Source organism: Arthrobacter sp. UYP6, assembly GCF_040547315.1.
Taxonomy (GTDB): Bacteria; Actinomycetota; Actinomycetes; order Actinomycetales; family Micrococcaceae; genus Arthrobacter_B.
The window spans coordinates 1-220,454 of the sequence record NZ_JBEPPM010000005.1; the positions used below are offsets into that span (position 1 = coordinate 1).

At 63.2% G+C, this 220,454-nt stretch carries 194 protein-coding genes, 9 tRNA genes, 1 rRNA gene, 1 other RNA gene and 7 pseudogenes; 75 read left to right on the plus strand and 137 right to left on the minus strand.

Going from position 1 to position 220,454, the window contains the following annotated elements; translation table 11 throughout:
- Positions 1–429: 429 nt before the first annotated feature.
- From ABIB35_RS05460 to nrdH, 11 genes and pseudogenes are all read right to left on the minus strand, one after another.
- A complete protein-coding gene (locus ABIB35_RS05460; RefSeq protein ID WP_354179578.1) occupies positions 430–3,846 on the minus strand; it encodes a DEAD/DEAH box helicase family protein in 3,417 nt (1,138 codons plus the stop codon).
- A gap of 127 nt (positions 3,847–3,973) precedes the next feature.
- Positions 3,974–4,909 (minus strand): annotated as a pseudogene (locus ABIB35_RS05465) (restriction endonuclease).
- Positions 4,906–6,117 (minus strand): restriction endonuclease subunit S, encoded by a 1,212-nt coding sequence (locus ABIB35_RS05470; protein ID WP_354179580.1) that lies wholly within the window; start codon positions 6,115–6,117, stop codon positions 4,906–4,908. The pseudogene ABIB35_RS05465 and the gene ABIB35_RS05470 overlap by 4 nt, the downstream one beginning before the upstream one ends.
- Entirely contained in the window at positions 6,110–7,609 is a 1,500-nt protein-coding gene (locus tag ABIB35_RS05475) for a type I restriction-modification system subunit M (RefSeq protein ID WP_354179581.1), read from the minus strand. Before ABIB35_RS05475 ends, ABIB35_RS05470 begins: the two co-directional genes overlap by 8 nt.
- A gap of 145 nt (positions 7,610–7,754) precedes the next feature.
- Positions 7,755–8,048 carry a DUF7701 domain-containing protein gene (locus tag ABIB35_RS05480; RefSeq protein ID WP_354179583.1) on the minus strand — a complete coding sequence of 98 codons (294 nt, stop codon included), beginning with the start codon at positions 8,046–8,048 and terminating at the stop codon, positions 7,755–7,757.
- Positions 8,045–8,503 carry a RipA family octameric membrane protein gene (locus ABIB35_RS05485; protein ID WP_354179584.1) on the minus strand — a complete coding sequence of 153 codons (459 nt, stop codon included), beginning with the start codon at positions 8,501–8,503 and terminating at the stop codon, positions 8,045–8,047. Before ABIB35_RS05485 ends, ABIB35_RS05480 begins: the two co-directional genes overlap by 4 nt.
- Positions 8,504–8,567: 64 nt before the next feature.
- Positions 8,568–8,981 (minus strand): TIR domain-containing protein, encoded by a 414-nt coding sequence (locus ABIB35_RS05490; RefSeq protein ID WP_354179586.1) that lies wholly within the window; start codon positions 8,979–8,981, stop codon positions 8,568–8,570.
- Between the two features lie 405 nt (positions 8,982–9,386).
- Positions 9,387–10,361: a class 1b ribonucleoside-diphosphate reductase subunit beta gene (gene nrdF / locus ABIB35_RS05495; protein ID WP_354179587.1), complete on the minus strand. Its 975-nt coding sequence runs from the start codon at positions 10,359–10,361 to the stop codon at positions 9,387–9,389.
- 64 nt (positions 10,362–10,425) lie between these two features.
- Positions 10,426–12,564, minus strand: a complete 2,139-nt coding sequence (gene nrdE, locus ABIB35_RS05500) for a class 1b ribonucleoside-diphosphate reductase subunit alpha (RefSeq protein WP_354179878.1) — start codon at positions 12,562–12,564, stop codon at positions 10,426–10,428.
- Entirely contained in the window at positions 12,561–13,070 is a 510-nt protein-coding gene (gene nrdI, locus ABIB35_RS05505) for a class Ib ribonucleoside-diphosphate reductase assembly flavoprotein NrdI (RefSeq protein WP_354179589.1), read from the minus strand. The genes nrdE and nrdI overlap by 4 nt, the downstream gene beginning before the upstream one ends.
- Positions 13,071–13,131: 61 nt before the next feature.
- Positions 13,132–13,377 (minus strand): glutaredoxin-like protein NrdH, encoded by a 246-nt coding sequence (nrdH, locus tag ABIB35_RS05510; protein WP_354179591.1) that lies wholly within the window; start codon positions 13,375–13,377, stop codon positions 13,132–13,134.
- 620 nt (positions 13,378–13,997) lie between these two features.
- On the opposite strand from nrdH, the gene ABIB35_RS05515 reads away from it, so the two are divergent.
- The gene (locus ABIB35_RS05515) at positions 13,998–14,930 is read left to right on the plus strand and encodes a LysR family transcriptional regulator (protein WP_354179593.1); all 933 of its coding nucleotides are present in this window, start codon (positions 13,998–14,000) and stop codon (positions 14,928–14,930) included.
- Between the two features lie 90 nt (positions 14,931–15,020).
- Complete coding sequence (locus ABIB35_RS05520) at positions 15,021–16,136, plus strand: FUSC family protein (RefSeq protein ID WP_354179595.1); 1,116 nt, start codon at positions 15,021–15,023, stop codon at positions 16,134–16,136.
- On the opposite strand, the gene ABIB35_RS05525 is transcribed toward ABIB35_RS05520, so the two are convergent.
- Positions 16,133–17,242 (minus strand): App1 family protein phosphatidate phosphatase, encoded by a 1,110-nt coding sequence (locus ABIB35_RS05525; protein ID WP_502915735.1) that lies wholly within the window; start codon positions 17,240–17,242, stop codon positions 16,133–16,135. The two genes, ABIB35_RS05520 and ABIB35_RS05525, sit on opposite strands and share 4 nt — an antisense overlap.
- A 104-nt stretch (positions 17,243–17,346) precedes the next feature.
- The gene (locus ABIB35_RS05530; protein WP_354179597.1) at positions 17,347–18,429 is read right to left on the minus strand and encodes a fatty acid desaturase family protein; all 1,083 of its coding nucleotides are present in this window, start codon (positions 18,427–18,429) and stop codon (positions 17,347–17,349) included.
- Between the two features lie 226 nt (positions 18,430–18,655).
- Between ABIB35_RS05530 and ABIB35_RS05535 the strand changes: the two genes are divergently transcribed.
- From ABIB35_RS05535 to ABIB35_RS05545, 3 genes are all read left to right on the plus strand, one after another.
- Positions 18,656–19,921, plus strand: a complete 1,266-nt coding sequence (locus tag ABIB35_RS05535) for an amino acid deaminase/aldolase (protein WP_354179599.1) — start codon at positions 18,656–18,658, stop codon at positions 19,919–19,921.
- The gene (locus ABIB35_RS05540; protein ID WP_354179601.1) at positions 19,918–21,225 is read left to right on the plus strand and encodes a D-arabinono-1,4-lactone oxidase; all 1,308 of its coding nucleotides are present in this window, start codon (positions 19,918–19,920) and stop codon (positions 21,223–21,225) included. The genes ABIB35_RS05535 and ABIB35_RS05540 overlap by 4 nt, the downstream gene beginning before the upstream one ends.
- An 87-nt stretch (positions 21,226–21,312) precedes the next feature.
- Complete coding sequence (locus ABIB35_RS05545; RefSeq protein ID WP_354179602.1) at positions 21,313–22,011, plus strand: lysoplasmalogenase; 699 nt, start codon at positions 21,313–21,315, stop codon at positions 22,009–22,011.
- On the opposite strand, the gene ABIB35_RS05550 is transcribed toward ABIB35_RS05545, so the two are convergent.
- The gene (locus ABIB35_RS05550; RefSeq protein ID WP_354179604.1) at positions 22,005–22,937 is read right to left on the minus strand and encodes an NUDIX domain-containing protein; all 933 of its coding nucleotides are present in this window, start codon (positions 22,935–22,937) and stop codon (positions 22,005–22,007) included. The genes ABIB35_RS05545 and ABIB35_RS05550 overlap by 7 nt on opposite strands.
- Positions 22,938–23,034: 97 nt before the next feature.
- Here ABIB35_RS05550 and ABIB35_RS05555 point away from each other — a divergent pair, with 97 nt between their 5' ends.
- Positions 23,035–23,640 carry a DUF1349 domain-containing protein gene (locus ABIB35_RS05555; RefSeq protein WP_354179606.1) on the plus strand — a complete coding sequence of 202 codons (606 nt, stop codon included), beginning with the start codon at positions 23,035–23,037 and terminating at the stop codon, positions 23,638–23,640.
- A 42-nt stretch (positions 23,641–23,682) separates the two neighbouring features.
- On the opposite strand, the gene nhaA is transcribed toward ABIB35_RS05555, so the two are convergent.
- The 14 genes from nhaA to ABIB35_RS05625 form a co-directional block, all read right to left on the minus strand.
- Complete coding sequence (nhaA, locus tag ABIB35_RS05560) at positions 23,683–25,449, minus strand: Na+/H+ antiporter NhaA (RefSeq protein ID WP_354179608.1); 1,767 nt, start codon at positions 25,447–25,449, stop codon at positions 23,683–23,685.
- Positions 25,450–25,594: 145 nt separating this feature from the next.
- Positions 25,595–25,670 (minus strand) — tRNA-Ala (locus ABIB35_RS05565).
- Between the two features lie 69 nt (positions 25,671–25,739).
- A tRNA-Ala gene (locus ABIB35_RS05570) sits at positions 25,740–25,815 on the minus strand.
- Positions 25,816–25,986: 171 nt separating this feature from the next.
- The gene (locus tag ABIB35_RS05575) at positions 25,987–26,670 is read right to left on the minus strand and encodes a histidine phosphatase family protein (protein ID WP_354179610.1); all 684 of its coding nucleotides are present in this window, start codon (positions 26,668–26,670) and stop codon (positions 25,987–25,989) included.
- Positions 26,671–26,682: 12 nt separating this feature from the next.
- Positions 26,683–27,090: a ribosome silencing factor gene (rsfS, locus tag ABIB35_RS05580; protein ID WP_354179612.1), complete on the minus strand. Its 408-nt coding sequence runs from the start codon at positions 27,088–27,090 to the stop codon at positions 26,683–26,685.
- A 19-nt stretch (positions 27,091–27,109) separates the two neighbouring features.
- Positions 27,110–28,444, minus strand: a complete 1,335-nt coding sequence (locus tag ABIB35_RS05585) for a hypothetical protein (protein WP_354179613.1) — start codon at positions 28,442–28,444, stop codon at positions 27,110–27,112.
- Positions 28,445–28,469: 25 nt separating this feature from the next.
- On the minus strand, positions 28,470–29,132 hold the full coding sequence (gene nadD / locus ABIB35_RS05590; RefSeq protein WP_502915738.1) for a nicotinate-nucleotide adenylyltransferase: 663 nt from the start codon (positions 29,130–29,132) through the stop codon (positions 28,470–28,472).
- Between the two features lie 28 nt (positions 29,133–29,160).
- Positions 29,161–29,400 carry a hypothetical protein gene (locus tag ABIB35_RS05595; protein WP_354179616.1) on the minus strand — a complete coding sequence of 80 codons (240 nt, stop codon included), beginning with the start codon at positions 29,398–29,400 and terminating at the stop codon, positions 29,161–29,163.
- 154 nt (positions 29,401–29,554) lie between these two features.
- Positions 29,555–30,961 carry a glutamate-5-semialdehyde dehydrogenase gene (locus ABIB35_RS05600; protein WP_354179618.1) on the minus strand — a complete coding sequence of 469 codons (1,407 nt, stop codon included), beginning with the start codon at positions 30,959–30,961 and terminating at the stop codon, positions 29,555–29,557.
- Complete coding sequence (gene proB, locus ABIB35_RS05605) at positions 30,958–32,229, minus strand: glutamate 5-kinase (protein ID WP_354179620.1); 1,272 nt, start codon at positions 32,227–32,229, stop codon at positions 30,958–30,960. The genes ABIB35_RS05600 and proB overlap by 4 nt, the downstream gene beginning before the upstream one ends.
- A 51-nt stretch (positions 32,230–32,280) precedes the next feature.
- Positions 32,281–33,855 carry a GTPase ObgE gene (gene obgE / locus ABIB35_RS05610; protein ID WP_354179622.1) on the minus strand — a complete coding sequence of 525 codons (1,575 nt, stop codon included), beginning with the start codon at positions 33,853–33,855 and terminating at the stop codon, positions 32,281–32,283.
- Positions 33,856–33,962: 107 nt separating this feature from the next.
- The gene (gene rpmA / locus ABIB35_RS05615) at positions 33,963–34,226 is read right to left on the minus strand and encodes a 50S ribosomal protein L27 (protein WP_104053918.1); all 264 of its coding nucleotides are present in this window, start codon (positions 34,224–34,226) and stop codon (positions 33,963–33,965) included.
- A gap of 90 nt (positions 34,227–34,316) precedes the next feature.
- A complete protein-coding gene (rplU, locus tag ABIB35_RS05620) occupies positions 34,317–34,628 on the minus strand; it encodes a 50S ribosomal protein L21 (protein ID WP_104053917.1) in 312 nt (103 codons plus the stop codon).
- Between the two features lie 332 nt (positions 34,629–34,960).
- Positions 34,961–38,569 carry an Rne/Rng family ribonuclease gene (locus tag ABIB35_RS05625; RefSeq protein WP_354179624.1) on the minus strand — a complete coding sequence of 1,203 codons (3,609 nt, stop codon included), beginning with the start codon at positions 38,567–38,569 and terminating at the stop codon, positions 34,961–34,963.
- Between the two features lie 419 nt (positions 38,570–38,988).
- Here ABIB35_RS05625 and ABIB35_RS05630 point away from each other — a divergent pair, with 419 nt between their 5' ends.
- Complete coding sequence (locus ABIB35_RS05630) at positions 38,989–39,618, plus strand: vitamin K epoxide reductase family protein (RefSeq protein WP_502915739.1); 630 nt, start codon at positions 38,989–38,991, stop codon at positions 39,616–39,618.
- A 159-nt stretch (positions 39,619–39,777) separates the two neighbouring features.
- On the opposite strand, the gene ABIB35_RS05635 is transcribed toward ABIB35_RS05630, so the two are convergent.
- Positions 39,778–40,413 carry a CG0192-related protein gene (locus ABIB35_RS05635; protein ID WP_354179626.1) on the minus strand — a complete coding sequence of 212 codons (636 nt, stop codon included), beginning with the start codon at positions 40,411–40,413 and terminating at the stop codon, positions 39,778–39,780.
- Between the two features lie 132 nt (positions 40,414–40,545).
- Between ABIB35_RS05635 and ABIB35_RS05640 the strand changes: the two genes are divergently transcribed.
- Positions 40,546–41,655, plus strand: coding sequence for an SDR family oxidoreductase (locus ABIB35_RS05640; RefSeq protein ID WP_354179628.1), 1,110 nt, complete (start codon positions 40,546–40,548; stop codon positions 41,653–41,655).
- Between the two features lie 371 nt (positions 41,656–42,026).
- Entirely contained in the window at positions 42,027–43,385 is a 1,359-nt protein-coding gene (gene mgtE / locus ABIB35_RS05645; RefSeq protein WP_354179629.1) for a magnesium transporter, read from the plus strand.
- A 70-nt stretch (positions 43,386–43,455) separates the two neighbouring features.
- Here the strand turns inward: mgtE and ndk are convergent, their stop codons facing one another.
- The 5 genes from ndk to ABIB35_RS05670 all read right to left on the minus strand — a co-directional run bounded on the left by ndk (position 43,456) and on the right by ABIB35_RS05670 (position 50,216).
- Entirely contained in the window at positions 43,456–43,875 is a 420-nt protein-coding gene (gene ndk / locus ABIB35_RS05650) for a nucleoside-diphosphate kinase (RefSeq protein WP_354179631.1), read from the minus strand.
- 40 nt (positions 43,876–43,915) lie between these two features.
- Positions 43,916–44,389, minus strand: coding sequence for a DUF4233 domain-containing protein (locus ABIB35_RS05655; protein WP_354179633.1), 474 nt, complete (start codon positions 44,387–44,389; stop codon positions 43,916–43,918).
- Positions 44,390–44,394: 5 nt separating this feature from the next.
- Positions 44,395–45,768: a bifunctional folylpolyglutamate synthase/dihydrofolate synthase gene (locus ABIB35_RS05660; protein ID WP_354179635.1), complete on the minus strand. Its 1,374-nt coding sequence runs from the start codon at positions 45,766–45,768 to the stop codon at positions 44,395–44,397.
- 5 nt (positions 45,769–45,773) lie between these two features.
- Positions 45,774–49,082, minus strand: coding sequence for an isoleucine--tRNA ligase (gene ileS, locus ABIB35_RS05665; RefSeq protein WP_354179637.1), 3,309 nt, complete (start codon positions 49,080–49,082; stop codon positions 45,774–45,776).
- Between the two features lie 372 nt (positions 49,083–49,454).
- On the minus strand, positions 49,455–50,216 hold the full coding sequence (locus tag ABIB35_RS05670) for an SDR family oxidoreductase (RefSeq protein ID WP_354179639.1): 762 nt from the start codon (positions 50,214–50,216) through the stop codon (positions 49,455–49,457).
- Between the two features lie 961 nt (positions 50,217–51,177).
- Between ABIB35_RS05670 and ABIB35_RS05675 the strand changes: the two genes are divergently transcribed.
- Complete coding sequence (locus ABIB35_RS05675) at positions 51,178–51,405, plus strand: endonuclease domain-containing protein (RefSeq protein ID WP_354179640.1); 228 nt, start codon at positions 51,178–51,180, stop codon at positions 51,403–51,405.
- A gap of 180 nt (positions 51,406–51,585) precedes the next feature.
- On the opposite strand, the gene ABIB35_RS05680 is transcribed toward ABIB35_RS05675, so the two are convergent.
- Positions 51,586–51,966, minus strand: coding sequence for a DUF488 domain-containing protein (locus tag ABIB35_RS05680; protein ID WP_354179642.1), 381 nt, complete (start codon positions 51,964–51,966; stop codon positions 51,586–51,588).
- A gap of 114 nt (positions 51,967–52,080) precedes the next feature.
- Here ABIB35_RS05680 and valS point away from each other — a divergent pair, with 114 nt between their 5' ends.
- Positions 52,081–54,708, plus strand: a complete 2,628-nt coding sequence (gene valS / locus ABIB35_RS05685) for a valine--tRNA ligase (RefSeq protein ID WP_354179644.1) — start codon at positions 52,081–52,083, stop codon at positions 54,706–54,708.
- Between the two features lie 92 nt (positions 54,709–54,800).
- On the opposite strand, the gene ABIB35_RS05690 is transcribed toward valS, so the two are convergent.
- The 6 genes from ABIB35_RS05690 to ABIB35_RS05715 all read right to left on the minus strand — a co-directional run bounded on the left by ABIB35_RS05690 (position 54,801) and on the right by ABIB35_RS05715 (position 60,097).
- Positions 54,801–55,418, minus strand: coding sequence for a mycothiol-dependent nitroreductase Rv2466c family protein (locus ABIB35_RS05690; protein WP_354179646.1), 618 nt, complete (start codon positions 55,416–55,418; stop codon positions 54,801–54,803).
- An 86-nt stretch (positions 55,419–55,504) separates the two neighbouring features.
- Entirely contained in the window at positions 55,505–56,797 is a 1,293-nt protein-coding gene (clpX, locus tag ABIB35_RS05695; protein ID WP_354179648.1) for an ATP-dependent Clp protease ATP-binding subunit ClpX, read from the minus strand.
- Positions 56,798–56,963: 166 nt separating this feature from the next.
- Positions 56,964–57,635 carry an ATP-dependent Clp protease proteolytic subunit gene (locus ABIB35_RS05700; RefSeq protein WP_354179650.1) on the minus strand — a complete coding sequence of 224 codons (672 nt, stop codon included), beginning with the start codon at positions 57,633–57,635 and terminating at the stop codon, positions 56,964–56,966.
- Positions 57,636–57,683: 48 nt separating this feature from the next.
- Positions 57,684–58,304, minus strand: a complete 621-nt coding sequence (locus tag ABIB35_RS05705; protein WP_104054784.1) for an ATP-dependent Clp protease proteolytic subunit — start codon at positions 58,302–58,304, stop codon at positions 57,684–57,686.
- 290 nt (positions 58,305–58,594) lie between these two features.
- Positions 58,595–59,968 carry a trigger factor gene (tig, locus tag ABIB35_RS05710; protein WP_354179651.1) on the minus strand — a complete coding sequence of 458 codons (1,374 nt, stop codon included), beginning with the start codon at positions 59,966–59,968 and terminating at the stop codon, positions 58,595–58,597.
- 55 nt (positions 59,969–60,023) lie between these two features.
- Positions 60,024–60,097: transfer RNA gene (locus tag ABIB35_RS05715), tRNA-Pro, on the minus strand.
- A 140-nt stretch (positions 60,098–60,237) separates the two neighbouring features.
- Between ABIB35_RS05715 and ABIB35_RS05720 the strand changes: the two genes are divergently transcribed.
- Positions 60,238–60,308: transfer RNA gene (locus tag ABIB35_RS05720), tRNA-Gly, on the plus strand.
- A 155-nt stretch (positions 60,309–60,463) separates the two neighbouring features.
- On the opposite strand, the gene ABIB35_RS05725 is transcribed toward ABIB35_RS05720, so the two are convergent.
- Together ABIB35_RS05725 and ABIB35_RS05730 are read right to left on the minus strand one after the other, a co-directional pair.
- On the minus strand, positions 60,464–61,357 hold the full coding sequence (locus ABIB35_RS05725; protein ID WP_354179654.1) for an Fpg/Nei family DNA glycosylase: 894 nt from the start codon (positions 61,355–61,357) through the stop codon (positions 60,464–60,466).
- Complete coding sequence (locus tag ABIB35_RS05730; RefSeq protein ID WP_354179656.1) at positions 61,357–61,833, minus strand: ribose-5-phosphate isomerase; 477 nt, start codon at positions 61,831–61,833, stop codon at positions 61,357–61,359. The genes ABIB35_RS05725 and ABIB35_RS05730 overlap by 1 nt, the downstream gene beginning before the upstream one ends.
- Positions 61,834–62,109: 276 nt before the next feature.
- On the opposite strand from ABIB35_RS05730, the gene pepN reads away from it, so the two are divergent.
- Together pepN and ABIB35_RS05740 are read left to right on the plus strand one after the other, a co-directional pair.
- On the plus strand, positions 62,110–64,662 hold the full coding sequence (gene pepN, locus ABIB35_RS05735) for an aminopeptidase N (protein WP_354179658.1): 2,553 nt from the start codon (positions 62,110–62,112) through the stop codon (positions 64,660–64,662).
- 100 nt (positions 64,663–64,762) lie between these two features.
- Positions 64,763–65,239, plus strand: a complete 477-nt coding sequence (locus tag ABIB35_RS05740) for an OsmC family protein (protein ID WP_354179660.1) — start codon at positions 64,763–64,765, stop codon at positions 65,237–65,239.
- 29 nt (positions 65,240–65,268) lie between these two features.
- On the opposite strand, the gene ABIB35_RS05745 is transcribed toward ABIB35_RS05740, so the two are convergent.
- Entirely contained in the window at positions 65,269–66,288 is a 1,020-nt protein-coding gene (locus tag ABIB35_RS05745) for an NAD-dependent epimerase/dehydratase family protein (protein WP_354179662.1), read from the minus strand.
- Positions 66,289–66,384: 96 nt separating this feature from the next.
- On the opposite strand from ABIB35_RS05745, the gene ABIB35_RS05750 reads away from it, so the two are divergent.
- Both ABIB35_RS05750 and ABIB35_RS05755 read left to right on the plus strand, forming a co-directional pair.
- Positions 66,385–67,056, plus strand: a complete 672-nt coding sequence (locus ABIB35_RS05750; RefSeq protein WP_354179664.1) for a mechanosensitive ion channel family protein — start codon at positions 66,385–66,387, stop codon at positions 67,054–67,056.
- Complete coding sequence (locus tag ABIB35_RS05755) at positions 67,053–67,496, plus strand: globin (RefSeq protein ID WP_354179666.1); 444 nt, start codon at positions 67,053–67,055, stop codon at positions 67,494–67,496. Before ABIB35_RS05750 ends, ABIB35_RS05755 begins: the two co-directional genes overlap by 4 nt.
- 56 nt (positions 67,497–67,552) lie before the next feature.
- Here the strand turns inward: ABIB35_RS05755 and ABIB35_RS05760 are convergent, their stop codons facing one another.
- Both ABIB35_RS05760 and ABIB35_RS05765 read right to left on the minus strand, forming a co-directional pair.
- Complete coding sequence (locus ABIB35_RS05760; protein ID WP_354179668.1) at positions 67,553–68,221, minus strand: DUF8185 domain-containing protein; 669 nt, start codon at positions 68,219–68,221, stop codon at positions 67,553–67,555.
- A complete protein-coding gene (locus ABIB35_RS05765; protein ID WP_354179670.1) occupies positions 68,218–68,736 on the minus strand; it encodes an acyl-CoA thioesterase in 519 nt (172 codons plus the stop codon). Before ABIB35_RS05765 ends, ABIB35_RS05760 begins: the two co-directional genes overlap by 4 nt.
- 143 nt (positions 68,737–68,879) lie before the next feature.
- Between ABIB35_RS05765 and ABIB35_RS05770 the strand changes: the two genes are divergently transcribed.
- Positions 68,880–69,764 (plus strand): acyl-CoA thioesterase, encoded by an 885-nt coding sequence (locus ABIB35_RS05770; protein ID WP_354179672.1) that lies wholly within the window; start codon positions 68,880–68,882, stop codon positions 69,762–69,764.
- A gap of 70 nt (positions 69,765–69,834) precedes the next feature.
- Here the strand turns inward: ABIB35_RS05770 and ettA are convergent, their stop codons facing one another.
- The 4 genes from ettA to ABIB35_RS05790 form a co-directional block, all read right to left on the minus strand.
- A complete protein-coding gene (ettA, locus tag ABIB35_RS05775) occupies positions 69,835–71,517 on the minus strand; it encodes an energy-dependent translational throttle protein EttA (RefSeq protein WP_354179674.1) in 1,683 nt (560 codons plus the stop codon).
- A 136-nt stretch (positions 71,518–71,653) separates the two neighbouring features.
- A complete protein-coding gene (locus ABIB35_RS05780; protein WP_354179675.1) occupies positions 71,654–72,133 on the minus strand; it encodes a DUF6993 domain-containing protein in 480 nt (159 codons plus the stop codon).
- The gene (locus tag ABIB35_RS05785) at positions 72,130–72,732 is read right to left on the minus strand and encodes a single-stranded DNA-binding protein (RefSeq protein WP_354179677.1); all 603 of its coding nucleotides are present in this window, start codon (positions 72,730–72,732) and stop codon (positions 72,130–72,132) included. Before ABIB35_RS05785 ends, ABIB35_RS05780 begins: the two co-directional genes overlap by 4 nt.
- 286 nt (positions 72,733–73,018) lie before the next feature.
- Positions 73,019–73,091 (minus strand) — tRNA-Arg (locus ABIB35_RS05790).
- 193 nt (positions 73,092–73,284) lie between these two features.
- Between ABIB35_RS05790 and ABIB35_RS05795 the strand changes: the two genes are divergently transcribed.
- The 5 genes from ABIB35_RS05795 (at position 73,285) to ABIB35_RS05815 (ending at position 77,130) form a co-directional block, all read left to right on the plus strand.
- Positions 73,285–74,103 (plus strand): DUF4397 domain-containing protein, encoded by an 819-nt coding sequence (locus ABIB35_RS05795; protein ID WP_354179679.1) that lies wholly within the window; start codon positions 73,285–73,287, stop codon positions 74,101–74,103.
- 137 nt (positions 74,104–74,240) lie between these two features.
- Positions 74,241–74,915 (plus strand): class F sortase, encoded by a 675-nt coding sequence (locus ABIB35_RS05800; RefSeq protein ID WP_354179680.1) that lies wholly within the window; start codon positions 74,241–74,243, stop codon positions 74,913–74,915.
- Between the two features lie 80 nt (positions 74,916–74,995).
- Complete coding sequence (locus ABIB35_RS05805) at positions 74,996–75,568, plus strand: RNA polymerase sigma factor (protein ID WP_354179682.1); 573 nt, start codon at positions 74,996–74,998, stop codon at positions 75,566–75,568.
- Complete coding sequence (locus tag ABIB35_RS05810; RefSeq protein ID WP_354179884.1) at positions 75,549–76,337, plus strand: anti-sigma factor; 789 nt, start codon at positions 75,549–75,551, stop codon at positions 76,335–76,337. The genes ABIB35_RS05805 and ABIB35_RS05810 overlap by 20 nt, the downstream gene beginning before the upstream one ends.
- Before the next feature lie 43 nt (positions 76,338–76,380).
- Positions 76,381–77,130 (plus strand): M50 family metallopeptidase, encoded by a 750-nt coding sequence (locus ABIB35_RS05815; protein ID WP_354179683.1) that lies wholly within the window; start codon positions 76,381–76,383, stop codon positions 77,128–77,130.
- Positions 77,131–77,171: 41 nt separating this feature from the next.
- Here ABIB35_RS05815 and ABIB35_RS05820 read toward each other — a convergent pair whose 3' ends face one another.
- Complete coding sequence (locus tag ABIB35_RS05820; protein ID WP_354179684.1) at positions 77,172–77,588, minus strand: DUF3224 domain-containing protein; 417 nt, start codon at positions 77,586–77,588, stop codon at positions 77,172–77,174.
- 153 nt (positions 77,589–77,741) lie between these two features.
- Between ABIB35_RS05820 and ABIB35_RS05825 the strand changes: the two genes are divergently transcribed.
- Positions 77,742–78,977: a glycosyltransferase 87 family protein gene (locus tag ABIB35_RS05825; protein ID WP_354179686.1), complete on the plus strand. Its 1,236-nt coding sequence runs from the start codon at positions 77,742–77,744 to the stop codon at positions 78,975–78,977.
- Here the strand turns inward: ABIB35_RS05825 and mptB are convergent.
- Positions 78,940–80,478: a polyprenol phosphomannose-dependent alpha 1,6 mannosyltransferase MptB gene (gene mptB / locus ABIB35_RS05830; protein WP_354179688.1), complete on the minus strand. Its 1,539-nt coding sequence runs from the start codon at positions 80,476–80,478 to the stop codon at positions 78,940–78,942. The genes ABIB35_RS05825 and mptB overlap by 38 nt on opposite strands.
- 323 nt (positions 80,479–80,801) lie before the next feature.
- Here mptB and ABIB35_RS05835 point away from each other — a divergent pair, with 323 nt between their 5' ends.
- From ABIB35_RS05835 to ABIB35_RS05855, 5 genes are all read left to right on the plus strand, one after another.
- Positions 80,802–81,971, plus strand: coding sequence for a hypothetical protein (locus ABIB35_RS05835; protein ID WP_354179690.1), 1,170 nt, complete (start codon positions 80,802–80,804; stop codon positions 81,969–81,971).
- Between the two features lie 109 nt (positions 81,972–82,080).
- The gene (orn, locus tag ABIB35_RS05840; protein WP_354179691.1) at positions 82,081–82,683 is read left to right on the plus strand and encodes an oligoribonuclease; all 603 of its coding nucleotides are present in this window, start codon (positions 82,081–82,083) and stop codon (positions 82,681–82,683) included.
- 142 nt (positions 82,684–82,825) lie between these two features.
- Positions 82,826–82,901, plus strand: a tRNA-His gene (locus ABIB35_RS05845).
- Between the two features lie 133 nt (positions 82,902–83,034).
- On the plus strand, positions 83,035–84,189 hold the full coding sequence (locus tag ABIB35_RS05850) for an acyl-CoA dehydrogenase family protein (RefSeq protein WP_354179692.1): 1,155 nt from the start codon (positions 83,035–83,037) through the stop codon (positions 84,187–84,189).
- Between the two features lie 66 nt (positions 84,190–84,255).
- Positions 84,256–84,828, plus strand: a complete 573-nt coding sequence (locus tag ABIB35_RS05855) for a peptide deformylase (protein ID WP_354179693.1) — start codon at positions 84,256–84,258, stop codon at positions 84,826–84,828.
- 92 nt (positions 84,829–84,920) lie between these two features.
- Here the strand turns inward: ABIB35_RS05855 and ABIB35_RS05860 are convergent, their stop codons facing one another.
- The 3 genes from ABIB35_RS05860 to rnpB all read right to left on the minus strand — a co-directional run bounded on the left by ABIB35_RS05860 (position 84,921) and on the right by rnpB (position 88,334).
- Positions 84,921–86,387, minus strand: coding sequence for a glyceraldehyde-3-phosphate dehydrogenase (locus ABIB35_RS05860; protein WP_354179694.1), 1,467 nt, complete (start codon positions 86,385–86,387; stop codon positions 84,921–84,923).
- Between the two features lie 120 nt (positions 86,388–86,507).
- On the minus strand, positions 86,508–87,791 hold the full coding sequence (locus ABIB35_RS05865) for an MFS transporter (RefSeq protein WP_354179695.1): 1,284 nt from the start codon (positions 87,789–87,791) through the stop codon (positions 86,508–86,510).
- A gap of 142 nt (positions 87,792–87,933) precedes the next feature.
- An RNA gene (gene rnpB / locus ABIB35_RS05870) (RNase P RNA component class A) lies at positions 87,934–88,334 on the minus strand.
- Positions 88,335–88,433: 99 nt separating this feature from the next.
- Here rnpB and ABIB35_RS05875 point away from each other — a divergent pair.
- Positions 88,434–89,198, plus strand: a complete 765-nt coding sequence (locus ABIB35_RS05875) for a YaaA family protein (RefSeq protein ID WP_354179696.1) — start codon at positions 88,434–88,436, stop codon at positions 89,196–89,198.
- 21 nt (positions 89,199–89,219) lie between these two features.
- Here the strand turns inward: ABIB35_RS05875 and ABIB35_RS05880 are convergent, their stop codons facing one another.
- The 3 genes from ABIB35_RS05880 to ABIB35_RS05890 all read right to left on the minus strand — a co-directional run bounded on the left by ABIB35_RS05880 (position 89,220) and on the right by ABIB35_RS05890 (position 91,926).
- Entirely contained in the window at positions 89,220–90,191 is a 972-nt protein-coding gene (locus ABIB35_RS05880) for a reverse transcriptase-like protein (protein ID WP_354179698.1), read from the minus strand.
- 3 nt (positions 90,192–90,194) lie between these two features.
- Entirely contained in the window at positions 90,195–90,935 is a 741-nt protein-coding gene (locus tag ABIB35_RS05885) for a zinc ribbon domain-containing protein (RefSeq protein ID WP_354179700.1), read from the minus strand.
- A gap of 70 nt (positions 90,936–91,005) precedes the next feature.
- Complete coding sequence (locus tag ABIB35_RS05890) at positions 91,006–91,926, minus strand: Nif3-like dinuclear metal center hexameric protein (RefSeq protein WP_354179701.1); 921 nt, start codon at positions 91,924–91,926, stop codon at positions 91,006–91,008.
- A 122-nt stretch (positions 91,927–92,048) separates the two neighbouring features.
- Here ABIB35_RS05890 and msrA point away from each other — a divergent pair, with 122 nt between their 5' ends.
- The 3 genes from msrA (at position 92,049) to epsC (ending at position 94,262) form a co-directional block, all read left to right on the plus strand.
- Positions 92,049–92,573 carry a peptide-methionine (S)-S-oxide reductase MsrA gene (msrA, locus tag ABIB35_RS05895; protein WP_354179703.1) on the plus strand — a complete coding sequence of 175 codons (525 nt, stop codon included), beginning with the start codon at positions 92,049–92,051 and terminating at the stop codon, positions 92,571–92,573.
- Positions 92,574–92,688: 115 nt separating this feature from the next.
- A complete protein-coding gene (gene cysK / locus ABIB35_RS05900; RefSeq protein ID WP_354179705.1) occupies positions 92,689–93,624 on the plus strand; it encodes a cysteine synthase A in 936 nt (311 codons plus the stop codon).
- A gap of 53 nt (positions 93,625–93,677) precedes the next feature.
- Positions 93,678–94,262 carry a serine O-acetyltransferase EpsC gene (gene epsC, locus ABIB35_RS05905; RefSeq protein ID WP_354179707.1) on the plus strand — a complete coding sequence of 195 codons (585 nt, stop codon included), beginning with the start codon at positions 93,678–93,680 and terminating at the stop codon, positions 94,260–94,262.
- 87 nt (positions 94,263–94,349) lie between these two features.
- Here epsC and gnd read toward each other — a convergent pair whose 3' ends face one another.
- Positions 94,350–95,786: an NADP-dependent phosphogluconate dehydrogenase gene (gnd, locus tag ABIB35_RS05910; RefSeq protein WP_354179709.1), complete on the minus strand. Its 1,437-nt coding sequence runs from the start codon at positions 95,784–95,786 to the stop codon at positions 94,350–94,352.
- A gap of 78 nt (positions 95,787–95,864) precedes the next feature.
- On the minus strand, positions 95,865–96,803 hold the full coding sequence (locus ABIB35_RS05915) for a serine hydrolase (RefSeq protein ID WP_354179710.1): 939 nt from the start codon (positions 96,801–96,803) through the stop codon (positions 95,865–95,867).
- Positions 96,804–97,383: 580 nt separating this feature from the next.
- On the opposite strand from ABIB35_RS05915, the gene ABIB35_RS05920 reads away from it, so the two are divergent.
- Positions 97,384–98,766 (plus strand): trimethylamine monooxygenase, encoded by a 1,383-nt coding sequence (locus tag ABIB35_RS05920; protein ID WP_354179711.1) that lies wholly within the window; start codon positions 97,384–97,386, stop codon positions 98,764–98,766.
- Positions 98,767–98,832: 66 nt separating this feature from the next.
- On the opposite strand, the gene ABIB35_RS05925 is transcribed toward ABIB35_RS05920, so the two are convergent.
- The 4 genes from ABIB35_RS05925 to ABIB35_RS05940 form a co-directional block, all read right to left on the minus strand.
- Positions 98,833–98,908: transfer RNA gene (locus ABIB35_RS05925), tRNA-Val, on the minus strand.
- 83 nt (positions 98,909–98,991) lie between these two features.
- Positions 98,992–99,981 (minus strand): NAD-dependent protein deacetylase, encoded by a 990-nt coding sequence (locus ABIB35_RS05930; RefSeq protein ID WP_354179712.1) that lies wholly within the window; start codon positions 99,979–99,981, stop codon positions 98,992–98,994.
- Entirely contained in the window at positions 99,978–100,460 is a 483-nt protein-coding gene (locus ABIB35_RS05935) for a peroxiredoxin (RefSeq protein WP_354179714.1), read from the minus strand. Before ABIB35_RS05935 ends, ABIB35_RS05930 begins: the two co-directional genes overlap by 4 nt.
- A 5-nt stretch (positions 100,461–100,465) precedes the next feature.
- On the minus strand, positions 100,466–100,885 hold the full coding sequence (locus ABIB35_RS05940; RefSeq protein ID WP_354179715.1) for a DUF3052 domain-containing protein: 420 nt from the start codon (positions 100,883–100,885) through the stop codon (positions 100,466–100,468).
- Positions 100,886–101,246: 361 nt separating this feature from the next.
- On the opposite strand from ABIB35_RS05940, the gene aceE reads away from it, so the two are divergent.
- The 3 genes and pseudogenes from aceE to ABIB35_RS05955 form a co-directional block, all read left to right on the plus strand.
- The gene (aceE, locus tag ABIB35_RS05945; protein WP_354179717.1) at positions 101,247–103,985 is read left to right on the plus strand and encodes a pyruvate dehydrogenase (acetyl-transferring), homodimeric type; all 2,739 of its coding nucleotides are present in this window, start codon (positions 101,247–101,249) and stop codon (positions 103,983–103,985) included.
- A gap of 199 nt (positions 103,986–104,184) precedes the next feature.
- Positions 104,185–104,475: a hypothetical protein gene (locus tag ABIB35_RS05950; protein ID WP_354179719.1), complete on the plus strand. Its 291-nt coding sequence runs from the start codon at positions 104,185–104,187 to the stop codon at positions 104,473–104,475.
- Between the two features lie 43 nt (positions 104,476–104,518).
- Positions 104,519–105,233, plus strand: a pseudogene (locus tag ABIB35_RS05955) (IS30 family transposase); the annotation flags it as partial.
- Positions 105,234–105,315: 82 nt separating this feature from the next.
- Here the strand turns inward: ABIB35_RS05955 and ABIB35_RS05960 are convergent.
- Positions 105,316–106,011 carry a FadR/GntR family transcriptional regulator gene (locus tag ABIB35_RS05960; RefSeq protein WP_354179721.1) on the minus strand — a complete coding sequence of 232 codons (696 nt, stop codon included), beginning with the start codon at positions 106,009–106,011 and terminating at the stop codon, positions 105,316–105,318.
- Between the two features lie 190 nt (positions 106,012–106,201).
- On the opposite strand from ABIB35_RS05960, the gene ABIB35_RS05965 reads away from it, so the two are divergent.
- The 8 genes from ABIB35_RS05965 to fabF all read left to right on the plus strand — a co-directional run bounded on the left by ABIB35_RS05965 (position 106,202) and on the right by fabF (position 115,459).
- Complete coding sequence (locus ABIB35_RS05965; RefSeq protein ID WP_354179722.1) at positions 106,202–107,563, plus strand: SLC13 family permease; 1,362 nt, start codon at positions 106,202–106,204, stop codon at positions 107,561–107,563.
- Positions 107,564–107,617: 54 nt separating this feature from the next.
- Positions 107,618–108,841, plus strand: a complete 1,224-nt coding sequence (locus tag ABIB35_RS05970; RefSeq protein WP_354179724.1) for a CaiB/BaiF CoA transferase family protein — start codon at positions 107,618–107,620, stop codon at positions 108,839–108,841.
- Positions 108,838–110,349, plus strand: coding sequence for a carboxyl transferase domain-containing protein (locus ABIB35_RS05975; protein ID WP_354179726.1), 1,512 nt, complete (start codon positions 108,838–108,840; stop codon positions 110,347–110,349). Before ABIB35_RS05970 ends, ABIB35_RS05975 begins: the two co-directional genes overlap by 4 nt.
- Positions 110,350–110,470: 121 nt before the next feature.
- On the plus strand, positions 110,471–111,664 hold the full coding sequence (locus ABIB35_RS05980) for a PucR family transcriptional regulator (protein ID WP_354179886.1): 1,194 nt from the start codon (positions 110,471–110,473) through the stop codon (positions 111,662–111,664).
- Between the two features lie 108 nt (positions 111,665–111,772).
- Positions 111,773–112,741 (plus strand): ACP S-malonyltransferase, encoded by a 969-nt coding sequence (locus tag ABIB35_RS05985; RefSeq protein ID WP_354179728.1) that lies wholly within the window; start codon positions 111,773–111,775, stop codon positions 112,739–112,741.
- Entirely contained in the window at positions 112,738–113,802 is a 1,065-nt protein-coding gene (locus ABIB35_RS05990; RefSeq protein ID WP_354179730.1) for a beta-ketoacyl-ACP synthase III, read from the plus strand. The genes ABIB35_RS05985 and ABIB35_RS05990 overlap by 4 nt, the downstream gene beginning before the upstream one ends.
- 85 nt (positions 113,803–113,887) lie before the next feature.
- Entirely contained in the window at positions 113,888–114,133 is a 246-nt protein-coding gene (locus ABIB35_RS05995; RefSeq protein WP_104053860.1) for an acyl carrier protein, read from the plus strand.
- Positions 114,134–114,223: 90 nt separating this feature from the next.
- Positions 114,224–115,459 (plus strand): beta-ketoacyl-ACP synthase II, encoded by a 1,236-nt coding sequence (gene fabF, locus ABIB35_RS06000; RefSeq protein ID WP_354179731.1) that lies wholly within the window; start codon positions 114,224–114,226, stop codon positions 115,457–115,459.
- A gap of 106 nt (positions 115,460–115,565) precedes the next feature.
- Here fabF and ABIB35_RS06005 read toward each other — a convergent pair whose 3' ends face one another.
- The 6 genes from ABIB35_RS06005 to ABIB35_RS06030 form a co-directional block, all read right to left on the minus strand.
- Positions 115,566–116,069, minus strand: coding sequence for a DUF3145 domain-containing protein (locus ABIB35_RS06005; protein WP_354179733.1), 504 nt, complete (start codon positions 116,067–116,069; stop codon positions 115,566–115,568).
- 229 nt (positions 116,070–116,298) lie between these two features.
- Entirely contained in the window at positions 116,299–117,246 is a 948-nt protein-coding gene (locus ABIB35_RS06010; RefSeq protein ID WP_354179887.1) for a tyrosine recombinase XerC, read from the minus strand.
- A 97-nt stretch (positions 117,247–117,343) separates the two neighbouring features.
- A complete protein-coding gene (locus tag ABIB35_RS06015) occupies positions 117,344–117,865 on the minus strand; it encodes a methylated-DNA--[protein]-cysteine S-methyltransferase (RefSeq protein ID WP_354179735.1) in 522 nt (173 codons plus the stop codon).
- A gap of 125 nt (positions 117,866–117,990) precedes the next feature.
- Positions 117,991–119,199, minus strand: a complete 1,209-nt coding sequence (gene dprA / locus ABIB35_RS06020) for a DNA-processing protein DprA (RefSeq protein ID WP_354179736.1) — start codon at positions 119,197–119,199, stop codon at positions 117,991–117,993.
- Complete coding sequence (locus tag ABIB35_RS06025; RefSeq protein WP_354179737.1) at positions 119,196–120,749, minus strand: YifB family Mg chelatase-like AAA ATPase; 1,554 nt, start codon at positions 120,747–120,749, stop codon at positions 119,196–119,198. Before ABIB35_RS06025 ends, dprA begins: the two co-directional genes overlap by 4 nt.
- The gene (locus tag ABIB35_RS06030) at positions 120,746–121,105 is read right to left on the minus strand and encodes a YraN family protein (RefSeq protein ID WP_354179739.1); all 360 of its coding nucleotides are present in this window, start codon (positions 121,103–121,105) and stop codon (positions 120,746–120,748) included. Before ABIB35_RS06030 ends, ABIB35_RS06025 begins: the two co-directional genes overlap by 4 nt.
- Before the next feature lie 671 nt (positions 121,106–121,776).
- Between ABIB35_RS06030 and ABIB35_RS06035 the strand changes: the two genes are divergently transcribed.
- A complete protein-coding gene (locus ABIB35_RS06035) occupies positions 121,777–122,076 on the plus strand; it encodes an LPXTG cell wall anchor domain-containing protein (protein ID WP_354179741.1) in 300 nt (99 codons plus the stop codon).
- A 116-nt stretch (positions 122,077–122,192) separates the two neighbouring features.
- Here the strand turns inward: ABIB35_RS06035 and ABIB35_RS06040 are convergent, their stop codons facing one another.
- Positions 122,193–122,879 (minus strand): 2'-5' RNA ligase family protein, encoded by a 687-nt coding sequence (locus tag ABIB35_RS06040; protein WP_354179743.1) that lies wholly within the window; start codon positions 122,877–122,879, stop codon positions 122,193–122,195.
- 56 nt (positions 122,880–122,935) lie between these two features.
- Here ABIB35_RS06040 and ABIB35_RS06045 point away from each other — a divergent pair, with 56 nt between their 5' ends.
- Positions 122,936–123,544, plus strand: coding sequence for a GNAT family N-acetyltransferase (locus tag ABIB35_RS06045; RefSeq protein ID WP_354179745.1), 609 nt, complete (start codon positions 122,936–122,938; stop codon positions 123,542–123,544).
- Between the two features lie 26 nt (positions 123,545–123,570).
- On the opposite strand, the gene ABIB35_RS06050 is transcribed toward ABIB35_RS06045, so the two are convergent.
- The 14 genes from ABIB35_RS06050 to ffh form a co-directional block, all read right to left on the minus strand.
- Positions 123,571–123,894 (minus strand): DUF2469 domain-containing protein, encoded by a 324-nt coding sequence (locus ABIB35_RS06050; RefSeq protein WP_354179747.1) that lies wholly within the window; start codon positions 123,892–123,894, stop codon positions 123,571–123,573.
- A gap of 7 nt (positions 123,895–123,901) precedes the next feature.
- Positions 123,902–124,660: a ribonuclease HII gene (gene rnhB / locus ABIB35_RS06055; protein WP_354179749.1), complete on the minus strand. Its 759-nt coding sequence runs from the start codon at positions 124,658–124,660 to the stop codon at positions 123,902–123,904.
- Positions 124,657–125,475 carry a signal peptidase I gene (gene lepB / locus ABIB35_RS06060; RefSeq protein WP_354179751.1) on the minus strand — a complete coding sequence of 273 codons (819 nt, stop codon included), beginning with the start codon at positions 125,473–125,475 and terminating at the stop codon, positions 124,657–124,659. The genes rnhB and lepB (ABIB35_RS06060) overlap by 4 nt, the downstream gene beginning before the upstream one ends.
- 11 nt (positions 125,476–125,486) lie before the next feature.
- Positions 125,487–126,155 (minus strand): signal peptidase I, encoded by a 669-nt coding sequence (gene lepB / locus ABIB35_RS06065; RefSeq protein WP_354179753.1) that lies wholly within the window; start codon positions 126,153–126,155, stop codon positions 125,487–125,489.
- Positions 126,156–126,214: 59 nt separating this feature from the next.
- Positions 126,215–126,574, minus strand: a complete 360-nt coding sequence (gene rplS, locus ABIB35_RS06070) for a 50S ribosomal protein L19 (RefSeq protein ID WP_104053845.1) — start codon at positions 126,572–126,574, stop codon at positions 126,215–126,217.
- A 219-nt stretch (positions 126,575–126,793) separates the two neighbouring features.
- The gene (trmD, locus tag ABIB35_RS06075; RefSeq protein ID WP_354179754.1) at positions 126,794–127,600 is read right to left on the minus strand and encodes a tRNA (guanosine(37)-N1)-methyltransferase TrmD; all 807 of its coding nucleotides are present in this window, start codon (positions 127,598–127,600) and stop codon (positions 126,794–126,796) included.
- The gene (gene rimM, locus ABIB35_RS06080; RefSeq protein ID WP_354179756.1) at positions 127,601–128,218 is read right to left on the minus strand and encodes a ribosome maturation factor RimM; all 618 of its coding nucleotides are present in this window, start codon (positions 128,216–128,218) and stop codon (positions 127,601–127,603) included.
- 189 nt (positions 128,219–128,407) lie between these two features.
- Entirely contained in the window at positions 128,408–128,650 is a 243-nt protein-coding gene (locus tag ABIB35_RS06085; protein WP_354179758.1) for an RNA-binding protein, read from the minus strand.
- A gap of 1 nt (position 128,651) precedes the next feature.
- Positions 128,652–129,059 carry a 30S ribosomal protein S16 gene (gene rpsP, locus ABIB35_RS06090; protein WP_152217816.1) on the minus strand — a complete coding sequence of 136 codons (408 nt, stop codon included), beginning with the start codon at positions 129,057–129,059 and terminating at the stop codon, positions 128,652–128,654.
- Between the two features lie 668 nt (positions 129,060–129,727).
- Positions 129,728–130,615, minus strand: a complete 888-nt coding sequence (locus tag ABIB35_RS06095) for a VOC family protein (RefSeq protein ID WP_354179760.1) — start codon at positions 130,613–130,615, stop codon at positions 129,728–129,730.
- Between the two features lie 89 nt (positions 130,616–130,704).
- Complete coding sequence (locus ABIB35_RS06100; protein ID WP_354179762.1) at positions 130,705–131,250, minus strand: GNAT family N-acetyltransferase; 546 nt, start codon at positions 131,248–131,250, stop codon at positions 130,705–130,707.
- The gene (locus tag ABIB35_RS06105) at positions 131,250–131,996 is read right to left on the minus strand and encodes an alpha/beta fold hydrolase (RefSeq protein WP_354179763.1); all 747 of its coding nucleotides are present in this window, start codon (positions 131,994–131,996) and stop codon (positions 131,250–131,252) included. Before ABIB35_RS06105 ends, ABIB35_RS06100 begins: the two co-directional genes overlap by 1 nt.
- On the minus strand, positions 131,986–132,570 hold the full coding sequence (locus ABIB35_RS06110) for an NUDIX domain-containing protein (RefSeq protein WP_354179765.1): 585 nt from the start codon (positions 132,568–132,570) through the stop codon (positions 131,986–131,988). The genes ABIB35_RS06105 and ABIB35_RS06110 overlap by 11 nt, the downstream gene beginning before the upstream one ends.
- Positions 132,571–132,719: 149 nt before the next feature.
- Positions 132,720–134,303 carry a signal recognition particle protein gene (gene ffh, locus ABIB35_RS06115; RefSeq protein ID WP_354179767.1) on the minus strand — a complete coding sequence of 528 codons (1,584 nt, stop codon included), beginning with the start codon at positions 134,301–134,303 and terminating at the stop codon, positions 132,720–132,722.
- A 129-nt stretch (positions 134,304–134,432) separates the two neighbouring features.
- Here ffh and ABIB35_RS06120 point away from each other — a divergent pair, with 129 nt between their 5' ends.
- From ABIB35_RS06120 to ABIB35_RS06130, 3 genes are all read left to right on the plus strand, one after another.
- The gene (locus ABIB35_RS06120; protein ID WP_354179769.1) at positions 134,433–135,842 is read left to right on the plus strand and encodes a glucose-6-phosphate dehydrogenase; all 1,410 of its coding nucleotides are present in this window, start codon (positions 134,433–134,435) and stop codon (positions 135,840–135,842) included.
- Positions 135,843–135,967: 125 nt separating this feature from the next.
- The gene (locus ABIB35_RS06125; protein WP_354179771.1) at positions 135,968–136,654 is read left to right on the plus strand and encodes a DUF6318 family protein; all 687 of its coding nucleotides are present in this window, start codon (positions 135,968–135,970) and stop codon (positions 136,652–136,654) included.
- A 13-nt stretch (positions 136,655–136,667) separates the two neighbouring features.
- Entirely contained in the window at positions 136,668–137,567 is a 900-nt protein-coding gene (locus tag ABIB35_RS06130; RefSeq protein ID WP_354179773.1) for a hypothetical protein, read from the plus strand.
- 112 nt (positions 137,568–137,679) lie between these two features.
- On the opposite strand, the gene ABIB35_RS06135 is transcribed toward ABIB35_RS06130, so the two are convergent.
- The 3 genes from ABIB35_RS06135 to ABIB35_RS06145 form a co-directional block, all read right to left on the minus strand.
- Positions 137,680–137,871 (minus strand): hypothetical protein, encoded by a 192-nt coding sequence (locus tag ABIB35_RS06135; protein ID WP_354179775.1) that lies wholly within the window; start codon positions 137,869–137,871, stop codon positions 137,680–137,682.
- 652 nt (positions 137,872–138,523) lie between these two features.
- A complete protein-coding gene (locus ABIB35_RS06140) occupies positions 138,524–138,862 on the minus strand; it encodes a P-II family nitrogen regulator (RefSeq protein WP_104053827.1) in 339 nt (112 codons plus the stop codon).
- On the minus strand, positions 138,859–140,154 hold the full coding sequence (locus ABIB35_RS06145) for an ammonium transporter (RefSeq protein WP_354179777.1): 1,296 nt from the start codon (positions 140,152–140,154) through the stop codon (positions 138,859–138,861). Before ABIB35_RS06145 ends, ABIB35_RS06140 begins: the two co-directional genes overlap by 4 nt.
- Positions 140,155–140,385: 231 nt before the next feature.
- Between ABIB35_RS06145 and ABIB35_RS06150 the strand changes: the two genes are divergently transcribed.
- Positions 140,386–142,089 carry a hypothetical protein gene (locus tag ABIB35_RS06150; protein WP_354179779.1) on the plus strand — a complete coding sequence of 568 codons (1,704 nt, stop codon included), beginning with the start codon at positions 140,386–140,388 and terminating at the stop codon, positions 142,087–142,089.
- A gap of 90 nt (positions 142,090–142,179) precedes the next feature.
- Here ABIB35_RS06150 and ftsY read toward each other — a convergent pair whose 3' ends face one another.
- Positions 142,180–143,376, minus strand: coding sequence for a signal recognition particle-docking protein FtsY (gene ftsY / locus ABIB35_RS06155; RefSeq protein WP_354179781.1), 1,197 nt, complete (start codon positions 143,374–143,376; stop codon positions 142,180–142,182).
- Positions 143,377–143,532: 156 nt separating this feature from the next.
- Between ftsY and ABIB35_RS06160 the strand changes: the two genes are divergently transcribed.
- The 3 genes from ABIB35_RS06160 (at position 143,533) to ABIB35_RS06170 (ending at position 145,965) form a co-directional block, all read left to right on the plus strand.
- A complete protein-coding gene (locus ABIB35_RS06160) occupies positions 143,533–144,834 on the plus strand; it encodes an MFS transporter (protein WP_354179783.1) in 1,302 nt (433 codons plus the stop codon).
- Positions 144,831–145,562 carry a glutamine amidotransferase gene (locus ABIB35_RS06165; RefSeq protein WP_354179785.1) on the plus strand — a complete coding sequence of 244 codons (732 nt, stop codon included), beginning with the start codon at positions 144,831–144,833 and terminating at the stop codon, positions 145,560–145,562. Before ABIB35_RS06160 ends, ABIB35_RS06165 begins: the two co-directional genes overlap by 4 nt.
- 187 nt (positions 145,563–145,749) lie before the next feature.
- Positions 145,750–145,965: a hypothetical protein gene (locus tag ABIB35_RS06170; RefSeq protein ID WP_354179786.1), complete on the plus strand. Its 216-nt coding sequence runs from the start codon at positions 145,750–145,752 to the stop codon at positions 145,963–145,965.
- Positions 145,966–146,283: 318 nt separating this feature from the next.
- Here ABIB35_RS06170 and ABIB35_RS06175 read toward each other — a convergent pair whose 3' ends face one another.
- Positions 146,284–149,997, minus strand: coding sequence for a chromosome segregation SMC family protein (locus ABIB35_RS06175; RefSeq protein ID WP_354179788.1), 3,714 nt, complete (start codon positions 149,995–149,997; stop codon positions 146,284–146,286).
- 215 nt (positions 149,998–150,212) lie between these two features.
- On the opposite strand from ABIB35_RS06175, the gene ABIB35_RS06180 reads away from it, so the two are divergent.
- From ABIB35_RS06180 to ABIB35_RS06195, 4 genes are read left to right on the plus strand one after another with little or no spacing between them, the layout of a single operon-like run.
- Positions 150,213–151,241: a 3-oxoacyl-ACP synthase III gene (locus ABIB35_RS06180; RefSeq protein ID WP_354179789.1), complete on the plus strand. Its 1,029-nt coding sequence runs from the start codon at positions 150,213–150,215 to the stop codon at positions 151,239–151,241.
- Positions 151,235–153,874, plus strand: coding sequence for an alpha/beta fold hydrolase (locus ABIB35_RS06185; RefSeq protein ID WP_354179790.1), 2,640 nt, complete (start codon positions 151,235–151,237; stop codon positions 153,872–153,874). Before ABIB35_RS06180 ends, ABIB35_RS06185 begins: the two co-directional genes overlap by 7 nt.
- The gene (locus tag ABIB35_RS06190) at positions 153,871–154,935 is read left to right on the plus strand and encodes an NAD-dependent epimerase/dehydratase family protein (protein WP_502915736.1); all 1,065 of its coding nucleotides are present in this window, start codon (positions 153,871–153,873) and stop codon (positions 154,933–154,935) included. The genes ABIB35_RS06185 and ABIB35_RS06190 overlap by 4 nt, the downstream gene beginning before the upstream one ends.
- A gap of 33 nt (positions 154,936–154,968) precedes the next feature.
- A complete protein-coding gene (locus tag ABIB35_RS06195) occupies positions 154,969–155,787 on the plus strand; it encodes a serine hydrolase domain-containing protein (RefSeq protein ID WP_354179792.1) in 819 nt (272 codons plus the stop codon).
- A 588-nt stretch (positions 155,788–156,375) separates the two neighbouring features.
- Here ABIB35_RS06195 and mutM read toward each other — a convergent pair.
- From mutM to ABIB35_RS06215, 4 genes are all read right to left on the minus strand, one after another.
- Positions 156,376–157,386 (minus strand): bifunctional DNA-formamidopyrimidine glycosylase/DNA-(apurinic or apyrimidinic site) lyase, encoded by a 1,011-nt coding sequence (gene mutM / locus ABIB35_RS06200; RefSeq protein ID WP_354179793.1) that lies wholly within the window; start codon positions 157,384–157,386, stop codon positions 156,376–156,378.
- Positions 157,387–157,390: 4 nt separating this feature from the next.
- Positions 157,391–158,092 (minus strand): ribonuclease III, encoded by a 702-nt coding sequence (gene rnc, locus ABIB35_RS06205; protein WP_354179795.1) that lies wholly within the window; start codon positions 158,090–158,092, stop codon positions 157,391–157,393.
- A gap of 72 nt (positions 158,093–158,164) precedes the next feature.
- Complete coding sequence (rpmF, locus tag ABIB35_RS06210) at positions 158,165–158,368, minus strand: 50S ribosomal protein L32 (protein ID WP_055240805.1); 204 nt, start codon at positions 158,366–158,368, stop codon at positions 158,165–158,167.
- A 2-nt stretch (positions 158,369–158,370) separates the two neighbouring features.
- A complete protein-coding gene (locus tag ABIB35_RS06215; protein ID WP_354179797.1) occupies positions 158,371–158,937 on the minus strand; it encodes a YceD family protein in 567 nt (188 codons plus the stop codon).
- Between the two features lie 213 nt (positions 158,938–159,150).
- Between ABIB35_RS06215 and ABIB35_RS06220 the strand changes: the two genes are divergently transcribed.
- On the plus strand, positions 159,151–159,852 hold the full coding sequence (locus ABIB35_RS06220) for a YdcF family protein (protein WP_354179798.1): 702 nt from the start codon (positions 159,151–159,153) through the stop codon (positions 159,850–159,852).
- A 54-nt stretch (positions 159,853–159,906) separates the two neighbouring features.
- Here ABIB35_RS06220 and coaD read toward each other — a convergent pair whose 3' ends face one another.
- Together coaD and ABIB35_RS06230 are read right to left on the minus strand one after the other, a co-directional pair.
- A complete protein-coding gene (coaD, locus tag ABIB35_RS06225; protein ID WP_354179800.1) occupies positions 159,907–160,386 on the minus strand; it encodes a pantetheine-phosphate adenylyltransferase in 480 nt (159 codons plus the stop codon).
- A 36-nt stretch (positions 160,387–160,422) separates the two neighbouring features.
- A complete protein-coding gene (locus ABIB35_RS06230; protein ID WP_354179802.1) occupies positions 160,423–161,871 on the minus strand; it encodes a polysaccharide pyruvyl transferase family protein in 1,449 nt (482 codons plus the stop codon).
- A gap of 304 nt (positions 161,872–162,175) precedes the next feature.
- Here ABIB35_RS06230 and ABIB35_RS06235 point away from each other — a divergent pair, with 304 nt between their 5' ends.
- On the plus strand, positions 162,176–163,420 hold the full coding sequence (locus ABIB35_RS06235; RefSeq protein ID WP_354179803.1) for an aminotransferase class I/II-fold pyridoxal phosphate-dependent enzyme: 1,245 nt from the start codon (positions 162,176–162,178) through the stop codon (positions 163,418–163,420).
- Positions 163,420–164,235 (plus strand): spermidine synthase, encoded by an 816-nt coding sequence (locus ABIB35_RS06240; RefSeq protein WP_354179804.1) that lies wholly within the window; start codon positions 163,420–163,422, stop codon positions 164,233–164,235. The genes ABIB35_RS06235 and ABIB35_RS06240 overlap by 1 nt, the downstream gene beginning before the upstream one ends.
- A 60-nt stretch (positions 164,236–164,295) precedes the next feature.
- On the opposite strand, the gene ABIB35_RS06245 is transcribed toward ABIB35_RS06240, so the two are convergent.
- From ABIB35_RS06245 to ABIB35_RS06260, 4 genes are all read right to left on the minus strand, one after another.
- On the minus strand, positions 164,296–165,171 hold the full coding sequence (locus tag ABIB35_RS06245) for a hypothetical protein (protein ID WP_354179805.1): 876 nt from the start codon (positions 165,169–165,171) through the stop codon (positions 164,296–164,298).
- 74 nt (positions 165,172–165,245) lie between these two features.
- The gene (rsmD, locus tag ABIB35_RS06250; RefSeq protein ID WP_354179806.1) at positions 165,246–165,839 is read right to left on the minus strand and encodes a 16S rRNA (guanine(966)-N(2))-methyltransferase RsmD; all 594 of its coding nucleotides are present in this window, start codon (positions 165,837–165,839) and stop codon (positions 165,246–165,248) included.
- 54 nt (positions 165,840–165,893) lie between these two features.
- The gene (locus ABIB35_RS06255; protein ID WP_354179807.1) at positions 165,894–168,113 is read right to left on the minus strand and encodes an ATP-dependent DNA helicase RecG; all 2,220 of its coding nucleotides are present in this window, start codon (positions 168,111–168,113) and stop codon (positions 165,894–165,896) included.
- Positions 168,103–169,080, minus strand: a complete 978-nt coding sequence (locus ABIB35_RS06260) for a DAK2 domain-containing protein (protein WP_354179891.1) — start codon at positions 169,078–169,080, stop codon at positions 168,103–168,105. The genes ABIB35_RS06255 and ABIB35_RS06260 overlap by 11 nt, the downstream gene beginning before the upstream one ends.
- A gap of 174 nt (positions 169,081–169,254) precedes the next feature.
- Between ABIB35_RS06260 and ABIB35_RS06265 the strand changes: the two genes are divergently transcribed.
- The 4 genes from ABIB35_RS06265 to ABIB35_RS06280 all read left to right on the plus strand — a co-directional run bounded on the left by ABIB35_RS06265 (position 169,255) and on the right by ABIB35_RS06280 (position 173,794).
- Positions 169,255–169,503 (plus strand): hypothetical protein, encoded by a 249-nt coding sequence (locus tag ABIB35_RS06265; protein ID WP_354179808.1) that lies wholly within the window; start codon positions 169,255–169,257, stop codon positions 169,501–169,503.
- A gap of 150 nt (positions 169,504–169,653) precedes the next feature.
- Positions 169,654–170,793, plus strand: a complete 1,140-nt coding sequence (gene wecB, locus ABIB35_RS06270; protein WP_354179809.1) for a non-hydrolyzing UDP-N-acetylglucosamine 2-epimerase — start codon at positions 169,654–169,656, stop codon at positions 170,791–170,793.
- Between the two features lie 74 nt (positions 170,794–170,867).
- A complete protein-coding gene (locus ABIB35_RS06275; RefSeq protein WP_354179810.1) occupies positions 170,868–172,829 on the plus strand; it encodes a heparinase II/III family protein in 1,962 nt (653 codons plus the stop codon).
- Positions 172,830–172,876: 47 nt separating this feature from the next.
- Positions 172,877–173,794, plus strand: a complete 918-nt coding sequence (locus tag ABIB35_RS06280) for a hypothetical protein (RefSeq protein ID WP_354179813.1) — start codon at positions 172,877–172,879, stop codon at positions 173,792–173,794.
- Between the two features lie 10 nt (positions 173,795–173,804).
- Here the strand turns inward: ABIB35_RS06280 and ABIB35_RS06285 are convergent, their stop codons facing one another.
- From ABIB35_RS06285 to ABIB35_RS06325, 9 genes are all read right to left on the minus strand, one after another.
- Positions 173,805–174,947 carry a glycosyltransferase family protein gene (locus ABIB35_RS06285; protein WP_354179814.1) on the minus strand — a complete coding sequence of 381 codons (1,143 nt, stop codon included), beginning with the start codon at positions 174,945–174,947 and terminating at the stop codon, positions 173,805–173,807.
- Positions 174,948–175,113: 166 nt separating this feature from the next.
- Positions 175,114–175,749 carry a hypothetical protein gene (locus ABIB35_RS06290; protein WP_354179815.1) on the minus strand — a complete coding sequence of 212 codons (636 nt, stop codon included), beginning with the start codon at positions 175,747–175,749 and terminating at the stop codon, positions 175,114–175,116.
- Positions 175,750–175,961: 212 nt separating this feature from the next.
- A complete protein-coding gene (locus ABIB35_RS06295; protein ID WP_354179816.1) occupies positions 175,962–180,482 on the minus strand; it encodes a glycosyltransferase in 4,521 nt (1,506 codons plus the stop codon).
- A gap of 37 nt (positions 180,483–180,519) precedes the next feature.
- On the minus strand, positions 180,520–181,767 hold the full coding sequence (gene wecC / locus ABIB35_RS06300) for a UDP-N-acetyl-D-mannosamine dehydrogenase (RefSeq protein ID WP_354179818.1): 1,248 nt from the start codon (positions 181,765–181,767) through the stop codon (positions 180,520–180,522).
- A gap of 10 nt (positions 181,768–181,777) precedes the next feature.
- A complete protein-coding gene (locus ABIB35_RS06305) occupies positions 181,778–183,496 on the minus strand; it encodes a glycosyltransferase family protein (protein WP_354179819.1) in 1,719 nt (572 codons plus the stop codon).
- Between the two features lie 173 nt (positions 183,497–183,669).
- Positions 183,670–184,563, minus strand: a complete 894-nt coding sequence (locus ABIB35_RS06310; RefSeq protein WP_354179821.1) for an ABC transporter ATP-binding protein — start codon at positions 184,561–184,563, stop codon at positions 183,670–183,672.
- Positions 184,556–185,446, minus strand: coding sequence for an ABC transporter permease (locus ABIB35_RS06315; protein WP_354179823.1), 891 nt, complete (start codon positions 185,444–185,446; stop codon positions 184,556–184,558). Before ABIB35_RS06315 ends, ABIB35_RS06310 begins: the two co-directional genes overlap by 8 nt.
- Positions 185,433–187,190, minus strand: a complete 1,758-nt coding sequence (locus ABIB35_RS06320; protein ID WP_354179825.1) for a glycosyltransferase family 4 protein — start codon at positions 187,188–187,190, stop codon at positions 185,433–185,435. Before ABIB35_RS06320 ends, ABIB35_RS06315 begins: the two co-directional genes overlap by 14 nt.
- A complete protein-coding gene (locus ABIB35_RS06325; RefSeq protein ID WP_354179827.1) occupies positions 187,190–188,389 on the minus strand; it encodes a glycosyltransferase family 4 protein in 1,200 nt (399 codons plus the stop codon). The genes ABIB35_RS06320 and ABIB35_RS06325 overlap by 1 nt, the downstream gene beginning before the upstream one ends.
- A gap of 138 nt (positions 188,390–188,527) precedes the next feature.
- On the opposite strand from ABIB35_RS06325, the gene ABIB35_RS06330 reads away from it, so the two are divergent.
- Positions 188,528–188,809, plus strand: coding sequence for a hypothetical protein (locus ABIB35_RS06330; protein ID WP_354179829.1), 282 nt, complete (start codon positions 188,528–188,530; stop codon positions 188,807–188,809).
- 396 nt (positions 188,810–189,205) lie between these two features.
- On the opposite strand, the gene ABIB35_RS06335 is transcribed toward ABIB35_RS06330, so the two are convergent.
- Positions 189,206–190,213: an LCP family protein gene (locus ABIB35_RS06335; protein WP_354179831.1), complete on the minus strand. Its 1,008-nt coding sequence runs from the start codon at positions 190,211–190,213 to the stop codon at positions 189,206–189,208.
- Positions 190,214–190,308: 95 nt separating this feature from the next.
- Between ABIB35_RS06335 and ABIB35_RS06340 the strand changes: the two genes are divergently transcribed.
- Positions 190,309–190,785, plus strand: coding sequence for a DUF3515 domain-containing protein (locus ABIB35_RS06340; RefSeq protein ID WP_354179832.1), 477 nt, complete (start codon positions 190,309–190,311; stop codon positions 190,783–190,785).
- A gap of 76 nt (positions 190,786–190,861) precedes the next feature.
- Here ABIB35_RS06340 and ABIB35_RS06345 read toward each other — a convergent pair whose 3' ends face one another.
- From ABIB35_RS06345 to leuC, 6 genes are all read right to left on the minus strand, one after another.
- Positions 190,862–192,016, minus strand: coding sequence for a D-alanine--D-alanine ligase family protein (locus ABIB35_RS06345; RefSeq protein WP_354179893.1), 1,155 nt, complete (start codon positions 192,014–192,016; stop codon positions 190,862–190,864).
- Positions 192,017–192,018: 2 nt separating this feature from the next.
- On the minus strand, positions 192,019–193,065 hold the full coding sequence (locus ABIB35_RS06350) for an NAD(P)H-dependent glycerol-3-phosphate dehydrogenase (protein ID WP_354179834.1): 1,047 nt from the start codon (positions 193,063–193,065) through the stop codon (positions 192,019–192,021).
- Positions 193,052–193,837, minus strand: a complete 786-nt coding sequence (locus tag ABIB35_RS06355; protein WP_354179836.1) for a lysophospholipid acyltransferase family protein — start codon at positions 193,835–193,837, stop codon at positions 193,052–193,054. Before ABIB35_RS06355 ends, ABIB35_RS06350 begins: the two co-directional genes overlap by 14 nt.
- A gap of 8 nt (positions 193,838–193,845) precedes the next feature.
- A complete protein-coding gene (murA, locus tag ABIB35_RS06360; RefSeq protein ID WP_354179838.1) occupies positions 193,846–195,183 on the minus strand; it encodes a UDP-N-acetylglucosamine 1-carboxyvinyltransferase in 1,338 nt (445 codons plus the stop codon).
- 246 nt (positions 195,184–195,429) lie between these two features.
- Positions 195,430–196,029, minus strand: coding sequence for a 3-isopropylmalate dehydratase small subunit (gene leuD, locus ABIB35_RS06365; RefSeq protein ID WP_354179840.1), 600 nt, complete (start codon positions 196,027–196,029; stop codon positions 195,430–195,432).
- 9 nt (positions 196,030–196,038) lie between these two features.
- The gene (leuC, locus tag ABIB35_RS06370; protein WP_354179841.1) at positions 196,039–197,511 is read right to left on the minus strand and encodes a 3-isopropylmalate dehydratase large subunit; all 1,473 of its coding nucleotides are present in this window, start codon (positions 197,509–197,511) and stop codon (positions 196,039–196,041) included.
- Positions 197,512–197,654: 143 nt separating this feature from the next.
- On the opposite strand from leuC, the gene ABIB35_RS06375 reads away from it, so the two are divergent.
- The gene (locus ABIB35_RS06375) at positions 197,655–198,386 is read left to right on the plus strand and encodes an IclR family transcriptional regulator (protein WP_354179842.1); all 732 of its coding nucleotides are present in this window, start codon (positions 197,655–197,657) and stop codon (positions 198,384–198,386) included.
- A 37-nt stretch (positions 198,387–198,423) separates the two neighbouring features.
- A complete protein-coding gene (locus ABIB35_RS06380; protein ID WP_354179844.1) occupies positions 198,424–198,852 on the plus strand; it encodes a potassium channel family protein in 429 nt (142 codons plus the stop codon).
- Positions 198,853–198,875: 23 nt separating this feature from the next.
- Here ABIB35_RS06380 and thiL read toward each other — a convergent pair whose 3' ends face one another.
- Positions 198,876–199,886, minus strand: a complete 1,011-nt coding sequence (gene thiL / locus ABIB35_RS06385; protein ID WP_502915737.1) for a thiamine-phosphate kinase — start codon at positions 199,884–199,886, stop codon at positions 198,876–198,878.
- A 156-nt stretch (positions 199,887–200,042) separates the two neighbouring features.
- Between thiL and ABIB35_RS06390 the strand changes: the two genes are divergently transcribed.
- The gene (locus ABIB35_RS06390) at positions 200,043–200,567 is read left to right on the plus strand and encodes a DUF1697 domain-containing protein (protein WP_354179848.1); all 525 of its coding nucleotides are present in this window, start codon (positions 200,043–200,045) and stop codon (positions 200,565–200,567) included.
- Between the two features lie 61 nt (positions 200,568–200,628).
- Here ABIB35_RS06390 and ABIB35_RS06395 read toward each other — a convergent pair.
- The 17 genes and pseudogenes from ABIB35_RS06395 to ABIB35_RS06480 form a co-directional block, all read right to left on the minus strand.
- A tRNA-Glu gene (locus tag ABIB35_RS06395) sits at positions 200,629–200,704 on the minus strand.
- 125 nt (positions 200,705–200,829) lie between these two features.
- Positions 200,830–200,901, minus strand: a tRNA-Gln gene (locus ABIB35_RS06400).
- 121 nt (positions 200,902–201,022) lie between these two features.
- Positions 201,023–201,757 carry an HAD family hydrolase gene (locus ABIB35_RS06405; protein WP_354179850.1) on the minus strand — a complete coding sequence of 245 codons (735 nt, stop codon included), beginning with the start codon at positions 201,755–201,757 and terminating at the stop codon, positions 201,023–201,025.
- A gap of 15 nt (positions 201,758–201,772) precedes the next feature.
- Complete coding sequence (gene gltX / locus ABIB35_RS06410) at positions 201,773–203,290, minus strand: glutamate--tRNA ligase (RefSeq protein WP_354179851.1); 1,518 nt, start codon at positions 203,288–203,290, stop codon at positions 201,773–201,775.
- Positions 203,291–203,331: 41 nt separating this feature from the next.
- Entirely contained in the window at positions 203,332–203,949 is a 618-nt protein-coding gene (locus ABIB35_RS06415; protein WP_354179853.1) for a hypothetical protein, read from the minus strand.
- A 2-nt stretch (positions 203,950–203,951) separates the two neighbouring features.
- On the minus strand, positions 203,952–204,725 hold the full coding sequence (locus ABIB35_RS06420; RefSeq protein WP_354179855.1) for a fumarylacetoacetate hydrolase family protein: 774 nt from the start codon (positions 204,723–204,725) through the stop codon (positions 203,952–203,954).
- Between the two features lie 109 nt (positions 204,726–204,834).
- Positions 204,835–205,812: a hypothetical protein gene (locus tag ABIB35_RS06425; RefSeq protein WP_354179856.1), complete on the minus strand. Its 978-nt coding sequence runs from the start codon at positions 205,810–205,812 to the stop codon at positions 204,835–204,837.
- Positions 205,813–205,818: 6 nt separating this feature from the next.
- The gene (locus tag ABIB35_RS06430) at positions 205,819–208,026 is read right to left on the minus strand and encodes a glycosyltransferase family protein (RefSeq protein ID WP_354179858.1); all 2,208 of its coding nucleotides are present in this window, start codon (positions 208,024–208,026) and stop codon (positions 205,819–205,821) included.
- Positions 208,023–208,598 carry a hypothetical protein gene (locus ABIB35_RS06435; RefSeq protein WP_354179859.1) on the minus strand — a complete coding sequence of 192 codons (576 nt, stop codon included), beginning with the start codon at positions 208,596–208,598 and terminating at the stop codon, positions 208,023–208,025. Before ABIB35_RS06435 ends, ABIB35_RS06430 begins: the two co-directional genes overlap by 4 nt.
- Positions 208,599–208,630: 32 nt before the next feature.
- Positions 208,631–209,890, minus strand: a complete 1,260-nt coding sequence (locus ABIB35_RS06440; RefSeq protein ID WP_354179860.1) for a nucleotide sugar dehydrogenase — start codon at positions 209,888–209,890, stop codon at positions 208,631–208,633.
- Positions 209,891–210,128: 238 nt separating this feature from the next.
- A complete protein-coding gene (locus tag ABIB35_RS06445) occupies positions 210,129–211,616 on the minus strand; it encodes a hypothetical protein (protein ID WP_354179862.1) in 1,488 nt (495 codons plus the stop codon).
- 197 nt (positions 211,617–211,813) lie between these two features.
- Positions 211,814–212,235 (minus strand): annotated as a pseudogene (locus tag ABIB35_RS06450) (DDE-type integrase/transposase/recombinase); the annotation flags it as partial.
- A 509-nt stretch (positions 212,236–212,744) separates the two neighbouring features.
- The gene (istB, locus tag ABIB35_RS06460; protein ID WP_354179863.1) at positions 212,745–213,503 is read right to left on the minus strand and encodes an IS21-like element helper ATPase IstB; all 759 of its coding nucleotides are present in this window, start codon (positions 213,501–213,503) and stop codon (positions 212,745–212,747) included.
- A complete protein-coding gene (locus tag ABIB35_RS06465; protein WP_354179865.1) occupies positions 213,500–214,273 on the minus strand; it encodes a Mu transposase domain-containing protein in 774 nt (257 codons plus the stop codon). Before ABIB35_RS06465 ends, istB begins: the two co-directional genes overlap by 4 nt.
- A gap of 19 nt (positions 214,274–214,292) precedes the next feature.
- Positions 214,293–214,541 (minus strand): hypothetical protein, encoded by a 249-nt coding sequence (locus tag ABIB35_RS06470; RefSeq protein WP_354179867.1) that lies wholly within the window; start codon positions 214,539–214,541, stop codon positions 214,293–214,295.
- 39 nt (positions 214,542–214,580) lie between these two features.
- Complete coding sequence (locus ABIB35_RS06475) at positions 214,581–214,742, minus strand: helix-turn-helix domain-containing protein (RefSeq protein ID WP_354179869.1); 162 nt, start codon at positions 214,740–214,742, stop codon at positions 214,581–214,583.
- Positions 214,743–214,944: 202 nt separating this feature from the next.
- Positions 214,945–215,115: pseudogene (locus tag ABIB35_RS06480) on the minus strand (integrase core domain-containing protein); the annotation flags it as partial.
- 52 nt (positions 215,116–215,167) lie between these two features.
- On the opposite strand from ABIB35_RS06480, the pseudogene ABIB35_RS06485 reads away from it, so the two are divergent.
- Positions 215,168–215,287 (plus strand): annotated as a pseudogene (locus ABIB35_RS06485) (IS30 family transposase); the annotation flags it as partial.
- Between the two features lie 3 nt (positions 215,288–215,290).
- Here the strand turns inward: ABIB35_RS06485 and ABIB35_RS06490 are convergent.
- Positions 215,291–216,520, minus strand: a pseudogene (locus ABIB35_RS06490) (helix-turn-helix domain-containing protein); the annotation flags it as partial.
- 63 nt (positions 216,521–216,583) lie between these two features.
- On the opposite strand from ABIB35_RS06490, the pseudogene ABIB35_RS06495 reads away from it, so the two are divergent.
- The 5 genes and pseudogenes from ABIB35_RS06495 to ABIB35_RS06515 all read left to right on the plus strand — a co-directional run.
- Positions 216,584–216,850: pseudogene (locus ABIB35_RS06495) on the plus strand (integrase core domain-containing protein); the annotation flags it as partial.
- A gap of 240 nt (positions 216,851–217,090) precedes the next feature.
- Positions 217,091–218,713, plus strand: coding sequence for a hypothetical protein (locus ABIB35_RS06500; protein WP_354179871.1), 1,623 nt, complete (start codon positions 217,091–217,093; stop codon positions 218,711–218,713).
- Between the two features lie 76 nt (positions 218,714–218,789).
- Positions 218,790–219,227: a hypothetical protein gene (locus ABIB35_RS06505; RefSeq protein ID WP_354179873.1), complete on the plus strand. Its 438-nt coding sequence runs from the start codon at positions 218,790–218,792 to the stop codon at positions 219,225–219,227.
- A gap of 53 nt (positions 219,228–219,280) precedes the next feature.
- A complete protein-coding gene (locus ABIB35_RS06510) occupies positions 219,281–219,487 on the plus strand; it encodes a hypothetical protein (protein WP_354179874.1) in 207 nt (68 codons plus the stop codon).
- A 33-nt stretch (positions 219,488–219,520) separates the two neighbouring features.
- Positions 219,521–219,787, plus strand: a complete 267-nt coding sequence (locus ABIB35_RS06515) for a transposase (protein ID WP_354179876.1) — start codon at positions 219,521–219,523, stop codon at positions 219,785–219,787.
- 183 nt (positions 219,788–219,970) lie between these two features.
- On the opposite strand, the gene rrf is transcribed toward ABIB35_RS06515, so the two are convergent.
- Positions 219,971–220,087: ribosomal RNA gene (gene rrf, locus ABIB35_RS06520) — 5S ribosomal RNA — on the minus strand.
- Positions 220,088–220,454 lie beyond the last annotated feature (367 nt).

Here is a 220,454-nt window from a genome sequence, read left to right on the forward strand (position 1 = left end):
GTGTCTGCGTGCCATGATTCGTGAATTTCCTCCTGTGTCCATTCTCGGACACAAAACTCACATAAACACCGGACTCCTACACGGGACCCCAACCAGGCGCGCCGCCGCGAGCGCGTCAGGACCGTAGACATGAGGATTCGCTGGAGTGCCAATTCCAGCCCCCCCCTGCCGTGCGCCGTGACAGACGTCCGAGAACCGGCAACAGCGAAACGCCTTCGATCCCGTCATCGTCGGTGCGACCGCTGTATATCCCAAGAAGCATTGCGGCTCCGGGCACGTAGGAAAGCCCGATCGGTCACCCAATGGCTGCAGCCTTCATCGAAGAAGCCCAGTTCGACCCAGTACCTCCAGCGCTCAGCGGAAGAAAGCACCCAGGGAACGGCAGCCCGAAGCAGTAAGGCTGCCTCCGACCTAGACAAACATCGGGAGCTACCCCACCATCGCGGAAAAGCGCACCCGCGCCAACGCCTCGGCCAGCAGATCCACATCCTTCTCCGGGAACAGGCTCTCGGGTCCCGCGGGTGCGGCATCGCTGTAGGGTGATTCATACAGCGCCCCGATTTCTACGACGCCGTTCTCCGTGAGCTGCTGGACGATCATGTCCACGAAATGCAATTGGTTGGCGTTCAGGGTCTTGTCTCCCACGAACTCGGACAGGGAATCCAGAGCTGCCTGGCGGTCCATTCCCACCAGGGACCTCACGAAGAGCCCGAGGCCCTCTGCCTGCTCGGTCGCCGCCGAAAGGTCCTCGGGCGAGCCTGCACCGCTCTCGACCAGCATGCGCTGCAATTCCTCCAGATCGGTCTCCGTCAGGGGCAGCCCGCGGCGGAGGCGGTGAATGGCCATGTGGTTCAGGAACCCCTGCAGATATACGCGGGCCTTCTCCCGGTAGCGGACCAAATCCACGGACCCGGTCTTGGTCGCTATCAGTTCGCCTTCCACGATCTCGCCGAGGGTGTCTTCAAAGTTCGAGTAGACCACCTTGCGGCGCTTCTTCTCGATTAGGTGCACCAGCCCCCGGAGACGAACCCGGATTAACTCAAGCCACTGCGGCGAGACCTGGCCCCATTCCCCTCCCTCCAGGATCGACTGGATCAGAAGCATCTGGGCAGCGATAGCGGGGATGTTCGGCTGGTCCTGGAGTGCGGACGCAATCTCGACAATCTTCTTGCGGTACGGCTCGACGGCGGCCGCTGAGGTCAGTGAAGCCAGCTGAGCCTGGTACATCAGCAGGTCGAAGCGTTTGGCTTCCTCCGTGTCGGCGGCGGAAGCCAGCGTCGCCAAGGGGGCCAGCTTCGTCTGCAGGTCTGTCAGATCCTGAGTGCCAAGGGTGCCCCACGAAGCGGGCTTCGAGAACTTCTCCACCCACTCCAGCTGCGGGCGTACCAGGAAGTTCTCCCGGGGCAGCCCTGCCACTTGCCCTACCAGTCCGGATTGAAGTGCCGGCACGAAGTCGCCGTCGAGCCCGGCAGTGCGGGCTTCGGCCAGCAACTGTGCCCGGACGGCGAAGCTGCGGTGCGCCAGGGACTGTCCCAGGGACCCTTCGGAACCGGGCAGCTCGGCGTTGAAGTATTCAATGTTCTGGCAGACGTCAAAGATGAAAAAGTCCTGTTTGTTTTCACCGGGTCCGTACAGGTCCGGCCGGAGCCGGGTACCCCGGCCGACCATCTGCCAGAACTTGGTCTTGGAGCGCACCACCTTGAAGAAGAGCAGGTTGACCACTTCGGGCACGTCAATCCCGGTGTCGAGCATGTCCACCGACACAGCAATGTGGGGGCTGTCATCGGTACGGGCGAAGGCGTCGATCAGGGTGGAGGCGTAGTTGACGCTGTGCGTGATGATCTTCGCGAAAGTGCCCCCGTACTGGGGGTAGTTGATGTTGAATCGTTCGGCGATGAATTCGGCATGCTTCTGGTTCTTGGCAAAGATGATCGTCTTTCCGAGCCGGTCTCCTCCGGCGACCTTATGCCCTCGGGTCATCAGCACCTCGAGTGCCTTGTCCAAGGTGTCGGCGTTAAACAACCAGGTGTTCAGGATAGCCGGATCCACGGCGTCGGGAATTTCCCCGTCCTCATCCCATTCGGCGGAGTCCCAGTCCTCCTTTTCCTCCTCCGAGAGTTCCTCGTAGCGGATTCCTTCGACCGGGAACTTCAGCGGAATGGACACGGTCCGGGGCGGTACCAGGTAACCGTCGGAGATGGCCTGCGTCAGCTCGTAGGCGAACGTGGGGACGTGGTCCTCGATGTCGAACAGCGAGTAAGTGTTGCGGTCCACCTCGGACTGCGGTGTAGCGGTCAAGCCCACCAGATACGCATCAAAGTAATCGAAGATGGCCCGGTACTTCTGGTACACGGAGCGGTGAGCCTCATCGATGATGATCAGGTCGTAGTGGCCAATTCCGAACCGCTGTTTCAGGACCGTGCCGTCGTCGGTCCGTTCGTTGATCAAGTTCATCATCGTTGGATAGGTCGCGATGTGGATGCGGCTGTCTGCCTCCACATCACGGCCGAGAATTACCGGGGATGACCCGGGGAGGCTCGTTTTGAAAGCGCGGGCTGCCTGGTCGACCAGGGCTATGCGGTCCGCAAGAAACAGGACACGTTTGGCCCAGTTCGCCTGCATCAGCAAATCAGACAGCGCGACGACGGTACGCGTCTTGCCGGAGCCGGTCGCCATGACCAGTAACGCCTTGCGTTCCTTATCTGTTTCCAGAGCGTCCGTGACGGCGCGAATGGCCGCCTGCTGATAGCTGCGTCCGGCGATCTCGGTATTGATGGGCGCCGCAGCCAGGGGTTTCCTAGTGGTGCGGCGGTCCACCATCAGCTGGAGCTGGTCCCGGGTGTGGAAGCCTTGCACCGGCCGGGGCGGGTAGCCGGAGGCGTCGTCCCAGATCCAGTGCTCGTAGCCGTTGCTGTAGTAAATGACCGGGCGCTGGCCGTTCTCCGCCTCCAACGCATCGGCGTAGAGCTTGGCCTGCTGCTGCCCCTCGTAGGGTGACTTGGATGAGCGTTTGGCTTCGACGACGGCGAGGGGCTTACCGTCGGATCCCCACAGCACATAGTCCACGAACCCGGTTCCGGTGGCGGGACCGGCATGGGTGGGCATGTGGTGGACTTCGAATTCGCGATCCTCGGCCTTGTCCAGTGACCACCCCGCTTCGCCCAGGTACAGGTCAATGTAGACCCGGGTTTCCACCTCGGAATAGTCGTGGCTGTCTGGGAGCTTCTTGTTGTCTTCCTTGGCCCGGGCGATCTCCGCACGCAGGGCTACAAGCTGGGCCTGCAGCTGCTCGTTGTCCTGCTTCTGCGCGGCCAGAGCCGCATCCTTGTTGGCAAGTTCTTCGGCGAGTTTGGCCGTCTGCTCCGCCGTGCGGGGCTTCCCGGCAGGGGCAGGAACGCCCGGCTTCGGCGTGGGGCTGAGGAACTGTCCGCTAAACGCGAGCGTGGAGGCCGGGCGGTGGGTGGGATCCCGGGTGTAGCGAAGTGCCAGCCAGATGCAGACATGGAAGAGTTCCCGAACGGTCTGCTCGGAGTGCTGGACGGTGATTGCGGCATTGGTGTGGATGGCGCTGTTCGCGACCTTACGGATCAGGTGGAACTTGCTCACCATCGTCTCACCCGCGAGCCGCTTGAACGTCGGTTCCGACATCAGCGCGTTGAGATCGCTCTTGTAAGGCAACGTCAGCGAGCCGTCTGCGTCGTACAGCCAGGCCAGCAGCGCTTCGACCGACCGCCGCGCATATAGCAGCGAAGACCGAGGATCCTTCCGCGCATACAGCTCCGCCAGCCGCGCTTCCTTCGCAATACCCGGCCACTCCGCCTGCAGTACGGCAAAGTTGCTGTTCACATCCCCCAATGCCACTCCTTTATTGTTCTTCTCTCAGGAGCCTAAACGGTGCTGCCCGGATTGCAGCCAGGCGACACCGCTTTCCACTCAAATCCGTGGCGATGCAAACCTGTTCCATGGACTGCAGCTACTCAAAATGATCCTCGTCGAGCTCGACAATGTCGTAACTCTGCTTCACCTGGACTCCCACCCGGTCCTTGATCATCAGCCCCACAAATCGGACACCGTCAATCAGAATGACCCGCGACGGAACCGCCTTCACGTACTCTCGGGCGCCGGCTGTGAAAGCGCTGGTGGTGATTAAGACGCCACGCGAGGCGCCGACGCCGTGCACCGCGCCGACGAACGCCTGAATAGCTTCACGGCCCTCAGTATTGCCATCGGCGTATCGCTGAGCCTACACATAGATACGGTCCAGACCCAGCGCGTCCTGGTCTATGACCCCGTCGACGCCGCCGTCATTGCTGCCACCGATGCGTTTTCCACGCTGTTCGGCTCCGCCGTAGCCCATCCTGAGCATTAGATCGACGACGGCTTGCTCAAAGAAGTCGGAGTGGCTCTCCCGAAGACGCTTCAGCAGCGCATCGCCGACGTCGGAGTGGATGCGGTTGATGCCGGATTCGATCTGCTCAATCGGGTCAATATCCTCCACGAGTGTCTCGTCGGCTGCGGAGAGGATTGGTTTCCGGCTTTCAGTTTGGGGCCAGAATGCCGCGAACAGCGTCCGTGCCGTGGCGAAGTCGCTGATCCCGTCCGGATGTTGGGCGAACCATTCCCGCCCGGCCGCGGTGATGCGGTAGTTTGCCCGTGCTGGCCGCTCGACCCATCCGGCTTTCAGGAGGTTGCTGATGGCCCACCCGAGCCGCTGCTCTGAGCGGAGTCCGCCGGTATTCAGCGTCTCCGCACGCGCGGCTTCAGAAAGCCCAGCAGAGTCAATGGCTCGGCCGACGATGTCCCAGCGATGCAGCGTTTCACCGGCGGAAAGTGCGCGAAGCACATGGGTCACAAAGAGCGGCCACGTCGGCACCTCCGACTCCGTGGTCGCCGATGTGGCCTCGCTCATGAGAGCTGTCCGCTGAAGGCTCGGTGCTGAAGAGTCGCGAACAGGCCATCGAGTTCGGCGAGTTGGGCTCCATGGTGAGCTTTGAGTCGTCCAACGGCCGCAACACGCTCAGCGAATTCGGTCTGGTCGGCCAAGCTCGGCACAAGAATCTGGATATTGGAAAGTGCTCTTGCATCCAGTTTCTTTGTCCCGTGTGCGGCAGTATCCACGAGCGACAGGACGCGGCCGGCTTGGACTCGCAGACACGTAGCCAAGAAATCCGGATCGATTGACTCCCTCGGTATTACAGCCTTCATATCCTGATTCACAGTCGATTCAACACGGATGACGGACACCGGGAACGTATGTGCCAAAATCATTCCTCGAACGACAAAGGCCACGGTGTCTTTGGGAAGTCGTTTCAATGACGATCTGACCGTTACGTCCTCGTCTATGTGATCGGCAGAATCAAACAGGTCATCTCGTTTCATGTCTTTGGGGCTGAACCAAGGCAGGCTCCCAATCCAGTTTCCAGGATGAGCTTTTGAAGGGGTGCCTCCGCTGTAAAGGTGGCCCACCTCAGTCAGAGGCTTGCATGGAAACCCGAGTGGATTGCTGATCGGATCGCCGAACATGTCGTGGAAGATAGCAGGTGCCAGGTCGTCCAGACGGGCCAGGGCTTGGCGGCGTTTGGTGCGGAGCTCGTCGGCCTTGTCCAGGATGGCCGCGATTCGCCGCTGCTCATCGAGGGGCGGGAGGGGAAACGTCAGGGATGCTGACCTCTTCAGATCCAGATTTGAGATGTTGGTCGTTTGATTCCCAAAACTACGGATTTTCCTTTGCACCCGGTCTGACGAGAACCAGTGAAACAAATAGCGAGAATCAACGGAGTCGTCTCGACGCCGGAGAACCGTGACGAAGCCACCAAAAGCCGTAGGACGTTCAAGCCGTGGAATCCAGCTGCATTTCCCTACGAGATTCCAGCTGTTGGCGTTTGAAATGAGTATGTCACCTTCGGTGACGTACTGGTTTGGTCGCTTTACGAACGATGGGTCGATTGCCCAGACGTCTCGGGTATCAAGGGAAGCCTGAACGTTCTTTGTGCGAAGGCAGTCGACGTTTGTATCTGTAGGACCGTGGGCGACATCGGTTGACTTGAACGTGATTCCACGGACGAACTCCGCAATATCTCCGAGGGCTACTAGGCGTGTTCTGACGAGCTCAACCACCGATAAGGCCCTTCAAGTCGGCCATTCCCCGAGTGATTTCCTGCTCCAGCTTCTCCAGGTCGGCAATGATGTCGGCCGGCTCCTTGTGATCGATCTCCTCGTGTTCAACTTCCTTGTACCTGTTCAGAGAGAGGTCGTAGCCGTTTCCGGCGATCTCGGCTTTGGGGACGAGGAAAGACTGATCGGTTCGCGCCCGGCCTTCTTCCGTCGTCGTCCGCTGCTGCCAGCGAACCAAGACGTCGTTGAGGTCGGAGGTTTCCAGCGGAGTGCGTTTGTCGTCGAGGCTGAAGCCGTCCGACGTCACGTCGTAGAACCAGACGTTGTCGGTGCCTCCGGAGTTGGTCTTGGTGAAGAACAGGATCGCCGTGGAGACTCCCGCATAGGGTTTGAAGACGCCAGAGGGGAGTTTGACCACGCCGTCGAGCTTGTGGTCCTCGACCAGCATCTTCCGCAGCGCCTTGTGCGCCGTGGACGAGCCGAACATCACGCCGTCTGGCACGATCACCGCAGCCCGACCGCCGGGCTTGAGCAGCCGCAGGAACAGCGCCAGGAAGAGCAGTTCCGTTTTTTTGGTCTTGACCACGGAGAGCAGGTCCTTGGCGACATTCTCGTAGTCCAGGCTGCCGGCGAAGGGCGGGTTCGCGAGGATGATGTCGTACTTTTCCTCCTCGGAGCCGTGCAGGTCCGCCAGGGAGTCCCGGTAGGTGATTTCCGGGTTTTCCACCCCGTGCAGGAGCATGTTCATGGACCCGATGCGCAGCATGGTGCTGTCAAAGTCGTAGCCGTGGAACTGGTCGTGATGGAAAAACCGGCTCTGCTCAGGATTGGTCAGCAGGGTCGGGTTCTGCTGCCGGAGGTACTCCCCCGCCTGGACCAGGAAACCGGCGGTGCCGGCGGCCGGGTCGCAGATCGCCTCCATTGGCTGGGGCGCCGTCATCTTTACCATCAGGTCAATGATGTGGCGGGGCGTGCGGAACTGGCCGTTCGTGCCGGCGGAAGCGATCTTGGAGAGCATGTATTCATAGAGGTCGCCTTTGGTATCGCGCTCATCCATGGGGATTTCATCGATGATGTCGACGACTTTTTCCAGCAGCCCGGCGTTGGGGATGGTGAAGCGGGCATCCTTCATGTGCTGGGCGTAGGAGGACTCCTCACCGTCGGCCAGTTGGACCAGCCCGGTGCGCAGGAACGGGAAGATGTGCTCGGCGAAGACGGTGTACATCTCGTCCCGGGAGAAGTTCTTGAACTTGCTCCAGCGGAAGTCCTGGTACGAGTGGCCCTTCTCGTCCAGACCGGACGGGAAGACCGGGTTTTCGACCGGATTGCCTGTCCGGTTGGACTTGTTCTCCGCTCGCGTCTGGTTCTCGTCGAGACGCTTCAGGAAGAGCAGATAGGTGATCTGTTCGATCACTTCCAAGGGATTGGAGATGCCGCCCGTCCAGAACGCGTTCCAGACCTTGTCTACCTGAGCTTTGATTTCGCCTGTTATCACTGTTCGAGTTTAGTGGGTCGAATCCATCAGTTCGAACGGCGCGTTCACCTGTGGTTCAAGCCACGATTGCCTCATGAACCAGCTATCAGTCATCCCCCACCGCTCTGGAAGGTAGCCATCCTCCCAACGCTGCTGACAGCCGACATTAAGACCTACTTGCGGCTGACGCGGCCCGACGTATCGCTTCGGCGTAGGGGCGGTCTTCTTCCCTCTTGGCAGTATCCAGCTCGTCGAACGGTATTAGGGCACGATGGGCTGGGTCGGTCTCTGACATCCAGACAGACCAGGCATCATGTACATCCCGAAGGGTGACATTCGGTCCTTTGATGAGCGCAAGAAGGGCGTAGAGCTTATAAAGCTCCGGCCCCCTTTCAGAGGGACGGGAAGCCTCGTCGAGTTCTGACTCAATCTTTTTGGCCAAGACTTCGATGTAGTTCATAACCAGACCATAACCGCCAGCACGGCGTTAAGCAGGAAAAAGAGGGCAGGGACGAATCGCTCCACCGCCCCCAACTCGGCATAGCGTTCCCGCCAGCTCTGCACTCTGTCACCCTTGAGGGAATCCCATTCGTGGGTGAACGGTTTGACACTAAGATGAACGGCTTCAATGTCGTTGATGACTTGAAATTTCGCCCGGTTAAGGTCCCTGTAACTCCGAAGTTGGAGCCACCATGTGATACTCACGATCCCTCCCACCACCGCCAAGAGGAAACTCCGGAGCGGATCGACCTCGCTGCCGTCCCCTACGCTTTCGAACAGCGCAGGCACGCCCAAAATTAGCGTCTGGAGCGTTAGGTAGAACTGATTGGCCTGACCACGCCTAGCGGACACCCGATCAGCCATCTCAACAGCGGTCTTGTACAACTCCCGAACTTCAACACCGGAATCTGACATCAGCTACGACCGCCAGAACTCGTACCATCGACTCGCCCTATCGACGCTGCCCTGGCCACGCAGATCACGCGTTTTTCCCTTCACCCATCATCTGCAGAACGGCAGCCGCGATGTTAGTCCACTTCCAACCGATCACTCGATTCCGAGCCAATCCGACTGGTAACGCCGTATTGGCGTCAGCCCCATCCACATACACGCCAAAGATGGGCACGTTATGCGCCTTGGCCATGGCGATCTCTTTCACCACGCCGGTGGCGGCAGAAGTAGTCTGTCCGACAAGGACTATACACATGTGCGTTGCATTGATCTTCTGTGCAATCAACCGCTCCCACTGCGCCTGAGGCAAAGGGGTCTTACTCGACCAATCTTCGACCGTGAACGGGGTAGGCGAATCGCTCCGGGCCTGCCCAGCGAACAAGGTTCGCTGAATCTGATTGTGGTCGAAATCGAAACTGACAAACGCGCGGGGTTCGGCCACGGCAAAAGCTCCTTGGTGGAAGAGGGAATGTTGCGGGAGTTAGACGAGCGGCAAGGGCATGACGTCGACTGCCAGGAGCTAGACACACTGGGTGCCGTCCAGCTCAAGTGCATCAGTCAGCACCCCTAAAGAAGGCTCACGGACGCCACAAGGAAAGCAACTAGCACAGGCCGACCTGGCCACCACACCAAAGCTGGCCGAGATGGTTGCCACGGCGCCATGCGGTCTGTCAATGCGTCAACTTAATCGTCAACTCAAACCAGGAGTCCGGTCATGCGACCAAGTTCGGACAACACTAGGACTGAGGAGTGAAACGCACCGTCTAGTTGGAAGACTTCCACCTAGACGGCCCGCTTCTCCAAATAGGGTGCGGTTCTTTCAACGAGGTCGATATCTCACACAGGACTAGAAGTCCCAGTCGTCATCTTCCGTGTTCACGGCCTTGCCGATCACGTAAGAGGAACCGGATCCCGAGAAGAAGTCGTGGTTCTCGTCCGCATTCGGAGAGAGCGCGGACAGGATGGCCGGGTTCACATCCGTCAGAGTGGACGGGAACATGGCTTCGTAGCCCAGGTTCATCAGCGCCTTGTTGGCGTTGTAGTGCAGGAACTTCTTGACGTCCTCGGCCAGGCCGACGCCGTCATAGAGGTCATGCGTGTACTGGACTTCGTTTTCGTACAGCTCAAAGAGCAGCTCAAACGTGTAGTCCTTGATCTCGGCCTTGCGCTCTTCCGAGGCGCCTTCCAGACCCTTCTGGAACTTGTAGCCGATGTAGTAGCCGTGCACGGCTTCATCACGGATGATCAGGCGGATCAGGTCAGCCGTGTTTGTCAGCTTGGCCCGCGAGGACCAGTACATCGGCAGGTAGAAACCGGAGTAGAAGAGGAAGGACTCCAGCAGGGTGGAGGCCACCTTGCGCTTCAGGGGATCGTCGCCGCGGTAGTAATCCGTGACGATGTGGGCTTTCTTCTGCAGGTTCTCGTTCTCGGTGGACCAGCGGAATGCCTCGTCGATCTCCTTGGTGGAGGCCAGCGTGGAGAAGATCGAGGAGTAGCTCTTGGCGTGGACCGATTCCATGAACGCAATGTTCGTGTAGACGGCTTCCTCATGCGGGGTGACCGCGTCGGGGATCAGCGAAACAGCACCGACGGTAGCCTGCACCGTGTCCAGCAGAGTCAGGCCGGTGAACACGCGCATGGTCAGCTGCTGCTCCTCCGGAGTGAGCGTGTTCCAGGACTGGACGTCGTTGGACAGCGGAATCTTCTCCGGCAGCCAAAAGTTATTGACCAGGCGGTTCCAGACTTCCACGTCTTTCTCGTCCTGGATCTTGTTCCAGTTGATCGCCTGGACGCTGTCGACCAGCTTCAGCTTCTCGGTCATGAGTAATTCCTTGTCTTCATAAGAGGGGTGCGAGTCAGTGCTGCATTCGGTGCATGGTGGAACGTCACAGCATGCAGGAAACGCAACCTTCGACCTCGGTCCCCTCCAGGGCGAGCTGGCGCAGGCGGATGTAGTAAATGGTCTTGATGCCCTTGCGCCAGGCGTAGATCTGCGCCCTGTTGATGTCACGGGTGGTGGCGGTGTCCTTGAAGAACAGCGTCAGGGACAGGCCCTGGTCCACGTGCTGCGTGGCAGCGGCGTAGGTGTCGATGATCTTCTCGTAGCCGATTTCGTACGCGTCCTGGTAGTACTCCAGGTTGTCGTTCGTCAGGTACGGAGCCGGGTAGTAAACGCGCCCGAGCTTGCCTTCCTTGCGGATTTCGATCTTCGCAGCCACCGGGTGGATCGAGGACGTGGAGTTGTTGATGTAAGAGATAGAGCCCGTGGGCGGCACAGCCTGCAGGTTCTGGTTGTAGATGCCGTGCTCCATGACCGAAGCCCGCAGCGCCGCCCAGTCCTCCTGGGTGGGGATGTGGATTCCTTCGAAGAGTTCGCGCACGCGCTCCGTCTTCGGAACCCATTCCTGGTTCACGTACTTGTCGAAGAACTCGCCGGACGCATACGTGGAGCGCTCGAAGCCGGCGAACTTGCGGCCGGTCTCGATCGAGAGCAGATTCGAGGCCCGCACCGCGTGGTAGACCACCGAGTAGAAGTAGATGTTCGTGAAGTCGATGCCTTCTTCGGAGCCGTAGTACACCCGCTCCCGCGCCAGGTAGCCGTGCAGGTTCATCTGGCCCAGGCCGATGGCGTGTGAGGCGTCGTTACCCTTGGCGATGGACGGAACGGAACCGATGTGGCTCATATCCGAGACAGCGGTCAGCGCACGGATGGACGTCTCGATGGTCTGACCGAAGTCCGGGGAATCCATCGTCTTGGCGATGTTCAGCGAACCCAGATTGCAGGAGATGTCCTTGCCGGTCTCGGCGTAGGAGAGGTCATCGTTGTACGTGGTGGGCTCGGAAACCTGGAGGATCTCGGAGCACAGGTTGGACATGATGATCTTGCCGTCGATCGGGTTTTCCCGGTTCACCGTGTCTTCGAACATGATGTACGGGTAACCGGACTCGAACTGGATCTCGGCCAGGGTCTGGAAGAACTCGCGGGCCTTGATCTTGGTCTTCTTGATCCGCGCGTCATCCACCATCTCGTAGTACTTCTCGGTGACCGAGATGTCCGAGAACGGCATGCCGTAGACCTTTTCGACGTCGTACGGGGAGAACAGGTACATGTCCTCATCGCGCTTGGCCAGTTCAAAGGTGATGTCGGGAACGACGACGCCGAGGGAGAGGGTCTTGATGCGGATCTTTTCGTCCGCGTTCTCGCGCTTGGTGTCCAGGAACCGGTTGATGTCCGGGTGGTGGGCGTGCAGGTACACGGCTCCGGCGCCCTGGCGGGCACCGAGCTGGTTAGCGTAGGAGAAGCTATCCTCGAGGAGCTTCATCACGGGGATGACGCCGGAGGACTGGTTCTCGATCTGCTTGATCGGCGCGCCGACCTCGCGGATGTTCGTCAGGGCAAAGGCCACGCCGCCGCCGCGCTTGGAGAGCTGCAGTGCGGAGTTGATGGACCGGCCGATCGACTCCATGTTGTCTTCGATGCGCAGCAGGAAACAGGAGACCAGCTCGCCGCGCTGGGCCTTGCCGGCGTTCAGGAACGTGGGGGTGGCCGGCTGGAAGCGGCCGCCGATGATCTCGTCCACCATCTGCATGGCCAGCTTCTCGTCGCCGCGGGCCAGGTGCAGGGCAACCATGCACACGCGGTCCTCATAGCGCTCCAGGTAACGCTTGCCGTCAAAGGTCTTCAGCGTGTACGAGGTGTAGAACTTGAAGGCGCCGAGGAAGGTCTCGAAGCGGAACTTCTTCTTGTAGGCGCGCTGGTACAGCTCGCGGATGAAGTTCATCGAGTACTGGTCGAGGGTTTCCTTCTCGTAGTACTCGTTCTTGACCAGGTATTCCAGCTTCTCTTCCAGGTCATGGAAGAACACGGTGTTGTTGTTCACGTGCTCAAGGAAGTACTGGCGCGCAGCAGCGCGGTCGGCGTCGAACTGGATCTCGCCGTTCTTGCCGTACAGGTTCAGCATGGCGTTGAGCTCGTGATAGCCGAGGTCCTTATAGGCCGCGGGGAGCTCCTTGGAGTCCGTCATGCCGGCTTCTGCGACTGATGCGTCCAAAACTCTTCCAATCCTTCGTTAACTTTGGCGACGTCGTCGGACGTGCCCATGAGTTCAAATCTGTAGAGAACGGGGACCCTGCACTTCGCGGAGACGATGTCCGCCGCAAGGCAATAGGATTCCCCGAAGTTTGTATTTCCGGCGCCGATCACTCCCCGGATCAGGGAGCGGTTGTGTTCTTTGTTCAGGAACTTAATGACCTGTTTGGGAACGGCGCCACGTGCTGCAGCCCCGGGCTGCGCCGCGGTGCCGCCGTAGGTGGGCAGCAGCAGGACATAGGGCCGCTGGGCCAGCAACGTGGGTTCGGAGGTGTGCAGCGGGATCTTTCCCGCCTGCGTGTCCAGTTTTTCAACAAAACGCCCGGTGTACCCTGACGCCGATGAAAAGAAAATCAGGGGTGCCTCGGTGGTCGGGTGCTCATCTGCTGCGGATCCCGCTTCCGGGCCAAGCCCGGTGCGGCCTGCTATCCCCAGTGACATGGTTCCTGCGCTCCTGACGGTGCGGTAAATCCGGTGTGGTGCTGGTGCTGCTGAAGCCCTTTTAGGCGACCGAAGAGGCCGATGCCTGAGCCAGCGCGTCGATCTTGTCCGGACGGAAACCGGACCAGGAATCCTGCTCGGTAACAACGACGGGGGCCTGCATATAGCCCAGCGCCCGGACCCGTTCCAGGGCCTCGGCATCCTGGGACATATCCACGATCTGGTACGTGATGCCCTTCTTGTCCAGCGCCCGGTAAGTAGCGTTGCACTGAACGCAGGAGGGTTTGGTGTAAACCGTAACGGTCATGGTTGGTCTCCCCTTGTGAAGCCTTGAAGTCTGTCCCTTGATCCTACATCCAGACACTACATCTAGTGCGCAGCCCCGGTGGGAACCCCAAGATGATGTACTACAAGTATGTCATTCCCCCGGGCCGTCGTCCACAGTTAATGCACAGGGTGGACAGGAAAATTCCGTGGATTCCCGCAGAACGGGCCGGAGTTCTCCACAGCCTGTGCAGAGTGAACGCACAGAGTCAGCGGCGTAGCGAAGGCCACAGTTTTATCGCAATTTCATCGCGTGTCGCGGAACCTCGGCGTGTCGTCGAGTTCCCGTCCCGGCGTAGGCCGCCGAGTGTCGGGAACGTGCCGCTTTCCGCCGTCGAGCGCTGGAGTAATGCCGCTTTGGAGGCGGCAGAGCCGCACGATTCCTACTCTCGGTGCTGGTAAGCGGCATGACCTCGACAATCGCTCCCGTGCAGCGGCAGCGGCTAAAAACGGCGTCGGCGCCCGGAGCCGCGTCAGCGGCAGCACCGGGATCCCGACGGGCTCAACAGCCGGAACCCTCCGAGGCCTAAACAACCGGATAAAGTGGTCGACGGCGGAGCAGCCGGCCCGGCAGCCGCACCCACGCCACGGAAGGCGGCACCAGTGGTAAACCCGATCCATCTCAAGACCCTCCTGGAAGTTATCCGGGTAGGTTCCTTTGCCGCCGCTGCCCTCCGGCTGGGCTACACCGCCTCAGCTGTCTCCCAGCAGATGTCAGCGCTGGAACGCGACACCGGAGCACACCTGTTTGAACGCTCCGCCCGCACAGCAGTTCCCACGGAGGCCGCCGTTGTCATGGCCCGCCACGCTGCGAAGGTCCTCACCGACATGGACGCTTTGCTGGCGGCCACTACACGGGTGGAGGCGGGCACCGCCCATGAGCTGCGTCTGGGGATCTTCCCCAGCCTGGCCACCTTTGCCCTTCCGCGTTTGGTGGGCTCACCCGGCTGGCAGGATCTGGGCATCAATCTGAAAATCCATGTGGCTGAGCCGGGCCAGACCATCCAGGGGCTGCGCACCGGCGGCGAGCTCGACGTCGCCCTCATCTACCAGGTGGGGCAGGGCGGGCTCGCCTGGCCCTCAACGATCAGCAGGCGATGGCTGGGTGACGACAATTTCCGTGTGGTCCTCCCCCGGTCCTGGGGCATCCGGGACGGATCTCAGGTCTCAGCCGAGCAGCTCTCGGACATGCCCTGGATCATGCACCACCCAGGGACCCCTGATGCACTGGTCATCGAGCGGCTCTTCGCCGGCTGTAATCTTCATCCCCGGGTGGCCGCATACTGCGATGATTTCAACGCCAGCCTGGAGATGACGGCGGCAGGCCTGGGTGCCGCACTGGTTCCCGAGCTGGCCATGCTCAACCCGCACGACGGCGTGGTGGTCCTGGACGTGCCCGAAATCCGCCTTGCCCGCAGCATCTTCGCACTGCTCATCAACGAACGCGAAAACCCCCGGGTCCGGCTCTTCCTTGACCAGCTCGCCGAAGTCCTACGGACCCAAAGCATCGCCCCCCGGGCCGCGGCCGGCATCTGAACGCACCGGGCACCTGAACACACCCGGCATCTTCTGTGACCGGAGCTACCCAAATCGGTTTCCCGGAGAGGCCCGGGTCATACTTATCTGATGCCCACTACCGAAAACCTCTTTCGCCGAACGGGCGCCAAGCTTCGCGGCATGTCCCTGTCAGCTGTCTCCAACCGCTTGACGGGCATGGTCCGCTACACCCGCATCCAGCTCTCCATTAAGGCGGCCGTGGCAGTGGGTATCGCCTGGACCATCGCACCGCTGGTGCCCGGCGTTGCCGCGCACTATCCCTATTACGCTCCGCTGGGCGCGCTGGTGAGCATGTACCCGACCGTCTCCGGCTCGGCGAAGGCCGGAGTTCAGACCCTGATTGGGCTGATCACCGGGATGGGGCTGGCTCTCATAGCCCTGCTGTTCGGCGGACCGTCCGTGTGGACGATTGCCCTGATTGTGGGTCTGGGTGTGCTTCTGGCCGGCATTCCCAGGCTCGGCGCAGGCAAGGACTATCTGCCTATGGCAGCCCTATTTGTCCTGGTGCTGGGAGGAGATGACCCGGACGGCTATTCGCTGGGTTATGCGGTGCAAATGCTGGTGGGTGTGGCCGTGGGACTGACCGTCAACGCCGTCGTCTTCCCTCCGCTGCATCTGAGCGGTGCGGTGGACGGCCTGGCCTCCCTGCGGTTGTCACTGGCCCGGCAGCTCAAGGAGATGGGCACCGCCATTTCGGAAACCTGGCCGCCCGAGCATGAGGACTGGTCCAAGCGGCGGACCGAGCTCGTATCCTTCAGCAGGGAAGTACGTGAATCGGTGCAGCTGGCGGACAGCAGCCGCTACGGCAACCTGCGAAGCCGCCGCCACCAGCGTGACCTCTCCGCGGATTACCGGGCGCTGCGGGCGATGGAACGGGTGACCCTGTATGTGGAGGACATGACCGAGGTCCTGGCAACGTCCATCTGGACCCACCCCAAGGACATGCCGGTTCCCTCCGGGCTTGCCGATCAGCTCTCCGCGGCCATGCTGGCCTGCGGCGAGGCCGTGGAGACCTGGGATGCCGACACCGAGGAATACACCGAGGCGCGCGACGCCGTCCACAAGCTCCAGATCGATATGAACACCGCAGCATCCCCGGACAGCCCGGTGGATGTTACGGCATCCCTGGCCATGAGCATGCGCCGGATCCTGCGCACCGTGGAAACCGAAGAAGACCAGCCCTAACCGGCGTCCGGCAGCAGTCCCAGCTCCGCCAGCTGCCGTGCCATACCGGCACCGTCCGGGGCGTAGATCCAGGGAATCGCCGACGGCCGCTCACCCGACCTCGACGGTGAGCGGCCGCCGGCAAGGACAGCCTCTCCGGCGGAGAGCTGCCGGATGGCGATCGCGCGAACATTCTCCGGATGCCGCTTGGCAAACTCGGCGTAGATCGCTTCGTCGTGCTGGCCGTTGTCGCCGATCAGCAGCCACTTGATCTGGGGGAACTCTTTGGCCAGCCGCTCCAGCTGCGTTTTCTTGTGCTCAGGTCCGCTGCGGAACCAGCGGTCCCGTGTGGGACCCCAATCCGTGAGCAGCAGAGGACCCGCCGGATACAGGTTGCGGGTGATGAAGCGGGTCAGGGTCGCAGCCACGTTCCACGCGCCGGTGGAGAGGTACAGGACGGGGCCGCCGGGGTTTTCCCTGGCCAGCCGGTCCATCATCACGGCCATGCCGGGAGTGGGTGTCCTTGCGTGCTCATCCAGCACAAACGTGTTCCACGCGGCAAGAAAAGGACGCGGCAGGGCGGTCACCATGACGGTGTCATCAATGTCGGAGACCACACCCACCCGGGCAGACGGGTCCACGATGTACACGGGAGCCACGGCGGCCTCGGAATCTTCCGAACGCAGCGTCACGGTAGTCCAGCCCGGTTCCAGCTGCACCGGGATAACGACGTCGATGACGCCGCCCCGGTCCGCGGAGACGGGATAACATTCTTCGCCGATTTCCACGGTGACGGCAGCCTTGTTGATGGGCGGACTCATGAAGTTGCGCCAGCCGCGAATGCCGTCGCGGATGGCCTGGGCCCCGGCCGAATTCTCCTCGGGTGAAACATATCCGGGCTTGGCGAGGATCACCCGGCCCAGGACGCGGACCCATTCGGTGGTGCCGTATCCCGTGAAGGGCAGTACGGTCTGGACTTCACCGCGTTTGCGGGCCCGTCCCTCACGGTAACTGTGCAGGGCATCTTCCAGGCGCATGCCGATGTGGCTGGCCTGTTCCTTGACTGTGGGGGCAGCACCGGTGGAAGCGGAGATGCCAGCGGGCTGGTCTGAAGGTGTCGGCGACATGACCCCAGTCTGTCAGACGCAGCCGCAAGGGCGCGCAAAAAAGCCGGCAGCACCGTCCGAAGACAATGCTGCCGGCTTCCTGAGCGCAGGATGAGGCTGGCGAATTACCGCCGGAACTGCGACGTCATGGGGCAGTCGAAGGGATCCCTTGCCGACAGGCCCACCTTGTTCAGGTAGCGGACAACAATGCCGTAGGACTGTGTCAGCGATGTTTCGGTGTACGGGATCTTGTTCTCCGCGCAGTAAGCCTTCACGATCTCCGATGCACGGGCCAGGTGCGGGCGGGGCATGTTCGGGAACAGGTGGTGCTCAATCTGGTAGTTGAGTCCGCCCATCATGGTGTTCATGCCGCGGCCCTTGATGTTCCGGGAGGTGAGGACCTGACGGGACAGGAAGTCCACCTTGGAGTCGTTCGGGAGGATCGGCATGCCCTTGTGGTTGGGGGCAAACGAGGCTCCCATGTACACGCCGAAGACAGCCAGCTGCACACCGAGGAAGGCAAATGCCATGCCCACCGGCAGGAAGAAGAACACCGCGCCGACATAGAGGCCCAAGCGCAGGAACACCATGGTCAATTCGGTGAAACGCCCCTTGATCTGCTTGTTGGCGAAAAGGTGCTTGATGGAGACGGCATGCAGGTTGATGCCCTCGAGCATCAGCAGCGGGAAGAAGAGCCAGCCCTGACGGCGGGCAAACCAGGCCATGAAGCCCTTCTGCCGTGCGGCCTGCTCCGGGAGGAAGGAGATGGTGTCCATCTCGATGTCCGGATCCTTGCCGATGGTGTTGGGGTTGGCGTGGTGCCGGCTGTGCTTGTTCATCCACCACTGGTAGCTGATGCCGACGACGGCGTTGGCAACAAAGCGACCGGCGCGGTCATTCGCGGGACCGGATTCAAACACCTGCTTATGGGCAGCTTCGTGGGCGATGAAGGCAAGCTGCGTCAGCAGCACACCCAGCGCAGCGGCGATCAGCAGCTGGAACCAGCTTTCACCGATCAGGAAAAACCCGGTACCCGCGGCCACGAGCCCGGCGCAGAGAAAAACAAACGTCGTGATGTAGAAGGAACGGCGGCGCTTCAGCAGCCCTTCTTCACGGACGGTCTTCAGCAGGCCTGAATAGCTGCTGACGACCGAGTTGGTGCGGGTTTTTGATCCGGCTGTTTTTGCTGGTTGTGCAGTTGTGCTCATGCGGCCCTCGAGGGTCTTCGGCTTCCCAGCCGGCGGTAAACGAGCAATGCTGCTCTGCAGATACCCCAGCGTAACCCGTATTTCAGGTAAAACCATGTGAGCGGCCCCACGGCTCCGTCTTTTATGTCCGCTGTGCAGTAATTCTCCCGCAGTTCTCCCCCGCCGCCAGCTAGGATCCGGTGGAAGCCCGTCTTCAGTGAACGGCGGCATCGGAAAGGACCCGGCGATGACGTTCCCGAACACCACACCCAGACACGGCACCCTGGACCTCAGCGGACCTGCCGGGCCGCAGACGTGGCAGGATCCGGCGGCCTACTGGCCTGCGCTCAGCCGGGCCGTTGCCCATCTGGGCGCACCCGTGGCCACACTGGACCTGCAGGGTCTCCGCTTCAACGCGCAGGACCTGCTGCGGCGCGCCGGCGGTACTCCCCTGCGTGTTGCCAGCAAATCCATCCGGGTCCGCGGTGTCATCGATGCCCTGCTGAAGTTGCCCGGATTCCGCGGCATTTTTGCCTTCACCCTCGCGGAGGCGCTGTGGCTCGCCGAAAGCTGTGACGACGTCGTCGTCGGCTATCCCAGCGCAGACCGCGCCGCGCTCTCCCGCCTCCTCGCCAGCGACCAGCTTGCCGCCAGGGTGACCCTCATGATCGACGACGAGTCCCAACTGGACCTGGTTGATTCGCTGGCGCCGGCAGGCAGCCGCCCGGCGGTGCGCGTGTGCCTCGATGCCGACGCGTCGTGGCGGTCACCGGTTCTGGGCTTCATTGGCACCCGCCGCTCTCCGGTGCACACCGCGGCCGACGCCGTGCGCCTCGCCCGCCGCATCGTCTCCCGCCCCGGGTTCACCCTGGTGGGACTGATGATGTACGAGGGCCAGGTGGCCGGGGTGGGCGACGCGGTTCCCGGCGCTGCCGTGATGAATACCCTGATGCGCTGGATCCAGCCGCGTTCCATGACGGAGCTCGGCGAGCGCCGCGGCGCCATTGCCCGGGGGCTGCGGGAGCTCGCGGACCTGGAGTTCGTCAACGGCGGCGGCACAGGATCAATCGAAGCGACCGCCGCTGATCCGTCGGTCACCGAGATTACCGCCGGCTCGGGAGTGTTCGCGGGACATCTGTTTGACTCTTACCGGGCATTCACCCCGGCACCGGCTGCCGCCGTCGCCTTCGAGGTGGTGCGCCGTCCCGCGCCGGACATCGCCACCGTCCTGGGCGGAGGATGGATTGCTTCGGGTCCGCCCGGCGCGTCCCGCGTCCCGCAGGTGGCCTGGCCGCCGGGACTTCGGCTGCTGCCGCGCGAAGGCGCCGGAGAAGTCCAGACCCCGCTGGCCGGCCGGGCGGCGTCGAACCTCACCCTGGGCGACCGGGTCTGGATGCGTCATGCCAAGAGCGGGGAACTCGCCGAGCGGGTCAACGAATATGCCGTGGTTGACGGCGGCAGCGTTGTCACAATACTTCCCACCTACCGCGGCGAAGGAAAGGCATTCCTGTGAGCGAAGCAAACCGCACCTGGCAGAACTGGGCCCGCTCCGTTGTGGTAACACCCCGGCGCGTTGAACGCCCCTCGTCCACTGAAGAGCTGCAGCAAGCCGTCAAACGGGCAGTCGCAGCGGGACAGCGGGTCAAGGCCGTTGGCGCCGGCCACAGCTTTACCGGGATTGCCGCCGCCCCTGATGTCCTGCTGGAACTGGAGAATCTGCAGGGAATTATCGACGTCGATGCCCAGCGTGGCCGGGTGAAGTTCCACGCCGGTACGCGCCTGCACCGGATACCGGTCCTGCTGGCCGGGCACCACCTGGCAATGCCGAATCTTGGCGATATTGACCGGCAGTCGCTGGCAGGGGCGATCTCCACGGGAACCCATGGGACCGGCGCCGGTTTCGGCGGCCTCGCCACCCAGGTGGTGGGGCTGACTCTGGTCCAGCCCGACGGCGGTCTGCTCACCATAGCCGACGACGATCCGCTGCTGCCTGCCGCGGCTCTGGGCCTGGGGGCCCTGGGTATCCTTGCCGATATCACGGTGCAGTGCGTACCGGGATTTGCCCTGCGGGCGGAGGAAAGCTCTGAGCTGCTGGCCGACACGCTGGACACCCTTGCCCTGCGGGTGGAGTCCGCTGACCATTTTGAGTTCTACTGGTTCCCCCATACGGACCGCGCGGCTACAAAGTCCAATACCCGCCTGCCCGGGACCGTTCCCCTTCAGCCGCGCTCACCGGTTCAGCGCTGGCTTGACGAGTCGCTGCTGTCCAACTCAGTGTTCCGGGCCACCTGTGCTGCCGGCACCGCCGTCCCGGCGCTCATTCCGACGGTGAACCGGACGGCCGCCCGGCTGCTGGGCGGGCGGCAGTACACGGAGGTCTCGCACCGGGTCTTCACCCAGCGGCGTACGGTCCGTTTTCGGGAGATGGAATATGGCCTTCCCGCCGGCCGGCTGGAGGCGGCATTCACGGCGTTGAGGCAGCTGGTCGAGGACCACGGGTGGCGGATTTCCTTTCCGGTGGAGGTCCGGTGGGCCGCAGCGGATAACCGCTGGCTATCGACGGCGCATGGCCGGGACAGCGCCTATATTGCCGTGCACCGCTATTACCGGGAGGAGTATCGCGAGTACTTTGACGCCGTCGAGGAAATCATGCTTGCCCACGGCGGGCGGCCGCACTGGGGCAAGCTGCATTCCCTGGATGCGGCAGCATTGGGCTCACGTTATCCGCACTTTGATGATTTCCTGGCAGTGCGGAACCGGCTGGACCCGGACCGGGTCTTCAGCAATGACTATCTGGACCGGGTGCTGGGGCCCTAAAGCCGCGCTGCTCCAGGTTCGGTGGGCCGCCGCGGGCGGGCGGCGGTTCCACCGTACGATGGGCTCCTGCCGATCCGAAGGAATCCCTTGACCACCGCACCCGCCCGAAACCAGACCAGCGCCCTGCCCCGTTCGTGGTGGTGGGGTTTCCTGCCCTTCGCCGCTGTTTCAGCGGTCCATGTGGGCGCCCGGTTTGCCAACGCCGCCGAGATCGCAGAACCGACCAAGCTTGCACTGATGCCGCTGCTCGCCGTCGCAGCTCTCTGGGGCGGGCGGCATTCCCGGCGAGGCCTGCCCACTGCGCTGCTGCTGATGGCTCTGCTCTTCTCCTGGCTCGGTGACGGTGCCGGCGCCTTCTTCCCGTTTGCACCGGAGCTGCCGGTGATGCTGGGCTCCTTTGGACTGGCCCATCTCTGTTACATCTGGCTGCTGGCCCGCTACGCCGCAGTTGGCCCCTTTCCCCGCTGGGCACTGGTGTTTCCGGTGTGGTGGCTGCTGATGCTGCTGGTATTGTGGCCCTCCCTTGGCGGTCTGGCCTTTGCCGTAGCAGCCTACGGTATTGTGCTTGCCGGAACTGCGGCGACGGCGGCACGCTGCCGCCCTATGGTTGCCGCCGGCGGGCTGCTGTTCCTGACATCCGACACGATCCTTGCCCTCCGCATCTTCGTCCCCGAGGCCATGCCCGGCTGGACCAGCGCCTTGGTGATGCTGACGTATTGCGCCGGGCAGGGCCTCATTGTTGCAGGCGTCCTGCGCGGGCCGGCACCGCGCACCCGCACTCAGTAGCCCAGCAGCTCCCGCAGCCGCCCGGAACTGACCACCGATGCTCCGGCCCGGCGGCTGCGGCCGGCGAGTCCGCGGTCACTGGTGGCCACAGTGACCTTTCGGCCGCCGGCCAGCAGCTGCTGCACTTCGGCCAGCACCGCGTCGTCGCCGGATCCCTGGGCCCGGACCAGCCTCACCGGCGGTTCGGGGCGGTCTGCTCCGTCCACGGCGCGTGCATGGCCCTCCACAACCACCGTGTACTCGGGAAACCACGTACCGTCAGGAAGCTCAAGGAAGCCGTCCCCAAGCCCCCGTGCGGCGAGGTCCGAAACCGCCTGGAGCAGTCGGGCAGCTGCTCCGGTGCGGTCCTGCCACCAACCGTCCGGAACTGACCCGATGACATTTGCGGCATCAACAACCACCACCGGACGAATCTCCAGCAGCGGCCGCAGCCACTGCCAGGACCGGGCAAAGGCGGGGTGCAGCGGAAGGTCCTCCACCTTGTCCGCAGGAACCCAGGCCAGCGCATGGCTCTCAGCGTCACTGATCACGGGCTCGAACGGCTCCGTCACATCACCCATGAGGGTCGCGTAGGTCCAGACGCCCACGTCGAGGACGCTCATCATGCGCGGCCTGATGGACGCAGCCGGCACACCGGCCTCTTCCGAGGCTTCCCGCAACGCCGCCGAGATCGCAGACTCGCCCTCATGCCGGGCGCCCCCGGGCAGGGCCCAGGTATCTCCGTGGTGGCTCCAGGAGGCACGGTGCTGAAGCAGGATTCCGCGCTCCGGATCCACCGCAAGCAGCCCGGCTGCACCGAACCGGCCCCAGTACCGCCGGCCGTCGGGCCCCACCACCCAAGCGTCACCGGGATTGCGCGGCCCGCTGGCAGGGCATGGTCCTACGGGGCGGCGCGGGTCATTGGCGGCAGACGGTTCGATGGTCATGGGACCACCCTATGGAATCATTGCCGAAATCAAGGCCGTACCAATCCCGCGTTCCGCTGTGACGATCCAACAACCAACCCCACCCGAAGGAGCACTAATGACACACCAGGACCAAATATCCCGGCGCGGCAGGCTCGCTTGGGCCGACGGATTGTGGACACATCCGCCGGCTCGGGCCGTCGAAGACGGCTCCGACCTGCTGGTTGAAGCCGCGGAGGGTTCCGATGCGTGGCGGCACACGGCCTACGGCTTTATCCATGACTCTGAGCATGCGCTCCTGGCCCCTTTTGCCGTCGGTTCCGCCATGGAGGTTACATTCACTGCGGACCTCGCCGAGCAGTTTGATCAGGCGGGCATCTTTATCCGGGTGGACAGTGAAACATGGATTAAGGCCGGGCTTGAACGCTCCGACGGCCTCCTGCAGTTGGGAGCCGTGGTGACCTTTGGCCGGTCGGACTGGTCGGTGGCTTCTGTGGATGGCTGGGACGGCCGCAAGGTGACCGTTCGCCTCAGCCGCACGGCGGACGCACTCATTGTGCGGGCCGGTCTTTCCGGAGCGCCGCAGCAGCTGGTGCGGGTGATCCCGTTCGACGGCGATCAGCAGGCCGGCGCCGGGCCGTTCACCTGTGCTCCCACCCGGGCAGGCCTGTTGGTCCGGTTCCACTCCTGGATCATCACCGACGCCGACGCTTCCCTCCACTGATTGACGGGCCCTTCCCGCCCCAGGGAACCACAGCCGCATCCACTACCGTTCCGAGGACATGTTCAATTCCCGGATGAGGGTAGCTGCGTCTATATGCCCGGTGTGCCGCACTGAGCCGATGAAGAAGGTGGGGGTGGAGGACAGGTCCATGAACTCCGCATCCAGTGCGTCATCCTCCACCCGGTTGGCCACTGCTGCGGACTGCAGGTCGTCGTGAAACTGCTCCATATCCAGCCCCAGGTCACCTGCGTAGCCGATCAGATCCTCGGACTCCAGATGGTCCTGGCGCCGGAACAGCAGCTGGGCGTACTCCCGGAACGCTCCCTGCCGGTCCGCGGCTTCGCTGGCACGGGCGGCTTCCACCGCATGCGGGTGGAACCTGGTCAGCGGCAAGTGCCGCCACACGTAGACCAGCCGCTGCCCGAAGTGCTCCCGGACCTCATCTATGGAGCCGGTGGCCCGTGAACAAAACGGACACTCAAAGTCACCGTACTCAACCAGCTGCAGGGGTGCCGCTGGATCCCCGCGGAAATGGTCGCGCTGCGGGTCAAAAGGGCGAACCAAAAAGCGTCCCGCTGACGACGGCGGCTGCACCCGGTCAAGGGCGCGGAACCAGCCCCAGCCCAGCACAAAGGCTATGCCGGACGCGGCCAGGATACCCACCCGCGCCTGTGCCTGCAGCGCCGGATCCTCCACGGCGAGTTCCACAATGAAGAGGGAGATGGTGAACCCGATTCCGCACAGCATGGCTCCCCCGCCCACCCGGGCCAGGGTCAGCCCTGGTGCCAGCTGGCCCATGCCGGTGACCCGCAGGAGGGCGGTGGCTCCGGTGATGCCTATCGTCTTGCCGATCACCAGCGCCGCGATAATGCCCCAGGTAAGGCTCGACGCGGCCGAAGCCGCCAGGGTTTCACCGTCCAGCCGAACACCGGCGTTGGCGAGGGCAAACAGCGGCAGGATCAGGAAGGACACGTACGGCCCGTAGGAGCGCTGCAGGCGTTCGTTGATGGAAATGGATTCCTTCAGGCTGCGCGCCGTGGCAGCCGCATACTCGGGGCTGGGCGACTGGCGAAAGGCCCGGGCCAGCTCCGCTGTCCGCTCGACCTGTCCGCGGCGCGGCGGAAACACCGGAATCAGCAGGGCAATGGCCACCCCTGCCAGGGTGGGGTGCACGCCGGAGGCATACAGTGTGGCCCACGTCGCCAGGCTCAGCACCGCGTACGCAGGGCCGCGGCCCACCGGCAGGAACCGGGTCAACCCCACCAACACCAACAAGGCGACGCAGGCCAGCAGCGGAACCAGGTCCAGGTCCGACGTATAAAACACGGCAATGGCAGCCAGTGCCCCGACGTCGTCCACCACCGCCAGCGTCAGGAGGAACACCCGCAGCCGGCCCGGGAACCTGGGACCTGCCACCGCCAGTGCCCCCACCAGGAAGGCCGTGTCGGTGGAGATGACGGCGCCCCACACTGCGGCGTTCTCGCCGGTGGGGTTCAGGAGCAAAAAGATGCCGGCCGGAACCAGCAGTCCCGCCAGGGCCGCCGCCACAGGGACCACCGCCCGGGCTGGTTCGGTGAGCTCGCCGATGGTGAACTCCCGCTTTACCTCCAGCCCCACGGTGAAAAAGAAAAAAGCCATCAGGCCGTCATTCACAATGTCGTGGAAGGTCATTTCCACGGCGGTGCCGCCAACTTGCAGGTCGACGGCAGTGCCCCAGAACTGCGCGTACGTCGCCCCGAACGGCAGGTTGGCCCAGAGCAGCGCCGCTGCGGTGAAGGCAAGGAGCAGCGCCGCAGAGATTCGTTCCATGGTCAGGGAGTTTCGGGACAGCGGTTGCGGAATCCGGGCAATACAGCCATCCCAGCATCCTGTCACGGCAGCCACCCGGTGGGACAGGCGGCCAAACAAAAAAGCCCCGCGGTTAGGCGGGACTTTTCTGATCTTCTATGAGTTTTGGTGGAGCTGAGGGGATTCGAACCCCTGACCCCCTGCATGCCATGCAGGTGCGCTACCAGCTGCGCCACAGCCCCAAAACAAGTGCTATCCGATGCTTCCGCAACCGGGTTTCCACCGCAAATCCTCCGGTTTCCCGAAATCTTTGGTGGAGCTGAGGGGATTCGAACCCCTGACCCCCTGCATGCCATGCAGGTGCGCTACCAGCTGCGCCACAGCCCCAAACAAACTATTTACACTATGCCCGAACCGTTGGATTTTGTATCCCCCGGGCCGAAGCAACTCCTCTACTTTAGTACAGAAATAACAGAGTGCAAAATCGAACTACACCGGTGAAATTCACGCCGCGCACGCCGCGTTTATGCCTGGCCTCGGGACTATTCCTCCGGCGGATTATCCCTCCAGCGGGCCGCTGGGGAGGGAGTCCAGTCCCACGTTGTGCTGTGCCAGGTTCCAGCGGACACCGCCGCCGGAGACATCCCGTTCCTCCAGCACTGACCAGTGGCAGTTCGATACCCCGCTGATAACCGTCCAGGAGTCGGTGGGTAACCCCAGCAGCGCACAGATCCCGGCACGGATGGCGCCGCCGTGGCTCACTGCCACGAGGGTTCCCCCGGGTGCCAGCGCATCGGCGGCTTCGGTGACTGCCTCGGCTACGCGCCGGCCAACATCCAGCCTGCTTTCGCCGCCGCCGGCGCGCACGTCGCCGCTGCCTGCCGCCCAGCCGGCCTGTTCGCGGGGGAACCGGGCGGAGATGTCGGCAAAGAGCATTCCCTCCCAGGCTCCTGCAAAGGTCTCCCTCAGCCGCGGATCCGTAGTGACCGGTTTCTCCGCGGCCTCCCCCAGAGCCTGGGCCGTGACCAGGGCGCGGCTCAGGTCCGAGGAAATGACAACGTCAGGATGCAGATGCCGCAGCACAGCAGCCGCCTGGACCGCCTGATGGGCACCGGCCGGATCCAGAGCAATATCCTGCTGGCCCTGGAACCGCCCGGCACGGTTCCACTCAGTGCGGCCGTGCCGCCAGAAAACGACACGTTTGCCGGTGCGGTCGGGGTCCCAGGCAGCGGAGGAAGTCATAGGAGGCAGGTGCTACTCGGCGTCCGGAGCTGCCGGGGCTGCCGGAGCTGCTGCCGCTGAATCCTCGATCTGCAGGTCAACGGCGGGGCAGTCCTTCCACAGGCGTTCCAGCGCATAGAAGACGCGGTCTTCCTCATGCTGGACGTGCACCACAACGTTGGCGTAGTCGAGCAGGACCCAGCGGCCCTCGCTGCGGCCTTCACGGCGGACCGGCTTTAGGTTCTTCTTGGCCAGCTCTTCTTCAATGCCGTCCACAATGGCATTAACCTGACGCTCGTTGGATGCTGAGGCGATCAGGAACACGTCCGTGATGGCAAGCCGATCGCTGACGTCAATGGCAACGATGTCGTTGGCCAGTTTCCCGGAGGCTGCCTGGGCGGCCACCCGTGCAATGTCAATGGATGATTCGGTGGCGCTCAAAGTGTCTCCTTGTTTAACATCAGCTGCCAAAGCCGCCGACGATCATTGCTACTGAGATGATCAGGGCCAGAAGGCCCAGACCACCAATGCCCAGCGATACAAAACGCAGTCGCCGGGTACGGCCGAGTCCGGCCGTCTTTACGTCCAACGGGTCGAGCCCGAAAGCGCTTCGTGCGCCGACGGGCTTGGCGCCCTCGGCTGGATCCAGGGGTGCATTGACCAGGGCGTCCGCCCGGGCCAGGATGCGGGAATGCCGCACGTCGGTGGAACCCGACGGACGGCGCACCTCAAAGCGCTTATCTCCGGCGCGGGGAGCTCCCTGCGGCGCTGCCGGGACCCCCTTGCCGGGCTGCTTCGGAGTGGTGGAGGTGACAACAGGCACATGCGAGGTGGGTGGCCGCCTCATGACCGGCCGGTCCATGCCGGGAACCCGCACAAACTCCAGCGGCGTCACCATGGCCAGGTTGTGGGCGGTGGTGGGGTCGCTGGCAGAGGGCTTGCGCTGCTCGTTTTCCTGCGACAGCCGCTGCATGTTCTGCGTGCGCTTGTTCAGGACCGCCGCCCGTTCCGCGAGGGCCTTCTGCTGGGCCAGTAGTTCCAGATCGACGGCGCTGGGATCCTTCTCCTGGATGGCCTCCATCGCTGCCACCTGGTTACGGGCCTGTGCCTGCAGCGCTTCTCGCGCCACCAGCGCCTGCTCCACGGTCATACCTGCAACATCGGCGTTGGGGTCCGGGGACTTTTCCCCGGCCTTCACCCCTGCGGCCTTGGGCGCCGTTGCCGGAACGCCCGCCGCCGGGGTGTCCTGCTCCGCACGACGACGGCGATCCCGGCGTCCGCCCTCACGAACCGGGTGCAGCACGGAGGGAGCCGCGTCCACGACCGGCACGGCCGCAGGCTTCCCGGCTTTGGAGCCGGGACTCTTAGGCGTGGTGGAGGATGGCTTCTTGGTCGCCGCCGCGGATGTGGAGGCGCCGGCCGGTTGTGTTGCTGCCGGGGGCTTCGCGGCTGCAGGATTCTGCGTCCCGGCGCCCTTGGGCGTCGCCAAAGGCTTCGCCGCGGCCGGTTTCCCTGCCGCCGGCTCTGCGGACTTCGCTTGGGTACCGGGAGCGCCTGCCCGCTGCTGCTGCAGTTGCTGTTGCTGCAGTCTCAGCTGGCGGCGGGTCGGCGGGTTCGCCGAGTTCTCCGCACGGACCTGCTTATCTGCGAGTGCCTTGGACGCACGCAGGGCCTCCCGATCCCTGGCCCGCTGCTGGGACTCCCTCTCGCGGGGCCCGGCAGGGGCGTCCACCGGCACGTCAGCCGCCCGGCGGCTGCGCCGCGGTGCGTCTGCGGACTCTGGACCGTTAGTCATTTCCTACCCATCCGGTTTCGTTTGATTAAGCTACTGGCTCTGAGGTGGCTGCGGAGTTCCCCACGTGCCGCGGTTCAGCTTCGTAGAGCCCGTGTTTGGCGATGTACTGCACCACGCCGTCGGGCACGAGATACCACACCGGATCTCCGTCCGCTACCCGTTCCCGGCAGTCCGTGGAGGAGATGGCCATGGCGGGCACTTCCAACAGGCTGACATCGTCCCGGCCCATGTTTTCCAGTACATGGCCCGGGCGGGTAACTCCTACAAAGTGGGCCAGCGACCACAGTTCCTGAATGTCTTTCCAAGACAGGATCTGGGCCATGGCATCCGCGCCGGTGATGAAGAACAATTCCGCGTCCGGACGGGATGCCCGCAGGTCCCGCAGCGTGTCAATGGTGTACGTCGGCCCGGGGCGGTCGATATCCACCCGACTGACGGTGAACCGCGGATTGGACGCCGTGGCAATCACCGTCATCAGGTACCGGTGCTCCGGCGGACTGACTTCACGTGCCGATTTGTGCCAGGGCTCCCCCGTTGGCACAAAGACCACTTCATCCAGATCAAAGACGGAAGCCACTTCACTGGCTGCCACCAGGTGGCCGTGGTGGATCGGATCGAAAGTGCCGCCCATCACGCCGAGCCTTACCCGCCGGTTTCCGCGATTCTGCTCCGGCTGTGCCGTCGCCAGAAAAGTTCCCACTGATTCCACTGAGGGATCAGCCCTCGATGCCCTGGCCATGGTCATGCTTGTTCGGGAACTGACGCTGGGGGTCAACGTGCTCAGGGGTTGCTTCGTGGCGCTTCCCCACGCTCTGGAAGGAGATAGTCGCGAACATCAGGACCAGCAGGGCGCCCATGATGATGACCCCGTACATGATCGGGTCCATCGGAATCGACACGTGGTGTTCGGCCGTCTCGCTGGCAGCAAGTACGGCGCCGGAAAGCTGGGTCAGCATGAATCTCCCCTAGAGAGCTAAAAGGTGTTGAGCCCGCCGGCCGCAGCTGACGGAGTATTGGTTTCCCCCAAGTCTACGCGTAAGCGCGAGTGACCCGCACCCGGCGGTGTTCGGGGCGCGCCCGAGCGTACCCCGGACGCACCGCGGACGCACCTCAGATGCGGATCTGTCCGTCGCCCTGGACAATCCATTTGGTGGTGGTCAGTTCTTTCAGCCCCATGGGGCCACGGGCGTGCATCTTCTGGGTGGAGATACCAACCTCGGCACCAAGGCCAAGCTCACCGCCGTCGGTAAACCGGGTTGAGGCGTTCACGATCACTGCTGCAGAGTCGATTTCCGCGATGAAACGATCGGCGTTGGCAAGATCATTGGTGATGATCGCCTCCGTGTGGCCGGTGGTCCAGCGGCGGATGTGGGCCAGTGCCTGGTCCAGGTCATCCACCATGGCCACGGCGAGGTCAAGGTCCATGTACTCCCGCCCCCAGTCCTCGTCGAGGGCCGGCTGCGCTTGAACGCCGGCCGGAAGGATGGCCCGCACCCTTTCATCGGCATGCAGCCGCACGCCGGCCGCGGCCAGTGCGGCCAGAACATCACCTGCGGCTGCTGCGTCGCGGTGGACCAGAAGGGTTTCCACTGTGTTGCAGACGCTGGGCCGCTGGGTCTTGGCGTTGAGCAGGATGTCCACCGCCATCTCCACCGGGGCGCTCTGGTCCAGGTAGATGTGAACGTTGCCCTCGCCGGTCTCGATCACCGGAACAGCGGCATTGGCAACCACGGTCTGGATCAGGTCCCGGCCGCCGCGCGGAATCAGGACATCGACCTTGCCGCGGGCCTTCATCAGGACATTGGCACCGGCACGGCCGTAGGCATCGACGCTCTGCACGGCGTCCGCCGGCAGGCCTACAGCGTCCAGCGAGTCGCGGATGATGTCTACGAGCACTGCGTTGGTGTTCTCGGCGGCGCTGCCGCCGCGGAGCAGGACGGCGTTGCCGCTCTTCAGCGCCAGGCCGGCAATATCCAGCGTTACGTTGGGGCGGGCTTCATAAATGGCTGCCACCACGCCCAGCGGAACATGCACCTGGCGCAGGCGCAGCCCGTTGGGCAGAGTCTGCCCGCGCGCCACCGAGCCTACCGGGTCCGGCAGACCGGCCAGCATCTCCAGGGCCGCGGCCAGGGCATCAATCCGTTCCGGCGTCAGGGTCAGCCGGTCCAGCATTGCCTCCGAGGTTCCCTTTTTCTTCCCGGCGGCCACGTCCTTTGCGTTGGCAGCCAGCACCAGGTCCCGCTTGGCAACCACGTTCCTGCTGATTTCCTGCAGACCCAGATCCTTCCAGGCACGGTTTGCCCGGGCCAGACGCCGGGCCGCGATGCGGGCCCGGTCTGCCGCTGCATGGACTCCGGTCTCTACCTCCTCCGCGGCCGTCAGGCCGGCAGGGTCAGCAGCCGCTGCTTCAGCAGGCTCGGTTTCGGTGAGCCCGGTTTCGGTGAGCCCGGTTTCGGTTGTTGCCTCTTCGGTCGGTTCCGGTGCGGCGGTCTCGGTGTGTGCATTCACGGCGCTCATCCTCCCAGTGTATTGGCGGTCTCAGTGCTGGCAACGGAGGATCCCTGCCGAGCGGATGCCCCGGACAACGAAGCTGCGGACTCCGATGCGCCGGACTTGTGGTCCTGCAGGATCACCAGGTCATTCACGTGCACCACGGCGCGTTCATAGCTGCGGCCCAGTTCCCTGGAGAGCTCCCGGGTGGACCGTCCGAGCATCTGCGGCAGTTCGTCGGACCCGTAGTTGGTCAGTCCATGCGCAATGACGTTTCCGGCCGGATCGGCAATGGCCACGGGGTCCCCCGGCTCAAAATGTCCCGCCACCGAGCTGATCCCGGCAGCCAGCAGCGACCGGCGGCGGTCCGCAACAGCCTTGGCGGCGCCGTCGTCCACCACCAGGGTGCCCTGGATGCGGGCCACGTGTGCCAGCCAGAGCAGGCGCACCGGCTGGCGGCGTCCCCGCCCGGTGAACCAGGTGCCCACATCCTCGCCGGCCAGTGCGGCGGCGGCGTTGGCGGTGGAGGTGACCAGGGCGGGAATACCGGACTGGGCGGCGATGGTGGCGGCTTCCACTTTGGTGGCCATGCCGCCGGTGCCCACGCCGGCTCCGCCGACCTTCCCGATCCGCACGTCTTCCAGGTCCTGCATGCCGGTGACCTGCGGAATGCGCACTGCACCTTCGGCGGGCGGGCCGTCATAGAGGGCATCGACGTCGGAGAGCAGGATCAAGGCGTCAGCCTTCACCAGATGCGCCACAAGGGCGGCTAGGCGGTCATTGTCGCCAAAGCGGATTTCGTGGCTGGCAACGGTGTCATTTTCATTCACGATGGGCACGACGCCGAAGTTCAGCAGCCGCTCCATGGCCCGGTTGGCGTTGGCGTGGGTGGTGCGGCGCATCAGGTCTTCGACGGTGAGCAGGACCTGGCTGACGGTGACGCCGTGGCGGCCGAAAGCTTCGGTGTAACGGGCCATCAGCAGGCCCTGTCCTACAGACGCGGCGGCCTGCTGGGAGGAAAGCTGGGTGGGGCGCTTGGTCAGCCCCAGTGGTGCCAGGCCGGCGGAAATGGCGCCGGAGGACACCAGAATGATCTCGGTGCCGGCGGCGCGGCGCACAGCCAGGACATCGGCCAGTCCGGTGAGGGCCTCATCCGAGATGCCGCCGGCAACAGAGGTCAGGGAGGACGAGCCCACCTTGACGACGATGCGCTGCGCCCGAGCGAGCCCGGAACGGGAGCGTAGCGCCCGTTTGGGCGCAGGAACTGTGGTGGGGGGTGCTGTGTGTTCAGTCATATCCCCACCACTTTATGCATATCCTGCGCCCGTCCGGGCTGTGTGAAGCCGCTATTCGCCGTCTTTGGGCGCTGCCGGCGGGTTGTGCTTATAGTTCACGGATTCGGTCCAGATTCCGGCCTTGCGCTCCGCTTCCAGTTCGGCGCGTGCTGCCGCCCGGGCATCGCGGCGAGCCTGATGGTCTTCGCGCTTTTCCTCACGGGTGGGCCGGGAGAACTCTTCGATGCGGATGTCCGAGCCGCGCGGCGAGGCTGCCAGCAGCTCGGCACCGCCAATCATGGTCGGCTCCCAGTCGAAGACAACGCCGTCGCCCTCACCGATCACCACGGCGTCGCCGGGCTTGGCGCCGGCCTTGAAGAGCTTGTCTTCCACACCGAGCTTGGCCAGGCGGTCGGCCAAGTAGCCCACAGCCTCGTCATTGGTGAAGTCGGTCTGGGCAACCCAGCGCACCGGCTTGTCGCCGAGGACGCGGAACAGCGGCTCAAGGTTGCGCTCTTCCTTACGGATGCTGAAGCCGCCCTTGGTGTCCGCGTTGCGCACACGCAGCGTGGGGGTCTTGACCCGCGGCGGGGCAGCCTTCACGGCAGTGCGGGCGTCACGGACGATTTCCGCCATGGCGTATCCGAGGGCCTTCAGGCCCTCATGGCTGGACGCGGATACTTCAAAGACACGGTAGCCGCGCTTCTCCAGTTCCGGGCGCACAAATTCGGCCATGTCACGGCCGTCGGGAACGTCCACCTTGTTCAGGGCCACCAGGCGCGGACGCTGATTCAGCGGGACAACGTCGCCGTCGGTGCCGGCGAAGCTCATGTCCACGGTGTACTTGTCGAGTTCCTTCTCGATGATGTCCAGATCGCCGAGCGGATCACGGTCCGTCTCAAGCGCGGCGCAGTCCAGCACATGCACCAGGGCGGCGCAGCGCTCAACGTGGCGCAGGAAGTTGTGGCCCAGGCCCTTACCCTCGGAGGCACCTTCGATGAGTCCGGGAACGTCTGCCACGGTGAAGCGGACGTCGCCGGCTTCCACCACGCCCAGGTTCGGGATCAGGGTGGTGAAGGGGTAGTCGGCAATCTTGGGCCGGGCTGCGGACATGGCAGCGATCAACGAGGACTTGCCGGCGGACGGGAAGCCCACCAGGGCAATGTCGGCAATGGACTTGAGCTCCAGGACAATGTCCCGCTCGTCGCCGGGAACGCCAAGCAGGGCGAAGCCCGGGGCCTTGCGCTTCTGCGAGGACAGCGAGGAGTTGCCAAGGCCGCCCTGGCCGCCGGCGGCCGCAATGTATTCAGTGCCTTCACCCACGAGGTCGGCCAGGACTTCGCCGTCCTTGTTCTTGACCACGGTGCCGTCCGGCACCGGCAGGATCAGCGTTTCGCCGGTCTTGCCGTTGCGCCAGTCGCCCATGCCGTTGCCGCCGTTGGTGGCGTGGCGGTGGGGAACATGGTGGTAGTCCAGCAGCGTGGTGGCACTGGAGTCAACGCGCAGGATGACGTCGCCGCCGTCGCCGCCGTTGCCGCCGTCGGGCCCGCCCAGCGGCTTGAACTTTTCACGCTTGACGGACACGCAACCATGGCCGCCTGTACCGCCCGAAACATGCAGTACTACACGGTCTACAAAGCTGGCCATGGTTCTCCTTCAAAGGAACTACTTGATCATGCCAATTCTACTTGGCTTAAAAGACGACGGGGCGGGCCATCAAGGCCCGCCCCGTCGGAAAAGCTAATTGCCGGTGATTACTCGGCAGCTGCAGCAGCCACGATGTTCACGACGCGGCGGCCACGACGGCTGCCGAATTCAACTGCGCCTGCTTCGAGGGCGAACAGAGTGTCGTCGCCTCCGCGGCCAACGCCCTCACCCGGGTGGAAGTGGGTGCCGCGCTGGCGAACGATGATTTCGCCTGCCTTGACAACCTGGCCGCCGAAACGCTTTACGCCGAGGTACTGGGCGTTGGAGTCGCGACCGTTGCGAGTGGAACTCGCACCTTTCTTATGTGCCATTTTCTACTGCCTGCCTTTGCTTTACTGATTATGAAACTCAGGGGCGGGATACTTCCCGCGTTCCGGCCCCTGGTGGAGCCGGCACGAGAATCAGGAGTTGATGGACGTAACCTTGACCTTGGTCAGCGAGGAGCGGTAGCCCTGACGCTTCTTGTAGCCGGTCTTGTTCTTGAATTTCTGGATGACAATCTTCGGACCCCGAAAATTCTCAACGATCTCTGCCGTCACGGTGACCTTGGCCAGGTCCTGTGCGGAAGAGGTGACCTGGTCGCCATCAACCAATAGCAGGGCGGGCAGCTCAAAAGTGCTGCCGGCTCCACCGGGGACGCGGTCCAGGGTTACGAGGTCTCCGACGGAAACCTTTTCTTGGCGGCCGCCAGCGCGGACAATCGCGTACACCACTTGGGAACTCACTTCTCTCGACGTTTAATACTTGGATGCGCATTTGGCTGGGCTGAAATATTCGCCTGCCTTGCGCCATGCAGTCACGCCCTGTACCGAAAACGGTCTTGAAGGCGTTCGCACCGAAGTTCAAGGTTACGCTACGCAACCGATAACCCGCAAATGCTGGGGGCTTCCGGGCGCACCGCCTCTTCGGACGTCACTGCTCTTGTTCTACTTTATAGCATTTCCGGGCGACCGGTGTCCTCCCGTGAGTTGAAGGAGGCGGCCACCCCCGTTTGGGGATGGCCGCCTCCTTTCCTTGGTACGGGTACGGGCGCTGCCGGAACCGGCTAGAGCTCCGAGGCCGGAACGCCGACGCCCAGGATCACCGGTGCGTTTCCGGTGGTCTCGCGGCGCTTCTCCTGCTTCTGAGCCGGTGCCGGTACAACCGCGCGGCGCACGGCTACGGGAGCCGGCGCGGGCTCGGCTCCGCCGGTCTGAATGGCGTCCGCTCCTGCCGCACCCTGGGGGCTTCCGGCAGCACGACGACGGCGGGGCGCCCGCGCCGGTGCGGCGGCGGGTGCAGCGGCGGGTGCAGCTGACCGTACCGGTGCAGCGGACTGTGTAGGAGCAGCCTCAGGGGCAGTTACAGGGGCAGTCCGGACGGCTGCAGGGGCTTCCCTGGTCACCGCCGGAGCTTCCTGGGGTGCAGGAGCCTGGACGTTCCGGGCCGCGGCACTGCTGCGGCGGGACCGCCGCGGTGCCCGCCCGGCAGGCTGACCGGCTCTGGCTCCCGTTGCTTCATCGGTGGTCTCCGCCGTCGTTGCTGCCGGCGGAGTGCTTTCCGGTGCCTGGTTCTGCTCCGGTGCCTGGTTCTGCTCCGGTGAGCCGGCGGCAGCCACGTCATCGAACGCCTCGGTGAGGCTCTGCAGCGTGAACCGGGATTCCTCCCGGACCGGCTGGCGGCGATCCCGGCGCGGAACCACTACGGTCTCGCCCTGGATCTTCAGCACGGCGCCTGCCTCGGAATCCGTTGCTTCAGCCGGGCGCTCAGCAGGCTCGTTTGCTGCCGCCTGCTCCGACTCCTTCAGGGCTGCAGCCTTCTCCCCCGCCTCAACGGTGTCGTGGGCGGCAGCCGTTGCAGCGGCAATGGTTGCCAGCGCCGCCCGTGCCGCCTCCGCCTTGGCCTGCCGCTCGGCGTCGTCCTGGCTCGGCTGCTCCGATTTGGCCGGCTCTTCGGCCGCCACGGCGGGATTGTGCTGCGGTGCACCCTGGCCGCGGCTGCGGCTGCGCTTACGGTCACCGCGGGACTGCTTTTCCTGCTTCAGGTGCTGCTGGTGGTTCTCTTCTGAGACAGCATGGGCCACCACGCTGTTCGCGGGGTTGCCGTTGTAGCTGGTGCTGCGGCGGTGTTCCACGGGAATGTCATGAGTAATGACGCCGCGGCCGGCGCATGCCTCGCACTCTTCGCCAAACACCTCCAACAGGCCGGTGCCCATGCGCTTACGCGTCATCTGGACCAGGCCCAGCGACGTCACCTCTGCCACCTGATGCTTGGTCCGGTCCCGGCCCAGGCACTCCACAAGACGGCGCAGCACCAGGTCGCGGTTGGCTTCGAGGACCATGTCGATGAAGTCAATGACAATGATGCCGCCAATGTCCCGCAGCCGCAGCTGCCGGACAACTTCCTCGGCCGCTTCCAGGTTGTTCTTGGTGACGGTTTCTTCGAGGTTGCCGCCGGTGCCGGTGAACTTGCCCGTATTGACGTCCACCACAGTCATGGCTTCAGTGCGGTCAATGACCAGCGAGCCGCCCGAGGGCAGGAATACCTTGCGGTCCAGCGCCTTGGCGATCTGCTCGTCGATGCGGTAAGCGCCGAAGATATCTTCGTCCTTGGTCCACTTTTCCAGCCGGTCCACCAGATCAGGCGCCACGTACGTGACGTAAGCCTCGATGGTGTCCCAGGCTTCATCGCCGGAAACGATCAGCTTGGAGAAGTCCTCGTTGAAGACGTCCCGGACCACCTTGATGGTCAGGTCCGGTTCCCCGTAGAGCAGTTCCGGAGCCAGGGTCTTGGTGGACTTGGCCTTGGCCTCAATGGTCTCCCACTGTGCCCGGAGCCGGTTGATGTCATTCATCAGCTCCTCTTCGGATGCACCCTCGGCGGCCGTGCGCACAATGACGCCGGCGTCCTGGGGCAGGTGGTCCTTGAGGATCTTCTTCAGCCGGTTCCGCTCAACATCGGGCAGCTTGCGGGAGATACCCGTCATGGAGCCGCCCGGCACGTACACCAGGTAACGCCCCGGCAGGGAGATCTGGCTGGTCAGGCGTGCACCCTTGTGGCCCACCGGGTCCTTGGTGACCTGGACCAGCACGGAGTCGCCGGACTTCAGCGCCAGTTCAATGCGGCGCGGCTGGCCATCCAGGCCTGCGGCGTCCCAGTTGACCTCGCCGGCATACAGTACGGCGTTGCGGCCGCGTCCAATGTCCACAAAGGCGGCTTCCATGCTGGGCAGCACGTTCTGGACCTTGCCGACGTAGACGTTGCCGATCAGCGAGTCCTGCTGGGTGTTGGAAACGAAGTGCTCCGCCAGCACGCCGTCCTCGAGGACACCGATCTGGATCCGCTCATCACGCTGGCGGACAATCATCTGCCGGTCAACGGATTCCCGGCGGGCCAGGAACTCGGCTTCGGTGATCACGTGGCGGCGGCGGCCCGACTCGCGAGATTCGCGGCGGCGCTGCTTCTTGGCCTCCAGACGCGTGGAGCCCTTAACACTGGTCACGCGGTCGGACACGGGCGCTTCGGCGTGGGCACGCGGTGCACGGACACGGGTTACCGTGTTGGGCGGATCATCATCGGCTCCGCCGGTCAGTTCCAGATCGGCATCTCCGCGGCGACGGCGACGACGACGGCGGGACGTAACGCCCTCAGCATTGTCCGGCCCCGCGGCGGCTTCCTCCGGGGAGGCCTCGGAACCGGAATCGGCCTCGGCTGCGGAGGCATGTGCTGACGGCTGGGATTCGCTGCGGGGACGGTTGCGGCCGCGCCGGCTGCGCCGCCGGCTCCGGTTCTCCTCTGAGTCCTCGTCATCTTCTGCACCCTCAGCGGCGTCCTGAGCGGGGACCGGGCGAACAACACTCAGATCCGGCGCGTGGAACAACGGCAGGGCGGGAACAGCAAACGGGTTCAGGCTGGAAGCGGCGTCAGAGTCTTCGGCTGCAGCTTTTTCCTGCTGCTGCGTTTCCTCCTGCTGCACTGGCTGCTGCACTGTGCCGGACGGGACGGCTTCGGCGGCAGGCACATCGGCTGCCGTGTTTGCAGAGTCAGCCTGGGCAGGAGCTTCGGGTGCCTGCTCGGCGGCCTTGGCCGGACGGCGCCGGGCACGGGTCTTGGGTGCAGCCTTGGCAACTGGAGCTGCCGCGGCATCCACCGGAGTTTCCGGGCTCTCGGCCGCAGCCTCGGTTTCCGGAACAGCAGGAGCTTCTGCTTCGGCCGCGGGTGCAGCTGCCGGCTTCTTGACAGGCGCACGACGACGACGGACCGCCTTCACCGGCGCCCCATCCTCGGGTGCGGCTTTGGCTGCAGCACCGGCAGTGGACGCTGTTGCCTCGGGTACAGCCGGCTCCGTGGTGCCTGCCATTTCGGCGGCGGGCTGAGCAGGTGCCTCCGCAGAGTCTGTTGCTTCGCCTGCGGGAACCGTCTTGCGACGGGAGGCGCGTACACGCTTGGGCTTCTCGGCAGGAGCTGCTTCCACCGAGGCTGGGTCGGCAGGAGCTGCTTCCACCGAAGGATCGGACGCTGGAGCTTCAGTCGCAGGTGCAGAAGCAGCCACCGACTTGCGGCGGCTGCGGGTGGCCTTTTTGGCTGGCTCCTTGGCCTGCGGTGCATCTTCCAAGGATGCAGCTTCGGCGTTTTTCTCGTTTGCTGCTAGGTCATTATTCAGTGCATCACTCATAAAAGGCTACGCTCCGGCCCCTGCGGCACTGGCCACATTCCAATGCCCAGCGGGCAATGTGTCGGCTGTACGGGGGCATCAGTTGCCTGCCGCCAGCCGGAAGTCGTCTGGATGTCATCCGAGGTCGCGCCATCTGTAGGGCGCGGTATCACTCGAAGACCAGCGGCGCTTTTCCTGCTACTCGCGGCACGTTCACGACGTTGCCGCTGCGGGTAGGTCTTATCGGCGGATTCCCTGGTTCCCATCCGGATTGATGGGCGAACTGACTGGGAAGCGTCACCGACAGAACCGGAAGCCTGTCGCTGGACCGGTGCCGGAATGTGGTTCCGCCATCAGCCACAGTCATTATCTCACATGCCCGTCTTTTTGGCCCGCAGCAGCGCATAGACTCGACACATATCGCCCACAGCCAAAAGGAGATCTCAGTGCCTTCCAGTGCAGCCAACCCACGGGCCACTCATCAGGCCCCCGAGCGGCAAGGCCCGGAACGCGGTTTCGCCTGGATCATGCTCATTACCGGCATTGTTGGCTGGCTGGCCTCCGGTGTTCTGGTCCTGGAACGGCTCCGCGTCTACGACGACGCCAATTACATCACCAGCTGCGACATCAGCCCCTGGGTTTCCTGCGGAACAGTGTTCAAGACGTGGCAGGCAGCGATCTTCGGTTTCCCCAACCCGCTGATCGGCATTGTGGCCTTTGCGGTTGTCATTACCACGGCCGTCGGGATGCTGGCCGGTGCACGGTATGCGCGCTGGTACTGGCTGGGCCTGCAGGCCGGCGTCACGCTGGGCATGGTGTTCGTGGTCTGGCTGTGGAGCCAGGCCCTGTTCGACATCTACGTACTGTGCATTTACTGCATCGTCGTCTGGACAGCCATGATTCCGCTCTTCGTCTTCACCACACTGCGCAACATGGCCCACGGCGTCCTGCCCGCTTCTCCCAGTGTGGTGAAGTTCTTCTCGGAATGGGCGTGGGTGATTGTTGCGCTGCTGTGGGTGGCCACCGCTGCGTCAATCTTCTTCCGGTTCATGAGTTCGTTTATTGGCTGATTTTCTTATCGACTGATCCTCACTATTGACTGATTCGCCCCGTCGAGTGTCGCAAAAATGCGGGAATAGCCGTCGCTTCAGACGCATCTGCCCGACACTCGACCGGGCAAGAAGGCATCAACGCGACGCTCGACCGGGAACTGGCTTTGTGGCGGCGGATCAGTCGGCCGGCAGCGCCCAGGCCAGGAGGACAGGAACGTCCTGTCCATTCCAGGTGGCGGTTACTGACGGATCAGCCACCGCCTCTCCCCCGAGCTCCAGCACCCGCACCACGGATAGTTCCCAGTCGCCGGTGCTGATGCGTGCCACGGGAAGATCCGCCGGCCCCGGCTGCGGGCCCTCCGCCAGTTCTTCGCCGTCCGGCAGGCCGCTGGCCACAACGTTGACGGACTCCGGAATGCCCTCCCGGACGCCGTCGTTCTCGAAGTACTGCGGCGCCTGACCCTGGCCGGAAAGGATCGAAGCCGCCAGCGCCTGAGCGTACGCCGGATCCCCGCAGGCGTCGTAGACCCAGCGCCGGCCCAGCACCGAATGCTCCATGGTGCTGATCAGGAACTCCTGCGCCCCCTCCAGCGGGGCGTCTCGATAGGTGAGCGGGACCTGAAGAACGTCAACCCCGACGGCAACGAGGTGGGTCTCGATGCCCACTTTCCCTTCCGGATCATCGAAACGGAAGGAACCAACACGTTCAAGTGGAAGCTGTCCGACGCCGGGAAACCATGCCGTTGTGGGCAGCCAGGAGGCGAGCAGTTCCATTTTGTCCGGGTGCAATTCTGCGTGATAGATGTGTGCCATCCGCCCAGCCTAGGGGCTTTGCGCCGGAACGTCAGGAATTTCCCCCGCCGCTGCCCGGTTGTCGCTTTCACGGGACACGGCAGTTATTCCCTGCCGTGCTCCGGACGCACGCCCCACCCGATCAGGAGAACCATGCTGAGAACTGCCCCCGCACACACTGCTTCAAGGGACTCTGCGCCCACTGCCCTGGTGGCCGGAGCGACCGGAATTGCCGGCGCTGCCCTCGTTGACCTGCTCGTAAAGGAGGGCTGGAGCGTCCTCGCACTCTCACGAAAGGGAGTCGCCCCGGAGGGGGCGCGCCCCGGCGTCGTGCCCGTTGCCGCTGATCTGACCAATCCCGAAAGCCTCGCCGCCGCGCTTGGCGACAAGCGTCCGACGCACGTGTACTTCACCTCCTGGTCGCGTCAGGAAACAGAAGTGGAGAACATTGCCGTCAACTCCGCCATGGTCCGTAATCTCCTGACGGCACTGGAGCATGCCCCGCTGGAACATGTGGCGCTGATGACCGGGCTGAAGCATTACATGGGCCCCTTCGAGGCCTACGGAGAGGGCCCCATGCCGGACACACCGTTCTCCGAGGACGAACCCCGGCTGCCGGTGGACAACTTCTACTACGCACAGGAAGACGAGCTGATGGCGGCCGCCGAGCGGCAGGGTTTTGCCTTCTCCGTTCACCGCGCGCACACGGTCATTGGCTTTGCCGTGGGCAATGCCATGAACATGGGGCAGACGCTGGCTGCGCAGGCAACACTGTGCCGGGAACTGGGCCTGCCGTTTGTTTTCCCCGGTTCGGAAACCCAGTGGAATTCGATCACGGATATGACCGATGCCGGGCTGCTCGCCGAGCACATGCTGTGGGCTGCCACCGCTGTGAACACCGCCAATGAGGCCTTCAACGTGGTCAACGGTGATGTTTTCCGCTGGCGTTCCCTCTGGCCGCGGCTGGCTGAGTATTTCGGGGTGGAGCCGGTGGGTTTCGACTCCACGCCACGGCCGCTCGAGGAGCAGATGGCGGACATGGGTGAAGCGTGGAAGAAGCTGGCTGCACGCCACGGCCTTGCAGAACCGAACCTTCAGAGGCTGGCATCGTGGTGGCATACCGATGCTGACCTGGGCCGCAACATCGAGGTGTTGACCGATATGAGCAAGAGCCGGCTGGCGGGCTTCACCGGATATCGCCGCACCGAGGATGCGTTCAAGGAGCTCTTCGCCAGGCTGCGGGCAGATCGGTTGATTCCTTAGGACCTCGCAGGATGATGCGGGGAAAGCTCAGGCATGATGTGTTCCCCCGCACCATCTGTGCAGGTCAATCCCCGATCTGGAGTAGGATCAAAGCACAACCCGGGTTTTGATGTGCTGCTTTGGCGCGCCCACCCGGCGATGCAACTTTAGAAGGTCAGGAGGTGAACCGCACGCATGGACGACGGACATAGTCGATCTACCGCCCCGCGTGAGCCTCGCCTTCCACTGAAGGTCCTCTAAATACTCCGGACCTTCCCCTTCAGGGCCTGAGCTTGTGCGGCAGCGGTATTTCGCATCCCCGCTCATTTTCCTGCACACGCCGCGGCACTGCCGCTGCCTCTAAGGTGTGCCCCACCGGAGGAACCCGGCTCATGATTAAGTCCCCCACCCTGACCTTCGATGCCCGCGCCGAACTGCTGGCCGATGCACTGGACAAAAACAGCATGCCCGATGTTGCCCGCGCCCTGGAGCGGTTGAACGTGGCAGAGACTATGGAACAGCTCGAACGCCTCACCACGATCGACCGGGCGCTGGCTTTCCGCACCCTGCCCAAGGGACGGGCACTGGAGGTCTTCGAGAGACTCGATGCCCTGCTCCAGGCTGACCTTGTGGCCGGTCTGCAGGACGCCCAGGTGGCCGAGGTCTTTGCCGGGCTAAGCCCCGATGACCGGGTGGCGCTGCTCGATGAGCTGCCCGCGTCAGTGGCCAAGCGCCTGCTCCTGGGACTGAGCGAGAAGGACCGCGCACTCACCAACACCGTGCTCGGTTACCCGCAGGGCGCCGTAGGCCGCTACATGAGCCCGCAGTTTGTCACGGCCCGCCCCTGGTTCACTGCCGCCCAGACAATGGCCCGCGTCCGTGCCCAGCTGGACGACGCCGAGAGCATCTACACGATTCCGGTTGTTGACGAGGGCCGGCGCCTGGTGGGCGTGGTCTCCCTGCGGGACGTGTTACGCGCCGCCGAATCAGACCCTGTGTCGGCTCTGATGAAGGACCCGCTCTCCGCCCCAGCCACACTGGATGCAGAGGAAGCGGCCCGGTACTGCGCTGATGCGAAGGTCCTGGTGCTGCCGATTGTCGACGCCGAGACCCGGCTGGTCGGAATCCTGACCGTGGACGATGCCCTGGGCATTCTGGAGGACGCCGAAAGTGAGGATGCGGCAAGGGCCGGCGGTGCAGAACCGCTGCGCCGGCCCTATCTGGCCACCCCGGTGCGCAGTATTGTGCGTGCCCGCGTGGTCTGGCTGCTGGTGCTGGCCGTGGGCGCAACGTTGACGGTCCAGGTCATGGGCGCCTTCGAAGCCACCCTGGCCGAGCAGGTGGTGCTCTCCCTGTTCATTCCCCTGCTGATCGGCACCGGCGGAAACACCGGCAACCAGGCAGCCACCACCATTACCCGCGCCCTGGCGCTGGGTGACGTACGGCCCGGGGACGTTTTCAAGGTCCTGGCCCGGGAGGTCCGGGTAGGCGCCTGGCTGGGCATCCTACTGGGCGGGCTGGGGTTCGTGGTTGCCTCCCTCCTGTTCACCGTGCCGCTGGGCCTGGTCATTGGCCTGACGCTGCTGGGGGTCTGCACCATGGCGGCCAGCGTTGGCGGGCTGATGCCGTTGCTGGGCAAAGCACTCAAGGTGGATCCGGCAGTGTTTTCCAACCCCTTTATTTCCACCTTTGTGGATGCAACGGGCCTGATCATCTACTTCCTGATCGCCTCAGCCGTACTGGGGCTCTAAAAAGCCGCGAGGGCCTGAGCACGGTTCAATCCCATGCTCAGGCCCTCGCGGTTTTACGCTTCTTGGGCGACTATTTGCCGAACCAGATGCCGATCTCCCGGGCAGCGGACTCGGGGGAATCCGAACCGTGGACCAGGTTCTGCTGAACTGCGGTGCCCCAGTCACGGCCAAAGTCTCCGCGGATGGTACCCGGAGCTGCAGTGGTGGGGTCGGTGGTGCCGGCCAGGGACCGGAAACCTTCGATGACGCGTTCACCTTCGAAGATGGCCGCAACAATCGGACCGCTGAGCATGAATTCAACCAGCGGTTCGTAGAACGGTTTGCCCTCGTGTTCTGCGTAGTGCTCTTCGAGCACCTCACGGGTGGCGTTCACCTTCTTCAGCTCCACCAGGGTGTAGCCCTTGGCTTCCACCCGTGCCAGGATTGCGCCGGAGAGCTTCCGCTCCACGCCGTCGGGCTTGATCAGTACAAGTGTGCGCTCGGTGCTCACGGTGTATCTCCTTGCGAAGTTGCGGTTTTCGAGTCTAAGCCTAGTCTGCGGCGGCTTCGCCGGCAGTTCCGGAAGCCGAGGAGTCCTCGGGATGGGCCTTTTCCCATTCCGCCTGCTCGCGGTCCCGGACCCGGTTCTCCCGGTCCAGGCGTATGCCCGTCTTCAGTCCGTACCACCAGGTGGCGGCGAAGACTGCACCGACCAGGAACATCTCCGGTACCAGGAAGCCGGTGGCAATGATGACCAGCTGCAGTATCCAGCCGATCACCGGACCTGCCGGCTTGGACAGGATCGCACAGGTCCCGATCAATGCCGCAAAGAGGACCAGCCCGCCGCTGAAGATGATCGCCGGGGACAGCTCGTCGCGCTGCAGGCCGAAGACGACAAGCGTCGCGAAGAGCACCAGGAATGCTTCCAGGACCAGAACGGTGGAAGCGAACATCATACGGATGGAACGCCGTTTTTTGGGCATTCCCGGGCGCCATTCGCGCTGCGCCTTGGTGAGTTTTGCCATGGTGCTTACTTTCCGAGAAGGGTGCGCGCTTCGGCCACCAGGGTAATGGAGCCAATGATGAGCACGCCGCCGGCGAGGTCATTGTTTTCCTCGGCCTTGGCCACCGCCCATTCAAGGGCGTTGTCCAGGCCGGGTTCCACCTGCAGGTCTTCGTCGGCAAAGCCTGCGTCGACGGCGTCCTGGACCAGGTCTTCGGCCGAGAGGGCGCGCGGTGAGCTGGACTGTGTGAGGCAGACTCCGGCGATCTGGTCGCCGAGCGTCTCCCGCAGTTCGGTGAGGATGCCCACCGAATCCTTTTCGGCCAGGATGCCGACCACGAGCACCAGCGAGGTGAAGCTGAACGCTTCCAGCACCGCTTCCGCCGCAGCCTTGGCACCGGCGGGGTTGTGCGCGGCATCCACCACGATGGTGGGCGCCGTGCGCACCACTTCCAGGCGGCCGGGCGAGGTCACGGTGGAGAACCCGGTGCGCAGCAGTTCCACGTCCAGTTCCTTGGTGCCTCCGCCAATGAAGGCCTCCAGTGCAGCCACGGCCAGGGCGGCGTTCTCCGCCTGGTGCTTGCCGTGCAGCGGCAGGAGCAGCTCCTCGTAGCGTCCGGCGAGTCCGGTAATGGTCAGCATCTGCCCGCCCACCGCCATGACACGGGACTCGACGCCGAATTCGACGCCCTCGAAGCGGTACGGGATGCCCACTTCGCGCGCCTTTTCCAGCAGCACCTGCGCGGCCTCCATGGGCTGGGCGGCGCTGATCAGGAAGCCGCCCTCCTTGATGATGCCGGCCTTTTCCATCGCAATGTCGGCCACGTCGTCGCCCAGCAGTTCCGTGTGGTCCAGGGAGATGGGCGTGACGACGGCGACGGAGCCGTCACCCACGTTGGTGGCGTCGGTAATGCCGCCCAGGCCCACCTCGATGACCGCAACGTCCACCGGCTCGTCGGCGAAAACCGCAAACGCGAGGATGGTGATGGCCTCGAAGTAGGTCAGGCGCGGCTCCCCAGCGGCCGTGAGTTCGCCGTCGACAATGTCCAGGTAGGGGTGGATCTCGTCCCAGATCCGCACAAAGGTTTCGTCGGAGACGGGTTCGCCGTCAATGCTGATCCGTTCGGTGACCTTGCTCAGGTGCGGGCTGGTGTACCGGCCGGTGCGCAGCCCGTAGGCCCGCAGCCCGGCCTCGATCATCCGTGCCGTGGAGGTCTTGCCGTTGGTTCCGGTGATGTGGATGATCGGAAACGCCTTGTTCGGCTCCCCCAGCACCTCCATCGCCCGGAACAGCGGCGCCATACGCGGCTCCATCTTGTTCTCGGGGGCGCGGCTCAGCAGCTCGGCGTAGACGCTCTCCACCGAGAAACCGTCGATTGCCCCGGAGGGTCCGTCAGACATGCTCATTAGATCTTCTCCACAGTGACGGTGAATTCTTCAGCGTCGTCGGCAAGCTCGACGGCGGTGACCACCAGTTGGTCGGTTAGGGTTTCGGACTTGATCAGCTCCGCATTAGCCTCAAGGGCCGCGGCGGAGGCTTCGGAAGTGATGACCTCGGTACGGATGTGGTCGCTGATGTGCAGGTCCGCGTCGCGGCGGGCCTGCTGGATGGCACGGATGCCGTCCCGGGCGGTGCCCTCGGCGGCCAGCTCGGGGGTGACCTCGGTGTTGAGCACCAGGAAGCCGCCGCCGGGCAGCACGGAGACAGCCTTGGCGGATTCGCCGTCGGCCGTTTCCACTACCGTTTCCAGCGTGTATTCCTGCGGCTGCAGTTCCAGGCCGCCGGCGGTGACCGTGCCGGCGTCGTCCACCGACCAGTTCCCGGACTTGGAGGCCTTGATGGCCGTCTGGACATTCTTGCCCAGGCGGGGACCGGCGGCGCGGGCGTTGACCACCAGCTTTTGCGTGATGCCGAACTCAGCCGGATCAGCGGCCGCAGCCTCCATCAGCCGGACGGACTTCAGGTTCAGCTCATCGGCGATGATCGCCGCGAACTGGCCCTGCAGCGCCCCGGCGTCGGGGGCCACAACGGTCATTTCGGACAGCGGCAGCCGCACCCGAAGGTTGGCGGCCTTGCGCAGGGAGGAACCCACGGAGGCGATGCGGCGGGTGCGGTCCATGCGGTCCACGAGGGCGGGGTCCTGCGGGAACGCTCCGGCGTCGGGCCAGTCGGTCAGGTGCACGGAGCGCCCGCCGGTGAGCCCGCGCCAGATTTCCTCGGAGACCAGCGGCAGCAGCGGGGCTGCCACCCGGCACACCGTTTCCAGGCAGGTGTAGAGCACATCGAACGCCTGAGTATCTTCGTCGAAGAAGCGGGTGCGGCTGCGGCGGATGTACCAGTTGGTCAGCGTGTCCATATACTGGCGCAGCGTTTCGCAGGCCTCGGACACGTCATAGCTGTCCAGCTGCTCCGTCATGGTCCGGACCAGGTCGCCGGTGGCTGCCAGCATGTAGTTGTCCAGCGGTTCGGTGGACTCGTAGCGCGCCTTGGCCTCGTAGCCGTTGCCGTTGTTCGCGGCGTTGGTGTAAAGGGTGAAGAAGTGCCACACGTTCCACAGCGGCAGGATGACCTGGCGGACGCCCTCGCGGATGCCCTGTTCGGTGACGATCAGGTTTCCGCCGCGCAGAATCGGAGAGGCCATGAGGAACCAGCGCATGGCGTCGGAGCCGTCGCGGTCCAGGACCTCGGAGACGTCCGGGTAATTGCGCAGGGACTTGGACATCTTCTGCCCGTCCGAGCCCAGCACAATGCCGTGGCTGATGACGTTGCGGAAGGCCGGGCGGTCAAAAAGCGCGGTGGCGAGGACGTGCAGCGTGTAGAACCAGCCGCGGGTCTGGCCGATGTACTCCACGATGAAGTCGCCCGGGTTGTGGTGCTCAAACCAGTCGGCGTTCTCATGCGGGTAGTGCACCTGGGCGTAGGGCATGGAGCCGGAGTCGAACCAGACGTCCAGGACGTCCTCGACCCGGCGCATGGTGGACTGGCCCTCTTCGGGGGTGCGCGGATCATCCGGGTTCGGGCGCGTCAGCTCGTCGATGAAGGGGCGGTGCAGGTCCGGCTCGCCGGCCTTGTTTACCGGCAGGCGGCCAAAGTCGGCCTTGATTTCTGCCAGCGAACCGTACACGTCGGTGCGCGGATAGTTGGGATCATCGGAGACCCAGACCGGGATGGGGCTGCCCCAGTAGCGGTTGCGGCTGATGGACCAGTCGCGGGCGTTTTCCAGCCATTTGCCGAACTGGCCGTCCTTGACGTTTTCCGGGATCCAGTTGATCTGCTGGTTCAGTTCCACCATGCGGTCCTTGACCTTGGTGACCTCCACGAACCAGGAGGAAACAGCCTTGTAGATCAGCGGGTTCCGGCAGCGCCAGCAGTGCGGGTAGCTGTGCTCGTAGCTGGCCTGGCGCAGCAGGCGGCCGTCGGCGCGCAGCACCTTGGTGATGGGTTTGTTGGCGTCGAAGACCTGCAGTCCGGCGATGTCCGAGAGCTCGCCCGCACCGAACATGGGCAGGAACTTGCCGCCCTCGTCCACGGACAGGATCACGGGGATGCCGTTGAGTTCGCAGATCTTCTGGTCGTCTTCACCGTAGGCCGGAGCCTGGTGGACAATGCCGGTACCGTCGGTGGTGGTGACGTAGTCGGCCGTGACGATCTGCCAGGCCTTGTCCGTGCCCCACTTCTCGGTGTCGGTGTAGTAGTTCCACAGCGGCTCGTAGCGCAGTCCGGCCAGCTCGCTGCCCAGGTGCACGGAGGTGACGGCCGCCCGGGCGGCCTCGGCGTCGTCGTACCCCAGGTCCTTGGCGTAGGCACCCACCAGGTCTTCGGCCAGCAGGTAGCGGGCCTCCGGTTTGTCCTGCGGCGTGCCGTTGGGGCCGGCGGGCACTACGGCGTAGCGGACCTTGGGGCCGACGGCGAGGGCCATGTTAGTGGGCAGGGTCCAGGGCGTGGTGGTCCAGGCGATGGCGAGGACGCCGTCGAGTTCCGCGGACAGCCCGTTCTCACCGGCGATGATCGGGAAGGTCACCGTGACGGTCTGGTCCTGGCGGTCCTTATAGACGTCGTCGTCCATGCGCAGCTCATGGTTGGAGAGTGGAGTCTCGTCCTTCCAGCAGTACGGGAGCACCCGGAAGCCGCTGTAGGTCAGGCCCTTCTCATGCAGGGTCTTGAAGGCCCAGATGACGGACTCCATGTAGTCCACGTTGAGGGTCTTGTAGTCGTTCTCGAAGTCCACCCAGCGGGCCTGGCGGGTGACGTAGTCCTTCCACTCGCCGGCGTATTCCATCACGGAGGCGCGGCAGGCGTCGTTGAACTTGTCGATGCCCATCTTTTCGATCTGGACCTTGTCGGACATGCCCAGCTGCTTCATCGCCTCGAGTTCGGCGGGCAGACCGTGCGTGTCCCAGCCGAAGCGTCGCTCCACGCGGCGGCCGCGCTGGGTCTGGTAGCGGGCCACCAGGTCCTTGACGTATCCGGTGAGCAGGTGGCCGTAATGCGGCAGGCCGTTGGCGAAGGGAGGGCCGTCGTAGAAGACAAACTCGTTGGAGCCGTCCTTGCCGGCGGGCCGGGCGTCAATGGAGGCCTGGAAGGTGCCGTCCTTCTCCCAGTACTTCAGAACCAGTTCTTCGAGTTCCGGAAACTTAGGGGAAGACGGGGCGGCGTTTTCTGCCGGAGCGGCGGCCGTAGTGGCCTTGGGATAAATAGAAGGCATATTCGTCATCCTGATAGCGGCAAGTAGTTCTGGTGAAATACAGGATGCGAGGGCGGAGTTATTACCGACTCAAAGCCGACTCAGAACCCGCGGTACCACCTCGCTTGCCGCCGTCGTCGTCGTGCGCCGTGCTGCACATCTGCAGTGCACTGCGCCGTCGAGTCGGGCTGCCGCTCGTTGACTGCTGTGACGGGCTTACCCGTCCGGTTCTACTGGGCGCGCGATCGTCCTTCTACATCCCAAAACATCTCAAAAAAGGGGTGCGGCGCCGTTCTTCCGGAAGCTCACCGGTGATGGCCGGGTCAAAGCTGCTTCCGTCAGTTTAGGCCACACCCCCGGGGTTGTCGAAGTTACCCCTGGTGGAAGTTCCCTCTGTCGAAGCTATCCCTGCGCCGGCTGGCGGCGGATGACCTTATGGTTGGCGGCCTGGGCCACGGGACGCAGCACTACCTTATCCAGGTTGATGTGATGCGGGAGGTTCAGGGAATAGGCCATGACGTCCGCAACGTCCTCCGCGGTGAGGGGCTTCTCCACTCCGGCGTAGACCTTTTCCGCGGCTTCCTTGTTGTTGCCCAGACGGTTCAGGGTGAACTCTTCAGTCTTGACCATGCCGGGCAGGATCTCGATGACGCGGACGTTGTTCTCCGCTTCCTCCAGGCGCAGGGTTTCTGCGAGCGCCTGCTCAGCGGACTTGGCGGCGCAGTATCCGGCGCCGCCTTCGTAGGAGGCGAGCGCGGCGGTGGAGGTCACCATCAGCACTGAGCCGTGTCCGGAGGCGCGCAGCGCGGGCAGGAAGGCCTGGGTGACGCGGAGCGCGCCGAGCACGTTCACGTTGTACATGGCTTCCCAGTCGCCGAGCTTGCCGGTCGCCACGGAGTCCACACCCCAGGCTCCGCCGGCATTGTTGATCACGGCGTCTACTCCCCCGGTTGCCAGCACCTCTCCGGCCATCCGGGCCACTGACTCGCTGTCGGTCACGTCTGCTGTGATGGCCCGCGCGCCGGTCTCCGCGGCGAGCGCCTGGAGTTTTTCCCCGCGGCGGGCCACGGCCACCACGTCCCAGCCTGAATTCCGCAGGGCCCGAACGGCCGCCGCTCCAATTCCTGAACTTGCTCCGGTCACTACTGCGCGTTTGGTGGTCATGGCACAACCCTAGCGACTTCCCCTGCCGGTTCAGCTTCTGTGTTGCGGTGTTGCGGTGTTGCAGTGTGGCGGGTCCCGGGTCCGGGTTGCGGCTCCTCCCGGGCTTGCCGCTCCTCCCGGGTTGCGGCTCCTCCCGGGCTTGCCGCGCACGCGTTCCCACCCTTCGTTATCTCCTGTTGCTGCTGGGACCTCAGCAATATCCATCTGTCACAGAGCGTGGGATCGCGTGCGCGGGGTCGGCGGATTGGCCTGATCAACGATCCTCCACCGGCGCTGAAAGGGGCGGGCCAATCAACAGAAGCCCTGTAGCCACTGCCGTGCTGGACAAAGCACTCTCAAGCTGGCGGACATGCAGAATATGGAAGTGTTCCTGCGGGTACACCACGGGGCAGCACGATACGGCACCCTAACGGCCAACGGCTTTCACCGAGCGGAGATCGAGCGGGCGGTAAAAGACAGGATCGTCGTTCAACCGGGACGGGGCACCTACGCCCTGCACGATGCACCTGCTGAAGTTGTCTTTGCAGCAGTCAACGGTGTGTCACTGACCTGCATCTCGGCGGCGAGGGTGCTGGGCTGGTGGACGCTGGCGGATGGACCTGGCTCCGGGCCGCATCAACCGGGCCCGTGCCGGGTTCACGTCGCTGCGGATCGGCAGAACCACCTCCCACTGGCCGTAGTCCACAGGGGTCCACGCACTGCGAAAAGGCTGATAGCGGCGCCGCGGCAGATCATCACAACGGCGTTCCGTTGCCTTCCCCCGTTGCAGGCCTTGCTGTTGGCCGAGTGTGCAGTCAGCCGGAACCACATCGGGCTTCGGGCCCTCGAGCAGTCTTTTACCGGCCCCAAGGACTGGCACATTCGGCAGCTCCTCCGCACCGTCAGTCCGCGGACCGCGTCACCGCTGGAAGTCTGCGCCCGTTTTCATCTCCACGCAGCTGGGTTAGGGATTGAGAGGGAAGTGCAGATCCCGGGAGTCGGCCGCGTTGACTTTCTGGTCCAGGGGCGCCTGATCCTGGAAATTGACGGCTACGAGTTCCACAGCAGCCGGGAACATTACCGCAGGGACCGGGCACGCTGGAATGAAGCCACGGTGGCGGGATGGCACACGTTGAGGGTCACTGCGGAGATGGTGCTGTACCACCCGGAGCAGTTCGTGGCACTTGTTCGCCGAGCCCTCAATCGCTAAGCCCAAAACAGCAGCTGCCGGGCCAGGCCGCGCACACGTTCCCACCCTTTGAGGCAGATGGGCACTCCTGATGTCCCACCAGCAACAGCAGGCAACAAAGGGTGGGAACCCGTGCCCAGTTGCCACCCGGTAAGTACCCCCGGCCGACGCACGCGCTCGCGCCCCGGCTCACGCACGGGCTCACGCACGGGCTCCGAGCAGGCCCAGCAGATACTCCCGCAGCACCACCGCTTCGTTTTCCGTCTCGGAACGTGCCCCGTAGAGCAGCACGGTGTCCGCCCGGGAGGCGCAGGCACGCGAGAAGGCCGGGACCTCCGGGTTGGCAGCAAGCTCCTCCCGATACCGTTCCTGGAATCCGGACCAACGGTCCTCCCGATGCCCGAACCATTTGCGCAGGTCAGTGCTCGGGGCCAGGTCCTTGCGCCATTCATCCAGTTGAGCCCGGGCCTTGGAAACCCCGCGCGGCCACAGCCGGTCCACCAGCACCCGGTAGCCGCCGTCGGGCGCTTCATAGATGCGGCGGATGCGGATCGAACCCGGGTTCTCCTGAAGCCTTGCCATACCCCGGATGCTACGGCGGGCGGCACGGACCGCACAGGGTCCGTACCCGGTGACCGCAGCCCGGCGGGCGCAACAGTTCCCCGCGCCGCACCTCCCGCATGGAAGAATGGCACCATGGCTGATAATTTTCCGGGCACAGACACGCCCGACAATGAACCCAAGACCGTATCCGTCCCCGACAAGCCCGCCCTTGAGGGGCTGGAAGCAACTCTGAGCCGCCGCTGGCGCGACGAGGGAACGTACGCGTTCAACGAAGACACGGTCCGCGAGGACGTCTATTCCATCGACACTCCCCCGCCCACGGCCTCCGGCTCGCTGCATGTGGGCCATATGTTCTCCTACACGCAGACCGATGTCATGGCGCGGTACCAGCGGATGACCGGCAAAAACGTGTTCTACCCGATGGGCTGGGACGACAACGGACTTCCCACCGAGCGCCGGGTGCAGAACTACTACGGTGTGCGCTGCGATCCGACAAAGCCGTACGATCCCGATTACCGGCCCCCGGCAACCGCACCCAAGAACCAGCGCGACTTCGACGTCATCTCCCGCCGGAACTTCATCGAGCTGTGCGAAGAGCTGGCGGTGGAGGACGAAAAGGTGTTCGAGGACCTCTTCTCCACCCTGGGCCTGTCCGTGGACTGGACCCGGACCTACCGCACCATCGATGACAACTCCCGCGCCGTCAGCCAGCGCGCCTTCCTGGAGAATCTCAAGGCCGGCGATGCCTACATGTCGGAGGCCCCCACGCTGTGGGACGTCACTTTCCGCACCGCCGTCGCCCAGGCCGAGGTGGAGGACCGGGAACAGACCGGCGCCTACCACCGCATCAGCTTCTCTGCGCCCGACGGCGAAAAGGTCTTCATCGAGACCACCCGCCCCGAGCTGCTGCCTGCCTGCGTGGCCCTGGTGGCACACCCCGACGACGAGCGCTACCAGCGCCTGTTCGGCACCACGGTGACCTCCCCGCTGTTCGACGTCGAGGTTCAGGTTCGCGCGCACCCGCTGGCTAAGCCGGACAAGGGTTCGGGCATCGCCATGATCTGTACCTTCGGCGATCAGACCGACGTCACCTGGTGGCGCGAACTGAACCTGCCCACCCGTGCCGTCGTCGGCCGTGACGGCCGCCTGCTGGCTGACACCCCGGAGTGGATCACCACGGAACAGGCGAAGGAAAACTACGCCGCCGTGGCTGCGAAGACCGTCTTCAGCGCCAAGGAAGCCGTCGTGGAGATGCTGCGCGAAAGCGGCGACCTCGAGGGCGAGCCGAAGAAGATTACCCACCCGGTCAACTTCTTCGAAAAGGGCGACAAGCCCCTCGAGGTGGTCACCAGCCGCCAGTGGTACATCCGCAACGGCGGCCGCGACGAGGACCGCCGCGCGGCCCTGATCGCCCGAGGCAAGGAAATCGACTTCCACCCCTCGTTCATGCGGTCCCGCTACGAAAACTGGATTGAAGGCCTGAACGGGGACTGGCTGGTCTCCCGCCAGCGTTTCTTCGGCGTTCCCGTGCCTGTCTGGTATCCGTTGGATGCCTCCGGAAACCCGGACTATGACCACCCTGTGCTGCCCGCCTCCGAGCAGCTCCCCGTAGATCCGGCGGCCGAACCGGCCCCGGGTTACGAGGAATCCCAGCGCAACGCGCCCGGCGGTTTTGTGGGCGACGCTGACGTCCTGGACACCTGGGCCACTTCTTCGCTGACCCCGCAGATTGTGGGCGGCTGGAGCCGCGACGAGGACCTCTTCGCCAAGGTGTTCCCGTTTGACCTGCGCCCGCAGGGCCACGACATCATCCGCACCTGGCTGTTCTCCTCCGTGGTGCGCGCCAATGCGCTGAACCATGCCGCACCGTGGAAGCACGCGGCCATCTCCGGCTGGATCCTGGATCCGGACCGCAAAAAGATGTCCAAGTCCAAGGGCAACGTGGTGGTTCCCACCGACGTGCTCGACGACTACGGTTCCGACGCCGTGCGCTACTGGGCGGCCTCCGCCAAGCTGGGTGCGGACACGGCCTACGAGATTGCGCAGATGAAGATCGGCCGCCGTCTGGCCATCAAGCTGCTCAACGCCTCCAAGTTTGTGCTGAACCTGGGCGCCACCGAGAAGAACGTGGTCACGGCCGACACTTCGGTAATCACCAATGCCCTGGACTCCGCACTGCTGAAGCAGCTGGCCGAAGTGGTCAACGCTTCCACCAAGGCGTTCGAGAAGTACGACTACGCCAAGGCGCTGCAGCTGACCGAGTCCTTCTTCTGGTCCTTCACCGATGACTATGTGGAACTGATCAAGGACCGCGCGTACGGAGCGTTCGGCGAGGAGGAGCAGGCTTCGGTCCTGGCCGCCCTGGCGACCACCCTGGATGCGTTGCTGCGCCTGTTCGCGCCGTTCCTGCCCTTCGCCACTGAAGAGGTGTGGGGCTGGTGGCGCCACGGTTCGGTGCACCGCGCCCCGTGGCCGAACGTTGACGCGCTGTCCTCCGCAGTGGCAACGGCCGACGCCGGCATCCTCGCCACTGTTGCCGCCGCTCTGGGCGGCATCCGCAAGGCCAAATCCGAGGCGAAGGTCAAGCAGCGCACAGAGGTCCTTAAAGCCACGGTGACGGCGTCCGAGGCGCAGGTGGCGCAGCTGCAGGCAGGGCTGGCTGATCTCAAGGCAGCCGGCAACGTCCGCGAGCTGTCCCTGGCCGCCGGTGACGGCGAACTGGCTGTCTCCGACGTTGAGCTGACACCCGCAGCTGAGTAGGTCCAACGCCTGAGCAAGACGAAAGCCCCGCCGGATCGAAAAATCCGGCGGGGCTTTCTGCGTCCTGGGCACCGGCTGAGCCGGGACATGTCCTAGTCGAACTGCGGGCTCTCGGTTCGGCTGCGCTTGATTTCAAAGAAAGCCGGATTTTCGGCGAGCATGAGGGCGCCGTCGAACATTTTGCCCGCTTCCTCGCCGCGCGGAATCCGCGTCAGCACCGGACCGAAGAAGGCGGTGCCGTTGAAGGCCACCACCGGGGTTCCGACGTCGTCGCCCACCTTGGAAATGCCCTCCTGGTGCGAGGCCCGCAGCTGAGTGTCGTATTCCCCGCTGTGCGCGTATCCGGCCAGCTCAGCCGGCAGCCCCACCTCGGCCAGGGATTCACGGATGACGGCGTCCAGGTCGGAGTTTCCACCGATATGGATCCGGGTCCCCATGGCGTCATAGAGCGGCTTGATGTACTCGTCGCCGTGGCGTTCGGAGGCTGCAATGATGACCCGGACCGGGCCGAACGCCGCCTTCATACGCTCCTGGTAGTCCTCGGGCAGGTCACGGCCCTCATTCAGGACGCCCAGGCTCATGACGTGCCAGGAGGTGCTGACCTCCCGGACCTTTTCCACCTCACCCATCCACCGTGAGGTGACCCAGGCAAACGGACAGATCGGATCAAACCAAAAATCAGCTGTGGCGGCAGAATCAGGTGAGCTCACGGAACACTCCTTCAGGATTAGCGGAAAACGCGGGCAGCCCTCTGGCCCCCGGGTGCAGGGTACTGCTGGTTGGGGGTAACCGCGGATCAGGCCGATTTGTTCCGGCGCTTGGCTGCCACGGCCTGCGAGATCAGGGTGGGCTCGGCCTTCTTCGTGACCACGTCTTCGGTGATGACCACCGTGGCGACGTCCTCGCGGCTGGGCAGGTCAAACATCACCGGCAGCAGCACTTCCTCGAGGATGGCCCGGAGGCCGCGGGCACCGGTGCCGCGGGACAGTGCGGCGTCTGCGACGGCGTCCAGGGCTGCGGGTTCGAAGGTGAGTTCAACGCCGTCGAGCTGGAACATCCGCTGGTACTGCTTGACGAGCGCGTTCTTGGGCTCGGTGAGGATCCGGATCAGCGCCTCCCGATCCAGGCTGGAGACCGTGGTGATCACGGGGAGCCGGCCGATGAACTCGGGGATCAAGCCAAACTTGAGCAGATCCTCGGGCATGACGTCCGCGTAGGAATCTGCTTCCTTGGCGCTCTCATTCAAAGGCGCACCGAAACCGATGCCCTTCCGTCCGGACCTGGAACCGATGATCTCTTCCAGCCCGGCGAAGGCACCGGCCACAATGAAGAGGACATTGGTGGTGTCGATCTGGATGAATTCCTGGTGCGGATGCTTGCGGCCGCCCTGCGGGGGAACCGAGGCAACTGTGCCTTCGAGGATTTTCAGCAGGGCCTGCTGCACGCCTTCGCCCGAGACATCACGGGTGATGGAGGGGTTTTCGCTTTTGCGCGAGATCTTGTCGATCTCGTCAATGTAAATGATGCCCTGCTCGGCCTTCTTGACGTCGTAATCAGCGGCCTGGATGAGCTTGAGCAGGATGTTCTCCACGTCCTCGCCCACATAACCGGCTTCAGTCAGTGCGGTGGCATCGGCGACGGCAAAGGGAACGTTCAGGCGCCGGGCCAGGGTTTGCGCCAGGTAGGTCTTGCCGCAGCCGGTGGGGCCGATCAGGAGGATGTTGGACTTGCCGATTTCCACGTCGTCCGAAATGACGGCGTCGGACAGGTTGCCGGTGTTGCGTGGAGCATGGCCGGCCTGGATGCGCTTGTAGTGGTTGTACACGGCGACCGCGAGGGAGCGCTTGGCCGGTTCCTGGCCAATGACGTACTCCTGGAGCGAGTCAAAGATCTCGCGCGGCTTGGGCAGCTCAAACGTGCCCAGGTCCGCTACTTCGGAGAGTTCCTCTTCGATGATCTCGTTGCAGAGGTCGATGCACTCGTCGCAAATGTAGACTCCGGGGCCGGCAATGAGCTTGCGGACCTGCTTCTGGCTCTTTCCGCAGAAAGAGCACTTGAGCAGATCCGTGCTCTCACCAATGCGAGCCATAGTTCAGTCCCCTTAGATGGTCCATCGTTTAAAACAGTGCCGGCATCCGTCCCGTGCAGGACAGCCGAAGGCCGAAGCCATGTTCCACTCTAGGACACTTGGAACAGTGATACAGCAACCGAAAGGCCCGCGGTGCGAAATTTCGCGCCGCGGGCCTCCCTGAGACTTACATTCGGTTGATGGCCGGAGTCTTGATCTTGCGGGAGTCCAGCACCTGGTCAATCAGTCCGTATTCGAGAGCGCTGGCGGCCGTGAGAATCTTGTCACGCTCGATGTCCCGGTTCACTTCTTCGGACGTGTGGTTGGAGTGCAGGGCCAGAGTGTCCTCCAGCCAGGTCCGCATGCGCATCACTTCAGCTGCCTGGATTTCCAGGTCCGAAGCCTGTCCACGCTCGCCGCCGCCGAGGGCGGGCTGGTGGATCAGCACGCGGGCGTTCGGCAGCGCCAGGCGCTTGCCCGGTGTGCCGGCAGCCAGCAGGACGGCAGCGGCGCTGGCCGCCTGGCCCAGGCAGACTGTCTGGATTTCCGGACGAATGTACTGCATGGTGTCGTAAATGGCCGTCATGGCCGTGAACGAACCGCCCGGGGAGTTGATGTACAGGGTGATGTCGCGGTCCGGGTCGTTGGACTCAAGGACCAGCAGCTGGGCCATGACGTCGTCGGCGGAGGCGTCGTCAACCTGGACACCCAGGAAGATGATGCGGTCCTCGAACAGCTTGGTGTACGGGTCCTGGCGCTTGAAGCCGTAAGGCGTGCGCTCTTCGAACTGCGGCAGTACGTAGCGGTTGGACGGCATCTGCGGCGCCGTTCCGCCTGCGGTTCCAAAATTCATGTTCATTGCTTTACTCCTGAAGTCTAAGAAAGGTGCGCGGGGAGGGAGGAAGGGTTAGTCCTCGGCCGGGGCCGCGCCCTTGTCCTGATCCGTTCCGCCGCCGCCGGTGACGCCGCCGGCGTGCGCGGAGATCTTGTCGAAGAATCCGTACTCCAGTGCTTCCTGGGCAGTGAACCACTTGTCGCGGTCATTGTCCTTCAGGATGGTCTCCACAGTCTGTCCGGTCTGCTCGGCGGTAAGTTCCGCCATGACCTGCTTCATGTGAAGGATCAGTTCCGCCTGAATCCGAATATCGGAGGCGGTGCCGCCGATACCGCCGGAGGGCTGGTGCATGAGGATGCGGGCATGGGGCGTGGCGTAGCGCTTGCCCTTGGTGCCCGAGGACAGCAGGAACTGGCCCATGGAGGCGGCCAGGCCCGTTGCCACGGTGACCACGTCGTTGGGGATGAACTGCATGGTGTCGTAAATGGCCATGCCGGCCGTCACCGATCCGCCGGGAGAGTTGATGTAGAGGAAGATGTCCTTTTCAGGGTCCTCGGCGGAGAGCAGCAGCAGCTGAGAGCAGATGGCGTTGGCGTTGTCATCGCGGACTTCCGAGCCCAACCAGATGATCCGCTCACGCAGCAGGCGATTGTAGATGTAGTCGTCGCGGCTGGCCGGGTCGACCGTTGCCATGGTGGGTGTGGTGGGTGCAATTGCCATTCTGAGTGACCTCTCGCTCTGGCGGGGTACAGAACCGCTAACCGCGTCAGCTGGTCCCGCCGTTTATCTCTCCTAGGACACTAACCTGTTACGCCTGTGATCTGCTCCCGTTTCGCGGACTGTTCGCTGACGGCGCACGATGCCCGTCACAGCTGTAGGCCGTGCCTGTCACACCCCCGGAGCTTAAGCAAAATGCGCCGCCGGCCCTTGCGGGCAGGCGGCGCATTTAGGTCCGACCAGGCGGTCAGTCTCCCAGCGGGAGACTACGCCTTGTCATCCTTCTTGGCTTCTTCGGCAACCTCGGCCTCGGGCGCTTCGGTTTCTTCAACCGGTGCTTCTTCGCCGGCGGGGCGGACGAATTCGCTCAGGTCGATTTCAACACCTGCGGTGTCGGTAACCTTGGCCTGCTCCAGGACCTTGGCAAGTGCCTTGCGGCGGCGGACTTCGCCAACCATCATGGGGACCTGGCCGCTCTGGTCAATCAGCTGGGCGAACTGGTTCGGATCCATGCCGTACTGGCCGGCTGCGGAGACGATGTAGTCGATGAGCTCGTTCTGGCTGACGCCGATCTCTTCCTTGTCAGCGACAGCGTCAAGGATGATCTCGTTCTTGAAGGCAGCGGCGGTGTTCTCGCGAACTTCTGCGCGGTGCTCTTCGGTGTCGTGATCCTTACCCTGGGACTGTGCGTTCTCAGAGTTGAAGTGCTGTTCCAGCTGCTCTTCGACGACGGACTCCGGAACCGGAACCTCGATCATTTCCAGCAGCTTCTCCAGGACCTTGTCGCGGGCCTCAACACCCTGCTCCATCAGCTTGGACTCAGCGGCACGCTTGGTCAGGTCTTCACGGAGTTCTTCGATGGTGTCGAATTCGCTCGCCAGCTGAGCGAAGTCGTCGTCGGCCTCAGGAAGCTCGCGCTCCTTGACAGCCTTGATGGTGACCGTGACGGTGGCGTCTTCGCCGGCGTGCTCGCCGCCGGCGAGCTTGGTCTCGAAGGTGGCGGACTCGTCAACGGACAGGCCGGTGACTGCTTCGTCCATGCCCTCAAGCATGGTGCCGGCGCCTACCTGGTAAGACAGGTCTGCAGCGGAATCGATCTCTTCGCCGTTGACCTTGGCCACGAGATCCATGGTGAGGAAGTCGCCTTCGGCAGCGGGACGGTCAACAGTCTTGAGGGTGCCAAAGCGGCCGCGGAGCTCGTCCAGGGCCTTGGCGACGTCGTCGTCGGAGGCTTCAGCCGGCTCAACGGTGACCTCAAGGCCGGCGTAATCCGGAAGCTCGATTTCGGGACGGATATCCAGCTCAACGTTGAAGACCAGCTGGCCCTCGTCGGTGGCCGGGTCCGGAACTTCGCTGATTTCCACCTCGGGGCGGCTCAGCGGACGGATGCCCGTTTCCTGCACAGCTTCCTGGTAGAAGCCGTTAAGGCCGTCGTTGATGGCTGTTTCCAGCACGTAGCCGCGGCCGACGCGCTGGTCGATGAGCCTGTTGGGGACCTTGCCCTTGCGGAAGCCAGGCACCTGGACCTGGGTGGCGACGGTCTTGTAGGCCTCGTCGATGCTCGGCTTCAGTTCCTCAAACGGAACTTCCACAACGAGCTTTACCCGCGTGGGTGTGAGGTTTTCTACAGCGCTCTTCACAGCGTAGTTCTCCTGAGGGTTCTGGGATTGGGTCTGCACCATGTGTACTACAGAGTCGGGGTGACAGGATTTGAACCTGCGACTTCCTGCTCCCAAAGCAGGCGCTCTTCCAAGCTGAGCTACACCCCGTCAGTGCACCTGACAGCCTACCGGCAGAAACCGCCCAGTGCACAATTCGATGTGGCCCGGCACTCCATGGAGGCCGATTCGGGACGGGATTACCGAACCGCTGATTTACCGTGCTAAGGTAAAACCTGCCTTAGGGCGCCGGGGATGTAGCTCAATGGTAGAGCCTCAGTTTTCCAAACTGATCACGCGGGTTCGATTCCCGTCATCCCCTCAGCAAAATATAACCGGCATTTGCCGGGTTCGAAAGGGTCTTCCGCTTATGTGGAAGACCCTTTTCTTTTGTCCCGCCGTCGAAGGCAGCCAACGCGCGAGGGCGCTAAACCCGCCGCGAGTCACCATGCAACGGTGCCCCGGCCGGCGCCGGGGTTACTTCTCCTGGCAGACGGGACACCAGTACAGCTTCCGGGCACCCATCTCAGTTCCGGCAATAGTCGTCCCGCACCGGCGGCAGGGCAGGCCTGTGCGTTGATAAACGTAGTGTGCTTCCTCCCGGGGCACGGGGGCCGCGTCATTGTCACGGTCTGCAGGCACGGTGGTAATAATTCGGCCCTGGGCAACGCCGTCAGCCATGACGGAGACGATGTCCGCCCAGAGCACTGCTGCCTCCTGTTCCCGCACCTCGCGGCCCAGCCGCCAGGGTGAGAGCCGCTGCCGGAAAAGGACTTCGGCACGGTAAACGTTGCCCACCCCGGCCAGGACCTCCTGGTTCATCAGCAGCAGGCCCACCGGCGATCCGCGCTTACGCAGCCGTGCTGCAAATTCCGCGCCGTCGGCGCCTGCTCCGTCCTGCAGCGGATCGGGGCCCAGGCGGGCGACCACGGCGGCACGCTCCGCGTCGGTCATCACTTCACAGGCCGTCGGTCCGCGGAGGTCCGCCCAGCCATGCTCCGACACCAGCCGCACGCGGACGGCCCCCCGGGGAGGGGGCGGACCAGCATAGGAGCCGCCGTCGTCGTCGGACGCTATCTCCCGCTCCCCCACCTTCCGCGGGGCCCCAATGCTGGAGGCACCCAGGAAACTGGAGTCGCCGCCAAAATCGAATGCTCCGTACAGGCCAAGGTGGATGCGCAGGAACAGATCATTGTCGAAGCCCAGGAAAAGCTGCTTGCCGTGCGCGGATGCACTGACCAGGACGTGCCCGTCCAGACGCGCGGCACCGCCGGAGAAGCGCCCCTGCGGGCTGGATACTTCCAGCCGGTGCCCGGCAAACACCGAAGTGAACTGCCGGGCAAGCCGGTGGATGGAATGCCCTTCAGGCATCAGGAACCCGAGATTGAACCGGTCGTTTCGTATTCGGCAATCTGCGCAATGCGGCGGTTGTGCCGCTCGGCGTTGCTGTACGGCTCGGTAAGGAACGCCTCGATGATTTCGGTTGCCTCTTCCACTGTGTGCTGACGGCCGCCCACGGCGATGACATTCGCATCATTGTGCTCACGGGCCAGTTTTGCGGTGGAGAGATTCCAGGCGAGCGCAGCGCGGACGCCGCGGACCTTGTTGGCGGCAATCTGTTCGCCGTTGCCGGAGCCGCCCAGGACAATACCCAGCGCGTCGACGCCGCTCTGGCGGTCAATCACCACGGCTTCAGCTGCTGCAATACAGAACGCCGGGTAATCATCTTCGGCGTCATAGGCCTGCGGACCGTGATCCACCATCTCGTAACCCTTCTCCTGAAGGTGTGCCAGGAGGTGGGCACTGAGTTCCATGCCCGCGTGGTCGGTTGCAATGTGGACGCGCATGTTCCATCCGTTTCATGTGTGGGGAAATCCTGCGCTTCCAGCCTAGCCGTTGCCCCGCTGGCACAAATAATGGGCCTCATCGGCGGCCGTCATGATCCGGGGCAGCCGGCGGAATCGGCACTTACCCCAACAATCTGCAGTTCCTTTCTTTCCTGAGCCTCAACCAGTGAGACAATGTTGCAATTGTTATAAGTCGTCAGGCCGAGTTCCGCCAGGCCGATTTTATGGGACGGCGGACTCCACTTCGCATATTGGAAAGGCAACACCTTGCCAGGTATGAATCTCACGCGCTCAGAAGCCCGTGAACGAGCAGAACTGATCAGCGTCGATTCCTATGACGTGAACCTTGACCTCACCCGCGGGGATGAAGTCTTCGGCAGCACCACCGTGGTTCGGTTCTCCGCACGGCAGGGCGCTTCCACCTTCATCGATGCCGTTACGGCAGCAGTCCGCCGCGTCACCCTGAACGGCGTGGATCTGGACGCCGCCGAGGTGTCCGACGGCGTCCGCATCCAGCTGCCGAACCTGGCCGAGTCCAATGAGCTCGTGGTGGAGGCCGATGCCTTCTATATGAACACCGGCGAAGGCCTGCACCGTTTTGTGGACCCGGTGGACAACGAGGTATACCTCTATTCCCAGTTTGAGGTCCCCGACTCCCGCCGGATGTTCACCGTCTTTGAACAGCCGGATTTGAAGGCGGCCTTCCGCTTCACCGTCACGGCGCCGTCGCACTGGGATGTCATCTCCAACTCCCCCACCCCGGCACCCGTTGCGGCAGGTTCACTGGAAGAAGACGGCAAGAACGCCACCTGGTCCTTTGCACCCACCCCGCGCATTTCCTCCTACATCACTGCACTCATCGCCGGACCGTACCAGTCGGTGCGCAGCGAGCTCACCAGCTCCGACGGACGCGTGATTCCGCTGGGCGTGTTTGCCCGCAAGTCGCTGATGCAGCACCTGGACGCAGAAAACGTGTTCACGCTGACCCGGCAGGGCTTCGAGTTCTACGAACAGCAGTTCGGGACGCCGTACCCGTTCGAAAAGTATGACCAGCTTTTCGTGCCGGAATTCAACGCCGGGGCCATGGAAAACGCCGGGGCCGTGACGTTCCTGGAAAGCTACGTTTTCCGCTCCCGCGTGCCGGAGGCCACCGTGGAGCGCCGCGCCGTCACCATTCTGCACGAGCTGGCGCACATGTGGTTTGGCGACCTGGTCACCATGCGCTGGTGGAATGACCTGTGGCTGAATGAATCCTTCGCCGAATTCATGTCCACCCTGGCCGCAGCGGACGCCACCGAATTCAAGCAGTCCTGGACCACGTTCGCGTCCATGGAGAAGGCCTGGGCCTACCGCCAGGACCAGCTGCCCACCACGCACCCGATTGTTGCCGAGATCCGTGACCTCGAAGACGTGCAGGTGAATTTTGACGGCATCACCTATGCCAAGGGCGCCTCCGTGCTCAAGCAGCTGGTCGCCTGGGTGGGCCAGGACCAGTTCATGGCCGGTGTGCGTGAGTACTTCGGCAAGCATGCCTGGGGCAACACCGAGCTGAAGGATCTGCTCTCCGAGCTGGAAGCAGCCAGCGGCCGGGATTTGAAGGAATGGTCCGAGCTGTGGCTGGAGACCGCCGGCGTGAACACGCTGCGCCCTGAACTGGTAGTGGACGACGACGGCGCGATCACCTCGTTCGCGGTTCTTCAGGGTGCCGTGGCCGAGTACCCGACCCTGCGGCCGCACCGGCTGGCCATTGGCTTCTATGACGGCGGCGAGGACGGCAAGCTGCACCGCACCCACCGTGTGGAGCTGGACATTGACGGTGAACGCACCGAGGTTCCCGAGCTGGTGGGACGGCAGCGCCCGGACCTGCTGCTGCTGAACGACGATGACCTGGCCTATGCCAAGATCCGCCTGGATCCCAAGTCCGAGCACACCGCTGTCCGGCGGCTGCGGGACATCTCAGCTTCCCTGCCCCGCACCCTTGTCTGGGCTTCGGCCTGGGACGCAGCGCGCGACGGCGAGATTCCCGCCCGCAATTACGTGGAACTGGTCCTGCAGAACATCGGCTCCGAATCGGACTCCTCGGTGGTGCAGGTGCTGCTGCGCCAGCTTGCCACCACGCTCGCCTTCTACGTGGCGCCGGCGGACCGCGAAGCCATGACGGCCGCAGCAGCAGACAGTGTGTGGGAGCTCGCCGCCGCGGCAGCCCCCGGTTCCGACTCCCAGCTCCAGTTCGTCAAGTCCTTCGCCGGGCATGCCGTCACCGGTGAGCACCTGGATACTTTGGCCGGCCTGCTCTCCGGTGACCGGACGCTGGAAGGCCTGAACATCGATGCCGACCTGCGCTGGGAACTGCTGACCGGACTGGTGGCCGGCGGCCGCCTCGGCGAAGCGGACATCGCCGCAGAGCTGGAAAAGGACGCTACGGCAACCGGCCAGCTTGCCGCGGCCATGGCGCGGGCCGCCCTTCCCACCGCCGAGGCCAAGGCCAAAGCATGGGAAGCCATCGTTCAGCGCACCGACATGCCCAACGCCGCCCAGCGTTCGGCGATCGTCGGTTTCAGCCGCGTGCATGACACGGCGCTGCTGGAACCCTATGCCCGGAAGTACTTCACGTCGGTGCGCGAGGTGTGGAATACCCGGACCCACGAAATTGCCCAGCAGATCGTGACCGGTCTTTACCCGTCACGGCTAACCACGCAGGCCACTGTGGACGCCACAGATGCGTTCCTGGAGTCCCTGGGCGACGAGGCTCCCTCTCTGCGCCGGCTCCTTCTGGAAAGCCGCGACGGCGTGGTCCGTGCCTTGAAGGCCCAGGCGGCGGACAAGTAACATCCCCGGCCGCCCGAAGCGGCCAACACGGCGCTGCCCCACAGGAGAACCTGCGGGGCAGCGCCGTTACTCCACAGCAGAAAAGGAAGTGCCTGGAACCATGGATCTTTCCGAACACCGGTACGCCGTCTCCCTGGAGTGGACGGGAAACCGGGGCAGCGGCACTGACACTTACCGCAGCTACGGCCGCGACCACATCATCCGGGCCGACGGCCTGCCCGATCTGGCCGGCACCGCCGATCCCACCTTCCGCGGCGACCGGGACCGGTGGAACCCCGAGCAGCTGCTGCTCACCGCTCTCTCCCAGTGCCACATGCTCTCCTACCTGCACGTCGCGGTGAAGCACGGCATTACGGTGGTGGCCTACGCCGACGACGCCGAAGGCACCCTGCACCTAAACCGGGACGGCAGCGGCGAATTTACCGGCGCCCTGCTCCGCCCCCGGGTCACCGTTGCCGCGGGGAACTCCGCCGTTACAGCGGCGGAACTACATGCCGAAGCCAACCGGCTGTGCTTCATCGCCCGCAGCGTGAACTTTCCGGTGCTGCATCAGCCCGAACCCGCCGTCGCGCTCTGACCTGCGGATCCCCGGACTTTACCCATCGCCTACCCGCGCCCCGTGCCTTCGGCTTCATCCAGGGCAGCCAGCAGCGCCGTTTCCCGGGCAGCCGAGAGCCCTGATTTGCGCTCCCGGTGCAGTCCCCTGTCCTCTTCATCGGCGAGGACGTCGCGGACGGTGTGTTCCACAGGCCGCAGGCTCAGCCCGGCCGCCAGTGCAGCCGCGTTCGAGCGGGTGGAGAAGCCCGCATACCCCTGGGGCATCCACAGCGGCAGGGACTCATTCCCTGCCCAGTACGCCACGCCCTGCTCATGCAGCCACTGCGGATCCGCGGTGCGGAAACTCCCGTGATAGCCCGCGGCGGCAGTGGAGAGAGTCAACAGCTCCCCAAAGGGAACCGAGGGACCCATGGTGTTGTAAGTACCGGTCCGGGTATCTTCGGCACCCGTGACCAGCCACAGCGCCAGATCACGTACGTCGATGGTCTGTGTCATGGTCTCGGCCATATCGGGGATCAACACCGGGCTGCGTTCCTGCGCCACCCGTGCCGGCCAGTAGCCAAACCGGTCACTTTCATCTTCGGGGCCGGCGATCAGGCCGGGCCGAGTCACCAGCACGTCTCCCGGACCCAAATCCCATACCAGTTCTTCACAGGCAACCTTGGCCTCACCGTATTCATGGTCCGCAGGGTCTGGGAACACCCCGTCAACCGGCTTCAGAGCCGGAAGAAGTTCAGCATTCTCGTCTTCGCCAGGTGTGTTGTTGGAGGCGTACACCGAGGACGTGGACACCAGTGACCAGTAACTGCTGCGCCCTGCCAGCGCCAGCAGCGCCTCCTGGACCTGCCGCGGTTTGCGGGCGACGTCGATCACTGCGTCCCAGCCGCCGTCGAGCCCTTCATAGGCGACGGCGCCCACCTCCCGATCTGCGGTGACAAAGGCCGCGCCGGTCACGGGCGGCCCGGACTCGCCGCGGGCAAGGCACGTCACATCATGGCCGCGGGCCACCGCCTGCCGGGCAACTTCACGGGACAAAAACCGGGTTCCACCAAGAATGAGAATGCGCATGTTGGGAGCCTATCCCGGTAGCCTTGTCTGTGCCCGCAGCTTGCTTCCCAACACGGCAGCTCGCTCCCCCAAGATGAAAGGGACGGTAACCGTCCGTTGCTGACCGCCGCAGAAATTGATACCTCGTCCCTCACCGTTGCCGACTTCGATTGGTCCGGCCTTATCCAAGCCGGCATGATCATCCTGATCGGTCTGCTGGTTTGGACCGCAGCGAGGTTCCTGATCAACCGCGTTGTCCAACGCGCGCAGAAGGGTTATGCCCTCTTCAGCTCCTCGAAGCTGAAATGGGCCCAGCCGGTGATGCGCACCCTGGACAAGAAGCGCCGCGCCCAGCGTGCGGACACTATCGGAGCGCTGCTGCGCAGCGCGGTAAGCCTGTGTATCTGGACTGTGGTAATCATCATGGTCCTTGGTGCCGTCGGCATCGACGTTGCCCCGCTGATTGCGAGTGTGGGAATTGTTGGCATCACCCTGGGCTTCGGTGCCCGGGAGCTGATCCGCGACGCCCTGGCCGGGTTCTTCATCACCATCGAGGACCAGTACGGCATCGGTGACGTGATTGAGGTGGGAGACACCGTCGGAACGGTGCAGTCGGTGGGTATCCGCATCACCCGGGTTGTCGATGACCGCGGCGTGATCTGGTACATCCGCAACGGCGAGCTGGCCAAGGTGGGCAACCGTTCCCAGGGCGACTACCGCGAGCCGGAACCAGCTGCCGAGGAGCACCAGGGTGCCGCCGCGGCTTCCACCAAGGGAGAGCTCTCATGAGCACACCGTCAGAAAACCGGCCCTCCATGCCGCTGTCCGTCTCACCGGCGTTCACGCAGCCGGCCTACACGGAGAACTTCTACGAGGCCGTGGGCGGGCATGAGACCTTCGTGAAACTGGTGGATGTCTTTTACGCCGGGGTCGCCGAGGACCCGCTGATGCGGCCCATGTACCCCGAGGAGGACCTGACAGCAGCAAAGGAGCGCCTGCAGGGGTTCCTTGAGCAGTACTGGGGTGGTCCGCGGACCTACTCTGAGCAGCGCGGACATCCTCGGCTGCGGATGCGGCACATGCCCTTCGCCGTCACTCCCTCCGCCCGCGATGCCTGGCTGAGGCACATGCGCGACGCCGTGGACTCCCTGGAGCTTTCGCCGCTGCATGAAGCGACGCTCTGGGATTATCTGGAGCGCGCGGCACACTCAATGGTCAATTCCGCCTAGCCCGACGGCGGTTAGCCCTCCGCCGGGCTCAGCCCGGCAGCGTCAGCCCGGCGGTGTCAGCCCAACACTGACGCCGAGCGGATCAGGACGTGGCCGCGAGGCATACTCAAGCGCGTCCACCTGCCGCAGTGGAAAACCGCTGCCTGGCCGTCCGCGCCGGCCGGGAGGAACCCCAGGGTCAGCGCGGCAAATGCCGCTCCCGCAGGAATGGCCGCAGCGACGTCCGGCAGGCGGCGGCCCCACACGGCGCCGCGGGCAGTATTGACCACCGGCGCCCCGGAGCTGGCAGGAACCAGCGCCGCCACCTCCTTGATGCCGCGGTGGGCAGCCTGTTCCAACAACTTGAAGGAAACATCCGCGCCGCGTTCCCATCCGCTGCGTGGTGCGCCCACCCCGGTCCAGCTTTCGGTCACGGTCACGGGCGGCACCGGAAGCACCGTATCCGTCTCCCCCATCCGGGCCAGGCGGTCGGCAACCGAAGCCAGGGAAACTGCTGTATCAACCTGCGCCGGCGCGGCGAGCGGCATGGTCCGCATCCCCAGCACCGTGGGCACGTCCTCGCCCAGAGCGCGCGGCCGCAGGACGCAGACGTAGGCGGCAAGCACGGATCCGACGGCCTGCAGCCGCACGGCGCCGTCATCGGCTGCCCGGGCACGGACCACGAAGGTCCGAAGATCGGCAGTGACCTGCGGATCCGCCAGAATCAATTCGTTCGACGCCGTCATCGGGTTCCCCCGGCGGGAGCGGACACGGCGGAACCGGTTTTGGCGGCTGTGCTTCCACGGAACGGCACGGGCTCCCCGCGCCACCCGTCCAGGATCCGTTGCTGCAGCTCGGTCAACGGCGTCGGCCGGCCGGTCTGCGCGTCGGCCATGACCAGCATGGCCTCGGCATAGGCGTAGACCCTGCCGCCGTCGTCGTCCGCAATCCGGAACCCGTAGGTGAGGCTGGAAGCCCCGATACCGGTCACCCAGATTTCCACCCAGACAGGTTCCTGGCGGTAGACAAGCGGCGCGCGGTATTCAATCTCCTGGCGTGCCACCAGCGTCATGCCGATCCGGGAGGTCACGGACCGGAAGGTCTCGGCCGGATCCTGAGGAGACAGAGAGGCTCCCAGCGGCAGCAGGCTCAGGCGCACCCGCGCCTCTTCCATGAATTGGACAAAGCGCACGTTGTTCACATGCCCGTTGGAGTCCTCGTCGCCGAAGCGCAGCTGGAGGGGAAAGCGGTTGATAGGCATTCACCCATCCTCTCAAACCCTGCGGCCACTCGTGTATTCCGGCTCCGGCTTGGGCGTTACCGGCGGGTACGTCTAATCTCGAAGAGGGCCCTGGCGTTTTCCGGGGCCTTCACCACCCGCATGACCGAGGAGACTAACCGCCCATGGCTGACACCGCCGATCCCACTGCTTCCCTGCTGAACCTGTTGAACCTCAGCCCTGCCGACGGCGCGCAGACTGACGAAGACATCTTTGTGGGCGGATCGCAGCAGGAACCCCGGAAACGGGTCTTCGGCGGGCAGGTCCTGGGACAGTCGCTCGTAGCCGCCGCGCTGACCGTGGAGCCCGGACGCCTGATGCACTCCATGCACGGCTACTTCCTGCGTCCCGGCGACACCGAGATTCCCATCACCTTCGGTGTCCAGCGCCTGCGGGACGGCCGGTCCTTTTCGGCCCGCCGCACGCATGCCTACCAAAACGGTGCACCCATCCTTTCCATGATTTCCTCGTTCCAGGAGCCCGGCGAAGGCCTGGACCACCAGGTGGAAATGCCGGCGGGAATTCCGGAACCGGACTCCCTGCCCACCACTGCGGAACTGCTCAAGGGGATCGACCATCCCGTGGCGAAAGCCTGGTCCCACCAGCGGCCCATGGACATCCGGCATGTGGAAAAGCCCGTGTACTTTGAGGCCGGCCCCGAAAAAGTTGCCCGGAACGCCGTGTGGATGAAGACCTTCGGCCCCATGCCCGATGACCAGAACCTGCATCGGGCAGCCCTGGCGTACGCCAGCGACTACACGCTGCTGGAGTCCGTCCTGCGCCGCCACGGCCTGGCTTGGGCGACGCGCGGCATGTCCGTGGCCAGCCTGGACCATGCCATGTGGTGGCACCGCCCGCTGCGCGTGGACGAATGGCTGCTGTATGTGCAGGAGTCACCCAGTGCCTCCGGCGCCCGGGGCCTGGCCAGCGGGAGGATCTTCAACCGCGCCGGCGAGCTGGTGGCCACCGTGGCCCAGGAAGGCATGCTCCGCATTCCGGAAAAGCCGTAACAACCGCTTCGGCCCACAGAGCAAAAAAAACCCGCCCCGTGCAAAAACGGGGCGGGTTCTTTCGGTTCTCCTAGTCGCGGGTGAGGCGACGGTGGGTTACGCGGTGCGGCTTGGCTGCATCCGGGCCCAGGCGCTCAATCTTGTTCTGCTCGTAGGCCTCGAAGTTACCCTCGAACCAGTACCAGTTCGCCGGGTTCTCCTCAGTGCCTTCATAAGCCAGAATGTGGGTCGAGACGCGGTCCAGGAACCACCGGTCGTGCGATACCACCACAGCGCAGCCGGGGAATTCCAGCAGGGCGTTCTCCAGGCTGGACAGTGTTTCCACATCCAGGTCGTTAGTGGGCTCATCGAGCAGGAGCAGGTTTCCGCCCTGCTTCAGAGTCATCGCCAGATTCAGGCGGTTGCGCTCACCACCGGAAAGCACACCGGCCTTCTTCTGCTGGTCCGGGCCCTTGAAGCCGAATGCGGAGACGTAGGCACGGGACGGCATTTCCACCTGGCCAACCTGAATCCAGTCGTGGCCTTCGGAAACGACCTCCCAGAGGCTCTTCTCCGGATCGATGCCTCCGCGGGACTGATCCACGTAGGAGATCTTGACGGAGTCACCGATCTTCAGCTCACCGCCGTCCAGCTCTTCCAGGCCAACAATGGTCTTGAACAGGGTGGACTTACCCACACCGTTGGGGCCGATGACTCCGACGATGCCGTTGCGCGGCAGTGAAAAGGACAGTCCGTCGATGAGCTGACGGTCACCGAAGCCCTTCTGCAGGTTTTTGGCTTCCAGCACCAGCGAGCCCAGGCGCGGGCCCGGCGGGATTTGGATTTCTTCGAAGTCCAGCTTGCGGGTGCGGTCAGCTTCAGCAGCCATTTCCTCGTAGCGGGCCAGACGGGCCTTGGACTTGGTCTGGCGTCCCTTGGCGTTGGAGCGGACCCAGTCCAGTTCCTCGGTGAGGCGCTTGGCCAGCTTCTGGTCTTTTTTGCCCTGGACTTCCAGGCGGGCACGCTTCTTTTCCAGGTATGTGGAGTAGTTGCCCTCATACGGGTAAAGGTGTCCGCGGTCCACTTCGGCGATCCACTGGGCCACGTGGTCCAGGAAGTACCGGTCGTGGGTTACGGCCAGGACGGCGCCGTGGTAGGCAGAGAGGTGCTGCTCAAGCCAGAGCACGCTCTCGGCGTCCAAGTGGTTGGTGGGCTCATCGAGGAGCAGCAGATCAGGCTTCTGCAGCAGCAGCTTACACAGCGCAACGCGGCGCCGCTCACCGCCGGAAAGCAGAGTGACGTCGGCATCGGCCGGCGGGCACCGCAGGGCATCCATGGCCTGTTCGAGCTGGGAATCAATGTCCCATGCATCGGCAGCATCAATGGCTTCCTGCAGCTTGCCCATTTCGTCCAGCAGGCTGTCGAAGTCCGCATCGGGTTCCGACATCGCCTCGGAAATTTCGTTGAATCGCTGAATCTTGGCATAGATCTCGCCAACGCCCTCCTGGACGTTGCCGAGTACGGTCTTTTCCTCATTCAGCGGTGGTTCCTGGAGCAGGATACCCACGGAGTAGCCGGCGCTCAGCCGGGCCTCCCCGTTGGAAGGGGTGTCGAGTCCGGCCATGATTTTGAGGATGGTGGACTTACCCGCACCGTTGGGACCCACCACGCCGATCTTGGCACCGGGGAAGAAGGACATGCTTACGTCGTCGAGGATAACTTTGTCGCCAACGGCCTTGCGAGCCTTGGTCATCGTGTAGATAAATTCCGCCATACGTTCAAGGCTAGTGGGTCAACGGCGATAAGTGCCATTTGGCCGCCGACCTCGATTCACGCAATGACCTGCAAAAACGGGCCTCGACCTTCCTCCGCGGGCAGGACCGGCTGACTCAGGGAGGGTCCGCGTAAAACTACCGCTGGTCTCCCACGAAGCAGTATCCGCTCGCCAGCACCGGCAGGATGCTGACCGAGACGTTGCCCTCCCGCACTTCTCCGAACAGGCATGAGCCGTCCTCGGTCACCGCTCCGCGAATGGAATCAACGGCCAGGCCGGTGGGCGTAACGTCCAAGGACACTTCCACTGATTCAGCTGCGAAACCTGCTGCGGAAAATGCTTCCAGCATCATGGGCCGATCGGGACTGGGTGTCTTGGCAGCGAGTGCTTCCAAAGCATCCGTCAGGCTCTCCGCGGTCCTGTCCGCTACGGCCGGAAGGATGGTACCTGCCGCCGCCGGCTGCGCGGCGGCTTCGGGCCGGACCTCCGCTGCCGGCCGGGTTCCAGCAGAGGGCGATGCCGGGACGGCGGCAGGAGCGAGCACGCCAACAGAACCGATGATCAGGACGGAAAGGGCAGCTCCGGAGAGCCTGCTGCTGCGGCGAGCGTGAATCATCCGCCCATTCTGCCACGCCCGCGCCCCGTTGCCGCCGGACCTGGCGCCTCCGGCAGCACGAACGGATCATCGGGGCCCTCCCCTTCACCCGCCGCAACGCTGTCACCGGTTTCCCCGGCCCCGGCATCAGTCCCGGCCAGTTCACCGGTTTCCAGATCCAGGTCTGCCGGAAGGTCGTCGGTATCAGCTCCCTCACCCGCGCTCCCGGTTTCCTCACCGTTGCCGGCACCGGCACGGTCTTGGACGTTACGCCGATAATTGGCGGTGCCCCACATGAGGTCGTGTCCGACGCTTTCCGCGTCGATGTCCACGGATGTCCCGCTTCGTCCGTCATCGTTAACCCACTGGCGGACTTTGAGCCGGCCGGTCACGATAACCCGGTCCCCTTTATGAACGCTGAAGACAGCGTTACTGGCCAGCTGGCGGAAGAGGGACACGGAAAACCAATTGGTCTGCCCGTCGACCCAGGTGCCGGTGTCCCGGTCGTAGCGGCGTTCGGTGGTGCACATGCGGAACCCGGCAATGGCCAGTCCGCTCTCTGCGGTGGTGCTTCGCACCTCCGTGGCAACGTATCCCCGGACTGTGATGGTGTCGCTCATGCTGCTTCCTGCCTGTCTGTGGAGGGTTCCGGTTTTTCCCGGCACAGGCAAGTCTGGCTCCGCTCCGCCCAGGGCAGGTGGGGACGGCACCCGTTTGTGGATCATTGGTAGGAATAGTCTGCCTGTGGAGGACTCAGCCGGCCGCTGCTCCAGCAGGGAGACCGGGACAGAGTTCCCGGGGAGAGGAAGAAGCACCAATTAAAAAGGTGATGCCGAAACAGCTGCCGCGGCTCATCGAGGAATACTCGAGTCGTTTCGCGGCGGCCGTATCGGCATCACCTTGTTGTGCCCCCGGCAGGATTCGAACCTGCGACCAAGAGATTAGAAGGCTCCTGCTCTATCCCCTGAGCTACGGAGGCAACCAGTCGATAATACTACGCAGCTGCCCGGGTTCATGGACGTGGTTGCCGGCGGCCTGGACCGCTGGGTGCGGACCGCCCAAAAAAAGATTCTTCCAAACTGCATCCAAACCCGACCCCACGCAGGTAAAGGAGGTGTAAGCAACACAACATCTTCGCTGGCCGGCGGAGAAGCGACCATCAAGGAGACATCATGCGTAAGACCGTCACCGCCCTCGCAGCAGCAGCAGGTTTGACTGCTGCAGTGGGTTTCATGACCCCTGCCGCAGCTGCGGACACCGCCCAGCTTTCCGTCCTGCACGCGGTACCCGACACCACCGTTGACGTGTATGTCAACGGTGCGCTGACCTTGGATGATTTCACCCCCGGGACACTCGCCGGACCTCTGGATCTGCCCGCGGGCAGCTACGAGTTGGCCATCACGGCTCCGGACGCCGCGGACGCATCAGCTCCAATCATCGGACCGGTCACGGTAGACCTGGCCGCGGGCGGAAATTACACGGCCGTCGCCAACCTCGACGCCGCCGGCGCACCCACAGCAAACTTCTACACCAATGACCTCTCCATGGTGGCCCCCGGCAAGTCGCACCTCACCGTGCGGCACACGGCCGCTGCGCCCGCCGTCGACGTCCTGGCCGGCGGTACTCCGATCATCAGCGGACTGGAGAACCCGGGTGAGGAAACACTGGCAGTGGACGCCGGAACAGTCTCCGCTTCGGTTGCAGCGGCGGGAACCACCGATCCCGTCATTGGCCCGGCCGATCTGACGCTGCCCGAAGGCACCCACACCTTTGTTTACGCGTGGGGTTCGCTGGCCGACGGTAACCTCGCTCTCGCCACACAGACGATTGAGGGCATGGAGTCTGCACCGAATGCCGTCCCCGGGGCCCTTGAGTCCGCGCAGGACGGCAGCGGAGCCGCACTGGCCGCCGGTGCCGGCGTCGCAGTGATGCTTCTGGTTGGCGCGGCTGTAGTGACGCGCCGCAGCAAGGCTGCATCAGCCCGGAGCTAACCCACAGGTCCCCCGCCCAGCGCAGCCCCCCAACTCGTCGCTGGGCGGGGTCATCAAGAAACAGTGGCAGGCGGCCGGAGTTCTTCTCCGGCCGTCTGTCCGTCCCTCCCCTGACCATGGATTGGAAGACCAACAACATGGCGCATTCCGCTTTTAGCCGCCGGTTCTGGGCCGGAGCAGCCCTGGTAGCCACTCTCTCCGCCGGCGCAACAGCGTGCGGAGAGAACCCTGCTGCTTCATCGCCCGGCCCTCCACCCGCAGCGGCTATGCAAACCTCCCCTATTCCTGCGCCGACGCCGCCCGTTGCCACAGCCCAGCCTTCAACCATCGCGATCCGCCCCGCAGTACCCGAACCCGCGGTCAGCATCCCGCAGCCGGTTCGGGTCCAGGTGGACGGGACCGGCATCGATCTTGAAGTCATCCCGGTGGGTGTGGAGGACAACGGGGCCATGACGTTGCCGAACAACCACTATCAGGCCGGCTGGTACCAGTACGGTCCGGCGCCGGGGGCCACGCAAGGCTCCAGCGTGCTGGCTGCCCATGTGGACTCCCGCACCGAGCAGCTGCCGATCGCCGGGCTGAAGAACGTACCGGCGGGCACCATCATCAGTGTGACCAGGGAGGACGGTTCCATTCAGCGGTACGCAACCGAGGCAGTGGAGAATATCGCGAAGCGAAGCCTGGACGGCCACCGGTTCTTTGACCGCACCGGAGAACCGCGGCTGAAACTGGTGACCTGCGGCGGCAAGTGGCTTGAGGCCCAGGACGACTACGAAGATAACGTGGTCCTGACAGCGGCACCGGTATCATAGGGAAAACTGCCGACCCGTTGGGCGGGCCGGCAGGCCGCGCCGCGCCGGAGCGGCTTTCCGAGATCAGGAGTCCGCACCCGATGCCAGCCGGTTCCCTGGAGCAGGACACAGGCCTAGACCACGACTTTGCCTCCGGCAGCCAACCTGCCCTTGCCGAAGCGTACCGCCGGTTTGCACCCCTGATTCGTTCACTGGCGCTGCGGCGTCTCACCGACACGGCGGCCGCCGACGACGTTGTTCAGGAGGTCTTCATCCGGGCCTGGAAGTATCGGAGCAGTTATGCGCCGGAGCGGTCCAGCCTCCTGGCCTGGCTGATCGGCATTACCCGCAACGTGGCGGTGGGCATTGGCACCTCACGGACCCGCGAGGAGAGCGTTTGGGAACGTGCCGCTTCGCAGCAGCGCCAGGACGCCGACGACGGAACCGGCAACCCCGACCGCGTCGCGGACAAGATGGTCATCGACGCGGAACTTGACCGGCTGGGAGAACCACAGGGATCAATCCTTCGGCTGGCCTTCCACGAAGACATGACACACCAGCAAATCGCCGACCGGCTCCAAATGCCGTTGGGAACCGTTAAGAGCCATATACGCCGAAGCCTCGTCCATCTGAGGCAACGATTGGAGGTAAGTGATGCAGCACCTGCACGATGACGCGCTCACTCTCCTGGCGTTGGGCGAAGAAGCCACAGCCGAGGAACTGGCCCACCTTGATTCCTGCCTGCGGTGCCGGGCGGATCTGGGTTCCTTCCAGCGGGTTGTGGCAGCTGCCCGGCTAGCGGGCGATTCAGCCGACGACGTCGGTTTTGAGTCCGCCGCCGGCCTTTCGGACCGCAGCGAACCATACGGGCTCACCCCGCAGGCACCGGATTCCTCGGTGTGGGAGAGCATTCACCGCGAGCTGAAACTCGATGAGGGCCTACGGCCGGACCCGCTGTCCGCGCACGAACCGTCTGCCGCCCCTGTGGCATCATTCTCTGCCGCCCGGCGGCGCCGGCGCATCGGGGCCTGGCTGGCAGCCGCCGCAGCCGCCTCCGTGGTTGTTGCGGCAGGCACCTGGGGGGCACTCAGGGACGTAGCAGTTCCCGGTCCCGACGTCATTGCCTCTGTGGAGCTTTCCCCGCTGGCCGCCTACACCGATACCGGCAGCGCCGTTGTGGACCAGCTTCCGGACGGCCAGCGCGAACTTGTGGTCACGTCCAGCAGCGCTGCAGCCCAGGGCTACCGGGAGGTCTGGCTGCTGGCCCCGGATGCAACATCCATGGTCAGCCTCGGCACCATGGACGGCACCGAAGGGCATTTTGTACTGCCCGATGACTTGGACCTGAGCTTGTATCCGGTGGTGGACATCTCTGATGAGCCCTACGACGGCGACCCCGCCCACTCCGGGGATTCGATCCTGCGCGGACAACTGGATCTTTAGTGGCACACAGGTTTTTCGATGATGCAGGGGCTGGAATTTCTTAGTGGATGCAGGGACTGTTGGCGTTTTTATCCGTGAGTGGTTTTCGAAGGTGGCGGACGGCTTTATCCGCTCAGCACCGTTGGAGGTGGCCTGGCCGGTCCTGCTGCTGATCACGGCTGCTGCGGCTCTGCTCACCGTTCCCCGGCCCATTTGGCGCTGGTTCGGCCTCTTTGTCACGTTCGTCCACGAACTCGGGCATGCCTTTGCCGCGCTGATGACCGGACAGGTCGTCAAGGGAATCGAGCTCCGCTTCGACCATTCGGGCCAGATGCGCAGCATGGGCCGCAGCCGCTTTGCAGCGGCCTGGACCGGGTTCTGGGGTTATCCCGTGCCGGCTGTTGTGGGCGCATTCCTGATCTGGGCCGCCTTTAATGGTTGGGCCGGTTTTGCCCTGTCTTCCGGTGCGCTGATCCTGCTGGCGGCACTGTTGTTTATCCGTAACGCCCAGGGGCTGGTCATTGCGCTTGGTTGTGCGGGTGTTTCGGTCCTGCTGGTCTGGTTTGCGTCACCCTTTGCCGTCTCCTGCATCACCCTGGGTGTTGGCATCGCCTTGCTGGCGGGTGCTGTCCGGGACTGGCTGAACGTTCTCAGCGTCCACACCCGGCGACGCCGCTCCCTACAGAGCTCGGACGCCTTCATCCTCTACCAGCGGACCGGCCTGCCTTCGGCGATCTGGCTGACCGGCTTCGCAGCGGTCATCGCCGCTTCGTTTACGGCCGCCCTGTGGTGGGCCTGGCCGGCAGCCGGCTGATCCGCAGCCAGCTGATCCGCAGCCGATGGTCCGCAGGTGGGCTAGACGTCTTCGGGCAGCGTGACCCTTAGCTCCAGCCGGTGCTGCCCGTCTGGCTCCTGAGTGAAGATGGCTTTGCCGGCAATGCCGGCCAATCCGTCGGTCCCCGAACCGGGAATGATGTGGCCGGAACTGGCGGTGGCAGTTCCCTCGGCTACGCCCCAATGCTGGATGACCATGGTGCCCTGCCGCCCGGCGATCGATCCCGCAAAGACTTCGGAGCACACGTAGCCTGCGCCAACTGCGTTACCGGCCATGATCAGGTCTGCGACACTCGTGCCGACAATGTCCCCTTCAAAGATCTTCACCGCGCGGACTGTGGAGAGTTCGCTGTTGGTTCCTTCCACCTGATAGGGCGTCGGTTCCCATTGCGAGACATCAAAATCTGCAGTGATTACGTGTTCAGTTGCGTCGGTCATATCTTCAGTATCCCGTGTCCAGCGGCGGATTGCATGCCGCAGGACGGGCCCCGGTACCCTTATCGCTGTGCCTGAACGGGGCACTGCACCTGCATTACCTAAGGAGAACCACCCGGAATGTCGCAGAATCACCCCCCTCTGCAGGAGCGCTTTATGCGCCGGAAATCGTTATGGATTTGCTTCACTCTGGTCCATCTGGTGTTTTTCGCGGCATTGTCCTCGCTGATTTCCTCCGGCGGGGTCCTCAGCGACATCAACCTCTACCGGCTGTGGGCATTCGAGGGCATTAACGACGGCGTCTGGCAGGGCATCAGCGCGGATTGGGTCTATCCGATCGGGGCTCTTTTGCCGATGCTCCTCTCCGCTGTCCTTGGCTGGGGTGCGTATCAGCTGGTGTGGTTCGGAATCTTTACGGCATTGAACGCTGCCGCGGTGGCTGTCATCAGCAAACCGGGGACCCCCTCCCGGTACGCTGCCTCCTACTGGTGGCTGGTGGTCACGGGTCTGTTGGGCCCGGTGGCAGTGGGGCGGGTGGACGGCCTTACTGCTCCGCTGGTGATCATGGGCCTGCTGCTGCTGGCCAAACGCCCGGTCATTGCGTCAGCTCTGCTGGCCGTCGCCACCTGGATGAAGGTGTGGCCAGCCGCTGTGATCATTGCGGTCCTGGTTGCTTCGCGCCGCCGTCTGACCGTGGTCCTGACCGGAGTCGCGGTGTCCGCCGTGATGGCCGGAATCGTCGTTGCCGGCGGCGGCGTGCGCCACCTGCTGTCCTTCATCGGCGCCCAGGGCGCACGCGGTATGCAGATGGAAGCCCCGTTCACCACTCCGGGCCTGTGGCAGGCCATCCTCGGCGGCGGCTCCGGCGCCTACATTTACGAGGACAAGCTCATCAACACCCGTGAAGTCCGCGGCGCCCTGGGCGAGCCGGTGGCCGCACTGATGACGCCGCTGCTCGCAGTGGCGGCCCTCGCCGTCGTCGTCCTGCTGATCTGGGCGCTGCGCCGTGGCGCGGATGCCAGCCAGCTGCTCATCGCCGGATCGCTGGCACTGGTGGCCGCGTTCATCGTGTTCAACAAGGTGGGCTCACCCCAGTTCATGCTGTGGCTTGGCGCGGTGGTTGCCGTTGGTATCGCCTGGGAAGGCCGCAGCTGGCGGGTGCCGGCGATCCTCATGCTGGCAATAGCGCCCCTGACCACACTGGTGTACCCGATCTTCTACGCCGCGCTCTACAACGACCTGAACGTACTGGTCGCCCTGCTGTTGACCGCCCGCAACGTCCTGCTGATGGTGCTCTTCGGCTGGTCCCTGGTACGGATTGTCCGGCTGACGAAGGCCGGCGGCAGTGCCGGACTCAGCGCATCCGAAGTTCGCCCGGAACCGGCTCCGTAAGCTTTTTCCTGAACAGGGATTTTGTCTTGGGATCCAGGAAGATCAGGTAGAGCGCGAAGCCCAGCGCCGTCACGGCAGCAATCTGCCGGGCGGCGGTGAGGCTGAAGTCGAAGTAGGGCCAAATGTCCAGCTGGTCGCTGATCGCGTAGACCATGAAGAAGGACACCACCAGGTACAGCGTTTTGACCTGCCAGTCGTTGCGGATGCCGGTGACGGCAAACAGCGGGATCAGCCACACCACGTACCAGGACTGGATCATGGGAGCGAGCATCACGATGGCGGCAAACGCCAAGGCGAGGCGGCGCACCAGCCGGCTGTACTCGCCCACGAACATCTGCCAGAACACGATGATCAGGGACGCCACCCGGCCAACCGTGTGGACAATGTCCGCGAAGGTCCAGCCCGGAAGGCCCAGGGCGTTGCCCAGGGTGGCAACGAGCATGCCCAGGAAACCGACCGGTGCATACCAAATCCAGACGCTGCCCGGTGTGCTCAGCGCGCCGACCCAGCCGAAGCCCAGGCCGTTGAAGATGCCCAGGATCCACAGCAGTCCCAATGAAATCCCGGCGGTCAAGAACCAGTAGAGGAACTTGCGTGGCCAGGACGCGCCCTTGCCCGCCCAGAGCAGGCCCACGAAGGGCAGCAGGATCAGAGTGATGGGCTTGATCCCCACCGACAGCGTGATCAGCAGAATGCCGGGAATCGCACGTTTGGTGGCGGCCAGATACAGCCCGGCCAGGGCCAGCCCGATCATCAGGGCGTCGTTGTGGACGCTGGCAATGAAAGTGGTCAGGAACAGCGGATTTGCCGCGGTCAGCCAGAGCGCACGGTTGGGGTTGATGTTGTGCAGTTCGGCAAGTTTGGGCACGTAGTACACGCACAGTGCCACGCCGATAAGCGAGATAAGCCTGAACATCAGAATGGAATACTCCGGCTGGCCGCCGGTCACCCGCACTACAAGTTCTTCAAGCCACAAAAAGACGGGACCGTACGGGGTTGGGCTCTGCGCCCACAGATCGTCGGCCCCGATCTGTACGTAATTGGAGATCTGCGAATAGCCGTCCTTGTAGGGATTCAGCCCGCTGACCATCACCAAACCCTGAGTGATGTAGGCGAACACATCGCGACTGAAGAGCGGCAGCGCCACACACATTGGTGCTGCCCAGGCGATGATGGCCTTCAGAACCACGGGACGGCTCTCCGGCCCCCACGACGTGATGCGCTGCCCCAGCCGCAGCCATGAGCGGACCAGGAGCATCCCGCCTATGGCCAGCATAAAGACGGCGAGTACGGAGCCCTCCGGCTCGAAGCGGAGCCACATGATCACCGGGTTGCGGCGCAGGTCGTATGAGGCCAGGGACAGCCACCCGACGCCAAGCGAACCGGCAAGCATCAGCAGGGAACCGATAAGGCCCTGGATGATCGCGACATTGGGGTTTTGAGCTTTCGCTATCTCCGGGCCCGGAGACGAAGGCTCGGTCGCGGGGACCTGGGCGGTCATCTACGTGGTTCCAATCTTTGGTTCGTACAGTTGCCCAACGGCGCGGCGGCGCAGGCCCGGGATCACGGCGAAACCTGATCTCCTGGGCAGCACTCACCGGCAGCAAAAAGATGCGCCCGGCAGCGCCGCACTGCGGGCACCGAACGTACCGCGGCGAGGACCGTCAGTAGCCAAGATATTAGCACCGCCGGGTACACAAAGGCGTGATGCGCGGACGCGCCGAACCGTGAGCACAGGGATGAGCATTGCGTCACATAGACTGAAAACCGTTGAAGCATCAAGGCACAGCGGTTTAAGGCACGGCGGATTAAGGCAAGGCGGTAATGGCTGTGGGGCGCCACCGGGCAGACAATGAAGACAAGCAGGTTGCGGGCAGACAGGAACCCGCGTCGGCAGCGCTGGTGCCGCCGACCGTGCCAGCAGGCAATGATGCGGGACTGCGCCCCCGCGGGCCCTCCAGGCGGGCACAGCGGACGGCTCACCACGGCCCGGGCACCGAGTCTTTGGGTGCCGAGTCTGTGGGTGCAGGCACTGCGCCTGCCGGTGCTGATGCCGCGAAGCTGGATCCGATTCTTCCTGCCATTCATCCCACTCCTCGAAAAAACCACGATCTGCTCTTCTGGGGCATCTTCCTGGCTGCCACCGCGGCCGGTGCCATGACGTGGGCACGCGTTGAGTGGCCCGTCACGGCGGCTTCCTCCTTTTTGCTCCTGCTCGCCTTCACCGCAGTCTGGAAGTTCTCAGCTGCCTCCGTGACCATGCCTGCAGGAGCTGTTCAGACAGCTCCGGCAAAAGAACGCCGGTCCGGCCGCACACCGCAGGCTGAGGCTGAGGCGGCGGTGGGGACATCCGACGCTGAGGCGGCGATGCAGGACCTGATTGCCGCGATGTCAGCCGACGCTCCTCCCCCGACCGCAGCAAAAGCACCGATCACCCGCAAGCAAATGCGGGCGGCGGATCCCAGCACGGGGGTTATGCCCGTGGTTTCGGTCTTCTCCCGTAAACCGACCGCAGGTTCGCTCCGTTCGAGTGGCCGCACCGCGCCGCCGTCGTCTTCAGCCGACCCGGCAGTGCCGCTGGCCCCCGCCGGTCGGGTTGCAAAAGGAATCGACACCGGACCGGGAAAACCCGGCAGCCGGAAAGCACGGCGCCGGGCCGAGGCAGATGCACTGCCGCGTCCCGTGTCCAAAACAAAGCCCGCAGATGCGCCGGCCCAAAAGCCCGTCATTGCGACCTCCCCCGGTGTCAGTACTACAGCTCCCAATACCTCGGCTCCCGGCACATCGACTCCCAGTACCTCGAAACCCAGTGCCTCGGCCGCCGCAGAGACTGCCTCATCAGAGACTGCCGATAGCCGATGGACGCGAACCTTTGGTCCGCCCGAGACCGGCCAGCTGCCGGTTCAGCAGTACCAAGCAGCAGCCGAAGCCGCAGCGGTCCCTGAAGATGACGAGTCAACGGAACGCCGGCAGCGCAGCCATTCCAGCCATTGACCTGCTCCGGCTGCCTGACGCCACGCTCGGCCAGGCCTGCCGCGGCCGCTTGAGCCGCTCGGCAACATGAGCCGCGCGGTATTCATTGGCCGCGCGGTACATTGGTGCTGTGCCAATAACTAATGAACGCATTGTGTGGATCGACTGTGAAATGACCGGTCTGGACATCAAGAACGACGCCCTCATTGAAGTGGCGGTTCTGGTGACCGACTCCGAGTTGAACATCTTGGGAGACGGGGTGGACGTGGTCATCCGGCCCGACGACGCCGCCCTGGCCCAGATGGGCGATTTTGTCCGGAACATGCACACCACCTCCAAGCTCCTGGATGAACTGCCCAACGGAATGACCATGGCCGAGGCCGAGGCCCAGGTCATCGACTACATCACCAAATGGGTGCCGGAGCCGAAGAAGGCTCAGCTGGCCGGAAACTCGGTGGGCACCGACAAGATGTTCCTGGCCCGGGACATGCCCGAGGTCATTGACTACCTGCACTACCGGATCATCGACGTCTCCACCATCAAGGAGCTCGCCCGCCGCTGGTACCCGCGCGCCTATTTCCAGGCTCCGGCTAAGACCGGCAACCACCGGGCACTGGGCGACATCGTGGACTCCATCAACGAGCTGCGGTACTACCGTGAGGCCATCTTTGTGCCTGCACCGGGTCCCGATTCGGCCACGGCCAAGAAGATCGCGGAAGGCTTCAAGAGTTAGCTCGGTCACATTTGGGACACTTGGGCACCAGTTGGTCAGGACCACCCCAAAAACCGTGTAAGCTTGATTCCGCTGCCTCAGATAAATGAGTTCGCAAAGACCACTCGCCTGGACTTTGCAAATATGTTATCCGAGGCACATGGTGGGTATAGCTCAGTTGGCAGAGCGCCTGGTTGTGGTCCAGGAGGTCGCGGGTTCAACCCCCGTTACTCACCCCAATGAAGCTGGCAGGTCCAGTTTCGCAAAGGCCGTCCCGGTTCATCGGGGCGGCCTTTCTTGTGTTTGACTTATGAGAGCCGGCCCGCGCCGCGGCTGGAACTTACTGTGACCTATCAATAAGGAGACGCCGCCTTGGAGCGCAGACTGTTCGACGAAGACCATGAGCTGTTCCGTGACCTCGCCCGGGAATTCAACTCCCGCGAGGTCGCTCCCGGGTACGCACAGTGGGACGCCGAACACCTGATGCCCCGGCAGCTCTGGAAGGCTGCCGGAGAGCAGGGCCTCCTCGGACTGGCCGTGCCTGAAGACTTCGGCGGCGCCGGGATGCCCGACTACCGTTACCGCGCAGTGATGGACGAGGAGTTCGCCCGGGCCAACCACCTCGCCGTCGGCCTTGCCTTCCACCTGCACGACGATATGGTCCTCCCCCATCTGCTCGCCTACGGCTCCGATGATCTCAAGGAACGCTGGCTCCCGGGCATGGTCAGCGGTGACACCGTCACCTCCGTGGCCTGGACCGAGCCGGGCGCCGGCAGCGACCTGCGCGGCATCCGCACCAAGGCAGTGCGCGACGACGGCGGCTGGCGGCTCAGCGGCCAGAAGACGTTTATCGGCAACGGCATCAGCGGTGACGCTTCCCTGGTCCTTGCCCGCACTGACGGCGGCACCGGCCGCGGCGCCAAGGATTCCTTCAGCATGTTTATGGTGGAGAAAACCGAGGGCTACAAGACTGGAGGCCAGCTGGACAAGATGGGCCTGAAGGCCTCGGACACGGCCGAACTGTTCTTCGACGACGTCCGGATCCCGGAGGGCAACCTCGTGGGCGAAGTGGGCCGCGGCCTGGAATACGCCGCCGGCCAGCTTCCCCAGGGCCGGCTCGCCATCGCCGTCGCCTCCTCCGCCGTGGCGCGGCAGATCTACGAAGCCACTGTGGAATACACGAAGAACCGCAACGCCTTCGGTGCGCGCATTGCCGATTTCCAGAACAGCCGGTTTGTCCTGGCGGACATCGAGACGGAGGTCGAGGTCACCGAAGCGTATGTTGACTCCGCCATCGGTGCGTTCAATGAAGGCCGCCTGGACGCTGTCTCCGCGGCTAAAGCAAAGCTCTGGGCCAGCGAGCGGGCCAAGTCCATTACGGATCGCTGCCTGCAGCTGCACGGCGGCTACGGCTACATCATGGAGTACCCGGTGGCCCAGGCCTTCCTTGCGGCCCGGCTGCTCACGATCTTCGGCGGAACCTCCGAGATCATGCGTGAAGTCATCGGCCGCCGGATCACGGCATAGCCCCTCCGCGCGTTATCCGGGGCACCTCAACCAGGCAGCACCTCCCGTCCAACAGAAAGACCAGCAATGACCGTCCGTCCCATCGTCATCCACGGCGAACCCGTACTGCACCGCCGAGCCGCACCGGTGGAAAAGTTCGATGATGAACTGCGCACTCTCGTGGCCGACATGTACGAAACCATGGATGTAGCCAACGGCGTGGGGCTGGCTGCTCCCCAGGTGGGCGTGGGGCTGCGCCTGTTCACCTTCGCCTATCAGAACGACGACGACGCCCCCGACCGCGGCGTCGTCATCAATCCTGTGCTCATCACGTCCAAGGTTCCAGGCTCGGCACCGGACCCGGAGGACGACGCAGAGGGGTGCCTGTCGGTGCCCGGGGAGAATTTCCCGGTGAACCGCGCCGAGTGGGTCAAGGTTTCCGGCTCCGACGAAAACGGAACACCGGTGGAATTTGAGGCCACGGACTGGTTCGCCCGGGTCCTGCAGCATGAGTACGACCATTTGGACGGCAAGCTGTACGTGGACAAGCTCAATGACCGGTTCAGCCGCAAGGCTCGCAAGGTCATCAAGGCTCACGGCTGGAATGTTCCGGGCCTGACCTGGATGCCCGGCGTCGATCCGGACCCGTTCGGCCACTAACAGGCCACGAAAAACCGAACTCCCTCACCGCCGAAATAGCAGAAGGTGCGCTTCCCAGAGCCGGGAAGTGCACCTTCTGCTATTTCGCGGGACTAGAGCGAGGCAGCCAGTTCCTGGACGCGCGGGAAGGCCGGCGGATTCACATGCGCCATTTCCTCCAGCACGCGGATGACCTGGCAGCTGTAGCCAAACTCGTTGTCGTACCAGACGTAAAGGACGGCGTTCTTCCCGTTGGAAATGGTGGCCAGCCCGTCCACGATGCCGGCGCGCTTGGAGCCTACGAAGTCGGTGGACACAACCTCCGGCGAATCGATGTAATCGATCTGCTTGTGCAGGTCCGAGTTCAGCGACGTCTCCCGCAGGAAGGTGTTGATCTCTTCCTTGGTGGTCGCGCTCTCGAAGTTCAGGTTAAGGATGGCCATGGAAACGTCCGGGGTGGGCACGCGGATGGCGTTTCCGCTGAGCTTCCCGGCCAGTTCCGGCAGCGCCTTCGCCACGGCCTTGGCGGCGCCGGTCTCGGTGATGACCATGTTCAGCGCAGCCGAACGGCCGCGCCGGTCCCCCTTATGGAAGTTGTCGATGAGGTTCTGGTCATTGGTGAACGAGTGCACCGTTTCCACATGCCCGTGGATGATGCCGAACTTGTCATTGAGCACCTTCAGGACCGGGGTGATGGCGTTGGTGGTACAGGAAGCCGCCGTGACAATCCGGTCCGCATCGGTAATCGATTCGTGGTTGATGCCGTGGACGATGTTCTTGAGGCTGCCCTTGCCGGGGGCGGTGAGCAGTACCCTCGAGACACCCTTGGCAGCCAGATGCTGGGACAGCCCTTCCTCGTCGCGCCAGCGTCCGGTGTTGTCCACCACTACTGCGTCGCGGATACCAAAAGCCGTGTAGTCCACGGTGGCCGGATCATTCGAGTAGATGACCTGGATCAGCGTGCCGTTGGCGAGGATGGTGTTGTTCTCCTCATCCACGGTGATGGTTCCGTCGAAGGCACCGTGCACGGAGTCGCGGCGCAGCAGGGACGCCCGCTTCACCAGGTCATTCTCCGCTCCCTTGCGGACCACGATGGCACGCAGCCGCAGCCCCTGGCCGCCGCCGGCATGGTCAATGAGGATACGGGCCAGCAGGCGGCCGATCCGGCCAAAGCCGTAGAGTACGACGTCGGTGCTTGTGCGGTCGTCAGCGCCGTGCCGGCCCACCACATCGACCAACTCGCCGCGCAGGAACTCCACCAGGTCCATACCGGCACCCTCGGACTTGTACTTCAGGCTCAGCCTGGCCAGGTCGATGGACGCGGCCCCCAGTTCCAGTTCGGTCAGTGCCTGAAGCAGCGGGAATGTGTCCGAGACCGGCAATTCAACTTCATCGATCTGCCGCGCAAAGCGGTGTGCCTTGAGGATGTCGATGACGGAACGGTTTACCAGCGGGCGTCCATAGACCGAGGTAACCACACTGTTTTCCCGGTACAGCCGCCCGATCAGCGGAATCATTGCCTCCGCGAGGGCCTCACGGTCCATCCAGGTATCAAGGCAGGCATCGGAGAACTGGGTCAAGATCAACACATCCTTTTCTCAGCCGGCACTGCTTTGTGCCGGTTGGTCGTCCCCCTAAGTGTATTAGGGCACACTCCTCACGCCTGTTTGTTGAGCGAGACGTTTGTCACACGGGGGATTCTAGCGGGACTCGAGGGATTCCTCCGACGGTTCCGGCTCCAGATCTTCCAGGCTTTTGATCCCCCGCAGCGGGCCTAACGCAGCCACTGCCGGTGCCAGGAACGCGATGGCCAGGCCGGTGAGAATCGCACCGCGGATACCCAGCGCGTCCACGAGCAGCCCGGCGATGACTCCGGCAATGGCCAGCATGCCCCAGGTCACCATTCGTGAGGCCGATCCCAGACGTCCCAGCATCTGGGGAGGGCAGACCCGTTGGCGGAAACTGGTGGAGACCACCACGTTCATGGAAATGGCATATCCGGCCAGAAACAATCCGATGAAGCCGGGAACCATGCCCCAGCCCGGGGTCATCAGGAGCAGGCTGGCATACCCGGCCGCTGCCGGCAGCATCGAGAAACGCCACACGGTGCCCGAGCCCAGCCGCTGTGTGACCCGTTTTACCGTGAGGCCGCCCAGGGTGCCGCCCAGTGCGGTTGAAGCAGTCAGGAACCCGAGCATTGCCCCCGACTCCCCCAGCGTCCGCACCACGAGGATGACCATGAGTGAGACCACAATGGCCCCGCCCAGGTTCCACAGCGCCCCGACAAGCAGGATGGCCCGCAGCGGAGCGGTGCTGAAGCTGTACCGGAGCCCCTGCACCATGTCGCCGAATATCCGGCTCCCCGCCGGGCGGGCGGCAGGAGTTTCCTGCACCTTCAGAGTGGCCACGGAGACGAGGGACGCCACGGAGGCCCCCACCTGCAGCAGCAGCGAGTTCGAAGCCCCCCAGGCCCCGGTCAGCCAGCCGCCCAGGCCCCGCCCCACAGCGTCGGCCGAGGCGGCCGAGCCGGTCATCAGGCCGTTGCCTTCAATCAGCTCTTCGCGCTTCACGGCCCGGGGAACGAGGGCGGATTCGGCCAGCATGGAAAAGACGGCGGCCAGGCCGGAGAGGAAGGACACCACAAAGAGCTGGAGAACGGTCAGCCGGTCCATCCAAAACGCCACCGGCAGCGACATCAATACGACGATCCGCAGAACCAGGGCGATCATCACCACGGGTTTGCGGCGGAAGCGGTCAACCAGGACGCCAATCGGCAGGCCGAACAGCAGCCAGGGCAGAAACCCCATGCCCGAGAGGGCAGCCACAGCAAAGTCGGAGGCGTCCAGCTCCACGGCCGCAATGAGGGGAAGCGCCACGGCTGCAACGGAGGTGCCGAAGATTCCGGCCGTCGAAGAAATCCACAATGCGCGGAAATTCGCATTGCGGAGCACCAGCGGCCGCGGTTTTGTCGTAATCCTGGACATTGCCACAGACTAACCCCGGGGCCTCTGCCCAAGGGGCGCCGACAGCCTGATTGTGCAAATCCTGCGGAAAAACAGCGTTAGAGTTCCTGACACTATTGCCGGAACCATCCGGTGGAGGAACAAGAACGCAGGAAAACTAAGAGGGACGGGCTGGCCGATAAGCCGGGTTTTGTATCTCCGGTCCGTTACCGGGCCGGAGGCGGCAATCATCCATCTAGGAACGCCGTTGCCGGCGCCCTCAAGCGGCCTACCCGAACGCATCGGGCGAGCAGCCCTCAAACGCGTCCTGTATGGCCTTGCTCCGGGTGGGGTTTACCTAGCCGTTCCGGTCACCCGGAACGCTGGTGGTCTCTTACACCACCTTTTCACCCTTACCGAAAGACGGTGTTCCCTGCGGATCACCGTCCAAAGGCGGTTTCTTTTCTGTGGCACTGGCCTGCGGGTTTCCCCGAGTGGGTGTTACCCACCACCCTGCTCTGCGGAGCCCGGACTTTCCTCGGCGGCTCTTTAAAAAAGAACCAACGCGATCGCCTAGCCAACCCGTCCAGCCTCAATGTTACCGTCTCCGGCCCGCTGTTCGGATTCGTCCGTCCACTGAGGCTGCCTGTAGGACGGCCTCAGGAGCTCGCGTAGGATTAATTGGTGTTGATTCTGCTACCGCCTTCCGAAGGAAAAACCCCTGCCGCGTCCGGCCCGGCCTTTGACCCCGACCAGCTGCATTTCCCTGAACTGAATGATGCCCGTAAACAGGTCCTCGCCACCCTGGCAGAGGTGAGTGCCGCCGCCGACGCGCACACTGTCCTCGGCGTCGGTCCATCCCTGGCCGCGGAAATCCACCGCAACACCGTCCTGCAGGACCAGCCATGCGCCGAAGCCCACCGCATCTACACCGGAGTCCTGTATGACGCCCTGGGCTACGCCACGCTGACCCCCGCCCTGCAGCGCAGGGCCGACGACGCCGTCGTCGTCATCTCCGGACTGTGGGGTGCCCTGGGATTCAGTGACCCGATTCCGGCCTACCGCCTGTCCATGGCAGCGAAACTACCGGAAACCGGCAAGCTGGCGTCGTTCTGGAAAGAACATCTAGCGCCCGTCCTGGCTGAGCATGCCGCGGAACAGCTGGTGGTGGACTGCCGGTCCAGCACGTATGCCGCTGCGTGGTCGCCGGACCCCGCCCGGGCAGCCGCAGTGAACGTGTTCCAGGTGCGCAACGGCAAACGCACCGTAGTCTCCCACTTTGCCAAGCACACCCGCGGGGAGCTCGCCCGGCACCTGCTGAGCCGCGCCGGTGCCGAGCCGCAGACTCCCGAGCAGCTGCTCGCCGCCACGCAGGAAAAATGGCACGCCGAATTGGTTCCGGCCACCGCTCGCAAGCCATTCCAGCTGAACATCATTCTGCCCGGCTAACTGCAGCCCGGCTAGCCGCTGCTAGTCTTCGGCCACCAGCTCCACCTCGAAGCCCTCACCGTTTTCCAGATACGCGGCATAATGCTCCGGACCGCCGGCATGCGGATGGCGGTCGGCGAAGAGCAGCGTCCATCCGTGGCTTGCGGCCCGCCTGGCCAGCACGTCGACGTCGGCCCGCGATCCGGCGCTGAAGGCCAGATGGTTCAGGCCCGGCCGCCGCCGCTCATGGGCGGCGTCCAGCACATCCGGACCGGCTTCAATGACAATGTAGCTGTCCGCTCCCTGCCACCGGGCACCGGTTTTCCAGCTGTCCGCGCGCAGGTATCCCAGCCGCTCCAGCAGCCAGCCCAGCGAGGTTTTTGCACCGGCAAAGTCCCGGACCCACAGTTCCGTGTGATGCAGCCGGCCGGCGGGCACCGGGTCCGGTGCGGGCGCAGGCGCCTGCTCCGCCTCTGCTGCTGCCGGGGCGGACCGGGTTACGCCGGCGCCGCCCTTCTGGACCCAGGGAACTCCGGCCATGCCGGCGTCCATTGCTTCGTTGGACAGCCTGTCGGCGTCCTTGTTCAGTTCACGGGGAATCCACTGGTACTTGACCCGGCGCGGGTTGACGATCCCCCGGGCCTTGGCAGCCAGCTTCTGCATGTCCTCATGCTTGATCTTCCAGCGGCCGCTCATTTGCTCGACCACCAGCTTGGAATCCATCTTGGCGAGGATCCAGCAGTCCGGATCTATCTCGTGCGCCATTTCCAGCGCCGCCACCAGGCCGGAGTATTCGGCCACATTGTTGGAGGCTTTGCCGATGTACTGCGCTTTTTCAGCCAGAATCATTCCGGTGTCCGGATCACGCACCAGCGCACCGTACCCGGCGTGCCCGGGGTTGCCCCGGGAGCCGCCGTCGGCCTCCACAATCAGCGTGCGCCGAGGCGCGTGCGGGGATGTCCCGGCGCTCCCGGAAGATTCGGCGGGGGCGTCGGACGGGTCAAACAGAGTCACTTCTCAGCTGCTCCACTCATCGGAACGTACCAGGATGCAGCCGGAATCGGGGCAAAAGACAATGTCGTCCTCGGCGGCGCGGCGGATGTCGGCCAGGTCGCCCGGACTCAACTGCATGCCGGAGCCCTCCGAAGTGCCGTTGAACAGACGGGCGGCGCCGATGCCGTGCTTGGTCAGCGTCTTTTCGTAGACGGCAAGCAGAGCGGGCTCAAAGGTGGCGGCCAGTTCGTCGCGGCTGGCAACAACGGCGCGGCGTTCCGCTTCGATTTCAGCCAGTTCGGCGTCGCGCTTTTCCTCCAGCCCCGCCATCTCGGCGTCAAGTGCGGCTACTGCTTCCCGGGACTGGTCCTCAACGGCTTTGGCGGCCTCCAGACGCTCCATGACCTCCAACTCCACATCCTCCAGATCAGAGCGGCGCCGCTTCAGCGACTCCATTTCGCTCTGCAGCGAGGTGAGTTCCTTGGAGGTTCCCTTGCCGCTGTCCAGATGCTGCTGGTTGCGGTCAACACGCGCCGCCACGGAAGCTACGTCTGCTTCTGCGCGGGTCAGCTCACGCGTGATGTCGGCGGCCTCGGTGGAAGCTGCCACAAGCCGGCTCTGCGCAGCAGCCCGCTGCAGGGCAAGATCCGCAATGGCCGAGTTGTCGCTGACGCTGCGAGCCCGGTTCCGGAGTTTACGGACCGTACTGTCCAGAGCCTGCAAATCGAGCAGCCGCAGCTGCTCCGCCGACGATGCTTTTGCCACCGAAAAACCTCCACCTATGACCGGACCACCTGGCCCGGTTCTTCCCCCTAGCCTATGCCAAGGGCGCAGGTCAGTTCAGCCCGGGCGTCAGCACAAAGTCCCACGGATCAGTGTTGGTGCCGCTGATCCGAATCTCCGCACTGAAACCCTGATCGTTGAGAACGTTCTCCAGGGCATTGGCTGCGGGAGTCAACCACAGCCATTCGCTGCCGAAATGGGAGACATCGATCAGGTATGGGCGCCCGTTCACAGCGGATTCACGGGCCTCGGATGCAGGGTGGTGGCGCAGGTCGGCTGTGACGTAAACGTCAGCCTGGTGGCGGCGGACGGCGTCAAAAAGGCTGTCTCCGGCACCGCCGCACACCGCTACGCGCCGAACCAGACCGTGCGGGTCCCCCGCCACGCGGACGCCGCCGGCCACCGCCGGCAGGATGCTGAAGACCAGCTTGGCGAAGTCAGCCAGCGTGGTGGCCTTGGGCAGCTCCCCCACCCGTCCAATGCCTTCCTCGGGCAGGCCGTCTTCGGCCGGCACCAGGGGCTCCACCTGTTCCAGGCCAAACGCGTCGGCCAGCACATCGGAGACGCCGCCCACGGCGCTGTCACCATTGGTGTGCACCGTCAGCAGGGCGCAGCCGCCCTCGATCAGGCGGTGAACAACATCACCTTTGAAGCCCGTGCCGGCCACCGAATGGACGGGCTTCAGGAACAGCGGATGATGGGTCAGCAGCAGGTCCGCACCCCATTCAAGGGCTTCATCGATGACCTCTGAGGTGGGGTCCACGGCAAAGAGGATCCGCTCGACCGTATGGAAGGGCCGTCCGGCCACCAGGCCGACGGCGTCCCAGCCTTCAGCCAGGGCCTCCGGCCAGAGTTCCTCCGCTGCCAGCAGGACATCGCCGAGGGTAGGAACGGAGGTGGCGCCGGCCCGGGTCCCCGGGTCCGTTCCCGGTGCCGCCGGTTCGCTGCCTTCGGCGGGCTTGTCTGTATCCATAGTTTCAGTTGTACCCGCTAGATTTGCCGCGCTCAATTCGGCCGCGCCGTACCGCTCCTGCGGATTGGGACTCCATCGGGGGGCAGGGAATCAATACGGCCGCGCATGCATTGATAGAGGGTATGAAGACCTATGTACTTGGCGGAGGCTGCTTTTGGTGCCTTGACGCCCTTTATCAGAAGACCCGCGGCGTCACCGAAGTCGTTTCCGGTTACACCGGCGGGCACACCGCGCATCCGGACTACGACAGCGTCTGTTCCGGCACCACCGGGCATGCCGAGGTTGTTGCCGTGACTTTTGACGAGGACATTATTCCGGGCGAAGTGATCCTGGACATGTTCTTCATCTCCCACGACCCCACCACGCTCAACCGGCAGGGGTACGACGTCGGCACCCAATACCGCTCTTCGATGTTCTACACGAACGAGACCGAACGCGAGGAATTCGAGAAGGCGCGGGACCGGGCCCAGTCACATTGGGACAACCCGATCGTGACGGAAATCTCGCCGCTGCCGCAGTTCCACGTGGCGGAGGAGTACCACCAGGACTTCTATGCCAAGCACCCGGAACAGGGCTACTGCCAGGTGATCATCAATCCCAAGCTCGCCAAGGCGCGGAAATATTACGCCGAATGGCTTGACAACTGACCTGCCCAGATGCAGACGGATAAGCTGGAGCGGGCTAGCTGCGTGTAATTCCCGGCGGCTCAGTTCGCGGCCACCCCACTTCTTCACAGACATTCCAACGGATAGAGGACAAACCATGGCACGGATTTACGACGACGTCACGCAGCTGGTCGGCGGCACCCCGCTGGTGCGGTTGAACCGCCTGACCGAAGGCCTGGACGCCGAGGTGGCAGTCAAGCTGGAGTTCTACAACCCCGCCAACAGCGTGAAAGACCGTATTGGCGTGGCCATCGTTGACGCCGCCGAGAAGGCCGGCGCGCTCAAGCCCGGCGGCACGATCGTCGAGGGCACCTCCGGCAACACGGGCATTGCCCTGGCCATGGTGGGCGCAGCCCGCGGCTACAAGGTCATCCTCACCATGCCCGAGACCATGTCCACCGAACGGCGTGTCATGCTCCGCGCCTACGGCGCGGAAATTGTCCTGACGCCCGGCTCCGAAGGCATGCGCGGCGCCGTGGACAAGGCCAAGGAAATCGTGGCCACCACCGAGAACGCCATCTGGGCCCAGCAGTTCGCCAACGCCGCCAACCCCGAGATCCACCGCCTGACCACGGCCGAGGAAATCTGGGAAGACACCGACGGCAAGATTGATATCTTCGTGGCCGGCGTCGGCACCGGAGGCACCGTTACAGGCGTGGGACAGGTCCTGAAGAAGCGCAAGCCCGGCGTGCAGATTGTCGCCGTCGAGCCCAAGGATTCGGCCATCCTCAACGGCGGCTCCCCCGGTCCGCACAAGATCCAGGGCCTGGGCGCCAACTTTGTCCCCGAGGTACTGGACACGGAGATCTACGACGAGGTCATCGACGCCTCGATCGAGGACTCCGTGGCCACCGCCCGCGCTCTGGGCACCCAAGAGGGTATTCTCGGCGGCATCTCTTCCGGAGCAATCGTCTGGGCAGCCCTGGAACTCGCCAAACGCCCGGAGAACGCCGGTAAGCTGATTGTCGCCATCGTCTGTGACTTCGGCGAGCGGTACATCTCCACCGTTCTCTACGACGACATCCGGGGCTGATCCCCGCACCATCCACGGGTCCCGCCCGGATCCGCCCGATCAGAAAGTCCTCTGTGAGCTTCTTTGCACGCCTGCGTGAAGACCTCGATGCCGCTGCCTCCCATGACCCGGCCGCGCGCGGTTCCCTTGAGAACGTTGTGGTCTATTCGGGGCTGCACGCTATCTGGATGCACCGGCTGACCCACCGGATGTGGGCCCGGCCGGGGTTGCGTTTCCCGGCCCGGGTGCTTTCTCAGCTGACCCGTTTTGCCACCGGGATCGAGATCCACCCCGGAGCGACGATCGGCCGTCGCTTCTTCATCGACCACGGAATGGGCGTGGTGATCGGTGAGACCGCGGAGATCGGCAACGACGTCATGCTTTATCACGGAGTGACCCTGGGCGGCCGCTCCCTGGCCCGGATCAAGCGCCACCCCACCATCTGTGACGGTGTCACGGTGGGTGCGGGCGCGAAGATCCTGGGCCCGGTGACCATCGGAAAGAACAGCGCCGTGGGCGCCAATGCCGTGGTGGTCAAGGATGCTCCGGCCGATTCCATCATCACGGGGATTCCGGCCCGCTGGCGGCACCGCCAGGTCAAGGAGACTCAGGCGGCCGTGGACCCGGCCGAATATATCGATCCTGCCATCTACATTTGATGTCCGCCTGAGCTCAGCACGTAAAAGGCCGCCGGCACCTCTTGGATTCCAGAGGTGCCGGCGGCCTTTTGTGTTGCTCAGCAGGTGCTAGTGGGTGTCCACTGCCTCAACCTCGGAGTGGTCCCCGCCCCACATCGTGTGGAAGGTGCCCTCGGTGTCCACGCGGTTGTACGTGTGGGCGCCGAAGAGGTCGCGCAGGCCCTGGGTCAGCGCGGCGGGCAGGCGCTTGCGGCGCAGTCCGTCGTAGTAGGCCAGGGAAGAGCTGAAGACGGGCACGGGAATGCCCAACTGGACTGCCACGGACACCACGCGGCGCCAGGCCGGCAGGGCGGCGGCGATGGACTCGGCGAAGGCCGGAGCCAGCAGCAGGTTGGCCGGAGCCTGGTCGCCCGCATAGGCCTTCATGATGTCATCGAGCAGTTCTGCCCGGATGATGCAGCCGGCGCGCCACAGCGAAGCGATCTGGTCCAGCTTCAGGTCCCAGCCGTATTCTTTGGCGGCGCTGTTGAGCATGTCGATGCCCTGGGCGTAGCTGACGAGCTTGGAAGCGTACAGAGCCTGGCGGACATCTTCCACGAAGGTCTCCGGCAGCTCCACGGTGGCTTCACCGCCGGCAAGGATCTCCTGCGCTTCAGCGCGCTGGCCGCGCTGGGAGGACAGCGCGCGGGCAAAGACGGACTCGGCGATGGCGGAGACGGGCGAGCCCAGGTCCAGGCCGGAGACCACCGTCCAGCGTCCGGTGCCCTTCTGCCCGGCAGAATCCACAACGACGTCGACAAACGGCTTTCCGGTCTTCGGGTCCGTGTGTGCCAGGACTTCGGCAGTGATTTCAATCAGGAACGAACTGAGCTGTCCGGTGTTCCATTCCGTGAAGATCTTGGCCTGTTCGGCCGGCTCAATGCCCGCAGCCGAACGCAGCAGGTCGTAGGCCTCGCCGATGACCTGCATGTCCGCGTATTCGATCCCGTTGTGAACCATCTTCACAAAGTGGCCGGCACCGTCGGTGCCAATCCAGCTGCAGCAGGGCTCGCCGTCGTACTTTGCGGCAATCTTCTCCAGCATGGGACCCAGGGAGTCGTAGGATTCGCGTGAGCCGCCGGGCATGATGGACGGCCCCAGCAGGGCGCCTTCCTCGCCGCCGGATACCCCGACGCCCACAAAGTGCAGGTCCTTTTCCGCCAGGGCGGCCTCGCGGCGGCGGGTGTCCTCGTAGTGCGAGTTGCCGGCGTCGATCACAATGTCGCCGGCTTCCAGCAGCGGCACGAGCTGGTCGATGACAGAGTCCACCGGAGCGCCGGCCTTGACCATGATCAGGACTCGGCGGGGCTTCTCCAGGGAGTCAACAAGTTCCTGCAGGGACTCGGTGCGGATGAAGTCCCCTTCATCGCCGTGCGCGGACAACAGCGCGTCCGTCTTTTCGATGGACCGGTTGTGAAGGGCTACGGTGTAGCCGTTCCGGGCCAGGTTTCGGGCCAGGTTTGCTCCCATGACGGCCAGGCCGGTAACACCAATTTGTGCGCTCAAGTTCTCTCCAGAATTCTTCGGGTGCCCCAGCCATGGGGCACGGCGATCGGCGCTCACCCGCCGTCTTTACCCTTCAGCCTATGCTTCCGAGCGCTCTGCCCGCCACATGGGAGTCTCTGTGTCTCCGGTGCCGGGCGTGCCGGTGGCCTCGAAGGAGTTGATGATCCCGGCCACCTGCTCCACCACGGACACACCGTCTTCCATCGTCTCGGTGCCGGAGGTCAGCACCACCACGGCATACTCGGCGCCGTCGGCGCGGACAAAGCCCATGCTGCCGACGTTCCAGGAGAAGTCATCATCCTGCAGCCAGCCGTTTTTCAACGCAATCTCCGCTCCGAGCTCGGAGACCCCTGCGCTGATCCCCCAGCTTTGGCCGGATTCCACGTTCTCCATGAGCTCCACGGCGAAGGCCTGCAGATCGGCGTTGATCCAGTCCACTCCCTCCAGGACCGCACGGGCTATCTCAAGCTGGTCCTCGACGTCGGTGTCATTGGCCCCCCAGATTTCCGTGGCGTCGGTCTCGGTGACGCCGAGCAGTTCATAGGTCCGGGCGAGTTCCGGGGCTCCCCCCACAGCTTCATAGAGCGCCGTGGTGGCGTCGTTGTCGCTGTATTCGATCATCATGACCGCAAGGTATTCCTCTTCAAGGGTCAGCCCCCGTTCCTCGTCCGATGCTTGGCGCAGCAGTGTCAGCAGGATGGGAACCTTGACCAGGCTGGCCTCAAGATAGCTGCCCTCGGCGTTGTAGTACCAGACGCGGCCCGTAGTGCGCTCGTACACGGCGGCGGAAAAGTCAGCATCTACGGTGTCCGAGTACTCGTTCATGGCGGCGTTGAGCAGGTCGGATTCCGGTGCCGGCAGGGAATCGGGCCCAGCGGCTTCCGAGGGAGCTTCGATGGTGGTGGGAACACTGTCCGCGGCCGGCGGTGCCGTGCACCCTGCCGCGAGCGGAAGCAGCAGCGCTGCGCCTGCCGCCAGCGTGTGCCGTAAGAATGGGCGTTTAAAGGCCTTATGCATGTCTGCACCCCCTGTTCCTTCTCTGCTGCCGGTGCTGGCTTGGTATCGATTCGGCGCCGGTGCCCCGGCTGCTGCCCGGCTCCCCGAACATCTGTTGCCGCTAGTTCAGCATTAGCAGGTAACGCTGTTAGGGAACTGGGTGACCCTCCGGCCCGCCGCCCGGATTCAGGGCTGCCGCTGCCGCCCTGCGGCTAATGTCATGAAAGGGCCTACAGCAGAATACGCGGGCCCCGCGCCGTATCCGGTTTCGGCTGGCTACCGACGGCCGGCTTTGACTTCACCTGTGGAACCTGATTCGGTTACAGGACGGCCGGCTGGCCCATCGGGTCCCGGGCCGGCTGTACGCAAACTATGCCGGAACACCATTTTAACAAGTTCCTGCCGAATGACCGGAATGATTTGCCGCCCTTTCTCCTGACGGATTGAATCCGGGCGCTGCACTTCCGCTTCCTTCTGATGCACAGCTGCGCCGGAGTCCCGGCGCTGTTGACGTTTGCGCGGCTGCGTGCCGCTTATCCCTGTCCTTTCCGGACCCGGAACTCTTCGCCGCAGCATCGGGGCCCACGATCTGAGGAGACAAATGACACAACGGGTAGGAATCATCGGAGCCGGGCCCAGCGGCATGGCACAGCTGCGCGCTTTCGAATCGGCCCGCGCGCTCGGCGCGGACGTTCCGGACATTGTCTGCTTCGAAAAACAGTCGGACTGGGGCGGCCAGTGGAATTACAGCTGGCGCTCAGGTCTGGACGGTGCCGGCGAACCGGCCCACTCCAGCATGTACCGCCACCTGTGGTCCAACGGGCCGAAGGAATGCCTGGAATTCGCGGACTACAGCTTTGACGAACACTTCGGCCGCCCCATTTCCTCCTATCCTCCGCGCGAGGTGCTTTTCGACTACATCAAGGGCAGGGTTGAAAAGAGCGACGTGCGGAAGTACGTCCGCTTCAACACCGTGGCACGGTGGGTTTCCTGGGATGAAGAGCGGACCGAGTTCACGGTGCAGGTCGAAGACCTCATCACCGGCGGCACTGAAACTCATATCTTCGACAAGCTCGTCATCGCTATCGGACACTTCTCCAGCCCCGTCGTCCCGGAATTTGAGGGGATCAACACCTTCCCCGGCGAGGTCCTGCATGCACATGACTTCCGCGGCGCAGAGCGCTTCGCCGGCCGCAGCGTGCTCATGATCGGCAGCAGCTACTCGGCCGAGGACATCGGCTCACAGGCCCACAAGATGGGCGCAGCTTCCGTCACCATCAGCTACCGCAGCCACAAGCTGGGCTACGACTGGCCGGCGGGGATCGAGGAACGTCCGCTGGTCACCAGCTTCGACGGCAGCACCGCGCACTTCCTGGACGGCTCCAGCAAGGAGGTGGACGCCGTGGTGCTCTGCACCGGATACCGCCACACGTTTCCGTTCCTGCCCTCGGAACTCTCCCTGGTCTGTGCCAACGTCCTGTATCCGGGGAACCTCTACAAGGGCGTTCTCTGGCAGGACAATCCGAACCTGATCTACCTGGGCATGCAGGACCAGTACTACACGTTCAACATGTTCGACGCGCAGGCCTGGTACGCCCGCGACGTTATCTTGGGCCGTATCGAGGTGCCGGCCGCAGAGCTGCGTGCCGGGGACATTGCCGGCTGGCTCGCGGCGCAGGATGCTCTGGTTACGCACGACGACGGCGCCGATTTCCAAAGTGCCTATGTCCGCGATCTCATGGCCCGCACCGACTACCCCGACTTTGACCTGGACGCCGTCTCGGAGCTGTTCAAGGCGTGGATGCGGGACAAGGAGCGGGACATCATGGGCTACCGTGACGGCGTGCACCGTTCAGTGATCACCGGCACCATGGCCGAGCAGCATCACACTCCCTGGATTCAGGCGATGGACGACAGCCTCGATGCCTATCTGGCGCCGGGCACCCTGCCTACGCGGGACCGGCTGGAAGATGCCCTGAGCTAAGCACTCCGAACAGCACAAAGCCCCGCCGTCCGGAATCGGACAGCGGGGCTTCGTGTTACACCTCTTTGGTGGGTCCTACCGGGATCGAACCGATGACATCCACGGTGTAAACGTGGCGCTCTACCAGCTGAGCTAAAGACCCTTTGTGACCGTTATGCCTTTCAGGTTTCCCTGATCAGCGCCGCATCACGAGGAATTACTTTACCGGACGTTTGGGCATATTGCCTAATTAGCCCTGTTCCCCGCTATTTGGGCGCCGAAGGTGTGCGGCAAATCCGGAAGCTCGGCCGCAAGGTATTCAAGCGCCGTCGCCACTCCTGCATCTATTTTCAGGTCCGCCAGTTCGTCCCCGCGGGTGGGCCCCCGGTTGATGATGACCACCGGTTTACCCGTCTTGTGTGCGTGCTTGACGAACCGCAGCCCGCTCATCACTGTCAGCGAGGATCCTGCCACCAGAAGCGCGTCGGCGGCGTTGAGCATGGCAAAAGCGGCAGCTACGCGGTCCCGGGGCACGTTCTCGCCAAAATAGACGAAATCCGGTTTGAGCATTCCGCCGCATACCGGACAGTCGGCAACGACAAAGTCTTCGGTGTCCGCCACATCTGCGTCGGCATCGGGGGCAATATCGCCGTCGAGCCGGGTGCGTTCCAGGAAACCGGGATTGAGGTCTTCCAGCAGCCGGGAAATTGTCTCTCGGGAAAAGCGTGTTCGGCATTGCAGGCACAGCACGCGGTCAAAGCGTCCGTGCAGGTCCACGACCAGCGCACTGCCGGCGTCGGTGTGCAGCCGGTCCACATTCTGCGTGATCAGACCGGTGGTCAACCCCCTGCGCTCCAAACGGGCGACGGCGGCGTGGCCGGCATTGGGTGCCGCCTGACGCAGGTGGTGCCAGCCCACATGGTTCCTCGCCCAGTAGCGTCGCCGCAGGTCAGGGTCTCCCACGAACTCCTGGTATGTCATGGGATTCCGCGGCGGCGCTTCCGGACCGCGGTAGTCGGGTATCCCGGAGTCGGTACTCATGCCGGCTCCGGTCAGGACGGCGAGCCGGCGGCGGGCCAGCAGCTCAACGGACCGGCGCAGCTGCTGCTCCTCGGCAGGCGTGGGCGGCGGTGCCGAGGGAACTGGATCCGACCGGACAAATCCGGTGAGTCCCAGACCGGGCCGGGATGCTCCCGGCTGTTCCGGCCCGGCAGACTGCGGGGATGTGTTGGTCATTCGGAAGCCAGCTCCTTCAACGCATCGCGGTAGGCCTGCAGCGGGCGGGGTGATCCCGCACCCGAGCGCACCTCTGCCCTGACCCTGCCGGCTTCATCGATAATGAAGGACGCCCGAACGGGGCGGCCGAGTTCGCTGTCGAATGCCCCGTAGGCGTCCGCCACCCGGCCGTGGGGCCAAAAGTCTGCGAGCAGGTCGAACGTGTAGCCACGGGCCTGTGCGTAGGCGCGAAGGGAATATTTGGAGTCGCAGGAGACCGCCAGGAGGCGTACTCCCGCGCGCTGAAACTCCTCGCGTGCACCCTGGATTTCATCGAGCTCCCCGGTACACACGCCCGAAAACGCGAAGGGAAAAAAGATCACAAGAGCCGGGGCGCCCGCGAGGTCCGCGAGCCGGACCGGCTCCCCAAATTGATTGGGGAGCTCAAAGTCCGGCGCCGGATACTGCGTGGCGGCTGCCGCAGAGGCCTCCCGCTCCAAACCCGCTACTTCTTGCGGCGGGCAACCAGGCGGGTGGCAGCCCAGTCGCTGCTCACTGCCGGGGAGGTGGTGACGTGTAGGCCGGCTGTGGGTGCGGCTTCTTCGATATCAGCGGGAGGAACGTAGCCGTCCCGCCCGGACTTGGGCGTCAAAACCCAGACGACTCCGCCGTCGTCGAGCGTAGTAATGGAATCCACGAGCGCATCCACGAGGTCTCCGTCGTCGGCGCGCCACCAGAGGATGACTCCGTCTACGACGTCGTGGTCCTCTTCCGTTAGGAGCTCGCTCCCCACCAGGTCCTCGAGGCCGTCGCGGAGGTCAAAATCGACGTCCTCGTCGTAGCCGAATTCCTGAATCAGGTCTTGGTCTTTGAAACCCAATCTTCCCACCACGTTCTTTTCCGTGACGGCTTCGGCCTCGCTCACTTCACTCCTCCTGGTTGACTGCATAAATACAAGGGAATCACATATTTGGACGAGATGTGGTGTCTGGGACACAAGCCAACACCTTTTACCTGCAACCTTCAAGGCTACCGGGCCGTGTACCGGCGTGCGCGGACTTACCTGCAGGTCGGAGGGCACACGCGCCTTCGGACTGAACCGGGGCCGGCTGCTGATAGCCGGAAGCGAACGGGCTACGCAAGTCTGAGCCGTCGGGACTAGAGTGGTGAGAAGAGGCTCCGGAGGCAATCAGCATCCGCACAGCCACGTGATCGTCCGGAAGAATAACCGGATCCCCACAGACGTAATTGGTGCAGACACAATCTGTACATGAGAGAGGTTTGCCGTGGCCGCAGAAGACACAACGGACATCCTGAGCGGGTTGACCAACCAGCTCCCGGACCGTGACCCCGAGGAGACCGCAGAATGGATGCAGTCGCTGGATGAACTGATCCGTTCCCAGGGCACCGAAAGAGCCCAATACATTATGCGTTCGCTGCTCCAGCGCGCCGGTGCGCAGTCAGTGGGCGTGCCCATGGTCACCACCACCGACTACGTGAACACCATCCCGGTGGATCAGGAACCCGAGTTCCCCGGTGATGAGGAAGTCGAACGCCGGTACCGTGCCTGGCTGCGCTGGAACGCGGCGATCATGGTCCACCGCGCCCAGCGCCCGGGCATCGGGGTGGGCGGACACATTTCCACCTACGCCGGTGCCGCAACCCTGTATGAAGTGGGCATGAACCACTTCTTCCGCGGCAAGGACCATCCCGGCGGCGGAGACCAGATTTACTTCCAGGGCCACGCCTCCCCGGGCATGTACGCGCGTGCCTTCCTTGAGGGCCGGCTGTCCGAGGAAGACATGGACGGGTTCCGGCAGGAGAAGTCCCGCGAGGGACACGCCCTGTCCTCCTACCCGCATCCGCGGTCGATGCCGGACTTCTGGGAATTCCCCACCGTGTCCATGGGCATCGGCCCGATGAACGCGATCTACCAGGCCCAGTCCAACCGGTACCTGCAGAACCGCGGCATCAAGGACACCTCGGACCAGCACGTCTGGGCTTTCCTGGGTGACGGGGAAATGGACGAGCCCGAATCCCGCGGCCTGCTCCAGCTCGCCGCCAACGACAAGCTCGATAACCTCACGTTTGTGGTGAACTGCAACCTGCAGCGCCTGGACGGTCCGGTGCGCGGCAACGGCAAGATCATGCAGGAACTGGAAGCGTTTTTCCGCGGTGCCGGCTGGAACGTCATCAAGGTCCTCTGGGGCCGGGAGTGGGACTCCCTGCTGGAGAAGGACCCCAACGGGGCGCTGGTGGACATCATGAACTCCACCCTCGACGGGGACTACCAGACGTACAAGGCCGAGAACGGCGGATTTATCCGCGATCACTTCTTCGGCAAGTCCCCCGAGACCAAGGAACTGGTCGCCAACCTCACCGATGAGGAAATCTGGCAGCTCAAGCGCGGCGGCCACGACTACCGCAAGGTCTACGCCGCGTACAAGGCTGCCACCGAGTTCAAGGGCAAGCCCACCGTCATTCTGGCTCACACGGTCAAGGGTTACGGCCTGGGCACCCACTTCGAGGCCCGTAACGCCACGCACCAGATGAAGAAGCTGACCCTGGAGGATCTGAAGGCCTTCCGGGACCACCTGCGGATCCCGATCAGTGACGAGCAGCTCGAAGCCGATCCGTATCAGCCGCCGTACTACAACCCGGGCCCTGACACCCCGGAGATCAAGTACATGCTGGAGCGCCGGCGCGAGCTCGGCGGTAACGTCCCCGAACGCCGGGTCAAGCACGCGCCGCTGCACCTGCCCGATGAGAAGGCCTACGAAGTGGCCAACCGCGGCTCGGGTAAGCAGATGGCGGCCACCACCATGGCCTTCGTGCGCCTGCTCAAGGACCTGATGCGGGATAAGGAATTCGGCAAGCGGATTGTGCCGATCATCCCCGATGAGGCGCGGACCTTCGGCATGGACTCCTTCTTCCCCACCGCGAAGATCTACAACCCCAAGGGACAAAACTACCTCTCCGTGGACCGGGACCTGGTCCTGGCCTACAAGGAATCCCCGCAGGGCCAGATCGTGCATGTGGGTATCAACGAGGGCGGGTCCGTTGCCGCATTCACCGCTGCCGGAACCTCCTACGCCACGCACGGGGAACCGCTGATTCCGGTCTACGTGTTCTACTCGATGTTCGGATTCCAGCGCACCGCGGACTACATTTGGGCGGCCACCGACCAGATGGCCCGCGGCTTCCTGATCTCCGCGACCGCAGGGCGCACCACCCTGACCGGTGAAGGCCTGCAGCACGCCGACGGACACTCCCCGATCCTGGCCTCCACCAACCCGGCGGTGAAGACCTACGACCCGGCGTACGGGTACGAGATCGGACACATCATGCGTCGCGGCCTCGAGGAAATGTACGGTCCGGACTCGGAAGATCCGAACGTGATTTACAACATCATGGTCTACAACGAGCCGATCCGGCAGCCCAAGGCTCCCGAGGACCTGGACGTGGAAGGGATCATCAAGGGCATCTACCTGCTGGCTCCGGCCAAGATCGACGGCCCCCGCGCCCAGCTGCTCGCCTCCGGCGTGGCCGTGCCGTGGGCGTTGGAAGCCCAGCAGATCCTTGCCGAGGACTGGGGGGTTTCCGCCGATGTGTGGTCCGTGACGTCATGGAACGAACTGCGCCGCGACGGCCTGGCCGCCGAGGAGGAATCCTTCCTGCACCCGGATGCAGAGCCACGCGTGCCGTTCGTGACCAAGCAGCTCGCCGGGGCCACCGGACCGATCGTTGCTTCCACGGATTATATGAAGGCCGTGCCGGACCAGATCCGGCAGTTTGTTCCCAACGAGTTCGCGACCCTGGGCGCGGATGACTTCGGGTTCGCCGACACCCGGGCAGCGGCCCGGCGGTACTTCAAGATCGATTCGCACTCCATGGTGGTCCGCACCCTGGAAATGCTCGCCCGCCGCGGCGAAGTCGACGCGGGCGCGCCCGCTGAAGCGATCAAGAAGTATGACCTGCTCAACGTGAACGCGGGAACCTCCGGCAACGCCGGCGGCGACGCCTAGCGTCTAAGGTCCGCCTGATCCAGGCACAAGAAAAGAACCGTCGCTTCGGCGGGTTCTAGCGGTCGTTGCAACACCCAGAGTTTTGGGAGTTGCAACGACCGTGTCGTCTTTAACGAGGAATTCAACAGAGAAGGAAAGCTCCGCGCGGCTCCGGTACCGGGAGACAGACAAGATCCAGTTCAAGCCCAAGCAGCCCGGAATGGACCGACGCGCGGAGTTCGGGCTGCTCCGCACCTCCGGGCGGACACAGCGCGAAGCGGCGTTGGCCGTCGGGATTCATCTACGGACCGCGCAGGACTGGGACAAGGGTGTTCGCGGATCCAATGGCAAACGTTTTTACCCTGACGGGCGGGGCCTCGACTACAAACAGGCAGTGACAACCTTCACTTCACCCGCCACCACCGCTGCCCCGGCCCTGTCTCCCGGTTTGGCGCAGCTGCAGAAGCCGATCAGTTCCCGCTACCTCTCGCTGCCCGAACGTAGCCCTTGACGGTCAGCTGCGCGACTTCGTGAAGCAGGGACTGCTCGTATGCTGGTCAACGGAACAAATCAGCAACCGGCTGCTCACCGAGTTCCCCGACAGCCCGGAGATGCGCGTGGCCCCCGAAACGATTTATCAAAGCCTGTACTTCCAGGCCCGCGGCGGTCTTAAACGCGAGGTTCAGGCCGCGCTGCGGTCCGGGCGGACCCGTCGGAAGGCACGCACCGACCCGGAGAAACGGACTCACCGGTTCCGGGATCCGATGATCAACATTTCCGAGCGTCCGCCCGAAGTGGAAGACCGTGCCGTGCCGGGACACTGGGAGGGCGACCTCATCACCGGTGCCCTGAACCAGACCGCGATCGCCACCCTCGTGGAACGCACCACCCGCTTATGTCATGCTTGTCCACCTCGACGGGGACCACACCGCCGAAACCGTGCGCGACGGGCTCATCAGGACCATGGCCAACCTGCCCGGACACCTGCGCGGATCACTCACCTGGGATCAGGGCGCGGAGACGGCCTCGCATAAGGCCTTCAGCGTGGCCACGGACATGGATGTTTACTTCTGTGATCCGGCCAATCCCTGGCAGCGCGGATCCAACGAGAACACCAACGGGTTGCTGCGCCAGTACTTCCCCAAGGGCACCGATCTCTCAGTGCATAGCGTTGAGGATTTGGAACACGTCGCCCAGCAGCTCAACGGGCGTCCACGCAAAACGCTCGGCTGGGAAACCCCAGCCGAGCGAATGCGTGACTTATTTTGACCACCTAGCCAACAGGTGTTGCAACGACCCCTAGAATCCAAGTTCTGCGGCGGTTCTTTTCTTCTGCCCGGACCTTCCTGCTCTACATCTCAGTCTCGGACACCAAATCGATATGCGCCTGCATGGCCTCCGCCGCCGCCCGCGGGTTGGCCGAACGGATGGCATCCACAATGGCCCGGTGCGACTCCAATGACTGCTCGGGCCTTCCCGGCTGCCCCAGGGAAGCCAGCCGGGTCTCGCGCACCAGCTCCGAGATGAAGGTCATCATGGAGGCCAGGATGGAAGAGTGCGCAGCTGAGGCAACGGCCTGATGGAACTGCTCGTCCCCGGTGGTGCCGCGGCTTCCGCCGGCGATTTCCGCAGCCATCGCCTCCAGTGCCAGGTCCATGGCCGCAAGGTCCCCGGGAGTATGACGCTCCGCTGCGAGCGCAGCCAGCTTCACTTCCAGGGTGCTGCGCGCTTCCACGATCTCCGGCATCCGGTCCCGGTGCTCGCGCAGTTCCCGCAGCACGGACGCAACACTTGGCCGGTACACCAGCACCGCCCCGGTGCCGTGCTGCACGTCAATGACACCGAGGACCTCCAGTGCCACCAGGGCCTGAGCCAGCGTGGCGCGGGAGACCCCCATCCGCTCGGCCAGCTCCCGTTCGGCGGGCAGCAGGTCCCCCGGACCCAACCCAGTGGACGCAATATAGCCCAGAAGCTGCTCTACCAGACGTTCATACAGCCGAGGCCTTGAGACCCGGGTAAATCCCTTGCTTTCACCGCTGCCGGGCATAACTTCCTCTTTCTACGCCTACATGTTCTACGCCTGCCGGGCTTCCCCACGGTCGAATCAGAATATACCGAGATTGACAAGAGGCCCACAGTCTAAGAGGCTAGTCCAGTGACGATGTGGTATGCGTCACTTTTAGCCCCGGCAGCCGACACTGGGCAGCCCCGGGACCATCGACGTAGGGATCAACACAATGTCCGCTCCAGTCCTCTCCATCCTCATCTTGGTGGCCATGTTCCTACTGGCCACCGTCCTCCCGCTGAACATGGGGGCCCTGGCCTTTGTTGGAGCCTTCCTGCTGGGCTTTGTCTTCCTCGACATGAGCACCGACGAAATCCTCGCCAACTTCCCCGGCGGCCTTTTCCTCACTATCGTCGGGGTGACCTACCTGTTCGCGATAGCGCAGAACAACGGCACCATTGACCTGCTGGTCCGCGGTGCCGTTCGACTCGTCGGCAACCGGGTGGCACTCATCCCATGGATCATGTTCGCCATCACCGCAGTCATTACCGCCGTCGGCGCCCTCTCGCCGGCCGCCGTCGCCATTGTCGCCCCCATCGCCCTGGGCTTCGCCGCCAAAAACAAGATCAACCCGCTCATGATGGGCATGATGGTGATCCACGGAGCACAGGCCGGCGGCTTCTCCCCCATTGCTGTCTACGGTGTCACCGTCAACGGCATCCTCGCCAAAACCGATCTGGAGTCCAGTCCCTTTGCACTCTTCCTGGCCAGCTTCCTCTTCAACACCTTCATTGCCCTGATCATCTTCTTTGTCCTGGGCGGCAGCAAACTACGCAGCACCACAGCCGGAGCCTTCGTTGAGCAGGTTGCCGAAGCACGTATGAACATGAGCGTGGCCGGCCGCGCAGACGTGGCCTACAAGGGAACCGGTTCGGACATTTACGGCCCCCGCGACCCCGCCGGCGACGGCCTGGACGCCACTAAGACACGCACTGAACTGCTGCCCCAGATCGCCACGATTGCCGGCCTCATTGCCCTGGCCGTGGTGGCCCTGGGCTTCAAGGTGGACGTGGGCTTCGTATCCATCACCATTGCCATGATCCTGGCGCTGATTTCCCCGCAGGCCCAGAAGGGTGCAATCAACAAGATCAGCTGGACCACCGTCCTGCTGATCTGCGGCATGCTCACCTTCGTGGGTGTCCTCCAGGAAGCGGGCACCGTGGAATACGTGTCCGACGCCGTCGTGGGACTGGGCATGCCGCTGCTCGCCGCCCTGCTCATCTGCTACATCGGCGCAGTGGTCTCCGCCTTTGCCTCCTCCACCGCCATCCTGGCTGCCCTCATTCCGTTGGCTGTTCCGTTCCTCGCCTCCGGCGAGATCGGCGCCGTCGGCCTCATCTGCGCCCTGGCCGTGTCCTCCACCATCGTGGACGTCTCCCCCTTCTCCACCAACGGCGCACTGGTCCTGGCCAACGCCCCCGAACACGTGGACAAGGACCGCTTCTACAAACAGATCCTCGGCTATAGCGGCATCATCGTTGTCGCAGGGCCCCTGGTCGCCTGGCTCATCATGGTGGTCCCCGGCTGGCTCTAACCCGGGCCCCCGCTGAACCGCCGGCACTGCACCCTGAACCAAAGGAACCTCCCCATGACCTCCACACCCACCGCCCGCGGCCCGCTGGACGGCTACCTTGTTGTAGACCTGAGCCGCGCCCTGGCCGGACCCCACGCCGGCATGATGCTCGCGGACCTCGGGGCCCGCGTGATCAAAGTCGAAACGCCGGGCACCGGCGATGACACCCGCAGCTGGGGACCGCCGTTTGTCGGCCCCGAGGATGACCAGCAGGCCACCTATTTTCTCTCCTGCAACCGGAACAAGGAATCGATCAGCCTGGACCTGAAGTCAGACGACGGCGTGGCCGTGCTCAGGGATCTGGTCCGGCGGGCCGATGTCCTGGTGGAGAACTTCCGCCCCGGAGTACTGGACCGGCTCGGCTTCTCCCCCGCACAGCTGCACGAACTCAATCCCCGGCTGGTGATCCTGTCCATCAGCGGCTTCGGTCATGACGGCCCCGAGGCCACCCGCAGCGGCTATGACCAGATTGTCCAGGGCGAGGCCGGACTCATGTCGCTGACCGGTTCCGGACCCGATGACCCGCAGCGCGTCGGCGTTCCCATCGCCGACCTGCTCTCGGGAATGTACGGCGCCTTCGGCCTGCTGGCTGCACTGCTTGAGCGCGAGCGCACCGGCAAGGGACAGGTGGTCCGCACCTCCCTGCTGGCCGCCGTCGTCGGTGTCCATGCCTTCCAGGGAACCCGGCACACCGTAGCCGGCGAAGTACCCGCCGCGCAGGGCAACCACCACCCCTCGATTGCTCCCTACGGACTGTTTTCCTGCCGGGGCGGCAAGGTCCAAATCAGTGTGGGCAGCGAAAAGCTCTGGGAGACGTTCGCGGCCACGTTTGGTATTGACACGTCCCGACCTGAATTTGCCGGCAACGCCCAGCGGGTGCGCAACCGCCCCGCGGTGATAGCAGCCGTCGAGGAAGCTTTTGCGGAGTTCGACGCCGAACCGCTCCTCGAGAAGCTGCGCGCCGCCGGCATCCCCGCCGGCAAGGTCCGCACGCTGGATGAGGTGTATGCCTGGGAACAGGTCCATTCGCAGGGCCTGGTGGTTGACGTGGAGCACCCTGTCCTGGGCAAAGTCGCCCTGCCGGGACCGCCGCTGCGTTTCTTCGACGCCGCAGAGGGAACCGAAACCACCAACCGCGGGCACAGGGCTCCGCCGCTGCTGAATCAGCACGGAAGTGAGATTCGGAACTGGCTGGACGGCAGCAGCGAACCGGCCCGGACCGAAGGATCCCCAGCGTGAGCGTGCAGGCACGGCCGCGCCGGCTCAACGCCCGCGGGCTGCTGGACCTGGTGGTTGATCCGGGGTCCTTCACCTCGTGGGACTCGCCGGTGGCCTACACCGAACACAGCGCCGCTTACGAGGCGGACCTCGCAGCCGCCCGCGAAAAAACGGGCGAAGATGAGTCCGTCCTGACCGGCGAAGGACTCGTCCGCGGCCGGCGCGTTGCCCTGGTGGTCTGTGAATTCGGTTTCCTCGGCGGATCCATTGGCGTGGCCGCGGCTGACCGCCTGACCGACGCCGTTGAACGCGCAACGCGGGAAGGTCTGCCTCTGCTGGCGGGACCCGCATCCGGCGGAACCAGGATGCAGGAGGGAACGCTGGCGTTCCTGTCCATGGTGAAGATCACCGCTGCCGTCCGCCGGCACAAGGAAGCCGGGCTGCCGTATCTGGTGTACCTGCGCCATCCCACCACCGGCGGCGTCATGGCCTCCTGGGGTTCGTTGGGACACATCACGGTTGCCGAACCGGGAGCACTCCTGGGCTTCCTCGGCCCCCGCGTTTACCAGGCCCTGTACGGCGAGCCGTTCCCCGAAGGAGTTCAGACCGCGGAGAACCTGCAGTCCCGGGGCCTGGTGGACGCAGTCCTTCCGCCGGAAGAACTTGCGGAAACAGTCCACCGAGCCCTGTCCATGCTGCTTCCCGACCCGCCCGGACCCGTTCCCGCACCGGCATCCCTGGGTACCTCCCCGGCTGCGGTGCCGGCCTGGGAATCCATCACCATTTCACGCAACCGGCAGCGGCCCGGCGTGCGCCAGCTGCTGCACTTCGCAGCAGCCGACGTTCTGCCGCTGAACGGAACCGGCCAGGGCGAAAAGGACCCGGGACTGCTGCTGGCCCTGGCACGGTTCGGCCAGAGCGCCTGCGTGGTGCTGGGACAGGATCGGCAGCGCGGGTCCGAGCAGCCCGCCCTGGGGCCGGCGTCGCTGCGTGAGGCACGGCGGGGCATGCGCCTGGCCGAAGAACTGAATCTTCCGCTGCTGACGGTCATCGACACGGCCGGGGCGGCCCTGTCCAAGGAAGCCGAGGAGGGCGGGCTGGCCGGGGAAATTGCCCGCTGCCTGAATGACCTCGTTGGCCTGGACTGTCCCACCGTTTCCGTTCTACTGGGACAGGGAGCCGGCGGTGGAGCCCTGGCCCTGCTGCCGGCGGACCGCACGGTGGCTGCCCAGCATGCGTGGCTTTCGTCTCTTCCGCCGGAGGGCGCCAGCGCCATTGTTTACCGGGATACCGAGCACGGAGCCCAGATGGCGCAGGAACAGGGAGTGACGGTCTCCGCGCTGACGGCCCACGGGATTGTGGACCACATTGTCCCCGAAGAGCCCGACGCCGCCGCCGAAGCCCCGGCTTTCTGCCGGAGGATGGGCAAGGCAGTGGAATACGAGCTCGCGGTGCTGAGGTCAGCACCGTCCGAGGAGCGGCTCAAGCAGCGCACGGCACGGTTCCGCAGACTCGGTTCGGCGGGGTGATCTCCGGGGGCGATCCCATACCTCCTCTTGTAGCCTTCGCACAAAATGGTGCTTGCTCTGCGAACCCCGTAAGCTCGCCTTTATGCCAGTGACTCGCAGCACAGCCGCGCCTCGACACGGGATGCGTGCCGATCCGGCGGATCCTTCCACGGTGGAGCGGCTCAAAGCCAACATCGGAAAGCTCTCCACCGCCACCTTGAAGCAGCTGGATCTCTCCCTCCCCTGGTATCGGGGACTGCGGCCCGACGAGCGTTCAGCCCTGGGCATGGTGGCGCAGAAGGGCATCGCCTCCTTTGTGAATTGGTATGAGCGTCCGGCCTCCCCGGCCTGGGTGCTCAGCGATGTTTTCGGCACCGCCCCCACCGAACTGACCCGGTCCATCAGCCTGCAGAAGGCGCTGCAGCTGATCCGCGTTGTGGTCCAAGTGGTGGAGGACCGCGTACCGGAACTTGCCGAGGACAACGTCCAGGCCCCCCTGCGCGAAGCAGTCCTGCGCTATTCCCGGGAGGTGGCCTTCGCGGCCGCAGATGTTTACGCGCGCGCCGCGGAGACCCGCGGCGCCTGGGATACACGGCTTGAAGCCCTTGTGGTGGACGCCATCCTGCGCGGCGAGAGTTCCGATGCTTTGCGCTCCCGGATCGCCGCCGTGGGCTGGACGTCCACCGCCCGGATCACCGTAATGGTGGGCAGCTCGCCGTCGGACACCAATGCCTCCTTCGTGAACGAACTGCGCCGCGCCACCGCACGGCTGAGCGAGGATGCGCTGGTGGGAATCCAGGGTGAACGGCTCATCCTGGTGCTGGGCGGGATGGAGGAAAGCACCGGCGCCTACGCCCGCCTTGCCGAGCTCTTCGGCCCGGGACCGGTGGTTTACGGGCCCTCGGCGGATTCCCTGGTCGATGCCGGCCCCTCGGCGCAGGCCGCGTTTGCGGGCCTGACCGCGGCCCGCGCCTGGCCCGCGGCACCCCGTCCGGTGGCGGCCGACGACCTGTGGCCCGAACGGGTCATGTCCGGGGACGACACCGCCCGCAAAGCCCTGGTCCGGAGCATTTACCGGCCGTTGCTGGGCGCTTCCAACGGCCTGGCCGAGACGCTGTCCGCGTACCTCTCCCTGGGGCATTCCCTGGAAGCCACCGCCCGTGAACTCTTTGTCCATGCCAACACCGTCCGCTACCGGCTGCGGCGGGTCTGCGACGTCACCGGATGGGACCCCATGCTGCCCCGTGAGGCCTTTGTCCTGCAGACCGCACTGGTGGTGGGCCGCCTCGCCCCACCAGGTAAAGCGGTCCCGGAACGCTCCGCGACCCGCTCCTGAGCGAGTTGCATCAGCCACACCGCCTTGTAGACTTCCTACAATGCCTCACCGGGAGCTTGGTCTACCCAAACACCCGGCATCTGACCGTCTCTTTGGAAAGCTTGATACGTGCTTGTTATTGTCTGCCCCGGCCAGGGGTCCCAAACGCCAGGTTTCCTTTCTCCGTGGCTGGAACTGCCCGGCGTCCGGGAACACCTCGAATCTCTCAGCGCCATTGCCGGACTGGACCTGATAGCCCACGGCACGGTCTCTGACGAAGAAACCATCAAGGACACAGCAGTGGCCCAGCCGCTGATTGTTGCTGCCGGGCTGATGGCGGCACGGCTGCTGGTTGACGCGCAGGCACTCACCGCCTCCACCGTTGTGGCAGGACACTCAGTGGGCGAGATTACGGCTTCGGCCCTCGCCGGCGCCCTGACTGAAGCTGATGCCCTGATCTTTGTCCGCGAACGCGCCAATGCCATGGCCCGCGCCGCAGCGCAGACGCCCACCGGAATGAGTGCCGTGTTGGGCGGGGATCCGGAGGAAGTGGCCGCTGCGCTGGCAGCCGCCGGGCTTACCGCGGCCAACGCCAACGGCGGCGGCCAGACCGTGGCCGCGGGAACGCTGGAACAGCTGGCTGCCTTTGCCGCAGCGCCGCCCGCCAAGGCACGCGTGATTGCGCTGAAGGTCGCCGGTGCTTTCCACACCGCCCACATGGCACCCGCCGTCAGCGTGCTGGAAGACCTCCGCCCGCAGCTGCGCCCGGCCGCCCCGCGGCCCACGCTGCTGTCAAACTACGACGGCGCCGCCGTCGTCTCCGGCGAAGCGAACCTGGACAGCCTGATCAGCCAGGTGTCCCGCCCCGTGCGCTGGGACCTCTGCATGGAGTCCATGGCCGCCATGGGCGTCACCGGAATGCTGGAGCTGCCCCCGGCGGGCACGCTGACCGGCCTGGCACGCCGCGGACTCAAGGGCCTGCCCACCCTGGCCCTGAAATCCCCCGAAGACCTCGACGCCGCGCGGGAGTTCATCGCTGAACATTCCCCCGCGTCCGCCGCAGCAGCAGTAACCACCACCGGAGAAGGTAACGCGTGAGCACGCCCGTCCTGAAGCAGTCCCCCGTCCACCAGTTCAGCCGGATTCACGGCATTGGTGCGTTCCGCCCCGAGGTCATTGTGAGCAACGAAGATGTCTGCCAGTGGATTGATTCCTCCGATGAATGGATCCGCCAGCGGACCGGAATCATCACCCGGCACCGGGCTGACAAGGGAACATCCGTTGTGGACATGGCCGAAGCCGCCGGCCGCGATGCCCTGCAGAGTGCCGGCATTGACGGTTCCCAGCTGGGTGCCGTGATTGTCTCCACAGTGACGCACCCCTTCGCGACCCCGTCAGCTGCAGCCGAGATTGCGCACCTGCTCGGTGCCGCTCCCGCCCCGGCCTATGACGTATCAGCGGCCTGCGCCGGCTACTGCTACGGAATCGCCCAGGCGGATGCCCTGGTGCGTTCCGGAGCAGCAGACTATGTGCTGGTCATCGGCGTGGAGAAGCTTTCCGACTTCATCGACAACACCGAGCGCACCATTTCCTTCCTGCTCGGCGACGGTGCCGGCGCCGTCGTCGTCGGCCCCTCCGATTCCGCGGGAATCGGACCCTCCGTCTGGGGGTCCGACGGCAGCAAGTCCACCACCATCGGCATGACGCACTCCATGCTGGACATCCGCGACCTGTCTCTGGCTGCCGAAGCCGAGGACACCGCCGTGGGCGTGGCCGAGGTTGCTGAACGCGACACCAAGCTGTGGCCCACGCTGCGCCAGGACGGCCAGAGTGTCTTCCGCTGGGCCGTCTGGGAAATGGCGAAGGTTGCCCAGCGTGCGCTGGACGCGGCCGGCGTTACCGCCGATGATCTCGGGGCCTTTGTCCCGCACCAGGCCAACATGCGCATCATCGATGAAATGGCCAAGCAGCTGAAGCTGCCTGAGTCAGTGATCATCGCCCGGGATATCGCCGACGCCGGAAACACGTCCGCGGCCTCGATTCCGCTGGCAACACACCGGCTGCTGCAGGAAAACCCGGAGCTCAGCGGCAAGCTTTCCCTTCAGATCGGCTTCGGCGCAGGCCTGGTCTTCGGCGCGCAGGTTATCGTACTTCCGTAACCCGGCCGCCCCCCATAACCACACCGCTCTGCGGTTGGACCACCCACGCCGGCTCCTGCCGGCATCACGAGAAAAAGGAGCCAACATGGCTAGCAACGAAGAAATCCTGGCCGGCCTCGCCGAGATCGTCAACGAGGAAACCGGTCTGGCCCCCGAGTCCGTCGAGCTGGACAAGTCCTTCACCGATGATCTGGACATCGACTCCATCTCGATGATGACGATCGTCGTCAATGCAGAAGAGAAGTTCGGCGTGCGCATCCCGGACGAAGAGGTCAAGAACCTGAAGACCGTCGGCGACGCCGTGGACTTCATTTCCAAAGCCCAGGCGTAATCCGCCGGCGGCCGCTGCCTTCTGAGGCGGCGGCCGCCGCGTCAGCGCATTGCCTCTAAGTACCACCAACGTCTTTCGAGAGAGTGAATCATGGCCCGCAAAGTAGTCATCACCGGCCTGGGCGCCACCACGCCCATTGGCGGGGATGTTCCCACCATGTGGAAGAACGCCCTCAAGGGCGTCTCCGGCGTCCGCACGCTCGAGGACGAATGGGTTTCCAAATACAGCCTTCCCGTAACCTTCGCCGCCCGTGTTTCCACTCCGGCCACCGAAATCCTGTCCCGCGTTGAAGCCAAGCGTATGGACCCCTCCACCCAGTTCGCCGTAGTGGCAGCCCGCGAAGCCTGGGCCGACTCCGGCATCGAAGAGGTGGACCACGACCGCCTGGCCGTTTCCTTCGCCACCGGTATCGGCGGAGTCTGGACCCTGCTCGATGCCTGGGACACCCTGCGCGAAAAGGGACCCCGCCGGGTCCTTCCCATGACTGTTCCCATGCTGATGCCCAACGGCCCCGCCGCCGCCGTCAGCCTGGACCTGGGTGCCCGCGCCGGCGCCCACACCCCCGTTTCCGCCTGCGCTTCGGGCACCGAAGCCATGCACCAGGGACTGGAGCTGATCCGCTCCGGAAAGGCCGACGTCGTTGTGGTCGGCGGCGCTGAAGCAGCCATCCACCCGATGCCGATGGCAGCCTTCGCTTCAATGCAGGCCCTGTCCAAGCGCAACGATGACCCCGAACGAGCCTCGCGCCCCTATGACAAAGACCGCGACGGCTTTGTTATGGGTGAAGGTGCCGGTGCACTGGTGCTGGAAGCCGAAGAGCACGCGCTGGCCCGCGGCGCCCGCATTTACGCTGAGCTGGCCGGAACGGCCGTCACCGCTGACGCTTACCACATCACGGCCCCCGATCCCGAGGGGCTGGGCGCCACCCGCGCACTCAAGGCTGCCCTGTACGATGCGCGTGCGCAGGCCGAGGACGTGGTGCATGTTAACGCACACGCCACCTCCACCCCGGTTGGTGACCCGCCCGAGTATGCCGCTTTGAAGGCCGCGCTGGGCGCGCATGTGGACAACGTTGCCGTATCGGCAACCAAGTCCCAGACCGGTCACCTGCTGGGCGCGTCCGGTGCCGTGGAAGCCGTGATGGCTGCCCTGGCCGTGTTTGACCGCCAGGCCCCGGCCACCATCAATCTGGACAACCAGGATCCGGAAATCCCGCTCGACGTCGTGACGTCCGCCCGAGCCCTGCCCGGCGGCGACATCGTGGTGCTCAGCAACTCGTTCGGTTTCGGCGGGCACAACGCCGTCGTCGCGCTGCGCAGCTACTAAAGCCCTGCTCAGCCCCGGCATATAAAAGGCCGCAGCGGATTCCTTGAAGGAATCCGCTGCGGCCTTTTAGTATTCAGCGGTTGGAGGCCCAGCGCCGAATCCTCAGCTAGCCGACCTGATGCAGCCAGCGGACATTGGCCCCGTCCGCTGCATGCCGGAAGGGTTCCAGTTCGTCGTCCCATGCCTCGCCCAGGGCAAGTGAAAGCTCGTGATAGACGGCGGAAGGGTCCCCGGCACCGTTTTCATAGGCGTACCGGATCCGGTCCTCAGAGACCATGATGTTGCCGTGCACGTCAGTAGGCGCGTGGAAGATACCCAGCTCAGGGGTGTGGCACCAGCGGCTGCCGTCGGCTCCGGCGCTCTGATCTTCGGTGACTTCGTACCGCAGGTGGGCCCATCCCCGCAGTGCTGAGGCCAGAAGTGAGCCCGTGCCCTGCGGCCCGGTCCACTCCAGTTCAGTTCGCAGCATTCCCGGTGCAGCCGGCTGAGGGGTCCACTTTAGATCCGTTCGCTTTTCCACGACGGATCCAATGGCCCACTCAATATGCGGGCACAACGCAGACGGGGCGGAGTGTATGAACAACACGCCGTGGGCCATCACAACAGACATTCCATCCTCCATAGCTGTAGGTACGTCTTCCCCAACGACCTTCAACCTGTGTGAAATGTTCCTGCTGCTTATCTGACCCCAGTACGAACTGCGCTTAATTTTCTCTGCGGATGTCTTCCAATTTCTGTGAGACCTTCATCCGGTACGGACTTAGCCTTATTGTGCCGCAAGTTTTCCAATTGCGCCAATAAACCGGTGTACGCCAATAATGTGCTCTCGATTCCGGGCATCAGGCCCGCGGATGGGCCTGCTGGTAGCTGGCACGGAGCCGGTCCACTGACACATGGGTATAGAGCTGAGTGGTTGCGAGGGAGGAATGGCCCAGGATTTCCTGTACGGCTCGGAGGTCCGCTCCGCCGTCGAGCAGATGAGTGGCTGCTGAATGCCGCAGCGCATGGGGACCCGTTGCCCCGGTGTCGCCCAGCGCCTCAAAGAGCCGGGCCACCACAGACCGGACCTGCCGCGGGTCCACCCGCCGGCCGCGCTGGCCCAGGAACAGTGCCGGTCCGCTGTCAGCGGTAGCGAGAGCGGGGCGGCCGCGCCGCAGCCAGTCATCAATGGCCGCGGCCGCGGGCTGGCCGTAGGGCACGGTCCGCTCCTTGTTCCCCTTGCCGATCACGGTCAGCGTTCGGCGGTCCTGGTTCAGATCGTCTATGTCCAGCCCGGTGAGCTCACCCACGCGGACACCTGTGGCGTAGAGAAGTTCCACCACTGCCCGGTCCCGGATAGCCATAGGCCCGCCTTCAACCGCCGCTGCGGCGAGCACCTCAAAGAGCTCTCCCACCTGTCCCGCCCGCAGCACCGCCGGCAGAGTCCGTTCCCGCTTCGGTGCCCGCAGCCGGAGTGCGGGGTCCGCGGCGATGAGTTCCTCACGCAGCGCCCAGCCGGTAAAGCTGCGGGCTGTGGCCGCCCGCCGCGCCAGCGTTGATCTGGCCAGGCCGGCTGCGCTGAGCTCACCCAGCCAGCCGCGCAGGATTCCCAGGTCCAGTCCGCTCAGCGTGTTCACTCCCCCGGCCAGTGCATAGTCCAGCAACTGGGCAATGTCACCCTCATAGGCGCGCACCGTGTGCTGGGACCTTCCCCGTTCGCTGCTCAGGTAGCGGCTGAAGCCCCGCAGGGCACGGCTGAATTCACCGGGCCAGGAGGTGACAGCGGCGCTGCCGCCTCCGCCCTCCACCGCAGGCGAAGCCCCGGCCAACTTGTCGGTCCGTCCCGGGGGCTTATCACTGGTGGGTTGTTGCACTCCTTTACTGTCCTCGCATCTGCGCCCGTCCTCAAGCAGGCACACCGGCGGCCCCGGCACACTGAACACGCAGGGCCGCTGTGGAATCCGATCTCTCATGCTCCAGCAGGAACCGTTTGGAGTCGATCCCGGCGGAATAGCCGGTCAGCGAGCCACGGGATCCAACCACGCGGTGCGTGGGAATGATGATGTTCAGCGGATTGCGGGAAAGGGCCGCCCCCACGCTCCGTGCCTTTGCCGCGTCCCCCAACCGGATCGCCAGCTCCTTGTAACTGCAGGTCTGGCCGTAGGGAATCGCGGATACTTCTGCCCAGACACGGTGTTGGAATTCTGTTCCTTTGGTGTCCATCTCCAGGTCAAAGCAGCAGCGGTGTCCGGCAAAATACTGGTCGAGTTGGAACTCAACCTCTTCAAACCCGTCCTGCACGATTCGTCCCAGTCCGTGATCCGTTGCCGGGTCCGGCACTCCGGGAAAGAAGGCATGAAGCATTCCCTCGTCGGAGGCAAGCGTGAAGATGCCCAGTGGTGTTACAACACTCTTGTGGATTCGCACGGCTATTCCTTACTTGTTGCGATGGAAATGCGGTCTGTGGTGAGGCAGGCGAACTAGGGATATTGCGGGGCGGACGCTCTTCCAGTGCGGAGGACTCCGGCCTCCGGCTGTCCGGCGGCGGGAGATCATCTGCTGCTCCTCCGCCATTTGTCCGGCCCGTCCCGAATAGCAAGGTCCTCAAGCTCCAGTCGTGCCAGCCCGGCCCGCACGGAGGGCACCGAAAGCCCGGCTACGGACGCAAGCTTTTCAACCGGCGAGCCGCTGCGCAGCGGCAGGGCGTCAAGCAGCAGCATGTCCTCGATCGTCAGCCCGTCATGAGCGGCCCGCGGCTCGTCACCGGCTTTGTCCGCCGGTTCTACGTTTGAGCCGACTGGGCTGCCCAACTCAACAATTTCAGCTGCATCAGTCACGCAGACGGCGCTGCCATCCCGCAGCAGGCGGTGACAGCCCGCCGAGTTGGCCGAGTATACGGAACCCGGAACGGCCCCAACCTCCCGTCCCAGTACTGCGGCGTGATGAGCAGTGTTCAAGGCCCCGGAACGCCATCGTGCTTCAACCACAACAGTCACGGCGCTGAGAGCTGCGATGATGCGGTTTCGCTGCAGAAACCTCCACCGGGTGGGTGAGGAGCCGGGCGGAACTTCCGAGAGCAGCAGGCCGCGGCGGGCAACTTCACGCAGAAGGTCCTCGTTGCCTGCCGGGTAGTAGCGGTCGATGCCTCCGGCCATCACGGCGATGGTGGGAATCCGATCCGGTCCCCCGGTTGCCAGGGCGGCACGGTGGGCCTGGGCATCTATGCCGTAGGCACCACCGGAGACCACAGTCCATCCCCGCGTTACCAGCCCGGCCGCAATATCGCCGGCCACTGAGGCCCCATAGCCTGTGCTGTCTCGTGAGCCGACCACGGCTGCGGTCCGATGCAGGGCAGGGATGCCACGGCTGAGGTTGCCTCTTGCCCACAGACATAGCGGCATTCCCAGCTCCAGCGCGTGCAGTGCCTCGGGCCAGCGGGGATCCTCGGGAATCAGCAGTTCCCCGCCGGCGCGCGCAAGCATGGCGAGGTCACGGTCAGGGGCCAGATCCTGGACTCTGGGAGCCCAGCGTTCCAGAGCGGCGGGCAGGCTGTTGCCCTGGGCGGGAATGCCGGCGGACGCCAACACCTCCGACACTTCGCGGGCGAGCTGACCGCCGGCGGCAACAGCTCCGGTAGCCACCCGAAGCGCATCAACTGGTCCGGCGGCCGCCACGAGCGCCAGCGCCACGTTGTCCGAAGGCTCGAATACCCGGGAGAGGGCGGCACGCGCGCGGAGCAGCTCTGTCCGATGGCCGCTCATGCCGCCTCCCCGTGCTGCCGGAAGCCCAATGCCTGCCCCACATCGTCGGCGTCGGGTGTTGCATGGCCAAAGAGATCGGCAACGCTCCATGCAACCCGAAGCACTCTGTCATAGCCCCGCGCCGTCAACGTCTGCCGGTCCATTGCGCGGTCCAGGGCCGTGGTGGCGTGGGATGACGGCCGCAGCGGTCCCCGGAGGAGGTTTCCTGCCACCTCGGCATTGGTTTCATATCCCCAGGTCCTCAATCGCTGATGCTGGACACTGCGGGCCTCCGCGACCCGGGCGGCAATGGCGGCACTGTGCTCGGCAGAGCCGTCCCCCGCCAATTCGCGCAGAGACACCCGCTGGACCGGCAATTGCAGATCCACCCGGTCCAGCAGGGGACCCGACAACCGGCTGAAGTACCGCCGCCGCTGCTGCGGCGTGCAGGTGCAATCAATCCCCTTCCCCGAAGCCAGTCCACAGGGGCACGGGTTGGCAGCCATCACCAGCTGGAACCGCGCCGGATAGGAGGCCGTTCCGGCAGCGCGGTGCAAGTCCACTTTCCCGCTCTCCAGCGGCTGGCGCAGTGCATCCAGGACGCGCCGGTCGTACTCCGGGGCCTCGTCGAGGAAGAGTACGCCGCGATGGGCACGGGAGGCCGCTCCCGGACGGGCAATGCCCGAGCCGCCGCCGATGATGGCAGCCGAAGAGGCGGTGTGGTGGGGGCTCTCAAAGGGGGGACGCCGCAGCAGCTGGCAGCAGGTGCGGCCACCCCAAACAAGCGAGTGGATAGCAGTCACTTCCATGGCGTGTGTGTCAGAGAGGTTTGGGAGCAGACCGGGAAGCCGCTCCGCCAGCATCGTCTTTCCTGCACCGGGAGGCCCAGTCATCAGGAGGTGATGGGCGCCTGCAGCTGCCACTTCCACGGCAAACCTCGCCTCGGATTGCCCCGCAATATCGGCCATGTCACGCACCGGCACCGGCACTGCGGATCCCTCATCAGCAGCAGCTGCATCCGTTTCCTCGCCCGGAACCTGCGGAGGAAAAATCAGCCGCTCGGGATCTGCCCCGAGAAAGGCCGCCACCTCTGCCAGGGATCCAAACCCGTTCACCTCGGCTCCGGGAACCAGCGCCGCTTCAGCTGCGTTGGCTTCCGCCACCGTGATTTGGGGGTACCCGGCCTCCACCGCGGCCATGACGGCCGGCAGGATTCCGCGCACCGGCCGCAGCCGGCCGTCAAGGCCTAACTCCGCGATGAACACGCGGCGGCCGCTGCACTTTATATCTCCCGAAGCCGCCAGGGCGGCCATCACGATGGCCAGGTCGAATCCTGAACCGCGCTTATGAACATCTGCCGGCATCAGGTTCACGGTAATCCTCCGACGGCTCAGTGGAAGACCGGTGTTCTTAGCCGCCGAGCGGACCCGATCCTTTGCCTCGTTCAAGGAGGCATCCGGCAGCCCCAAGAGGACAAATGAGGGCAGCGACTGGCCGATATCCGCTTCAACCTCCACCATCCGGCCGTCCAGCCCAATGAGCCCCACGCCGTAGGTTCGTCCGAGCGTCACAGCGTGACCTCCCGCAGATGCTCGATAACCGGAGAGCCTGCCCCATCATCAACCACGGAAACGGCATCCACCCGAAAAGAGGTGTAGTGCCGGCCCTGGGCACGCCTCCATCTGCTGGCCAATAGATAGAGTCTGGCGAGTTTTACCGGCGTAATCGCCTCGAGGGGATGACCGTAGTCCAGGGAAGAGCGCGTCTTGACCTCTACGATGACCAGCGTTCCGTGCTCGATTCCGACGAGGTCTATCTCGCCGTCGGCGCACCGCCAATTGCGATCGATAATGTCGATTCCAGCGGCCGCCAGATAGCTGGCTGCAAGTTCCTCACCGCGCTGCCCCAGGGTGTCCTTAGCTCTCATGTGCCCACCCTGCATGGTCCGGCGGACGGCTGCAGCGCATATTGCTTCAGCTGTGGATGACGCCGTCCGCTCCGACGCCGGAGGCGGATTGGGGAGGAAATGCGCTGCCCACAAGTATTGCCCTGATCTTGACGCCATCTTGTGTGCACGCTGAGGAAGCTCGGACACGATGATTCGGCCCCCCGCAAACAACCACATTCCAACCGTTTATTGAAGGAACCATGAACAACGCCATTAAAAGTACGGCCGCGACAGCAGCCACCGCCTTGGCCATTGGGGGCTTCTCATTGGCCGGCATTCAGCCGGCCGTTGCGACCGGTGAAGGAACAGCTCCTGTCGTGTCTCAGGAAGTGGGTGCGTACGTCTATCTGAAGGTAGACCCCGCGAAGCCTGCAGCTTGGGAAAACTCCGGGCCGCAACGCCTCCTGATAACAGAGAAAGGTACGGACTGGTTTGAGGATCTCATCAGCCTGCTGCCGGCGGATTTCTGCGGACCGGGATGGGCTATTCAGCAAGACAAATTGGATATCACCGGGGATTTCACTTGGCCCGAAACAATTGTTTATCCCGACAGTTTCACACCTAACGCCACCCTGACTGCCAACAGGCATGACGACCTTGAGGTCTACGGTCAGGTCCCGGACTGCGAACCGAAACCCGAAGGGCCTCCGGTGCCCGCACCGGAACCCACCCCCACGCCGGACCCCAAGCCGACGCCGGAACCAACACCGGAACCCACCCCCACGCCGGACCCCAAGCCGACGCCCGAACCAACACCGGAACCCACCGTTCCGGCCGAGGACCCCACGGTGCCGCCAACACCGCCGGCAAGCGACGCAGCCCCGAGGCTTCCCGAGACCGGGGCAAATTCCGCAGCGGCCACGCTGGCCGGAGCAGGAGTCCTGGTTGCCGGCCTTGGCATGACCGTCCTGATCCGCAATCGCCGCCGTACTGAAGCGACTGAGAACTGACCACTCAGTTGTAGGCAGCTGCGAAGCGCAGCAGCCCAATAGCTGCACGCAGATGACGTGGTGAGGACCCGGTGCCCAGCACCGGGGCCTCACCCGATTCAAGGTCTGCAACGTCCTCACCCGGCCTCCGAATAAACCACCGGCATGGATTCCAGCCGCACCGCGGCCGGACGAATCATGCCCTCGTCCGGCCCCGGGCCGTACAGCACGCCGTGCCCGGAACCACCGTGCTGTGGTGCCGGCAGGTTCCCGGTAAATCCACGGGCCAGGGTGATGTGGGGGCGGAGCCGGGAGGCGAACATGAAGTTGGGATCCGCGGTGGTGAAAGCACCTGCATCCGCGATCCCGCAGCTGTGCAGGAAGCTCTCAAGCGCCGCGTACACCCGCTCATGGGACTGCATCAGGGCCGACGATGGGAAATACTCCACAACCAGGGTCCGTCCGTGCCGGCCAAACCGGGACAGGACAGCAGGCTCCAGAAGGACGGGCTCCCTGGGCATCGCCGCCTCGGTCTGCGCGATGTAAGCAGCGAGACAGTCTTCATACCGGTCCCAGGACACATCCGCCACCGCCGAAACCGCTGAGTAAACGTCCCTGACCTTGCCGAAATGGATCAGCGTCAGATGGAGCTGCCGGGCGGGGATCCAGCGCGGACGTCCGCCGTCGTTCACCTCCGGAAGCACCGCCAGCGCCTGCTGCAGCGCCACCACAACCTCCAGCGATCCGGCGTCCGGCCGCAACTGCGCATACAGGCGGCGGTTGCCGGATAAGTACCCGGCCAGCGGCGAGTCGGGAAGTGCCATTGGAGCAGTCTAGGAGAAGTGAGCTGTGCCTGCGACCCCTGCACTAGGGTGGACCCATGCCCTTCCACATTCCGGTCCTGTCCGACCGTAACCTCACACTGCGGCCCCACCGGGAGACCGACGTGGACCCGGTCCTCCGCCGTTCCGTTGATCCGGTGACACAGCGCTGGACCACCGTTCCCCTGCAGTACACGCGGAAAATGGCGGTGGAGTACGTGGCGGCAATCTCGGTGCCGCAGGACATCGAAATTTCCTGGGCGTTGGACCTCGACGGCGGCTATGCCGGCTCCCTGGATCTGCGGTTCCAGGGCGCCAACTCAGGGAACCTGGGGTTCGTCACCGCCCCGGAGTACCGGGCACAGGGCCTCATGTCGCGGGCAGTGGCGCTGGCTGTGGCCCATGCTTTGGATGATCTGGGCTGGGACGTAGTCACCTGGTCTGCCAATACGGGCAATGTCGGCAGCTACAAGACGGTGTGGCGCAACGGGTTTCCGCCGCCGATCGCCGTTCCCCATTTCCTGCCGCACCGCGGCAGGATGGTGGAAGGCTGGGTGTCCAGCCTTGCTGCCGGAGATCCCCGGACGCCCACGGGAAGCTGGACGCAGTGGAACGACGTCGCCGCGCGGCTGCCGTCGCCGTCGTCGTCCATCTCTCTCCAGCCGTAGTCCCGGAGCTCAGCCTAGATCCTGCGCTAGCCCAGCTCGTCGGCCTTGGGAATGGTCAGGTCGTCGTTGGGCGTGAGTTCCTCCACGTTCACGTCCTTGAACGTGATGACCCGGACGCTTTTCACGAACCGGGCAGAACGGTAGACGTCCCAGACCCAGGCATCCTGCAGGGTCAGGTCAAAGTAGATCTCGCCGTCCGCTGACCGTGCCTGCAGGTCCACGTGGTTGGCCAGGTAGAACCGGCGTTCGGTCTCCACCACATAGCTGAAGAGTCCCACCACGTCCCGGTACTCACGGTAGAGCTGAAGCTCCATGTCCGTTTCATAGTTCTCAAGGTCTTCGGCGCTCATATTTCCATCATCCCCCCACGACGCTCCCACGGTCCCGGGCATCCGCTTCCGAACGTGATCCCAACTGCCAGGACATCCGATGCAGGGGCGTGGGCCCGTGCTCGTCAATCGCCAGCCGATGGGACGCCGTAGCGTATCCCTTATTCACTTCCCAGCCGTACTGAGGATGTGTCACAGCGTAGTCCACCATCATGGTGTCCCGCTCCACCTTCGCGAGCACGCTGGCAGCGGCCACGCTCAGGCAGGTCATGTCCGCCTTGATCTTGGTGTGCACGGGAGCCTGGCAGCCGCCGTCGTCGTGGTTCCCCGGAAGATCAAAAAGGCTCGTCTGGCGCGCGGGCGAAAGCCAGTTGTAGTTGCCGTCCAGGAGAACGACGTCGGGGGTCAGGTCCGCGCGGATCTGGTCCCAGGCGCGGGTGCCGGCCAGCCGCAGTGCACCCATGATGCCGTTCAGGTCAATTTCCGCGGCGCTGGCATGGCCCACGCCCCAGCCCCGGGCCCACTTCTTGATCAGCGGCACAAGTGTCTCCCGGTCGCTCTGCGAAAGCAGCTTGCTGTCCCGCACGCCCTTAAGCGAACGGGCGGTCGCCAGGTCTACCGCCACCAGGCCAACACTGACCGGACCGGCCAGGGCGCCGCGGCCCACTTCGTCGCATCCGGCCAGCACCTTGTAGCCAACGGCGGCGAAGGAGCGCTCGTGCCGCAGCGTGGGGGCTTTGCTTCCGGCCCCGGTTTTGGGGCGCGGCCGGACGGGGGCCGCCGTCACTGGGAGCCGGCCGGCAGGGAGCTGGAGGGGTCCGGAATGTTTTCGAAGACTTCGGGGTAGCTGCCGATGAAGCCCGCACGGTTCAGCGGCCACGCGGTCACCGCGGCTTTGCCCTCGATGTCCTCAACGTCGACAAAGCCGCCACCGGCATCCTGGAGGTGCTCGCGGGAATCAGCAGAGGCATTGCGGTGGTCGCCCATGACCCAGACCTTGCCTTCGGGAACCACCACGTCAAACGGAATGTCCGACGGCGATGCGCCGGGGTAGATGTACGGCTCATTCAGCGGTTCGCCGTTGACCGTGATCCGGCCGTCGGCATCGCAGCAGACCACACGGTCCCCCTCGGTGCCGATGACGCGCTTGACCAGATGCTGCTCCGAGGTGTCAGGAACCAGCCCCACAAAGATGAGCGCGTCGCGGATCCATGCGCCGGGACCTTCCGTGGAGGGAGGCAGCTCGGGCAGCCAGCCCTTGGTGTCCTTGAACACCACCACGTCCCCGCGGTTCAGGTCGAACGGTTCCGGAACCAGAAGATTCACGAAGATCCGGTCATTGATTTCCAGGGTTTCCTCCATGGACCCCGAAGGAATGTAGAACGCCCGGAACAGAAAGGTCTTGATCAGGAAGGACAGGACCAGCGCAATGACGATGATGGTGGCCACTTCACGCAGCCAACCACCGAAACCCCGGTGCTTGTCGCGGTTTTTTTCCTTGCCCTTCCGGGTCGGTCCTGCTGCCCGGGGACGCGCTGAATGCGCTCCGTGAACGTTGGGTCCGGCGCTGTGGCTGGGCTCGTCCGGGACGTTCTGAGCCATGTGCTGTCCTCTTATTTCGCCGTGTTCCACTCGGCTCCTAACTCTAGCCGCTCAATATCCGAACTGCGCTCCAGCGGCCACAAGATGGCCGTCGCTCGTCCGATGACGCGTTCCTGGGAGATGAGGCCGCCGCCCGGCGCACCCAACAGTGACCGGGAGTCGGCTGACTGGGAGCGGTGGTCCCCCAGCAGCCACAGCCTTCCCTCGGGAACTATGACGTCAAAGTTCTGCTCGCTTGGAGCGTCCAAGGGATAAACGTATGGCTCGTCCACCGGAGTTCCATTGACGCTCAGCCGCGGCTCCTGCGCCGTGCAGCAGGTAATCCGGTCCCCGGGCAGCCCGATCACCCGCTTCACGTAAACCGTGTCGCTTCCCATCAGGCCCGCCCAGCGGGCCAGGGACTTCGCCGCTGCCACAGGGGCAGCGTCGCCACTGTTCAGCGGAGCGAGGGACCCCCGGCCGTCAAAGACCACCACGTCTCCGCGCTGAATTTCGCCCGACCGGTATTCGGTGCGGGAGACCACCACCCGGTCGCCCGGTTCCAGCAGCGGCTGCATGGATTCGGACGGAATGTAATAGACGTCCACAACAAAGGCCCGGACCAGGGCCACCAGCACAACGGCTGCTGCGAGGGCGCAGAGCACAAAACGCCAGCCCACAATTGTGGACCGGCGTCTCATGTGCTTCCCGGGAGAGTCCGAAGGTTTCCCGGAAGCGGATGCTGCGTGGATCAAGAAAGTTACTTGGCGGGACGTGCGTCGCGCTTTTCCTTGATCTTGGCTGCCTTGCCGCGCAGGTCGCGCATGTAGTACAGCTTGGCGCGGCGGACGTCACCCTTGGAGACGACCTCAATCTTATCGAGAACCGGGGAGTGCACCGGGAAGGTACGCTCCACGCCGACGCCGAAGGAGACCTTGCGGACCGTGAAGGTCTCGCGCAGGCCGTCGCCCTGGCGCTTCATGACGAAGCCCTGGAAAACCTGAACACGGGTGTTCTTGCCTTCGATGATGTTTACGTGAACCTTGACCGTGTCACCGGCGCGGAACTCGGGGATGTCTGAACGCAGCGAGGCTGCATCAACAGAATCTAGGATGTGCATTGTTTATCACTCCTGGTGAACGCCACAGGTCATCCACTTTGGTAACGGCAGGCAAGGATGCGGCCACGAAGGGCTGCACAGATGCTGCCGAAGCTATAGACCGGCAAAGCCGAGGATTGGCTGCCGGTGTGCACTCTGTTGGCCGCGCTCCCCCTGTGGCAGGTGCGGACCCAGATGACACAGTTATCTATTCTGCCATACCCGGACAAACGCCACCAATCACGGGCGGGGCAGGATCCGGTCCTTGGTTACTTCGTATCCCAGCGCTTCCAGTGCGGACCGGTCAGCCTTGCTCAGCTGCGCCGCATCAAACTTCTCCAGCAGGTCCGGCCGGCGGGCTGCGGTGCGCTGCAGCTGCTGCTCGCGGCGCCACTGGGCGATCTTGCCGTGGTTGCCGCTGAGCAGGATCTGAGGAACGTCCCGGTCGCGCCAGGACGAGGGCTTGGTATAGACGGGGTATTCCAACAGCCCGTCGGAGTGCGATTCCTCCACCAGCGATTCGGGATTGCCGACGACGCCGGGCACCAGGCGGCCGATGGCCTCCACCATGGCGAGCACGGCTACCTCTCCCCCGTTGAGCACATAGTCGCCCAGGCTCACCGGACGCACATCGAAACGCTCGCCGGCCCATTCCAGGACGCGCTCGTCGATGCCCTCATACCGCCCGCAGGCGAACACGAGGTGTTTCTCTTCAGCCAGTTCGTAGGCCATCGCCTGGGTGAACACGGCACCGGCGGGCGAGGGAACAATCAGCACCGGGCGGGCCCCGCCGTCGTGCGTTGTGCCGCCGTCGGTTCCTGCGTCCGCGACGGATCCCAGGGCCTGCGCCCACGGCTCAGCCTTCATCACCATGCCGGCGCCGCCGCCGTAGGGGGTGTCGTCCACAGTGCGGTGCCGGTCCGTGGTGAAGTCCCGCAGGTCATGCACGAACAGGTCCAGCAGGCCGTCCTGCCGCGCCTTGCCGATCAGGGACAGATCCAGTGCTGCCAGGTACTCGGGGAAAATGCTGACTACATCGATGCGCACTTAACGGCCGGCCTCGTCCTGAGCGTCCTTGTCCTTGCCGCCGTTTTCCTGCTGGGCCGACGTATCCTGCTTCTCCGGCTTGTCCTGCTTCTCCGGCTTGTCCTCGGGAAGGTTCAGTTCAAACAGGCCTTCCGGCGGGGTGAGGAGCACATAGCCGCCCTCGATGCTGACCTCCGGCACAATGGCTTCCACAAAGGGAACCAGCACCTCGCGGCCTTCAATGTCGTCCACCACCAGCAGGTCCTGGACGGTTAGGGTGCGCAGGCCGCTGACGGTGCCCACGACGTCGTCGCCGATCTTGGCTTTCAGGCCCACCAGCTCGTGCTCGTACCAGCCCTCGTCGTCGTCCTCCTCATCCAGCTCATCGGTGTCTACGGAGAGCATGGCTCCGCGCAGTTCCTCGGCGCCGTTGCGGTCCACTACTTCATCGAAGCCGAGCAACAGGATGTCCTTGTTCCAGCGGGCGCTGATCACCGTAAGCGGGCCTTTGGACGCGGGCTCGACGGTGAGCTCGGTCCCGGGCACAAAGCGGTCTTCGGGGGCGTCGGTCAGGACCTGGACGGTTACTTCGCCGCGGATGCCGTGCGGCTTGCCGATGCGTGCCACCTGTAACTGCATGGGGGAATCTCCTTGTATTGGTGCGGCAGGGTGCTGCAACCGGGGTTGGGCCGGTGAGGGCCCGGAAAACACATCAGGCCCCTCCACCATTATCTGGTGCAGGGGCCGGATGCCGTGAACTGCGTTCAACTGGTACTGCTATGAAAAGTGCTGTGAACCACCAATGCAGTCCGGCCGTGCCGCGGATTATCAGCGGCGGCGGTCGGTATCCACTACATCGACGCGAACCGGTTCTCCGTTCGCCAGGGCGGCGATCACAGTGCGCAATGCACGTGCGGTCCGTCCCTGACGTCCGATGACGCGGCCCAGATCATCCTGATGAACTCGCACCTCGAGGGTTTCCCCGCGGCGGTTGCTCTTGGCGGAAACCTTGACGTCCTGCGGACTGTCAACGATTCCGCGGACGAGATGCTCCAGCGCTTCGGCCAGCAAGTTACTCAGCCTCAGCCTCTGCGGAAGCCTCGGGAGCCTCGTCCTTCTTGGCCTTCGGGGTGATGGCCTCGGGAACGATCACGGACTTCTTTTCGGGAGCCACGAAAGCTTCCTTGGGAGCCTTGACCTGAAGGGTGCCCTCCTGGCCTTCGATGTTCTTGAACTTCTGCCAGTCACCGGTGATCTTCAGCAGAACTGCGACCTGCTCGGTGGGCTGGGCGCCCACGCCGAGCCAGTACTGGGCGCGGTCCGACTTGATGTCGATGTACGACGGGTTCTCGGTCGGACGGTACAGTCCGATTTCCTCGATGGCACGGCCATCGCGCTTGGCACGGGAATCCATGACAACAACGCGGTAGTGTGCTGAGAACTTCTTGCCGAGGCGCTTAAGGCGAATCTTTACGGCCACTTTTGTGGTCACTCCTGATCTGAAATGGGGCGAACCCGTACTTCTGCTCCCGTGGGGCGGGCCATAACGTTGGGGTTCAAAAAGGACAAGATGCATGCGCGGAGAGAGGGGCCACGCAGATCGAGTACCTGACCATTGTGCCAGATGAGTCCATATTTGGCGACTCGGGCGCCGGACGCGTCTGTGTCCACTGCTGCAGGCGGATCGAGTGTCGGGAAAAGGCCGTTTACCCTCGTCGAGTGTCGCGTTAATGCCCTTCCCGGCGGCGCTTTCCCGCTTCATCGCGGCACTCGACGGGGTGAGGCCGCACGAGCGCGGCACTCGACTGGGCGGCGCAGCCCCTCTTCACCCCCGTGCCCTAACAAGCGAACGGAATCGTCAGGCGGATCGAGTGTCGGAAAAAGGCCGTTTACCCTCGTCGAGTGTCGCGTTAATGCCCTTCCCGGCGACGCTTTCCCGCATCATCGCGACACTCGACGGGGTGAAGCGGCATGAGCGCGACACTCGACGGGGTGAAGCGGCATGAGCGCGACACTCGACTGCGCCGGGCAGGACGGGAGGGGCGGGGGACGACGACGGCGGGCGGGGGACGACGACGGGGCCGGGCCGGACGGGCGGGGCGGGGGACGACGACGACGGGGCCGGGCCGGGACCGGAAACCGGCCAGGCTAGCCGACGGCCACGCGCAGCCGGTTGCGCCAGGGATCCTCGAACCGCAGTTCCGCCCCCGTGTGATGACTGGAAATACCGGCGACCTTGAGCCGGTCAGCCAGCCCGACGACGTCGTCGGCCGTCGGCACGCTGATGAGCACCTCACCCAGGCCCAAAGTGTCGTGGCGGGGGCCGGCACCGCGGCTGTTCCACACATTCATGGCCATGTGGTGGTGGTAGCCGCCGGCGGAGACAAAGAGCGCCTGGCCATGGAACCCTGCCGTGCGTTCAAACCCCAGGGTGTCCACGTAGAAAGCGGCCGCCCTGCCGGTGTCCCCCACCTGCAGGTGCACGTGGCCGACGCCGGCGCCGGCTGTGCGCAAACCGTCGAGCGCAGCCTCGGTCAGGTGTTCGCGGAAGTAGGCCTGCGGCGACAGGGCGAGCGAGGCCATCCGCACTTCGCGCCCGGAATCGGTCTCGTCCCAGTCCCAGGTCTCCCGGGGCTTGTCGTAGTACAGCTCGATGCCGTTACCTTCGGGGTCGGTGAAATAGAATGCCTCGCTGACCAGGTGGTCTGCGGATCCCACAAAGGCGGTGGGGTCAAACTGCGCGGCGGTGGCGACGGTAGCGGCCAGATCGGCCTGAGTCTCGAAGAGGATTGCGGTGTGGAACAGCCCCGCTTCGCCCCGGGACGCCACCTTCAGTCCCGGCGCCGGTGCCAGATGCACCACGGGGACTGTGCCGCGGCCCAGGTACTGGCCACCGTCGGCTTCGGCGACAATTTCCAGCCCCAGCGCCCCGCGGTAATAGGCGGAGACCTTGGCCATATCGCCGACCTTGAGCATCACGGTGCCCATGGACAGATCAGCCGGCAGAAGGTCGATGGGATTTACTTGAAGGTTCATGCAATGAGTTTAGTTGAAGCTTCATCTAAATTCAAGACGCCAACGGTACGCCGACGGCGGGTGCTGAGTCCGGCGCCGCGTTCAGCTAGCTAGGTCCGAAGCAGCTCGCAGCGCATGGCAACCCGCTCCCCCAGCGCGTCCAGCCCGAGCTGCCGTTCGTGGTCCCGCAGGGCACCCAGTTCGCCTCCGGGCGCGGGAACCACCTCGAACCCGCAGCTCCGATAGAACGGAGCGTTGAACGGAACCTCGGCAAAGGTGCACAGCGTCATGGACCGGTAGCCCTGCGCCGCAGCCCAGTCCAGCGCTGATTTCAGCAGCACCCGGCCCAGCCCTTTTCCTGCAGCGGCGGGATGAACGGAGAGCTGCTCCAGATGGGCCGAACCGTCCACTTCCTCGATGCGGGCAAATCCCACCGGTGGCTCTCCCGCCACCAGGATGTGCCGGGCCGCGGCCAGCTCAGCCTTGGTGGCCGGAAGCGGGAGCGGAAGGTGGTCATCTCCCGCTCCCGCACCCGCTCCCGCACCCCGGACTCCGGGCATCCCGGCCAGCAGGGTGTCGGAGGCAGCCTCCAGATCAGGCAGCAGGACCAGATCCTCCGCTCCGGCTTCCCGGACGGCGGGCACCGCGCGGGGCATCAGATGCTACCCGGCTCGGTCCTGCGGGCACGGGCGAGGAACTCCCGGATGGCCTTGCGGCCGGCGCCGGTGTCCTGCGGTCGGTGGTTCCCGCCCACCTGGCTGTGCTCGGCGCCGGTGGACACCAGGAATTCCGCGACCTCCTCGTACAACGGTTCCCATCCGCCGGTGAGCACCAGGGTGGGCACTCCGGGCACGATCTCCAGCGGCGCGTCCCAGGGCGGGGTCTGCAGCCGCAGCCGCGCGGCCGACCGCCTGGCGGCTTCATCGGCCGGGGCGGTATGGCCCGGCCGGGCGGCCCGGCCTGCGGCGGCCGCGTCGACGGTGAAGACCCGGCGGACAAATTCGCGCTCGTACTCCTCGTCCGTCAGCTGCGGTGCCATGTCAAACAACGGCTGCAGAAGTTCACGGTGGGCGGCGGTGGCCGGCAGGTCGCGGGTCAGGGAGAAGACCGCCGGCTCGCACAGGATCAGGGAATACACACGGCCCGGGTCCCGCAGTGCCGCCAGCATCGCCGGAACCGCTCCCGCCGAATGGGCCACCAGATGCCCGCCGTCGCCGAGGGCCTCCCGGATGATCGCGATATCGGCCTCGAGGTCCGGCGCCTGCGGTTCCTCGACGGCGTCGAATCCGTGGCGCTTGATAAACAGACAGTCATAATCCAGGGCCAGTCCGTGCTGCCGCGGCCAGGCGGCTGCGCCGAAGCTTCCGGCACCGTGTACAAACACCACTCGTTCAGCGGGCAAAACGGGACTCCTGACGTCCTAGAATTCGGGTGAAACCGTCCACCGGCGGCATCATCCGACGGGACGGCGGGGTGAGAACCTGTTCGCCCCGGGCCAGTTTGCCGTCGACCAGTTCCGTCACGGTTCCCAGTTCCAGGGCTTCCACCGCGGCAGCCAGCAGGCCGGCCGTCGCAGCACCGAAGACCTCCGTGCCCTCGCCCAGGGCAACAAAGCGGGCCTCGCGCTCACCTCCGGCCCCGCTGAAGGCTGTCACCGATGTGACCAGAGTGCCGCCGTCGAACACAAAAGCGATGGAGTCACCCTGCCCGCCGCCCTGCCGGTCCCCGCCCTGAACGTAGTCCAGGACCAGCACGCGCCCGACGTCGAACCCGGCTCCCAGCGCCTCGCCCGCCCCGCGCCGCGCAGCCGAGCGGGGGTCTTCCCCGCCCTTCACCACGCCGCCGGGAAGCTCCCAGCCGCCGGCGCCGGAGCGCATCATCAGAATCCGCCCATCCGCGGTGCGGATCAGTGCGAAGGCAGCGGTGCTGCGCTTGAACACCGACCCGTAAAAGCCGTTCAGTCCCTGTGCTGCCACCCTTGGCCTCTCCCCTGCTGCCGGACTTGCCCAATGTGCCGCGTCAAACCGATGCTCTAAGCACCGCCGTCGGGCCCGGCAGCCAGCATACGCCGGGCCTTAAACACGCACCGCCGGACTTTTGGTCCGGCGGTGCGCAACATGGAGCCTTACTTGCCCAGGAACTTCTCGAACCCCTTGGGAAGGTTCAGCGATGACGGATCAAAGTCTGCGTCCTGGCCGCCAAAGGCACTGCCGGTGGGGAGCGCCTTGCGGGCTCCGGCCCGGCGCGCCTCCGCCTCGGCACGCTCCTGGGCCGCCTTGGCCGGGTTGCCCGACTTGGCCTTCTTCTTGCCCTTGGCTGCCTGCTGCTTCTTCCGCGAACCGCCAAAACCACCGGGGCCGGCCATGCCGGGCATGCCCGGGATGCCGCCGCCGGAAGCCATCTTCTTCATCATCTTCTGGGCCTGCACAAAGCGTTCCAGCAGGCCGTTGACCTCGGAGACATGCACGCCGGAACCGCGGGCGATGCGGGCGCGGCGGGAGCCGTTGATGATCTTCGGAGCTACACGCTCGTGCGGGGTCATGGAACGGACAATGGCTTCGACGCGGTCAATTTCGCGCTCGTCAAAGTTCTCCAGCTGCTCACGCATGCCGGCGGCGCCGGGCATCATCATGAGCATCTTCTTCATGGAGCCCATCTTGCGCAGCTGCTGCATCTGGGCCAGGAAATCATCCAGGGTGAAATCTTCCTGGTCGGCGAACTTCTTCGCCATCCGGGAGGCTTCGTCCTTGTCCCAGTTCTGCTCGGCCTGCTCAATGAGCGTCAGGACGTCGCCGAGGTCCAGGATGCGGCTGGCCATGCGGTCCGGGTGGAAGACCTCAAAGTCGGTCAGGGCCTCACCCGTGGAGGCAAACATGATGGGCTTGCCGGTCACGGACGCCACGGAGAGTGCGGCGCCGCCGCGGGCGTCGCCGTCGAGCTTGGTCAGGACAACACCGGTGAAGTTGACGCCCTCGTTGAAGGCCTGGGCCGTGTTGACGGCGTCCTGGCCGATCATGGCGTCGATGACAAAGAGGACTTCGTCCGGGTTGATGGCGGCGCGGATGTCCGCGGCCTGCTGCATCAGTTCGGCGTCCACGCCCAGGCGGCCGGCGGTGTCCACAATGACGACGTCGTACAGCTTGGCGCGGGCTTCCTCGATGCCCTGGCGGGCGACGGCGACCGGATCACCGGTGGCTGCCTCGAACTCGGAGGAGACGCCGGGATGCGGTGCGTAGACCGGAACGCCGGCGCGTTCGCCGTTGACCTGCAGCTGCTTGACGGCGTTGGGGCGCTGGAGGTCCGCGGCGACCAGCAGCGGGCTGTGACCCTGGGACTTCAGGTGCTTAGAGAGCTTGCCGGCCAGGGTGGTCTTACCGGCACCCTGCAGGCCCGCGAGCATGATGACCGTGGGCGGGTTCTTAGCCAGGCGCAGACGGCGGGTTTCGCCGCCGAGGATGCCAACGAGTTCCTCGTTGACGATCTTGACGATCTGCTGGCCCGGGTTCAGTGCCTGGGACACCTCCAGGCCGAGCGCGCGCTCCTTGACGGAGGCGGTGAAGGCGCGGACCACGGGCACTGCGACGTCGGCATCCAGCAGTGCACGCCGGATCTCGCGGACAGTGGCGTCAACGTCAGCTTCGGTGAGTCGGCCCTTGCCGCGGAGGTTCTTGAAGGTTGTAGTCAACCGGTCAGACAGTGAATTGAACACGTGCCGCGCACTTCTTTCGTCAGATCTTCGCCATGTTTGGCAGGCCCAGCTGTTAAGGGTACCAAGGCGGGTTGGATAATTGCCGCAAAACCCTTACCAGCCGGACGCCGCCGGTGGCACGCTGGGGCCATGAGTGAAACTTCGCCTTTGCGCACCCTTCTCATTCTCGGCGGCACCGGCGATCTTTCGCAGCGGTTGCTGCTGCCCGGGCTGGCCCGGATCATCGGCAGCGGCCGTGCGCCGTCGGAGCTGGCGGTGGTGGGCTCCGGTTCCCGGGAGTGGACCGACGACGACTGGCGGAACCGCCTCACGGAGGCCTTTGCGGCCGAGCGGGCGGAAGCCGACGACGACGGCCGGCAGGCGCTGGACACCACTGTTAAAGGCGGCAGCTATCTGCGGATGGATCTGCGGGATCCCGAACAGCTGGTGGCGGATATCCGCGATCTCCAGACACCGCTGGCCATCTACTTTGCCCTGCCGCCCCACCTTGCCCAATCCACCATTGAGGCGCTGATGCCCGGGGATCTGCCCGAGGGAACCCGCCTGGTCATGGAGAAGCCGTTCGGCAGCGACCAAGCCTCCGCCCGGGAACTGAACCGGATGCTGGCGGCGCTGGTGCCCGAGCCCAACATCTACCGGGTGGATCACTTCCTGGGCATGGCCACGGTGATGAACATCCTCGGACTGCGCTTTGCGAACCGGATCCTTGAGCCGGTGTGGAACAACCTCCATATTGAGCGGGTGGACATCCTCTTCGACGAAGAACTCGGGCTGGAGGACCGGGCCAAGTACTACGACGGCGCCGGCGCGCTGCGGGACATGATCCAAAGCCATCTGCTGCACACCATGGCCTTCATGGCCATCGGCCCGCCGGCCACACTGGGCGAACGGGACCTGCGGGATTTAGTGGCGGCGACGCTGCGGGCCGCCTCGGTGCCCCAGAACTACGCGGAGAGCACCCGGCGTGCGCGGTGGACCGCCGGTGAAATCAACGGGGAGGGAATTCCGGGATATGCGGAGTCCCCTGGTGTGGATCCCGAGCTGAAAACCGAAACCCTGGCCGTGGTTCAGATCCGCATCAACAATGAGCGCTGGGCCGGGGTACCGTTCATCCTGCGCTCCGGCAAGGCCCTGGGCAAACGCCGGCAGGAAGCGGTGGTGACTTTTAAACCGGTCAGCCACCTGCCGGACGGGTTTACCGGGGACGCGGGCAAAGGGGCGCGGCTGCGGATCTCCTTCACGCCGGCCGTGCTGGATTTGGAACTGGACGTCAACGGTCCGGACAGTATCTTCACGTTGGAACGCACCGAGCTGAGCGCTCCCATGCACAAGTCAGCGCTGACCCCCTACGGGGAGGTGCTGGACGGCATCCTCTCCGGAAATCCGCTGGTTTCCGTCCGTGCGGATATCGCCGAGGAGTGCTGGCGGATCGTGGACCCGGTGCTTCAGGCCTGGGCCAATGACGAGGTGCCGCTGGAGACCTATCCGGCCGGGACCATGGGCCCGCCGGAGTGGAAATCCAGCCAGCCGGATCTGTAGTGCTCCCCGACGGCTTTTAATTTATTTTTCCTCTGGTGCACTGTGGATAACTCCGTATGCTGTGGCTCAGCCTCGTAGCATTGGCCTCACATCAGTCCCGCACCATTTCCCCCGGGGGTAATTCGATGATCGGTACTCGCGCGCGTTCTGCCTTTCCAGCTGCGCGGCGGGGAGCCATTGGACTGGCTGCCATCCTGATGCTCAGTGGATGTTCCGGCTCCGGCGGCGAACCTAACGCGGAGGCGGCCGAGAGCAGCTCAAGCCGCCCTTCAATCAGTGAAAGCTCCAGCCCCGCCGAAAGCGTTACCCCGTCTGCGGCTCCAACCCCTACTGCTGCTGCCTACAAGCCTGCGACCGCCGAGGATCCCGCCGAGAATGTGCCCCTGCCGGTCATGCCTGAGCTTGCGAAGGAAGAATCCAAGGAAGGGCTGGAGACCTTTGCGAAGTATTGGTACACGACCATAGATTATGGATTCGAAACCGGAGACCTCGAACCGTTCAAAGCTATCAATAGTCCTGATTGCATTGTCTGCGTGAGCGTTTTCGACATTGTTGGTCCCGGATATCGTAACGACGACTGGATCACTGGTGGAAAACTGGAAGTCATAGGCACCCAAACGACCTATACTCTCACCAGCAAGGAGCAATATCAGATTCTCGTTCAGTTGCGGCAGGATCCCTACGAGTACCGGGGCCCAGGTGGCCATTTGTATGAAAGGAACGATGGCCTAGGTTCCACAACAGTGCATCTAATCGAAGCTACGTACCTCGACGACCATTGGTATGCGAATAATGTTGTCGCGATCGACTAGATGGGACGCCCAAATGACTCGGGTATTTATTCCCTCAATATTTTTAATACCGGTATTCCTTTTACTCGGCGGCGTTTCTACGTCTTACGCCGAGAGCTCCGAGGGTGGAGGATCAGGAGGTATCGGAAACGGCGACGTGTACGTAGGCGCCTATTACCCCATTCCTGGGACGGGCGAATGGGCATCTTTTGATACAGGCATTCCAACAAACCCAAGGGAATTCAAATATGAACCGAAGTGCTTTGAGGGAGACGTTGGAAACATCGTTTGCTTGAATGAAAATGAGAGGGTTTGCTCAGCGGGACCACGAGGAAAACTTGTTTATTGGTTCGCACGGTTGAAAGAAAGCGGAAACCCTTGGACTCTCATGGATCCCCCGAACCCATCTTGCATTTACGCAGAAAAGCCTAGGGATATAGGCGACCAGATTCGAGAAACCATACTTACTGAGTTCCAGTCCCGCCCGATAGTTCCAGGCACGCTTTCGCTGCAACCAAGCCCACATACGCTTATTGGAGCACATACGAACTTCTACGTGGACGCAAGCGAGCAAGTTTTCGACTTCGTTATGCTCGAACAAAGTATTCGGATCATCGCTAGGCCCTCGGAGTACGAGTGGGACTACGGTGACGGGGCCGTCTACGGCCCCGCTTCGCAGTCCGGCGGCCCCCTCCCCGCAGACCGGTGGGGTGAGGAAACAGCCACGAGCCACGTGTACCGGACAACGGGCGATTATCAAGCTTCTGTCAGCGTGTACTTTTCTGCCGAGTACTCGATCAATGGTGGCCCCATGGTGCCCATAGACGGCCGAGCGACGGTTCCCTCTGCCCCCGCGATCATCAGCGTATGGAAGTCCGATTCCCGCAACGTCGCCGACGATTGCCTAGTGAACCCGGCCGGTTACGGCTGCTGAAATCTTATTCCCCGGCACGGGAGTCGGGACTGAATCGCATTGGCAAGGTGCACAGCAACCGGCACCCAGTCCGGCCAGGGCAACCAGCACCTAAGACGTTGGCCACTGCGGCTCAGCGCCAGAACCCGGTGAGTCGCTCGCCAAGAGCCATTCCTTGGTTGTAGCCGGCGCGGGCGGCAGGCGGACGCATCGCCAGGTCCATCATATTGACGCCGAACGCTTCCATGGAATCGCTAGCGGGTAAGGCAGTCTCGACTTTGCTGCCTCTCGCGCGCAGTTCTTCGACCTGCGTTGCCAGGTCCATGCCCAATGCAGCGGATGCCGAGATCGTCGGCCAAATGGTGAGAGAACCAGCAACCGGGCGTAACCTGCTGCAAGATCGGCATGCTCGCTTCTACGATAACCACCGTCGATGAATCGACTGTTGCCAATACTGTACGGAGGAACGCCAAACCCGTTAGATGTGCTGGCAGCATCGGCATCTACTAGGTCGACTCCGCTGCGGCGATCGAAGAAGACAGGCTCCCCCTTATGGGCATGGACAGCGGGAATGAGCATCCGGTGTTGCGGCCAGATCTGGCTGGGCAGCCGACCCTTGGGATCGGACGGTTGCCTCAATGTTCTTGACCCTCCCGATTCAACCTTTCGCTCGTGGAAGGGGTCCCACGCGATGGTCATCGCACGGGTTCCCACCCTTTGTTGTCTCGTGTGGCTGTTGGGATCTCACCTGTAACAGCAGCCCCAAAGGGTGGGAACGTGCGCGCAGGACGGTCGTTCGGCGCAGCCGCCGACGTCGTTTTGTCGTCCCGGCGGCGGCCCGGCGTCGGCCCGGCGGCCTGCCTGAGCCGCGGAGGGGACGAAAACAAAGGAAGACCTCTCGGATTGGCTGCACGTACACAGCCGATCCGAGAGGTCTTCCTCCCCCCAACAGCCCTCAGGGCTGGAACGGACACAAGCTACAGGGCGGAGTCCCCGCGTTCCCCGGTGCGGACCCGGAGGGCTTCCTCCACGTTGACCACCCAGACCTTGCCGTCGCCGGCCCGGCCGGTGTTGGCGGTGGAGACCAGCACATCCACAATGTCGTTGAGCCATTCGTTGGCCACAAGGACCTCGATACGGATTTTCGGCAGCAGGTCCACGGTGTATTCGGCGCCGCGGTAAACCTCGGTGTGGCCGCGCTGGCGTCCGTAGCCGTTGGCCTGGCTGACGGTCAGCCCCTGCACACCGTAGCTTTCCAGGGAACCCCGGACGGCGTCGAGTTTTTCGGGCCGGACAATGGCCGTTACGAGTTTCATGAGTTGACGCTCTCCTTCGTGGCGGTGCGGACGGTGTCAGGGGTGGGCCGGAAGGAACCGCCCACGCCCAGGCCGCCGAATTCGTAAGCCGTTTCTGCGTGTTCGCTCAGGTCCACGCCGTTGATTTCCTGTTCCTCGGAGACCCGGAAGCCGATGGTCTTGTGGATGGCCAGGCCGATCACCAGGGTCAGGACCGCGGAGAAGATGATCGCCACAACCGCGGCAACCAGCTGCGCGCCAAGCTGGGCAAGACCGCCGCCGTAGAACAGGCCGCCGCCTTCGCCGTCGACAGGCAGGGAGATGAAGCCCAGCGCCAGGGTGCCCACGATGCCTGCCACCAGGTGCACGCCCACCACATCCAGGGAATCGTCGTAGCCCAGCTTGTACTTCAGGCCGACGGCGAGCGCGGAGAGGGCTCCGGCCACCAGGCCCAGCCCGACGGCGCCCAGCGGGCTGACGTTGGCGCAGGCCGGGGTGATGGCCACCAGGCCGGCGACAATACCGGAAGCTGCGCCGAGCGACGTCGGGCGTCCGTCGCGGATGCGTTCGGTCAGCAGCCAGCCAACCATTGCGGCGGCGGGAGCGGCCAGGGTGTTGATCCAGATCAGGCCGGCTTCTTCGGCGGTGCCGGCGGCGCCGCCGTTGAACCCGAACCAGCCGAACCAGAGCAGGGTGGCGCCCAGCATGACAAAGGGGATGTTGTGCGGACGCTGGCTCGGGTCCTTGCCGAAGCCCTTCCGCTTGCCGATGATCAGGGCCAGCACCAGGGCCGCAACGCCGGCGTTGATGTGGACCACGGTACCGCCGGCAAAGTCGATGGCCTCACCCACCACGGAGCCAATGGCGCCCTCTTCCCCGAGCAGCCCGCCGCCCCAGACCATGAAGGCCAGCGGGCAGTAGACCAGGGTGACCCAGATGGGCACAAAGACCACCCAGGCGCTGAACTTCGCACGGTCCGCAATGGCTCCGCTGATCAGCGCCACCGTAATGATGGCGAACGTAGCACCGAATCCGGCGCCGATGAGGTCCTCGGTGCCGATCAGGGCCTCAAGCCCAAAGGAAGTGAAGGGGTTGCCGAACAGCCCGCCCACGCCGTCGCCGCCGGTCATGGAGAAGCCCCACAGAACCCAGACAACGCCCACCAGACCGATGGAGACAAAGCTCATCATCATCATGTTCAGTGCTGCCTTGGCGCGGGTCATGCCGCCGTAAAAGAATGCCACTCCGGGCGTCATGAGCAGCACCAGCGCCGCCGAAACCATCACCCAGACGTGACCTGCTGACAGATCCATCTTCACGTCCCTTCACCTACCGCGGGCCCTTCCCGCACCATGAACTCTGCCGGGGCAAGATTTCGGTAACGGCCCGGGGAGGTTGCCGGAACATTACAAACCCGGGGCGGTTGTAAATAGTCGGTGACAGGCAGGTTTCCGCAACGTTTCGCGGGCCGTCCGGACGGACAAGGGACCCCCACCCCGCCGCTAGGATGGTCCCTAAGTCTCACAACCGGAGGTACATCTTTTATGCCCGAGCAGTTTCCGCCATCGGGCGGTCCAGATTCACTGGCCGCCGACGACGGCAAAAACAAAAACCCAGGCAAGAACAAGAAGAAGACATGGATCATCTCCGGGACGGCGCTGGTAGCCGTGCTGGCCGCCGGTGCAGTCGTTGCCCCGATGGTGATGAACGACGACGCACCCGCTCCCGCTGCGGCTCCCTCCCCCACCGGAACTCCGTTCACCGTGTCGGCTGAGCCGACCCTGCCCCCGGCGCCGGCAGTGACGTATTACGACCAGGTGGGGCCGCCGGCCGGTTCCCCGCTGAACCCCGTGGAACCGCTGAGCATCAATGTGGCCGCGGCAACCACCGGCACCTCCCTGCCCGACGGGCTGATCGGGCTCTCGCTGGAGGCCACCGACCTGGCCGATCCCTCCCTCTCCGGCGACAACCCGGAAATGATCCAGTCGATTTCAGGACTCGGCCGGCCGCTGCTGCGCTTCGGCGGCAACGCAGTGGACCGGCGCTTCTTCTGGACCTCCGCAGGCGAGGCTATCCCCGGAAACCTCTCCGGAGACAAGGCCCACCCCGTGCGTGCGGTAACGCCCGCCGATCTGGAGCGGGTCAACACCCTTCTGGAAGCCGTCGACGGGCAGATTGCGCTGACCGTGGATCTGGGCAACTACGATCCGGCGCGCGCTGCCGACATGACCAAATATGCCGCCGCTGCGTTCGGCGAGCGCCTGGTGGGCATCACGGTGGGTAATGAGCCCAACGGCTTCGCCAAGACCGGGCTGCGGGACTCCGGCTACGGCATCGAGGACTACCTGACCGAGCTGAAGGCTTACGCCGCGGCGATGTACGCTGTGGCCCCGGAAGTCCCCATTGTGGGCCCGGGCACGTACGAGCAGACCTGGTGGGGACCGTTCGCCGAGGTGGAGCTGCCGCAGAAGAAGATCCTCTCCTTCCATCACTACCCGCTATCCTCCTGTGAAGGGGCTGATCCGCTGGGCGAGCCCATCATGGCCAACCTGACCACCCGGCAGCTGCACGACCACGCCAACAACTTCCGCGGCGCGGCCATGGCACCGGCACTGCAGGCAGGGTTGGAGACCTGGATTCCCGAGACCGGTGTCTCTGCATGCCCCGGATCCAACGAAACCACCAAGACCCACGCCTCGGCACTCTGGAGCGCCGACTACGCCCTGAGCGCCGCTCAGATGGGGATTTCCCGGGTCTCCTTCCACAGCTCGCTGATCACCTGCCAGGGCGGTCCGCCCATGTCCGCTATCTGCGCCGGCGGCGCCTACCTTCAGCCCAACGGAGCCGTGGACGAACGGGCCAACTACTACGGCCTGTCCATGGTGGCCGAAATGCCGGCCGGTGAGTTCCTGAAACTGGACACCGCCGGCGGCGGCGTGGCCTACCCGTACGCTGTGCGCCACGCGGACGGAAGCGTCAGCGTGGTTGTGGTCAACAACAACAATCCCGAGACCGATGCCCAGGCAAACGTCACCCTCGAGCTGCCCGGGAAAGCGTTGACCGGGACCATGTCCCAGATGACGGGCACCTCCTACGCGGCGGAGGACGGCACGCTGATTGACGGCGCGGCCGCCGAGGGCACACCGGCTGCCGAGCGGCTCACCGTGCCAGGCTTCGAATACGGCTCCAGCACGCAGACCTTCCCGTTGACGGCCGGAACGGTCACGGTCCTGAACTTCACGTTCTAGGATTCCAGCCCGGGATTCCGGCACAGACACAAAAGGGGCTCCGCGTTTCCTTTCGGAAAGGCGGAGCCCCTTTTGCGTCTCGGGAGGTGCTTAGCTCAGCAGTGCGTCCACAAAGCCTTCGGCTTCGAACGGCGCCAGGTCATCGGCGCCCTCGCCCAGGCCAATGAGCTTCACCGGAACACCCAGCGTGCGCTGGATGGCTACGACGATGCCGCCCTTGGCGGTGCCGTCCAGCTTAGTCAGCACAATGCCGGTGATGTTGACAACCTCAGAGAAGACCTTGGCCTGCATCAGGCCGTTCTGGCCGGTGGTGGCGTCCAGGACCAGCAGGACCTCGTCCACCTCGGCCTGCTTTTCAATGACGCGCTTAACCTTGCCCAGTTCGTCCATCAGGCCAACCTTGTTCTGCAGGCGCCCGGCGGTGTCGATCAGGACCACGTCCACTTCGCCGTCAATCCCGGCCTTCACGGCCTCGAAGGCAACGGACGCGGGGTCCGCGCCGTCGACGTCGGACTTCACAGTGGGTACACCCACGCGCTGTCCCCAGGTGGCCAGCTGCTCGGCCGCGGCGGCACGGAACGTATCCGCAGCCCCCAGCAGCACGTCCTTATCCTCGGCCACCAGCACGCGGGCCAGCTTGCCCACCGTGGTGGTCTTGCCAACACCGTTCACGCCCACCACCATGACCACGGCGGGCTTGTCCGCATGCCGGGTGACGGCCAGCGAGCGGTCCAGGGTGGGATCCACCAGCTTGATGAGCTCCTCGCGGAGCATCTGGTGCACTTCCTGCGGATCGCGGCTGCCGGAAATCTTTACCCGCTCGCGCAGGGCGTCCACGAGTTCCATGGTGGGCTCGGTGCCGAGGTCCGCCAGGAGCAGCGTCTCCTCGATTTCGTCCCAGACATCCTCATCAATCTTGTCGCTGGACAGCAGCGCCAGCAGCGCCTTGCCCAGCGCGTTGTTGGACTTGGACAGGCGCGCACGCAGGCGGGCCAGCCGGCCCTGCACCGGGTCCGGGGTTTCCAGCGCCGGAGCTTCGGGGGCGGGCGCCGCCTCCAAGTCACGCAGGTCATCGGGCACGACGACGTCGGTCTCCGCCGGCGGCGCGTCCAGGAGACCGGTGCCGGCGGCATGCGCGCCTGCTCCGGTCACCGGATCATTGGCGTCACGGGTGGTGGGGTACATGCCCTTGGGCGTGCGTCGGGTCCGAACCAGCAGAGCTGCCACGGAACCAACGACGGCAAGGGCGACGACCACATAGATCACAATCGCAAGAGTCTCATTCACGCTCTTTAGCATGTCACACCGGTGTGTTCCCGGGCACCCGCACAGCCGCGTGCGCGGCACTGTTCCGGCAGGCCCGCCGGTCCTCCCGGCCGGTCCCGTTCGTCAGCGGCGATCCTCGCCCCGGAGCCGCCGGCGGTCTGAGAGAATCAGAACATCATGGTGCGTCCTCCCCGTCTCGCGATTCCGCGGGAAATCAAAGTCCTTATTGCTGCTGCCTTTGTCATCGCCCTGGGCTTTGGCCTCGTGGCCCCGGTGCTGCCGCAGTTTGCCCAGAGCTTCAACGTGGGCGTTGCCGCCTCGTCGGTCATCGTCAGCGCGTTCGCCTTCACCCGACTGGTCTTCGCGCCGGCCGGCGGGGCGCTGCTGGAGAAGTTCGGCGAGCGCCCGGTCTACATTGCCGGGCTGCTGATCGTTGCCGCCTCCACCGCCGCCTGCGCCTTTGCCGGAAGCTACTGGCAGCTGCTCATTTTCCGCGGTCTGGGCGGCATCGGTTCCACCATGTTCACCATCTCCGCCATGGCGCTGATCATCCGGCTGGCCAAACCCGCAGTGCGCGGCCGGGTCTCCAGCGCCTACGCCTCCTCGTTCCTGCTGGGCAACATCGCCGGACCGCTGGCCGGCGGGCTCATGGCCGGGTTCGGGCTGCGCGTTCCGTTCCTGGTCTACGCCGGCGCACTCGTGGTGGCGGCCGCCGTCGTCGCCCTCCAGCTCAAGGATGCCCGGCTGGCCAGCGGCGAGCCCAAACCCGCTCCCCGTCCGGTGCTGACCGTCCGCGAGGCACTGGGTGATTCCGCCTATCGGGCCGCGCTGGCCTCCAGCTTCGCCAACGGCTGGTCCTCCTTTGGCGTCCGCAACTCGCTGCTGCCGCTGTTCGCCGCAGCGGCCCTGTCCGCCGGCCCGGAAATCGCCGGCATCTCACTGACCGCGTTCGCCGCCGGCACCGCCGTGGTGCTGACCTTCTCCGGGCGCCTCGCGGACAGCTGGGGGCGGCGGCCGCTGGTGCTCACCGGCCTGGCCGTCAACGCCCTGGCCACGGCCGCCATCGGCTTCAGCACCAACGTCCCCATGTTCCTGGTGGTCTCCGCCATCGCCGGGATGGGCACCGGGCTGCTGAACCCGGCGCAGCAGGCTGCCGTGGGCGATGTGGTGGGCAATGACCGCAGCGGCGGTAAGGTGCTGGCCACATTCCAGATGGCCAGCGACAGCGGCGCCATTGTGGGCCCCATCCTGGCCGGGCTGCTGGCCGATTCGCTGGGTTTCAACTGGGCGTTCGGCGTGACCGGAGCCATTGTGGTCATGGCGTGCTTCGCCTGGATCGGTGCCCGCGAGACGCTGGAACCAGAAGCGGCAGCCGCAGCGCCCGGTGCACCCTCGGCGCCGGGTGGGGCTCCCGGTGCGGCTCCGAGTGGGGCGCCGGACACCAAAGCCGGTCCCTCCCGCACTACGATCGATGAATGAAGCCTTTCCTCCTGCTGGCCTCCCGGGCCGAAGACGACGCCGCCGCCGAAGAATATGAGGCGTTCCTCCGCTTCGGGAACCTGGAACCAGACCAGCTGCACCGCATCCGGCTGGAAAATGGTCCCCTGCCGCACATCGATCTGGAGAACTACAGCGGCATCATTGTCAGCGGCAGCCCTTTCAACGCCAGCGATCCGGACAGCTCCAAATCAGTTCTGCAGCTGCGGGTCGAACGTGAGCTGGGCGCGCTGCTTGACGACGTCGTCGAGCGCGATTTCCCCTTCCTGGGCGCCTGCTACGGAGTGGGCACGCTGGGCCGGCACCAGGGCGCCACCGTGGACCGGCAGTTCGGTGAAGCCATTGGAGCTGTGGAGATCAAGCTCACCGGCGAGGGCCGTTCGGATCCGCTGCTCGACGGCGTTCCGGATTCCTTCGCCGCTTTTGTGGGACACCGCGAGGCCGTCTCCGTGCTGCCGCCCAACGCGGTGAATCTGGCCGGCTCCTCCACCTGCCCGGTGCAGATGTTCCGGATCAGGGAGAACCTCTATGCCACGCAGTTCCATCCCGAACTGGACGTTCCCGGGCTGCTGACCCGCATCACCGTCTACCGCCATGCCGGCTACTTTCCGCCGGAGGAAGCCGACGCCGTCCGGGCCTCCGTACGCGATGCCGAGGTGGATGTGCCGCCGCTGATCCTGCGCAATTTTGTGCGCCGCTACGCCCGGTAATCCGGGCTCGCTACAGAAAGTTTTTCATAGTGCAATGTCCACAGAAATGAAAAATACTGCATCTTATTGTGAAATTCCCTTGATTGAATCGTGAGCTGCCGGTAATGTCTTTTACCTGTTCTTCACACAGGAGCACAAAGACCGAAAGCAGCATCCCGAATTAGACGATTCAAATGGGGGAAACACCATGAAGAAACGCACGAAATTCGCAGCTATCGCGGCAACGGGCTTCACGGCTCTGGCACTCTCAGCGGCACCGGCCTCAGCCGTGCCGGATCCCGGGCCGGGCTACGGCTCCGGAGACTATCCCAGTCCCAACCCGGCGGTCTTCCCGAGCGATATCTCCCCGCCTGGCACTGTTTCCAGTACGGACCGGGGCAAGCGCCCGGTGCCTCTAACCTGAAGTACAAGATCTGGTGCCCCAAGGACATAGCGCCGGGAACCATCTACGGCAATGACGGAGTTGCCTACGGAGAATGGGAATGGACCACCTGCGGAAATGGTTATCCCGTAGATCATTTCCTTAATGACTGGGCCTGCAATGCCGTCTGGAAGCCTTACCCGTACGCCGTGGATACCGGCTTTTTCTAATAAGTGCGGGGTCGCCGGCTCCTGCCTTCAGCGAGTGTAGAGACAAAGCCCGTTTGCATCATCCATTGTCGCGCTCCTGCCGGTTTCGAACGTTTATTCCGGCAGGAGCTCTACACTCGGCCGAGGCAAGTCAGCGGGCGGAGTCGGCAGTCTTGTCCAGGCGCTGGCTGATGACGGTGGAGACGCCGTCGCCCTGCATTGTCACCCCGTACAGCGCGTCCGCAACTTCCATGGTCCGCTTCTGGTGCGTGATGACAATCAGCTGGCTGGATTCCTTCAGCTCCTCGAAGATGGTGATCAGCCGGCTCAGGTTGGTGTCATCCAACGCGGCTTCCACTTCGTCCATGACGTAGAACGGCGAGGGCCGGGCCTTGAAGATGGCCACCAGCAGGGCCACCGCGGTCAGGGACCGCTCGCCGCCGGAAAGCAGCGACAGCCGCTTGATCTTTTTTCCGGCCGGCCGGGCCTGGATCTCGATGCCGGTGGTGAGCATGTCGCCCGGATCGGTCAGCACCAGCCGGCCCTCTCCGCCCGGGAACAGGGTGGCGAACACGCGTTCAAATTGTTCGGCGGTGTCCCGATAGGCGGCAGTGAACACTTCCTCCACCTTCCGGTCCACGTCCTTGATGAGGTCCAGCAGGTCACGGCGGGTGGCCTTCAGGTCCTCCAGCTGGGTGCTGAGGAAGGTGTGCCGCTCTTCCAGTGCCGCAAATTCTTCCAGTGCCAGCGGATTGACCCGGCCCAGCGAGGCCAGGTCGCGCTCGGCCTGCTTCAGCCGCTTTTCCTGCACCGCCCGGTCATAGGGAACACCGGTGGTAAGCGGGTTTCCGTCCTCGTCCACGGGCGCATGCAGGGCCGCCCATTTGTCCCCGGATGCCCCGGACATTCCGGGGAAATCGGCGGGGGCCACGGGCACCGGAACCGGCTGATCCGGCCCGAACTCGGCCACCAAATGCTCCGGGGTCAGACCCAGTTCCTCGATGGCGCGTGCTTCCAGCGCCTCCACGCGCAGCTGCTGCTGGGCGCGGATCAGCTCATCGCGGTGCACGGAATCAGTAAGCCGGGCAACCTCCGCCGCGGCAGCGGCTGCAGCGGTGCGGACCTCGGCCAGTTCCCTGTCCCAGGCGGTGCGCACGGCCTCGGCGGAGTCCCGCCCGGCTGCCGCCGCTGTCAGCGACACGTCCAGGAAACCCAGCACCGTCTGCGCGGCTTCGGCCACGGCGGCTGCTTTCGCTGCCTGCAGGGCACGACGCCGGGCGCGAACCTCAGCGGCGGCGCGGGCCCGGCGTTCACTTTCCGCAGCCCGTTCCAGACCTGCCACCCTGCCGACCACGGCCTTGTGCTGTTCTTCTGCGGAGCGCAGGGCCAGCCGCGCCTCGGTTTCCGCCCGGCGGGCGGCGGCTGCGGCGAGGGCGAGCGCCTCGCGCTGTTCCGTGGACGGCTCTGCATCGGCGGGGACGTTGTTGGCTGCAGCCAGCCGTTCCGCAGCAGCTGCCAGGGATTCCTGTTCAGCAGCGAGGTTGACTTCGGCGGCGGACACCAGCTGTTTGAGGCGTTCGGACTCGCCCACGGCCGAGCGCAGGGCCGAACCGAGAGTGCCGAGCCGTTCCGCGACGGCAGCCAGACGGGCATCGGAGTCGTGCAGGGAGGCCAGGGCTTCGTCGGCTCGCTTTTGCGCGGCGTCCCGGCGGTCAACAGCCCCGGAAAGGGCGAACCCCGCCCGTTCGGAGCGGGCCGCCGCGGCCTGGATCCGCGCCTCGGTTTCCTCCACCGCGGCCTGCAGTTCAAGCAGGCCCGGTGCCGAGGCGGACCCGCCTCGGCCGGAAAAGACGGAGAGGACTTCTCCGCCTGAGGTGACGGCCGTCAGCTCCGGGTGCTCGCCCAGCAGGGCGGCCGCCTCCGCAAGGGAGCCCACAATCACCACGCCATCCAGTAGCCGGTCCAGAGTCTGCTGCAGCTCCTCGGGCGCCTGAACGGCGTCCGCCGCCCAGATAACCCCGGCAGCGAGCGCCGCAGCCCCGGACGCGCCATCTTCGAAAGCGCTGCGTTCATAAGTGCTGCGTTCATAAGTGCTGCGCCCGGATGCGGCATCCCCTGAGGTGGCGTGTCCGGACCCCGGGCGGGCGCTTTCGGGCGTTGCCAGCACCAGGTCCACCTGGCCGCCGTCGGCGTCTTTAAGATGTGTCAGGGCCCGGACCGCTGCGGCGGTATCGGTTACGGCCACAGCCGACGCCGCAGAACCCAGCGCAGCGGTGACGGCGCGTTCGCAGCCGGGCCGGACGGTGAGCAGCGCCGAGAACGGTGCTAGCACGCCCTCCACCCCGGCGTCCAGCAGCACGGCCGAACCGTCGCGGCGGTCCAGCCCCACGCGCAGTGCATCACGGCGCGCGGTCAGCGTTTCCTTTTCGCGTTCGGCGTCCTGCCTGGTGCGGCGCAGTTCCTCCAGCGCGGCGGCGGCGCCGTCAAGCTCGGCCAGCGCGTCCTCGTACTCGGCGTCGAGCCCTTCCTCGCCTTCCTCGGCGCCCGCCGCGGAGTTCTCCAGGGCGGTGAATTCCTGCTGCGCCAGGCGGCGGCGTTCCTCGCCTGCGCTGATCGAGGCGCGCAGCCGGCCCAGTTCCGCCTCCACGGCGTCCACCCGGGAGCGGGCCGAGCCCACGGCGCCGGCAATCCGGGCCAGGCCTTCACGGCGGTCCGCTGCAGCCCGGAGGACGGCGGCCAGGCGCTGCTCTTCGGCAGCGGCATCCTCTTCGGCGGCGGCACGGATTTCCTCGGCGTCTTGGAGCGCACCGCGGCGTTCCTCGATCGTTTCCTGCAGGGCGGCAGCCTCGGCGCGGACCCGTTGGGCGGAGACCTGCAGGCGTTCCGGATCGGTGCCGGTGTCTTCACGGTGTTCGGAGGAACCCAGCAGCCTGCGCCGTTCCTGAGCCAGTGCGCTCAGGGACAGGTAGCGTTCGCGCTGCGAGGACAGCGCATACCAGGTGTCCCGCGCGGCGTTGACCTGCGGGGTGGCCTGTGCGGCCAGGGCTTCCAGTTCAGCCTGGCGGGAGCGGGCCGCGGCCAGTGCGGCGGCGGCGGCGTCACGGCGGGCCAGCAGTGCCGCCTCCTCGGCCGCGTCCCGGGCCAGGGTTCCGGTCAGGGTCACCAGGTCATCGGCGAGCAGCCGGGCCCGGGCATCGCGCACGTCCTGCTGGACGGTGCGGGCCCGGCGGGCGACGGCGGCCTGTTTGCCCAGCGGTCCGAGCTGGCGGCGCAGTTCCGAGGTCAGGTCCGTCAGCCGGGCGAGGTTGGCCTGCATCGCCTCGAGTTTCCGTACGGTTTTTTCCCGTCTGCGGCGGTGTTTGAGGATGCCGGCGGCTTCCTCGATGAACCCGCGGCGCTCCTGCGCACCGGCGTGCAGGATCCGATCCAGCTGACCCTGGCCCACTATGACATGCATCTCACGACCCAGCCCGGAATCGGAGAGCAGTTCCTGGATATCCAGCAGCCGGGCGGGGGCCCCGTTAATGGCATATTCGGAACCGCCGGCCCGGAAAAGCGTCCGCGAAATGGTGACTTCGGAGTATTCGATCGGCAGGGCGCCGTCGGCGTTGTCTATGGTGAGGGACACCTGCGCGCGGCCCAGCGCCGGGCGCCCGCTGGTGCCGGCAAAAATGACGTCTTCCATCTTCCCGCCGCGCAGGGTCTTGGCTCCCTGCTCCCCCATCACCCATGCCAGGGCGTCCACCACATTGGATTTTCCGGAGCCGTTGGGCCCCACCACAGCGGTCACACCGGGTTCAAACTCGAACGTGGTGGCTGATGCGAAGGACTTAAATCCACGCATGGTCAGCGTCTTCAAATGCACTGTGGCTAATCTTTCTTGCTGTCGGGTGATTCCCTCAATCTACTTGGTGCCTGAGACTTAACTGCAGTACTCGCAGAGCGTAATCCCGGTCTGCGAGTCCCTTCGGCCCCAAGGGGAACGTAGGATTCTCTAAGGTACAAGTGAATCAAAACGTGGATGCAGGCTCCCTCCAGCCAGCCAGCGCGATCACTTCAGCAGGAGACAAGGCAGGCATTTTGACCGGGAACTTCAACTTCCAGCACGAAAACACGGCCCTTCTCAGCGTCACGAGCGTTGAAGCACCGGTGGTTATGACCTCAGCTGAATTCGACGAACGGCTTGCGCCGTCCCTGAAACGGCTGCGGCTCTCCAAACGCCTCCTGGAGCGGGTGGCCGGCGTCAGTGAACGACGCTGGTGGTCCCCGGGGACAACCTTCGATGACGCAGCCATCGAGGCGGGCGCGAAGGCGATTGCCGAGGCCGGTGTTGAGCCCTCGGAAATCGGGCTCCTGATCAACACCTCGGTGACCCGGCGGAACCTTGAGCCCTCAGTGGCCGTGAAGATCCACCATCATCTGGGTCTGCCGTCTTCCGCCATGAACTTTGACCTGGCCAACGCATGCCTGGGCTTTGTCAACGGCATTACCATGGCCGCAAACATGATCGAATCAGGCCAGATCAAGTACGCCCTGATCGTTGCCGGCGAAGATGCGCAGGGCACCCAGGAAGCAACCTTCCGGCGGCTGAACAGCCCCGACTCCACCCGCCAGGATTACCTGCGCGAGTTCGCCACCCTGACGCTGGGCTCCGGCGCAGCCGCCGCCGTGATCGGCCGCGCCGACGAGCATCCCGGCTCGCACCGCATTGTGGGCGGTGTCTCCCGGGCCGGCACCCAGCACCATGAACTGTGCGTCGGCGGGGTGGACGGCATGTTTACGGATACCAAGGGCCTGCTGGACGGCGGTCTGGAACTGGTGGTGGACGCCTGGAACGAGGCCCACGAGGACAAGGGTTGGAACTGGCGGTCCATGGACCGCTACGTCACCCACCAGGTCTCCAACTCCTACACCAACGCCATCATTAAGGCGGTGGATCTGGTCCGGGAGCGGGTGCCGATCACCTTCCCGCGCTGGGGCAATGTGGGGCCGGCGTCGCTGCCGATGACCCTGGCCCAGGAAGCCCGCTCCCTGAACCCGGGTGACCGGGTGCTGTGCATGGGCGTGGGCTCGGGCCTGAACACCACCATGATGGAGATTGCGTGGTGACCGAGCTGTGGCCCGGCGTCGCGGAATCCTGGTCTTCCTTTCTCCAGGTTCCCTCGACGGCGGCAGTTGACCGTCCCGGAACCGCCCACAAGTGGCACGTGCTGGACAACGGCCCTGATCTCGCGGCCCGCGGCGTCGAGCCGGCCGGCACCCTACTGTGCGTGCACGGCAATCCCACCTGGTCCTATCTCTGGCGCAGCCTGCTCGCCGCGGGTGCGGACGCCGAACAGCCCTGGCGCGTGGTCGCCGTCGACCAGCTGGACTTGGGCTTCTCCGCCCGGACCGGCGCCTTCCGCCGGCTTGAGGACCGCATCACGGACCTCGGCGACCTCACCGACGCGCTGGGCCTGACCGGCAAGGTCATCACGGTGGGCCATGACTGGGGCGGCCTGATTTCGCTGGGCTGGGCGCTGAAGCACCGCAGCCAGCTGGCCGGCATCATCCTGACCAACACCGCCGTGCATCCGGCCGGCTTCGACGTGCCGCCGGCCCTGCGCCTGGCGCTGCACCCGGCCGTCCACGGCTGGGGCACCAAAACCACCGACGCCTTCATCCGCGTCACCCACTCCCTGGCGCAGCCGGCTCTGGCCAAAGACGTGCGGGCAGCCTTCGCCGCCCCCTACCGCGGCGCCGCCCGGCGCGACGGCGTCGCAAACTTCGTTGCCGACATCCCGGCCGAATCCACGCATCCGAGCTGGCGCACCCTGAACCGGGTGGCCGAGGGCATCAAACGCCTGGACGTCCCCGCGCTCATGCTGTGGGGGCCCAAGGATCCGGTCTTCTCCGACCGCTACCTGCGGGACCTGATGGACCGCCTGCCGCAGGCCGATGTGCACCGCTTCGAAGGCGCCAGCCACCTGCTGCCCGAAGACGTGGACATCACCGCGCCCATCTTCAGCTGGCTGCAGAAGGGGCCGGGCACCGAGAACCGGGAGATCCGCAGCCGGGCCGCGGCCGGGCTGGGCGTCTTCCGGCCCATGCTCGCGGAACTGGACGAGCGCGGGACCGACTCCTCCCCCGCCGTCGTCGATATGGCGCCGCTGGGCGCCCCGGCCGGCAGCGCCCCGGCCATCCTCTCCTGGGCCGAGCTGGCCACCCGGGTCAACCGGCTGGCCGCCGGGCTGTCCGCCGCCGGCGTCCGTCCCGGGGACCGCGTGAACCTGCTGGTGCCGCCGGGCATTGAACTTACCGCGCTGATTTACGCCTGCCTGCGCCTGGGCGCCGTGATTGTCGTCGCCGACGCCGGGCTGGGCACCAAGGGCATGGGCCGCGCCATCAAGGGCGCCGGTCCGGCCTACCTGATCGGCATTGAACGGGCCCTGATCGGGGCGAAGGCCTTCGGCTGGCCCGGGATCCGGATCAGCGCCGAAACGCTGTCCCCCGCCAAGGCGCGCCTGCTGGGCGTGGCATACTCGGTGCCCGAGCTGATCACCGCCGGCGAGGACGCCGAAGTGCCGTGGCTGCGCACCGATCCGGACGCCGACGCCGCTGTGCTCTTCACCTCCGGCTCCACCGGACCGGCCAAGGGCGTGGTGTACACGCACCGCCAGCTCACGGCCATGCGCGATGCGCTCAAGAACACCTACAACCTGCAGGCCGGCACCTCGCTGGTGGCCGGGTTTGCGCCGTTTGCCCTGCTGGGACCGGCGCTGGGCGCCACCTCGGTGACTCCGGACATGAATGTCACCTCCCCGCGCACCCTCACCGCTGCGGCATTGGCCGACGCCGCCGCCGCCGTGCGCGCGACCACCGTCTTTGCCTCTCCGGCCGCCCTGGTCAATGTGCTGGCCACTTCCGGGGACCTGGATCCGGACCAGCGCAAGGCCCTGGCCCGGGTGGAGCTGCTGCTTTCGGCCGGTGCTCCCATTCCCGAGCCGCTGCTGGCCCGGGTCTCCGCCCTGACGCCCAACGCTGAACTGCACACCCCGTACGGAATGACCGAGGCGCTGCCGGTGACGGACATTAGCCTGGATGAAATCCGGGCCGCGGGTGCCGGCAACGGCGTCTGCGTGGGCACCCCGGTATCCGGCGCGCAGGTGGCCATCGCCGTGCTGGCCCCTGACGGTTCCGTCGGGAACACACCGCTGGTGGAACCCGGTCTTACCGGTGAAATCCTGGTCTCTGCCCCGCATGTCAAGGACCGCTACGACAGGCTCTGGATCACCGAATCCAAGAGCGCCTCGCTGCCGGGCTGGCACCGGACCGGCGACGTCGGGCACCTGGACGAGCAGGGCCGGCTCTGGGTGGAAGGCCGCCTGGGGCACATCCTGACAACGCCCGACGGCGTGGTGACCCCGGTTGCCGCGGAGCAGGCCGCGGAGTCCGTGCCTGCCGTGGGCCGTGCCGCCGTCGTAGGTGTGGGACCTGCCCGAACACAGGTTCCGGTGGCTGTCCTGGAACTGGTGGATCCCGTCCACCGTCCCGGCACCGCCCCGCAGGATCTGGCTGCCGCCGTGCGGGCACAGGTTGCCGCCGGGGCCGGACTGGAGCTGGCAGCGGTTTTGGTCCTGCCGGCCATGCCCACAGACATCCGGCACAATTCCAAGATTGACCGCACGGCCTTGGCCGGCTGGGCCGACACGATCCTGGCCGGCGGAAACGCCAAGGTGCCCGGTACCGGGGGGCGTAAGTGAGTTCCACTTCGCAGCCGGACGCTTCCGGAGCTGCCTCAGAGGCGCTTTCCGGAGCGCCCCGGCGCGTGCTGGTGACCGGCGCCAGCGGACTGCTCGGCGGGGCTGTGGCCCGGCTGCTGGCGGAAAAGGGCCACACGGTCCGGACCCTGCAGCGCACGCCGATGCCCGCTGGAAACGTGGCCGCAGACATCGACTCCGTTGCCGGTTCCGTCTCCGACCCCGCCGCTGTAGCCCGCGCTGTGGAGGGGATTGACGCCGTCGTGCATCTGGCGGCGAAGGTTTCCTTCACCGGTGAGTGGCAGGATTTCGTGGACACCAACATCACTGGCACGCGGACGCTGATCGAGGCGTCCAAGGCTGCCGGGGTCCGGGATTTCGTTTTTGTCTCCTCCCCCTCGGTGGCGCACTTCGGTGAACCCATTGCCGGAGCCGGTGCCGGAACCGCCGATCCGGAGCGGGCACGCGGCTTCTACGCCCGGTCCAAGGCCGCGGCCGAGCTGCTCGCCCTGGCCGAAGATTCCCCCGCGTTCCGGGTGGGAGCCATCCGCCCGCACATCGTCTGGGGCCCGGGGGACACCCAGCTGGTGGAACGCGTCATTGGCCGGGCCCGGTCCGGGCGGCTCCCCCTGCTCAACGGCGGCGCCGCCCTCATTGACACCACCTACATCGCCAACGCCGCGGCCGCAATTGTTCGCGGACTCGAGCGCATGGACCATGCCCACGGCCAGGCGCTGGTGGTCACCAACGGCCAGCCCCGCCCGGTGGGAGAACTCCTGGCCGGCATCTGCACCGCCGCCGGAGTCACTCCGCCGGCGTGGAGTGTTCCGGGCTGGCTGGCCCGCGGCGCCGGATCCGTGATCGAACGGGCCTGGCTGGCCGCCGGAACCCGCGGGCTGGTGCACGACGAGCCGCCCATGACCGGTTTCCTGGCCGAGCAGCTCTCCACCTCCCACTGGTTTGACCAGCGCCGCACCCGCGAAGTGCTGGACTGGACGCCCGAGGTCACCGTGGAGGACGGCATGCGCCGGCTCGCGGCCCATTACGGCGGCTCCGCCGCCTGAGCGGCTGCCCGCCTTTTCACAGCAGAGGATTTCATGGACAGCGTCAACGTTATTGAAAACTGGCCGGTTGAGCACGCCTCCGCCGCCGTCATCCTGGCCGACGGTACAGTGGCGGGCACCGCTGGTGACATCAAGCGCCGGTATCCGCTGGCCTCGGTGACCAAGCTGCTGACCGCGTACAGCATGCTGGTGGCTCTGGATGAAGGCGCCCTGGAACTGGATCAGCCCGCCGGGCCCGAGGGCTCAACCCTGCGGCATCTGCTGACCCACAGCGCCGGCTACGACTTTGCCGAACGCACCGTCCGCTATGCACCCGGCACCCGTCGGCTGTATTCGAACGCCGGATTCGAAGTGCTGGGCGAAACCCTGGAGGAAGCCACCGGTATTCCCATGGCCGAATACCTGCACGACGGCGTCCTGACTCCCCTGGGCATGAACTCCACCGCGTTGGAAGGATCCCCTGCTGCCGGCGGCGTCTCCACGGTGGCTGATTTGGCCCGCTTCGCTGCAGAACTGCAGCAGCCGGTGCTCACCGCACCCGGGCGCCTGGCCGAGGCAACCACCGTGGTCTTTCCCGGCCTGGCCGGCGTGCTTCCGGGCTTCGGCCGGCAGAAGCAGAACGACTGGGGCCTGGGCTTCGAGATCCGGGACTCCAAGTCTCCGCACTGGACCGGGGCGAACAGCTCGCCGCGGACGTTCGGTCACTTCGGGCAGTCCGGCACCTTCCTGTGGGTGGATCCCGACGCCGGTGCTGCCGCCGTCGCCCTGACCGACCGGAATTTCGGCCCCTGGGCGGCCGAGGTCTGGCCGCCCTTCACCGACGGCGTGCTGGCGGAGCTTCCCGGGTCCTGACCGGTACCCGGCAGCCTGCGCAGACTGTCTCGGCCACCCGGTGTGCAGCTCTGGCTGGTCGGGCCGGGCGCCGACTCAACCAGTGTGCAGGTCTGGCGGGTCGGGACGGATGCCGGCTCACCCGGTGTGCAGGTACGGCGGGTGCGGACGGCGTGAAGTCGCCATATCTGCACACACGACGGCAATCATCCGCACACAAGTCGCCATAGCTGCACACAGAGTGCGGACGGGGTACGGGCGGAGCTTCGCAGCGTGCTGGTAGAGCATCCCGGGGTCCTGGCGGAGCTTCGCAGCTCGTGACCGGCGCCCCGCAGCCCGCGCAGACTGTCTCGGCCACCCCGTGTGCAGCTCTGGCGGGTGCTGACGGCGTGAAGTCGCCATATCTGCACACACGAGTGGAACCACCCGCGGGCAAGCCGCCAGAGGTGCACACACAGTCCGGCCGGAAGGTCGGGTCCGGCCGGGCCGGGCCGGGCCGGGCCGGGCCGGGCCGGGCCGGGCCGGGCCGGGCCGGGCCGGGTGCCAGCTCAACCGGTGTGCAGGTCTGAAGGGCACGGGCGAAGGGAAGCCGCCGACGCCGGAAAGGACCTACCAGCGGCCGTTCCGCGGCCGGGGCTGGCAGACCGGGCAACTGTACGAGGAACGATTCATGAACGAATCCCGCCGGATCAGGGTGGACAGCCCGACGGCGGCGCACCGCGGACACGTTTCGCCCTCGCGGCCGTAGGCGTTCAGGGAGCGGGAGAAATATCCGGAAGCACCGTTCACATTCACGTACAGCGAATCGAAGCTGGTTCCGCCGGCGTCCAGCGCACGGGTCATCACGTCGCGGGCGGACTCGATCAGGCGCAGCGCGTCGGCACGCCGCATGGTGTCGGTGGGCCGGGCGAAATGCAGCTTGGCCGCCCATAGGGATTCGTCCGCGTAAATATTGCCCACCCCGGACACCAGCCCCTGGTCCAGCAGCGCCCGCTTGATGCCGGTGCGCCGCTTGCGCAGCCGGGCGTAAAACTCGTCAAAGGAGAACGCCGGGTCCAGCGGATCCCGGGCAATATGGGCGGCTTCTTCCGGGATCAGGGGCAGCCCGGTTTCCGAGAGACCGCCGGGCGCCCCGTCGGGGGTCGGCAGTAGGTCGGTGAGGAACACTCCCCCGAAGATCCGCTGGTCCACAAAGCGCAGTTCGGCGGGCATCGGACTTCCGTCCGCGGAAACGGCGGGGCTGAGGCGGAAACGGACCTTGAGGTGCTTCTCGTCCGGCAGGTGCGGATCTTCCATCAGCAGCTGCCCGCTCATGCCCAGGTGCGCCATCAGCGCCAGCCGGGGAGCGCCGTCGTGCGCGTCAGGGACGGTGCCGTCGTCGTGCCCGCCCGGGACAACCGCTGACGGAGCAGCCTCCAGCAGCGGCAGCCACAGGAATTTGCCGCGGCGCACCACATCGGTGACTACCGCGCCCTCAAGGTTGCCGATGAGGTCCTCGGGGCCGGCGGCGTGGCGGCGCACGGAGCGGGCGTCGAGGATGTCGACGCCGGTGATGGTCCGGCCGCGGACCCATGAGGCCAGTCCGCGGCGGACCACTTCCACTTCGGGCAGTTCGGGCACGGAGCTAGGCTCCGGCGGCCGTGGTGCCTGAGGGGCAGATCATTTTCCAGGTGGCGGCGGCAGCTTCCTGCTCCGCTTCCTTCTTGGAATGGCCAACACCGCTGCCGTAGGGCTTGTCGCCGATGTGGAGCACGGCAACGAAGCTACGGGAGTGGTCGGGACCGGAGCCGGTGACCTGGTAATGGATGTCGCCGAGTTTCCGGCTGGCCGCGATCTCCTGGATGCTGGTCTTCCAGTCGGTGCCGGCGCCCAGGGCGTCGGCGTTGCGCAGCAGCGGTCCGATCAGGCGCATCACCATGGCGCGGGCGGTTTCGATTCCGTGGCACAGGTAGACGGCGCCGATCACGGCTTCGGTGGTGTCCGCCAGAATGGAGGACTTGTCCCGGCCGTTGGTCAGCTTCTCACCCTGGCCCAGCAGGATGTACTGGCCCAGCTCAAGGTCGCGGGCAACGCCGGCCAACGCACGGGTGCTGACGACGGCGGAGCGGCGCTTGGCCAGCTCGCCCTCGGACAGGTCTGGGTTGTCCCGGTACAGGGCGTCGGTGACGGAGAAGCCCAGGATTGAGTCACCCAGGAACTCCAGGCGTTCGTTCGTGGGGATGCCGCCCTGCTCGTAGGCGTAGGAACGGTGTGTGAGTGCAAGACGAAGCGTCCCGGCGTCGATATCGACACCGAGACGCTTCAAAAGCTCTTCAGTATTCTTCACTTTTTGGTTTTGACCCGAAAAGCAGTATTCAACTCCCGGCCCGGCTGCCCGTACCGGAAAGAGAACACTGTTTTAGACGTCCGCTACCTTGCGGCCCTTGTATTCAAGGAACAGCGCGGTACCAGCTGAGTCGGTCACGACCTTGGCCTGGTGAGGCAGGCTGTAGGTAACGCGGCCGTTCTCAACGGTTTTCACCAGGTTGGGGGCAGTTGCCTTCCACTGGGACCGGCGTGCACGCGTATTCGAGCGGGACATTTTCCGCTTGGGAACAGCCACGACTAACTCTCTTCTCTCTCGTCTGACTCTGTACTTGTTGCCGCAGAATTGTCTGCGGCGCTGCCAGCCAGCCCGGAGAGGGCTGCCCAGCGAGGATCCACGCTTTGGTGGTGGTGACCCGGATCCTCCTCAAGGCGCGCTCCGCATTCGGAGCAAAGGCCTTCGCAGTCCTCCCGGCACACCGGCTGGAACGGCAGGGCGGTTACCACTGCGTCCCGCAAAACCGGTTCAAGATCGATGACATCTCGCTCGATCCGGTGTTGCTCTTCTTCCTCTTCTGTTCCGAAAGACTCAGAGTCCTCGTAATAGAAGAGTTCCTGCACATCGACTTCCTCGTCGTACGCGATGGGCTTCAGGCACCGTCCGCACTCTCCCTGAACAGGAGCGATGACGGTTCCGGATACCAAAATCCCCTCGTGCACGGCTTCGAACCTCAGGTCCAGATCAAGATCTGTTCCTTCCGGCACGCCGATAAGCGCAACACCGAAGTCCTTCGGTGCCGGAACATGTTCGTGCATAGTCCGCATGACTCCCGGGCTACGCCCAAGATCCTTGACACTAATGGCCAAGGGCGACGAACCCGGATAAATCCGCGACTGAACGCTAATGAGAACTCCTGTAGAACATAGACCGACATATCATCTTAGCCTGATACGGCCGATTCTCTCAAACTGCGCCGTTCCACTGCCCGGTGAGGGCAGGGCGCGGGCTGCTCATTCCAGTTTACAGGCCTTGGGGCCACGGGTTTACCGGCAGACGTTCTGCTCGCATAGGCTGGCGGGATGCTGTCCTCCCTCCGCACCCTGCCGCACCGCCTTGTGGTCCGGCTCCAGCGCGGCTTTCCGCGCAGCGTGGATGTGGCAGTAACCGCTGTCCTTTCGGCGTTGCTGATCTGGCTTTTCGCGGCCGTCAATCTCTTCTACTACCCGCAGGGCGCCGAACTTCCCCAGGCGGGCGGCACCCAGGCGGAAGGCACGCAGGCGGGCGGCACGGCGCACGCAGGCGGGCCGGGACAGGCCGACGCCGTGGTGGTCCTGGCGGGCGCGGCGGCGGAACGGTTTCCGGTGGGGCGCGAACTGGCCCTGGAGGGACTTGCCCCGGAACTGGTGCTCTCCAGCACGGAGACACCCGGCAACCTGATCACCGATCTGTACTGCGACTACACCGGCGGTGACACGGTCACCGAGGATCCTGCCAGTGCCGCCGTCACCTGCTTCTTCCCCGAACCGATGACCACACGCGGCGAGGCCCGCGCCATTGCCCGCCTCGCCGCGGACAACGGCTGGGACAACCTGATTGTTGTCACCTCCCGCTATCACCTGCTGCGGGCGGAAACTAACATCAGCCAGTGCACGACGGCGAAGCTCACCATGGTGGCTTCGGAACCTGATTTCTCGGCCAAGCAGTGGCTGGACAGGTTTGTGGAGGAGACCGGCGGGCTGGCGGCCGCAGTGCTGCGGCCGGCCTGCGCCAGCGCAATTTAGTCCGGGTCCGCAGACTCCAGCATCTCTCAGACTCCAGCGGCTGGATCAGCCGCGTTAGGCGCCCTGTTCCTGCAGCAGCCGCCGGTACGACGCCCGGGGCACCAGTTCAGACACATCGCCGCCCAGGGCTGAAACTTCCTTGATCAGGGTTGAGGAGAGGTGCGTGTACCGGCTTTCCGCCGGCAGAAACACGGTTTCGACGCCGGTCAGGTGACGGTTCATGACGGCCATCGGCAGCTCATACTGATAGTCCTGCACCGACCGCAGCCCCTTCACAATGGCGTCCACGCCGTGTTCGCGGCAGAAATCCGCCAGCAGGCCATCACCCATTGGCACCACCGAGACACCGCGCAGCCCGCCGAGGGTTTCGCGGGCCATGGCCAGGCGTTCCGGCCCGGAAAACCGGTACTTCTTGGCGTAGTTGGTGGACACCGCTACAAGGACTTCATCGAACAGGCTGGCGGCCCGCGCAATCACCTCCACGTGTCCATTGTGGATGGGGTCATAGGATCCGGGGCATACCGCGCGTCGCATAGGTCGAATCTACCCGGTCAAAGCGGGTAATTCCCGCTACCAGCGAGTCACGTTCGCCAACCCCACTATTCGGCTAATGCGTCTCCATAGTCGTGAACGCACAGGCGCCCGCAAAGCTGACCTCTTCAGACTTACCCCGCTGCTGGCACCCTGAGTATCCAGCAGGACAGTTGCCGCTGAAATCTGGCCCAGGGCGATCGCAGTGATCTCGGGTTCTCTCGCCTTGACTACGACGACTGGGTCGTGGAGCCGTGGAGCCGTGACGAACGGTGTAGACCGAGGCTGTCCGGAAAGCGGCAGAGCGCTCAGAAGATCATCCAGCGATACATTCAGCTCAGGCAGAACCGCTGCCTTTCCAACGGCGACAATGTCCAAATCAACCAACGCAGACGTACTCATGTTCTGGACTGCGACTGTTGAAGCATCGAGAGTAGAGAAGAAGTCGCGGAATTTGAAATCATCGCCCGTCAGCGGGTTGTCTTCCAACCGGATCCAAACCCAGGGGACACCATATGCCTGTGCCACAATCAGCCCATGCAATGACGTGGACACGCAACATGAAGCCGCGGCGATTTCTTGGACCACCTGCTCCAACCCTTGCTCCACGTCGACAAAATAGAGATCGGACGGTTGCCGGGACATATCAAAATGTCGAACATGTGAAAAATGAGGGACAAGGACCGTCTTGCCTTCAGAAGACTGGCCCTCCTTCTTCGGTAAAAATCTTGGAAGCAGCAGAGCAGGATCACCGAGTATATGGGGTACTTTCCATCCCAGCTTGGACACTAGCTCGTTTCGAGAAAGTTCACCCCTTACGGCTTTGATTGCCACACCTTTTCTGGTGCTAAGCCGCTCAACGTCCGCATCTGAAAGTGGAGCCATGAGACCCGATCCCCAAACGGTGGTTCCGTCCTGTTCCACCCAGCTGAGAATGGAACCCACAGTAAAGAGGGGCGGCGTGGGAAGATGCAAGTTTCGACCGTTAATAGGCTTTGCTCCGACGATGCGTTCGACAAGCCACGGTCCAATGGCGTCCCCGAAATTAGGGCGTTTGTCCCACCATGCAAGGCTTGTACATCCGGGTGGCACCGAAGAACCTTTGACTTTGATATTGAGCGTCTGGGAGATCTCCGATGTCAACCAGACAACCCAGTCTTCGGCTCTTGCCGCAATTCCGGAAGCCGAGTTTTCCTCGCCCATGGTTTCTAAGATATGGCGTTCACCGTCGCTCTTAACCATCGGGATTCTGCCAATTAAGGCGTTCCTGAGAATTCGTCTGGTTGTGTCATCCCTTCCCAGGACAGAGAAAATTGTCTCTCCTTGAGTGGGATAGACGTCCAAACAGAAAGTAAGCCCTCCAATGGCGAGATCGAAAACCAGCGTTTTTTCACGATAAATCCAGAGTCGGTTGGCTTGTGTTTCGAAGCCAGGACTTTTTATGACATCGCGGACCGCAATTGACGACACTGCATTGTACGGCAACATTTCGTTCTCCTCATGAGCTCGACAAGTACGGCATCTAGATTGTCCGACAGGCCCCCACCTCAGCCATATTGGGATCAAGACTAGCGGTCGTTACATGTAATTCGTAATAGATTAGCAATTGCTTGTCTACATCACCCCCGCGCATGACCCTTCCTCCGCGATCGGGAGTTATTCTTCAGATTTCCGCCGCTCTCGCCACCCGGGTCTGCCTAGCACAGGACTTCTCAGTGGCGTTGGTGATGACCTGTGAGCCGCTGGATCCAGTTGGAGGCCTACCCGGTCAAAGCGGGTAATACTGGAAGGCATGAGCTTCCCCTCCCCCACGCCGCTTTTACGCTCCGACTCCGCAGGAGGAACCCCGCCCTGGCAGCGCACCGCAGCGGGCGCCAACCTTCTGGGCGCGGACGGCGCATTGGGCGTCACCATTTTCGAGGAGATTACGCTCCTCTCCGGCAAGCACAACGCCATCAACCTGGGCCAGGGCTTCCCCGATGAGGACGGTCCGGCGGTCATCCGGGAAGCGGCCCGCGCGGCGATCAGCACCGGCGCCAACCAATACGCCCCGGGACAGGGCCTGCCGGTGCTGCGCAACGCCGTCGCCGATCATCAGGAACGCTTCTACGGCATCTCCCTGGACCCGGACACCGAGATCATTATCAGCACCGGCGCCACCGAAGCCATCGCCTCGGCCCTGCTCGCGCTCACCGGCCCCGGCGATGAGGTGCTGACTTTCGAGCCGTTCTATGACTCCTACGGCGCCGTCATCGGGCTCAGCGGTGCTACGCACACCACCGCGCCGCTGAGAGCTCCCGACTTCCAGCCGGATCTGGCCACTCTGGAGGATTCCTTCTCCGAGCGCACCCGGGTGGTGCTGGTCAACAATCCGCACAATCCCACCGGCGCCGTTTTTCCCGCCGCGACGCTGCAGCGGATCGTGGAGCTCGCCGCCAAGTACAACGCCGTGATCGTCACGGATGAAGTTTATGAGCACCTCACCTTCGGCCCCCGGCACATTCCCATCGCCACACTGCCCGGCGCGGCCGAGCGCACCCTGACCATTTCCTCGGCCGGAAAGACGTTCTCGTTTACCGGATGGAAGGTCGGCTGGCTCTCCGGACCGGCCGAGCTGGTGGCGGCCGTCCGTGCCGTGAAGTCCTTCCTCAGCTACAGCTCCGGCACCCCGTTCCAGGGCGCCATCGCGCTGGGCCTGGGCCTGGAGGACGAGTTCTTCACCGGCATCGCCGCAACCCTGCAGGCCAAGCGGGACGTCCTCAGCGAGGGACTGCGCGCGGCCGGGCTGACCGTCTTTGAACCGCAGGGCACCTACTTCGTTAACGCCGACGTCGCTCCCCTGGGCATCACCGATGCCACCGCACTGGCCCGCCGGCTGCCCGAGCTGGTGGGGGTAGGCGCCATCCCGGTGGCGGTTTTCTGCCACGACGACGGCGCCCGCCGCACCAGTTCGCTGCTGCGGTTCGCGTTCTGCAAGAAAACAGAGGTGCTGCAGGAAGCTGCCGAACGCCTCTCCAAGCTGGGGCAGGTGCTCTGATGGGGGCACAGGACAGGACTCCCCATAAAACACCGTCCCGGCTGCTGCGCGGCATCGGCGCCCATGCCACCATCACCGAGGACGGGTTTACCCCCGGCGCCTGGGTGCTGAGCATCGGCGGCGCGGAACAGTCGCACGTGAATCTGGCCCATCCGGAGGAGATCTTTTACGAGTACCTGCGCCGGATCGGGAACGTGCTGGACCTGGCCGCACCCGCCGGGCAGCCGTTGCGGACCCTGCATCTGGGCGCCGGCGCGCTGACCCTCACCCGCTACCTGCAGGCCACGCGGCCGGGCTCGGAGCAGGCGGCCGTGGAGCTGGAGCGGGAGCTGCTGGACTTTGTGCTCGCGCACCTTCCGCTACCCGAAGGCACCGTGCTGGAGACCGTCATCGGCGACGCCCGCGACGCGCTTTCCCGCTGGGAGCCGGGGTCTTTCGACGCCATTGTGCTGGATGTCTTTGCCGGAGCCGACGCCCCGGAACACCTGACTACGCCCGAGTTCTACGCCGAGGCCGCAGGCCTGCTCTCCCCCGCCGGGGTACTGATGGTGAATGTGGGCGACGACCCGGGACTGGCCTTCTGCCGCCGGCAGATCCGCGCACTGCAGGAGGGCATGTCAGGGATTCCCGGGGCGGGGCTGGCGGCACTGGCCGAGAAGTCTATGTTCACCGGGCGTTTTCCGGGCAACATTGTGCTGGCGGCCACCGCCTTCCCCTGGCCGGAGGAATGGACGGCGCAGCTGCTCGCCGCGGGCCCGCATCCCGCCGACGTCCTCACCGGGGAGCGGCTGGACGTCTTCGCATCAGAGCATTAGTCGCTCACTCAGCACTCATAAGAGTATGATCGACGGCTGCTTTCCCGGCTGGACGGAATGTCACTTGACTATCGCCTCCGTAATGATTCCGGCGACTACCGGGGCACCAATCAGCGAGCACAGCAGACCCAGTGTCTTCAGTGAACGTTTGACAGCCATTCCCCAACTCCGTTTGACGGTCACAAGGGGCTGCAGGTGCACAATCTGGCTCCAGTTGCCTGTTCCTACCCGCAGAATCGCTCGAACAAAGTCCTCCTTGAGCGCCCTAATCTCCTCTCGATCACCGCTGAGTGCGGCTACGCCGTAAGAGTTCAGAACGCTTGAACAGCGCTTTGCTTCGCGTCTGACCTGGCGCAAGGGAAATGGAGCTGCGCGCAGGGATACCGAGGGAGGCGGATAGCCTTTGCGAAGCTGGTCCGCGGCCCCGCGGATCGCGCGTGCCAGGAAGTACCTTTTGTCCACCGACAGGGGATCGTTCTCGACCAGTTGAGCCGCTTCCACCGCTCTCAGTAATCGATTGATGAGTAATGCGTCAGCAAAACGAGCCTGCATGCGCAGCTCGCGCACTAACGTGAAGAGAAGTAATGCGCATGCGGCAGCAATGGACAAGATCATTAGGAGCAGCTTAACGCCGGGGTTCTCTACATAGAATTCCACGGAAATCGCAGCACCGAAGGCGATGACTAGATACAGCAGGATGCCGAGCACTGATGGAACCTTGACTGCCAAGACGAACTGCCGGCCCTGGGGGACGTGCCCAAGCTGGTCGACTATCGCATTAGCAAGGTCGGGGTTGCGGCCCACATCCGCGAAAAGTTGCTTCAAGGCTGGAGAGACACCAAAATCGTGACGCCCTCGTTTCGAGAAGCTGTCCAGCCGCCAACCTTGCAGCATGGATGGAACAGCCGCTCGCAGGTCGCCCCACAAGTGGGTCATCTTGGCTCCTGATCGCTGATTTTTCGGCGGAGAGCGCCCGTTTTACGTTGGAGCACGCCTCTTTCCCTAATCCGCTAGGAAGCGGCGTCGCCGTCGGCGGCCTGCGCCGGCTCAGCGAACCACAGCGTGGTTTCGCCGTACTTGCGTTCGCTGAAGCGTTCCATGCCGGCGGGCCACGCCGGCTCCGGTGAGCGGGTGGAGCGTTCCAGGACGACGACTGCGCCCTCGGCCAGGTGCCGGGGCAGCGCGCGCAGCACGGCGAACAGGTCATCCTCGTCCAGGTCATAGGGCGGGTCCAGGAAGACCAGGTCCCAGGTGACGTCGGCGGGCACGCGCAGCAGATAGGTGTCGGCCTTGGCACGGTGCACGTTGACCACGGACCGGCCGGCGGCGTCGTTGATGAGTTTGGCGTTCTGCTTGCAGGTGCCGGCGGCCTTGTCGGCCAGTTCCACCAGGTCCACCGAGACGGCGCCGCGGCTGGCGCTTTCCACGCCCAGGGCACCGGAACCGGCGAAGAGGTCCAGCACGCGGGCTCCGGCCAGGATGTCATAGGACTCCAGCCGGGAGAACAGGGCCTCCTTCACGCGGTCCGTGGTGGGGCGGGTTCCTGTTCCGGGAACGCTGGTCAGGGAGGTTCCGCCGGCGGTTCCGGCAATGATGCGGCTCATGGGTTCACTTTATCGGGGTTTGGGCCGGTCGCCCTGCCGGGGGTAGCGGACGGCTCAGCCGCGGTCCAGGAAGGCTTCCTTTTCCGGATTCAGATAGTCCTCAATCGCCTCGTTCAGCGCCGGATATTCCGCCAGGTCCGGATCCTCCGCCACCAGGGCCGTGGCTGCGGTGCGCGCCTTTTCGATCAGCGGCTCGTCCTGGATGGCCCGGAGCAGTTTCAGGGTGGAGTGCCCGCCGGACTGCGAGGCACCCAGGATGTCCCCTTCCCGGCGCAGCTCCAGGTCACGCCGCGAGAGCTCAAAACCGTCCGTGGTCGCCGCCACGGCCTCCAACCGTTCCCGGCTGGGATGGCCGGGTTCCAGCTTGGTGACCAGCAGGCAGGTGCCCGGCAGCCCGCCGCGGCCCACCCGGCCCCGCAGCTGGTGCAGCTGGGACATCCCAAACCGGTCGGCGTCCATGATCACCATCATTGACGCGTTGTGCACGTCCACGCCCACTTCGATGACAGTGGTGGAGATCAGCAGGTCAATCTCGCCGCGGGTGAACGCTGCCATGGTTTCGGTCTTCTCCACGGGATCCAGCCGGCCGTGCAGCACCCCGATCCGCACCCCGGCGAGCGCCGGCACCTCGGAGAGCTGCTGGTACATTTCGGCCACGGACGCCAGGTTTGGCTTGTTGGCTTTCCCCGCGGGCGGCGGACCGTAGTCCAGCAGGACCAGGTCGGAGCCCGGCTCTTCTTCCTTGTCACCGATCTTGGGGCACACCACGTACACCTGCCGGCCGGCGTCGATCTCCTCGCGGGCACGTTCCCAGATGCGCCGTCCCCAGGCCGGCTTTTCCGCCAGCGGCGCCATGAAGGTGGAGATGGGGGCGCGGCCGGCCGGCAGCTCGGTCAGGGTGGAAACTTCCAGGTCACCGAACACTGTCATGGCCACGGTGCGCGGAATGGGGGTGGCGGTCATGACCAGCAGGTGCGGGGTGCTGCGGCCCTTGGTGCGCAGCACATCGCGCTGTTCAACGCCGAACCGGTGCTGTTCATCCACAACCACGAGCCCCAGGTCCGCGAACTGCACATGTTCGGAGAGCAGCGCATGGGTCCCGATCACGATGCCGGCGGCACCGCTTGCGGCGTCCAGCAGAGCCGCACGGCGACCGCCGGTGTCCATGGAGCCGGTCAGCAGCGTGACCGAGGTGGCGTCGTCGTCGCTCCCCAGCCGGCCGCCCTGCCCCAGCGGGCCCAGGGTCCTGGTAGTGGAGTCAAAGTGCTGGGCGGCGAGGACCTCGGTGGGGGCCAGCAGAGCGGCCTGTCCGCCGGCGTCGATCACCTGGAGCATCGCGCGCAGGGCCACCAGTGTTTTGCCGGAGCCCACCTCGCCCTGCAGCAGCCGGTTCATCGGATGCGGGCGGGCCAGGTCCCCGGCAAGCTCGCGGCCGACGTCGAACTGGCCGTCGGTGAGCGTGAACGGCAGAGCCGCGTCAAATTTATCCAGGAGCCCGCCGGGCTGGGGCGGGCGGGCGGTGGCATCCTCCTGCGCGGCAAAGCTGCGCCGCCGGGCCAACGCCGTCTGCAGCACCAGTGCTTCCTGGTAGCGGAACCGGTGGCGGGCCTTGTAGGCCTCCCCGATCTCCGCCGGCCGGTGGATCATCTCATACGCCTCCGCCAGGCCAAGGAGGTGCTCGGCGTCCCGGACAGGTTCGGGGATGGGATCGCGCAGCCGCTCAGTCTGCATGGTGTCCAGCAGCAGGTCAACCGCCTTTTTGATGTCCCAGCTGTTGAGTTTTGCGGTGGCCGGATAGACCGGGATGGGGCGCTTGGCCATCTCCTCGTCGTCGGCCTCGTCATTGAGCACCACGTAGTTGGGATTGGTCAGCGTCAGCTGGTTCTTGTAGACGCCCACCTTGCCGGAGAACATGGCACGGGTGCCTACCGTGAGTTCCTTCTGCGCGTTCCAGCCGTTGAAGAACGTCAGGTGCAGCTGGCCCAGTGCGCCGGAGGCGTCGTCGGTGACAACTACTTCCAGCAGGGTCCCCTTGCGGGTCTGCATGCGCCGGGCGTTGGCGCTCTGCACCCGGGCAATGAGGGTGACGTCCTCATCAAAGGGAATTTCGGCGATGGGCGTCAGCTCCCCGCGTTCCAGGTAGCGCCGCGGGAAATGGTGCAGGAGGTCGCCCACGGTTTTCAGGCCCAGATGCTTCTCAAGCTTGGTGGCGGAAGGCTTGCCGACGCGCCGTTCGAGCGGGAAATCCAGTTCCGGGGGAACGTTAGACTTCATGGGCCTCGTGGATTTCGCTGTCCTGGATGATTTCCTTGGTCTCATGGCCGTCTGCGGAAAGCTCCGTGATGGTCAGGTTGGTGGGCTCACCCACGGTGCGCAGCAGATCAATGGCGGTGCCGGCGTCGGGCGTGTGTACGTGCACCCGCCAGCGGTATCCGTCCCCCACCGCGTTCACGGCACTCATGATCACCGAATCGCCCAGCTCATCCAGCTGCAGGCGCAGGGTGGCAGCGTCCAGCGGACTCAGGTTAATGGTGCACATCACTTCCACCCCTTCCATCCGGGGCATGGCGCCGTGGATGTGCGGGGCCTGCACGTCGTACCCGTGCAGCCCGTCCAGGAGCTCTTCCTGCAGCTCCTCACCCAGGGCGGCGGCACGCAGGGCGTCGAGAACCAGCAGGAAGCCCACTCCCCCGGCGTCCACTACCCGGGCCTGGGTGAGGGCGTCCAGCTGCAGTTCGGTGTTGACGACGGCGGCAAGGGCTGCGTTCATCACGGCGCGCAGAGTGGTTGCCAGGCCCATGTTGCTGTCATCGCCGGACTGCGCGGCCTCCTGGTCCATGGCGGCGCTGGCCGCTTCCTCCAGCACAGAGAGCATGGTGCCGGGAACCGGGTCGCTCAGGACGGACCAGGAGCGTAGCTGCGCCCGGTGCAGAGCCGTGGCCAGCAGAGGCGCTGAGAGGCGGGTGTTGCCCTGCAGCGGTTCGGCCATGGCGGTCAGGAATACGGAGAGCAGGGTGCCGGAGTTTCCCTTGGCGTCTTCCATGGCCGCGCGCCCGGCGATTCCCAGCAGCTCACCGATGTCCGTGGTCTCGGCGTCGGTGATGGCACGGGAGGCGGAGCGCAGCGTGAGGTAGAGGTTGGTGCCGGTGTCGCCGTCGGCCACGGGGAAGATGTTGATTGCGTTCAGCCGGTCACTGTGGTTCCCCAGGGAGATCTCAGCGTTACTCAACCATCGCTTCAGCGCCTGTGCGTTCGCGGTGATTTTGGTCTGCAAAGTGATCCCGTTTCCGTGCTGGCGCTGCTGTTCCGGACCACGGACGTCCATGCCCGTGTGCCGGTTTGGTCAGTAGGAAGCCTACCGCAGGCACCTTGGCGGCGCCGGTAACGATTTGCATAAATGTGGGAAAGTTGAGGCATGGCCAACAAGCGGTACGCGGACATTGCCGCGGCGAGACACATGAGGGATCAGCCTCTGGAACCCGAGGCTGATGCCGGCCGCGGGAAGCGGACCGAGGCATCGGAGAGGCCGCCGAAGGCGCTCCGTGGACCGCAACTCGAGAAGGATCGGGCCTATCGGAAAAAGCGCATTGTTGCCATGGTCCTGACCACGCTGGTGTGTCTGACGGTTCCCACACTGATTACCCTTTTGGTGCTCTTCGGTTAAGGGGTAATCAGTGGCTGGTACACGCAAATAATACAGGTTTTAAGAGCACCACTTCCTACTCCTGATACTTCCGTTAGACTGGGCGCAGTAATACTTCCGATAGACTGAGCGCAGTAATCAGTCTCTTGTCGAGCGTATTTGGGGAATATAATGCCGGTCATCATGCCAATCTATGGAACACGGCCTGAAGCAATCAAGATGGCGCCAATCGTTGCAGCCCTCAAGGAATCATCCACCCTGGACTGCTTTGTAACGGTCACCGGCCAGCATCGTTCCATGCTGGACCAGGTCAACGGGCTTTTCGGTATTGTCCCGGACCATGACCTCAACATCTTCGCTCCCGGTCAGACTCTCAACGGAATCCTCACCAAGACCATCGACGGCCTGGACAAGCTCTTCAGCGTCAATAAGCCGGACGCGGTTATCGTCCAGGGCGATACCACCACGTCTACAGCCGGTGCCATTGCCGCTTTTTACCACGGGATTCCGGTAATTCACGTGGAAGCAGGATTGCGGAGCCACGATCTCTTCTCGCCGTTCCCCGAAGAAGCGAACCGGAAGATGACCTCCCAAATAGCGAGCCTGCACCTGGCACCGACCACTACCAGCCGAGATAACCTGCTCGCCGAAAACGTTACAGCCGCCGATATCGTCGTCTCCGGCAACAGCGTTATTGATGCACTATTCATGACGGTGGACAAGCACATTCCATTCACGGATCCGAAGCTGGAGGAACTGGCCGCTGCCGGCGGACGCATCCTGCTCTCCACCACCCACAGGCGCGAAAACCAGGGCGAGGCCATGCGCAACGTCGGTAGGGCCCTTGCCCGCATCGCCGCGGCCGAGCCCGACTTGACCATCGTGGTTCCGCTGCACAAGAACCCCGTGGTCCGCGACGCCGTGATGCCCTTTATCGAAGGCATCGACAACATCGTCGTGACCGAGCCGCTGGCCTACGGAGAGTTCACCCGCATGCTCTCACTCTCGCACGTGGTCCTCACCGACTCCGGCGGAGTGCAGGAAGAAGCTCCCAGCCTCGGCAAGCCCGTGCTCGTCATGCGTGAAAACACCGAGCGCCCCGAAGCTGTGGTGGCCGGCACGGTCAAGCTGATCGGCACCGACGAAGACCGCATTGTTTCCGAGGTGGACCGGCTGCTGAACGACCAGGACTACTTCGACTCCATGGCCAATGCGGTGAACCCGTACGGCGATGGCAAAGCTGCAGAGCGGACCGTTGCCGCCATCGAGCAGATGCTCGGCCTTGGTGAGCGTGTCGCGGACTTCCAATAAATTCATTGCCGGAGCTGCCTCAGGCCCTAGCTCAGGCGGAAGAAATCCGCCGCAACGCAAACTGCCAAGGAACCATGTTTACCTCTGAACAACTGACTACTCTCCGCGAGATAGCCGCCGCTCAGCTTCCAGCAGCGTCGACAAGGGAAGCGCGAATTCGAGCAGAAAAGTTCCTTGATGAAGGCGTCATTCATTCGGTGCAGTTCGGCGAGCAGGCGTTCGAGAACGGGCTGGTCTGGAACGAAACGGGCACGCGAGCCAATGGGCGGTACCTACATGGCTTCCTCTTCTTCATCGACTGGACGCGGACAATCCTGCAGAACGCTGACACGCGTTGTGACGACGCCGCTCATGCTGCCCTGCGAATTGTGTCTCGATGGATCGAGCTTCACCCATCCATGGAAGAGTCTCCTGAGATGGCTTATCACGACGAAACGACCGCCCAACGCCTGATTAACCTGCTCTCCCTTGACCTGGCTCTGGTGTCAGTTCTTGGCCTGGAGAAGCCTGACCCGGTCAAAGCTCTCATGAAGTCCACCGCGGAGATCCTCGCCCGGCCGGACTTCCATGCAGGCAACAACAACCACGGCATGTTTCAGGACTTGGCTTTGCTTTACTACAGTCTGCTGTGTGTCGAGGACCCGGCCATAAGAGAGCAGTACTTCGGACTGGCTATGCGTCGCCTCAAACTGTACTTCACGTCCTGCTTCACCCCCGACGGTGTACACGTCGAGAACACGCCTACATATCACCTCATGGTTTCCCGTCAACTAGCCAACGTTCAGAAGCTCGCCCAGGCTGCAGGCCACGAAGATTCCCGATACTACAGCAGTCTCATCCAAGATGCTGAGACGTATGCGGCTCACGCGTTAATGCCAGATGGAACGTACCCGCCCATCAGCGACACCCAGCAAATAGACACAAGTAAGTCAGGTATGGGCAGAATTTTCCCCGGATCGGCCTTTGAATTCGCCTCCACTCTGGGCCGGCGGGGAATAGCCCCCGTCGCACGCGTACTGGTCCTCCCCGACTCCGGATATGCCATCTACCGCAGCAGTTGGGCAGACCCCGACGCTGTGTTTGCCTTTTTCTCAGCGGCATACAACGCCGACTACCACAAACACTCCGACGACCTCAGCTTCTTCCTCCGAAGCGGGGGGAGGGACTTGCTGAGTGAATCGGGCCCTTATGGCTATGACTACAAACATCCGTTTTCCAGGTACGCCTATTCCCAGTACTCACACAACTCCCTGATCGTCGATGGGGCTAGCCTCCCAAGAACCGATACCCAAGGGCACAAGGTTCAGCTGCACCGCGAGAATGAGACGAGCACTGGCTTCACCGTTCTTGGGATCAACGACCGGTATTTCGACACCACGCATTCACGGCGGCTGCACGTTGAAGAAACCAATGGCGTTCCATCGTTTAGGTTGAACGACAACGTCAAGAGCTCACAGGCTCATAAGTATCAACTGTTATGGAACCTCGGACTCGACGTACGGGCACACCTCACCGAAAACGGGTTTGATGTCACGCATAAAAACGAAAAAGTCATGGAACTAAGGATTGAAGCCAACGTACCGGTCCGGTTATCGTTGCACAAAGGCGAACGGAAGCCACGGCCTCTCGGGTGGAGATTCCCACGTTTTGGCCAGGCATTACCGACCCAAGTTGTTGTGGTCCATTTTGAGGGAAGCGAAGCAAAACTAACCACTGATATACGCCTGTCAGGATTCGAGGAGATTTCAGCCCCACTAGGCCTACCGACAGGCACCCACCACGCACCTTCCGACTACACTCTGGAGCCAGACCCATTGGGCAAGAGCATCGAGGTTTCCGCCAATCTGGCTCCAGGCACAGAATCCGCTTTCAGACTCTACCGCGACTCAGATCCGGTCGTCTCCACACCATATTCGTCACGGCACGTGGCGCTGTTCGAGGATCTAAAACCGGGGCGATACCGCGCCAGAATCTTTGCCCGCAGTGGCCCCGGCAGCCGAGCATCAGCTTTCACGACGCAGTGGTGTGAGATTTAAACTCCCCACGCGCTTTAACCGCCTTGGGCTTAGGATAAAATGGCCATATGGAATTCCGCCCTCGCGATCTAACCTCCCACCAAAACGAACGGCTGCATCAGTACAACAGCTTTGACGAGTTTCTGAGCCGCGACGTACGCGATGGAATATCTCGGATCTCTTCGGGAGACACACACCTCGATTTCCTCTACGAGGACAAGGGCGCAAATATCACTTTCGTCTATTTCCACGCAGCCCTCGGGTTGAAGCAGACGTACCCATTTTTTGGTGGCCGCGGCTTGATCGAAGGCATGACTGTGAATTACCTGGGAATTGCCGATCCAGTTGCTGGATTTGTAAAAGCCCCGACGGCTGGATGGCATTTGGGGACGAAGAATATGCCACTGCAAGAGAATCTGACGAACCTTATTGGCCATGTTCTGGCAACTGGATCAGGTAAAGATCTGATATTCTTCGGCGCATCAGCTGGCGGGTTCGCTTCGCTTTACTACGGATCACGCTTCAAACAATCCCTGACGGTAGTCGTAAACCCACGCACAGCGCTTCTCAACCCTCCCCACACGTTCGACGAGTACCGTGATGTCGCTTACCCCGGGTCGACGAATGAAGAGATCGGCCAGCAAATATGCATGGACACAGCCGACCTGCATTCGTCTGGACATGGTAATGCCGTTGCATATATTCAGAACCTTCAGGACAAGAGGTTCTTAAACGGACAGCTGCTTCCATTCCTGGAGCAGTGCGGGAAAAAAAGAAATATCTATCTTAAGCTCGGAGAATACGGTGTCGGGCACGTTGTTCCGCCACGGAGCGTTCTTCGCAGGGCTCTGAAAAGTTTCGTCAAATCGGCCCCCAATTGGAAGAAGGCCCTTCTCGCTGATGACTTCGTACAGGGCCCCACTCCCGATGGGCTGGCCCGAGCGAGCCGGGCAAGTATCAAAGCCGCGTCTGCAAAGCCTCTTTAGACTGTAACGGTCAGATAAAGTGCCCACCCATTCGCCCAATGGATGAATCCCCGAAGTCCATTGTGCCTACTAGAGGGAACTGGGCGCACTTGATGTTGAGCAGGACTCCAGAGACGGACTTTGAATGAATCGAACGACCAATGCGTTGTGCGTTGGACACGATCTCTGCCATCGGATCGACACCATAGGAGGCAATTTGTCCATCTATATGACCAATGATCTTGTCAGCCTCTACGGCTTCCGCCAGTTTCCCTGCCCCGGCGCGGGAGACTATGTAACCGTCTGCGCCCCACCCACCTTGTTCCGGACGTTTCGCCAGCGTCTCCCAAACTGAAACAAAACCCTGCTTCACCTCACCCCACTTAACGGCGGACATTCTGTTGTTTACAAACAGGACATCGAAATCACCCGCAGCATCCACCAGAGCCGATATATCGCGCTGTACATACGGCAAACCGTCGTCTTCCAGCATCAACGCAAAACTGTCAGTGGTTCCGAGGAAGCGGTTCAACATGGAAACATGTCCAAGCGCGCACCCTAACGCGCCCATTCCTATGTTTAGCCGGCTGTGACCTGCTGCTCCGGCTCGTTCCACTGGGGCCAAGGCCGCGGCATCTACTCCGAGGTGTTGTCTCACACTGAGGCCCAACTGTCCATGCAGGACCGTGGACAGGGCAAGCTTCCGTGCATCCTGCGGCATATTAAGGACATAGGCAGGGATCTCGGCTTCTTGACCCTGGAAATTAGATGACACGCGTGCACGCTCGCCCAAGACCTGAATCCCAAATGCAGCATCGCTGTGATTCCAAGGCGCAATGAGTCGTTCCACAATCTCCCAGGCGGCCATGATGGCAGCCAGTCCGCCAAAGCGCACTGTTTCTCGCTCATCCGCGGGCTCCACGTCCTTGAATAGGTCACGGGCCTCTTCCAGGCGTGAGACTGAGATTAAGGATTCAATGAAGAATTCTCGGATCGTCCGGCTCTCCGGCCAGAAAGAGTATGCCTTTTCCATGTGATGTGACGCTGCGTTATAGTCGTTGGCCCGCCGCGCAGTGATCATGCCCGCGGTTGCGTAGAGTTCTGGACCCAAGCCAGAGGAACGCAGCTCTTCCAGACGTCCAAGTGCCGTCTCTAGCCCCTGGGTCAACCGCATGTAGTCGATGTAGTTTCGAAACTCTACGCGTCTAGAGTTTCGGATCGAGCCTCCGTTCGCGGCGAACAACTTATGGAGCATTGCGCCGGCCGTAACAAAGGACCTGGAGGTCTGGTCCGCAGTTGAGCCGTACATAAGTACTCTCGAAAAATCCTGTGGGCTCATACTAGCCATGCACCAACGCCTTCTTCCTATGATCGGCATCACACATACGTCCCTTGGGCAACAGCTCAGCTATGGGCAGACGGTGATGCATGGCCTCAATTATCGCAAGCTCTGTTGCCCGGGGAAGCACACCGTGACCGCTGACAGGATCATCGTAGGTCACAAACTCGAGCGTTTTCAGCTGATTAATGCTGCGTGCTTGGGCTTGGAGGTAAGGAACGAAATGCCTAAGATAGTGAAACTGATCTGCCAGATTCTGAGCATACGTTAGATGGAAATCTCCATCCCATGCGTAACTCGACAATCGCTCGCCGTACCGGCGATCAATTTCCTCCTCACTCATACCTGCGAAAGCTACTTTCGTCATTTGCTTGTAGAACTTTGGATAATACCTACGAGGATCCGTCTGCACGTTAGTCAAATAAACCGACACGTGCGGTAGTTGCGTGGCGATCCGCAGTGCTGGCAGGCCACCTCCTGACGATGCATAAATATGCGCGTCCCTGCCTGAGAAGGAGAACTCCTTGCTTAGCGCACGAAAAAGGTCTCCCAACATTTCTGAGTGGTCCACATTTTTGACTCCTAAAAACCACCCCAGCGCCAGGTCTTTATTCCTAAGCAGTAACGGATCGAACACAGAAACAACGTTATGTGTGAGGTGGGTCGCGTAAGAAGACCGCTGAAACGCAGGCACTGGTTTTGAACGGTCAAACCTCCCGGGTGTGAAAATCGTCCATTTCCGGGCTCCCGTTAGATTCCACCAAAACGGGAAGAGAACGTTCCGATACGAGATAAGAAACGGTCCCTGCTTGACGTACCCACGAGCCTCGGCGAAGCTAAAAAAGACCTTCACTGCCCCGCTCCGGATTCCGTACCGGATTCGGTGATTAATGCCACGAGCTGGGGAAGAACATATCGTTGGTCGAAGGTCTCTTCCGCATAACGGGCAGCGGCTGCACCTGCTTCCCGCCACTGCGTTGCGTCGCCAGTAGTTTCCAGGATGGCGTGTGCCAGCTCGGCCACCGAAGCATGGATCCACTCCACGGGATATATTTGATCGGCTCCTTCCCACGCCAAGGTCACGGGGACGGCGCCAGAGGCTGCACCGTCGGCCAGGGTCAAGTGGAACGATTCGAAATCGCTAACTGAGAGTACGGTACCGATTTTTCGGTACCACTCACTCATGTCATCACCATGCCCATCAAAGAACACGGCTCCAACGAGCAGCGGATCGGATGCAATGCGTCGGTCCTGCTCCTCATAAAAAGCGAATTCCTCCGGCCGATCTTTCATCCAGGGGTAGTCGTGCGCACTTTTACCCTTTACGTACAACTTGTACCGGTCGTCGCGTTGGCGCAGCGTTTTCAGAGCATCCAGCGCCAGATCAAGCCGTTTCCTTCGCGGGACAGTTCCCACAATTCCAAGGTTCCACTGAGCGTGTCTATCTTTGGGTTTTTGGAGATTCGATATCGGGACGTAGTTCGGAACGACGGTACTTTTCTCGGCCGGTACTCCAAAGTCGCGCTCGGCGATATTAGCGATATGCTGACCGACAAATATGAACTGATCCACTGCTGCTTTTTCGACTTCGGCGAGATATTTTGTAGTTATCTCTTGCAGATGAAGTCGGGTCACCAGCCGCTGGCCGGATAGCTTATTCTTTGAGTACCAAGCGGCATTCCCAAGCGTCCATTCACAAAAAATAACGTCCGCCTGCGCAAGCAGTGTCCGACTTAGGGATTCGTCATGTTCGGAGTGACCTAACCATTGGTCGATGAGGACGGTATGGCCCTGGGATTCCATCTCGATAATAATGCCTTGAGCGAATTTTAGGTCGTGTCCCGCTACGAGTACGGTTTTACTCTTCGCGTTGTTTGCTCGACGGACTTTCGCCTCAACAGATAGTGTGGAGCGGCCGGTGGTTCTGATCAGCGATATAGCAGGACCATCCACATGGCGGTCCACCGAGTGAAGACCTGGCTGGTTGAAATTCGCCTCAGGATCGGTCGGTTCTAGACGCGCCAAGGATCCGCGGGCACCGGCAGGTCGATCCGATATGTAAGCCGCGTCCTTCCACTGACAGTATTTTCGCGAAGTTAACAGATCTTCGAAATAGGTCCGGTCCAGGCCTGTGTCGGGCAGGGTTGCCACTAATGTGACACCGGATGCCAGCACCGCCTTTTGGGGAGCGTGTGTGACTTGGATATCGAGCCCTGTCTTGAAGTTAGAGTCAAGAGGTTCGGAGACGAACACGACGGCAGGAGGAACACTCTGGGTCTCCAGCTCAGCAATACTGGCCTCGGTCAATCGGTTGGCAACTACTGCATAAGCCTCCAGCTGTGGTGCTGTAACACGGAGGCCTGCCGTGCGTAGTACATATGCAAGGCGGTGCCCCGCTGTATGGCTCCGGTAGACAGCACGCATTCCGAGCCAGGCATCTGCCTTCCTCGCGTCCTCATTCGCCATCCAATAGTCAATGAGCAGCGATGCTGTCGCCTTATCATCCGCTATTGGAATGATACCGCCAAACATCCTTTGGATACCCAGTCCGGGCCCGCTGAGGACAGCTCCTCCGCAGGCCGCTATTTCATATACCCGGCGTGAGAACATCGTACCGGAGGCTTCCACGCTGTTCACATTGATGTGAACTGGGTGGGATTTATAGGCATCTACGGTCTCTTCATATGAGAGTGCGCCGCGAACAAAGGGGGCAAGCGCGTCCGGAAACTTGTACGGGCTTTCCGGGTTAAGATGCTGTCGGTCATAAATCGAAAGGCCAACGGGGATTGCAGCGGCCAAGAGGCGCTGCAACTGAGCGGACCGCTTCTTATACCTGTCTCCATAATACGATCCTGCGTATGCCACGGTATGGCTGTAGTCCCGCCGACCTGGAAGTGGGTTGTGGAGCATTGGTTGTGCATAGAATGGAAGAGATGAAACGGATTTTACGTGGCTACCGGCGTTTTGCAAGTAAGCTTCGATCGACCCGTCATCGCTTGTAAAGACGTGATCGAAATGTTCCGCAGTGCCTTTAAAGCGATTGAAATGAACTGGATCTTCCTTGTTCCAGAAGACTGTTGGAATGGACTGTTTGCGGCAGTAGGCAATCAGCTCACGAAGGTCGCCGAAGGAATCATCGTCATAGAAACCGACCTTACCCCGCCAGATTCCATCATTTCCTTCCCACGCGGACTCCACAAACAGGATGTCAATGGGTGATGCTGCTATCTGCTGTGCCCACATGTCCGGCCGGAGCTTGACGAGGCTAACCTCGGGCTCCAGGCCTGCAGTAGTAAACGGGTCTGCAATTATGCCGACGGTGATGTCCGAAAGTCGCCTGGAATCGGGGAGTGAACCCTGCCCATGCCAGAAGCTGCTCGCTGTTAATGTTGTCCTAGCGATGGCGCCGATCTGTTTCCAATCTCTTTCTTTGACCGTCCACAGACGTGCCCGACGCCCCATCGTCCTCCGCTGGTCCTCGTCTCTAATTAGGTCAGTCAAAACTTCGGCCAGGTTTACGGCGTCTCCTGCGCGGAACAGTCGGGCTCGCACGCCGTCCGCTCCTGCGATATCTCGGAGTGGCGGGAGATCGGAGAGAACCACTGCTTTTCCGGCTGCCATTGCTTCCAATGGCTTCAGGGGTGAGACCATCTCTGTTACCGGCATTGGGAGCCTTGGGCAAGGAAGGACATCAAATACGCTGATGTAATCACTAATTTCTTCGGGACTGACCCGTCCGGTGAAGATAACCTTGTCGCCAATATCCAATTGCTTGGTCTTTTCGATCAGTCTAGGCAACGCAGAGCCGTCCCCGACAATAACGGTTCGAAAATCCAGTCCCTGCGCCTCGAGAAGCTTCGATGCCTCAAGGAGGGTCTCCAAGCCTTCGTATTCGACCAGGCTGCCCGCGTAGCCAATAACGGCTGTCTCCTTGGTCAGGCCCAACTTTTGTCTAGTGGATTCATGCGGGGGCATCGGCGAAAAGGAGCTGGTGTTTACAGCATTACTGAGAACCTTGATCCTCTTCGCACTCACTCCCCTAGCTATAAGTTCATCACGGACTTGCTCTGTTATCGCGAAAACAAGGTCAGCTGCACAGGCTACGAATGTCTCCAGTCTCTCCGCAAGCTCGAACGCCTCCGATCCTGCCCACTGCGGAGATGTTGATGCCTTGGTGATCTCCCATAAGCCTCGAACCTCGTAGATGAATGGCAGGCCCAGTCTACGCGCTGCAATTAGAGCCGGTAGCGCGGTGACATGATTCGATGCAGCTTGCACCATCTCGGCCCTGGACCTCATTGCAACCTGTACATAGCTATCGACAGATTTTTCGAAGTAAAAGTCCAGCCGGTCCTCCGCCCAGCTAGGACCGCTACTGAAGAAATGAGATGTTCCATTGATGGTCTTCTCGAAGCTTGCAGAGGATTGAGGCTTCACATCAGTCTTTACATCCCACGGGTATCCTGGCCGTGCTGCCACCACTACATCGAGACCGGAGGCAGACATGCCCTCGACCAATCCGCCAGTGCGGGTCGAATACCCGTTGCTGTTATACGGGGCAACGCTGTGGGCGCAGTAGAGCAGACGCCCACGCTCGGCTTGATAAACAGGATTGCGCTGGCGCTGCGCGAGAGCAAAATCCCTATTCATAACGGCTCTCAGTCCCTCGAGAGTTCGAACTAGTTGCCCTTCCTTGGGTGTTAAGTCAGCCAGATGCTCTTTGTGTTCGAGGAGGAGTTGCAGAGGCCTGCTTATTTCGCCCATTGTGTAGTACCCGAAAGCGGCTGCTGCAAATACATTGTCCTTCGTTGGGTTGGTTTTTACGGAATCCGTTAAAACCATCCACTTCTCGACCTTAGTGACCGTGGGATTCTTGGGCTCGCCGGTCACGGCTGCCATAGGTCGTCCGGTTATCCGTTGTCCGTTAGCCAGAAGAACACTATCTAATTCCCCGGATTCTGAATCTCCAGAATGCCCATTGCCGGTCTGGCTCACAAGGACTGACGCCCGGACCGTGTTCATTTTTCTAGCAGCTGAACCAACCCACCGGAATGGTGACGTAGCTGCAACCCCAACTCTTAGCCTCCATGAGTTCCTAAGGGCGGCTAAGGCATCCTTCAACTTCTCGTTCTCCGCTTTCGAGTGCCGCAGTTCAGCGCTGCGTCTAGTTTGTTCCGTCTTGACCTGCAGAAGTTGCCGCTGCAGTTCCTTGATTTGCTTTTGGAGATTTGCCACGGCAGCAGTGTTCCGGGCGTCTCGGTAAACGAGGCCGTCATATTTGACGAGGAACCCGTCCATATCTGCCGCAATTCGAGCCCGTTTAGCTCCCGTAACAGCCGATGCCGGACGGTATTCATCATCAAACTTCATGCTGTTCCTGCCTGTCCAATCCTAGTTTTCGCTACAGCTATCGCCAGATGCCACGGGTGTCAACTATCTGCTTTCCGTGGAGCAATTCGCGATCCAACAACTTGAATACATCATGATCGACAAGCAAAAGCACTACATCAGCTTCGGCGATCGCGTCTTCAACCGCCACGAGTTTTATGTTGCTGCTATTTTTGAGGCTGGCGGGCAGCTCCTCGACGTGGGGCTCCGCTACGAGAACAGATACGTCGCCCAAACGCTCGCTCAGGCTTCGCACAATTGCGACTGCAGGAGACTCCCTCAGATCGTCAATATTGGCCTTGAAGGCCAGACCGAGGGCGGCAACGGTAGGGGAGGATTTACCCTGTACGAGTTCAGCAACACGGTCAATTACCCAGGCCGGCTTGGCGTCGTTAGTCTCACGCGCCTGGCGGATAAGGCTGGAGTTTTCAGGAGCTGCCGCAACGATAAACCAGGGGTCCACTGCGATGCAGTGTCCACCCACGCCGGGACCCGGCTGAAGGATATTAACACGGGGGTGGTGGTTGGCCAGCTCGATCAGTTCCCAGACGTTGATTCCAAGCCTGTCGCTGATGATGGAAAGCTCATTTGCGAAAGCGATATTAACATCCCGGTACGAATTTTCGACAAGCTTGGCCATTTCAGCCGTGGTTGCATCCGTAATATGCATGTCGCCCTGGCAGAACACACCATAAAGGTCGCGTGCAAGTTCGGCCGCAGCACGTGTAAGGCCGCCAACAATACGGTCGTTTGTCACCAGTTCAATCATTACGCGGCCAGGCAGAACTCGTTCGGGGCAATGCGCAACGTGGATCAGTGGTTTCCGCGAGGCCGGATCGAGTGAAAGATCTGGCCTCAAGCTCACCAAATAATCCGCGAGGTGCTGAGTCGCGCCGGGAGGAGATGTGGATTCCAAGATAACCAACTCTCCTCCTATCAGCTGCGGGGCAAGACTTCTGGCTGCTGCATCGATATACGACAGATCCGCAGTCTTATCAGACTTGAAGGGAGTCGGAACCGCAACGATGTAGGCGTCGGCCGCCGGCGTATCCAACGTAGCCTTGAGCATTCCCTGACTGACTGCCCCAGCTACCTGGGTTGCCAGATCAGGCTCGACAAAAGGAACTTCACCTCTATTGATTGCCTCGACTGAAGACGGCTTGACGTCCACCCCAATGACATTAATTCCGTTGGTAGCAAGGATAGCGGCCGTGGGAAGGCCTATATAGCCCAATCCAATAACGGCCACTGTTTTAATCTCATTCATAAATATTCCCCTAAATAACTATGTGCTCTTCAAATGAACCAAAAAGCTGTATATCACCCGAAGCAATAATACTTGAATCGGAGATTTTCCAGGTGTGGTCCCCACCGCCTCGAACTTGGCAGTAGTTGTACCGGTCAGCAGAGTAAATCAATCCGCCGCTGGCTCGAATGGACCGTAAGAACTGAGTGTCTTCGCCTCTTCCGATCGGCAAGAAGGGGTTGGATTCAAAGACCTCTCGGGGGGCGGTAATCGTTGGCCCCATGACCGAGTTTGTAAACACGTGCTCACTGTTTTCGTACCTTATCAAGGTAGCATTGCGTGCGACCACCTGAACGTAGTGCGCCTTTTTACCCACCAGTTCGGCACCTGAATACTTCAAGGCGTTTAAGAGGTCTTCAAGATAATGCGGAGCATAAAAATCATCATCGTCCATCTTGCTGAGCACCGCCCCGCTTGACGCAGTAACTGCGGCGTTGAGGCATTCGCCAAGCGATACGCTTCCCGGCTGTTCAGCAAGCGTCAAATTTTCAACGCCGTACCGCTCTGCGAGGCGTTTAATCCGGGCACCCGGTACAGAGAACCCGTGGGGCACCAAGACGAGCTCCACATCCACCCCCACGAATGAACCTACAGTGCGGAAAACATGTTCCAGCTGATGGGGACGCATAGTTGCTACCAGCAACGATACGAGTGGCCGTTTTATGGGCTGGGACCTTGACGGCAGCGCTGCACTGATCACGGACTCGGCCCGGTGGGAATACGTATGCTCTGCCCAGATTCGCCGTTGCGCTCGATGTAGTTGTCGGTCGGAGAGGGCTGGGTTTCGGATAAGTGCCGCCAGCGTCTCGCGTGCCTCGTCCTGGGAGCGAACAATATACTGCTCATCAGAAGGCCACATTAATTCAAGGGCACGACTTGGAGTGCTGACGACTGTCGCACCCGCAGCGGTGATTTCGAAAATCCGACGGGCACACATGCTTGGTGATTCGACAACGGAGTTCGCGTTCAGAAAAACCTTGTATGCCTTGTACGCGCTCAGCATTTGTCCGTAGGACAGCGCACCGACAACGCGTTTGTTATACGGGGCCGGGAATTGGTAATTGACGTCCCTGCCGGCATGGCGGGCAAAGATCTCCAAACCATGCGGACGCTGTGCCGTCGCTTCTTCCGCAGCTGCGAGCAGCAGAGTGAGCTGTTCGCGACGTTCAGGGTACTTGTGCACAAAATACATGCCCGCAAAGGCAACATCACGATCGTGCCACCCATTGGCAGGTCTAATCGGGTTGTGTATGGCAGGCTGCGCGGCAAACTGAAGTACGCCGAGGTTCCCATGACCGAGGTCACGGCGGTACCTCGGGAGCTGATCCGAATCGCTTGTAAAAACAAAGTCAAAAAGCTTTGCTGCTTCTAGGAAGTCGTCATAATGAGGCGGATCTTCCTTGTTCCAAAAGACGGTGGGAACGCCGAGACTACGGGAATACTCCAGGAGCTGCCGGAACTCGGGTTTGGGGCCATTCTCACCGGTCAGTTGATATTTCCACGCACCCCCGTTGCCTGACCAAGCTGATTCTACGAACAAAAAGTCAGGCCGGTCGGAGTCAATTTCTTCTTTCCAGCCTTTAAGTGTCAGCGCGCACTGACTCCATTCGTAATCGAACGACAAGGCAGAGAATTCATCGAGGATGACAGCAACTCTTAAGTCATCTCGTCTAGGTGAAGTGTTCGGCATGACCGCCACAGGGAAGCGTGGCCGGGTACGAGCCCAACTGTGGACAGGCCTGAGCCGGACCCCATGAGCTGGCGCTGCCTTATTCAGAGTCTGACGGGCGGCTGATTCCAGGGCAACGCGTACGCCCCCGTGCCGGAGGTGCCAGACAAATCTCCTCAATGCTGGAGCAGCGCTCATGCGTCAAGTGACTTTCGGCGTCCTGCGGCCTTCGGATGTATCTCAACTATGGAAAGGGTACGCCGCATTCGGCGCCGCACCTTACCAGCAGAAACTCGATCCCGATCAGCGAGATGCTGAGTATACTTCCGGTACCAATTTATAGCAGCAGACGGCTCGCCATCAAAAAGAAGCTCACCCTTGTCCAACCAGATAACACGAGTACACAGATCCGTTATGGTGCTTAAACTGTGACTCACTAGAAAAACGCACCCGGCCTGTTCACGAACTTGATCCATGCGCCTTTTAGTTCGGTCCTTAAACTCATCGTCTCCTGTGTTCAGCGCTTCATCCATGATGAGGATCTCTGGCTCGAGTGATACTGCAATAGCAAAGCGAAGCCTCGACGACATTCCGGACGAATAGGAGCTCATCGGGAAATGGATTGCTTCACCAAGGCCGGCTAGCTCAAGGATCGCCTCGTACTTTTCATTGATGTCCTGCTTGGACATTCCCATGGCGAGGCATCCAAGCATGATGTTGTGCGCCCCCGAGAGATCGGGGACCAGCGCAGCGGAAACACCAAGCATCGTCGGCGTTGATGATGCGTAAACGCTTCCCGTCGTGGGCTGAACCTTTCCGCAGATGAGTTTCATCAGGGTACTCTTGCCGGACCCGTTTAGACCTATTACCCCGATAACTTCTCCCTTGGTTGCGACCATGGAGAACTCTTTTAGTGCCTCTACTTGAGAACTCGGTCTGCTGCCGCTGCGTATCAGGCGACGGAGTGTCCCCGTACTATCACTATCCTTGAGGGATCGACCTGCATCGGAGGCTACCGCATAAGTCATGCTTACTCTGTCGATAACAACTGCAGGCGGAGCCTCCAGCATTTGGGGGATTTCACTCATCGCGTCCATACGTTTCCTCCCCTTTCCAGAAGACGACCATGCCAACACAAACGGCTCCCAGGGCCCAAGCGCCCAAGCCAGCCCAGTGCTGCCAAATCGGAGGCTCGTTATAGAGAACAGCGTTCCTTGCCATGGATATGATTATGTAGAGAGGATTGAGCTCTACAATTCTCATTATTACCGGCCACTGAGTATATCGCTCAATGGAGAACATGACGCAGGAAGCGAAGAGCCAAAACCTCATAAAGAACGATATGAGATGAAGCAGATCATTAACCCTTGCCACGAGCGGCGCCAGAATCAAACCGATCCCTAAGTTGAATATGACCTGCAGAAGAACAATTGGTACTAGCAGGAGCCACAACAGCGATATGGGTTCGGTTGGGGGAATAATAAGTACTAGCAGCAGCATCATGATCAGAACTGGAACATTGGCAATCAGTTCCCGAATGTTCACAGCTAAGGCAAGAGTGGCTCGGGGAAAGTTAAAGGCCTGAATAACGTTTTGGTTTGATGATATGATTCGCGCCGTTCCCACGATGGCTCGCGTACTCATCTGGAACATAAATATTCCGATGATCAGGTACCCAAGGAAATTTTCGATACCTCGACTGGCGTTGAGTAGCAAGCCAAATATAAGGAAGTAACCAAGCCCATTTAGTAATGGATCCAAAAGAAGCCAAGCGCTTCCCAATCGGTCTTTCCTATTTTTGCTCTGCACTCGCGCTTTCGCATCATATAGAACGAAATAACGGTAGTTCCAAAGCGATACTATGTAATCGATGAGAGACGGTTTAGCCCCGACTCTGGACACCGAACGCATGTCAACACTTACGGGGATCCTCGTCGGGCCAGGGTGCGCCGGAGTCTTAGTTGTAGCCACGTGCTACCTTCAATCGTTCATATGTCGCTGTTGTCTGTGCGGCAGCTGCCTGCCAGGTTCGCTCGGCAAGAATTCGAGTTCTTCCGGCTTCACCCATCCGGTCTCTAAGACAAGGATCTGCAATGAGGCACTCGACCGCCGCGGCCAGTTGGGCCGGGTTCTGCGCTTCAGCCGATAGTCCTTCGGTCCCGTCTCGGATTGTTTCCTGCAGGGCCGGAAGGTTACTAAAAACTACCGGGCGAGAGGATGCCAACGCCTCCACCGGTTTCAGGGGGGTGACTGTCCGTGTCACAGGCAGGTCTAGACGCGGGAGCACGAATATATCCAGAGCTTGATGGAACAGTGAGCTCTGCGTACGATCTACTCGCCCGGGAAAGGTGACCCGCTCACTTACGTTGAGCTTATGGGCAAGGTTCTTGAGGCGCGCAAGCTCGGCTCCGTCTCCAACTATGAGGCAGCGGAGATCCGGGTAGCGAACTGATAATTGTGCAAAGGCGCGGACCAAGTCATCTAGCCCTTCATAACTCACCAAGCTGCTCACTGTGCCTATTGTGAGCTTTTCAGGATCTAGCCCCAGGCGTCTACGCGCCTCTGCCGGACTTTGTGGACTGGCCAGAAATGCCTCTCCTACTGCATTGGGTACCAGAATCAACTTCGCTGCCGAACAGCCATTTTCCCCTGTGATCGCAGCCCCCATCGCATGCCCCAGAGTGATAACGGCGTCCGCACCCTTCGTTGCTTCATGTTCCCGCTGCCAGAACCGCAGATGACGCTCGCTCTGCCGGGCGGCCTCAGGCCTTTCCGATGCCCAGGTTTCTGCAAGCAAGCCACGTACCTCGTATACCCAGGGGATGCCGAGCGCTTCGGCAACTGCTGACACGACAAGTGCGTTCACGAAATGTGACGTGGTGTGCAGCACTTCAGGTCGAAGGCGTAAGCAGAGTTCCAATAGCGCCTCCGTTTGGGCCTGCAACCGTTGATCCATGCCGAACGGGAGGCGGGCGGCTAGCAACCGGTGGTACGTCACCCCGTCAATCGTTTCCGTGCTCCGCCCGGTTATCTTTCCAACAAGTGCCGGATAGCCTTGTCTGGTTACGGCGTGGACAGTCCAACCGACTTCGGTCTGCGCCTTCAGAAGGGAGTGCGACCGCTGTGCGTATCCACTAGACGTATGCGGCAGAGAGTTTGTAAGAAAATGAACGACTGTTCGGGGAAGGGAACTATAATTGGGATAAGCCTCAACGTGCGGCCGCCATCCGGTGAAAACCCGCAGCTCGCTTTCGAGGCGAAGTCTCTGCCTACGATCACGGCGGTTCCCACCTCCCAGTGCATCAATGGCACTTCCCATAGCTCCGTTATGCCAATGGCGACGTGATACAAAGGCTGCTAGTCCTCGGCTATGGGGAGGCACATCCGCGACAAGCTCATCGGCAAGGTCTGGAAGTTTGGCCGCCAAGGCGATCTGACCTAATCGGACAGCCTTTCGCGCATTAGCACCGGAAAGCGTCCACCGGCGAAGAGAAGATCTGGTCGCATCCATGTCGCCAGAGAGATAAAGAGCAAAGGTGTGCAGGCTACTGCTCATGGGGAGCTTCTTGCCGGCGGCTGCAGCTGCTTGAGTAATCGCGCCAGGCAAGCGGCGTGAAACCTGCAGAGCAAACATCATTGGGTCGTCGCCAATGTGGTCAACGGCAGTACTTCCCACAAGGCAAATATTCTTTCCCACGTCTGTAAAACCACTCATCAACCGATGCCGTTTCCAGTCAATGACTCAATGGATTCGACGTAGTCGAGACACTGGCCCTCGAGGTTTGCGTTCTTGTGGATCCAGTCCCTCCCAGATGTTCCCGTGAGAAGACGCGTGCGATCGGCAGCCAGCTCCTTCCACAACCTTGCGACTGCTACCGGGTCACAAGCCACAACGGCACCAGCTCCGGACTCCTCAATTATGCTCTTCGCTTCACCAAGAACAATGCCTGTGACGTGGCGCCCCACTGCTAAAACCTCGTACATCTTCGATGGCACCGTCGTTTCAAAAGACTTCCAATCGTCGCGCAGTGAAACAACGCATGTGTCGGCGGCGCGGTAGAACTCCATAACTTCAGGGGAAAGAGCCGGGCCATGGAAATCGACGGGAGAATCAAGCGACTCTGCCAGCGCGATTAAGGCGCGACGCTGAACACCATGCCCCACCATCGTCAGCTGCACATACTCCCGTGCCAGAGCCGCTGCCTGCACAACGACCTCAAGTCGCTGACTTTCACCGTGGTTTCCCAAGTACAGGACATGCAGCACGTCGGCTTCAGCCGGCGGCGGGGGGAGCAGCTCCCGGGCCGTGGTATCCACTCCATTGCTAATGGCCTTTACGTTCCCAATACCTCTTGACCTAAGCGTCCGTGCAAATCCTTCCGTCACAGTCACCACCAGGTCTGCTCGTTCCTGCACAGCTACTATGAGCCGCTCGGCCACGCCCTTGGCACTTCCCTGCACCAGCCGCGCATCACGGGCAATGTCAGGCCAGGCGTCTCGCATGTCCACTATCAACGGCAGCTTGCGAAGACGCGCCACAACAAATCCCGCTCCCAAGATGGGAAGGCTAGGCACAGTTACGATGACCACATCAGGCCTCGGGCTGCACAGTCCTTCAAGAGCGCTGAACAGAGCCGAAAAACAGTGGTCGAGAAGGCGCCCCCAGCGCGTCGTTTTATGCCACAAAAACGGCACCCGCAGAACGCGCTCACCGTACTTGCCGATGTCCGAGCGAAAGGCGCGCCCCGCCACCTTCTTGGGCAGAACCCGACGACCGTGCGGAGCATGGGCAACTGGAGCTATCACGTCCACATCCCAACCAACACTACGGAAGCTTCGAATGAATTGCGTCCAGCGCCTCTGCGGGGGGCTGTGCTCCGGCGAATACGAATGCGTAAGCAAGAGTACCCGCACAGTTGTTACCTCTCCCCCAAGGAGTCAGCGCCATAGGTGCACTGACGAAATTCTCTGCCAAGTCTACTCCGGAATTTTCAAGCCTTAGTCGTGATATCTGCTGCGGGTTGCCGCAACTTCGTGTAATAGAAAACTCCTATGCAGAGCAGAAGCAAGACCACACCGCCTCGAACTATCCAGTCTGACCCTCCGGTGCTGTCGTTGGATGCTGCCGGTTCCGCAGCGACCGAAGGCTCGACTGAGGTCGGAGAGGCCGCAGGGGAAGCTGTTGGGCTGGCCGACGGTGCGGGTGTTGCCGAGGGCGTTGGAGTGGCCGACGGCGTCGCCGAGGGCTCGGGGGTGGGTGACGCCGACGGGCTGCTAGGTTCGTCGTCCTCGGCTATCAGCGTCACCAGTCCCGTGGCTGGATCCCAGCGGTAGTCGGTGTAGAGCATGCTGCCGCCGTCAATGAGATAGCCACTGCCACCCTCGATTAGCCATCCGGTGCCCGGATGGATCAAATAGCCGGTGCTACCGTCAATCACGAACCCGGTGGCGGGATCGATGACTGGGGCAGGTGCCGGCGCTGGTGCGGGTTCCGGGGCTGGAGCCGGCTCCGGAACGGGCGCGGGCTCCGGAACGGGAGTAGGCGCAGGAGGCGGCTCCACAGGAGGCACGGGAGCGGTTTCGGGCGGCGGGTCAGGAATAGGAACCGTGGTTTCCGGGGGAGGCGTTGGAGCGACTGTGGCCAGTGCAGGCCCGGCCGCCACCGATGAGAGAAGTACGGCAACCGCTGCTGCGGTTCCCGCCCGGCGCCGCCAAAGCCCTAAATCCACGTTATTGTCCCCCACTGTTAGCAGCCAGGTACTCGCCCATGGCATCGTTGTCGAGCGCCTCCGCTATGTCCGCGATGGCCGTTTCGTCCTTGACCACAATAGACTGTCCATCGCTTGAGGTTCCCGTCCCCAGCGTGGGCAGTGTAAACATGGAAATATCAGAGCTGCGGACATTCCGCAGCGAAAAGGCAAGTCCGCCCACAGTGGCAGAATCGAGGCCTTCATCCACGCTCAGATATGGAGAAATCTCGGCAACGGATTCATTGATCTTCCCGGGGCTGGTCAGTGTTTCCTTGGTCAGGACCGTCCCAATCAGCCCGCGGACAAAGCTCTGCTGGTTCCTCACCCGCTGATAGTCGCCGTCGGTGAACGCGTAACGCTCACGGACAAAGCTCAGGGCAGATTCACCGTCGAGTGAAATACTGCCCGCGGGGAAGTACCGGGGCTCTTCCCCACTGGAGGTGAATGCGCCCGCGTTCTCCACCTGCACTCCCCCAAGTGCGTCCGTGAGGCCCTTGAACCCCTCAAAATCGATGATGGCCACGTGGTCAATCGGGGCGTCAAAAAGTGTCTGCACCGTGTCGACCGCCAACGGAACTCCGCCGAAGGCCATGGCCGCGTTGATCTTGTGCTCGCCATAGCCGGGGATATCGGTCCAGGTGTCACGCATGATGGACATAACGTACACGCCGCTTCTGTCGCTGGGTACATGAACCAGCATCATCGTGTCCGAGCGTGCGTCGTCGGATGCCGGATCCCGGGTGTCGCTACCGATGAGCAGGATGTTCTGCGAGTTTCCGGCGGCGGGGTCCTTGAAGGGGCTGTCTGCAGGGAGAGCGTTCTCAATGGTGGTGGTGCCGCTATCGAAGCTGCGGGCCAGATTCCAGAGGTAGCCGCCGGCAACCAACGCAGCGGTGAGGACAAGCGCCACCAGAACAATCACTGTGGTGCGGACCGGATGCCGACGACGTGCCGGCGACTGCTCGTAATCCTGAAGGTACTGCGTCACTGAAACTCCCTGAAGTAAACGAGATATGAGCTTAGCGGGCAGCAGCCGAATCTCCGATTCGATGCCCCGGCGCCCGGGAAGATAACCTTGAAGGCATGTTCTCCTCCCGTGTTGCCCTCTCGGCGGCCGTTCTTGTCCTTGCCGCCGGCCTCAGCGCCTGCACTCCGATCGCCGACGTTGAACCGGCCCCGGATGCTGCCAACCCCGACTGCGCCACCGTCATGGTGTCCCTGCCCTCGGAACTGGCGGACCAGCAGCAGCGCGAAACGGACAGCCAGGCCACCACGGCATGGGGAGAGCCGTCCAAGATCATTCTGCGCTGCGGCGTGCCGGTGCAGGGACCAACCACCGAGCAGTGCGCCACAGTCAATGGCATCGATTGGATCCTGCGGGAAGACGAGTCCACCTGGACTGCAACAACGTACGGCCGTGAGCCGGCGGTGGAAGTGATTTTCGATCCGCAGGAGGTGTCCTCCTCCACCCTGCTGGTGCAGTTGGAGAATGCGATCTCCCGGATCGAGCCCACCCGCGAATGCGTGAGCACCAACGATCTTCAGCTGCCGGCCCAGTAGCGCCTTCAGCCGCACGGGGCGCGCCTGGCAGCAGCCGGCGCGCCCCGGCTAGCGCAGTTCCTTTAGTGCAGTTCCTCTAGCGCAGGCCGGTTTTGCGCTCCAGCGCCAGTGAAATCAGTTCGTCGATCAGTTCTGTGTATTGCAGTCCGGACTTGGCCCACATCTGCGGGTACATGCTGATTGGCGTGAAGCCGGGCATGGTGTTGATCTCATTGATGATCAGCTCGCCGTCCGGGGTGTAAAAGAAGTCCACTCGGGACAGGCCCTCGCCTCCTACGGCATCAAAGGCCACAGCCGCCAGCTTCCGAACCTGGTAGGACATGTCCTCGGGCAGATCAGCGGGACAGCTCAGCTGCGCAGCGGTGCCGTCCACATACTTGGCTTCGAAGTCGTACCACTCGTGGTCACCGTCCTGCACGGCCACTTCGCCGGGGAAGCTGGTGCGCGGGTCCTCCGTGCCGCGGCCCTGCAGTACGGCTACTTCGATTTCGCGTCCGCTGATGCCGGCTTCCACCACCACTTTGGGATCGTGTTCCCGTGCTGCCTCCACGGCGGCACGCAGGTCGGCTGGATCAGTGACCCGGGTGATGCCCATGGAAGAACCGCCGCGGGCGGGCTTGACGAACAGTGGGAACGCCAGCTGCGACGCCCGGTCCAGGCACGCCTGCGGGTCTTTCTCCCACTGCCGGTCGGTGATGACCTCGTAGGGGCCCACCAACAGGCCCGCCGATTCAAACACCACCTTCATGTAGTGCTTGTCCATGCCGACGGCGGAGGCAAGGACACCGGCACCCACGTAACGGATATCCGCCATTTCCAGCATGCCCTGCAGGGTGCCGTCTTCGCCGAACGGCCCGTGCAGCACGGGGAAGACAACGTCGATGCGGCCCAGACTGCGCGGCAGCGTTCCGTCCGTGTGGGCTACCAGTTCGGAACCGGCACCATCCGCGGACAGCACAATGCTCTCGGCGGAGGGGGTAACCTCCGGAAGGGACTCGGAGCGAAGGGACCAGGCTGCCGGATCGGACGAGACCAGGGACCACTGACCGTTGCGCGCAATGCCCACCGGAACGACGTCGTACTTGGTGCGGTCAATGGCTTCCAGCACACCCGCTGCCGTCACGCAGCTCACCGCATGCTCGCTGGAGCGGCCGCCAAAGAGGACAGCCACGCGGGGACGGCGGTTGGAGTTTTCGCTGCCGCCTGCGGTACCGGGATTCTGGGGTTCAATGCTCACTGCGCGTGCACACCTTCGGATTTCAGTTCGCGGGACAGCAGGCGCGGTCCCAGTTCATCAACGGAGATAACGCCTTGCAGGACGGCTACAACGTTTTCGGTAATGGGCATATACACACCCAGCTGAGTGGCACGATCCAGGACGGCCTGGGCCGACTTGATGCCCTCGGCGGTCTGCTTCATAGAGGCGTTGACATCGTCCAGGGTCAGGCCCTGCGCCAGCAGCCGGCCGGCGGTGTGGTTGCGGGACAGCGGGGACGAGCAGGTGGCGATCAGGTCCCCCATCCCGGCGAGGCCGGACATGGTTTCAGCCTTGCCGCCCAGGGCCAGCGCCAGCCGGGTGGTTTCGGCCAAGCCACGGGTCATCACCGAAGCCTTGGTGTTATCCCCCATGCCTTTGCCTTCACAGATGCCCACGGCCAAGGCAATGACGTTCTTGACGATGCCGCCGATTTCCGTGCCCACCACGTCGGTGTTGGTGTACGGGCGGAAATAGGGCGCCGTGCAGGCGCGGGCAATCCACGCCGCAGTGTCCAGGTCCGAGCAGGCCACCACTGATGCGGTGGGCTGGCGGTTGGCGATCTCCATGGCCAGATTAGGGCCGGAGATGACGGCCACCTGCTCCTGCGGCCAGTGCAGTTCCTCTTCGATCACCTGGCTCATCCGTGAGTCGGTGCCTACTTCCAGCCCCTTCATCAGGGAGACGACGACGGCGCCTTCCGGAATCAGGTCCCGGATGCTGCGCAGCTGGGCGCGCAGCGTCTGCGCCGGAACGGCCAACACCACCAGGTCTGCGCCGGCCAGTACCTCCGCGGCATCCGCGGAAGCGGTCAGGTTTTCAGGCAGAACCGTGTCTTTCAGATACTGACTGTTCCGATGCTGATCATTGATTTCCACTGCGATTTCCGGACGGCGGGCCCATACCCGGACGTCGGTTCCGCGGGCGGCACCGGCGTCGGCAACGATTTTCGCAAAGGTGGTTCCCCAGCTGCCGGCGCCCAGGACGGCCACCGCCCGGGGATGGGTGTTCTTACGCCGGCTCATTCTTGTCCGTTCCGTTCTGCTCAAAATCTCTGCGCTGCTCAAAATCTCTGCCAATGGCTTTCTGTCCCTTGACCGCCGGGTCCCAGCGGGTGGCCGGCGGGGTTTCATCCCGCAGCTCTGCCACCAGGGCGGTCAGGGCGTCCATGATGCGTTCGGTTGCCATGTCCAAGACTGTTTTGGTCATCGGCTTGCCCTGCAGGTCGGAAAGGTCCACGGGCGGACCCACCCGCAACCGCACGGTCCTGCGGGGGAACAGATGGATGCGCTTGCTGTAGCGCGGCAGCACGGCTTCCGCTCCCCAGTGTGCCACCGGCACCACGGGTGCCCCGGTCTGCAGGGCCAGCCGGGCCGCTCCGGTGCGCCCGCGCATTGGCCACAGGTCGGGGTCCCGGGTCAAGGTGCCCTCCGGGTAGACAATCAGGGCGCCGCCGGCGTCGATCACTGTCCGCGCGTTCTTCAGCGAGGCCGAAGCGCCGGCGGTAATGCGTTCCACCGGCACCTGGTTGGTGGCGCGCAGGGCCGGTCCCAGCACCGGAACCTTAAAGAGGGATGCCTTGGCGAGGTAGCGGGGCATGATCTTCTGGTTGTAGAAGAAATGCCCCACCACCACCGGGTCGATCTCCGTCACATGGTTGGGGCAGGCAATGAACCCGGTGTTCCGGGGAAGGTTCTCCAGTCCCTCCCACTGCTTGCGCAGCAGGAGGTTCATTACCGGCCGCATGGTCCCCGCCAGCAGGGCAAAGGCCACCCGCGACTTGATCGACTCAGGCATGGCAGCCGCTACCTGGCTTCGGCCGGGACAGCAGCAACGTCAAAATCGGCGCCAAGGCCTTCAAGCTTCTCAAGGAAGTGCTCGTAACCGCGGTTGATCAGCTCGATGCCTGTCACATGCGAGGTGCCCTCGGCGGCCAGGGCCGCAATCAGGTGACTGAAGCCGCCCCGAAGGTCCGGAATGTCAATCTCGGCGCCCTTGAGGTTCACGGGACCTGAGATGACTGCCGAGTGCAGGAAGTTCCGCTGGCCAAAGCGGCACGGTACGCTGCCCAGGCATTCGCGGTGCACCTGGATGTTGGCACCCATGCGGATGAGGGCCTCGGTGAAGCCGAAACGGTTTTCATAAACCGTTTCGTGGACAATGGACACGCCTTCAGCCTGGGTCAGCGCAACCACGAGGGGCTGCTGCCAGTCGGTCATGAAGCCCGGGTGAACGTCGGTTTCCAGCACCAGCGGGTTCAGCGCCCCGCCCGGATGGTAGAAGCGGATGCCGCCGTCGTCGACGTCAAAGGCGCCGCCGATCTTGCGGTAGGTGTTGAGGAACGCGGTGAGGTCCTGCTGGGAGGCGCCTTCAACGTAGATGTCACCCTTGGTGACCAGGGCAGCGGAGGCCCAGGACGCGGCCTCATTGCGGTCGGGCAGGGCCCGGTGGTTGTAGCCGGTCAGCTCGGAGACACCCTCAATGCGGATCACGCGGTCAGTCTGAACCGTGATGATGGCGCCCATTTTCTGCAGCACGGCAATGAGGTCCAGGATTTCCGGTTCCACTGCGGCGCCGCGCAGTTCAGTGATTCCAATGGCCTTGACCGCGGTCAGCAGCACCTGTTCGGTGGCACCGACACTGGGGTAGGGCAATTCCACCTTGGCACCCGTGAGGCCCTTGGGTGCGGAGATGGAGATGCCGCCGGGGCGCTTTTCCACCACGGCACCGAAGTTCCGCAGCATCTGGAGGTGGAAATCGATTGGCCGGTCGCCGATTTTGCAGCCGCCCAGGTCCGGGATGAAGGCCTCGCCAAGGCTGTGCATCAGCGGCCCGCACAGCAGGATGGGAATTCGGGAATCACCGGCGTGGGCGTCAATGTCCTTGGAGGCTGCCGTCTTGGCGTTCTGCGGATCCATGGTCAGGTCGCCGGTCACCGGGTCCTTGGTCACTTCGACGCCGTGCAGCTTCAACAGCGAGGTGACTACCTCAACGTCCTTGATTTCCGGGACGTTGCGCAACAGTGAAGGGCTGTTGCCCAGCAGTGCCGCAACCATGGCTTTGGGAACGAGGTTCTTCGCTCCGCGGACGGGGACTTTTCCTGTCAGAGGAACTCCACCACGGATGGTTAGAACGCTACCCATGAACACCTAATTTCTTTTTCATATATTGCCCCAACAGCAAAGAGAGACTGCACTCAAGCATAGGAGCAAGCGTCCACATACTGAAATATCGCCACCCCGCTAACGGGGCACCGCCCAGCACTCGCTCAACCGTGCGCCGGGCGTAGAAAAGCCGATAGGCCCCCTGCCAGGGGGCCTATCAATAATACTGAGTATCCGGGCGGGGAACGAAACCCGCAGGGCGCAAACCGTGCCGTGGCGGCTGGCTTAAGTCCTGGCCGGAAGCGTCAACGGCTTGAATGCCGGGCGGTGCGCTTCAAAGAGTGTGATATCCGACTCGTGGCGCAGCGTGAGGGAGATATCGTCCAGTCCTTCGAGGAGCCGCCAGCGGGTGTATTCGTCAATGGAGAAGGGGGCGGTGACCGAACCGCAGACGGCCGTGCGGGCTTCCAGATCCACTGTTACCTCGGTGCCCGGCGAGTGTTCGAGCACCTTCCAGATGAGTTCAATGTCATCCTGCGCCAGCTGGGCAGCCACCAGTCCCTGCTTGCCGGCGTTGCCGCGGAAGATGTCCGCGAAGCGGGAGGACAGCACCGCCCGGAAGCCGTAGTCCTTCAGCGCCCAGACAGCGTGCTCGCGGGAGGAGCCGGTGCCAAAGTCGGGGCCGGCCACCAGGACTGATCCGGAGGTGTAGGGCTCCTTGTTCAGAATGAAGTTCTCATCCTTGCGCCAGGCGGCAAAGAGCGCGTCTTCGAAACCGGTCCGGGTGATCCGTTTGAGGTAGACGGCGGGAATAATCTGGTCGGTGTCCACGTCGCTCTGGCGCAGCGGAACACCGATGCCGGTATGGGTGGTGATCTTTTCCATGGCGGGCTCCTAGCGGGCAGGCTGGACGGATGCGGGGGCGGAGGAGGCGGCTGCCGCGGGAAGCGGTTCAAGGTCCGAGGGTGAGCTCAGGGTGCCTCGCACTGCGGTTGCGGCGGCGATCACCGGGGAGACCAGATGCGTGCGTCCGCCCTTACCCTGCCGGCCTTCGAAGTTGCGGTTGGAAGTGGAGGCGCAGCGCTCCCCCGGGGCCAGCTGGTCCGGGTTCATGCCCAGGCACATGGAGCAGCCGGCAAAACGCCACTCGGCGCCAAAGTCTTTAAACACCTGGTCCAGTCCTTCGGCTTCCGCTTCCAGTCGGACGCGGGCCGAGCCGGGAACCACCATCATGCGGATGTCCGGGTCCTTCTGGCGTCCGCGGATGATGTCCGCTGCAATCCGCAGGTCCTCGATCCGGCTGTTGGTGCAGGAACCCAGGAACACGGTGTCCACCCGGATCTCCTTCATGGGTGTGCCGGGGGCCAGATCCATGTAGGCCAGCGCGCGTTCCGCGGCAGCTCTGGCGTTCTCGTCGCCAAAGTCCGCGGGCGACGGAACGGATTCGGACAGAGACACGCCCTGCCCCGGGTTGGTGCCCCAGGTGACAAACGGTTCCAGGGCGTCGGCGTCCAGGTACACTTCGGCGTCGAACACGGCGTCGTCGTCCGTCTGCAGCGACTTCCAGTGCTCGACGGCGGCATCCCAGTCCGCGCCCTGCGGCGCGTGCGGCTTGTCCTTGAGGTAGGCGAACGTGGTCTCGTCCGGTGCCACCATGCCGGCGCGGGCACCTGCTTCGATGGACATGTTGCAGATGGTCATGCGCGCTTCCATGGACAGGGACCGGATGGCGGAGCCGCGGTACTCCAGCACATAACCCTGCCCGCCGCCGGTGCCGATCTTGGCGATCACGGCCAGGATGATGTCCTTGGAGGTGACCCCGGGGCGCAGGGTTCCTTCCACGGTGACGCCCATGGTCTTGAAGGGTTTCAGCGACAGCGTTTGAGTGGCCATGACGTGTTCCACCTCGGAGGTGCCAATGCCCATCGCCAGGGCGCCGAACGCGCCGTGGGTGGAGGTATGGGAATCGCCGCAGACCACGGTGAGGCCGGGCTGGGTCAGGCCCAGCTGGGGTCCCACCACATGGACAATGCCCTGCTCGGCGTCGCCGAGCGAATGCAGCCGCACGCCAAACTCCGCGCAGTTGGTGCGCAGGGTCTCAATCTGGGTGCGGCTGACCGGATCCGCAATGGGCTTGTCGATGGCCAGGGTGGGGGTGTTGTGGTCCTCGGTGGCAATGGTGAGGTCCGGACGCCGCAGCCTGCGGCCGGCCAGACGCAGTCCCTCGAAAGCCTGCGGGGACGTGACCTCGTGGATGAGGTGAAGGTCGATGTAGAGCAGGTCCGGCGCTCCGTCTTCGCCTTTGACGACAACATGCTCGTCCCACACCTTCTCCGCAAGCGTCCTGCCTGCTGCGTGCTCACCCATGCCCGATGCTCCTTGTGAAGTGTCTCCCGCGGACCGCAAAACGGCGGCCGCGCAAAGCCGATGTTTTAAGAGAACCAGCCTCAGCCGCCGGGGCGCCAGTTTTTCGATTTGCATCTCAAATAATGAGACGGCAGTATCAATCTATGGACACAACTGAAAGCTCCGCCAGCGGCGTCGGCGTGATAGACAAAGCGGCCCTGGTGCTGGATGCCCTTGAGGCCGGGCCCACCACGCTGGCGCAGCTGGTGGCGGCCACGGGGCTGGCCCGACCCACCGTGCACCGCCTCGCCGTCGCGCTGGCCCATCACCGGCTGGTGGGCCGGGATATCCAGGGGCGCTTTGTCCTGGGCGGCCGGCTCGTGGAGCTGGCCTCGGCCGCGGGTGAGGACCGCCTGATTGCCGCCGCCGGCCCGGTACTGCTGGCCCTGCGCGATGCCACCGGGGAGAGCTCCCAGGTTTTCCGCCGGCAGGGCGAATGGCGCGTCTGCGTGGCGTCCGCTGAACGGCCGATCGGCCTGCGGGACACCATTCCCGTGGGCACGCAGTTGTCCATGAAGGCTGGCTCCGCTGCTCAGTGCCTTCTGGCCTGGGAGGACCATGACCGCCTGCTGGAGGGCCTGCACAATGCTAGGTTCACCCCCACGGTCCTGGCCGGCGTCCGGCGACGCGGCTGGGCGCAGAGCCTGGGTGAGCGGGAGCCCGGCGTGGCTTCAGTGTCCGCTCCTGTGCGCGGCCCTTCCGGGCGCGTCATAGCGGCCGTGTCTATCTCCGGCCCCATCGAGCGGCTGACCCGCCAGCCAGGCCGGATCCATGCCGAAGTTGTTACCCGCGCGGCCGCCCAGCTAACCGAGGCACTGCGGAAGAGCGCCGACTAGCCCTATTCTGGGACTCTTCCAAGGTCGAGGGGTTTTCATGAAACGGCTGCGCTTACTCTGGAACGTCATCCGCGCCACCGGCGCGGAGCGGGTCTTCACCGGCTTCCTGTTCGCGGTGCTGGGAGCGGGGCTGCTGCTTCCGCGCATTGAACCCGACATCGAGACCTTCGGCAATGCCCTGTGGTTCGTCTACGTATCCTTCACCACCATCGGCTATGGCGACATTGTTCCGGTCACCATGCTGGGCCGGCTCATCACCGTCTTTGTGTCGCTCTACGGGATCCTGATAGTCGCGCTGGGAACCGGTGTGATCGTGGGCTATTACAACGAACTTCTTCGCGGAAGGGCCAACGCCAGCCTCGATGAATTCATCGGCGAACTCGAACATCTGCCGGACCTCTCACGCGACGAGCTCCTGAAGCTGGCGGAACGGGTCCGCAACCGGCACATCCTGCGGGAGGAATGAGGCGTCAGCCGGCGAATGCACCCCTACCCGGCGAAGTGGTCCCAGCCCGTCACCGGTGGAATGGTCCCGCCGAAGGTCACGCCTTCACCATCAACAACGTCGCCGATGCGGACAAACCCCTCGGGCAGCACGGCATCCGGGGGGAAGGCGGCCAGCAGGCCGTGATCCTCTCCCCCGCCCAGCACCCAGTCCAGCGGGTCGGCGCCGAGCCGGGCAGCAGCAGGCTCCAGGGACTCGGCCTTGGTACGGAGGTAATCGGCGTCGAGGTCGATGCCAACACCCGAAGCACGGGCGATCCGTCCGGCGTCACGCACCAACCCGTCGGAGACATCCAGCATGGCGGTGGCTCCGGCAACCGCTGCTGCGGGTCCGGCTCCGGTTCGCGGCAGCCGCGGACGGCACTGCGCCATGGCCAGGCCTGCCAGCTCCTGGTCATCGGATCCTCCTGGGTCAGACATGTCCAAGCCGCCTTCCAGCACCGCGAGGCCGCCGGCAGCCAGCCCAAGCGCCCCGATATGGGCCAGGACGTCGCCCGGCCGGGCTCCGGAGCGCAGCACCGGAGCCCGGCCCTCAAGATCACCTGTGACGGCCGCCGTGACGACTATCGCGTTGCCGCGTCCCAGATCGCCGCCCACCACGGAACACCGTTCGAAGGCCAGTGCCGCAATGGCCGCTGCCAGTCCATCGGCCAGGTCCTTTACCCACTCCACTTCCGTACTGCCCGGCAGAGTGAGACTCACAACGAGGGACGTTGGGACGGCGCCCATGGCACGGATATCGGAAATGTTCTGCGCGACGCACTTCCAGCCGACGTCGAACCCTGTGGTCCGGTATCCCGAGGGCCAGATCAGGCGGAAGTCTGCATCCTGGACGAGGGTGTCGATGGAGATTACGGTGCGACCGTCCGGTGCGGCTATGACAGCGGCGTCGTCGCCGGGTCCAAGCAGCGCGGTGTCCGGCCCAAGCCGCGGAAAGATGAGGTCGAGGAGGGCTTTTTCGTCCAGGTCCGCCACTAAGGGCGTATTCACGGGCACGGGTATTCCTTTGGATCAAAGTCGTGGAACGCTTCCGGCTCCACGCTGGAAATTTATCATGGTCCGCTCCGCCGGCTCTCCGTGGTAAATGGAGAATGCTTCGGTGCCCGTTCAGCCAGTAGTGCCGCTTGCGCCAACCGGCGTATCCTCCTGTCCATGACCGAATATGCGGTATTACTGCGGGGCGTGAATGTTGGCGGCGCAACTGTTCGCTCAGCGGACCTGCGCCGTACGCTGGCCGGCCTTCCCGTGTCAGCGGTGAAGACCTACCTGGCCACCGGAAACGTGACTTTATCTGCCGGGGCGCAGTCGGCGGATCTCAAAGCGATGGTGGAGCAGGCGCTACGGGAGGAGTTTGGCTACGAAGCCTGGGTGGTGGTCCTCACCCTGGAGCGCCTGAGAGAACTCGTGGCGGCTGTCCCCTACCCCGCCGATGACCCGGGGATGCACGCCTATGTGACCTTCGGTTCGGATCCGCAGCTGCTTCGGGAGCTGTCAGAAGCAGGTTCCGCCGCCGGCGCGGAGCAGATTCTTTTGGGCGAAGAAGCAGTGGCATGGCCGTGCCCCAAAGGCCAGACCCCTGACAGTGCTCTGTTTAAACTCGGTTCCAAGTCCGTCTACCGGGCCACTACCACCACCAGGAACCTGCGGACCCTGCAAAGGATGGCCGGGTTTCCCTAAGCGGCGTTCCCTTCCAGGCAACAAAAAAGCCAGCCCCGGAGAAACTCCGGGACTGGCTAAATGGTGACCCCAGCGGGATTCGAACCCGCGTTACCGCCGTGAGAGGGCAGCGTACTAGGCCGCTATACGATGGGGCCAGGTACAAGCAGTCTGCCCTGAAGGCTTCCTACTTCCATTTTGCTCAAACTAAAATTGAACTCAATAAGTTTTTCACACTTATTGCTGTTCTTCAAATTGATAATTTCTTATCTAATGAGAACCGCTGGGATACCAGGACTCGAACCTAGAATGTCGGTACCAGAAACCGATGTGTTGCCAATTACACCATATCCCACTGCGCTTTTCCGGCCACTTCGAAGAAGTTTTTCTCCGCTGCAACCCCTCAGCACGAGATACAACTATACACGGGTTCCGGAGGAAGTACAAAACGCCGGCGATGCCCCTTCCGGGGACATTCAGCGCAGTGCAAGCTCCGCCACTTCGCCAAGGGATCGCACCGTAAGGAACTCACCGCCGTCGGCAGTTCCGCCCGTTTCCTGACGCACAGGTGAAGGATTCCCGGCACGGTCCAGCCAAATCCCCTGCAGGCCGGCTGCGCATGCGCCCTCGGCGTCGATGCGCAGATTGTCCCCGATGTACAGGGTGTTTCCGGGCTCGGTGCCCAGAAGGCGGATACCCTCAAGGAAGATCGCCGGATCAGGTTTGGCCACACCCACCGTGTCCGTCCCCACCAGAACCCTGATCCGCTGCAGCCCCACGGCATCGAGCTTGGCCCGCTGGTAATCATGTACGTTGTTGCTGACAGCGCCGTAGGGGATGCCTCGGGCGTCCAGATGGTCCAGCAGCGGAAGGACGTCGTCGTAGACCGAGAAGTGGCGGGGCAGCGTCCGCTCGTAGGCCGCGTTCCAGGTCCGTTCCGCGGCGTCGTCGAAGGCAGGCAGCCCGTGCACCTGCTGGGCATGGGCAACCCGGTTCAAGCGCTGCCGGGTGAAGCTGAGCTCCCCGGCCAGATACTGATCGTAGTGGCCAAGCGGATCGGCGGCGTACAACTCCTGATACCCCGCCCAATCCGCCTCGCTGAAGTGCCCCAATTCCCCCGCGCTGATCTCCCTCACGGTGTTTGCCATGGCGGTGCGAAGGTCCACAAGGGTCTCATCAATATCAAAGAGCACCCCGTGGACACTCCGCATGTTCCTCATGGACGTTTAGGCCTCCGCTGCGCGGAACGCGCGAAGCCGGGCCAGCGAGGAGTCCTTGCCCAGGATCACCATGGATTCGAACAGCGGCGGGGAGATGCGCCGGCCGGAGACAGCGGTGCGGACCGGACCGAAAGCCTTGCGCGGCTTGATGTCCATCTCCTCCACCAGGGCAGTGCGCAGCGCTGCCTGGATGTTCTCGGCCGTCCAGTCAGTAACCGGTTCCAGCGCAGCGATGGCGGCGTCCAGCACCTCAGTGAGGTTCTCGGGCAGGCCCTTCCGCGCGTCGTCGGCCACGTCAATGGCGTCGTCGGCCTTGAAGAGGAAGCCGAGCATCTCCGGAGCCTCAACCAGCAGGGTGATGCGTTCCTGGACCAGCGGGGCGGCCTCCGTGAGGATTTCCTCTTCGCGGGCAGTCAGGGTCTCCCCCACCAGCCCGGCCTGCTGCAGGTACGGCACCAGGCGGTTGCGGAAGTCCTCGGCCTCCAGCATCCGCACATGGGTGCCGTTGATGGCCTCGGCCTTCTTCAGGTCAAAGCGGGCCGGGTTGGCCAGCACGTCGTGGATGTCGAACTTCTCCACCAGCTGGTCCACGGTGAAGATGTCCTCATCCGCGGACAGTGACCAGCCCAGCAGGGACAGGTAGTTGAGCAGGCCCTCGGGAATGAAGCCGCGTTCGCGGTGCAGGAAGAGGCTGGACTCCGGATCGCGCTTGGAGAGCTTCTTGTTGCCGCCGCCCATGACGTAGGGCAGGTGGCCGAAGAGCGGCATGTACTCGGCCACTCCGACGTCGATCAGCGCGCGGTAGAGCGCGATCTGCCGCGGGGTGGAGGAGAGCAGGTCCTCGCCGCGCAGCACATGCGTGATGCCCATGAGCGCATCGTCCACCGGGTTCACCAGCGTGTAGAGCGGAGCGCCGTTGGCGCGGACCACCACGAAGTCCGGAACAGTGCCGGCCTTGAACGTGATTTCGCCGCGGACCAGGTCGTTGAACGTGATGTCCTCGTCCGGCATGCGCACGCGCAGCACCGGCTGCCGGCCCTCGGCCTTGAACGCCTCTATCTGCTCGGGGGTCAGGTTGCGGTCGTAGTTGTCATAGCCGAGCTTGATGTCGCGGCCGGCCGCGCGGTGGCGGGCTTCGATCTCTTCCGGTGTGGAGTAGGACTCGTAGAGGTGTCCGGCGTCCTTAAGCTTGGCGATGACGTCCTGGTAGATCTCGCCGCGCTGGGACTGGCGGTACGGCTCATGCGGGCCACCCACGTTAACGCCTTCATCCCAGGTGATGCCCAGCCAGTCCAGCGCATCCAGAAGCTGCAGGAAGCTCTCTTCGCTGTCACGGGCGGTGTCGGTGTCCTCGATGCGGAACACCATGGTTCCGCCCGTGTGCTTGGCGTAGGCCCAGTTGAACAGCGCGGTCCGGATCAGGCCCACGTGCGGGGTTCCGGTGGGTGAGGGACAGAACCGCACGCGCACTGGCGTGTTGTCATCGACGGTGGGCAGGTCGGCAAGTGAAGGCAGGTTAGTCATGATGCTTCCAGTTTAGTCTCTTGCTGTGTCCGCCCGGACGATTACAGGCTGTAGGCCAGCAGCCAGAGGAAGACGCCCCCGCCGGCAAGCACACCCACGGCCGCCGCCGCCACGGTTTTTCCGGCGGTTTTGCGGCCACTGCTGATGAGTCCAGCCACGCACAGGCAGGCCGCAGCCGCCGCCAGGGTGATACCCGCCGTTCCCGGATACAGCGCATAGAGGAGGACCGGAAGCACGACGGCGTCAGCGGCATAGGTGACATCCGCCCATTCCAGCCGGGCAACTTTGGAGAGCGCCGTGGTCAGGGCGTAGGCGGCAATCATGCCGAAGACGACGGCGGCCAGCGCCCTCGGACCGTCCGCCCATCGGATGATGCGGAGCACCACAAATGCTGCCCCCAGCCCTCCGAGAATCACCGGCGGAGCACCCAACCGGTCGATTCCGCGGCGCAGGTCTCCGCGCTTGTCCAACACCGTCACCAGGGCCCACGGAAACAGGGCTATCAGCACGGCTGACCCCGCGCCCCAGACCAGGGCGGAGGCGCCGTCGTCGTTCAGGAACGGCGCCGTAAAAAGGGCCGCCGCCCAGACCGCCCCGGGCGGCAAAAAGCGCCGGACCAAGGCGAGGTTGCGCACTGGTCCGGCGCCGGGGTTGCTCATCCCTAGCTGCGGGCGGTGTTCGAGAGGCGGCCGATCCCTTCGATGGAGACCTCGTAGCGCTCTCCGTCCGAGATCAGGCCCACGCCGGCGGGAGTGCCGGTGAGGATAACGTCGCCGGGCAGCAGAGTGAAGGCCTGGGACACGTAGGATACGAGTTCCTTCACGCCCCAGATCATCTGGTTGGTGTTGCCGTCCTGGACCAATTCGCCGTTGAGGTAGCCGCGGATGGCTACGTCGTCGGTGTCCAGATCCGTTTCAATCCACGGACCGAGCGGGCAGGACGTGTCAAAGCCCTTGGCGCGGGCCCACTGGTTGTCGGTGCGCTGGGCATCGCGTGCCGTCAGGTCATTGGCACAGGTGTAGCCGAAGACAACTTCATCCACCCGGTCCAGCGGTACGTCCTTGCAGATCCGGCCGATGACGACGGCGAGCTCGGCCTCATAGGAGACCTCGTCGGAGAACGCCGGCAGGACGATGGGATCATTAGGGCCGATCACCGAGGTGTTGGGCTTGAGGAACATCAGCGGGGCCGGCGGCACCTCGTTGCCCAGTTCGCTGGCGTGGTCCGCATAGTTGCGGCCGATGCCCACTACCTTGCTGCGCGGGATGATCGGTGCCAGGAGGCGAACGTCCTCAAGCTTGTGGTGCTCCCCCGTAAGCTGCACGCCGGAGAAAAACGGATCACCCTTGATGACGGCTATTTCTTCATGGCCTTCGTCCCCGTCGACGACGCCGAACGCTGGGTCACTGTCTAGTACAAATCGAGCAATACGCATGCACTCAAGCCTAGTTGACAATTCCGAAATCAGCGCAGCCCCCGCAGATGCGGCTTCTGTGCCGGCTCATCCATCATCTTCACCCGGAATGGCCCTGTTGCCACACGATTTAGGATGACCAACTTGACAGAGCCCTCCTGTATGCTGCCTTCACCTCAGACTCAGTTACCTCGGTAGTCTGAACCACTGACGGCAAGCCCGCCGCGAAACCTGAACGGCATTCATCGTGCTCAAGTATTCCGCAACCGTCGCGGCTTAGAGCATCAAAAATTGCTAAGACTCCAGGTAAATGTACTGATCTACCTCCAAGGTCTTCCGTAAGAGAGCACATTTTGACAACATTCCACCCGGCACCAATATCATCAGGAATATTAGTCGATCCACCGGATGGGGATGGTTCTAATTGAAGGAAGACCATTGAGCTCTTCGAATTCTTGCTGATCTCGACTGCCCATTCACGCTCGTCAACCCGCACTATGTGCGTGGAGGGGCCATCTGGAACATTGCGTAGCCACCCCCGCCAGGAGGAATGCAAAGTGTGCGCCGCCTGCTCGGACTTCCCCCGCTCCGACGTATTAGGCAGATCAAGACCCATACAGGCGATCGACAGCAGGTTTTGCCAAGATCTTCTGCTGATCCCTAGCTCCGATGTCTCGATAACATAACTACATCCAAAGGCCGCAATTATCCTCTCTAGTTCGGCCTGAGCATAGACGAACCAGGAACTTCCGCTCCACGTTGCCTCCGGTTGAACATGGCTTATTGCCCATCCGAATGGACGTAGCTGTTTGAAAGACGGCATATCCGTAACAACCACAATCCGGAACTCCAGCGAAGCCTGCTGCAGACCGTAAACTGCTTCCGCGATCCCTCCTGCCGCATCCCAACTCTCGCTGAAGAGCGGGAGCAATATGACGGGAAGCGAATTCCTCCGGACCACAGAAAGCCCCACACCGCCGTCGATGTTCAGGCTTGCTTTGACGAACGGGGTGCACACGTCAGGATAGCTCCGGACGACACTCGAAAGGACGGTTTGAGACGCCCCTCCCTCAGCGCCGTTTTGACCGAGTGGCAAAGTTGCAATCATTGAAAATTAACCTTTAGCTAGCTCAGATATATGTCGTGCCGCACTCCGCGCCCCATTAGGAAAGGAGGCTAGATTCATTGCCTCTTGGAACCGAGCTCGATTACTACTTATTCCAAGTTGTTCAATCGCTTCCGGGATAGAGGCCGACCCTCCGGGTCCGGCGGCAAGTCCCAGTCCCACATCGTGAGCGTAACGAGCACGGCCGATCTGATCATCTGTAATCGTGTTCGCGTTGGCGATCCATAGAGCCGGAACGGAATAGGCTATCCACTCATGAAAAGAGTTGTATCCGGTAGCTGAAACTACGAAGTCGAATGCTCGAGCCACTCGGGCTAAGGGGTACATCGAGATATTCTCGACGCCATCACTGACGTCCTGGTTATCTGCAATAAGAGGACTGGTCATAAAGATTCGCCACTCCCCGGGAAGGCCTTTGACGGCTATGATGACTTCTTCTACATCGTCGTCAATCTTGTTTATATTGCCGGCACCTAGGGTAATCAACATCGCATTCTCGTCTGGCCCTATATCCAGAATTCCCCGGGCTTGGCTTCGTTCCAATATTTCGTCCGAGTCCAACACGATAATCGGATCGACTTTATACGCATCAGCGGCTCGACTAGTAGCACCTTGGTCATATGGGGAAGCAATATCCCCTGGCTCTATGACGGAATCAAATCCGGTGTTGCGGACTAAAGACGTGGCTGCAGTTTCCGACCGCCACATCCCTCGTCTCATCCAAACAAACTTCGCATCATAGTTTGCGACAGCCCGTGCGATACCTTGATAAGGCCAAGTTCCGTCAAACACTACGACATCAGGATTTAACCGCTGTAACGACTCCATGAACCGTTTCCCAAAATACTGATTCCATTCCGCACCATCAACAAGTAAGTCACCCTTGGATGGAATATATTCGAAACCGTATCCGTACTGTGCTACTACGCCACAAGCCTGTGACATCGACACAAAACTCGCTTCTATATCATCGTCAAGGCGACGCGCCACGGCCAGGAGGCGTGTCAAATGGCCCATCCCGGCCCCGTTGCTTGTCACAAAACAAACACGGGGCGTCCGATGAGCGCGTTCCTTAGTCGAGCCGACCGACTTTTGTACTGTACTCATTTCCTGCCCGTCGTCATCACCTCTCGATTGCGTGGCGATTACGGGTTCCACCCCGAAAACTTGAAGAATGCCCTTACTTGCCGAATGCATTCGCTCTTTAAACGATTCCTTTGCGTACTCTAAAGTGCCCTTTGCGGCTATTCCCTGCATGTCGCTTGTTTCAATAAATAGTTCTGAAGCGTGAACGTCAAAATATGAAGCGGCTGGACCGAAATAAGGCTGAAGGATCCGAGGGAGCCCAAGAGGAACACCAAGACGCATACACGCATACACGTCGTCTTTCCATGTTTCTGAGGTGAGCATCGTTGTGGGTACGACGTACCCGGACAGAGAAGCCAAGAACCTGTCGCGGTCTTTAGTAACGAAAGGGAGGCCTACAAGGAGATCGTCTTCACCTTTTTTGGTCTGCAATTGGGCTGGAACATTTGTTCGGGCGTAAACGGATTTGCCCGCAGCCTCACCAACTCGTAACGCGAAGCTTTTCAACTCCTCGATTACAACGGGACTGTATTTCGACATTGTTGGTACGCCTATGCGCGTAGGAACAGACTCAGGATAGGCGGTCCCAAGATCATCAACTTCGGCACCGCAGGCGTGAAAGTTCCAGAGCCCAACATATTCCCCGGTCTTAGCACTCACGGCCTGCTGTTCAGCGGCAGTTACTGCCACAAAAGCCGGCCTCGAGTCGCAATATAGTGCAACCTTTGAATCTAGCTGATCGACAGAAAGAGCATCAAATTTTGCATTCTCCAGGACCATCCAAACCCACTGAGCCGCGAAACTCCCCCTGAGGTCTCTGGCAATGAATAAGTCGGGATCATACACGATGGCCAGCTGCGTCTTGCAAACATCCCTATGACCGAGAAGCGGAACACCCACCTCAAAGGCCATCTTAATCAATGAAGTATTGCGGTATCTGTCCGGATGTGACCTCTGCCCCAACGACATCAGCCCCACAGATAATCCTTTTGACAGGAAGTTCCTTAAATCGGACCGAATATCTAGTCCGGGTGACTCGCGCACATCTAAGGTAACAACGAGGAGCACATCAAAGGATCCCGGTGTACCGCGGCTACTAAGATTCATCATTCTAGAGTCCAAACGGGTTCGTGCGTGTCCGGGGAATCAATGTCCGGCTTTTCCAAGAGCTCGCGTACCATTGCTAAATCGTTCAATATTTTAAGTTTCAATTCTACTGTTGCTTGCCGTCTTACCTCGTCAGAACTCAAGCTACTACGCAGAGTTTTGATGTCCTCACCAAGCCCGGCCACAGAACGCTCCGCCTCACGAACCAAACCACCCAGTCGACGAACCCTGGCCTCATTCTCACCAAACTTCACACGCTGCAACTCACCAAGCCCGGCCACAGAACGCTCCGCCTCACGAACCAAACCACCCAGTTGACGAACCCTGGCCTCATTCTCACCAAACTTCACAGCGTGTGCAGCGTTCTGCTCCCTAATCATGGCGAGCAGACTGTGATGTTGTTGACGGGCCTGCAGAGTCATCCCAAACAGAACCCTGAGTATCAGAGCGACGGAAACTCCGACAAAACATACAACTAGTAAGAATGCCACCAGCTCAGGGGTAAAATACAGGGACGCAAGTGTGAAAGCGCACAAGATCAGGAGAAAACAATAATACTTCCATGATGAAAACACGAGGGATTTCTTTCTGTCAAGCAATGGAGACCCTAAAGGCGCGATGCATTGAGTCGCTCCGAAACTACACCTCGGGTATCAAAGAAATACTTTGAAGATTCAGCCAGTCTATCCACATCGTAATCGCGGTGATTCTGCATCAGTACAACAATGTCCGCATTTTCCACGGCATCGTCGAGATCGGAAACCCTAGCGATCTTTTTCTCATCTACGGTCCACTCCGAAACCCTCGGATCATGAAAAGATACAGCTGATCCCTTTTGCATTAAAAGGTGAGCGAATGGTAATGCCGGCGACTCTCGCTGATCTGCTATATCGGGTTTGTACGTAACGCCAAGAAGTAGTACGCGAGAGCCCTTCAGAGGCTTGCCCTGTTCGTTTAACAAACTTTGAACACGCTCCAGTATGTACCGGGGCATTGAATTATTGATCTCCTCCGCGAGCTCCACAAACCTAAACGGGTAGCCCAACAACTTGTTCACCTGGTAGCTAAGGTAGTTCGGGTCGATGGGGATGCAATGCCCCCCTACCCCGGGGCCCGGGTAGAACGCGTGGAACCCGAAGGGCTTAGTCTTCGCGGCATCAATGACATTCCATAGGTCAATGTCCATTTCATGGCAGAACCGGGCCATTTCATTGACCAGTGCGATGTTTATATGCCTATATGTGTTCTCAAGAAGCTTTGCAGTCTCAGCCTCCTTGGAACCACGAACACAAACAACCTCATCAACAAAACCAGCATAAAGTTCTGCAGCGGTCTTTGTGGAAATCTCACTTACCCCTCCAACGACCTTGGGGGTATTTTTCAGGAAAAACACTTCATTTCCTGGATCGATCCGCTCAGGTGAAAAGGCCAGCCAAAAATCGACGTCAAGAACCAGGCCAGAGCTCTGAAGGATTGGAAGAACCAAATCCTCAGTTGTACCAGGATATGTAGTTGATTCCAAAATGACGGTTATTCCGGGCGACATGTTGGCCGCTATATCCTTCGAGGCGCCAATTACCGCGCGAAGGTCGGGGCTACCCGCCTCGCCAAGCGGAGTCGGGACACAGATTACGACATACCGTGCGCCCCTGATGACTGACGGATCCGTCGTAGCCTCATATCCTCTTTGACGCATAAGCTGGACTTCATCATCACCGATGTCGTCGATATGTGATAACCCTGAGTTGAGGTTACCAACAGTCTCAACATTGCGATCAAGCCCTGCTACTCTGAGGCCCGACAAGGTCGCCGCCTGAGCAAGCGGTAAACCCACATATCCCTGTCCGACAACTACAAGATCCTTCATTAGCAGCCCTTCTTAATTTCTTAATTTCATTTGATTCTCACACCATTAATTTTCGTCCCACCGGCCAGCGCATGTGTTTACAACGGCAGAACCCATAGGAAAAGGCGTAGCAAATGGCTCTTGGCGCTGTATTCGGGACTACAACATGTACGACGATGCCGGCACTTGAACTTAAAAGAGTGTTCATGAGTGTTAGGTCGAGCAACTATATCCTAAAGCCGTTTTCAACTAAAACGGGTCATCCGCTATCCACTCGAGACGCATTTGTTCCCCAACCACCCATCGATGGATAGCTATCTGATCCCAACGGAGCATATGCCACCAGGTTGGCGCATGAAAGCAATACTGACGCATGAAGTGGCTGGGGCTGAGTAGTTTGAGTGATTCTCAATGCGATCTCATATACTCGGCTGTCCCACGGGCCTAAAATCGACCAGCGGCCAGCTACTGCATCGTATTTACCGTAGCCGGCGGTTCCGTCGATATAGCTGGACAATGTACCCGTCGCGGCAGCGCTAACAAAGGTGTTTGCCATGCCTTGCAGGTCTAGCGCTGTAACCTCAATTCCAAGGAGATGAGCCTCGACAGCTGCTTCTATGGCCAGAACAGCATGTGACATATCCTCCATTCTGGGATTCCCCTTCCTCGAGGATCTCCACCGTGACCGGTTGCCGCCACTGTGCCCACGAAAGTTATCGAGCATCGGTACGAAGTATGACCAAACTAAGCAATCTTGTCCATTGAACTCGAGGTGGGTAAGGGCATCTCGGAAAGTCCTAACAAGCTCAGTTGCTCGTGATTTGAAGGTTGCTTTCTCAGTGATTCTATAGAGACTCAAAAAGCATAGCGCCATGCTCATATTATGGTTCTGGGGGGCATCCGTTCCCTCAAAATCGCTGGGAGCATCCGCCGGAATAATGTAGTAACCCCGGCCGCTGCTAACGCGATAGTCCGAATCGTATACTTCGAGCGCAGCCAATGCCGCCTCGGTGTATTTATCAGCGTATTGCCCGTATATGGCGTAGAGATCTGGTTTGCCATTTACAAGTTTACTGAATTCGAGGAGCGCTAGACAAATTTGAGAAACATGTATTGCTGGAGCATAATATTGCTCAACTAGATCATAGAGGCCTGGCTCATTCAGGCACTTCACACAACCATAGTGGGATATGACGGCGGCCGCTTGGGGCGACTTCCAATGCTGCCTTGTTAAGACCTCGGCGAGGTTATTCTCGGTACCCGCCAAAACGCTTACATCTTCGAACGCCGCAAGTGCTGATTCCTGAGGACTCGACAGAAAAGATATATCGAACGTTCCATTTTCATGGCGAATGTTTTCAATCCGAATATGTGCAGCCTGTTTTGAACGAATTTCTAGGCACGGCCCTTCGATTGCGCCACACCTAAACGAATTATAATTTGTGGTATATGGGCGCCCAGATCTCCAGACTGGGCCAGACCGTCCGAGGTAGTCCACAGCTCCTCGAACTTGGTCCCGGGCAAGTAGAAGTTGCTCCCCTATACCAATAAAACCGCGCAAATACTTGTGATCCCCAGTTTTTTCATAGACACGGAGATAGGAACGGCCCACCAGTGAGGCCCCCCAAGAAAGCGATCCCCGCTGCTCTTCCAACGCGTTAGGTCTGTACTGTCCTGAGAGGTGATATCCTGGAAACACGGCATCTAAATAGTCAAAACACTCCGTGCTGTTATATTCGCTTATCATATCGCCCCGGTCCATAGACTTCTGTGGCTGGTCAGTGTCATGCAAGGGCTCTACGCTCCCGGAGATAGGTGGCTATTAACACATCGTACACATCTGTTGAGCGCTTGACTGCATGTGTCAAATAGTTTGTGGGAACGCGACCGAAGACGTCAATTGGGACCGCCCCGGAGTTCATTGACTCCCGGGGTTTAGAGTTCTCAGGCGGCTTTGAGGCCATAAATGATTGTCTCAAACTCGACCGGTGTTAGCCGCCCGAGCCGCCACTGGCGGCGTTTTCGATGGTACGTTTCCTCGATCCACGTCACGGTAGCCAGGCGAAGATCCGCCCTTGTCGACCATCGCTGGCGGTCCAGGACATTCTTTTGCAGGAGTGAGAAGAAAGACTCCAGGGCCGCGTTATCGGCACAGGCGCCGACCCTCCCCATTGATCCTTTCAGCTTGTTGCCTTCCAACGTCCGCACGAAAGCGTGGAACGAAATTGAGATCTTCGGTCGCTGTGGACCACAGTGCCTACCGGCCCACGGCGCCCAATCGCGTTGTGCAGAGCAGAGACAGCTAGGGACGCTCTCATCCGGGAATCCGTGGAGTAACCCACGATCCGGTTCGAATAGACGTGGCGGTTTCAGTGAGCCAGCGCAACACCGTCTTTCGGAGGTTGTCATGGCGGTGTCATGGAAAGATCGAAGCATTGCGTACTCAATGCTTCTGCAGGGTGTTTCGGCGAAGGAAACAGCGCGGCTGTTTCGTGTCAACACGGGAGCAGTCGTCCAATGGGCCAGACTTGCGGGCATGTTAATCCGAATGGGAGCCCGCGGCGGCATTGAGCCCTCCCACGCCTTAGAGTCGACGCCTGATCCTCAACGCGCTTATCGCCGCTTGACGCAAAGGGACCGAGTCTTCATCGAGATGGCGATAAATAGCACGCCAGCTTGGTCGATGAGGGCGATCGGTCGGCATCTCGATGTTCCCGCCTCGACGGTTTCCCGGGAGCTGGGACGTCACCGGGTCCAGACCGGCCGCGGACGTGGTCCGTCACGGGAGACGAGGTATGAGGTGTGTCAAGTGTTAACGCCGACCGAAAATGGGGCCATTAGTGCCATTTGAAAACAGGGCCACTGGTTGTTCGTTCTATTGTGCCGTACCGGCGCCCGGTTGGTGTTTTTTGGGCCGGTAGCTGTTGCCTTTGAGGCTGATGACATCGGCGTGGTGGACGATCCGGTCGATCATCGCCGAGGCGATGATCAAATCTCCGAAGACGTCGCCCCAGCGGGCGAAGGGCAGGTTGGACGTCAGGATCATGGACGTGTGTTCGTAGCGGCTGGAAACCAGCTGGAAGAACAAGTTCGCGGCGTCCTGGTCAAACGGGATGAAACCTACTTCATCGACCACCAGGAGGCTGTAGCGGCGTAGTTTCACCAGTTCCTGTGCGAGTTTCCCACGGGAGTGAGCCTCCTGCAGCCGGGCCACCCAGCCGGTCGCGGAATCAAAGAGAACCCTGTCCCCGGCCTTGGCAGCCTTGATGCCGATACCGACCGCGAGATGGGTTTTACCGGTGCCGGGCGGCCCAAGCAGAACCACATTTTTGGCCTCGGAGAGGAACACCCCGGTGCCCAGATGGGCGATGAGATTCCGGTCCGCGGAAGGCTGGTGCTCGAAGTTGAACTCCTCAAGGTCCTTGTGAGCCGGGAACCTCGCGGCCTTGATCCGGGTCGCCGCGCCGGAGGCCTCGCGTTCGGAGACCTCCCGGGAGAGAACCGCTGCCAGATACTCCTCATGGGACCAGCCGGCATCCCGGGCCTGGTCCCCGAGGCGGCGGAAGCTATCACTGATCCGCGGTGCACGCAGGGCCCTGGCGTAGTACTCGATCTGTGCCGGTGTCCCGGTCATGAGGCCACCTCCAGACAGGCCGGCTGCCGGCCGAGGTCAATGCCGAAGACCTCGTCGTAGGCGGCAAGATCCCGTACCTGCGCCGCTTCTTCCGGTTCGGGCCGGCGTACGCGCTGGGTCCGGAAGTCCTGCCGCATGACCGCCGCCCGGACCACATGCGCCCGAACGGTCACCACCAGGTGCCGGGCCCAGACCCGGACGTGGGTGGCGATGACGACCCCGTCATGCGTGACCCGGACCGCATCCAAATCAGCAGTGACATCCACGATTCGCCCAATGAACGACGGGTCCACGGAATAGTCGTTGGAGAACACCCGCACGTAGTAATCCCACGGCAGGCGCACCATGTTGCGGAACACCGCCTCGGGGCTCACCGGCGGCAGCCCCCGCATCCTTTCACGGTCCAGGATGATCGGCTCATTCGGTCGGCCGTGGCGGGAGCGCGAGTACCGGTGATTTGCCGTGGGCAGCCAGTCCTCAAGCTGGCCGTTGAAATCCGCGGGCGAGCGGAAGTCCCGGCCCGGCATGAAACGCTGCCGGAAGAACCTGTTCATCCGCTCGACCATGCCCTTGGACTCCGGGTCCCGCGGCGGAAGCAGCTTGATCTCCATGCCCAGGGACCCGGCGAACGCGGCCACCGGCTCCGTCGGTTTACGCCTGCCGATACCGGACTCGTTATCCCACAACAGCCGCGACGGGACTGCCTGCGCGTCCTGGAGCAGGGTCCACATTCCGCCCAGAAGGTCCGGCGCCGTCCGCGAGGGCAGCATCCGTGCCTGGATGAAACCTTCAGAACGCCGAGGTCATCGCCAACACCGGGGGTGTGTCGTTCTGGCCCGCGCCAACAGGCAATGGCTCGTGCGGGAACCAGAGATCGCACTGGACCTGGAACCCCGGCTCGTGGACCAGCCGGTCGGCCGGGTCCGGGGGCGCGTATTCGGGTCGGATCGCGGCAACCTTCGCCCGGAACAACGACGCGGAACCGGCCCAGCCCACCCGCTCCGCGAGCGTTGCGGCAGGCATCGTCGGCGTCTTCACCAACAACTCCCGCGCCCTGGGAGCAAACGCATCAAAACTCTATACACCCGCCGCCCGCTGGTACTTCGGCACCCGGTCCGACTCCAGCGCACGATCAACCGTTCCGCGGGAAACCCCCACGATCCTGCCGATCTCACGCTTCGAGTGCTTGCCCGTTGAAAACAGGTGGCGTATCTCCGCCCAATCATCCAAATTGATCACCTTCCATAATGGTCGGTGGCCCTATTTTCGGTGGGCGTTAACAATCAAGGATGTGAGACGGTCGGTTAGTTTTTTCGGGGTTAGGCGGCCGCGGGCAGCGGCTGCTGGTGGGTGGTGAAGTTGGCCATCGCGGTTGCCGGCGGCAGCCCCTCATTGTTGGTGCGGGCGCGGATAAGTTCGGCGGTTTTCCCCGGGCTGGTGGCGTGCGGGCGTCCTGACGTGTGGCGAAGTTGTGGTGGTGGTAGAACTCGTTCTTCAGGGATGAGAACACCGACTCGGCGACGGCATTGTCCCAGCAGACCTCGGTGGCACCCATGGACTGGCGCACACCGTTGCCGGTGCACCAGGCACCCATTTCCCGGGAGGTATATTGGCCGTATTCAACCGGTCGTCGCAACGGTTGTTTGTGAGGCCGATCGTAACTTCCCAAGGGTACAGATCTCTCCCGGTGGAGCGCGGCGGAGATCGCCGCCGTCGCATCAGCGATCAACAATCGCCCCAGAGAGATCCTCGGCTGGCGCACCCCTGCCGAGGCTTTCGAAGAACAAGAACTGGCGGACAAGCCCGTTGAGATGCTCGTTACTGCCGCGCTGCCAGGGACTCTTCGGATCGGCGAAATAGACAGGCAACCCGATCTCGGTCGTGAGCAGCCGGTGCGCGGAGAGCTCTTTGCCGCGATCCCAGGTCAACGAACGACGCATCAGTGCGGGCAGCGTGGAGAACGTCGCGGTAAGGGCGTTCTTTGTTGAGATCGCGCCATACCCAGCCAGCGCGGGGCCGTTCTTACGTGGTGGGATGGTCCCGTATACGGCCTGGCGCGGGAGATGAACGAGTATCGCGAATCGTGTGGTCCGGTCCACGAGCGTGGCAATGGCAGAGCGCTTCAACCCGATGATGAGGTCCCCCTGCCAATGCCCGGCAATCTTGCGGTCTGCTGCCTCCTCCGGAAGTTTTGATAGCACGGTGTCTTCGGTGACGTGAGCCCACGCCTGTTGCCTGGTCCGAGCTCGTGGCATGCGCTTAGTTCGGCCCCGACGCAGGTGCCAGGAGCGGTGCCGCTCCAGCCCGCCGCGCGATTCGATGTAAAGCCCCTGGTAGATCGCTTCGTGCGAGATCCGCATCGTTGGGTCATCGGGGAAGTCCAGTGGTAGCCGCTTGGCGATCTGCCGCGGGCTCCACGCTGTGACCCATTCCCGGTCCCCGCGGTGAGGTTTGTTCTTCCCATCCCACACAGGTCCAACCGGGCCGATCCGGGTGCCGTCCGCAGCGAAGATGCTCCCGCTGAGTTTGTCCTGGACATAGGTACGCAGCCCATCATGGGTAGCGAGTTTCGCGGTATTCGGTCTCCGGGCACGACGTTCTGCATGCCACTGCGCCGTTGATGCCTTGTACTCGAGTCGATACGTGCGCGTGGACGCATTCCGCCGCAGCTCACGCGAGATCGTCGATGGTGCACGCCCCAGGCGTCGGGCGATCTCACGTACGCCAGCTCCTTGGGCACGCCAGAGCGCGATGTCCTCACGCTCTAACGGGGACAGATGTCGATTGGATACCGTGGGCAGTAGTTGTGGATTCACTCCACCAGCGTCGCGGAACCAGCGGTAAGCGACCGGTTCCGAAACGCCGGCCGCAGCTCCTGCTTCGCGTGTTTTCTTCCCCGTAGCGATCGCCACCCAGAACCGCACACGATCCTGACGCCACGCGACCGTCGGCCATCCAGGAGAAACGATCTGCCCTCGATACGCTCTGACCTGCTTCTGTCTCTGGGCAACACCCATCCGATACTCCGATTCGTCGGTGTTGCGACGACCGGTTGAATACGGCCAATTTCGTTCCACGCTTTCGTGCGGACGTTGGAAGGCAACAAGCTGAAAGGATCAATGGGGAGGGTCGGCGCCTGTGCCGATAACGCGGCCCTGGAGTCTTTCTTCTCACTCCTGCAAAAGAATGTCCTGGACCGCCAGCGATGGTCGACAAGGGCGGATCTTCGCCTGGCTACCGTGACGTGGATCGAGGAAACGTACCATCGAAAACGCCGCCAGCGGCGGCTCGGGCGGCTAACACCGGTCGAGTTTGAGACAATCAATAGCGGCCTCAAAGCCGCCTGAGAAACACTAAACCCAGAGAGTCAACGAAATCCGGGGCAGACCCGTTCGCTGTTCTACGCCTATATACGCCGGGGCGAGCTAATCCCCACGTTCCGCTATGCTCATGACTACGATCCATACTGAGCCGACGCCCATGTGGAGCATACCAGCGCAGTGATGCCGCGTTTATCCTGCAGGACGAATTTTGCTCCCCCGCGCCAAAGAATAGGCGCTACTACCGTTTTGAAAGTGAGACCCAGGATGCTGAAAACAGCCGACGGCAACCCGTTGAAAATTCTTGCACGGGGAGACTGCACCAGCCGTCGATCCGTGGCCCTAAACCAGGACCTTTTCAACAAGCCGCCGGTATTTGTCCAGAATGAGAAATCCACTTTCGTTCAGTTCTTGGACGCTGCCAACGGAGTAACCGTCACCGAAGACTATCTCAAAGAAATCTCCGACGTTGAGGCCATGCCCCGCGTACTCCGCAGCTTCTACATGGGGCAGGCCGGTCGGTCGATCCTGGAGCAGACTGACGGAGACCTCCTGATGATCGACTCATACGCGGACATGAACTTCCAACTCTGGGAGAACATTGAGAAAGGGTTTAAGTTCTGGATCCACCCGCGCTTCATCTACAACATGGCGAAATTCAAGGATGAGCACGGGGACTTCGGGCACCGCACACTGGATCAGTCCGTAGAGGACTCTGTCCGATTCATTGAGGTAATGCGCCAAAAGAACCCGGGGATCCCGGTCCTCTTCCTGAACCAGCAGGTGGACTACTATCCGAAGCTGGAGGACAAGGCGAAGGACTTCAGTAAGCTTGGAGAGCTTGTTTCCCAGCGGCTCCCCGATGTCTATTACGGTGGTGTCGTAGAAAAGGACGCCCTCGAACTGGCCGACATTGGTTCCTGCGGCCCCGGCAACACACTGCACTTCCAAGGGTCCACGTACCGGCAAATGTGGGAGCGTGCGATTAGTGACGGACTCCAAGAGGCAGTCGAACGTCGCGCCGCAAACCGTGCCGCTCCAGCCGCCGCACCGGTCGCCGTAGCCGGGTACGGTGAGCTGACCTACACAAAGAGCCCCGGTCGGAATATCGTCATTACGGAAATCATCGACATAGATTTGCAGACTGGCTTCGACACCTGCGTTCCGGCGTGCAGTAACGTCCCTGCCGCGGTCGAGAAGGGACTCAATAGGTACTTCTACTTCGACGGCAAGTGTGAGCATGGCCCGGCGCCCCGATTCACCCCAATGCTGATCGACCTTGAGGAGTTCCCAACCTTCGAGGCATGGGAGCAGAACATCAAAAAGTTCTCAGGTGGCGAGAAGCTGCGGCAGAAAAAGCGAGCAAAAAGCCTCGACTACTACTCCCATGAGTTTCCGTTCAAGCTCCATACGCAGGATGCGTTCGAGATCAACAACTCCATGGACGCCCGCTCAGGTGGTCCAATTCGAGAGAACCTCAAACGGTCCATTGATGATTTGGGTGGGTTGCCAACCGGTCCAATTCCACTGGCAAAACCCAGGTGCCAGCACCATTGGCGTAAAACTTTTGGCGTCTTTGTGGGCGACAAGGAACACATGCAGGGGGAAGTCCGCGTCGGGGAGAGGCTGGCCGCTTACATCTCAATCCAGCGGCATGGCGAATTCGCTATTTACGGGCAGATTATCGGTCATGGCCAGGATCTGCCAAATGGAGCCCTGACCCTCCTGCATCATGATGTGGTTGAACACCTCTATGCGAGCGAGGAAGGCAAGCCGAGCGGTCTTCGATACATCATGTACGGCGGTGTCCAAAACGGTGGCGAAGGACTGTTTCAGTTCAAGCGCCGTGGCGGATTCAAGCCGTACATCGTAAACGTGCCACCCGCATAACTAAATACTGCCCAAGCAGGGAAAGCACCTCCATCCCGGGGGTGCTTTTTTGTACCCAAAATCAAGGAGGGCACGCGTGCCTACCCATGTTTATCAACCGACCCACAATCCGCCGTCGTGGTGGGATCGGATGCTTGTTCACCCAATGGACACGGCTGTTGCCGCCCTGTCCATGGTCTTCGGGGTGTTCGCGGCGGTGTCCCTTTTCACCCCGCACTTCATCCCGTCCAAGAGCATGGGTCAGATGCCCCTGCTGGTGGTCATCCTGGTGTCGTCGTTCCTGGCGGCAGGAGGGGTGCTGTCTCTGATCGGTCTGAATTGGTCCGGAGCTGATGTTTCCACCGGCTGGGCGCTCGAACGCTTCGTCCTGCTGTTGTCCGGCGGTGGCTTTGTCGCCTATGCCATCAGTGTCTCTTGGCATTATCCGGAGTCTGTCTTCTCCTGGGTCGTACCGGGCTCTCCGCGGTTCGTCGTGAAATCTGGTTTCGTGTCCTTGAACGAAGGAGGCCCGTAGCCCTGTTGTGATGGATGTTCTTGACGCATTCACCAATGACAGGACTACGAGCCTTGACCGAGCATACTTTGCCGCACCCCGATGCTGCCACCACGATCTTCAACCTCGTGGACTACCGGGTGCTGGATACCCAAATCTTTGCTAGCGGTCACCAAAGAATCCAGGTGGAAAGCACCGTTGAATCCGGTTGCCCCGAGTGCGGCGTGATCGGAACCCGCCGCCATTCCCGCCGCTGGCACGGGTACGGGATATCCCGGTAGCCGGCACCGTGGAAGTCCTCTGGGCCAAACGACATGCTCACCGAAGTCCGGCAGCGCCTCACCCAGCAGGTCCACGGGCGGCGGGAACTATCCATCGACCGTGTCTGGGCCAACCGGCGCCTGCTCCTGCGCGCCGGTGACACACTATTCGACAGGGCCCGGAACCGGCTGAGCACCGTGTTCGCCACCGACGATGCCACCGGAAAGCTGCAAGCGGCCTGGAAGGTCAAGGAACAACCTCGGACACTGCTGGCCACTGGATCCCTCGCCGACGCGGCCGCCGCGAAAGAAGCGGGATGAACATGCATCACGGCAGAACATTCACCACGAACCTAGAAGAGCCCCCTAACCGGAACGATTCCGTCCCTGCTCCGGTCCCGCTCTTCCATCCCGCCGCTGCCCTGCCTGTTTACGTGCTTGGCTTAAACAAGTAAGGCCCGTACCATCCCTGGTACGGGCCTTACTCTCTCAACCAGAAATATTGTCCGGCGGTGACCTACTCTCCCACATCCTCCCGGATGCAGTACCATCGGCGCAGTGGGTCTTAGCTTCCGGGTTCGGAATGGGACCGGGCGTTTCCCCCACGCTATGACCGCCGTAACCCTCACACCCGCAACACCCCGGACAAAAACCGTGGTGAAGGGGAAAACAAAGGATCACAACCACGACACTGAAAACAACAGTGCCCGTCATGAACAGCATTCACCGAAGTGAACACCTTAATTCTAAACCATCACACCATCCCAAAGGACAGCCTGAGAGTTCGTTCCACGGTGACAAACCACACACGGGTTTGTTATCCGGGAACCACATAGTGGACGCAAGCAGCATGATCAACACAACCCTTATTTGGCGGGAACGTTTGAAGTCGTTTCCTGCCCAGATTGTGGTGTGGTGTAAGTTATCGGCCTATTAGTACCGGTCAGCTTCACGGGTCTTTAGTCCCCGCTTCCACATCCGGCCTATC

What these genes read in the sequence shown, in the direction of transcription:
- ABIB35_RS05480 (WP_354179583.1), bottom strand. Translation starts at nt 8,048, where the DNA reads ATGAACTACATCGAAGTCTTGGCCAAAAAGATTGAGTCAGAACTCGAC.
- ABIB35_RS05485 (WP_354179584.1), bottom strand. Translation starts at nt 8,503, where the DNA reads ATGTCAGATTCCGGTGTTGAAGTTCGGGAGTTGTACAAGACCGCTGTT.
- nrdF (WP_354179587.1), bottom strand. Translation starts at nt 10,361, where the DNA reads ATGACCGAGAAGCTGAAGCTGGTCGACAGCGTCCAGGCGATCAACTGG.
- nrdE (WP_354179878.1), bottom strand. Translation starts at nt 12,564, where the DNA reads ATGACGGACTCCAAGGAGCTCCCCGCGGCCTATAAGGACCTCGGCTAT.
- nrdI (WP_354179589.1), bottom strand. Translation starts at nt 13,070, where the DNA reads ATGTCACTGGGGATAGCAGGCCGCACCGGGCTTGGCCCGGAAGCGGGA.
- nrdH (WP_354179591.1), bottom strand. Translation starts at nt 13,377, where the DNA reads ATGACCGTTACGGTTTACACCAAACCCTCCTGCGTTCAGTGCAACGCT.
- ABIB35_RS05520 (WP_354179595.1), top strand. Translation starts at nt 15,021, where the DNA reads ATGCCCACTACCGAAAACCTCTTTCGCCGAACGGGCGCCAAGCTTCGC.
- ABIB35_RS05525 (WP_502915735.1), bottom strand. Translation starts at nt 17,242, where the DNA reads ATGTCGCCGACACCTTCAGACCAGCCCGCTGGCATCTCCGCTTCCACC.
- ABIB35_RS05530 (WP_354179597.1), bottom strand. Translation starts at nt 18,429, where the DNA reads ATGAGCACAACTGCACAACCAGCAAAAACAGCCGGATCAAAAACCCGC.
- ABIB35_RS05535 (WP_354179599.1), top strand. Translation starts at nt 18,656, where the DNA reads ATGACGTTCCCGAACACCACACCCAGACACGGCACCCTGGACCTCAGC.
- ABIB35_RS05550 (WP_354179604.1), bottom strand. Translation starts at nt 22,937, where the DNA reads ATGACCATCGAACCGTCTGCCGCCAATGACCCGCGCCGCCCCGTAGGA.
- ABIB35_RS05555 (WP_354179606.1), top strand. Translation starts at nt 23,035, where the DNA reads ATGACACACCAGGACCAAATATCCCGGCGCGGCAGGCTCGCTTGGGCC.
- nhaA (WP_354179608.1), bottom strand. Translation starts at nt 25,449, where the DNA reads ATGGAACGAATCTCTGCGGCGCTGCTCCTTGCCTTCACCGCAGCGGCG.
- ABIB35_RS05575 (WP_354179610.1), bottom strand. Translation starts at nt 26,670, where the DNA reads ATGACTTCCTCCGCTGCCTGGGACCCCGACCGCACCGGCAAACGTGTC.
- ABIB35_RS05585 (WP_354179613.1), bottom strand. Translation starts at nt 28,444, where the DNA reads ATGACTAACGGTCCAGAGTCCGCAGACGCACCGCGGCGCAGCCGCCGG.
- ABIB35_RS05595 (WP_354179616.1), bottom strand. Translation starts at nt 29,400, where the DNA reads ATGCTGACCCAGCTTTCCGGCGCCGTACTTGCTGCCAGCGAGACGGCC.
- ABIB35_RS05600 (WP_354179618.1), bottom strand. Translation starts at nt 30,961, where the DNA reads ATGAGCGCCGTGAATGCACACACCGAGACCGCCGCACCGGAACCGACC.
- proB (WP_354179620.1), bottom strand. Translation starts at nt 32,229, where the DNA reads ATGACTGAACACACAGCACCCCCCACCACAGTTCCTGCGCCCAAACGG.
- obgE (WP_354179622.1), bottom strand. Translation starts at nt 33,855, where the DNA reads ATGGCCAGCTTTGTAGACCGTGTAGTACTGCATGTTTCGGGCGGTACA.
- rpmA (WP_104053918.1), bottom strand. Translation starts at nt 34,226, where the DNA reads ATGGCACATAAGAAAGGTGCGAGTTCCACTCGCAACGGTCGCGACTCC.
- ABIB35_RS05625 (WP_354179624.1), bottom strand. Translation starts at nt 38,569, where the DNA reads ATGAGTGATGCACTGAATAATGACCTAGCAGCAAACGAGAAAAACGCC.
- ABIB35_RS05635 (WP_354179626.1), bottom strand. Translation starts at nt 40,413, where the DNA reads ATGGCACACATCTATCACGCAGAATTGCACCCGGACAAAATGGAACTG.
- ABIB35_RS05640 (WP_354179628.1), top strand. Translation starts at nt 40,546, where the DNA reads ATGCTGAGAACTGCCCCCGCACACACTGCTTCAAGGGACTCTGCGCCC.
- mgtE (WP_354179629.1), top strand. Translation starts at nt 42,027, where the DNA reads ATGATTAAGTCCCCCACCCTGACCTTCGATGCCCGCGCCGAACTGCTG.
- ABIB35_RS05655 (WP_354179633.1), bottom strand. Translation starts at nt 44,389, where the DNA reads ATGGCAAAACTCACCAAGGCGCAGCGCGAATGGCGCCCGGGAATGCCC.
- ABIB35_RS05660 (WP_354179635.1), bottom strand. Translation starts at nt 45,768, where the DNA reads ATGTCTGACGGACCCTCCGGGGCAATCGACGGTTTCTCGGTGGAGAGC.
- ileS (WP_354179637.1), bottom strand. Translation starts at nt 49,082, where the DNA reads ATGACGAATATGCCTTCTATTTATCCCAAGGCCACTACGGCCGCCGCT.
- ABIB35_RS05670 (WP_354179639.1), bottom strand. Translation starts at nt 50,216, where the DNA reads ATGACCACCAAACGCGCAGTAGTGACCGGAGCAAGTTCAGGAATTGGA.
- ABIB35_RS05680 (WP_354179642.1), bottom strand. Translation starts at nt 51,966, where the DNA reads ATGGCAAGGCTTCAGGAGAACCCGGGTTCGATCCGCATCCGCCGCATC.
- valS (WP_354179644.1), top strand. Translation starts at nt 52,081, where the DNA reads ATGGCTGATAATTTTCCGGGCACAGACACGCCCGACAATGAACCCAAG.
- clpX (WP_354179648.1), bottom strand. Translation starts at nt 56,797, where the DNA reads ATGGCTCGCATTGGTGAGAGCACGGATCTGCTCAAGTGCTCTTTCTGC.
- ABIB35_RS05700 (WP_354179650.1), bottom strand. Translation starts at nt 57,635, where the DNA reads ATGAACATGAATTTTGGAACCGCAGGCGGAACGGCGCCGCAGATGCCG.
- ABIB35_RS05705 (WP_104054784.1), bottom strand. Translation starts at nt 58,304, where the DNA reads ATGGCAACGGTCGACCCGGCCAGCCGCGACGACTACATCTACAATCGC.
- ABIB35_RS05725 (WP_354179654.1), bottom strand. Translation starts at nt 61,357, where the DNA reads ATGCCTGAAGGGCATTCCATCCACCGGCTTGCCCGGCAGTTCACTTCG.
- ABIB35_RS05730 (WP_354179656.1), bottom strand. Translation starts at nt 61,833, where the DNA reads ATGCGCGTCCACATTGCAACCGACCACGCGGGCATGGAACTCAGTGCC.
- pepN (WP_354179658.1), top strand. Translation starts at nt 62,110, where the DNA reads ATGAATCTCACGCGCTCAGAAGCCCGTGAACGAGCAGAACTGATCAGC.
- ABIB35_RS05740 (WP_354179660.1), top strand. Translation starts at nt 64,763, where the DNA reads ATGGATCTTTCCGAACACCGGTACGCCGTCTCCCTGGAGTGGACGGGA.
- ABIB35_RS05745 (WP_354179662.1), bottom strand. Translation starts at nt 66,288, where the DNA reads ATGCGCATTCTCATTCTTGGTGGAACCCGGTTTTTGTCCCGTGAAGTT.
- ABIB35_RS05755 (WP_354179666.1), top strand. Translation starts at nt 67,053, where the DNA reads ATGAGCACACCGTCAGAAAACCGGCCCTCCATGCCGCTGTCCGTCTCA.
- ABIB35_RS05760 (WP_354179668.1), bottom strand. Translation starts at nt 68,221, where the DNA reads ATGACGGCGTCGAACGAATTGATTCTGGCGGATCCGCAGGTCACTGCC.
- ABIB35_RS05765 (WP_354179670.1), bottom strand. Translation starts at nt 68,736, where the DNA reads ATGCCTATCAACCGCTTTCCCCTCCAGCTGCGCTTCGGCGACGAGGAC.
- ABIB35_RS05770 (WP_354179672.1), top strand. Translation starts at nt 68,880, where the DNA reads ATGGCTGACACCGCCGATCCCACTGCTTCCCTGCTGAACCTGTTGAAC.
- ettA (WP_354179674.1), bottom strand. Translation starts at nt 71,517, where the DNA reads ATGGCGGAATTTATCTACACGATGACCAAGGCTCGCAAGGCCGTTGGC.
- ABIB35_RS05780 (WP_354179675.1), bottom strand. Translation starts at nt 72,133, where the DNA reads ATGATTCACGCTCGCCGCAGCAGCAGGCTCTCCGGAGCTGCCCTTTCC.
- ABIB35_RS05785 (WP_354179677.1), bottom strand. Translation starts at nt 72,732, where the DNA reads ATGAGCGACACCATCACAGTCCGGGGATACGTTGCCACGGAGGTGCGA.
- ABIB35_RS05795 (WP_354179679.1), top strand. Translation starts at nt 73,285, where the DNA reads ATGCGTAAGACCGTCACCGCCCTCGCAGCAGCAGCAGGTTTGACTGCT.
- ABIB35_RS05800 (WP_354179680.1), top strand. Translation starts at nt 74,241, where the DNA reads ATGGCGCATTCCGCTTTTAGCCGCCGGTTCTGGGCCGGAGCAGCCCTG.
- ABIB35_RS05805 (WP_354179682.1), top strand. Translation starts at nt 74,996, where the DNA reads ATGCCAGCCGGTTCCCTGGAGCAGGACACAGGCCTAGACCACGACTTT.
- ABIB35_RS05810 (WP_354179884.1), top strand. Translation starts at nt 75,549, where the DNA reads ATGCAGCACCTGCACGATGACGCGCTCACTCTCCTGGCGTTGGGCGAA.
- ABIB35_RS05820 (WP_354179684.1), bottom strand. Translation starts at nt 77,588, where the DNA reads ATGACCGACGCAACTGAACACGTAATCACTGCAGATTTTGATGTCTCG.
- ABIB35_RS05825 (WP_354179686.1), top strand. Translation starts at nt 77,742, where the DNA reads ATGCGCCGGAAATCGTTATGGATTTGCTTCACTCTGGTCCATCTGGTG.
- mptB (WP_354179688.1), bottom strand. Translation starts at nt 80,478, where the DNA reads ATGACCGCCCAGGTCCCCGCGACCGAGCCTTCGTCTCCGGGCCCGGAG.
- ABIB35_RS05835 (WP_354179690.1), top strand. Translation starts at nt 80,802, where the DNA reads ATGGCTGTGGGGCGCCACCGGGCAGACAATGAAGACAAGCAGGTTGCG.
- ABIB35_RS05855 (WP_354179693.1), top strand. Translation starts at nt 84,256, where the DNA reads ATGACCGTCCGTCCCATCGTCATCCACGGCGAACCCGTACTGCACCGC.
- ABIB35_RS05865 (WP_354179695.1), bottom strand. Translation starts at nt 87,791, where the DNA reads ATGTCCAGGATTACGACAAAACCGCGGCCGCTGGTGCTCCGCAATGCG.
- ABIB35_RS05890 (WP_354179701.1), bottom strand. Translation starts at nt 91,926, where the DNA reads ATGGATACAGACAAGCCCGCCGAAGGCAGCGAACCGGCGGCACCGGGA.
- msrA (WP_354179703.1), top strand. Translation starts at nt 92,049, where the DNA reads ATGAAGACCTATGTACTTGGCGGAGGCTGCTTTTGGTGCCTTGACGCC.
- cysK (WP_354179705.1), top strand. Translation starts at nt 92,689, where the DNA reads ATGGCACGGATTTACGACGACGTCACGCAGCTGGTCGGCGGCACCCCG.
- ABIB35_RS05915 (WP_354179710.1), bottom strand. Translation starts at nt 96,803, where the DNA reads ATGCATAAGGCCTTTAAACGCCCATTCTTACGGCACACGCTGGCGGCA.
- ABIB35_RS05920 (WP_354179711.1), top strand. Translation starts at nt 97,384, where the DNA reads ATGACACAACGGGTAGGAATCATCGGAGCCGGGCCCAGCGGCATGGCA.
- ABIB35_RS05930 (WP_354179712.1), bottom strand. Translation starts at nt 99,981, where the DNA reads ATGACCAACACATCCCCGCAGTCTGCCGGGCCGGAACAGCCGGGAGCA.
- ABIB35_RS05950 (WP_354179719.1), top strand. Translation starts at nt 104,185, where the DNA reads ATGGACCGACGCGCGGAGTTCGGGCTGCTCCGCACCTCCGGGCGGACA.
- ABIB35_RS05960 (WP_354179721.1), bottom strand. Translation starts at nt 106,011, where the DNA reads ATGCCCGGCAGCGGTGAAAGCAAGGGATTTACCCGGGTCTCAAGGCCT.
- ABIB35_RS05965 (WP_354179722.1), top strand. Translation starts at nt 106,202, where the DNA reads ATGTCCGCTCCAGTCCTCTCCATCCTCATCTTGGTGGCCATGTTCCTA.
- ABIB35_RS05970 (WP_354179724.1), top strand. Translation starts at nt 107,618, where the DNA reads ATGACCTCCACACCCACCGCCCGCGGCCCGCTGGACGGCTACCTTGTT.
- ABIB35_RS05980 (WP_354179886.1), top strand. Translation starts at nt 110,471, where the DNA reads ATGCGTGCCGATCCGGCGGATCCTTCCACGGTGGAGCGGCTCAAAGCC.
- ABIB35_RS05995 (WP_104053860.1), top strand. Translation starts at nt 113,888, where the DNA reads ATGGCTAGCAACGAAGAAATCCTGGCCGGCCTCGCCGAGATCGTCAAC.
- fabF (WP_354179731.1), top strand. Translation starts at nt 114,224, where the DNA reads ATGGCCCGCAAAGTAGTCATCACCGGCCTGGGCGCCACCACGCCCATT.
- ABIB35_RS06005 (WP_354179733.1), bottom strand. Translation starts at nt 116,069, where the DNA reads ATGTCTGTTGTGATGGCCCACGGCGTGTTGTTCATACACTCCGCCCCG.
- dprA (WP_354179736.1), bottom strand. Translation starts at nt 119,199, where the DNA reads ATGAGCGGCCATCGGACAGAGCTGCTCCGCGCGCGTGCCGCCCTCTCC.
- ABIB35_RS06030 (WP_354179739.1), bottom strand. Translation starts at nt 121,105, where the DNA reads ATGAGAGCTAAGGACACCCTGGGGCAGCGCGGTGAGGAACTTGCAGCC.
- ABIB35_RS06040 (WP_354179743.1), bottom strand. Translation starts at nt 122,879, where the DNA reads ATGGCACTTCCCGACTCGCCGCTGGCCGGGTACTTATCCGGCAACCGC.
- ABIB35_RS06045 (WP_354179745.1), top strand. Translation starts at nt 122,936, where the DNA reads ATGCCCTTCCACATTCCGGTCCTGTCCGACCGTAACCTCACACTGCGG.
- ABIB35_RS06050 (WP_354179747.1), bottom strand. Translation starts at nt 123,894, where the DNA reads ATGAGCGCCGAAGACCTTGAGAACTATGAAACGGACATGGAGCTTCAG.
- lepB (WP_354179751.1), bottom strand. Translation starts at nt 125,475, where the DNA reads ATGGCTCAGAACGTCCCGGACGAGCCCAGCCACAGCGCCGGACCCAAC.
- lepB (WP_354179753.1), bottom strand. Translation starts at nt 126,155, where the DNA reads ATGAGACGCCGGTCCACAATTGTGGGCTGGCGTTTTGTGCTCTGCGCC.
- rplS (WP_104053845.1), bottom strand. Translation starts at nt 126,574, where the DNA reads ATGCACATCCTAGATTCTGTTGATGCAGCCTCGCTGCGTTCAGACATC.
- rimM (WP_354179756.1), bottom strand. Translation starts at nt 128,218, where the DNA reads ATGCAGTTACAGGTGGCACGCATCGGCAAGCCGCACGGCATCCGCGGC.
- ABIB35_RS06095 (WP_354179760.1), bottom strand. Translation starts at nt 130,615, where the DNA reads ATGAACCTTCAAGTAAATCCCATCGACCTTCTGCCGGCTGATCTGTCC.
- ABIB35_RS06100 (WP_354179762.1), bottom strand. Translation starts at nt 131,250, where the DNA reads ATGCCCCGCGCGGTGCCCGCCGTCCGGGAAGCCGGAGCGGAGGATCTG.
- ABIB35_RS06120 (WP_354179769.1), top strand. Translation starts at nt 134,433, where the DNA reads ATGAGTGAAACTTCGCCTTTGCGCACCCTTCTCATTCTCGGCGGCACC.
- ABIB35_RS06125 (WP_354179771.1), top strand. Translation starts at nt 135,968, where the DNA reads ATGATCGGTACTCGCGCGCGTTCTGCCTTTCCAGCTGCGCGGCGGGGA.
- ABIB35_RS06130 (WP_354179773.1), top strand. Translation starts at nt 136,668, where the DNA reads ATGACTCGGGTATTTATTCCCTCAATATTTTTAATACCGGTATTCCTT.
- ABIB35_RS06135 (WP_354179775.1), bottom strand. Translation starts at nt 137,871, where the DNA reads ATGGACCTGGCAACGCAGGTCGAAGAACTGCGCGCGAGAGGCAGCAAA.
- ABIB35_RS06140 (WP_104053827.1), bottom strand. Translation starts at nt 138,862, where the DNA reads ATGAAACTCGTAACGGCCATTGTCCGGCCCGAAAAACTCGACGCCGTC.
- ABIB35_RS06145 (WP_354179777.1), bottom strand. Translation starts at nt 140,154, where the DNA reads ATGGATCTGTCAGCAGGTCACGTCTGGGTGATGGTTTCGGCGGCGCTG.
- ABIB35_RS06150 (WP_354179779.1), top strand. Translation starts at nt 140,386, where the DNA reads ATGCCCGAGCAGTTTCCGCCATCGGGCGGTCCAGATTCACTGGCCGCC.
- ABIB35_RS06160 (WP_354179783.1), top strand. Translation starts at nt 143,533, where the DNA reads ATGGTGCGTCCTCCCCGTCTCGCGATTCCGCGGGAAATCAAAGTCCTT.
- ABIB35_RS06165 (WP_354179785.1), top strand. Translation starts at nt 144,831, where the DNA reads ATGAAGCCTTTCCTCCTGCTGGCCTCCCGGGCCGAAGACGACGCCGCC.
- ABIB35_RS06170 (WP_354179786.1), top strand. Translation starts at nt 145,750, where the DNA reads ATGAAGAAACGCACGAAATTCGCAGCTATCGCGGCAACGGGCTTCACG.
- ABIB35_RS06195 (WP_354179792.1), top strand. Translation starts at nt 154,969, where the DNA reads ATGGACAGCGTCAACGTTATTGAAAACTGGCCGGTTGAGCACGCCTCC.
- ABIB35_RS06220 (WP_354179798.1), top strand. Translation starts at nt 159,151, where the DNA reads ATGCTGTCCTCCCTCCGCACCCTGCCGCACCGCCTTGTGGTCCGGCTC.
- coaD (WP_354179800.1), bottom strand. Translation starts at nt 160,386, where the DNA reads ATGCGACGCGCGGTATGCCCCGGATCCTATGACCCCATCCACAATGGA.
- ABIB35_RS06230 (WP_354179802.1), bottom strand. Translation starts at nt 161,871, where the DNA reads ATGTTGCCGTACAATGCAGTGTCGTCAATTGCGGTCCGCGATGTCATA.
- ABIB35_RS06235 (WP_354179803.1), top strand. Translation starts at nt 162,176, where the DNA reads ATGAGCTTCCCCTCCCCCACGCCGCTTTTACGCTCCGACTCCGCAGGA.
- ABIB35_RS06240 (WP_354179804.1), top strand. Translation starts at nt 163,420, where the DNA reads ATGGGGGCACAGGACAGGACTCCCCATAAAACACCGTCCCGGCTGCTG.
- ABIB35_RS06245 (WP_354179805.1), bottom strand. Translation starts at nt 165,171, where the DNA reads ATGACCCACTTGTGGGGCGACCTGCGAGCGGCTGTTCCATCCATGCTG.
- rsmD (WP_354179806.1), bottom strand. Translation starts at nt 165,839, where the DNA reads ATGAGCCGCATCATTGCCGGAACCGCCGGCGGAACCTCCCTGACCAGC.
- ABIB35_RS06255 (WP_354179807.1), bottom strand. Translation starts at nt 168,113, where the DNA reads ATGAAGTCTAACGTTCCCCCGGAACTGGATTTCCCGCTCGAACGGCGC.
- ABIB35_RS06265 (WP_354179808.1), top strand. Translation starts at nt 169,255, where the DNA reads ATGGCCAACAAGCGGTACGCGGACATTGCCGCGGCGAGACACATGAGG.
- wecB (WP_354179809.1), top strand. Translation starts at nt 169,654, where the DNA reads ATGCCGGTCATCATGCCAATCTATGGAACACGGCCTGAAGCAATCAAG.
- ABIB35_RS06275 (WP_354179810.1), top strand. Translation starts at nt 170,868, where the DNA reads ATGTTTACCTCTGAACAACTGACTACTCTCCGCGAGATAGCCGCCGCT.
- ABIB35_RS06280 (WP_354179813.1), top strand. Translation starts at nt 172,877, where the DNA reads ATGGAATTCCGCCCTCGCGATCTAACCTCCCACCAAAACGAACGGCTG.
- ABIB35_RS06285 (WP_354179814.1), bottom strand. Translation starts at nt 174,947, where the DNA reads ATGCGGTTGACCCAGGGGCTAGAGACGGCACTTGGACGTCTGGAAGAG.
- ABIB35_RS06295 (WP_354179816.1), bottom strand. Translation starts at nt 180,482, where the DNA reads ATGAAGTTTGATGATGAATACCGTCCGGCATCGGCTGTTACGGGAGCT.
- wecC (WP_354179818.1), bottom strand. Translation starts at nt 181,767, where the DNA reads ATGAATGAGATTAAAACAGTGGCCGTTATTGGATTGGGCTATATAGGC.
- ABIB35_RS06305 (WP_354179819.1), bottom strand. Translation starts at nt 183,496, where the DNA reads ATGCCGAACACTTCACCTAGACGAGATGACTTAAGAGTTGCTGTCATC.
- ABIB35_RS06310 (WP_354179821.1), bottom strand. Translation starts at nt 184,563, where the DNA reads ATGAGTGAAATCCCCCAAATGCTGGAGGCTCCGCCTGCAGTTGTTATC.
- ABIB35_RS06320 (WP_354179825.1), bottom strand. Translation starts at nt 187,190, where the DNA reads ATGAGTGGTTTTACAGACGTGGGAAAGAATATTTGCCTTGTGGGAAGT.
- ABIB35_RS06330 (WP_354179829.1), top strand. Translation starts at nt 188,528, where the DNA reads ATGCAGAGCAGAAGCAAGACCACACCGCCTCGAACTATCCAGTCTGAC.
- ABIB35_RS06340 (WP_354179832.1), top strand. Translation starts at nt 190,309, where the DNA reads ATGTTCTCCTCCCGTGTTGCCCTCTCGGCGGCCGTTCTTGTCCTTGCC.
- ABIB35_RS06350 (WP_354179834.1), bottom strand. Translation starts at nt 193,065, where the DNA reads ATGAGCCGGCGTAAGAACACCCATCCCCGGGCGGTGGCCGTCCTGGGC.
- ABIB35_RS06355 (WP_354179836.1), bottom strand. Translation starts at nt 193,837, where the DNA reads ATGCCTGAGTCGATCAAGTCGCGGGTGGCCTTTGCCCTGCTGGCGGGG.
- murA (WP_354179838.1), bottom strand. Translation starts at nt 195,183, where the DNA reads ATGGGTAGCGTTCTAACCATCCGTGGTGGAGTTCCTCTGACAGGAAAA.
- leuD (WP_354179840.1), bottom strand. Translation starts at nt 196,029, where the DNA reads ATGGAAAAGATCACCACCCATACCGGCATCGGTGTTCCGCTGCGCCAG.
- leuC (WP_354179841.1), bottom strand. Translation starts at nt 197,511, where the DNA reads ATGGGTGAGCACGCAGCAGGCAGGACGCTTGCGGAGAAGGTGTGGGAC.
- ABIB35_RS06375 (WP_354179842.1), top strand. Translation starts at nt 197,655, where the DNA reads ATGGACACAACTGAAAGCTCCGCCAGCGGCGTCGGCGTGATAGACAAA.
- ABIB35_RS06380 (WP_354179844.1), top strand. Translation starts at nt 198,424, where the DNA reads ATGAAACGGCTGCGCTTACTCTGGAACGTCATCCGCGCCACCGGCGCG.
- ABIB35_RS06390 (WP_354179848.1), top strand. Translation starts at nt 200,043, where the DNA reads ATGACCGAATATGCGGTATTACTGCGGGGCGTGAATGTTGGCGGCGCA.
- ABIB35_RS06405 (WP_354179850.1), bottom strand. Translation starts at nt 201,757, where the DNA reads ATGCGGAGTGTCCACGGGGTGCTCTTTGATATTGATGAGACCCTTGTG.
- gltX (WP_354179851.1), bottom strand. Translation starts at nt 203,290, where the DNA reads ATGACTAACCTGCCTTCACTTGCCGACCTGCCCACCGTCGATGACAAC.
- ABIB35_RS06415 (WP_354179853.1), bottom strand. Translation starts at nt 203,949, where the DNA reads ATGAGCAACCCCGGCGCCGGACCAGTGCGCAACCTCGCCTTGGTCCGG.
- ABIB35_RS06420 (WP_354179855.1), bottom strand. Translation starts at nt 204,725, where the DNA reads ATGCGTATTGCTCGATTTGTACTAGACAGTGACCCAGCGTTCGGCGTC.
- ABIB35_RS06425 (WP_354179856.1), bottom strand. Translation starts at nt 205,812, where the DNA reads ATGATTGCAACTTTGCCACTCGGTCAAAACGGCGCTGAGGGAGGGGCG.
- ABIB35_RS06430 (WP_354179858.1), bottom strand. Translation starts at nt 208,026, where the DNA reads ATGATGAATCTTAGTAGCCGCGGTACACCGGGATCCTTTGATGTGCTC.
- ABIB35_RS06440 (WP_354179860.1), bottom strand. Translation starts at nt 209,890, where the DNA reads ATGAAGGATCTTGTAGTTGTCGGACAGGGATATGTGGGTTTACCGCTT.
- ABIB35_RS06445 (WP_354179862.1), bottom strand. Translation starts at nt 211,616, where the DNA reads ATGATAAGCGAATATAACAGCACGGAGTGTTTTGACTATTTAGATGCC.
- istB (WP_354179863.1), bottom strand. Translation starts at nt 213,503, where the DNA reads ATGACCGGGACACCGGCACAGATCGAGTACTACGCCAGGGCCCTGCGT.
- ABIB35_RS06465 (WP_354179865.1), bottom strand. Translation starts at nt 214,273, where the DNA reads ATGCTGCCCTCGCGGACGGCGCCGGACCTTCTGGGCGGAATGTGGACC.
- ABIB35_RS06500 (WP_354179871.1), top strand. Translation starts at nt 217,091, where the DNA reads ATGCTGAAAACAGCCGACGGCAACCCGTTGAAAATTCTTGCACGGGGA.
- ABIB35_RS06515 (WP_354179876.1), top strand. Translation starts at nt 219,521, where the DNA reads ATGCTCACCGAAGTCCGGCAGCGCCTCACCCAGCAGGTCCACGGGCGG.